Source organism: Bradyrhizobium huanghuaihaiense, assembly GCF_007830635.1.
Lineage (GTDB): Bacteria > Pseudomonadota > Alphaproteobacteria > Rhizobiales > Xanthobacteraceae > Bradyrhizobium > Bradyrhizobium huanghuaihaiense.
Window position 1 is genome coordinate 227,597 of sequence record NZ_VLLA01000002.1, and the last position, 229,989, is coordinate 457,585.

Genomic DNA, 229,989 nt, shown 5'->3' on the forward strand with positions numbered 1-229,989 from the left:
GGACGTCTGGGCGTTTGCGGAAAGTGGCAGGGCAATAAAGCAGGCGGCAGAGAGGACGGTGCAGGATACTTTGAAATCCATGACAATTCTCCTGGCGATCGATGAAACAACTCCTTCAGTCAATTACAGGGGATCATGTGCCCGCGATCCCGGTGATGCAAATCAATTCCGGCAGTGTCGGACGGTGTCGTAGCCCGGATGAGCAAAGCGATATCCGGGGCCGCTGGTCCCGCATATCGCTTTGCTCATGCGGGCTACGATCGTCTCGTTCCACAATCTCTGCCGTCATCCTGAGGTGCGCGCTCTTCGCGCGCCTCGAAGGATGGGCCGTGAGCGCCTGTAGCCCCATCCTTCGAGGCTTCACCTTGCGATGCGTTTGCATCGCGAGGCTCGCACCTCAGGATGACGGCGGAGTATGCGGCTAATGGCCGTGCTCGTGCCCGTGCTCCGGCAACGTCACCCCGAACACGTTCGCCAGATCCTTCACCTGCTCCGGCGACAGATACCGCGGGTTCATCCCGCGCAGCAGCAGGTACAGCTTCGCCGTCTCCTCCAGCTCTTCCGTGGCGAACACCGCGGCCTCCAGTGTGTCGCCGGCGACGACCGGGCCGTGATTGGCGAGCAGCACGGATGAATACTTCCCCGCCAGGCCCTTGATCGCATCCGCCACCGCCGGATCGCCCGGGCGATAATAGGGCACGAGCGCGGTGGCGCCGCACTTCATCAGGTAATAGGCCGTCATCGGTGGCAGCGCGGCGCGCGGGTCGATCTCGGGTAGCATCGAGAGCGCGACAGAATGGGTGGAGTGCAGATGCACGATCGCGCGTGCGCTGCCGCGCGTGTCGTAGAGCGCGGTGTGCAGCGGAACTTCCTTGGTGGGGGCATCGCCCGAAATCAGCCGGCCGGTTTCGTCCAGTTGCGACAGCTTTGCGGGATCGAGGAAGCCGAGCGAGGCGTTTGTCGGCGTCACCAGCCAGCCGCCGCCGTCCAGCCTGACGCTGATATTGCCGGAGGATCCCGGCGTCAGCCCGCGCTCGAACAGGGACCGTCCGAAGCGGCAGATATCCTCACGCAGCCGGGTCTCGTTGCTCATGGCCGTCATGCCCGCTTGTCTCACGCTTTGGCAGCGCGGCCAAGCCGTGTTATTCGGTTGCCAAGCTGCCGCAAAGGGCGGCTATTCGGGAAACGTTCGCAAGGATCAGTTGCATATGTCCGCCACCACGTCACAAAATCAGCGTATCGCCGTCGTCGGGCTCGGCTCGATGGGATTTGGCATGGCGACCTCGCTGCAGCGCGCCGGCCATGCCGTCACCGGCTGTGACGTCTCGGCCGATGCGGTGGCGCGCTTCGTGAAGGACGGCGGCGCCGGCGCCAAGACGCCGGCCGAGGCGGCCAGGAGCGCCGATATCGTCGTCAGCGTCGTCGTCAATGCCGCCCAGACCGAGGCGATTCTGTTCGGCAAGGACGGGGCCGCCGAGACCATGCCGAAGGACAGCGTGTTCGTGTCCTCCGCCACCATGGATCCGGAGGTGGCGCGGCGCCTCGCCAAGCAGTTGGAGGCGACTGGCCGGCATTATCTGGACGCGCCGATCTCCGGCGGGGCGCAGCGCGCCGCGCAGGGCGAGCTGACGATCCTGGCCTCCGGCAGTGCCGCTGCTTTTGCGAAAGCGCGACCAGCGCTCGATGCCATGGCGGCAAAGCTCTACGAGCTTGGCGATGCCGCTGGCCAAGGCGCCGCCTTCAAGATGATCAACCAATTGCTGGCAGGCGTGCACATCGCCGCCGCGTCGGAAGCGATAGCGTTCGCGGCCAAGCAGGGGCTCGACATCCGCAAGGTCTATGAGGTGATCACCGCCTCGGCCGGCAATTCCTGGATGTTCGAGAACCGCATGCCGCACGTGCTCGACGGCGACTACACGCCGCGCAGTGCCGTCGAGATCTTCGTCAAGGACCTCGGCATCATCCAGGACATGGCGCGCAGCGCCCGATTCCCGGTGCCGGTCTCGGCAGCCGCGCTCCAGATGTTCCTGATGACGGCGGCCGCCGGTATGGGCCGCGATGACGACGCGTCCGTTGCGCGCATGTATGCGCAGGTCACCGGCGTGAAGCTGCCGGGCGACAAGTAAGCAAGAGGATCTGCAATGCCCCGTTTCGCCGCCAACCTCTCGATGATGTTCACCGAGGTGCCGTTCCTCGACCGCTTCGACGCCGCCGCGCAAGCGGGATTCACTGCCGTCGAATTCCTCTTTCCCTACGAGCATCCGGCCGAGGCCGTCGGCGAACGGCTCAAGCGCAACGGCCTGACCCAGGCGCTGTTCAACCTCCCGCCGGGCGATTGGAATGCCGGCGAGAAGGGCTTTGCGGCGCTGCCGGCGCGCTTCAATGATCTCAAGGCGAGCCTCGAGACCGCACTGCCTTACGCCAAGGCAACCGGCGTCAAGCGCCTGCACCTGATGGCCGGCATCGCCAATCGCGGCGAGCGCGTCGCGATCGAGGCCTTCTACAAGTCGGTGGCGTGGGCCGCTGAATTCTTCGCGCCGCACGGCATCGACATCGTGCTCGAGCCGATCAATGCCCGCAACGTGCCGGGCTACTTCCTCAACGATTTCGGCTTCGCGCGCGACCTGATCCAGGAGCTGCGGCTGCCGAACCTGAGGCTCCAGTTCGACATCTATCACTGCCAGATCATCCACGGCGACGTCACCATGCGGCTGCGCGAGATGATGCCGATCATCGGACACATCCAGATCGCCAGCATTCCCTCGCGCAACGAGCCCGACGGCGAGGAGCTGAACTATCCATTTCTGTTCGAAGAGCTGGACCGGCTCGGCTATGCCGGCTTCGTCGGCTGCGAATACAATCCGCGCGGCAAGACCACCGACGGCCTTGCCTGGTTCAAGCCCTATGCGGGAGTGAAGCCGTGACCCTTGCAGCGAAAATTTCTCTGGGCTGCATCGCCGATGACTATACCGGTGCCTCCGACCTCGCCAACACGCTGACGCGCGCGGGCCTGCGCACGGTGCAGACCATCGGCGTACCTGCCGACGATCTGGCACTGCCCGAGGTCGATGCCGTCGTGGTGTCCTTGAAAAGCCGATCGATCGAGGCCGGCCTTGCCGTTTCGCGCTCGCGCGCAGCGGACAAATGGCTGCGCGGCCGCGGCGCGAGCCACGTGCTGTTCAAGATCTGCTCGACCTTCGATTCCACCGACGCCGGCAATATCGGCCCCGTCATGGATGCGCTGCGCGCCGACTGCGGCGAAGGCGCCGTGCTGGTGACGCCGGCCTTTCCGGAGACCGGCCGCACCGTCTATCAGGGCAATTTGTTCGTCGGCGCGGTGCCGCTGAACGAGAGCCCGCTGAAGGACCATCCGCTCAACCCGATGCATGATTCCAACCTGGTGCGCGTGCTGGCGCGCCAGAGCAGGACGCAGATCGGCCTCGTCGATCTCGCCACCGTCACGCGCGGCGCGGATGCCGTGCGGGCGCGGCTGGCCGAGCTCGCGAGCAAGGGCATCGGCGCTGCGATCATCGACGCTGTCTTCGACCGCGACCTCGAGACCATCGGTCTCGTCGCCGCCGAGCACCGGTTGTCGGTCGGCGCCTCCGGCATCGGCCTCGGGCTGGCGCGGGCGCTGGTCTCGACGGGCAAGGTCAAGTCGGCTGCGGCGAGCGGAGCGACCGGCGCCGCCGTCGGCGGACCGGCGGCATGTCTTGCCGGAAGCTGCTCGCAGGCGACGCTTCAGCAGATCGCGAATGCCGAGCGTGTCATGCCGGTGTTACATCTCGATCCGGACCGTATTCTTACGGGAGCAGGTGAAGCGCAGCGTGCGCTGGACTGGGCAAGGCCGCGACTGGCTGAAGGTCCGGTGCTGATCGCTTCGAGCTCGACACCCGATCAGGTCGCCGCGCTTCAGGCGCGTCACGGTCGTGATGCGGCCGGGCATGCCATCGAGCAAACGATGGCCGACATTGCTGAAAGCCTTGTACGATCAGGTGTCCGGCGTTTGGTCGTTGCCGGTGGCGAGACATCCGGTGCCGTGGTCGATCGGTTGAAGATTTCCGGATTTCTCGTAGGGGTAGAAATTGCCGCCGGCGTTCCTGTGCTGCGTGCAGTTGGTGATGGCGGCGCGATGTTGCTCGCTCTGAAGTCCGGAAATTTCGGCGGCGCGGAGTTTTTCTCGGACGCGCTTAGGCTCATGCGCTGAGCGCAGAGCATTCTTAGCTGCCTGTTCATTTGTTTCGGGCTTTCGTACTTGTACGGAGTCGTAGTTAACATCTGCGCAGGCGCTCTGGTGTTGGATGTCGGTGCTGCTCCCTTTGGTTGATTCGTAAAACTTCCGGCCGCGCCACCGCGCCAGCACAAAGAGACCCGATTATGCTCGCCACCATTTCCATCCGCGCCAAGATCATCAGTGTCCTGGCGTTCCTGCTGGTCGCGATGGCCGGCATGGGCCTGCTCGCTGTCATGAAAATGCGGTCGATGAACGCCAACACGGTCGACATCACCACGAGCTGGATGCCGAGCGTGCGGGTGCTGGGCGAGCTCCGGGCCTCGGTCATCACCTATCGCAGCGTGGTCCGCGAGCACATGCTGGCCGAGACCCTGGAAGAAAAGCTCGCGATGGAAAAGACTGCGGTCACCACCAGCGAGACCCTGGCCAAGGCCCGCCAGAGCTACGAGACCATGATCACCTCGCCGGAGGAGCGGGCGCTCTACACCGAATGGTCCAAGTTGTGGGACGATTACAAGAAGAGCGCCGACGAGGTCTTTGCGTTGTCGCGCAAAGAGGTTGGCAAGGTCCCGCACGAGTCGCATGAGCTGAACGTCAAGACCGCCAACAAGATCGGCATCCAGTCCGACGAAATCCTGCGCAAGGACATCGATCTCAACACCAAAGGTGGCGACCAGGCCGCCCGGGACGCGGACAGCAGCTATTCCTTCGCGTTCATGCTGCTCTCGATCATTCTCGGCGCCGCCGTCATCGCCGGCGTCGGCGTCGGCTTCTATCTCGTTCACGACGTCTCCAGCGGCATCAACTCCATCACACTGCCGATGCAGGCGCTGGGCAGGGGCGATCTCTCCGCCGAGGTCCCGCATCGCGGCGAGAAGACGGAGATCGGCGCCATGGCTGACGTGCTCCAGGTCTTCAAGGAAGCGCTGATCGCCAAGAAGGCTGCTGACGAGGCCGCTGCGGCCGACGCCGAAGCCAAGATCGAGCGCGGCCGCCGTGTCGACAACATCACCCGCGAATTCGAGACGATGATTGGCGAGATCGTCCAGACGGTGTCGTCGGCCTCGACCCAGCTCGAAGCTTCCGCCTCGACGCTGACCTCGACCGCCGACCGCTCCCAGCGGCTGGCGACCACGGTGGCCGGCGCGTCGGAGGAGGCCTCGACCAACGTGCAGTCCGTGGCCTCGGCCACCGAGGAGATGGCCTCGTCCGTGGGCGAGATCAGCCGTCAGGTGCAGGAATCGGCGCGGATGGCGGGCGATGCCGTCGGCCAGGCCCGCGCGACGACCGAGCGCGTCAGCGAGCTCTCCAAGGCGGCCTCCCGCATCGGCGATGTCGTCGAATTGATCAACACCATCGCCGGCCAGACCAACCTGCTGGCGCTGAACGCGACCATCGAGGCGGCGCGTGCGGGTGAAGCCGGCCGCGGCTTTGCCGTGGTCGCCTCCGAGGTGAAGGCGCTCGCCGAGCAGACCGCGAAGGCGACCGGCGAGATCGGCCAGCAGATCTCGGGCATCCAGGCGGCGACCAACGACTCCGTCGGCGCCATCAAGGAGATCTCCTCGACCATCGAGCGCCTGTCGGAAATCTCCTCGGCGATCGCAGCGGCCGTGGAAGAGCAGGGCGCGGCGACCCAGGAGATCGCCCGCAACGTGCAGCAGGCGGCGCAGGGCACCCAGCAGGTCTCCTCCAACATCACCGACGTGCAGCGCGGCGCGACCGAGACCGGCACGGCCTCCTCGCAAGTGCTGTCGGCGGCGCAGATGCTGTCGAACGACTCGAACCGGCTGAAGAACGAGGTCAGCAAGTTCCTGACCAACGTCCGCGCGGCGTAAGCTAAGTTGCAGCCAACTCCGTCATCCTGAGGTGTGATCCCTGGGGCGCACTTGCGCACCGGGGTGAGCCTCGAAGGATGAACGGCCCGCGATGCAGCCGGGCCGTCGCCCTTCGAGGGCCGCTGAAGAAGCGGCCACCTCAGGGTGACGGTGACGCAGTGGCGCGGCATCCTCCGTTTCCCCCTCGCATGGCTGCGATGCCAATTTCGCAGTGCGGTAGCAGGGAAGTGAATGCAGGATAGTGCCTGGTAATTAGCGTTTCCGGCGGTGCTCGGGTAAAGGGGAATGAGGATCCCCATGGGGGCGGACTCCGTATCCCTGCTTGACCTGGAATTGCCTGGCGCATGATTGCTCTGGTCCGTATTGCCCTGAGCCGGCCCTATACGTTTGTCGTGCTGGCGCTCCTGCTGCTGATCATCGGACCGCTCGCAGCGCTGCGGACACCGACCGATATCTTCCCGGACATCCGCATCCCCGTCATCGGCGTGGTCTGGCAGTACACCGGCCTGCCGCCGGACCAGATGTCCGGCCGCATCACCACACCGTTCCAGCGCGCGCTGACGACGACCGTCAACGACATCGAGCACATCACGGCCAATTCCTATAACGGCTTCGGCATCATCAAGATCTTCTTCCAGCCGAACGTCGACATCCGCACCGCCAACGCGCAGGTCACCGCGATCTCGCAGACGCTGCTCAAGCAGATGCCGCCGGGCGCAACGCCGCCCCTGATCCTGAACTACTCGGCCTCGACCGTGCCGATCATCCAGGTGGCGCTGTCGGGCGATGGCCTCACCGAGCAGAACCTCGCCGACATCGGCATCAACCAGCTTCGCACGCCGCTGGTCACCGTGCCTGGCGCGGCGATCCCATACCCCTTTGGCGGCAAGCAGCGCCAGGTCCAGATCGATCTCGATCCGACCGCGCTCCAGGCCCGCGGGCTATCAGGCCAGGACGTCGCCAATGCGCTCGCCGCCCAGAACCTGATCACGCCGGTCGGCACCCAGAAGATCGGCCAGTTCGAATACAACATCCAGCTCAACAACTCGCCGCTCCGGATCGACGAGCTCGGCAACCTCCCGATCAAAACCGTCAACGGCGCCATGGTCTATGTGCGCGACGTCGCGACCGTGCGCGACGGCAATCCGCCACAAACCAACATCGTCCATGTCGACGGCAACCGTTCGGTGCTGATGATGGTGCTGAAGGCGGGCGCGACCTCGACGCTCGATATCATCGCCGGCATCAAGCAGAAGGTGATCGAGGTCAAGGACCAGCTTCCGGACGCCTTGAAGATCGGCTTCATCGGCGACCAGTCGGTGTTCGTCCGCGGCGCGATCGAGGGTGTCGCCTTCGAGGGCGTGATCGCGGCGCTGCTGACCAGCGTCATGATCCTCCTGTTCCTCGGCAGCTGGCGCTCGACCATCATCATCGCGGTCTCGATCCCGCTCTCGGTGCTTGGCGCCATCATCATGCTGTCGGCGATCGGCGAGACGCTGAACATCATGACGCTCGGCGGCCTCGCGCTCGCGGTCGGCATCCTCGTCGACGACGCCACCGTCACCATCGAGAACATCAACTACCATCTGGAGCAGGGCAAACCGGTCGAGCAATCGATCCTCGACGGCGCCAACCAGATCGTGACGCCGGCCTTCGTCTCGCTGCTCTGTATCTGCATCGTGTTCGTGCCGATGTTCTTTCTCACCGGCGTCGCGCGCTTCCTGTTCGTGCCGATGGCGGAAGCCGTGATGTTTGCGATGATCTGGTCGTTCATCCTGTCGCGCACGCTGGTGCCGACCATGGCGAACTACCTTCTCAAGGCGCATGTCCATCATGAGGGGGAGCCGCCGAAGTCGCGCAATCCGTTGGTCTGGTTCCAGCGCGGTTTCGAGAAACGCTTCGAGCGCGTTCGCGGCGGCTACCACGATTTCCTCGGCCTGGCGCTGGCGCATCGCGGCGTGTTCGTGATCGGCTTTATCTGCGTGGTCGGCGCGTCCTTCGCGCTGGTGCCGTTCCTCGGGCGTAACTTCTTCCCCGCGGTCGATGCCGGGAACATCCTGATGCATGTCCGCACCCAAGTCGGCACGCGCGTCGAGGAGACCGCCAACCAGCTCGCCGACGTGCAGAAGGCGGTGCGCAAGCTGATCCCGGGCGAGATCGAGACCATGACCGACAACATCGGCATGCCGATCTCCGGCATCAACATGACCTACAACAACACCGGCGTGATCGGTCCGCAGGACGGCGACATCCAGATCAAGCTGAAGGAGGGACACAAGCCGACCGAGGAGCATGTGAAGGTGCTGCGTGAGCAATTGCCGCGGCTCTTCCCCGGCGTCAGCTTCGCCTTCCTGCCGGCCGACATCGTCAGCCAGATCCTGAATTTTGGCGCGCCCGCGCCGATCGACCTGCAAATCCGCGGCGCCAATCTCAGCGCCAACTTTGCTTACGCCAACAGCCTGCTGGCGAAGGTCCGGCGCATTCCGGGCGTCGCCGATGCGCGCATCCAGCAATCGCCGAGCAATCCGACCTTCAACATCGACGTCGACCGCACCCGCGCCCAATATGTCGGACTGACCGAGCGCGATGTCACCAACAGCCTCGTGGTCAACCTCGCCGGCTCATCGCAGGTCGCGCCGACCTACTATCTCAACCCTGATAACGGCGTGTCCTACTCGATCGTGATGCAGACGCCGCAATACCAGATCGACTCGCTCAGCGCGCTGCAGACGCTGCCGATCACCGCTGCCGGCAACGCGCAGTCGCCGATCCTCGGCGGCATCGCCGACATCAAGCGCTCGACCTCGAGCGCGGTGGTGTCGCAATACGACATCCAGTCGATGGTGCAGATCTTTGCGACGACCTCGGGCCGCGATCTCGGCGCGGTCGCCGCCGACATCCGGAAGGTGATCGCCGACACCGCGAAGGAGGTGCCGAAGGGTTCTTCCGTGGTGCTGCTCGGTCAGGTGCAGACCATGAACAGCGCCTTCACCGGCCTCTTGTTCGGCCTGCTCGGCGCGGTCGTGCTGATCTACTTCCTCATCGTCGTGAACTTCCAGTCCTGGTCCGATCCGTTCGTGATCATCACGGCGCTGCCGGCCGCGCTCGCCGGCATCGTCTGGATGCTGTTCATGACGGAGACCACGCTGTCGGTCCCGGCGCTCACCGGCGCGATCATGTGCATGGGCGTTGCCACCGCCAACAGCGTGCTCGTGATCTCCTTCGCGCGCGAGCGTTACGAGGAGCTCGGCGATCCCATTGCGGCGGCACTCGAAGCCGGCTTCGTCCGGTTCCGCCCCGTCCTGATGACTGCGCTCGCCATGATCATCGGCATGGCGCCGATGGCCCTGGGGCTGGGCGAGGGCGGCGAGCAGAACGCGCCGCTCGGCCGCGCCGTGATCGGCGGCCTGATCTTTGCAACCTTCGCCACGCTGATGTTCGTTCCCGTGGTGTTCAGTATGGTCCACAAGAAACAAGGCGCCAAAGCCGCCGCCTCATTGGAGACTCCGCATGTCGCCCACTGAATCCCGCTCGGCGGTGTCGCACCGGAAACTGGGCATTGTCGGCGTGGTGGTGCTGATTGCGGCAGGCCTTGTCGTTGGCACCGGCATTCGCGCTCGTGAGGAGCAGGGCAGCAAGCTGAAGGAATGGACCGATGATCAGGCGGTTCCCAGCGTCGCGGTGACCCTGCCGAATGCCAAGGCGCTCAACGCCATCCTCGATCTGCCGGGCCGATTGGAAGCCTACTACCGTGCCCCGATCTTCGCGCGCGTGTCGGGTTACCTGAAGAGCTGGAGCGCCGACATGGGGGCCCGCGTCAAGGCCGGGCAGGTGATCGCTGAAATCGAGGCGCCGGATCTCGACCAGCAGCTGTTGCAGGCCCGCGCCGACCTTGCCAGCCAGCAGGCCAGCGCCAGGCTATCGGAAGCGACGCTGAACCGACGCAAGACGTTGGTCGCCTCCAACTTCGTCTCCGCGCAGGAGATCGACGAGCGCACCGCCGATCTCTCCAACAAGAACGCCGCCGTCAACTCGGGCAAGGCTAATGTCGAGCGGCTGGAAGCGCTGGCCGGCTACAAGAAGATCACCGCGCCGTTCGATGGCGTGGTCACCGCGCGCGACACCGACGTCGGCGCGCTGATCAATGCCGGCGGCGGCTCTGGCCCGGCTATGTTCGTGATATCAGACATCACCAAGCTGCGCGTCTACGTCAACGTGCCCCAGAACTACGTGCCGGCGATCAAGATCGGCGCCAAGGCGACGATCACGCTGCCGGAGTACCCGAACCGGACTTTCCAGGCGACAGTGGAGGCCTCCTCGCAGGCCGTCGACGTTGCCTCGGGCACGACACGGATGCAGCTTGGCCTCGACAATTCGAGCGGCGAGCTGATGCCGGGCGGCTATGCCAGCGTGAAGCTGAACCTCCAGCGCGACTCCGCCCCGCTCAGCATTCCCGCCAGTGCCCTGATCTTCAACGGCAGCGGCCTGCGCGTTGCGACGGTTGGGGCGGACGACAAGGTGTTGTTCAAGACCGTGACCATCGCCCGCGATCTCGGCCGCGAGATCGAGCTCGCCTCGGGCATCGCCGCCGATGATCGTGTCATTACCGCCCCGCCGGACGGTCTTGCGGATGGCGATGCGGTGCGCGTCGTCGGCGCCAAGGGCAAGCCGGCGACGGCGTCGGAGAAGCAGCCGCCGAAGAGTTAGGGCGCTTTCGTAGGGTGGGTTAGCCTTGCGACTGCGCAAAGCGCAGTTCGCATGGCGTAACCCACCACTTCTGTCTCCGCGGATACGAACAGTGGTGGGTTACGCCTTCGGCTAACCCACCCTACAAAGCTACGCCACCCGCCACCCCGGCACACCATCGACAGCCATCGTGATCTCGCCGAGCGAGCCCACCGGCGTGTGGTCCGTGTTGAGCAAATGCCCCAGCGTCGCACTATCGCTCGCCGGAATCCGCGCCAGCGTACGCCGATCATCCGCAGTGCGCAGCATCACCACGCCGTGCTCGACATCGCCGCCGCGGCCGTAGAGCACCGTGAAGCTCTCGACCTTGCCCTTGCCCGAGGCTTCCGTCACGAACTCCGGCACCGCGCGCTTGTTGCGATCGGCCTCGCCTTGCACGCTCGTCTCCTGCGTCAGCGCCTCGCGCGTCGGCGCCTTCGCCACGACCAGCGCGTGATGCTTGGTGACGAAGCCGCCTTGCCCATAGAGCAGGCCGAGCCTTGCGCCATCGCGCACACGCCGGATCATCGCGCAGGCCGCGTGCGTCATGTAGGTGTTGAGCGGCGCGCCGAAGAAGGTGAGACCGCCGGTCACGGTCGGCTGCACGTCGGCACCCAGGCCCAGCGTCCGCCGCGCCATCTTGGGCACGCAGGGGAAGCAGCTGTAGAGCTCGATCGCGTCGAATTTTCTGCCATCGCCCCCGGCGAGGTCCATCACCGCTTTCAGCACGGCGTTCTGTGGATGGCTCTCGTAGAACTGGTCGCGCAGCAGATAGTCGCGAGGTTCCTCCGCCGAGGCGCCGCCGAGGGGATAGACCAGCTTATCCTCGGCGATGCCTGCCGCGCGCGCCTTGGCGAGGCTCGTCAGCAGCAGCGCGCCGCCCATGTTGACACTGGGATTGGCGACCATGAGCTTGTTGTAGGGCCAGGCGATCAGCCGGTTGTCCGCCGTCGGCGTCGTGATCTCCTCAGGCGCATAGCGCCGTTTCAGCCAGGCATTTGGATTTTGCACCGCGGCTTCCGAATAGCGCGACCACAGCGTGCCTGACTCCGCCATCGCGTCGCGCGGCGTCTGACCCCAATGGGCGGACGAGGCGGCCTCGTAGAATGGATAGACCGTGACGGGCCGGAACACGCCGAGCTTCACCGCCAGCGGCTTCTGAAACGCCGCGCCGCGCTTGGGCTCCTCGACGTCATGGGCAAACGGCGTCCATGGCAATTTGACCCCGGCACGCTCCGCCTTGGTCGCGGTCGACTGCGCCTCCGCGCCGCAGATCGCGGCGACGGTGCATTCGCCGCGCGCGATGCGCTTGGCCGCCTCGTGGATGTAGCGGATCGGGCTCTCGCCGCCGACCGGGCCGTAATAGCAATGCTGGGGCGAGACGCCGAGCCGCTCCGCCAAAAGCTTCTCCGGATCGCGATAGCGCCAGCTCAGGAAGTTGACGACGTCGAGCGACTGCACCTCGCCGAGCAGCTTCGCGCCGGCATCCCGCTCGGCGCGCCGCAACGCCTGCTCAAGCAGGTCCAGCGGTTCCAGGCCCTCGGTGATCTCCTTGGGGCGGTCAACGATCTCGCCGATGCCGACGATGACGGGGATGCGGTCTTCGGGGGTATTTGCCATTTCTTCTTGCTTCAATTCACGATGTCAGTTGTTTCGTCATTGCGAGCGCAGCGAAGCAATCCAGGATCTTTCCGCAGAGGCAGTCTGGATTGCTTCGCTACGCTCGCAATGACGAGAGGGCTATCACTCCGCCACCAGCGCGTTCATGTGTTCGACGGCTTCGGCAAAATCTTCCTTGAACTCCTGCACCACCGCGCCGGCCGATTTCACGCTGTCGATCAGCCCGACGCCCTGGCCGACGAAGTAGCTGACGAGATCGCGCGCCTTGGCGTTGCCGCTTGCGGCCGCGCGATCGATCGCGTTGAAGGCGTCGCGGCTGACGATGCTCTGCAGCGGCATCGGCAGCGCGCCGGGGCTTTCGGGCGCACGGTCCCAGGCATCGGTCCAGACCGAGCGGAGCTGCCGTGCCGGCTTGCCGGTGCGTCCCTTCGAGCGGACCGCGTCACGCGAGGACGCCGCGATCATCTTCTCGCGGAAGATTTCCGTGGTCTCCGCCTCGACGGTCGCAAGCCACACCGATCCGGTCCAGGCGCCGGCCGCGCCCATCGCCATGCAGGCCGCCATCTGCCGACCCGTCATGATGCCGCCGGCCGCCAGCACCGGCACGTCGCGGATGGGCTTGATCGCCTTGATCACCTCCGGCACCAGCACCATTGTCGAGACCTCGCCGCAATGGCCGCCGGCCTCGGTGCCCTGCACCACAAGGATGTCGACGCCGGCCGCGACCTGGCGCAGCGCATGCTCCTTGGCGCCGACGAGCGCTGCGACCGGCACGCCGTGCGTCTTGCCCATCTCGATCATCGCCTTCGGCGGCACGCCCAGCGCATTTGCGATCAGGCGGATCGGATGATTGAAGGACACCTCGAGCAATTGAAGTGCGGTCTTCCCGTCGAACGGCTGCGGCTGATTGTCTGCGACTTCCGTGGTGGTCAGCTCGATATCGTATTTCTTCAGAAGATCGCGCGTGTAGTCGCGGTGCTCTTGCGGCACGCGCGCTTCGAGGCTCTTCCAGGTGACGTCCTTCTCGCCCGCCGTGGAGATGTTCTCGGGGATCAGCACGTCGACGCCGTAGGGCTTGCCGTCGACGTGATCGTCGATCCATGTCAGCTCGCGCTCGAGCGTATCGGGCGTGTGTACGGTGGCCCCTAACACGCCAAAGCCGCCGGCGCGGCTGACGGCGGCGACGACATCGCGGCAATGGCTGAAAGCGAGCAGCGGGAACTCGATGCCCAGCATGTCGCAGATCGGCGATTTCATGGCTCTCTCCCCGGCATCTTCGCGTTGCTGTTGTTGCTTTCGCTGCGAAGACCGTTCGACGCTAGCTCATCATTGCCTGCGATGCCATGCCGGATTCGGTCGCGCATCTTGCGTGCAGGCGCCGTGTGCCGGTTGAGCCATTCCGCTGCACAAAATAAGCAAGCCTGGCCGTGCCGATTTGCCTCTTGCGCTTCGGCATGCCCCGGAGAATGCTGGTGCACAACAACAGAAAACAACGAGGGAGCGCCAACCGATGTCGCCAGCGCAGTCGAGTCCGGCCGAGGCCGCGGAGACCTACGATGTGGTCGTCGTCGGCGCAGGCTTTGCCGGCATGTACATGCTGCATCGCCTGCGCGGGCTCGGCTTCTCGGCACGGGTCTATGAGCAGGGCGGCGGCGTCGGCGGCACCTGGTACTGGAACCGCTATCCCGGCGCGCGCTGCGATGTCGAGAGCATGCAATATTCCTACTCCTTCTCCGAGGAGCTCCAGCAGGAATGGGACTGGAGCGAGCGATACGCGCCGCAAGCAGAGATCTTGAAATACGCCAACCATGTCGCCGACCGTTTCGATCTGCGCCGCGACATCCAGTTCGACACGCGCGTCGAACGCGCAGTGTTCGATGAGCGCGGCAAGCGCTGGTCGGTGACGATCTCCGACGGCCGGACGGTTCAAGCGCAGTTCGTCGTGCTCGCCACCGGCTGCCTCTCGAACGCGCGCAAGCCCGACATCAACGGCCTCGAAAATTTCAAGGGCCCCGTCTACCATACCGGCAACTGGCCGCATGAGCCCGTGGACTTCAGCGGCCAGCGCGTCGGCCTGATCGGCACGGGATCGTCGGGCATCCAGTCCGCACCCATCATCGCCGAGCAGGCGAAACATCTCACCGTATTTCAGCGCACCGCGAATTTCTCGATTCCCGCCCGCAACGCCGCGCTCTCCGCCGGGGACCGCGATGCGTTCCGCAAGAACTATCCGGAGGTCCGCCGCTTCGCCCGCGAGGTCGCGCGCAACGGCATTTTTGCAGAGCAGCCCGATCGGGGCGCGCTCGACGACAGCGACGATACCAGGCGCGGCAAATACGAGAAGCGTTGGGAGCACGGCGGTCTCACCTTCATGTATGCCTATAACAATCTGGGCCTCGACCGAACTGCGAATGACACCGCCGCGGATTTCGTGCGTGGCAAGATCACGGAGATCGTCAAAGACCCAGCGACGGCAAAGCTGCTGCAGCCGAACAGCCATCCGATCGGGACCAAGCGCATCTGTATCGACACGGATTATTTCGTGACCTTCAACCGGCCGAACGTCTCGCTGGTGGACATCAAGACAACGCCGATCGAGGAGGTCACCGCGCATACGGTTCGTGTCGCGGGGAAGGATCACGAGGTCGACGCGCTGGTGCTGGCCACCGGCTTCGATGCCATGACCGGATCGGTTGCGAAGATCGACATTCGCGGCCGGGAGGGTTGGACCTTGAACCAGAAATGGGCGGAAGGCCCAAAGACCTATCTCGGGCTGATGAGCGCCGGCTTTCCGAACCTCTTCATCATCACCGGCCCCGGCAGCCCGTCGGTGCTGTCGAACATGATCGTGTCGATCGAGCAGCATGTCGACTGGATCGCCGATTGCCTGACCAACATGCGCAAGCGCGGCCTTGCGACCATCGAAGCGGGAGGGGACGCGGAGGAGAAATGGGTCGCGCACGTCAACGAGGTCGCCCAGGGCACGCTCTATCCGCAGGCCAATTCCTGGTACATGGGCGCCAATATCCCGAGCAAGCCGCGCATCTTCATGCCCTATATCGGCGGCGTTGGTACTTACCGGCGGATCTGCGACGAGGTCGCGGCGAAGGGGTATGAGGGATTCGTGATGGAAGCCGATGCAGCCGCGCCAGGCCGTGACGGGGTAGGTCAAGGCTGCATGACGCCGGCTTGAGGCCCGCGCCGGACGCAGAGCCGGCAGGGCTTGTCATCGGCCCTCCCAGGGCTAATTAATGCAGGCGCATCTTTCCGCCGGAGCCCCGCATGACCGACGCCCCCGCCTACGTGCCGCCCAAAGTCTGGACCTGGAACAAGGAGAATGGCGGGCAATTCGCCAGCATCAACCGCCCGATCGCCGGCCCCACCCACGACAAGGAGCTGCCGGTCGGCAAGCATCCGCTCCAGCTCTATTCGCTGGCGACCCCGAACGGGGTGAAGGTCACGGTGATGCTGGAGGAGCTGCTGGCGCTCGGCCACAAGGGGGCCGAATACGACGCCTGGCTGATCAGGATCGGCAATGGCGACCAGTTCGGCAGCGGCTTTGTCGACATCAACCCGAACTCGAAAATTCCCGCGCTGATGGACCGCTCGGGTCCGGAGCCGATCCGGGTGTTCGAGTCCGGCTCGATCCTGTTCTACCTCGCCGAAAAGTTCGGCGCCTTCCTGCCCAAGGACATCAAGACCCGCACCGAAGCGATGTCCTGGCTGTTCTGGCAGATGGGCAGCGCGCCCTATCTCGGCGGCGGCTTCGGGCATTTCTACGCCTATGCGCCGTTCAAGATCGAATATGCCATCGATCGCTTCGCCATGGAGACCAAGCGCCAGCTCGACGTGCTCGACCGTCGCCTTGCCGACAACGAATATCTCGCAGGCAAGGAGTACACCATCGCCGATATCGCGGTGTGGCCCTGGTACGGCGCGCTCGCCAAGGGGCTGGTCTACGGCGCCGGCGAATTCCTCTCCGTGCAGGACTACAAGCACGTGCAGCGCTGGACCGACCAGATCGCAAAGCGCCCGGCCGTGAAGCGCGGCCGCATGGTCAACCGCGTCTCCGGCGATCCCGCCAGCCAACTCCACGAGCGCCACGACGCCGGCGATTTCGAGACGAAGACGCAGGACAAGCTCGCGCCCGCGACGTAGCCCTTCTTCGCCTCTCTCCGCGTGCGGAGAGCTCGTAGGGTGGGCAAAGCGAAAGCGTGCCCACCACTTCTTGCGAGGCCCGTGATGGTGGGCACGGCGCGCGAAGTGCGCGCCTTTGCCCACCCTACGGCATCTCGCGGCTCACGCCATGCTCAGCTCGTGGCGGCCGACCACCATCCAGTGCACCTCGTCCGGACCATCCGCGAACCGCAGGTGCCGCACGTCCTGGTACATCTCGGCGAGCGGGGTCCAGTGCGAGATGCCGGTGGCGCCGTGCATCTGGATGGCCTGGTCGATGATCTTGCAGGCGCGCTCGGGCACCATGGCCTTGACCATGGAGACCCAGACGCGGGCTTCCTTGTTTCCGAGCACGTCCATCGCCTTGGCGGCCTTCAGCACCATCAGCCGCATCGCCTCGATCTCGCAGCGCGCCTGCGCGATGATCTGCATGTTGCCGCCGAGATGGGCGATCTTCTTGCCGAAGGCTTCGCGGGTGAGGCCACGCTGCACCATCAGATCAAGCGCCTTCTCGGCCTTGCCGATGGTGCGCATGCAGTGATGGATGCGGCCGGGGCCGAGGCGCAGCTGCGAGATCTCGAAACCGCGGCCTTCGCCGAGCAGCATGTTCTCCTTCGGCACGCGCACATTGTTGAAGCGCATGTGCATGTGACCGCGCGGGGCGTGGTCCTGGCCGAACACATACATGGGGCCGAGCACCTCGACGCCGGGCGTGTCGCGCGGCACCAGGATCTGCGACTGCTGCTTGCTCGGCGCCGCGTCCGGATTGGTCTTCACCATCACGATGAGGATCTTGCAGCGGGGATCGCCGAGACCGGAGATGTAATATTTCTCGCCGTTGATGACCCATTCGTCGCCGACGAGCTTTGCCGTGGTCGAGATGTTCTTGGCGTCGGAGGAGGCGACGTTCGGCTCGGTCATGACATAGGCGGAGCGGATCTCGCCGTTGAGCAGCGGCTTCAGCCACTTCTCCTTCTGCTCCTTGGTGCCGACGCGCTCCAGCACCTCCATGTTGCCGGTGTCCGGCGCCGAGCAGTTCATGGTCTCAGAGGCCAGCGGGCTCTTGCCGAGCTCGACCGCGATATAGGCATAGTCGAGATTCTTCAGGCCCTGGCCGGTGTCGTCATCGGGCAGGAAGAAGTTCCAGAGGCCTTCCTGCTTGGCCTTGTTCTTGGCCTTCTCCAGCACCTCGAGCTGCTTCGGCGTGAAGCTCCAGCGATCCTCCTTGCCTTCGCCCGCCTTGGCGAATTCGATCGACATCGGCTCGACGGTGTCGCGGATGAATTTCCTGACGTGATCGTAGAGCGGCCGGACCTGGTCCGACATGCGCAGATCGTTGAGCTCGTCGCCCGGATTGAGCGTGTAGTTGGTGGTGCGGGGAATGTAGGTGTGTTTTGTCATTGGTCCTCCCGGGGGCGCTGAGTTCGCGTTGGCCGGAAGAATAGTCGTAGCGACGCCAAAGTGCGAGCGCGTATTTTTCACGCGGAGCCATGCCACGCGATGGAATATCGCGAGGGCGTTTGAAATGTTGTTTGAATGGGCGAGGTCTCTCACCGACGTCGTCCCGGACAAGCGCGCCTCAAGCGCGCGCAGATCCGGGACCCATACGCCGTAGCAATCGTTTTACGAAGGCTCGGAGTTGCCAGCTAGCGCCATAACCGCTCCCCGTGGTTATGGGTCCCCGCTTTCGCGGGGACGACACCGCGTGTGGAGTTGCCAGCTCAGTTCGGCATCCGGTGCATCGCGCAGATCTTGTTGCCGTCGAGGTCGCGCAGATAGGCGAGATAGAGCTTGTTGCCCGCGCCCTCGCGGATGCCGGGCGGATTTTCGATCGGCGTTCCGCCGGCGGCGACGCCGGCTGCGTGCCATTTGTCGACCTGCTCCGGCGAGTTGGCGGCAAAGCCGATGGTGCCGCCGTTCGCACAGGTCGCCGGCTCGCCGTTGATCGGCTTCGACACCGAGAACACGCCGGTCTTGGTGAAGTAGAAGATGCGATGGCCGTCGACCTTGGCCGGGCGCACCTCGAGCGTGCTCAGCAGGCTGTCGTAGAACGCCTTGGCCTTGTCCAGATCGTTGGTGCCGATCATGATGTGTGAGAACATTTGCCCATTCCCCTCAGAGTTTGTAGCCCGGATGGAGCGCAGCGAAATCCGGGTCTTGCTTGCTTTTGGAAATCCCGGATTGCGCTTCGCTCCATCCGGGCTACGAAATCAGAACGCGGTATAGCCGCCGTCGATCACGAACGTGTCCGCGGTGTGATAGGACGACGCCTTGCTCATCAGGTACACCGCGATGCCGCCGAAGTCGGATGCCTCGCCGAAGCGGCGCTGGGGAATCCGCGGCATCACGTTGGCGACGAATTTTTCGTTGGCCATGAGACCTGATGTCATGTCGCTCCTGATCCAGCCGGGCAGGATCGCATTCGCGGTGACGCCGTGCCGCGCCAGCTCGACGCCGAGTGCGCGCACCAGCGCGTTGATCGCGGCCTTGGTCGCGGCATAGTGCTCATTGCGCGCGGTGCCGAAGATCGAGGCGAGGCTCGAGGTCGCAACCAGCCGGCCGAAGGGATCGCCGGCATTGGCGCGCTCGGTCATGTGTTTCGCGGCGGCCTGGAACGCGTGGAAGACGCCGTCGAGATTGGTCGCAAACATCGTGCGCCATTCCTCCTCGGTGCGCTCGATGAAGGAGCGCCGGCCGCCGCCGCCGATGCCGGCATTGGCAAAGCAGCCGTCGACCCGGCCGAAGGTGTCGAGCGTGGCCTTCATCGCGGCATTCACGGAAGCTGGATCGGTGACGTCGCAAACGCGGGTATCCACCTTGCCTGATAGCCCCGCCATGCTCGCGGCAGCAGCCTTGTTCTTGTCAGCATTGCGGCCCCAGATCGAGACGTTGCAGCCCTGGCCGGCAAGCGCCTGTGCGATGCCGAGCCCGATGCCGCCATTGCCGCCGGTGATCACGGCGACGCGGCCGGAGAGGTCGAAAATGTTCATGGCGCGTTTCCTGGTCCTGGCGAGGTTTCTTGGCAAGGTTTCTTGGCAAGGTTTCTTGGTATGGCGCGCGTCAGCCGGTGCGCGCAAGATCGTGCGATATGACGGTGGGGTATGCTTTCGTCACCATGGACAAGACCGCGCCAAAAATCAAATATGCGCCCCGGCAAAAAAGTAATTCCGGTCTGCGAAACTGACGCAGGCCGCAACTGACGAGGAAACAATGCAGTTCAAACACGTCACGCTCGATTTCGATGGCTCGGTCGCGATCCTCAAGCTCGACCATCAGGAGGTGATGAACGCGGTCTCCATGGACATGCTCGGCGGGCTTGCCGAGGCGCTCGACACGATCGAGGAGAAGAAGGACGAGGTGCGCTGCATCGTGCTGACCGGCGCGGGCCGCGCCTTCTGCACCGGCGCCAATCTGCAAGGGCGCAACAACCAGTCGAAGAAGACCAAGGCCGGCCTGACGCTGGAGACCGGCTTTCATCCCTTCCTGCGCCGCATCCGCAATCTGCACTGTCCGATCATCACCGCGGTCAACGGCCCGGCCGCCGGCGCCGGCATGAGCTTCGCACTGCTCGGCGACATGATTTTGTGCGCGCGCTCGTCATATTTCCTGCAAGCCTTCCGCCGCATCGGCCTCGTGCCGGATTGCGGCTCGACCTGGCTGCTGCCGCGCCTGATCGGCAAGGCGCGCTCGATCGAATTGTCGCTGATGGGCGAGCGGCTGCCGGCCGAGAAGGCCCTGGAATGGGGCCTCGTCAACCGCGTCTACGACGATGGCGTGCTGATGGAGGAAGCGATGAAGCTCGCGCGCGAGCTTGCCAGTGGCCCGACGGTGGCGCTGGCGCTGATCCGCAAGCTCTATTGGGACAGCCCGGAGAATTCCTTCGAGGATCAGCTCAACCTCGAATTCCAGTGCCAGCTCCGCGCCGGCGACACCCAGGATTTTCGCGAGGGCGTCGGCGCGTTCCTGGAGAAGCGTCCCGCGCAGTTCAAGGGCAAATGATCGAGACGGAGCTTTCCCGCAGCGTTCAGCGCTGGTGCAAGGGCGCGACCGGCGTCACCGGCGCGGCAAAGCTCTCCGGCGGCGCCAGCCAGGAGACCTGGCGCTTCGACATCGTGCATCCCGATGGGCCGATCGGCGCGATCCTGCGCCGCTCGCCGAAGGGCTATGGCGCAGCCCCGACACGCGCGGCAGGCCTCGCCGCCGAGGCGCAGCTGATGCAGCTTGCCTTTGAAGTCGGTGTGCCGTCGCCGCGCGTAATGCACGTGCTGACGGCCGAGGACGATCTCGGCACCGGCTTCATCATGCAGCGGGTCGAGGGCGAGACCATCGCCCGCAAGATTCTTCGCGATGAGGAGTTTGCCGCGGCGCGGCCGCTGCTCGCACGGCAGATCGGCGGCATTCTCGCGGGCCTGCACAGGCTGCCGCAGGACAAATTGCCCGAGCTGCGCAGCCGCGGCGCGACCCAGGAGATATCTGAGTTCGAGCGCGACTATCGCAGCCTGAACTGGCCAAAACCCGTGTTCGAGCTGGCGCTGCGCTGGCTGCGCGACCACGATCCCGGCCCCTCAGTCGAGACCACGCTGGTGCACGGCGATTTCCGCAACGGCAATCTCATCATCGGCCCCGACGGTGTCCGCGCCGTGCTGGACTGGGAACTGGCCCATCTCGGCGACCCCATGGAGGATCTCGGCTGGGTCTGCGTCAACTCCTGGCGCTTTGGCGAGATCGACAAGCCCGTCGGCGGCTTTGGCTCGCGCGAGGAGCTGTTCGCCGGTTACGCGGCCGCCGGCCGCAAGGTCGACGCAGCGCGCGTAAAGTTCTGGGAAGTGATGGGGACGCTGCGCTGGGGCATCATGTGCGGCGGCATGATGCAGCGTTTTCGCGAGGGCCCGGACCATTCCATGGAGCGCGCCATGATCGGCCGCCGCGCCTCCGAGACCGAGATCGATCTGTTGCGGCTCTTGGCGCCGCGCGGGAGTTGATACATGCAGGACGAGCCGACCCCGGTCGAGCTGACCAAGTCAGTCGCCGATTTCCTCCGCAGCGACATCACGCCGCTGATCTCCGGCCATCAGGCCTTCAAGCTGCGCGTCGCCATCAACATCCTCGATCTCGTCACGCGACAGCTGACGCAGGAGGAGGGGAGCGCTGCGAAGGAGGTTGAACGCCTGCGCGCGCTGCTCGGGATCGACGGCTCGGTGACCGAGCTCAACCGCGTGCTGGCGGAGCGGATCGCCAAGGGCGAGGTCGATCTCGCAACTCCAGGCCTAGCCGAGCATCTGTGGGTGACCACGATGGACAAGCTCGCGGTGGATCAGCCGAACTATGCGTCGTACAAGCGGGAGCTGGGGCGCAATCCGTAGGATGGGTAGAGCGAAGCGAAACCCATCATCTCGCACCTTGCCCTGCCATTGATGGGTTTCGCTGCGCTCTACCCATCCTACGCACTCCATCCGCCGTCATTGCGAGGAGCCCTTGCGACGAAGCAATCCAGACTGCCTCCGGGGCGAGATTCTGGATTGCTTCGCTGCGCTCGCAATGACGATGGAAAAACCGCGTTACTTCCCCACCCATTTCGGCGGCCGCTTCTCCGAGAACGCTTTCGGGCCCTCGATATAGTCCTGCGAGGCCGCCATCGCCTGCACGGCCGGATAGTCGCGCTGCTCCGCGATCGCCTGTTCCAGCGACACGCCAAGCCCGCGCTGAATGGCCTGCTTCGACGCCCGGATCGACATCGGCGAGTTCTTGCTGATCATCTCGGCCCAGCGCAGCGCGGCGACGAGCGCTTCGCCCTGCGGCACCACCTCGTTGACGAAGCCGAGCTCAAGACCTTCCTTGGCGCTGACATGGCGCGCGGTGAGGATCATGCCCATGGCGCGCTTCAGCCCGATCTGCCGTGGCAGCCGGTGCAGGCCGCCGGCGAGCGCGGCGAGGCCCACGCGCGGCTCGGGCAGGGCGAAGGTCGCATTCTCCGCGGCGATGATCAGGTCGCAGGCGAGCGCGATCTCGAAGCCGCCGCCCATCGCAACGCCGTTCACCGCGGCGATGATCGGCTTGTCGCAGTCGAATCGCGCAGTGAGGCCGGCAAAGCCGCCCTTGTCCCAGCCGCGCTTTCCGCCGGCGGCCTGCCACTTCAGATCGTTGCCGGCGCAGAACGCCTTGTCGCCGCTGCCTGTGACGATCGCAATCCACTGCTCGGGATCGGTCGAGAAATCGTCGAATACCTTCTGCAGCTCGAAATGCGCATCCGTGTGCAGCGCGTTGTAGACCTCGGGCCGCGACAACGTGACGATCGTGATCGGTCCCTTGCGTTCCACCTTGGAAAATTTCAGCTCCATCGCGCGCTCCCGCATTTTCTCGTGAAGGAATATTGGCGTCATACTACCGCGCGCCGACGCCGGAGCACCATCGAATTGCGCAAAGCGCTTTGCGCGGCCGGCACGTCTCGGCTTGCTTGACTTGCATGGGCTCTTCTCACCTTAATCATGCGAAGCAAAAATCTGCGTAGCGCCTTAACGCAAAACGATAAAATCAATCCGGGAGAGAACCGTGGATTTCTCATTGCCTGCCGACCTCGTCGCCTATCTCGGAGAGCTCGACCGTTTCATCGAACGCGAGATCAAGCCGCTGGAGGAGGCCGACGACAACATCCGCTTCTTCGACCACCGCCGCGAATGGGCGCGCACCGATTTCGAGAATGGCGGCTTGCCGCGGCACGAATGGGAAGCGTTGCTGCGCAAGGCCAAGGATCTCGCGGACGCCGCCGGGCATCTGCGCTTTCCGGTGCCGAAGCAATATGGCGGCAAGGACGGCTCCAACCTCTGGATGGCCGTGATCCGCGAGCACTTTGCCGCGAAGGGGCTCGGCCTGCACAACGATCTCCAGAACGAGCATTCGATCGTCGGCAATTTCCCCGTCGTCACCATGCTCGACCGCTACGGCCGCGACGACCAGAAGGCGATGATCGACGGCTCGATCCGGGGCAAGTATCGCATCACGTTTGGCCTGACCGAGCCGCATCACGGCTCGGACGCCACCCACATGGAGACGCGCGCGGTGCCCGCGACCCGCGATAACGTCAAGGGCTGGATCATCAACGGCGAGAAGATGTGGACCACCGGCATGCACGTCGCAACGCACTGCGCGCTGTTCGCGCGCACGTCGGGCAACGACGGCGATGCCCGCGGCATCACCTGCTTCCTGGTGCCGGCAAAGAGCCACGGCGTCAAGGTCGAGGAGTACATGTGGACCTTCAACATGCCGACCGACCATCCACGCGTCAGCTTCACCGACGTGTTCGTGCCCGAGGATGCACAATTCGGCGAGGTCGGCCGCGGCCTGTCGCTGGCGCAATGCTTCGTGCACCAGAACCGCATCCGCCAAGCCGCGAGCTCGCTGGGCGCCGCCGTCTACTGCATCAACGAGAGCGTGAAATACGCGCGCGAGCGAAAGCCGTTCGGCAGGGCGCTCGCGGAGAACCAGGCGATCCAGTTCCCGCTGGTCGAGCTTGCCACGCAAGCCGAGATGCTGCGCCTTCTGATCCGCAAGACCGCCTGGGAGATGGACCAGCTCACCGAGGAGCAGATCGAGCGCACGCTGTCGGACCGCGTCTCCATGTGCAATTATTTTGCAAACCGCCTCTGCTGCGAATCTGCCGACCGCGCCATGCAGGTGCATGGCGGCATGGGCTACTCACGCCACAAGCCGTTCGAGCACATCTACCGCCACCACCGCCGCTACCGCATCACCGAGGGCAGCGAGGAGATCCAGATGCGGAAGGTGGCCGGATTCCTGTTTGGGTATATGGGGCCGGGGAAGCATTGAGGCGCACAGCTATCGTAGGGTGGGCAAAGCGAAGCGTGCCCACCACCTCTCGCTAATGTGGAGGAAACGTGGGCACGGCGCTTTGCGCCTTTGCCGCCCTACGGCACCGCCATTGTTGCGCGTTGTCTCTCCCCAGCGTCGTCCCCGCGAACGCGGGGACCCATAACCCCAGGGAGAGGTTTGGGGCGATTTGGTAACTCCGAGTCTCGTCAAACCTCTCCCCGGGGTTATGGGTTCCGGGCTCGCGCTGCGTGCGCCCCGGGACGACCTCGCGATCAATTCACCCGTCGATCCTTTCCCGCCCAATACGGCTCGCGCAACTGCCGCCGCAAGATCTTGCCGCTTGGATTCCGCGGCAGCGCCGGCAGGAACTCCACGCTCTTCGGCGTCTTGTAGCCGGCGATGCGCTCGCGGGTGAAGTTGATGATGTCGGCGGCGGTCGCCTGCTTGCCTGATTTCATCACCACCACGGCCTTCACCGCTTCGCCCCATTTGTCGTCGGGCACGCCGATCACGGCAGCTTCGGCGACATCTGGATGATCGCACAGTGCGCTCTCGACCTCGGCGGGATAGATGTTCTCGCCGCCGGAGATGATCATGTCCTTGATGCGGTCGTGGATGTAGAGATAGCCGTCCTCGTCCATGTAGCCGGCATCACCCGTGCGCAGCCAGCCGTCGCCGCGCAGCGTGGCGGCGGTCGCCTCCGGCAGGTTCCAGTAGCCCGCCATGTTGGAGCCCGAGCGCGTCGCGATCTCGCCGACCTCGCGCGGCGGCAACGGCTTGCCGTCCGCATCCAGAATCGCGATTTCGACGCCCGGCAGTGCCTTGCCGGCCGAGCGCATCCGCTCGAGCCCCTCGACATGGTCCTCCGGCGGCAGCGCGACGATGGTGCCCGTGGTCTCGGTCATGCCGTACATCTGCACGAAGCCGCATTTGAAGACCTCAATGCACTCCTTCAGCAGCGCCGCCGGAATCGGGGAGGCGCCGTACAGCATGTATTTCAGCCTGGAGAAATCGACGGTCCTCGCGCGCGGCTGCCGCACCACGAATTGCATCGCCGCCGGCACCATGAAGAGCTTGGTTATCCCCGACCGCTCGAAGAAGTCCAGCACCTTGGTCGGATCGAACTCGCGCGCGATCACGCCGCGGGCGCCGTGATAGAGCCCCATCACGCCCCAACCCGAGCCGCCGATGTGGAAGATCGGCATCGCCACCAGCGAGACGTCGTCAGTCGACCACCGGTTCCACTCCGGCTTGTCTTCGGCGCTGCCAGTCTGCACCAGATTGAGGAAGTTCGCATGCGACAGCATGGCGCCTTTCGGCTTGCCCGTGGTGCCCGAGGTGTAGAGCTGGATCGCGATGTCCTTCGTGTCGATCGGCACTTTTGGATCGTCGCCACTCTGCGCATCGCGCCACGCGGTAAAATCCTGCCATTCCGGCGCGCCGCCTTCGGTCGTGATGATGGTGCGCACGCCCGGGATCTGGTCCCTGATTTGCCGCACCTGCGTGATGAACTCCGGTCCGACGAACAGCACCGGCGCCTTGCAATCCGAAACGATGAAGGCGACCTCCGGCCCTGCGAGCCGCCAGTTCACCGGCGCCATCACCACGCCGGCCTTCATCGCGCCCATCAGCAGCTCGAAATAGAGATCGCTGTTCTTGCCGAGATAGGCGATGCGGTCGCCCTTCGTCACGCCCATGGCGATGAGTGCGTTCGCGACCTTGTTGGTCTTGATGTCGAATTCGGCAAAGCTGGTGGCGCGGCCCTCGAACTCATAGGCAATGGCGCTGCCGCGGCTTCTCGCGCGCTCGCGCACCATGTCGGTGAGGTCAGCCAATGGCTGTGTGGACATGTTTCTCCCGTACGTCTTGTTTTTATGCCTGGGAGTGTGGCGTCATCCGCGGACGAAGACAAGATGGGCCCAGCTGTCGTCCCGGACAAGCGCGCGTAGATCCGGGACCCATAGCCACGAGACGCAATTTGGCGAAGACCGGTCATGACCAATCTTCGCCAAACGACATTCGGTGGTAATGGGTCCTGGCTTTCGCCAGGACGACGATTGGGGAATCTTCGTTGTCCCGGGCAAACGCGGTCTCGTGTCCCGGACGCGCTGCAGCGCCCTTGCGCTGCTGCGCAGAGCCGGGACCCATGCTGCTTACGCGTTTGAAGAGAGATGGGCCCCGGCTCAGCAGCGCACCACGCCGAAGGCGGCGCGCTGCGCTGCGTCCGGGGCACGAGAGAGCATCACCCCCGCTTCGCCCGATCCTTCTCGTTCTGCGCCATGATGCTCTCGCGCGCGGTTTTCCAGTCGTCGTCGCTCCAGTCGCGGAGCTGGTAGAAATTGCCGCCCATCGCGAGCGCCTGGGCGCCGTCCATGGCGATGGTTTCGCCGTTGATCCAGTCGCAGCCGCCGGAGATCAGGAACACCGCGAGGTTCTGCAGTTCCTCCATGGTGCCGACGCGGCCCATCGGGTTCATCGCCCTGGTGCGCGCGCCGGCTTCATCGCCCGGCTTGATGCGCTTGCTCATGCCCTCGGTCGGGATTTCGCCCGGCGCGATGGTGTTGAGGCGGATGCCGTAGCGGCCCCATTCGGTCGCAAGCGACATGGTCATGGCGTGGATCGCCGACTTGCTCATCGCCGACGGCACCACATAGGGCGAGCCGTTGCGCACCCAGGTCACGGTGATCGAGACGACATTGCCGGGCTGCTTCAACGCAATCCAGCGCTTGCCGATCGCGTGCGTCACGTAGAACGTGCCGTGCATGACGATGTTGGCGACCGCATCGAAGCCGCGCGGCGACAGCTCCTCGCTGCGCGAGATAAAATTGCCGGCAGCATTGTTGATGAGATCGGTGAGGGGACCATCGCGAAAGATGTTCTCGATCATCTCGTCGACCGCGAGCGCGTTGCGGATGTCGACGCCGTGGCTGGTGACGCGGCCGCCATAGAGATCCATCAGCTCGGTCGCGGTCTCGTCGCACACGATCTTGCGCCGGCCGCAGATATGCACCTCGGCGCCGAGCTGGAGGAAGCGCGCCGCCATCGACTTGCCGAGCCCGGTGCCGCCGCCGGTCACGAGAATGCGCCGTCCGGCCAGAAGATTTTCCTTGAACATCGCCGTTTCTCCCGTACGGATTGTCAGTTAATTGGTCGATTGACTAAATCCGGCCGTCAGCTTTCTGTAAAGCGGCACCGAACAAGAACAGGGAGAATTCATCCATGGAAGAGCGCGTCTCGATCTCGATCTCGGAAGGCGTCGCCGACGTGCGCCTGGTGCGCGCGGACAAGATGAACGCGCTCGATCAGGCTATGTTCGAGGCCCTTGTGGCCGCAACGGACCGGCTTTCAAAGGACAAGAGCGTGCGCGTCGTCGTGTTGTCGGGTGAAGGCCGCGCCTTCTGCGCCGGTCTCGACATGGGGCGTTTTGCCGCCATGAAGGAGAAAGGCGGCAATGGAATTCCGGGTGGCGAAAATCGCGACCTCACCGTGCGCACGCATGGCCAGGCGAACTTTCCCCAAGCCGCGGTATGGGGATGGCGCCAGCTTCCGGTTCCCGTGATCGCGGCTGTGCACGGCGTCGCCTTTGGCGGCGGCTTCCAGCTCTCGCTCGGCGCCGACATGCGGTTCCTCAGCCCGGATGCGCGGATGTCGGTGATGGAGATCAAATGGGGCCTCGTCCCTGACATGGCCGGCACGCCGATCCTGGCTTCGCTGGTGCGCGACGATATCTTGCGCGACCTCACCTATACGGGCCGCATCTTCTGCGCGCAGGAGGCGATGACTTACGGCCTCGCCACGCGCATCTGCGACGACCCGCGCGCGGCCGCATTGGAAGTCGCGCGCGAGATCGCGGGAAAAAGCCCCGATGCGATCCGCGCCGCCAAGCGGTTGCTCAACAACCTCTCGGTCGATCCGGGGCCCGCGCTGCTCGCCGAATCCGTCGAGCAGCAAAAGCTGATCGGTAGTGCGAACCAGACCGAGGCGGTGCGCGCCAATCTTGAGAAGCGCGCGCCGAAGTTTGCGGATTAGTCTCTCCGTCGTTCCGGGATGGTCCGAAGGACCAGACCCGGAACCTCGAGATTCCGGGTTCGGCTCTCCGAGCCGCCCCGGAATGACAAACACAACAACAAAGAAAAACAAAAATGAGCGAAACGTCCCAATTCTTCGGCATCGTCTCCGGCGATCGCCGCCGTTCCCATGCGGAGGTCACCAATCGCGCCGACCGCATCGCAAGCGGCCTCGCCAGGATCGGCGTCCGCCAGGGCGATTGCGTCTGCATGCTGATGCGCAACGACATCGCCTTCCTCGAAGCCGCCTACGCGGCAATGCGGCTCGGGGCCTATGGCGTGCCGATCAACTGGCACTTCAAGCCGGAGGAAATCAACTACATCCTTGGCGACACGGGCACGTCCGTGCTGATCGGGCATGCCGATATGCTGCATGCGCTGCGCGATGCGATTCCAGCGGGCGTCACCGTGCTCAGCGTGCCGCCGCCGCCGGAGATCCTGTCCAACTACAAGATCGATCCGGATCACCTGACCACGCCGGATTTTGCGATCGATTTCGAATCCTGGCTCGCGCAGCAGCAGCCCTATGATGGTCCGATCGTGCCGCAGCCCATGAACATGATCTACACGTCAGGGACAACAGGCCATCCCAAGGGCGTGCGGCGCAACGCGCCGACACCGGATCAGCAGGCCGCCGGCGAACGCATGCGTGCGATGATCTACGGGCTCAAGCCCGGCGCCCGCGCGCTGCTGCCGGGCCCGCTCTATCATTCCGCGCCGAACTCTTTCGGTATCCGCGCCGGCAAGCTCGGCGGCGCGCTGGTGCTGATGCCGCGCTTCGAGGCGGAGGAATTTCTGGAGCTGATCGAGCGCTACAAGATCGACACCATCTTCATGGTGCCGACGATGTTCATCCGCCTGATGAAGCTGCCGGAGGAGGTGCGCAGGAAGTACGACGTCTCCTCGCTGCGCCACATCATCCATGCCGCCGCGCCGTGTCCGGCCGACGTCAAGCGCGCGATGATCGAGTGGTGGGGGCCGGTGATCTACGAATTCTACGGCTCGACCGAATCCAGCGCCGTCACCTTCGCGACCTCGGAGGATGCGCTGAAGAAGCCGGGCACCGTCGGCAAGATCTCGCCCGGCGCCGAGCTGCGCTTCATCGGCGAGGACGGCCGCGTGATCGGCGTGGGCGAGATCGGCGAGATCTATTCCCGCATGGCCGAGCTTGCCGATTTCACCTACCACAACAAGCCGGAGAAGCGCGCCGAGATCGATCGCGACGGCTTCATCACTTCGGGCGATGTCGGCTACATCGACGAGGACGGCTACGTCTTCATCTGCGACCGCAAGCGCGACATGGTGATCTCGGGTGGCGTCAACATCTATCCGGCCGAGATCGAATCCGTGCTGCACGCCGTGCCCGGCGTGCATGATTGCGCGGTGTTCGGCATCCCCGATGCCGAGTTCGGCGAGGCGCTGATGGCGGTGGTCGAGCCGCAAGCCGGCGTCACGCTCGATGCCGCCGATGTACGTGCGCGGCTGAAGACCTCGCTCGCCGACTACAAGGTGCCAAAGCACATCGAGATCCGCAGCGGGCTGCCGCGCGAAGATTCCGGCAAGATCTTCAAGCGCCGCCTCCGCGATCCCTATTGGGAGCAGGCGGGCCGGAAGATTTGACACTGCGTAGCCCGGATGAGCGAAGCGATATCCGGGACAGTGCGAGTTAAGGCCCCGGATGTCGCTTCGCTCATCGGGGCTACGAGAACCGGCAAGAGGAGGCAATGGAGTAGCAATCATCGATCGGCTCGGCTAGGTTGCGGTTATCGTTGTCTGCAGCTTGCGATCATTCATGCCGTCTTACCGTGCCAGTCCCGGCTTCTTCGAAGTCCCCCATGCCGCCGTCTACGCGCTGATGACGGTGACGGTCCTCGCATCGGGCTTCTGCTTCATCCAGGCAGGCGGCCCGGCGGCGCCGGCCGAGTTGCTGTATCGCTACGGCGGCATGTATGCGACCGCGATCGCGCGGCACGAATACTGGCGCCTCGTCGCCTATGGCTTCCTGCACGTCAATTTCGTCCACCTCACCATGAACATGTTGTGTCTGGTGCTGTGGGGCGGACATCTCGAGCGGCGGGTCGGACCGGCCTATTTCCTCATCATCTATCTCTGCGCCATGGTGTTCGGCGCCGTCATCGGCAATGGCATCCATTCCACGCCCTATTTGACGGTCGGTGCGTCCGGCGCCACGTCGGGTATCCTCGGCGCGCTGCTCTGCCTGTGGATCCTCGGCAAGCTCGATGTCAGGTTCGACTTCTTCGCGATCAACATCGGATTGAACATCGCGTTCGCGTTCGGCAATTCGCGGATCGACTGGGGCGTCCATCTCGGTGGGTTTGTGGCCGGGCTGATCGCCTGCGCCGTGCTGGACCTGATCGAGAAGGCGAATGCCTGGCTGCTTCGCTGCAAGTTTCCCGAAACGGTGAAGGTCAATCTCACCCTGCTTGGATGTGTCGTTGCGCTGTGGGCCTGGAGCGGCCCGGCTCAGGCGATCGCAGCCGGGGGCTCTGGATGGGGCCTGGCCATCGTGGTCGTGGTCGCATGTTGTGCCGCCGTGAAGACGATTGATCTCGTACTCTCCATGAAGAAGGGCCTTGCGATCGTCGTGGCGGTTTTGGCCGGAGCGAACGCCGCCGCCGTGATGCTTTCCGGTTGGGCGCTGGCATCGTCTTGCAGCCCGCGCTGGCCGACCGGTTCCGTTCCCTTCGATAATGTCCTCGTCACATTCTGTCCCAATCCTGTTCTCATTTCGGGGCTGGCCGCGATCGGCGCCGCCGCGCTGACGCTTTGGCTCTGCTCGAAGGAGATCTCGCGCGGGATCGAGGATGTCGGGTTTGTCGGCGCCTCGCTGCGTGCCGAACGAAGCCGGCGTCATGGACTATGACCGCGGAGGTCGTGCTATAAGAGGGCTCATCGACCGCGGATCGTCCCATGACCCCCGTTTCCATCCTGCTCAACATCCTCTGGATTCTCATCGGCGGCGCCTGGATGGCGTTCGGCTGGCTGGTGGCCGCGGTGATCATGGCCGTCACCATCATCGGCCTGCCCTGGGCGCGGGCGGCCTTCAACATCGCCGTCTATACGCTGCTGCCGTTCGGCTCCCGGGCGGTCAACCGTTACGACGTCACGGGTGTCGAGGATATCGGCACCGGCCCGCTCGGGGTGATCGGCAACATCATCTGGTTCGTGCTGGCCGGCTGGTGGCTGGCGCTCGGCCACCTCGTGACCGCGCTGGTGCTCGCGATCACCATCATCGGCATTCCCTTCGCCTGGGCCCATCTGAAGCTCGCCGGCATCGCGCTCTGGCCGATCGGCAAGGTGATCGTGCCGGCCTGATCACCCGGCCTGTTGTGGGACGCGTAGCACGGATGGAGCGAAGCGCAATCCGGGGCCGCTGTATCGCGTGTGCGCCGCCCCCAAGTTCACCTTGCACTGCGGTAGAAAAATATCGCACACTCCTCTGGACCGGGGAGCCGTAGAGCGCTCGAACCAGGGAGCGAGCCGATGTCCCTCCAGACCGCACCATCCGACGCCACTGAACATCGCCCCAACCGCCCTGAGGACGCCCAGGCGCTGGAAGCGGACGCCCGGCTGCGCGACGATATCCGCCTGCTCGGGCGCATCCTGGGCGACACGGTACGCGACCAGGAGGGGGCCGACGTGTTCGACCTGGTCGAGAGCATCCGCCAGACCTCGATCCGGTTCCACCGCGACGAGGACCGGCTCGCACGCCGCGAGCTCGAGCAGATCCTCGACAGCATGTCGACCTCCGAGACGGTGCGGATCGTCCGCGCCTTCAGTTATTTCTCCCACCTCGCCAATATCGCCGAGGACCACAACAACATCCGCCAGATGCGGGCGCGCAGTGCCTCCAAGGGCGCGGGAGCTGGCGTGCTGGCGGAGACGCTGGCCCATGCCAAGGCCGCCGGCATCAGTCCCGACCAGCTCCGCAACTTCTTCAAGACCGCGCTGGTCAGCCCGGTGCTGACCGCGCACCCGACCGAGGTCCGCCGCAAGAGCACGATGGACCGCGAGATGGAGGTCGCTAGCCTTCTGGATCGCCGCGAGCGCGTGGCCATGACGGCTGAGGAGGCCGCCGCCAGCGACGAGCAGCTCCGCCGCGAGGTGCTGACGCTGTGGCAGACCAACCTCCTGCGCCGGACCAAGCTCACCGTGCTCGACGAGGTCGCCAACGGCCTGTCGTTCTACGATTACACCTTCCTGCGCGAGGTGCCGCGGCTGGTCAACGTGCTCGAGGACCGGCTGGAGGATGGCGGCGAGCAGGCGGCCGGCGAGCTCGCCTCGTTCCTGCGCATGGGCAGCTGGATCGGCGGCGACCGTGACGGCAATCCCTTCGTCACCGCCGACGTCATGCGCGGCACGCTGCGGCTGCAGTCGAGCCGGGTGATGCAGTTCTATCTGAACGAGCTGCACGTGCTCGGCTCCGAGCTGTCAATCGCAGCCCATCTCGCCGACGTCTCCGAGGAGCTGCGCAATTTGGCGGAGCGCTCGCCGGACACCTCCCCGCACCGGAGCGGCGAGCCCTATCGTCTGGCGGTATCAGGCATCTACGCGCGCCTCACCGCAACGGCCGAAGCGCTCGAGGTCGAAATTACCCGCCGACCGGTCGGCAAGGGCAGGCCTTACGAGAGCGTGAAGGAGTTGAAGGCCGATCTCGACGTGCTGCACCGCTCGCTGATCTCCAACAACGCCCGCGTCATCGCCCGCGGCCGGCTGCGGCTGCTGCGCCGCGCGGTGGACTGCTTCGGCTTCCATCTGGCGCGGCTCGACATCCGCCAGAACTCGGCGGTGCACGAGCGCACCATTGCCGAGCTGATGGATGCCGCCAACCCCGGCATGTCCTATCTCGCGCTCGGCGAGGAGGCGCGCATCTCGCTGCTCACCAATGAACTCCGAAGCACGCGCTCGCTGGTCTCGCCATTCGTCAAATACAGCGACGAGACCATGGGCGAGCTCAACGTCTTCCATGCTGCCGCGGAAGCGCATGCGAAGTTCGGCTCGGACGCCATTCCCCAATGCATCATCTCGATGTGCAAGGGCATGTCCGACATGCTCGAGGTCGCGGTGCTCCTGAAGGAGGTGGGCCTCGTCCATCCCTCCGGGCGCAGCGCCATCAACATCGTGCCGCTGTTCGAGACCATCGAGGATCTGCAGGCGTCAAGCGGCATCATGGACCGCATGCTGTCGCTGCACGATTACCGCCGCCTCGTCGACAGCCGCGGCAGCGTGCAGGAGGTCATGCTCGGCTATTCCGACTCGAACAAGGACGGCGGCTTCGTCACCTCGGGCTGGGAGCTCTACAAGGCCGAGATCGGCCTCGTCGAGGTGTTCGAGCGCCACCACGTCCGCCTGCGCCTGTTCCACGGCCGTGGCGGCTCGGTCGGCCGCGGTGGCGGGCCGAGCTATGACGCCATCATCGCGCAGCCCGGCGGCGCAGTGAACGGCCAGATCCGCATCACCGAGCAGGGCGAGATCATCTCGTCGAAATATTCCAACGCCGAAGTCGGCCGCAATAATCTGGAGATCCTGGCCGCCGCGACGCTCGAAGCAAGCCTGCTGCATCCGCGCCAGAGCGCACCGCGCCGCGAATATCTGGTTGCGATGGACGAGCTTTCGAATCTCGCCTTCAAAGCCTATCGCGGCCTCGTCTACGAGACCGAAGGCTTCGTCGATTACTTCTGGGCTTCCACGGTCATCAACGAGATCGCGACGCTGAACATCGGCAGCCGCCCGGCCTCACGCAAGAAGACTCGCGCGATCGAGGACCTGCGCGCCATCCCCTGGGTGTTCTCCTGGGCGCAATGCCGCCTGATGCTGCCGGGCTGGTACGGCTTTGGCAGCGCGGTCGAGCAGTGGATCGCGGAGCATCCGCAACAGGGCATGCCGTTCCTGAAAGAGCTCTACAAGGAATGGCCGTTCTTCCGCATGCTGCTCTCGAACATGGACATGGTGCTCGCAAAAAGCTCGATCGCGATCGCCTCGCGCTATGCCGAGCTCGTTCCGGACGAGGCGCTGCGCGAAAAGATTTTCGGCCGCATCCGCCGCGAATGGCATTCCTGCATCGAGACGCTGCTCGACATCATGGGCCAGGACCGGCTGCTCCAGGGCAATCCGCTGCTGGAACGCTCGGTGCGCCACCGCTTCCCCTATCTCGACCCGCTCAACCACGTGCAGGTCGAGCTCTTGAAGGAGCACCGCGCGCAGAATCCCGACGAGCAGGTGCTGCGCGGGATTCAGCTAACGATCAACGGCATCTCGGCGGGGTTGAGGAATACGGGGTAGGGCAGCGAACAGGCGGGCGTGCCGCCTCTCTTCGTTACCCCACCCGCTATTCGCTCAAGGCTTCATCGCGCCCTGCACACTGGTGTAGACGGCATAGAGCGATGTCGAGCCGCAAATATAAAGCCTGTTTCGCTGCTGACCGCCGAAGGTCAGGTTTGCCACGGTCTCCGGAATATGGATCTTGCCGAGCAATTCGCCCGATGCCGTATAGCAGCGCACGCCGTCTTCGTTGGTGTCGCCCCAGCCCACCGAACACCAGACGCGCCCCTCGGTGTCACAGCGGACGCCGTCGGTGATGCCAGGTTTTGGCATATCGGCGAAGACCTTGCTGTTCGAGACCTTCCCGGCGGCCACGTCGAGGTCGAACACGCGGATATGGGATGGGTTGTCTGGCCCATCGGTGAAGCCGGTGTCGCAGATGTAGAGCTTCTTCTCGTCGGGTGAGATGGCAAGCCCGTTGGGCTCGACAAAATCATCGACGACGACCTTGACCTCTCCGGACTTGGGGTCGACCCGGTAGACGTTCTTCTTCTCTTGCTCGGGGTCGGCTTTGATACCCTCGTAGAAGCCGCCGATGCCGTAGGCGGGATCGGTGAACCAGATCGCACCATCGGCAGTGACGACTGCATCGTTGGGCGAATTCAGTCGCTTGCCGTTGAATTTGTCCGCAATGATGGTGATCGAGCCGTCGAGTTCGGTCCGCGTCACGCGCCGGCCGCTATGCTCGCATGTGATCAGGCGCCCTTCGCGATCGATGGTGTTGCCGTTCGAGTTCATCGAGGGCTGGCGGTAGACGCTGAGGTGACCGTCATCCTCGGAGAAGCGCATGATGCGGTTGTTCGGAATGTCGCTGAACAACAGGTATCGTCCGGCTGGGAAGTACACCGGTCCCTCAGCCCAGCGAAAGCCGGTCGCGACGCGCTCGACGGCCATGGTGCCGGCGAAGGCCGGAAAACCGGGGGGCCCGAATGACGGCGGTCCCTTTTTGGCGGATTCCAGGTGGGAGTCCGGGTAGCGGCTCCCCGGCAGTGGTCCCAGGGGCAATGGCGCCGTCGATCTCGTCGGCGCGCCCGTCTGGCCCAAGGGCGCGACGGAGGCCGCCAAGGTCGCGTTCACGGTAACGCCCGTCGCCGCAACTGCGGCCGCCGCGCCCTTCAACAGGGTGCGGCGCGCGAGAAAGGGCTCGCTGGGTTCGGCAGAAATGGTCAGTGGCTTCGTCATAGTCGCCTCCCATATTTTTGTTTGGGAGGAAACCATCCGCTGGCAATCGGGCGTAAAGCGGGCGATCCCCGGCCGGGCAACCGGAGATCGCAATGCAGCAAAGCCGGGACCGGCTAGATGGGATCCCAGGTGAAGATGTCGGCGGAGCGGTCGAGCTTGTAGAACGAGCCCTTCAATGCCGGCATGCCGTGTTCCGCGATCGATTGCGGCGTCCAGCCTTCGCTCCGCTGCACCGAGCGGATCGGCCGGTTCTGGCTGAACAGGAAGATCTCGTTCATGCGCACGCCGAAGATCTGGCCGGTGACGTCCTTGGCGGAATCGCCGAGCAGATAGCCGCACAGCGGCGCGATCTTCTCCGGCCCCATCTGCTTGATCTTCTCGACGCGCGCCTTCTCGGCGTCGGTCTCGGTGGGGATGGTGCCGATCATGCGGGTCCAGGCGAACGGCGAGACGCAGTTGGAGCGGACGTTGAAGCGGCCCATGTCGAGCGCGATCGACTTCGACAGCCCGACGATGCCGAGCTTGGCGGCGGCGTAGTTGGCCTGGCCAAAATTGCCGATCAGGCCCGAGGTCGAGGTGAAGTGCACGAAGGAGCCGCTTTCCTGCTCGCGGAAGATCCGCGCTGCGGCGTGACTGACGTAGAACGAGCCCATCAGATGCACCTTGATGACGGCCTCGAACGCCTCCACGCTCATCTTGTGGAAGATCATGTCGCGCAAGATGCCGGCATTGTTGACGACGCCGTCGAGGCGGCCGAAATGATCGGTCGCGGTCTTCACGATCTTGCTGGCAGGGATCGCTTCTGCAACCGACTCGAAATTGGCAACGGCGGTGCCGCCGCGCTTCTTGATCTCCTCGACCACTTCTTCGGCCGGGGCCGCGTTCGAGCCGGCGCCGTCGGAAGCCCCGCCGGGATCGTTGACCACGACCTTGGCGCCTTCGCCGGCGCACAAGAGTGCGATCTCGCGCCCGATGCCGCGGCCTGCGCCGGTGACGATGATGACCTTGTCTTGCAGTGATTTTGTCATGTGGATGCCTCCTGTTGTCTCTGTCATTCCGGGGCGTGCGAAGCACGAACCCGGAATCTCGAGGTTCCGGGTCTGGTCCTTCGGACCATCCCGGAACGACGAGAAATTACCTCTCGTTCGTAAACACGATCGTGCCACTCGCCGCGAACATGCCGCCGACGCCGTGGCACACTGAAATCTTCGCATTCGGCACCTGCGCCGGTGCGATCCCACGCATCTGGCGCACGCTCTCCTGAAGCGCGTACATGCCGTACATGCCGGAATGCATGTAGGAGAGCCCGCCGCCATTGGTGTTGAGCGGCAGTTTCCCGCCAGGCCGCGTGTTGCCGTCCGCGATGAACTGGCCGGTCTCCTCATGCGGCATGAAGCCGAGGTCGCCGAGCCCGAACAGCGGCAGATGCGCAAACGCGTCGTAGATCATGAGATGATCGACGTCCTTGTGCGCGATGCCGGCCTCCTTGAACGCCAGGGGCCCCGCGACCTTGAAGGCGCGCGAGGAATTGAACGTCTCCATCTGGCTGACCATGGGCGTCTCGACGCTCTCGCCGGTGCCCATGATGTAGACGGGCTTGCGCGGAAAATCCTTGGCCCTGTCCGCCGAGGTCAGGATCAGCGCGCCGCCGCCGTCGGTGACCAGGCAGCACTGCAGAAGCCGGAACGGATAGGCGATCATGCGCGAGTTGAGGACATCGGCGACGGTGATCGGGTCCTTCATCATCGCCCGCGGATTCTTCGCCGCCCATTCTCGCTGTACCACGGCGACCGAGGCGAGCTGCTCGTGCGTGATGCCGTAGGTCTTCATGAAGCGCAGCACGGGAATCGGGAACATGCTGGGCGGGCCGTAGACGCCATAGGGCGCCTCGAACTGGCCCTGCAGGCTGTCGGCGGGGATCGAGCGCGGCAGCTTGCCGATCATCGACTTGCCGCTCTCGGCATGGGTGATCAGCACTGTCTTGCACAGGCCGGCCTCGATCGCTGCCGCCGCGTGGCGGACATGCAGCATGAACGAGCAGCCGCCGACCGAGGTGCCGTCCACCCAGGTCGGCTTGATGCCGAGATAGTGGCAGACCTGCTGAGGTGTCTCGACCGCGGTGGCAAAGCCGTCGATGTCGGAGAGCTTCAGCCCGGCGTCGGCAATGGCGTTGAGCGCCGCATCCGCGTGCAGCTGGAGCTGGGAGGCGTTCGGGATGACGCCGAGCTCGGTGGTCTCGGCCGCACCGACGACGGCAACCTGGTTCCTGCGCATCGCTTATCCCTTCGCCGGACGGAACACGGGAAGGGTGATCTTGTCGTCGAGTGCCTCGAAAGCGACCTCGAGCTTCATGTCGAGCTCGAGCGCCTCCGGCGTCTGCGGGCAGTCGATGATGTTGCTCATCATCCGCGGGCCCTCGGCGAGCTCGACCACCGCGATCGCGTAAGGCGGCGTGAAGCCGGGCGCGGCCGGGCGGTGGTTGATCACATAGCTGTAGAGAAAGCCCTTGCCGCTCGCCTTGAACACCGAGACCTTGCGCGAGGCGCAGGATGGGCAGAACGGGCGCGGCGGAAAATAGACATGCGCGCAGGCGTCGCAGCGCTGCAGGCGCAGTTCGCCGGCCTTGGCGCCGTCCCAGAAATGCTGGGTCTCCGGCGTCGGTTTCGGTCGCGCGTGCTGCGGTTCGGCCATCTCGGAACGCCCTCCCAGGACTTCTTTTGACAAGGGGCAGGCTTCGCGCCCGCCGTTTCGATCTTGATGCGACAATCGACCATCGTGCGTCAACGGTCCAGCAATGCGCATGCATGCCATCATGCGCACAATGCTTGTGTCGGACTGAGCCAGCGCTATAGATTGCGCGCGCCAATATTCCGTGAGACAGACATGCCCGATTTTCCGACACTGGCGAAGCTCGCCGACGACCTCGAAAGCGGCCGCACCACCTCCCGCAAGCTGGTCGAAGCGTGCATCGCCAGGATCGCCGATCCCGCCGGCGAGGGGCAGCGCGCCTTCATCCATGTCGATAAGGACGCGGCGCTGACGACCGCCGACGCCATGGATGCCCTGCGCAAGGTCAAGGCGGCGCCGTCTCCCTATGCCGGCATCCCCATCTCGATCAAGGATCTCTTCGACATCAAGGGGCAGACGACGCGCGCCGGCTCCCGCGCGCTCGACGATTCAGATCCGGCGGAGCACGATGCGGCGGCGGTCGCGCGTCTGCGCAACGCCGGCTTCGTGCTGATCGGGCGCACCAACATGACCGAGTTCGCCTATTCCGGCATCGGCATCAATCCGCATTACGGCACGCCGAAGGGCGCCTGGAACCGGGCCGCTGGCCATGTGCCCGGCGGCTCCTCCTCGGGCGCCGCGGTCTCCGTGCTCGACGGCATGGCGCATGGTGCGCTCGGCACCGACACCGGCGGCTCCTGCCGCATCCCGGCGGCCTATAACGGCATCGTCGGCTACAAGCCGACGCAGCGCCGCGTGCCGCTGGACGGCGCGGTGCCGCTGTCCTTCTCGCTCGACAGCATCGGGCCGCTGGCGCGATCGGTCAGCTGCTGTGCCATACTCGATGCCGTGCTCGCGAGCGAGCCGGTCAAAGCGCTGAAGCCACGCCCCGTGAAGGGCATGCGGCTCGCGGTGCCGACCACGATCGCGCTCGATGATCTCGACGCGGAGGTCTCCGAGACCTTCGAGCGGGCGCTGAGGGTGCTCGCCGACCATGGCGCCATCATCGAGCGGATCGAGATGTCCGAATTCCACGATATCGGCCCGATGAACGCCAAGGGCGGCTTTGCCGCCTCCGAGAGCTATGCCTGGCACCGCTATCTCATCGCGGCCAAGGGCGACGTCTACGACCCCCGCGTGTTCGTCCGCATCATGCGCGGCGAGGCGCAGAGCGCGGCCGACTACATCGATCTGCTCAACGAGCGGCGCTCGCTGATCGCCCGCGTCAACGCGCGCATCGCGCCCTATGACGCCCTGGTGCTGCCGACCACGGCCAACACCCCGCCGAAGATCGCGGACCTTGCCGACGACAAGGCGTTCACCACCCAGAACCTGCGCGCGCTGCGCAACTGCACCCTCATCAACATGATCGACGGCTGCGCCATCTCGCTGCCCGCACATCGCGCGGGCGACGTCCCGGTCGGCCTGATGCTGGCGGGCGCGGGCGGCTCGGACCGTCGTATCTTTGAACTTGCTGCCGGCATGGAGGCCGTCATTCGTGTTTGATCTCACCTTTACAGTCGACGCCCAGGACACCACCACGCCGCTGACGCTGGCGATCGACCATATGGTCATCGCCGGCTGGACCGGCCGCGATCCCGTCGCGCGCGACAAGCACATCGCCGAGCTGCAGGAGATGGGCATCGCCCCACCGGCCTCGACCCCGATCTATTACCGCGCCTCGGCGCGGCGGCTGACCCAGGAAGACAGCATCGAATGCACGGGCGGCGATTCCTCGGGCGAGGTCGAGTTCGTGCTGATCGGCTGGCAAGGCCGCATCTTCGTCGGCTGCGGCTCCGACCACACCGACCGCAAGGTCGAGGCCTATAACGTCACGGTGTCCAAGCAGATGTGCGACAAGCCGATCGCCTCGACGCTGTGGGAGCTCGAGGAGGTCATCGGCCACTGGGACAGGATGATCCTGCGCTCCTACGCCACCATCAAGGGCGAGCGCGTGCTCTACCAGGAGGGCGCGCTAGATGCGATGCTGCCGGTTACTGACCTGATCGCGCGCGGCTTTGACGGTGGCAAGTTCCCGGACGGCTGCGCCATGTTCGGCGGCACGTTTGCGGCCAAGGGCGGCATCCGCCCGGCGGAGCGCTTCGACTTCGAGCTGGAAGACCCGGTGCTGAAGCGGACGATCAGGCACGGCTATGACGTGGTGACGTTGCCGGTGAGGGGGTAGGTCGGAAATCGGGTGGTTGTGGCGGCCGCCATCTGCGACACCCATGTCCGTCATTCCGGGGCGCGCCTCTTGGGCGCGAGCCCGGAATCCATACTCGCGATGGTGGTTATGGATTCCGGGCTCGCGACTTCGTCGCGCCCCGGAATGACGGATGTGGATAGGATGATTGCCATGGCCGTTGCCAAACGTATTGCCGCCCCCAGCTCTGGAGCGGACCTCGCCGCCCACGTCGACACTCTCGACTGGCCGCAGATCACCGCCGAGCTCGACACCCAGGGCTGCGCCGTCCTGAAGAGCCTGCTGACGCCCGACCAATGCCGCGCCATCGCCGCGCTCTACCCGGACGATGCGCACTTCCGCAGCCGGATCGTCATGGGCCGCCACGGCTTTGGCCGCGGCGAGTACAAGTACTTCTCCTATCCGCTGCCCGATCTGATTGCGCAGCTCCGCCCGGCGCTCTACGCGCATCTTCAAGCCGTCGCCAATCGCTGGAACGAGGCGATGGGGATCGACATAAGCTATCCCACCGCGCATGCGGCATTCCTGAAGCGCTGTCACGAGGCGGGACAGCCGCGGCCGACGCCGCTGCTGTTGCAATACGAGGCAGGCGACTACAACTGCCTGCACCAGGACCTCTATGGCGAGCACGTGTTCCCGCTCCAGGTCGCGATCCTGCTCTCCGAGCCCGGACGTGATTTCACCGGCGGCGAGTTCGTGCTGACCGAGCAGCGCCCGCGCATGCAGTCGCGCGCCGAGGTGGTGCCGCTGGCGCAGGGCGACGCGGTCGCCTTTGCCGTGCATCACCGCCCGGTGCAGGGGACACGCGGCACTTACCGCGTTAATCTTCGCCACGGCGTCAGCCGGATTCGCTCTGGTCAGCGCCACACGCTGGGTGTGATTTTCCACGATGCCAAATGAGTGTCGCGATTGACGGGTGATCTGTTCGACACGGTCGCCGAGGCGCAGCCGTCGCGCGAGGAGATCGCGGACGGCGCCGTGCTGCTGCGCGGTTTCGTCAAGCCGATCGAGAGCGAACTGATCGAAGCGGTGCGCGCGATCGTGGCGCAGTCGCCGTTCCGGCGCATGACCACACCCGGCGGCTATCAGATGTCTGTGGCCATGACCAATTGCGGCGAGCGCGGCTGGATCACCGACCACACCGGCTATCGCTATGATCCGATCGATCCGCGCACCGAGGCGCCGTGGCCGGCGATGCCGCCGGTGTTTTGCGATCTCGCCCGCCGCGCGGCGGAGCAGGGCGGTTTTGCCGGTTTTTCGCCCGATGCCTGCCTCGTCAACCGCTACGAGCCCGGCACGCGACTGTCGCTGCATCAGGACAAGGACGAGCTGGATTTTTCCGCCCCGATCGTCTCGGTCTCGCTCGGCCTGCCCGCGACCTTCCTGTTCGGCGGCCTTGCGCGCGCCGACAAGCCGCGCCGTTTTCGCCTTGTCCATGGTGATGTCGTGGTCTGGGGAGGGGCCAGCAGGCTCGCCTATCACGGCGTCGCGCCGCTCGCCGAGGGCGAGCACGCGCTGCTGGGACGGAAGCGGATCAATCTGACGTTTCGCAGGACGCGGTGACGCTTCGCGTCATTCCGGGATGCGCCGTAAGGCGCAGGCCCGGAATCCATACTCCCGATCGTGGTTATGGATTCCGGGCTCGCGCTTTCGCGCGCCCCGGAATGACAAAATCACGGCTTCGGCGGGTGAATGAACGCCCACGGACTGACTTCCGAATCCCTGGTCACCTCGACCGAGATCAGATACGGCCCCCCATGGCCGAGCGCCTTCTCCATCGCCGCCTTGAACTGCTCCGGCGCCGTCACACGCGCCGCCGCCACGCCAAAGGACTCCGCGAGCTTGACGAAATCCGGATTGACGAGGTCCGACGCCACCACGCGGCCGTCGAAGCGCTCGCGCTGGTCGCGGCGGACATTGCCGTAGGCGTTGTTGTTGAACACCAGCGTCACCACGCCGATGTTGAACTGCACGGCGGTGGCGAGCTCCTGCACACCGAACATGAAGCCGCCGTCGCCGGTGATCGCCACCACCGGCTTGTCCGGGTTCGCGACCTTGGCGCCAAGCGCGGTCGGGAAACCCGAGCCGAGCGTGCCCTGGTAGCCCGACGTGATGAAGGTGCGCGGCTGGTAGATCGGAAAGCCGTACCAGGAGGCGAAACCGACCTGCGACAATTCATCGGTCACGATCGCATTCGCCGGCAGCACCTCGCGCAGGATGTTCAGATAGGCCATCTGCGGCTGGACGCGCTGGATTTCGGCTTGCGCGCGCGCGGTGGCCTCGCGGATCGCGCCGCGGCGGCCGGCGGTCTTGCTGTAATCCACCTTGCTGACGGCGGCGGCGAGATCGGCGGTCGCGGCCTTGGCATCGGCGACGATCGCGGTGTCGGACGAGAACCGCCGCATCTCGACCGGATCGATGTCGATGCGGATGCTCTTCAGGCCGGCGGGCTGATACGGCCAGCGTGACATGGTCGGCAGCTCCAGCCGCGTGCCGATGCCGATCATGAGATCGGTGTTCGGCCACAGCTTGTAGGCGGCGGCCATGGTGAGCCCGAGCTCGTGCGCATTGGAGACGATGCCGCGGCCGCTGCGGAAGGCGACCACGGGCGCATCGATCATCTCGGCGAGCTCGAGGATCTCCTCGCATGCATCGATCGCGCCGCTGCCGACGAAGATCATCGGCGCCTTGCTTGCCTTGATCAGCGCGGCCGCCTGCTTGATCATATCAGGATCGGGCAGCGGCGCGGGCAGCGGCTCCAGCACCTTTGCCGCGGCCGTGTCCGCGCGCTGGGTGAAAATGTCCCAGGGCATCTCGACCGAGGCGGGGCCGCGCCGGCCGGAGGTCATCTCCTGGAAAGCGCGCGCCACCGTGGTCGGCGCATTGCCGGGCGTCTCGATGCGGTCGGCCCATTTCACATAGGTGCGCAAGGTCGCGAGCTGATCCGGCATCTCGTGCAGATGGCCGCGGCCCTTGCCGAGGAACTGCGTCGGCACCTGGCCGGTGACGCACAGCACCGGCTCGTTGCAGCCATAGGCGGTCAGCAGCGCCGCGCTGGCGTTGAGCACGCCGGGGCCGGGCACCACGCTGAACACGCCGGGCCGGCCGCTGGCGCGTGCATAGCCGAACGCCATGTAGCCGCAGGCCTGCTCGTGCCGCGCGCCGATCACCTTGAGCTGCGCCTGGTGGAAGGCGTCGAACAGGCCGTAGATTTGCGCGCCGGGCAGGCCGAACACGGTGTCGACGCCATGGGCGACAAGCCCGCTTACGATCGCTTCGCCGCCGGTGAGGGTGGTCATTGCATCATTCCACTTCGGTTGTTGGTCAGGCTTCGTCGACGACGCCGTTGCGTAAAGAGCCGATGCCCTCGGCCGCGACCTCGATGACATCGCCCGGCTTGAGATAGCGCGGCGGATCGAACCGCGCACCTGCGCCGGTCGGCGTGCCCGTGACGATGACGTCGCCGGGGATGAGCGTCGCGAAGGTCGAGATATAGCTGATGAGGTAGCGGAACGGAAACATCAGCCGGCTGGTGCGGTCGTCCTGCCTGAGCTCACCGTTGACATCCGTGGTGAGCCGGATGTCGGCGATCTGCGCTTCCCGCGTGTAGGGCACGAGCCACGGACCCAGACTGCCGCTGGAATCGAAATTCTTGCCCTGGGTCACGTTGAATTTTGCGTGGCGCAGCCAGTCGCGGACCGAGCCTTCGTTGCACAGCGTCAACGCGGCGATGTGGCCGAGCGCTTCGTTTTCGGCGATGTGCCGGCCTTGCTTGCCGATCACCAGCACGATCTCGCCCTCATAGTCGAGCTGGGCGGATGCGCGCGGGCGCACCAGCGGCGTGTCATGGCCGACGAAGGAGCGTGGGCTCCGCATGAACATGCTCGGATATTTCGGCGCGTCCTGGCCGTCCTTGTACTCGGCGTTGCGGTCGGGATAGTTGACGCCGATGCAGATGATCTTTTCCGGCGCGGGCACCGGCGGCAGCCAAGTGATCTCGCTGAGTGCGTGATCCGGCGCGCGGCCGGCAGCTTCCTCGGCGAAGCTCACCAATTTGCCGGCGGCGATCACCTCGCGCAGCGTCGGATAGTCCTTTGCGTAGCGCGCGGAGAGATCGACGATGCCGCCCTCGAGGACGGCGCCGTAGCTGATGTCACCCTTGACGGAATAGGTGGCGAGGCGAGGGAGTTTCATTCGCTGCTCTTCATTTCTCGTCGTCCCGGCCTAGTGCGCAATTGCGCACGGGGGCCGGGACCCATACCGCGTGATCTCTCGATAGCGCGCGATGACAATCCCGAACGACCAGTCTTCGCCAAACCACTCCCTGTGGTTATGGGTCCCGGCCTTCGCCGGGACGACGGCTTGGCTGGCCACCCGCATCAATCCGCCACCAGCACGTCGGCGACAAACTTCGGCTCGCGCACGGCTTGCCCGCTGAACGGCGAACCCTGCTCGAACCACGAGCGCGGCGCCGGCGCGCCCCACAGCGTCTGGCGGCGCGGATCGCGGAGCGACCAGCGCAGCGGCTCGTGGTCGTGATCGCCCGTAAAATAGTCGCTGGTGTAGAGCTCCAGCCGATGCCCGTCAGGGTCGCGGACATAGAGGAAGAACGCATTCGAGATGCCGTGGCGTCCCGGCCCGCGCTCGATGTTCTTGACGAAGCCCTGCGAGGCCATGACGTCGCAAAGATGGATGATGTTCATCGCCGTCGGCGTCCAGTAGGCGAAATGGTGCAGCCGCGGGCCCTTGCCGTTGGTGATCGCGAAATCGTGGACGTTGCCCTTGCGATGCATCCAGGCCGCGGCGATGCGGCCGTTCGGCCCGTCCTCCTCGGCATATTCGGTAAGGCGGAAGCCGAGCCGTGCGTAGAAATCGACGGTGTCCTGCACCTCGGCGGCGAAGACGTTGAAATGGTCGAGCCGCTGCGGATGGCAGCCCCGGTAGAGGTCGTAGCGGCGGAGCAGATGCGGCCGCCGGTCCATCGACGCATAGAGCTCGATCTGGAAGCCGAAGGGATCGGTGAACTGAAGTGTGCGGGCCTGGAAGGCCTGGTCGACGAAGGCATAAGCGAGGCCGTTCTCGGAGAGGAACGTGGCGGCCTTGTCGAGATCTTTGTCATTGCCGACCTTGAAGCCGAGCCGGGCGCAGGCGGGCACTGCGGCTTTCCGCAGCACCAGCGAGTGATGCTGGTGCTCCTCCGCCGCGCGCAGGTACACGACCTTGTCGTCGGCATCCTCGACATGCATGCCGACGGTGGTCTCGTAGAACTCGCGGCTCAGCTTCAGATCGGTGACGTCGAGCACGACGTGGCTGGAACGGATGATGTTGAACGGCGGCTCGAAGACGTGTTGCGGTACGGGCATTGGCGTTTCCCCTCTGGCTCGTCATCCCGGGGTGGCCCGAAGGGCCAGGCCCGGGATCCATAACCCCGGCTGGTGGATATGGATTCCGGGCTCGCGCTCCGCGCGCCCCGGAATGACAATCAAATTCCCAGCTTCTGAATCTTGTGCGTGCCCCGCGCCAGCGAGACGTGCTTGGTTTCCATGTAGAAGTCGAACGAGTAGTCGCCGCCGTCGCGGCCGATGCCGGAGGCCTTCATGCCGCCGAACGGCGTCGGCAGATGGCGGACGTTTTCCGAGTTCAGCCAGATCATCCCGGCCTCCAGCGCATCGGCAACGCGCAAGGCGCGGCCGACGTCGTTGGTCCAGACATAGCCGGTAAGGCCATAGCGGATGTCGTTGGCGATCTCGACCGCGTCCTTTTCGTCCTTGAACGGCAGCACGGTCAGGAACGGGCCGAACACCTCCTCCTGCGCCACGCGCATCTTGCCGTGCGCGCCTGTCACCAGCGTCGGCTCGACATAGTGTCCGCCGCCCGGGCCGTCATGGGCCTTGCCGCCGACGGCAATCACAGCGCCATCCTGGCGCGCGACGTCGAAATAGGAGCAGACTTTTGCCAGGTGCCGTTCGTGGATCAGCGGCCCGATCTCGGTGGCGGGATCGAGGGGATGGCCGACCTTCAGCGCCTTCACGCGCGCGGCCAGCTTCTCCACGAATTTGTCCGCGATGCTCTGCTGGATCAGCAGGCGGCTGGATGAGGTGCAGCGCTCGCCGTTGAGCGAGTAGATCATGAACACGACGGCATCGAGCGCGCGGTCGAGATCGGCATCGTCGAACACGATCACGGGGTTCTTGCCGCCGAGCTCGAAATGCACGCGCTTCAAGGTCGGTGCGCCCTGAACCATGATCGCCGAGCCCGTCGCGCTCTCGCCGACGAAGCCGATCGCCTTGATGGCGGGATGCTCTGTCAAAGCCTTGCCGGCCTCTTCGCCAAAACCGTGCACGGTGTTGAGCACGCCGTCAGGAATGCCGGCTTCCTTGGCCAGCTTCGCCAGAATGGACGCCGTCACCGGCGACCATTCGGCCGGCTTGTGCACGACGGTGCAGCCGGCGGCCAGCGCCGGGGCGATCTTCCAGGTCGAGAGCATGAACGGCGTGTTCCACGGCGTGATCACGCCGACCGGGCCGATCGGCACGCGCGTCGAGATATTCCAGTGCTCGTCGCTCGGCGTGTTGAGGCCGTCGCGCGCCTCGGCGCATTTGTCGGCGAAGAAGCGGAAATTCTCGGCTGCGCGGATCGCGGCCTTGGCCATGAAGCGATAGGCCTGTCCGGTGTCGATGCATTCGAGCACGGCGATGTCGTCGGCATTGTCCTCGATGGCATCCGCGACGCGATGCAGCAGCTTGCGCCGCATCGCCGGCCCCATGTCGCGCCAGGATTTGAAGGCGAGGGAGGCAGCGGTGGCCGCCGCGTCGATGTCCTCGGCATTGCCGCGCGCAACGGTTGCGAGCACTGCGCCATCGACCGGCGACTTGGTCTCAAAGGTCTCGCCGGAGATCGAGGCGACGGTCTTGCCGTCGATCATGTGGCCGATGCCGTCCGCGCGCAGCTTTTTCAGCAGCGGCGCGACGCGGTCGCGGTTGGCCTGGAACACATCGGCTTTCGGGGCGGGCTTATCCATGGGCGGCTTCCACTTTCAGGGCGTCGTGGATGTTGTTGCGCTTCCAGCTGGTATCCTTGTCGTTGATCTGCATGTCGAACGACAACGCGAACTTGCTGACGGCGAAGACGGGATCGAGATGTTTTGAGAGTGCCTGGAAGACGTGCTCGCCGGCTTTCTGGCGGGTGGGAAGGTCGCGGCCCTCGCCGATGCGCAGCACCATGTCGAGAAAGCCGTAATCCTGCCGCGCGTCCGCGATCGCATAATGCTCGCACCTGACAGCGCGGACACGGATGCCGCCGAGCGGGAAGATGCCGGTCTCCACCGCCGCCTTGCGCACGACCTCGCACACAGTGTCGATGTCGAGACGGCCATCGAGATTGGCCGAATATTCGATCGTGAAATGCGGCATCGCGGTTTCACTCCCTGTCTTCTTTGTTCGTCTAAGCGAAGTGGCAGCTCACCGAGCCGTAGGCGCCATAGTCGGCCTGGATTGTGTCGCCCTTGCGGGTCTCGATCGGACGGATGAAGGAGCCGGCAAGCACGACCTGACCGGGCTCCAGCGCGAGGCCAAGCGGCGCGATCTTGTTCGCAAGCCAGGCCACAGCGGTTGCAGGATGATTGAGCACGCCGGCGGCAAGGCCGGTCTCCTCGAGCTGGCCGTTCTTGAAACAGAGCGCACCGATCCAGCGCAGGTCGGCATCGAGCGGACGGATCGGCCGCCCCCCGAGCACGATGCCGGCATTCGCCGCGTTGTCGGCGATGGTGTCGAAAATCTTTCGCGTCGCTTTCGTCCTGGAATCGACGCGTTCGATCCGCGTATCCAAGATCTCCAGCGCCGGCACCACGAAGTCGGTGGCATTGAGCACGTCGAACAACGTGCAGTCGGGGCCGGCGAGCCGCTTGCTCATGACGAAGGCGAGCTCGGCCTCGACGCGCGTCGCGATGAAGCGCTCGGTTGGAACGAGGCCACCATCGGCGAAGAACATGTCGTCGAGCAGCACGCCGGAATCCGGCTCGTCGATATTGAGCGCGCTCTGCATCGCCTTGGAGGTCAGGCCGATCTTGTGGCCCTTGACGATGCGCCCCTCCGCGATCTTGACGTCGACCCAGGCCTTCTGAATCGCGTAGGCATCGGCGATGGTGATCTTGGGGAAATCCTGCGAGAGCTGGCGGATCTGCGTGCGGGTCTTCTCCGCCTGGTGCAGACGCCTCGCGCAGGCCTGGATATCGTCGTTGGAAAGCGCCATTCGTGTTCTTACAAATCGTGGTGCCGGGAGATACTTAACATGTTAAGTGAATGCGTCAAACAGAATCTGGGTTTGCTGCACTGCAAACGTTTTGCGGTCTGAAAGGGCGTCATGACCAAGAGACCGGCCGATCCCACGAATGGAAGCGCGCCAGCCGCGCGGCAAGTGCCGATGCGCGACTTCTCGCGCTCGCTGCCGATGTCGCTGCTCAGGGCGCGCGAGGCCGTGATGCGGCAGTTCCGTCCCTCGCTGCGCGAGCACGGTCTCACCGAGCAGCAATGGCGCATCCTGCGCGCGCTGGCGTCCATCGAGGCCGCCGAGGTCACGGAACTCGCGCGCACCGCGTTCCTGCTCGGCCCGAGCCTGTCGCGCATCCTGCGCGATCTCGAGGCGCGCAACCTGATCGAGCGCAAGACGGCGAAGGCGGACCAGCGCCGCAGCATGGTCTCGATCTCGAAGGAGGGCGTCAAGCTGATGGCCGCCGTGGCACCGACCTCGGAGGCGATCTACGCGGAGATCACCAGCCGCTTCGGCGCCCGCAAGCTCGCCGAATTGCAGGAGATGCTGGGCGAGCTCGAACAGAGTCTCGCTGGCCTCGGCGCCGGCAACGAGGCAAGTGCCGAGGAGTGACAGCAGATATGCGCTCCCGCGCGGCAACTGTCGTGGACATGGCCGCTTTTTTTCGCTCAAAGTGCCGCCCAAGCCGATCGCTCGAAAGTCGGCGCCGGGACGGATGAGGCCCCCTTGCCGGATGACATCTTGCGTCATCGCGAGCGTAGCGCGGCGATCGGGTTCGCGGTAATAACGGCGCCGCCTGTCGCGGCGCTCGTCATGGTGACGACGGTCCAAACAACAAAGAAGGAAGGCAACGTGGCGAACAAAGTCAAAGAGATCTGGAAGTCGGGCAAGGCCGTGGTCAATGCGTGGCTGGCTATTCCCTCCGGCTTCTCGGCCGAGATGGTCGCGCAATGCGGCTTCGACAGCGTCACGGTCGACATGCAGCACGGCGTGCAGGACTATCTCTCGATGGTGCAGTGTTTCCAGGCCATGGACAAGCACCCGGTGACCCCGATGGTCCGCGTGCCCTGGAACGAGCCCGGCATCATCGGCAAGGTGCTCGATGGCGGCGCCTATGGCGTGATCTGCCCGATGGTCAACACGCCGCAGGAAGCCCGGAACCTCGTCTCCTATGCGAAATATCCGCCGAAGGGCGTGCGCTCCAACGGCCCGATCCGCGCCGGCATGTACGGCACCGCCGGCTCCTACCAGAAGACGGCCAACGACGAGATCGTGCTGCTGCCGATGATGGAGACCCGGACCGCGGTCGAGAACATGGAAGCGATCCTCGACGTCGAAGGCATCGACGGCGTCTATATCGGGCCGTCCGATCTCGGCTTCTCCTACGGCCTCGAGCCCAAGCTCGACCGCAGTGAGCCCGAGATCCTTGCGATCTACGAGAAGATCATCAAGGAATGCGGCAAGCGCGGCCTCAATCCCGGCATCCATTGCAGCGGCGCGGAAGGCGCGGCACGCGCCATCAACATGGGCTTCAAGCTGGTGACGCTCTCGAACGAGGTCGGCCTGATGACGACCTATGCCAAGATGCAGGTCAACGCGACCCGCAAGGATTCGGCCGGCAAGGCCTAAGCTCTCGTGTCCCGGACGCGATGCGGTGCGTAGCACCGCTTCGCAGAGCCGGGACCCAGAAGCTTACGAAGACATGATAGATGGACCCCGGCTCAGCAGCGCACCGCTTCGCGCTGCGCAGCGTCCGGGGCACGATAGTTTCGATACAGGAGACCTCCCATGACCATCAGCCCCGTCATCCGCCTCCATCCCGATGATGGCGTGGTGATCGCGCGCGCGAGCCTTCCGCCGGGAACGGTGGTGGCCGACGGCGTGACCACGGTCGATCGCATTCCCTCCGGCCACAAGATCGCGATCAAGCCCATCGCCGTCGGTGAGCCGGTGATCCGCTACGGCCAGATCATCGGCTTTGCGACCATCCCGATCGCGCCGGGCCAGCACGTGCACGTGCAGAATTGCGGCATGGGCGACTTTGCCAAGGACTACGCCTATTGCGCCGACGTCAAGCCGACGCCGAACTTCGACCTGCCGGCGACCTTCGAAGGCATCCGCCGCCCGGACGGCCGCGTCGCCACGCGCAACTATATCGGCATCCTCACCTCGGTGAACTGCAGCGCGCATGTCGCAAGCCTCGTCGCCGACGTCTTCAAGAAGAATCCCTTCACCGGCGACAATCCGCTGGCCGACTTCCCCAACGTCGACGGCGTGGTCGCGCTGACCCACAAGACCGGCTGCGGCATGACGCAGAACGAGCCGCTGGCGCTGCTCCGCCGCACGCTCGGCGGCTATGCGCGGCACGTCAATTTCTCCCATGTCATCGTGCTCGGCCTCGGCTGCGAGGTGAACCAGATCGGCGGCCTGATGGAAGAGCAGAAGCTCGCGGGACGCCTGCGCGCGATGGACATCCAGGAGGTCGGCGGCACCCGCAAGACGGTCGAAGCGGGCATCGCCTTCGTGCGCGAGGCGCTCGCTGACGCCAACAAGGTCAAACGCGAGACGGTGCCGGCGAGCGAGCTCACCGTGGCGCTGCAATGTGGCGGCTCCGACGGCTATTCCGGCGTGTCGGCCAATCCGGCGCTGGGCGCCGCCAGCGATCTCGTGGTCCGCCACGGCGGCACCGTGATCCTGTCGGAAACGCCCGAGACCTACGGTGCCGAGCATCTTCTCACGCGCCGCGCCGTCAGCCGCGAGGTCGGCGAGAAGCTGGTCGACCTCATGCGCTGGTGGGACGAGTACACGACGCGCGAAGGCGCCGAGATGAACGCCAATCCGAGCCCCGGCAACAAGGCCGGCGGCCTCACCACCATCCTTGAAAAGTCGCTCGGCGCGATGGCGAAGGCCGGCACCACCAACCTCGTCGAGGTGCTGCGCTACGCCGAGCCGGTGACCAAGCGGGGCTTCGTGTTCATGGACACGCCGGGCTACGACCCCGTCGCAGCGACAGGGCAGGTCGCCGGCGGTGCCAACCTCGTCTGCTTCACCACGGGGCGCGGCAGCGTGTTCGGCTGCAAGCCGGCGCCCTCGATCAAGCTCGCCACCAACACGCCGATGTACAAGCGTATGGAAGAGGACATGGACGTCAATTGCGGCACCATCCTCGAAGGCGAGGAGAGCGTCGAGCAGTGCGGCAAGCGCATCTTCGACCTCATCCTCAAGACGGCGTCCGGCCAGCCGACCAAGAGCGAGAGCTTCGATTTCGGCGGCGCCGAGTTCGCGCCCTGGGTGCTGGGCGCGACGATGTAACGGTGCCGATGCACCTCGATGCAGGACGCCGACACCTACGTAGTCATACGTAGGTGTCATATGACCGCGGGAGTCCCCGCGGTCACTCGGGATTAACATTTCGCACCGTAATCGTGAGGCGATGCGGGCTACCCTTCGAGGGCGCTGCCCTTCGACAGGATTCGTCAACGATGACGCGTGCGATACGGCCGACTGGCGTGGAAAATCTCCTCGGTGAGGAGGAGCTGATCGTGTCCAAGACCGATCTCAAGGGCCGCATCACCTACGCCAACGACGTCTTCATCCGCATGGCGAAATACTCTTACGCCGAGCTGATGGGCGCGCCCCACAGCCTGATCCGCCATCCCGACATGCCGCGCGCCGTGTTCAAGCTGCTCTGGGATACGCTGCAGTCCAGGCAGGAGATATTCGCCTACGTCGTCAATCTGGCGAAGGACGGCAGCCATTACTGGGTGTTCGCCCACGTCACGCCGACCTTCGACGAACGCGGCAACATCGTCGGCTATCACTCCAACCGTCGCAAGCCCGATCCGGCGCAGATCGAGCGGATCAAGCCGATCTACAAGACGCTGTGCGCGGAAGAAGCGCGGCACGCCAATGCCAGGGACGGCATGCATGCGAGCTTCGAGGCGATGGTCGGACTGCTCAAGCAACAGGGTGTCGGTTACGATGAATTTGTGCTCTCTCTCTAAGGCGCAGGGAGCGACCGCGCTCGCGTGTGGTCTTGCCGTCGTTGCATTCGGACTCTCGCTTCTCGGTGTGATCGGCATTGCCGGTGCTGCTTTGCTTGGTACGACGGTGGTGCTGCTCGGCTACGCCGTCTGGTGCCAGCATCGCACGGCGGTGGCCGTCGATGAGGTCGCCGATGTCTGCCGCAAGGCGGCGCATGGCGATCTCGAGGCGCGCATCCTCAGTGAGCGGCAGGCCGGGCGGATCGGCTCGATCCAGAAGTCGGTCAACGACATGCTCGACATCACCGATGCCTTCCAGCGCGAAGCTTCGGCATCGATGGAGTATGCCAGCCGCGGCAAGTATTTCCGCAAGATCCTGGCGCGCGGGCTGCCCGGCTCGTTCCGCCGTTCGGCCGTCGTCATCAATTCCGGCACCGACAGCCTCGGCCGCCGTGTCGTCGAGATCGCCGATCTCGCAAAACAGTTCGGCACGCATCTCGACGGCGTCGCCGGCACGCTGATGGGCGCAGCGACCGATCTCGAATCCGACGCCCACCAGATGGCAGCGGCAGCCGACAAGACCAGCCGGCAGACCTCCGGCGTGCTCAGCGCCTCCGACCAGGCCTCGCGTAACGTCGCCACCGTCGCCAGCGCGGCGGAGCAGCTCGCATCGTCGATCGCCGAGATCGGCCGCCAGGTGACCGGCTCGACCGCGAGCACGGGGCGGGCGGTGAACGAAGCCAATCGCGCCGGCAGCGAGATCCGCGCGCTCGCGGACGCGGCGATGCGGATCGGCGACGTCGTCAAGCTGATCAGCGAGATCGCCTCGCAGACCAATCTCCTCGCGCTCAACGCCACCATCGAGGCGGCGCGGGCAGGCGAGGCCGGTCGCGGCTTTGCGGTGGTGGCCTCCGAGGTCAAGAGCCTCGCCAACCAGACCGCGAAGGCGACTGAGGAGATCAGCGCCAAGGTCGGCGAGATGCAGCAATCGACCACCAATTCGGTCGCGGCCGTCGAGGCCATCGCGCAGACCATCGCCGAGATCAACGGCATCACCGCCTCGATCGCGACCTCGATCGAGCAGCAGGGCTTTGCCACCCGCGAGATCGCCCGCAACGTCCAGGAAGCCTCGGCCGGCACCTCCCAGGTCTCCTCCAACGTCACAGGCATCAGCGATGCCGCCGCCGACACCGGCCGCGTCGCCAGCCGCGTCAACAGCGCCTCCGAGCGCGTCCACGGCGAAGTCGAGACGCTGAGGCGCGAGGTCACGCAGTTCCTGCAGCGGCTGACCTCGGCGGCGTAGGGCTTTCTCACGAGTCGTAGGGTGGGCAAAGGCGCACTTGCGCCGTGCCCACGTCTTCGCATCAATTGGGCAAAGGCGTGGGCACGCTTCGCTTTGCCCACCCTACGGATACTGCCCGCGTAGCCCGGATGGAGCGTAGCGCAATCCGGGGCGGTCCATCCGCGGACGAAGGATCCCGGATTACGCTTCGCTCCATCCGGGCTACGGGACGACTGCGGATACTTCCTAGGCACCCTCTGCCCGTTGTTAGTGCTTGATCGCATTGACGTCAGGTGTTCTGCTCAAAAAAGCTGCTGGAGCACCGCACACCGTGTCGATCTACGTCGCATTACACCACGTCACGCACTACAAATACGACCGCCCGATCGATCTTGGCCCGCAGACCATCCGCCTGCGGCCGGCGCCGCACACGCGCACGCCGGTCCTGAGCTATTCGCTCAAGGTCACGCCATCAAATCACTTCGTGAACTGGCAGCAGGACCCGCAAGGCAACTGGCTCGCCCGCTACGTCTTCCCGGAGAAGACCACCGAGCTGAAATTCGAGGTCGACTTCACGGCGCAGATGACCACGGTCAACCCGTTCGACTTCTTCGTCGAGCCCTATGCCGACAGCTTTCCGTTCGACTATCCGAAGGACCTGAAGACGGAGCTCGCGCCGTATCTCGAGACCATCAAGCCCGACCGCCTGTTCGCGAAATTTCTCGACACGATCCCGCACGAGGCGCCCAACACCGTCAACTTCCTGGTCGATCTCAATCGCGAGCTGCAGAAGAAGGTCAGCTACATCATCCGCATGGAGCCCGGCGTGCAGACTCCGGAGGAGACGCTCGCCTCCGGCGCTGGATCATGCCGCGATTCCGCCTGGCTGCTGATCCAGACGCTGCGCCATCTCGGCCTCGCCGCGCGCTTCGTCTCGGGCTATCTGATCCAGATCCGTCCTGACATCGATCCGATCGAGGGACCGCCCGAGGTGGAGAACGATTTCACCGACCTGCACGCCTGGGCCGAGGTCTATCTGCCGGGCGCAGGCTGGATCGGGTTCGACGCCACCTCCGGCATGCTCGCGGGCGAGGGCCACATCCCGGTCGCCGCCACGCCGCATTATCGCTCGGCCGCGCCGATTTCGGGCGGTGCCGGCTTTGCCGAGGTCGAATTCGCCTTCGACATGAGCGTCAGGCGCATCCGCGAGGCGCCGCGCATCACAAAGCCGTTCTCCGATGAATCCTGGGCGCGGCTCAACGATCTCGGCGAGCAGGTCGACGGCGATCTCGCCGCGCAGGACGTGCGGCTCACCATGGGCGGCGAGCCGACCTTCGTCTCGGTCGACGATCTCGAAGCGGCGGAGTGGAATACGGAGGCGGTCGGTCCCACCAAGCGGGCGCTCGCGGACGATCTGATCCGCCGCCTGCGCACGCGCTTCGGGCCCGGTGGGCTACTGCATTACGGCCAGGGCAAATGGTATCCCGGCGAGAGCCTGCCGCGCTGGGCCTTCGGGCTCTACTGGCGCAAGGACGGCGTGCCGATCTGGAAGAACGCCGATCTCATCGCCAAGATCGAAAATCCGCGGCCCGCGCAGGTGAAGGACGCCGAGACCTTCATGGAAGGTACGGCGGCGCGGCTCGGCCTCGATCCCGGCTACATCATGCCGGCCTACGAGGACACAGCGCTTTGGCTACAGAAGGAAGCCGAGCTCCCCGTCAACGTCGATCCGACCGACTCCAAATTGTCCGACCCGGAGGCGCGTGCGCGCATAGCGCGGGTGTTCGAGCAGGGCCTCAACACGCCGCGCGGCTTCGTGCTGCCGGTGCAGCGCTGGAACGCGCCGCCGCGCTGGCGCAGCGAGCGCTGGCAACTCCGGCGCAATCACCTGTTCCTGACACCGGGCGATTCACCGCTCGGCCTGCGCCTGCCGATCGGTTCGCTCGGCTACGTTCCGCCCAACCAATATCCCTACATCATCGAGCGCGACCCGATGGAGCCGCGCGGCAAGCTGCCGGTGTTCACCCTCGCGGCGCGCCCGGAAGCGCCGCCCAGGGTTGCGCCCGAGCACCTCAACACATCCGTCCCGGTCCGCACCGCGATGTCGGTCGAGGTCCGCGATGGCGTGCTCTGCGCCTTCATGCCGCCGGTCGAGCGCATCGAGGATTATCTCGAACTGATCGCGGCGCTTGAAGCCACCGCCGAGGAGATGCAGCTCCAGGTCCATGTCGAGGGCTATCCGCCGCCGTTCGACCCGCGCATCGAGGTCATCAAGGTGACGCCCGACCCCGGAGTCATCGAGATCAACATTCAGCCGGCCAAGAGCTGGCGCGATGCGGTCGAGATCACCTCCGGCCTCTATGAGGATGCCGGCAAGGTGCGTCTCGGTGCCAACCGCTTCCTGGTCGACGGCCGCCACACCGGCACCGGCGGCGGCAATCATGTCGTGGTCGGCGGCTCGAGCCCGCAGGACTCGCCGTTCCTGCGCCGTCCGGATCTGCTCAAGAGTCTCGTGCTGTACTGGCAGCGCCATCCCTCGCTGTCCTATTTCTTCTCGGGCCTCTTCATCGGCCCGACCAGCCAGGCGCCGCGCATCGACGAGGCGCGTCACGACAGCATCTACGAGCTCGAGATCGCGCTCTCGCACGTGCCGCCGCCCGGCTACCAGACGCCGCTATGGCTGGTGGACCGGCTGTTCCGGCACCTGCTCGTCGACATCACCGGCAACACCCACCGCGCCGAGATATGCATCGACAAGCTCTATTCGCCGGAAGGGCCGACCGGCCGCCTCGGCCTCGTCGAATTCCGCGCGCTCGAAATGCCGCCGGATCCGCGCATGTCGCTGGCGCAGCAGCTCCTGATCCGCGCGCTGATCGCAAAGTTCTGGCGCGAGCCGCAAGCCGGCAAGTTCGTGCGCTGGGGCACGGCGCTGCATGACCGCTTCATGCTGCCGCATTTCATCTGGGAGGATTTTCAGGACGTGCTCTCCGAGCTCAAGCAGTTCGGCTATCCGTTCGAGCCGGAATGGTATCTGGCCCAGCTCGAATTCCGCTTTCCCGCCTTCGGCCGTGTCCATCATGGCGGCGTGACGCTGGAGCTGCGGCAGGCGCTGGAGCCGTGGCACGTGCTCGGCGAGGAGGGCTCGGCCGGCGGCACCGTGCGCTATGTCGATAGCTCGGTCGAGCGGCTCCAGGTCAAGGCGGAGGGCTTTGTCGAGGGCCGCCACATCGTCACCTGCAACGGCCGCCGCCTGCCAATGACCTCGACTGGCCGCTCGGCGGAGGCCGTGGCCGGCGTCCGCTTCAAGGCCTGGCAGCCGGCCTCCGGCCTGCACCCGACCATTCCGGTCCACGCACCGCTGACTTTTGACCTCATAGATACCTGGAACGGCCGCTCGCTCGGCGGCTGCGTCTACCACGTCGCCCATCCCGGTGGGCGCAACTACGACACCAAGCCGGTCAACACCTATGAGGCCGAGGCGCGGCGGCTGGCGCGCTTCCAGGACCACGGCCATACCCCGGGTCCGATGCAGCCGCCGCCCGAGGAACGCACAAATGAATTTCCGCTGACCCTCGACTTGCGGACCCCGCTCCTGCAATGAGTATGAGGGTGGGGGAGGGAAAGGCCCATGGGCGAGGGCGCAGCCGAAGACAACGACCAGGCGGGCAGGGCACAGGCCCGGCAGCGGATCGCGCAATGGGTTCGCGACTATAGCCGTCTGCCGGGTATTCCCGACGAGTTCCTTGGGCCTGACGGTGGGCCGCGCGCGGTCTGGAGCCGCTTCTTCGACGCCTTCGCCGCGCTCGCGCCCGACGAGATCGAGCGGCGCTTCGGCATGGCCGACCGTCACCTCCGCGAGGCCGGCGTCACCTACCGCGCCCCCGGCGACAGCGCCGACCGGCCCTGGTCGCTGAGCCATCTGCCGCTGCTGATCGACGAGGCCGACTGGCAGCAGCTCTGCGCCGGCATCACCCAGCGCGCCGAGCTGCTCGAGCTCGTGCTGCGCGACATCTATGGCGAGGGGCGCCTCGTTGCGGAAGGCGCGCTGCCCGCGGCCGCGATCGCCGGCAGCCCCGAATATCTCCGCCCCGTCTGCGGCGTGCCGCCGCCCGGCGGGCGCTACCTCTCGATCTATGCTGCCGATGTCGGCCGCGGTCCCGACGGGCGCTGGTGGGTGCTCGGCGACCGCACCCAGGCGCCGTCAGGCGCGGGCTACGCGCTGGAGAACCGCCTGGTGCTCTCGCGCGCCTTCTCAGATCTCTACAAGTCGATGAACGTGCCGCGCGTTGCCCCGTTCTTCGAGGCATTCCGCGACAGTCTGCGGGCGCGCGCCGATCGCGACGAGCCGCGGATCGGCGTGCTGACGCCCGGCAGCTTCAGCGAGACCTATTTCGAGCATGCGACGCTGGCGCGCTATCTCGGCTTCCTCCTGGTCGAGGGCGACGATCTCGCCGTCAGCGACAATCGCATCCACATCCGCACCGTCGCCGGTCTGAAGCGGCTCGACGTGCTCTTGCGCCGCGTCGATTCCAACTCGCTCGATCCGCTCGAGCTCGACGCCTCCTCGCGGCTCGGCGTACCCGGTCTGATCGACGTGCTGCGCAAGGACGGCGTCGTCGTCGCCAATATGCCGGGCTCGGGCGTCTTGGAGGCGCGGGCGATGCTCGGCTTCCTGCCGGCGCTGAGCCGCCGCCTGCTCGGCGAAGAGCTGAAGATGCCGCACATCGCGACCTGGTGGTGCGGCCAGCGCAGCGCGCGCGACGAGGTGTTGTCGCGGCTCGACGAGGTCGCGATCGAGGGCGCCTATCGCCGCGGCGTTCCCGGCTTCTATTCGAGCGGCCCGGTGCTGGCGAGCGAGCTCGATGCCGCCGGGCGCCAGCGCCTGATCGACGCCATCGCCGCGCGCGGCATGGACTATGTCGGCCAGGAGGTGGTGCGGCTCTCGACCATGCCGGTGTGGGAGCAGGGCCAGATCACGCCGCGTCCCTTCGTGCTGCGCGTGTTCGCAGCCGCCACGGCCGACGGCTGGGCCATCATGCCCGGCGGCTTCTGCCGGATCGCCGAGCAGGCCGACGCGCCCGCGGTGTCGATGGGCGACGGTGCCCGCGCCGCCGACGTCTGGGTGGTCTCCGACAAGCAGGTCTCGACCGCGACGCTCTTGCCCGCGACCGACAAGGTCCGCATCCGCCGCATCGCCGGCGTGCTGCCGAGCCGCGCCGCCGACAATCTGTTCTGGCTCGGCCGCTATCTCGAACGCGCCGAGGCGACGCTGCGCCTGGTGCGCGCGCTGGGATCGCCCAGCGGGCCCAACAAGGGCACCGCGGCCTCGCTGCAATCGTCCGAACGCATCCAGCGCATACTGGTGGCCTGGGGCGCGATCTCGCAGACCTCGCGCGCGGCATCCGGGCGCATCATCGCCGAAGCGTTGCAGAGCGAGGCGCGCTTCGGCTCGGCGCTGTCGCTGGTGCGCGCGGCGCAGCGCACCGCGACGTCCTTGCGCGAGCGGCTGTCGCCGGATGCCTGGCAGGTCATCACCGAGATGGCCGAGCGGCTCGCTTACGAGGTCGACGACGACGACAGCGTGCTCAGCGCCGCCGAGTTGACCCTGCAGGAGCTGGCGAGCTTTGCGGGCCTTGCGCAGGAGAACATGAACCGCGCCGCCGGCTGGCGTTTCCTCGACATCGGCCGCCGCACCGAGCGTGCCATCAACACCACGCGCTTTGCACGTCAATTTGCATATGACGAGGCCGGCGACGAGGATCTCGACATCCTGCTGACGCTGGTGGATTCGCAGATCACCTACCGCTCGCGCTATTTGCTGGCGCCGATCCTGGCGCCGGTGCGTGACCTCGCGGTGCTCGACAGCTACAATCCGCGCTCGGTGGCGTTCCAGGTCGCGACGCTGAACGAGCACATCGCGGCGCTGCCGAGCCTGAAGGAGCACGGCCTGATCGAGCAGCCGCAGCGGCTTGCCGTGGCGGTGCAGGCGATGCTGGCGACGGCCGAAGCCGAGAAGCTCGAGGTCAAGACGCTGTTCGCGCTGGAGCAGGATCTGCTCAGCCTCGCCGAGGCGATCGGGCTGCACTATTTCCCGCACGGACCCAATGCCAGCCGGCCGGAAAAGCTGACGGGGCTGGCGTGATCTACGACATCCGTCACGTCACGACCTACGAATACGAAAGTCCGGTCAGCTTCGCCCGCTGCACGCTGCGGCTGGAGCCCAGAAGCGGCAACGGCCAGGAGCTGATCTCGCACCGGGTCGAGATCCGTCCGCGCCCGTCCGAGCGCAACGTCCGTCGCGACTTTTTCGGCACGCTGACCGAGAGCGTCGTCATCGAGGCCGCGCATCGAAACTTGCGCATCGACTCTCGCTCGCGCGTCTCCGTCTTGCGCCAGCCGCCGGCGCGCGATGCGGACAGTCCGTCCTGGGAGAGCATTCGCGACATCGCGTTCGAAGCGACCAGCCTCGGGCCGTCCTCGCCGGTCGGCTATGTCTTTGCGAGCCCCCTGGTGCCGGTGCTGCGCCCGGTCAGCGCCTATGCGGCGGAGAGCTTTCCGCCCGGCGAGGGCGTCCTCAAAGGCGCGGTCGATCTCATGCATCGCATTCGCAACCAGTTTCGCTACGACCCCAAGGCCACCGTGATCTCGACGCCGCTGAACGAGGTCTTCGACAAGCGTCACGGGGTCTGCCAGGATTTTGCCCATGTGATGATCGCAGGGCTGCGCGGACTCGGTCTGCCGGCGGCCTATGTCAGCGGTTACTTGCGGACCATTCCGCCGCCGGGCCAGCCGCGCCTGCAGGGCGCCGACGCCACCCATGCCTGGGTGTCGCTGTGGTGCGGGACGGAGCTGGGCTGGGTCGATTTCGACCCGACCAACGATCTTCTGGTCGCGAACGACCATATCGTGCTCGCGGTCGCACGCGACTTCTCCGACGTCTCGCCGGTCGACGGCATCATCGTCGGCTCGCCCAAGCAGAAGCTCGGCGTCGCCGTCGACGTGCTGCTGGTGGAGTGACGGCGCGCTCCGCCGTCCTGGCCGCGAAGACGATGCAGGCGCATGCGCCAGGCTGCGGTGCATTGCGCCAGCCTTGCGCTGACGTCCGATAAAGCGAATTTGATTTCCGCGCCTGGGCGGAGCCCAAGACCGGTCGGGTCCGGCTGTGTCGAGCCGTGACCGCAACCACGATCTCGCAGGGCACAAGAGTAACTTAATTTACGGATTTTGCGCCCGGGATTTGGTCCCTCGGCCCAAGTTGGGCTATGCTGGCCCTCGCGTCGAGGACAACAATGGGACGTCGGGAGCTGGCGTGGGACACCACCGACAAGCGGGGCTGCATCCATGATGACGTTGCCAAGACTGGCGGCTGAATCCCTGGAGAAGTTGCTGGGCACGTTCATGCGTCGGCGGTACGACGAGGACTCTGCAAGGATTGTAGAGGGGGCGACGCGTACGGCACTTGAGTGCATTGGCAACAGTGACGCGCTCTACCACAATATCGAGCATACCATGCTGGTGACGCTCGCGGGCCAGGCGATCCTCCAGGGCCGCCATCTGCATGCGCACCTCTCGGCGGAGGATTACACCCACATCCTGGTCGCCTGCCTCGCCCATGACATCGGCTATGTCCGAGGCCTGTTCGAGGAGGATGACGAGGACGGCTTCGTGATCGATGCGGCCGGGACCAAGGTCTCGTTGCCGCGCGGTGCATCGGATGCCAGTCTCATGATGTATCACGTTGATCGGTCGAAGCTTTACGTAGAGCAGCGGCTTCAGCCCGTCGAAGGCCTCGACAGTGAGCGCATTGCCCGCGCCATCGAGGGAACGCGTTTTCCGGCCCGCGAGGGTCAGGACTACGACGAGGACGCCTCGATCCTGCGCGCCGCCGATTTCATCGGCCAGCTCGGCGATCCCAATTATCTGCGCAAGGCCAATGCGCTCTACTACGAGTTTGAGGAAGTGGGCATGAACCGGCAGCTCGGCTACGACTCGCCCGCCGACATCGTGAACCGCTATCCACAATTCTACTGGAACAGCGTCGCCCCGCACATCCAGACCGAGATCGGCTATCTCAACAAGACCGAGATCGGCCGGCAGTGGATCGCCAATCTCTACAGCAACGTGTTTCGCGCCGAACGCGACATCTCGCTGTCCGGGCCGCAGAAGTAGGGCTCTTGTAGCCCGGATGAGCGAAGCGATATCCGGGGTCGGCGGCGCGAAGTCCCGGATGTCGCTTCGCTCATCCGGGCTACAAATGTCCGACTCCGTGAGCAAACTATGCAACAAAAAACCATCACCACGGATGTCCTCGACATCGCCTATCTCGACTACGGCGCGCCCGACGGCTGGCCCTGCATCATGGGCCACGGCTTTCCCTATGACGTGAACGCCTATGCCGCGGCCGCGCCGATCATCGCGCAGGCGGGCGCGCGCGTGCTGGTGCCCTGGCTGCGCGGCTACGGGCCGACGCGTTTCCGCTCCAACGCAACACCGCGCTCCGGCGAGCAGGCCGCGCTGGGCGCCGATCTGCTCGCCTTCATGGACGCGCTTCGCATCGAACGCGCAATCGTCGGTGGCTACGACTGGGGCGGACGCGCGGCCTGCGTGGTCTCTGCGTTGTATCCCGAGCGCGTCGTCGGGCTCGTCTCCGGCAATTCCTACAACATCCAGAACATCGCCCGATCCATGGAGCCGGCCTCACCGGCGGAGGAGGCCGCGCTCTGGTATCAATATCTCTTCCACAACGAGCGCGGCCGCCGCGCGCTGGAACGCAACCGGCGCGGCTTCGCCCGCCAGCTCTGGTCGATGTGGTCGCCGACATGGGCCTTCGACGATCCGACGTTCGAGAACAGCGCTGTGTCCTTCGACAACCCCGACTTCGTCGACGTCGTGATCCACTCCTATCGCCACCGCTATGCGCTGGTCGAAGGCGATCCCGCCTATGCCGCGATCGAAGAAAAGCTCGCCGCGCAACCTCCGATCCGCGTCCCGACCATCGCGATCGACGGCGACAGCGACGGCGTCAATCCCGGCACCGCGCACCATGCGCGCAAGTTCGAGGGCTTCTTCGAGCGCCGCGTGTTCGCCGACGCCGGCCATAATTTGCCGCAGGAGCGGCCGGCCGAATGGGCGCAGGCCGTGCTGGACGTGCGCGCAGCCGGGTCCTGATTTTCGCGATCGCGGGAACTTTTCGCTCATCCCGCCGTCCAATTCCTGAGTTGCGCGTGAGGCTGTCAGGAGGTGACCATGAGCGAGGACAAGAAGCCAAGCGGGCCGGATCTGACCACGGGCGTATCGCTCGCCGACTTCAAGGACGGCAAGCTGCTCGGCCATGTCGGGGACGAAGACGTCCTGCTGGTGCAGGCCGGCGGCGAGATCTTTGCGATCGAGCCCGCCTGCAGCCACTATCACGGTCCGCTCGCCGAAGGCCTGGTCGTGGACGACACCATCCGCTGCCCCTGGCATCACGCCTGCTTCTCCTTGCGCACAGGCGAGGCTAGTCGTCCGCCGGCATTGAATGCGCTGGCGGTGTGGGAGGTGACACGGGACCAGGACAGGATTCTGGTTCAGCGCAAGCGTGAGGCGCCGAAGCCGTCGGCAGCGCATCGTACTGCGCCGACATCCGAAAAGTTCGTCATCGTCGGCGGCGGCGCCGCAGGCTTCGCCGCGGCCGAGACGCTCCGGCGCGAAGGCTTTGCCGGCGCCATCACCATGCTGAGCAACGACGGCGCGATGCCGGTTGACCGGCCCAATCTCTCCAAGGATTACCTTGCCGGCAACGCGCCGGAGGACTGGCTGCCGCTGCGGGGCGAGGACTACTATCAGAGCGCCGGCATCGATCTCAGGCTCAGCACGAACGTTGCGGCGATCGATCCAAGAGCACGCAGCGTGACCCTCGGCAATGGCGACAAGCTGCCATTCGACCGCTTGCTGCTCGCGACCGGCGCCGAGCCCATCAAGCTGCAGATCCCGGGCGCGGAGCAGCCGCACGTCCATACCTTGCGCTCCGTCGCCGACAGCCGCGCCATCCTCAAGGCCGCCGGCAGCGCGAAGCGTGCTTTGGTGATCGGCGCCAGCTTCATCGGCCTGGAAGTTGCGGCGTCCTTGCGAGCGCGCAAGCTGGAGGTGCATGTCGTCGCGCCCGAGGAGCGACCGATGCAGAAGGTGCTCGGGTCCGAGATGGGCGACTTCATTCGCACGCTGCATGAAGAGAATGGCGTCAACTTCCACCTCGAGGACACGGTGGAGAGGCTCGAGGGTAGCCGCGCCACGCTGAAGAGCGGCGCCGTCATCGAGGCAGACCTGGTCGTGGTCGGCATCGGCGTCAGGCCGCGCCTTGCGCTGGCCGAGCAGGCGGGGCTTGCCGCCGATCGCGGCGTCAGCGTGACTGAATTTCTCGAAACCAGCGTCGCTGGCATCTTCGCCGCCGGCGACATCGCGCGCTGGCCCGATCCGCATTCGCGGCACACCATCCGCGTCGAGCATTGGGTGGTGGCGGAGCGCCAGGGCCAGACCGCGGCGCGCAACATGCTCGGCAGGCGCGAACGCTTCGACGCCGTGCCGTTCTTCTGGTCCCAGCACTACGACGTCCCGATCAACTATGTCGGTCACGCCGAGAGCTTCGACGACATCGTCATCGACGGCAGCATTTCCGGCAGGGACTGCCTGCTGAAGTACCGCAAGGGCGGCCACGTGCTTGCCGTCGCTTCAATTTATCGCGATCTGGACAATCTCAGGGCCGAGCTCGAGATGGAGCGCTCGCGCGGCTGATGCACCGCATTCGATCTTGATTTGCGTCAATGTTGCTGCCGGTACGGGTGCTCTGCTGGCTGTCGCCCCGGCACGGTGCGTGCTATTCTGGCGCGTGCCCCCGGGCTAGGCAAGCAGGAGTGGCCGTCATGACCAGTGCTTCGGACACGTCTCATCACCCAAGTCTCGGCTCCGGCATCACGGCGCTGCATGCCAAATGGGGCTGGATCGTCGCGCTCGGCGTCGTCTATCTCATCGCCGGCTTTGTCGCGCTCGGCAGCATGGTGATGGCGACGGTGGCGAGCGTCATCGTGGTCGGCGCCATGATGATCGTCGCGGGCGTCACCGAGATCATCGGCGCGTTCCAGATGAAGAGCTGGGGCAAGTTCCTGATCTGGGCCTTGCTCGGCGTGCTCTACGTGATCGCGGGCTTCCTGACCTTCGAGAATCCGCTGTTCGCGGCCGTCCTGCTGACGCTGTTTCTCGGCGTCTCGCTGATCGCCTCGGGCGCCGTCAGGCTGTTTCTCGCCTTCAGCATGAAGCGCGAGAGTCCGTGGATCTGGGTGGCGCTGTCGGCCGTCATCACGCTGCTGCTTGGCCTGCTGATCGTGGCGCGCTGGCCGGTGAACAGCGTCTATATCCTCGGCCTGTTCCTCGGCATCGATCTGATCATGGCCGGTGCCGGCTGGATCGGCCTCGGCTTCAGTCTGAAGCGGCGCGGCTGAAACCTCCGGCGAAATGCGCGGTGCTGAAGCGCGATCAGATTCGGATGGATCGTCGTCGCGCTTCAGGTTGATGCTTGCGCATGACCTTTCCGGATCATGCTTTAGCGGATCAATCCAGAGGCATCTCGTCGAGCGGCCAGATCGGGCGGCGAACCCTGCGATAGGTGAGGGTCGTGTAGTCATTCGTGGCAAGGCCGCCGCTGTCGGCCAGGATCACCTCCTTGGCCATCGGCCCGAAAGCGGCGCGGAAGTGGTGGGCGGACTTGACCGCGACGACCCGAAACTGCGCCGGCTCCGCGCCGAGAATTCGGAACATTTCCTGATCATAGGTTTGCAGCGTGTTGGTCGACAGGGCGATCGAGATGCCGTTCACCTCGAGCAGGGCGGAGGGGCCGAGCGTCATGGGCTGCCCGGCATTCATCGGTCCCTCGCAGACGAAGGCACCGCCCGACAGCGCGGCGACGCGTCCGGCCAGCGTGAGTGGCGGCCCGTAGCTCGCGGGATCGCGCTTGGCGCCGACAACGACGTCGAGGCTGGCCCCGAGACCTGCGGCATGACAGCGGGCGGCGGCTTCGGGATCGCCGAGGACGCCGAGGAGCACGCCTTTGACGTTCGCCTTCAGCAGCGCCTCCAACAGCCGGACGCCGTCGCCATAGGCGCCTGAACCGGGGTTGTCGCTGTAGTCGGAAATGACAAGGGGACGGGTATCGGCGACATCGGCTGCGGTCTCCACGGCAAGCCTGGTCGCGGTCGGCAAATCATAAACGGCGACAGTGACCTCGGCGCGGCGACGATAGATCTCGTCATAGAGCGTGGCCGCAGCCTGCCGCGCCGCCGTCTCGGCGGCGTTATGCGAGGCATCGTAGGTCACCTGCACGCTGGGGCCGACCTCGGCAATGTCCGAGCGGCTGAAACCCGCGCAGACATCGACCGACAACAGGCCGGGCGTTTGTGCCTCCATGCCTGCTGCGCGCGCCAGGAGATCGCTCATCACGCCGCCCTGGGTTCGTCCGTGATTGCATCCGTCGAGCAGCGGTCCTTGCAGGTGGACGACCTTCGGGCGGATCTTGCCGTCCATCGCCGATTGCAGCAGATCGGCCGCGCGGAGTGCCGTCTCGTATTGGTCGATATGCGGATAGGTCCGGTAGGGCAGCATGATGTTGGCCAGCCGGCCCATGCGTTCGGTGACGTTGGCATGAAGGTCGAGCGTCACCGCGATCGGGATCGTCTCGCCGAGCCGCTTGCGTAATCCTTCCAGCAGCGCACCCTCGGCATCCTCGTCGGTCTCGGTCACCATCGCGCCGTGCAATGCGAGGATGACGCCGTCGAGCGGGCCCGCCTCGCAGGCCTCGTAGACCAGGCGTTGCAGTTCGGCCCAGCAGTCGGCCGTCACCTTGCCGGACGGCGTGGCCGAAGCTGCAATCGGCTGCACCAAGGTCCAGCCGTAGCGTTTGGCCGCAGCCAGATGCCCGGCGATCTCCATCTTGGTGGCGCCGAGCGCGGGGGCGATCTCGGCTCCCAGGAGAAACAGCCGCTTGCGATAATCATCGAGCGTGGTCGGAACGATCGAGAACGTGTTGGTCTCGTGGGCGATCTGCGCGGAGAGCACACGTCGCGTCTGGCTCATGGGGGCTCCTTGTTGTTCATGGAAGCCGCGCCCGATCTCGCGTCCTCACAGGGCATTTCGCTAGCATCGAATCGGGCTGCGTCACCAGCAGCTTGACGCAAGACCGTCATGCAGAACTCCGCTGATCTGGCGCGCTGACAGAAAGCAGCGCGCTGCGCGGCCGGTCCGCTACGTGGCGATAATCATCGGGGAGACACCATGAGAGCCGCTTTGGCCCTGGCCGCAGCTTTGGCTGCCGCCTGCCTGTCCACGCCTGCTTCCGCACAAAAATCCTACGGTCCCGGCGTCAGCGACACCGAGATCAAGATCGGCAACACCATGCCCTATAGCGGGCCGGCCTCGCCGCTCAGCATCACCGGAAAGGTGATCGCGGCCTATTTCGACGAGGTCAACGAGAAGGGCGGCGTCAATGGCCGCAAGCTCAATCTGATCTCGCTGGATGATGCCTTCTCGCCGCCCAAGACCATGGAGGCCGCGCGGCGCCTCGTCGAGGGCGACGGTGTCGCCTTCATCTTCGCCACCATGGGCACTGCGCCGAGCTCGGCGATCGCAAAATATCTCAACAGCAACAAGGTACCCCAGCTCTTCCTGATCAGCTCGGCCTCGAAGTGGAACGATCCCGCCAACATGCCCTGGTCGATGGCGCTGCCCTGGGCGCCGAACTACACCAGCGAGGCCGCGATCGACGTCGCCTATGCCCGCGCCAAGAACCCGAATGCGCGCTTTGCGGTGCTCTATCAGAACGACGACGCCGGCAAGGAATATCTGCGCGGCGTCAGGGAGGCGCTCGGCGCCGACGCCGACAAGGCGATCGCAATGGCCTCCAGTTTCGAGGTTGCCGATCCCACCGTCGATTCCCAGGTCCTGACGCTCGCCAACACCAAGGCCGACGTCTTCATGATCTACTCCGTGACGCCGCGCGCCTGCGCGCAGGCAATCCGCAAGGCGCACGAGGTCGGCTGGCAGCCGACGCGCTTCCTCGCCTCGGGCTGCGCCAACAAGGCGACCGTAATGGCGCCGGCCGGCCTCGATGCCGGCAAGGGCGTGCTGTCGCTCGGCGCCCTCAAGCCGTTCGTCGAGACGCCCAAGGACGACCCGGCGATGACGGCCTATATCGACTTCATGAAGAAGCGCCTGCCCAACGCCGACATCAACAACGTCGCCGGGCTCTACGGCTACACCGTCGCCGAGGCCCTGGTGGTGCTGCTGAAGCAGTGCAAGGACAATCTGACGCGCGAGAACATCATGGCGCAGGCGGCCAACCTGAAGAACGTGCCGCTGTCGCTTCTGATGCCCGGCATCACCCTCAACACCACGCCGCAGGATTTCCGCCCGATCAAGGACGGCTACATGCTGCAGTTCGACGGCAATGACTGGGTCGTGGCGAGCGAGCTGTTGCGCGGGACGTGAGGCGGCGCTCTCTCCGCGAACTCGGAATCGTAGGGTGGGCAAAGGCGCACTTGCGCCGTGCCCACCACCTATCAATGATTATCGAGAGAAAGCGTGGGCACGCTTCCGCCTTCGCTCTTCGAGCTACGGCGGACAAGTCGCTTTGCCCACCCTACGGGACTGACGCGCGCGTCGGCGCGCGGGAGGATTAAGATGGACTTTCAACACTCTCCCCGTTCGCTGGAGCTGCAGGAGCGCGTGCGCCAGTTCATGCGAGCGCATGTCGAGCCGGTCGAGGAGCTCTATTACGAGCAGGTGAAGCCGGAGGCCGCGCGCTACAGGACGCCGCAAATTCTCCAGGACCTGAAGCGGCTCGCGCGGGAGCAGGGGCTCTGGAACCTGTTTCTCTCCGGCGAGCACGGCCCGGGTCTCTCCAATCTCGAATACGCGCCGGTGAAGGAGATCATGGGCCGCATCCTCTGGGCGCCCGAGGTCTTCAACTGCTCGGCGCCCGATGTCGGCAACATGGAGGTGCTCGCCAACTACGGCACGAAGGCGCAGCAGGAACGCTGGCTGACGCCGCTGCTGGAGGGGCGCATCCGCTCCGGCTTCTCGATGACGGAGCCGCAGGTCGCCTCCAGCGATGCCACCAACATCCAGTGCGAGATCAAACGCGACGGCGGCGATTACGTCATCAACGGCCGCAAATGGTTCACGTCAGGCGCGATGAACGAGGATTGCGAGATCCTGATCGTGATGGGCAAGACAGCGCCCGACCATCCTGACCGCCATCGCCAGCAATCCATGATCCTGGTGCCGAAGGCGACGCCGGGCGTGCGCATCGTCCGCGACATGCTCACTTACGGCTACGACGACGCCCCGGTCGGTCATCCCGAGATCGTCTACGACAACGTCCGTGTGCCCGCGGAGAACATCCTGCTCGGCGAAGGCCGCGGCTTCGAGATCGCGCAAGGCCGGCTCGGCCCCGGCCGCATCCACCATTGCATGCGCCTGATCGGCTGCGCCCAGCGCGCGCTGGAATTGATGTGCCGGCGATCGGTCTCCCGCGTCGCGTTCGGCAAGCCGCTCGCAGACCAGGGCTCGGTGCGCGAGGACATCGCGAATTCCTTCTGCGAGATCGCGCAGGCGCGGCTGCTCACGCTGCAAGCCGCCGACAAGATGGACGGCGAAGGCAACAAGGCCGCGCGCGATCTGATCGCGGCGGCCAAGATCGTGGTCCCCAGCATGGCCGCCCGCGTCATCGACCGCGCCATCCAGATCCACGGCGCCGCCGGCGTCTCGCAGGACACGTTCCTCGCGCGTGCTTACGTCTACGCCCGCTTCATCCGCATCGGCGACGGGCCGGACCAGGTGCATCTGGCGGCGTTGGGCAAGCAGCTGATCAGGCGCGGCGGAGTGTGACCCCCTCAGCGGAAATTAACGTTGTGCGGTCAAGATGCCCGACATGCACTCCGAACGGCTTCGTCAGCTGCCCTATCTGGTCCACACCAACAGAGAACTCGGCCTGATGCTGAGGGGTGCGAAGCCTCTCGCATATTTCATGGATATCGTTGGTCGTGAGCCGGACGTCTGTATTCGGTATTGGCGCATGTTCGACAGGCACGTTGCCGTAGGTCGCCTGATGAGACGCGAGGTGATTGAACCATGTCCGGACCTGCCGCAGCTCGAATATCGGATGCTGTTCTACACCTTGCCGGGCCACGAGTGGCGGGTTGATGCCATGCTCGCGCTCCTGAAGGAATCCGGCGCCTGGTCCGACGATCGCGAACGGCGCTTTGGCGAATTGCTCGGCTACGAGGGCTGGCAGATCGACTACTGGCTGACCTATCGTCGCTCGCATGCTTAAGCGGTAGCTGACTGCCGCTCATTCACGGCCTCGGCGCGCAGCCGGTCGCCGGGGGCCTGGCTAATTTTTCATCGCGATGGCCGTTCCGAGTGTTTCGGAGAGTTACCACTTTTGAGAGGGCTTGCCGCGCCGGGTCCATTCGGCGAAACTGTTCGTATTTCAAGTAGTTGTTTTACAGGGGGCCTTTCATGCCCGAGACATTGGAAAGCCTGTTGTGGTGTGCCGCGCTGGCGACGTGGCTGATGCTTCTCTTCAGGATCATGGCTGAGTACTTGAAGCCGCTCTCGAAACGCTTCGGCCATCTGCTCGAACTTGCTTTCAGGCCGAGAGCGAAGTGATGCGGTAACGGCCTTCCTTCAAGGCCGCATCGTGTAGCCCCCGCGCATTCGCAGCTCCGCGAGTGGCGAAGACGTTTGCGCCGCGATTGCCGGCAGGTTCGGTAGGTTGTCGGCTGCACACCGCGGAAGAGGCTGAAACGATTGACGCTGCTAGCCTGTCAGCCTCCGGTCGAGTGAGAACCGGCCCGCCCCGGTGACAAACATCAACAGAGCGCCGCCCATGATCGTGATGTTCTTCAGGAAATGATTGTACTGCCCGATCTGCTGCGCTCCGGCGGGATATTCCCAGTAACGATGTCCGATTGCAGTCGCCGAGAGTACGAACAAGAACATCACGACTGCGCAGTAGCGCGTGCCAATGCCGAGGATCAGACAAGCCGACATTACAATTTCCAGCGCGACGGTGAAGGTCGTGAACAGCACGGGTGCGGGAACGCTCAGCGACCGAAAATAGCCGACTGAGCCGCTGAAGTTGGTCAATGCGCCGTACGCGCTGCCGACGAAGACCCAGGCAAGCAGGATGCGGCCGACCAGGATCAGCAGGTTGGCATTGCCGGTGGCGATCTTGTCGATCGCAGATGTGGACCAGGGAGAGCGCAATAACATGGTGGCTGCCTTATCGCTGAGGACGGCACCTGAATATCGATGATCCTATCACGATCGGCGAACTGCATGAAGGGCGCCTTGCGTGGTGCATGATGCGCTGCAAGCGCCCCCCTTTTGCTCATGCTTGTGTGTGCGCGAGCCGCCGACAACTTCGCAAGGCCGCGTCCGCGTCGTGACCCCTCCGGCGAGGCGACCATCCGCATTCCTCGGAGCGAAGCGACGGGAACTCCCGCGTTTTGGCCATGAAGCAATATTGTTTCAGAATATTGTAGGACAATAGTAACGACTACTGATTGAGAGTAGCGCATCCTGCACCTTACGGGTCTTCGCAAGTAGAACGAGAGCAGGCCGCTTCCGCGCGACGAGAGGGCTTCGCCGGCGTCGGAGGAGGCAGTCCCTGGACTATGCCTGGAAGCAGCTACGGCATGAATCAGCGTTGGATCATCGTGGCCGCGATCCTCCTGACGGCCCTGCTTGTTCAAATACCCGCCGTTCTCAACCCGGACTTGAGCTGCCTGCTTTCTGAAGGAGAGCAAATTCTCGATGGCCGGAAGTTGGGAGGCGACCTCTTCGAACTGAATCCGCCGCTATCGATCTACCTGTACATGCCGGCGGTGCAGCTTGCGCGATTGACCGGCATCGCGCCCGAGATCATCGTGATCGTCCTCGTGATGATCGAGATCATCGGCTCGCTTGTCGTGATCGATCGCGCCGCTGCGGCGGCAAAGCTGGGTGCTGAGGAGCGAAGTATTTGGACGTGCCTGCTCGCGTTCTTGTTCGTAGTCCTTCCGAGCGCCGTATTCGGGCAACGTGAACACATAGCCGTCATTGCACTGACTCCCCTTGTCGCCATCACCGCCATTCGCTGGCGTCGGCTTTCCCCCGGATCGGTCGCGATCCTGGCAGGACTGGGTGCCGGGCTCGCCATCAGCATCAAGCCCCAGCTTGCTCTCGTGGCAGGGCTTCCGATCATCCTTGGCGCCATCCACCAACGTTCTCTCAGGCCGTTGTTCACCCCTGAAGCGTGCGCAGCCGCTGCTGTTGTCATCGGTTACGGGGCGGTGCTCGTTGTCATTTTTCCCGACTATCTGTTGACCCATGCCCCGATGGTCGCTGCCGCCTATCTGCCAATGAGGCGGGATTTAGCGGGCCTGCTTCCTTTCCCGATCGTCGTGATAACTGCCTCTATTTTGTTTCTGCGCCAGGTGGCTCCGCAAGGCCTCAGAATGGGAGGCGATGCAATCCCGTGGCTGGCAGCAGCCGTTGGCGGTGCCGCGAGTTTCGTTCTTCAGGGCAAGGGCTGGACCTACACGCTGTACGCGCTTTGCGTTTTCGCGATTGCCGCACCGTTGCTGCATGTTCGCACCAGGACGTTGCCGGCCTCGGTCAGGATCGGCGGCTTCGCTGGCGTTGTGCTCATCGGATTCTGCTTGTCCTTGTCGGTCCGTGAGTTTCCGTCGCTGGAGCGGCACGTTCAGGCGCTTGCAAAACATCCGAGGCTGCTCACGATCACCGATCACATCGCGCTGGGGCATCCGCTCGTTCGCCAGATCGACGGGACGTGGGTGGGTAGTTCGTGTGCCCAGTTGCTGACGGCCGGCGCAATTTTGGCCCAGAACGGCTCACAGCCGACCCAGGGAGAGCGGGCAAAACTCGACGGCATCATCCATTTCGAGCGGCGGCAGTTGCTGGCAGACCTGCGAAACGGTCGCCCGGACATGATTCTCGTGGATACCTATCTGCAGAGTTCGGTCCCGTTCGATTGGCTGGCTTGGGCCAATGCAGATCCCGAGCTCGAAATCGAGTTGCGTCGCTATCGTGAGGTCGAGGGCGTCGGCCGCGTTCGAATATTCGTCGACCAATCGAGAGCGGAGCGACAATCCACCCTTGCTCGACGCCTCGAGGGCGAGGAAGGTGCGCAGTAACGCCTCATCGCCATGATGACATCATGCCGGTGTTTTGCCCGACGAGTCAAATCGAATTCGTAAAATCAGCAGCTGCCGGGCCGGCGGCCAAGCCATTGATAAGGCTGCTGCCGGCTACTGTGCATGGGGTTGTTTTCGCACTTTTTGTCTGCGCGGCGAATAGCCGATCTTTCGCGCGCCCTATCCCGCCCTGGCGATACGATCGTCCGCCGCCCCCGCGCGCAGGTTCTGGAAGAACGTCTCCACCTCCCGCGACAGCGTCGCCGCCGTCTCGGTCAGGCTGCTCGCCGCCGTCAGCACGGATGCGGCCGCCGTATCGGTCTCGCCGATGGCGTCGCGCAGCGAGGTGATGTTGGCGACGAGAGTCTCGTTGCCTTGCGCGGCGCTTTGCGCGTTGGAGGAGATCTCGCGCGTGGCCTGGTCCTGCTGGCCGACGGCGCCGGCAATGGCTGACGTGACCTCGTTGATCTCGCGCACCGCGCCGCCGATTTCGCGCACGGCGTCGACCGCATTGCGCGTGGACGCCTGGATCTGGCTGACGTTCTCGCCGATCTCCGCGGTCGCCTTCGCCGTTTGCCCCGCGAGCGCTTTCACTTCATGCGCGACCACGGCAAAGCCGCGGCCGGCTTCGCCGGCACGCGCCGCCTCGATGGTGGCGTTGAGCGCGAGCAGGTTGGTCTGCTCGGCGATCGCCTGGATCAGGCTGAGCACGCCGTCGATGCGCTGGGTGGCGGCCGCAAGGCTCTCGATCTCCGCGATCGATTTCTCGGTGCGCTGGCCGGTCTGCTCGACCGCGCCGGCGCTCTGGCGCACCTGGCGGCCGATCTCCTCGACCGAGGCCGACAGCTCCTCGGCCGCGCCCGCGACCGCAGTGACGTTGTGCGAGGCCTGCTCGGTGGCGCTCGCCGCCGTGCCGGCGCGGCTGCTCGCGTCCGCCGTCACGCGGGTGATGGTCTGTGCGGTCTCGCGCATGACGGAGGCGTTGTCGCTGAGGCCGCGCATGATCGCGCCGATCGCCTCGCGGAAGGCTTCGACGGATTGCTCGATGTGACGGCTGCGCGCCTCGCGCGCGGCGGAATCCTGCGAGACCTGCGAGGCGAGGTTGCGGTTGCGCCCCATCGCGTCCTGGAACACCTGGATCGCGCGGGCGAGCGCGCCGATCTCGTCGGCGCGGCCGGAGTGCGGCACCTCGACGTTCTCGGCGCCGTCGGCGACCTGCTTGATGGTCGCGGTGATCGCGGCGAGCGGCCGGGCGATCGAGCGGGCGATGATGACGATGCCGATCACGACGAGGGCCAGCGCCACGCCGCCGAGGCAGGTCAGGACGAAGGACAGGGTGCGGTTGGTCTCGGTTTGCTGGGCGATCTGCCTGGCGCGCTCGGCATAGACCTTGGAGAGCGCCTCGAGATCCTTGTTCAGCGCCGAGCGCACCGCGCGGTTGGCGTCGTTGTCGCCCCATTCGCGGCCCGCGGCCGCGTTGATCTCGACGCCGCGGCGCACCAGCTCCTTGCGAAACTCGACAAACTGCTCGATGCGCTTCTTGAAGGTCGCGAACTGCTCGGCATCGTCGGCTTTGACGATGGTCTCCCAGCGCTTCACGACATCGAGGATCTGGGCGTTGAACTTGAGCAGGCCCTCGCCGTATTTCTTCACCACGGCAGGCTCGGTCGACATGTAGACGCCGCGCGATTCCATCACCACCGCATAGACCAGCGAGTTGACGCGCTCGACGTTCAGCGCGGCCGCATTCGCGGTCTCGATCGCGCTGGTCAGCTCGGCGCTGCGGCGGCTGTTGTAGTCGGACAGCATCGCGATCGCCGCCGTCAGCAGCGCGAACAGCGCGAAGATCGCGTAGAGCTTGGTGGCAAGCGTAAAGCGGCCCGCCAGGGTGGCGGCATTCCCAGATCGGTCGGATGTCATGGTGTTCAAGGGCCCGGAATGGCCGGAAGCGGCCGGTGAGCGCGGTCGTGCGGAATTGATGCAAAACTATGCGAAACGAAGATGGACGCGGCGTTAACGCGCCGCTTGGCGCCCTTCGTCCTTAGTCGAAAGAAAGGTAAGTTATTTCAGCGTCTTGATCAGGAGGTATAGTTTCAGGATAGTGCTGGAGTCGGCCGTTGGCCGACGAGCCCCGGAGAGGTCCTTGGTCTACCGCCACACCATCGACGCCACGACCTACACTTTCCCTGACCTGCGCGACCTGCTCGCCAAGGCGACCCCGCCGCGCTCCGGCGACAGGCTGGCCGGAATTGCCGCTGCCAGCTCGGAGCAGATGATCGCGGCGCGGATGGCGCTCGCGGATGTGCCGCTCGGGCAGTTCCTGCAGGAAGCCGTCATTCCCTACGAGACCGACGAGGTCACCCGTCTCGTCATCGACAGCCATGACGCCAGGGCCTTTGCGCCGGTGGCATCGCTGACCGTCGGGGCCTTCCGCGACTGGTTGCTGTCCGATGCCGCAACGCCCGACATCCTGCGCAAGCTGGCCCCCGGAATCACCCCGGAGATGGCGGCCGCAGTGTCAAAACTGATGCGCAACCAGGACCTGATTCTGGCGGCACGGAAATGCGAGGTCACCACCGCCTTCCGCAACACCATCGGCCTGAGGGGGCGGATGAGCACGCGGCTGCAGCCCAACCATCCCTTCGACGATGCCAGGGGCATCACCGCCTCGATCCTCGACGGCATCCTGCTCGGGGCGGGCGATGCCTGCATCGGCATCAATCCGGCCAGCGACGATCCCGCCGTCATCGCCCAGTTGCTGCGGCTGCTCGACGAGATCATCGCGCGGCTGAAAATCCCGACGCAAGCCTGTGTGCTCACCCATGTCACGACAACGCTGTCGCTGATCGGGCAGGGCGTGCCGGTCGACCTCGTCTTCCAGTCGGTCGCCGGCACCGAGGCCGCCAACCGCAGCTTTGGCATCGACCTCGGGCTGCTGAAGGAGGGACAGGAGGCCGGGCTGTCACAGGGGCGCGGCACGGTCGGGCAGAACGTGATGTATTTCGAGACGGGCCAAGGCTCGGCGCTGTCGGCGGGCGCTCATCACGGCGTCGACCAGCAGACCTGCGAGGCCCGCGCCTACGCGGTCGCGCGCGCCTTTGCGCCGCTCCTCGTCAACAGCGTGGTCGGCTTCATCGGCCCGGAATATCTCTATGACGGCAAGGAAATCATCCGGGCGGGCCTGGAGGATCATTTTTGCGGCAAGCTGCTCGGCCTGCCGCTTGGCATCGACATCTGCTATACCAACCATGCCGAGGCGGACCAGGACGACATGGACAATCTGCTGACGCTGCTTGCGGCTGCCGGCGTCACCTTCATCATGGGCGTGCCCGGCGCCGACGACGTCATGCTGAACTACCAGTCCACCTCTTTTCACGACGCGCTCTATGTCCGCGACGTCTTCGCCTTGCGCCGCGCGCCGGAATTCGACGACTGGCTGGTGCAGTCGGGGGTTGCGGGCGCCGATTTCCGCCTTGTCGGCGATGCAGGCCTGCTACCCGATTTCGCCTCGCGGCTGATCGCGTGACGCAACGCCCTGGGCCGTGAGGAAACCATTGGTCCCCCTCGGAATTATGCTCACGCCACAATATTGAGAAATTCCGGCGACCGCATTACGCTATGTGTCTGGCTGGCAATTTCCGCAACCAGGTCGAGCGTGGCGGGGGAGCTTAGATGCGAGCTGAAAACAACGGTACGTCCCGGCGGATTCTCTGCGTGTTTCCGCGCTACACCTCTTCGTTCGGTACCTTCGAGCACTCCTACCCCCTGACCGATGGCGTCCGCGCCTTCATGCCGCCGCAGGGCCTGCTGCTGATCTCCGCCTATCTTCCGAAGGACTGGCAGGTCAAATTCGTCGACGAGAACCTCCGCCGCACGACCAAGGAAGAGTTCGAATGGGCGGAAGCCGTCTTCGTCAGCGGCATGCACATCCAGCGCCAGCAGATGAACGACATCTGCCGCCGCGCCCATGAGTTCGATCTGCCGGTCGCGCTCGGCGGTCCCTCCGTCAGCGCCTGTCCGGACTACTATCCGTCGTTCGACTATCTCCATGTCGGCGAGCTCGGCGATGCCACCAACCAGCTGATCGAGATTCTGTCGCGCGACGCCTCGCGTCCTGATGAACAGGTGGTCCTCACCACCAAGGACCGCGTGCCGATGACGGAGTTTCCGATTCCCGCCTACGAGCTTGCCGACGTGAAGAAATACTTCCTCGGCAGCATCCAGTATTCCAGCGGCTGTCCCTATCAGTGCGAGTTCTGCGACATCCCCGGCCTCTACGGGCGCAATCCGCGCATCAAGACGCCGGAGCAGATCATCGCCGAGCTCGATCGGCTGCGCGAATGCGGCATGACCGACACGGTCTACTTCGTCGACGATAATTTCATCGGCAACCGCAAGGCGGCGATGGATCTGCTGCCGCATCTGATCGAATGGCAGAAGCGGACAGGCTACGTGGTGCGGCTCGCCTGCGAGGCGACGCTCAACATCGCCAAGCGGCCCGAGATCCTCGAGAAGATGCGCGAGGCCTATTTCATCACCATCTTCTGCGGCATCGAGACGCCAGATCCCGACGCGCTGAAGGCGATGCACAAGGACCACAACATGATGGTCCCGATCCTGGAGGGTGTGCACACCATCAACTCCTACGGCATGGAGGTCGTCTCGGGCATCATCATGGGGCTCGACACCGACAAGCCGAACACTTCGGAGGCGCTGCTCGCCTTCGTCGAGGAGTCCCGGATTCCGCTGCTCACTATCAACCTGCTCCAGGCGCTGCCGAAGACGCCGTTGTGGGACCGGCTGGAGAAGGAAGGGCGCCTGATCGAGGACGACGGGCGCGATTCCAACGTCGACTTCCTGTTGCCCTATGACGAGGTCGTCGCATCCTGGAAGCACGCCATGGCGGTCGCTTACGAGCCCGAGAAGGTCTACGCGCGCTTCCAGTATCAATGCGACCACGTCTATCCTCACCGCCTCAAGGTGCCGGTGGCGGACGAGATGAAGACCTGGCCCAACATCAGGCGCGGCCTCGTCATGCTGCGCAACATCTTCTGGAAGGTCGGCGTGCTCGGCGACTACAAGCGCGTGTTCTGGAAGTTCGCGTTCGGACGCATCAAGCGCGCCGACATCGAAGGCCTGATCGGCTGCACCCTCATCGCGCACCATCTCATCACCTTTGCGCGCGCGGCCTCCAGCGGCAAGCAGAACGCCTCGAACTACTCGATCCGGCTGCGCGAGGCCGCCGTTCCCGCCGAATGAGTGACAAGCCCGTTCCGGCCCGTCCGACCCTCGACCTCAGGTCGTTCACGCCCGCGCGCGTTGCGCTGGGCCGCAGCGGTGCGAGCGTGCCGACAAAGCCGCTGCTCGATTTTACGCTGGACCATGCCCGCGCCCGCGATGCCGTGCATGCGGCCTTTGACGCGCCGCGCCTGGTCGCCGATCTCGGCGCGCTCGGTCTCACCGTCAGCGAGGCGAGGAGCCAGGCCGTCGACCGCGGGGACTATCTGCGGCGGCCGGATCTCGGACGACAGCTCGATCCAGGGTCCGCCGAAGCCCTCGCCCGAGACGCTGCCGGGCCATGCCAGCTCGCGCTCGTGATCGGCGACGGCCTCTCGGCGGCGGCGGTCCACGCCCATGCGATGGCGCTGGTGGTCCGTCTGCTGCCGCTGCTCGCGGAGGGTGATGCTGTCGCGCCCGGCCATGTCGTCGTCGCCTCGGGCGCCCGGGTCGCGCTCGGCGACGAGATCGGCGCGATTCTCAGCGCCCGCATGGTCGTGATGCTGATCGGCGAACGGCCCGGCCTGTCCGCGCCCGACAGTCTCGGCGCCTATCTGACCTTCGCGCCGAAGCCGGGCCGCACCGATGCGGAGCGCAATTGCGTGTCGAACATCCACAATGCTGGGTTGAGTCATGACGAGGCTGCCTTCAAGATCGCCTGGCTCATCCGCGAGGGCCTGGCCCGGGAGGTCACCGGCGTGGCGCTGAAGGACGAGAGCGCGGACCGGGCGCCGCGTCGAATTGGCACAACGCGGCCGGAATGACGGGCATTCCGGCAAAATCGCCGCATCTTGATCGATTCGGCCACCTTCCGCCTGCTTGCGAAAAGGCCTTTTGACCTGCTAAACCGCTGCCGGCGATTTTCCGCGCATTTTCAGGGGGCAAGCCTCCCATTGGTATGGCGTTTTCAAGCCGTTCGCGGGGCGCAATAAGCTCACAAGACCGAGCCGATTTAGGAACTGGATAAGGCATGCTCGAAAAGCACCGCGAGAATGAGGTTCATGTCGACAAGGTCGAGCAGGGACCTGCGTCCTCCATCGCCTTCGGGCTGGAGCGCATCGGGCTGATCGCCGTCCGGGCCCCGATCCTCTCCTGCATCGTCCTGCTTGCCCTGATCGTCGGCGCCGTCTTCGGCATCTACCGGATCAAGATCGACGATTCGCTGTCGCAGCTGTTCCGTTCCGACACACGCGAATTCAAGCAGTATGAAGAGGTGACCAAGAAGTTCCCGGCCGAGGAATTCGACGTCCTCGTCGTGGTCGAGGGCAAGACGCTGCTGGCGCGGAACAACCTCGAGAAGCTGCGCGACTTCGTCACCGACATGCAGCTGGTCGAAGGCACGCGGGGCCTCGTCTCGCTGTTCTCGGCGCGCCAGGCCCCCGCGCCGGGCAAGCTGCCGGCGGCGCTGTTCCCGCCCGAACTGCCCGAGGGCGCGGCCTATGACAAGTTCATCGAGACCGTCAAGAACAACGAGATCATTCGCGGCAAGCTGCTGTCGGAGGACGGCACGCTGGCGCTGATCGTGCTCTCGCTCGATCCCGAAGTGGTCGCCTCCAGCAAGCTGACCAAGACCGTCGCCGACATCCGTGCGCTGATGAAGGAAGACCTCAGCGACACCGGGCTCAACGTGCAGCTCTCCGGCGTGCCGGTGATGCAGCTCGAGATCCGCAACGCGGTCGAGCGCGACGGGCTCACCTACAACATCCTCGGCATTCTCGCCGGCTGTGTCATCGCCATCATCTTCTTCCGCAAGATCTCCTTCATGATCGCGGCGGCGTTCCCGCCGATGATCGCGATCCTGCTGGCGCTCGGCGCGCTCGGCTGGGCCAATTTCAACCTCAACATGTTCCTGAACGTGATGACGCCGCTCATCATGGTCATCAGCTTCTCGGACTCGATGCAGCTGACCTTCGCCGCACGCGACCGGCTGATCGCCGGCCAGGACAAGTTCACTGCGTTCAAGAACGCAGTGCTGGTGGTGGGGCCGGCCTGCGTGCTGACGCACGGCACCGCCGGCATTTCCTTCATCGCGCTGCAGTTCTCCGACTCCGACCTGATCCGCAAGTTCGGCGAGGCGGGCCTTGCCGCGACCATCATCGCGCTGGTCGCGGTGTTGTCGCTGGTGCCTGTTTTCGGCGTGCTGTTCGTGCGCAACGAGAAGGTCTTCGCGGTTAAGTTCCAGGGCGCCGATGCCGGCGTCCAGGCGCTCCGCAACTTCTGCTACTGGATCGCGGTGCGCATGGTCGGTCGGCCCGGCCTGTTCAGCCTGATCGCGGTGCTGTTCGTCGGCGGCCTCGGCGTCATCTACGCCAATCTGGAGCCGCGCTACCGGCTCGCCGACCAGGTGCCGGACAAGCGCCAGGCGGTCGCCGCCAGCGACCGGCTCGATGCCAAGCTGACCGGCGCCAACCCGGTCAACGTGCTGATCGCGTTCCCCAAGGGTGAAACGCTCTATTCGCCGGAGACGCTGCAGACCATCGCGGACGTGCATGCGACCGTGGAGAAGGCGGCCGGCGTCGGCAACGTCTGGTCGCTCGAGACCCTGCGCCGCTGGCTCGCGGAAAAGGCCGGCAGCGCCGACGTGGCGACGCTGAAGGAATATGTCAGCGTCATCCCCGAGCATCTGGTGCGGCGTTTCATCGACGCCGAGCAGGATGCCGTCGTGGTCGCGGGCCGCGTGCCGGACAAGGATTCCAGCCAGCTCCTGCCGATCGTCGACAAGCTCGATACAGAGCTCGACGCCGTCCGCAAGAAGCATCCCGGTTACGAGATCGCGGTGACCGGTCTTGCGGCGATTGCCGCGCGCAACTCGGCCAGCATGATCGAGAAGCTGAACCGCGGCCTCACGGTCGAATTCGCGCTGGTCGCGATCTTCATCGGCCTTGCCTTCCGCTCCTGGGTCGTGATGTTCGCCTGCATCCTGCCGGGCATCTTCCCGGTGGTGATGTCGGGAACGGTGCTGTGGGCGATGGGCGAGGGGCTGCAATTCGCCAGCGTCGTCGCGCTCACCGTCTCGTTCGGCCTGGGCCTCAGCGCCACCATCCACTTCCTCAACCGCCTCCGGCTCGAGAGCAAGCCGGGCGTCGGCTCGGCGCTCGCGGTGGAGCGGGCGACCGTGCTGGTGGGACCTGCGCTGATCCTGACCACGGTGGTGCTGGCCTGCGGCCTCGTCGTCACCGTGTTCTCCGACCTGCCGTCGCTGCGGCTGTTCGGCTGGCTGAGCGCCTTCTCGATGGTCATGGCGCTCGTCGCCGACCTCTTCATCCTCAGGCCGACGGCGATGTGGCTGATCAACCTGCACGGCAAGCTGCAGGGCCCGGACAAGCCGGCGATCTGAGGGAGGGGCGGCAGACGCCGCCTCGCAGTCACGCCTCGATCCGGACGATCCCGTACGGGTTGAACTTGAAATCGTCCTCGGCGTAGTCCTGCTCCCGCGAAAGCGTGAGCTTGCGGTCGCGCAGCATCGCCTCAACGCCGTGCTCCGCCATGGCATTGGCGATCTCCTCCATCAGCATCACCGCGGACCATTCGTTGCCGCGCGATTTCGCGACATAGACCTCCGGCAGGCCGACGAGGTGATAGCCGACGGTCTCGTAGTAGCGATCGCCGCCGAGCGGCCGCTTGGCCAACGCAAGACGACACGCCTTGGCGACGGCGAGGGTCATGTTGAGGCCCTGGCTGGTCTTCGCGCCCTTGCGCGCCTGATCGGCGAGACTGCGCCACCGCGCGATGCCGTGGGCGACGCCGGCGCTTTCGCCTTTCGCAGCGATGGCGCCCGCGTCGAACATCTCGTCCACGATCTGCAAGGCGGCCGCTGAATAGGCTGTCGCCTTCTGCTGATCCATCGGTGGGCTCAGCACGTAGAGCACCGCCTTGTGATTGACGACGGCACGCTTCGTCTGCCGCGGACCACGCTTTCGGGAAGACGCGGTCCCAGCACACGCCGAACGACCGCTCCATGTGCGGATCGGGCTTGGCTTGCGAATAGGTGCGGTCGATCTCGAAGCCGAAATCGGTAATCGTCTTGGCCACCGCCTTCGGTGGTTGCAGCAGGCTTTCATTCTTGCCGAGGAAACAGAGCACGTGACGCGACTTCACGGACGAAGGCTGCATGTTCGTTTCCCGCTGAGTTGGCGGTTGATCGTCGGCGAAGGCGCGACCGGCCACCACGAAGAGCCCGGCGGCTTTCAGCAGATGTCTGCGAATTGGATCCATCTCAGCAGGTCCATCCGGGCAAGTTCATGTCAGCAAAAAGCCCCCGGCTCGCGGAGAACCGGGGGCGTGTTCCTCATCGGTGGGGAAGGGCAATCAGCCCTTCGTCATCGTGATGTTGACGCCGCGAATCTCGCCCTTGGAAGAGATCTGCACCGTCTGCTTGGTGCCGTTGGTGCGCAGCGACAGATTGGCGGCGAAGCCGTTGGCCTCGACGAACACGTCGATCTGGCCGCCGCCGGCGGTGCCCTGGAGATTGCCGAAGATGTTGCGGCTCGCCTCGCTCCAATTGCCGGAGATGCGGTCGCCCTGGCTCGTCACGTCGCTGGTGAGGTCGAACTTGTAGCTGTCGGAGGCGCAGTGCAGGGCCTGCTTGAGGTTGAGGCCGCTGCCGGCGACCTTGTAGTCGGCCTTGCAGCGGATGCGTTCGGTGGACCCATCCGACAGCGAGACCGTGCCGGTGCCGGTCCACGCGCCGTCGAAGCCGGCAAACGGTCCGGACGACTGTGCATGGCTCGCCGAAACCGAGAAGAGCAGCGCAGCGCCAACGCCGGCCGCAGTGATTGCCAGTCCAGATCGCCCAAAGAATTTCATCACAAATATCCCGTTTTGGAACGACGTCCGTTCAGGGTTAAGGACGTCTCGCCACATCGAAGGTTTAGTGTTCCGAGCCTGTGTCAGGTTCAACGCGCCAGGACCAGAGATGGCGGTCCATCGGGCGCCGGCGAGGGGCCCGGACCTTGCGATTTGCTGTGTTTCGGCGTGTTTCTGGCCGAAACGGCGGGGCGGAGAGATGCAGCGCTGCAACAGCCGTGCAGTAAAATGCGAACCTTCTGAATTATGACGTAGTATCAAACCCTTACATCTGCCAATGAAGGTGCGGGGAAGACCTGATTTGGTGGGGACGGCGCCAATTTGGCCGCATTTGCCAGTGCTTGTGCCTTCTCTGAGGCCGCTACCCTGCGGCGACTTGCCATCAGAACAATCCGTTCCGGTCCTCCGCCCAGTGCTGTCCGGGATGGGTGCGATTCTGCCGTCAGAATGAAGGAATACAATGCGTAAGCTTCTCGTCGCTCTCACCCTGCTGTCGGCATCCCTTTCGACGGCGGCGTTCGCCCAGCAAGGGCGCGGCACGGACGCCGAGCAGAAGGCCTGCACGCGCGATGTGCAGAAGTTCTGCCGTCCGGTCATCGACCAGGGCGATTTCACCATCCTGGCCTGCCTGAAGGAGAACCGGGCCAAGATCTCACAGGCCTGCGACCAGGTCCTGAAGAACCACAACCAGTAAGCTCGGCCACTGGCCCACCCAAGGCGGCCCCCGGGCCGCCTTTTTCGGGCCGGATCCGGGAAGGGCAGCCATCGAGAGCAGGATTGGTTTTGCGGCCGTATTCCCCTATATGGGGGCCGCGGCGGCATCGCCGGCATGAGCCCGCGCGTGCGAAAAAGCCCTTCCTGTCCAAACGATTGTAAACCAGCCCTCGATGACCTCTGCGAGCGAATTGCGATCCGGCAAAGGTGACCGCGACGAGAATTTTCCCGTCGCGTCCTGGATCATTCATCCGCGTCATCGCGCCCTGATCCTGGCCTATTACAATTTCGTCCGCACCGCCGACGACATCGCCGACCACGCCACGCTGCCGCCCGACCAGAAGCTCGCTTATCTCGACCTGCTCGAGGCGGAACTGCTCGGCAAGGGCGACACCCAGCTTGAGGCCGTCACGCTGCGCCGTGCGCTGGCCGAGCGCGGCATGGCGCCGCGCCACGCGCTCGACGTGCTGATCGCGTTCCGCATGGACGTGACCAAGCTGCGCTACGAGACCTGGGACGAGGTCATCCACTATTGCCGCTATTCGGCGATGCCGGTCGGCCGCTTCATGCTCGACGTCCACGGTGAGAGCACCTCGACCTGGGCCGCCTCCGATGCGCTCTGCGCAGGCCTCCAGATCAACAATCACCTGCAGGATTGCGGCAAGGATTTCCGCGAGCTCAACCGCGTCTATCTCCCGCGCGACGCGCTGGCCGCGAGCGGCGCCTCGGTCGAGCAGCTTGGGCTTGCGCAATCGCCGCCGGCGATGCTGGCCTGCCTGCAGTCGCTCGCCGCGCGTAACGAGGCGCTGCTCGACGAGGGCAGGTCGTTGAGCGCGGAGATCCGCGATTTCCGCCTCGGGGTCGACGTCGCAGTGATCCAGGCCTATGCCGACCGCATCGTGCGCCTCCTGAAGGTGCGCGATCCCTTGCGCGAGCGCGTGCATCTGAACAAGTTCGAGCTTCTCACCTTCAGCCTCGCCGGCATGATCGGCGAAGTCGGCCGCCGCGCGATCGGACGCAAGGCCATAACCAGACCGGGGACTGCACATGACGCTTGAGGCGGCCACGCCCGGCGCCAGTTATGGCTCGACCGCATCCGGCAGCTCGTTCTATGCCGCGATGCGCATCCTGCCGCACGACCAGCGCGAAGCGATGTTCCAGATCTACAGCTTCTGCCGCCAGGTCGACGACATCGCCGATTCCGACGGTCCGCGCGACGAGCGGCTCGCTGCGCTCCAGCAATGGCGTAACGACATCGACGCGCTCTACCAGGGCAATCCGCCGCCGCGGCTGAAGGACTACGTCGCCTCGGTGAAGACCTTCGCCCTCAAGCGCGAGGATTTCCTGGCCATCGTCGACGGCATGGAGATGGACGTGCCGCAGGACATCCGCGCGCCCGACATGGCGACGCTGGATCTCTATTGCGATCGCGTCGCCAGCGCCGTGGGGCGGCTGTCGGTGCGCGTGTTCGGCATGCCGGAAGAAGACGGCATACTGCTCGCCTACCATCTCGGCCGCGCGCTTCAGCTCACCAACATCCTGCGCGACATCGACGAGGACGCAGGCCTCGGCCGGCTCTATCTGCCGCGCGAGGCGCTGCTGCATGCCGGCATCACCTCCAATGATCCGAACCGTGTGATCGCCGAGCGCGCGCTGCCGAAGGTCTGTGTGCCGCTGACGCAGCGCGCGAAGATGCATTTCGAGAAGTCGGACGAGATCATGAACCGCAACAAGCGCCGCGCCGTGCGCGCGCCGCGGATCATGTCGAAATACTATCATTCCATTCTGGACCTCCTGATCGCGCGCGGTTTCAACGCGCCGCGCGAGCCGGTGCGTGTGTCGAAGATCACACGCATCCTGATCCTGCTCCGTTACGCTTTCATCTGATGCAAAACACAGCTCACATCATCGGTGCTGGAATTTCCGGCCTCTCCGCCGCCGTGCGGCTCGCCAATGCCGGCTTCAAGGTCGCCGTGCACGAGGCGACGCACCAGGCCGGCGGCCGCTGCCGCTCCTATTTCGACGGCGCCACCAATCTCACCATCGACAACGGCAATCATCTGCTGCTGTCGGGCAACAGCCACGCACGCGCCTATGCGCGCGCAATCGGCACCGAGGCGGGACTCGTCGGGCCGGATCGCGCACAATTTCCGTTCGTCGACATCAAGACCGGGCAGCGCTGGCAGATCGATCTCGGCGATGGACGATGGCCGACCTGGGTGCTCGACGAAGGCCGCCGCGTGCCCGACACCGGCCTCACCGATTATCTCAAGCTGGCGCCGCTGGTCTGGGCGTCGGAGGAGACGCTGGTCGGCAAGTCCATTCCGACCGAAGGCATCCTCTACCAGCGCCTGGTGCAGCCGCTGCTGCTCGCGGCGCTCAACGTCGATCCGCCCGAGGGATCGGCCGGGCTTGCCGGTGCGATCGTGCGCGAGACGCTGCTTGCGGGCGGGAAGGCCTGCCGTCCCCTGATCGCGCGCGACGGTCTCAGCGCCGTGCTGATCGAGCCGGCGGTGAAGTTCTTGGCTGAGCGTGGCCACACCGTTCAGCTCGGCCATGAGCTGCGTTCGTTCGTCAGCACCGACGGCAAGGTGACCGCGCTGAACTTCGGCGGCGAGGATGTGATCCAGCTCGGTGCAGGTGACGTCATTGTGATGGCAGTGCCGCCGCGCGCGGCAGCTAGCCTGCTGCCGGGCCTGAAGACGCCGACCGAATTCCGCGCCATCGTGAATGCGCATTTCCGTTTTGAGCCGCCGCCGGGCTCGGCGCCGATCCTCGGCGTGATCGGCGGCGTCGTGGAATGGCTGTTCGCGTTCCCGAACCGGCTCTCGGTGACCATCAGCAACGGCGACCGTCTCGTCGACATGCCGCGCGAGGAACTCGCGCAGGCGATCTGGAACGACGTCTGCAAGGCGGGCGGTGTCTCCGGTGAGCTGCCCCCTTGGCAGATCGTGCGCGAACGCCGCGCCACATTTGCGGCGACGCCTGCTCAGAATGCCCTGCGTCCCGGGCCGGTCACGGCGCTGAAAAACCTGTTCCTCGCCGGCGACTGGACTGCTACGGGATTGCCGGCAACCATCGAGGGATCGGTCCGGTCCGGTGACCGCGCCGCCGATCTGGTTCTGGCCGCCAAAGGATCCTGAAAAGCGGCCCTGACGGGCAATGTCCCGGTCAACTTTCAATCGACTATCGGAGCAATCGAGCGACATGGATTCCGTGAACGCGACCAGCCGCGAAGCTTTGGAATCGAGCATTGCATCGGCGACGCAAGGCGTCCTCGGCTTCCAGCAAGCCGACGGCCATTGGGTGTTCGAGCTCGAGGCCGATTGCACGATTCCGGCCGAGTACATCCTGCTGCGCCACTATCTCGCCGAGCCGGTCGACACCGTGCTCGAGGCCAAGATCGGCAATTATCTGCGTCGCGTGCAGGGCGCCCATGGCGGCTGGCCCCTCGTGCATGACGGCGAGTTCGACATGAGCGCCAGCGTGAAGGCGTACTTCGCGCTGAAGATGATCGGCGACTCCGTCGATGCCCCGCACATGGTGCGCGCGCGCGAGGCGATCCACGCCCGCGGCGGCGCGATCAACAGCAACGTCTTCACCCGCTTCCTGCTCGCGACGTTCGGCGTCGTGAGCTGGCGCGCGGTGCCGGTGCTGCCGATCGAGATCGTGCTGCTGCCGTTCTGGTCGCCGTTCCATCTCAACAAGATCTCCTACTGGGCGCGCACCACCATGGTGCCGCTGATGGTGATCGCCGCGCTGAAGCCGCGCGCGAGGAATCCGAAGGGCGTCGGCATCGACGAGTTGTTCCTGCAGGATCCGCGCTCGATCGGCATGACCGCGAAGGCGCCGCACCAGAGCATGGCCTGGTTCCTGCTGTTTCGTTCGCTCGATGCGATCCTGCGCGTGATCGAGCCGCTGTTTCCGAAGAGCCTGCGCAAGCGCGCGATCGACGCCGCGCTCGCCTTCACCGAGGAGCGGCTCAACGGCGAGGACGGCATGGGCGCGATCTATCCGCCGATGGCCAACATCGTCATGATGTACGACGCGCTCGGCAAGGACGAGAACTTCCCGCCGCGCGCGATCACGCGCCGCGGCATCGACAAGCTGCTCGTGATCGGCGACGACGAAGCCTATTGCCAGCCCTGCGTCTCGCCGGTGTGGGACACGACGCTGACCGCGCACGCGCTGCTGGAAGCCGGCGGCGACAAGGCGGTGCCTGCGGCGAAGCAGGGCCTCGACTGGCTGATCCCGAGGCAGGAGCTCGAGGTGAAGGGCGACTGGGCGGCGAAGCGGCCCGACGTTCGCCCCGGCGGCTGGGCCTTCCAGTACAACAATGCGCATTACCCCGATCTCGACGACACCGCCGTGGTGGTGATGTCGATGGACCGCATGCGCCGCGAGCACGGTGCGACCGGCTATGATGCCGCGATCGCCCGCGGCCGGGAGTGGATCGAGGGCATGCAGAGCGACGACGGCGGCTGGGCCGCCTTCGACGTCAACAACCTCGAATATTACCTCAACAACATCCCGTTCTCGGACCATGGCGCGCTGCTCGATCCGCCGACCGAGGACGTCACCGCGCGCTGCATCTCGATGCTGGCCCAGCTCGGCGAGACCGAGAAGACCAGCAAGCACGTCGCCGACGGCGTCGCCTACCTCAGGAAGACCCAGCACCCCGAGGGGTCCTGGTACGGCCGCTGGGGCATGAACTTCATCTATGGAACCTGGTCGGTGGTCTGCGCCCTCAACATGGCCGGCGTCCGCCACGACGACCCCATGATCCGGAAAGCCGCTGACTGGCTGGCCTCGATCCAGAACGACGACGGTGGCTGGGGCGAGGACGCCGTCAGCTACCGCCTGGACTACAAGGGCTGGGAAGCCGCCCCCTCGACCGCCTCGCAAACGGCATGGGCCTTGCTTGCCCTGATGGCGGCAGGCGAGGTTGATCACCCGGCCGTCGCCCGCGGGGTGGAGTACCTGATTGCAACACAGAACGAAAAAGGACTGTGGGACGAGCAGCGGTATACCGCCACAGGCTTCCCCCGCGTGTTCTATCTACGGTATCATGGTTACCCAAAGTTCTTTCCGCTGTGGGCGTTGGCGCGGTATCGGAACTTGCGGAACACCAACAGCAGGGTGGTAGGGGTCGGAATGTGACTTTGGGGACGGGGGACTATATTACCGCGGGTAATGCCATCGACCCGCGGCCGATACTGATCGTGACCGGATTGGTGCAGGAGGCCCGTATTGCGGCCGGTCCTGGCATGGCGGTCATCTGTTCGTCCAGCAGCCCGGCCCAGTTGCGGGCGCTGCTGACGGTGGTGGACCCTGAAACGATTCGCGGCGTGATCTCGTTCGGCGTGGCCGGCGGGCTCGACCCGACGCTGCGCTCCGGCGACGTCGTGCTGGCGACCGAGGTGCTGTCCGGCGACACCCGCTGGGCCGCCGGCCTGTCGCTCGGCGACGACCTGATCGAGCGCCTGACCTCGGGCCGCCGCCGCGTGGTGCGCGGCAGCCTCGCCGGCGCCGAGGAGGTGGTCACGAAGCGGTCCTGCAAGGCGGCGCTGCACTCCGAAACCGGAGCCTCCGCCGTCGATATGGAAAGCCACATCGCGGCGGCCTACGCCGCCGAGGCCGGGCTGCCCTTCGCCGCGGTCCGCGTCATCAGCGACCCCGCCCACCGCGCGCTGCCCGCGCTCGCCCGCGCCGCGATCAAGCCGAACGGCCAGATCGACCTCGCCGCGGTGCTGCGTGGCATCGTCCGCAACCCGGCAACGCTGCATGCGCTGGTCTCGACCGGCATCGACTTCAACCGCGCGCTGCGCTCACTGCGCGGCTGCCGCGACTATCTGATCGGCACTGAACTCGTCGACAGCGAGGCTTTGGTCTCCAAGGCGGCCTGATCTCTTGATGCGATAAAACAAAAGGCCCGGTCATCATTGGCGACCGGGCCTTTTGCGTTTTGGTGCATGCTCACTCGGTCGCCTCCATGCGGTTTCGGTCCACGACCCACAAGGTCCGTCGCACCATGCCCTCGACGATTGCCGCCGATTCGCTCGGACGCAGATAGATCGCCGTGGACTTGAGCAGCCATGGCAACACCGCTTGCTCGAGCCGCTCCTCATAGGCGCGGCGCATCATGTCAAATGCCTGCAGGCCGGGTCCCGCCAGGATCACATGGTGTGGGCGCAGCACCGATATCGTTGCCGCGACCGCCTCGGCAAGCGCGCGACCTGCCTGCTGGAAGACGTGCTCGAGACGGGGATCGCCGCTCCGCGCTCGCTCGCGCAGGAGGGCCATCTGCGCCTCGGAGGGCTGTTGCGCCGCCGCCGGCGGCAAGTCGAGAAAGGTGCGAGCGTCGCGGTAGAGCGCATAGTCGGCGAGATGGGCCTCGATGCAGCCGCGCTGGCCGCAGCGGCATTGCGGCCCGTTCGATCCCAATTTGATATGGCCAATCTCGCTGCCGGCGCCGGCGCCCCAGCGCGCTTCGCCGTCGACAACGACGCCCATGCCGACGCCGTGGCCGACCATGATCGTGGCCGAGAGGCCCTGCGCCAGTGACGGCTCCGCGGCGGTGAGGGCGAGCGCAACCGCGACAGCGTCATTCGCCATCACGACTTCGGCGTCGAAAGCCTGGCGCACCGGCTTCACCAGATCGACATCGGTGACGGACAGCGCCGGACTCCAAAGATGCCGGCCGGTGTCCGCGTTCACGATGCCTTGGAGGGCAATCCCTATTCCCAACAGGCGATGGCGCGGTGTGGCCGTCGCCTCGAGCATCGTATCGATCTGCGCAATCACGAGATCGCACAACGCGCCCGTATCGAGAGCCCGCGTCGCGATTTCGAGCCGCGATTGCGCCAGGCCGGAGCCGCTGAAATCCGCGATCAGTGTTTCAATCAGATTCATGCGGAGCGAGACCGCGATGATGCGGCCGAACTCCGGGTTCAGGGTCAGCAGCACGGCCGGCCGGCCACGGCGGCGGCCGTTCAGCCCGTCCGCATCGTCTTCGTCCGCGTCGTCGGACCATGAGGTTGCCGCCGTTTCGGTCTCGCACAGCAGCTCTTCCGCGATCAGTCTCGACGTCAAGCCAGACACGGCGGGGAAGCTCAATCCCGTGCTCCGGGCGAGCTCCACACGCGGTAACGGCCCCTGGCGTCGCAAGACCTCTACGAGGCGGCCGCGATTCGAGCCGCGGGACATGCCTGAAATACGTTTCGGGGGCTCAATTTGGTCAGCCATGTTGTCTCTTTAATTCAGTAGGTGAAATTAATAGGCGCGCATCCCATAAGGTGTTGTTGAAAAGGCACAGCTATGGTGCGTCGTTGCGTCGCTATATTTACTATTATCATACCTCATGTACTATTTCCGCTTGAAGAAGGAGCCAGTACATCCTGATTTTGATGTTTTTGCTCTGCGACATTTCTTCGCTTCGTGAATAAAACAAGGCGCAAAAGCGTCGTGAAGCCCCTCATCCGGGGCACCAAAGGGAGGTGCACATGAACGGATCGATGAAGAAATTGCTAGTGCCGTTGCTCGCGACCGCCGCGCTCGCGATGGCGACGGGGATGGCGCAGGCCCAGCAGAAAAAGACCATCGCGCTGGTCACCAATGTTGCGGCCGACTTCTGGACCATCGCCGGCCGCGGGCTCGAGAAGGCTCAGAAGGAGCACCCGGACTACAATATCGAATTGATCGTCACCAACGAAGGCACGGCGGCGGGCCAGCGGCGCGAGCTGGACGACCTGCTGGTGCGTGGTGTCGCCGGCATCTCCATCTCGGTCGACGATGCGCCGCACGCGACCGAACAGCTCAACAAGGTTGCAGCCAAGACCGTGTTGATCACGACGGACAGCGATGCGCCGCAGAGCAATCGTCTCGCCTATATCGGTACCGACAACGTCGCGGCCGGGCGGCAAGCAGGCGAGGAGATCAAGAAGGCGCTGCCGAACGGCGGCAAGATCGCGCTGTTCGTCGGCACGATGGACGCGGACAATGCTCGCGAGCGGGTGCAGGGGATCAAGGACGCGATCGCCGGCACCAAGGTCGAACTGGTCGACGTGTTCACGGACCAGGTGGACTTCGCCAAGGCCAAGGCGAATATGGAGAACGTGCTCGTCAAATATCCCGACATTGCGCTGTTGTCCGGTCTTTGGAGCTACGAGACACCGCTGATCTATGACGCGGTCAAGGCGGCGGGCAAGGCCGGCAAGGTGAAGATCGTCGGCTTCGACGAGGACCAGCGCACGCTGCGGGGAATATCCGACGGCACAATCGAATCCACTGTCGTGCAGCAGCCGTACGAGTTCGGCTATCTCTCCGCCACTAACATCATCAAGACGCTGAACGGCGACAAGTCCTGGATTCCGCCGGGCGGCAAGCTGATCGTGCCAACCCAGGTGATCAGCAAGTCCAACGTCGCGGACTTCACCGCAAATCTGAAGGGACTGCTGAAGAAGTGACTTTCAGCGCCTTTCGACGCCCGGCTGGCACAGTCGGGCGTCGTGCGGGAGGAAACGAATGGCGGAAATCCTGTTCGAACTCGCCGGGATCAGCAAGTCCTATCCCGGGGTCATGGCCCTCGACGATGTCAGCCTGCGTGTGTACCGCCGCGAGGTCTTGGGCCTGATCGGCGAGAACGGCGCCGGCAAATCGACGCTGATGCGCGTGCTGGGTGGCGTGATCGCGCCGAGCGAGGGCGTGATCCGCATCGGCGGCACCGAGCGCGTCCGTATGACGGTGAACGAGGCGACGCAGGCCGGCATCGCCTTCGTGCATCAGGAATTGAACCTTTTCGAAAATCTCGACGTCGCCGCCAACGTCTTCATTGGACGCGAGAGGCTCGTCGGCGGCCCGCTGAAGCTGGTGGACGACGCGGAGATGCGCGCCCGCGTGACGCCGCTGCTGGAGCAGCTGGGCGCCGATTTCTCCCCGGACACGCTGGTCGACAATTTGTCGATCGCCGAGCGTCAGCTGGTGGAGATCGCCAAGGCGCTCTCGATCGACGCCCGCGTGATCATCATGGACGAGCCGACCTCCAGCCTGACGATTTCGGAGACTGAACGGCTGCTGGAGGTGATTGCCGATCTGAAGGCGCACGGCATCTCGGTGATCTACATCTCTCACCGGCTCAGCGAGATCATGACCTGCGCCGACCGCGTCGTGGTGCTCCGCGACGGGCGCACGGTGGGAGAGCTGGCGCGGGACAGGCTGAGCCACGCCGCAATGATCCGGCTGATGATCGGTCGCGACCTGAAAGCGCTGCATACACCGCCGAAGCGGCCGCCGCAGCCGGGCGGCTGCGACATCGTCGGCCTCGTGACGTCGGCCTTTCCCGACCGGCAGATCGATCTTTCCGTGCGGCATGGCGAGATACTCGGGCTGGCAGGGCTCGTGGGTGCCGGCCGCACCTCCCTGGCCCGCGCGGCTTTCGGCATTGATCCGCCGCTGGGCGGCGAGATCAGGATCGACAACGCGCCCGTCGAGGTCGCATCGCCGCGGGACGCGATCAGGCAAGGCATCTATCTGATGCCGGAAGACCGCAAGAAATCCGGACTCGTGCTGGAGCTGCCGATCCGGGAGAACGTGACGCTGGCCAGCCTGCTGAATTACGCACGGATGTGGCTGGTCAGCGGCCCGGCTGAGCGCAAGGTCTCGACAGAGCAGGTGAGGCGCCTCTCCATCAAGGTGCCCAGCATCGACATGGAGGCCGTGACGCTCTCCGGCGGCAACCAGCAAAAGGTCGTGCTGGGCAAGTGGCTTTCGATGCAGCCGCGCGTGATGTTCTTCGACGAGCCGACCCGTGGCGTCGATGTCGGTGCCAAGAGCGAGATCTACGCGCTGATGCGAGAGCTCGCCGACCAGGGCGTCGCGATCGTGATGATTTCTTCGGACATGGAGGAGGTCATTGGCGTCTCCGACCGCATCGCCGTGATGCATGAAGGGAGCGTCAGCGGCGTGCTGGAGCGCCCGCAGTTCAGCGAATACAACGTGCTGCAGCTTGCAATCGGCCAGGCGCCGGAAACCGTGGAAGCGGCTGCGCCATGAACAAGAAAGAACTCGGCCTGGGCTTGCTGCTCCTGGTGATTGCCGCCGTCACGGGCGCGATCAATCCGGCCTTCCTGTCGCTGGTGAACTTGCTGAACATGGCCAACCTGATCGGCCTGTTCGGTGTGTTTGCGCTCGGCGAGGGGCTCGTGATCATCACCGGCGGCATCGACCTCTCGCTTGGCTCGATGTTCGCGCTGCTCGGCGTCATATTCATCGATCTTCTGACGACGTATCAGGTTCCCTGGCCCTTGGCGCTGCTGGCCGTGTTGCTGGGCGGGCTGGTGCTGGGAGCAATTCAGGGTTTCCTCGTCACCCGGCTGAAGATGCAGCCCTTCATCGTGACGCTGTGCGGGTTGCTGATCTATCGCGGCGCCGCCCGCTACTATACGTCCGACTCGACACGCGGCTTCGGCTACGGCGACGAGGCCGCGACGTTGAGCAGCATTGCCTCCGGCAATGTGGCGGGCATCCCGAACACCTTTATCCTTCTGATCATCCTTGCGCTCGTCCTCGGCGTGGTGCTGCACCGCTCGGTCTACGGGCGCTGGCTTTATGCCGTCGGCAAGAACGAGGAAGCGGCGCGCTTCTCGGGCATCAACACCAATCTCGTGATCGCAACCGCCTACATCATCAGCGGTTTGCTCGCCGGAGTTTCAACTGTCTTGTTCGTGTTCTACACGAACTCGGTGTCTCCGAGCTCCTTCGGCAATTTCTATGAGCTCTACGCAATCGCGGCTGCCGTCCTCGGCGGGTGCAGCCTGCGCGGCGGCGAAGGCTCGATCCTCGGCATCGTGCTGGGGACTGCGCTGCTGCAGGTGCTGCAGAACCTCGTGAACATCCTGGGCATCCCCAATTCCCTGAACTTCGCGGTGATGGGGACGGTGATTCTGATCGGCGTGTTGGCGGATCATCAGTTGCAGGCCCGGCGTCGGCGCAAGATGGCGCTGGCCGGCCTCGCCCGCACGGCGCCGCGATCGACACTTGAAGGACAGCAGAGCGCAGCACCGCACGGCGTGGGCGCGCTGCCGGTGAGAACGGGCGACCAGGCATGACGGATCCAGGCTCCAGTTGACACAGGGCAGCTGCGTGGGCGCGCGGCTGTGACGGTGTGTGCTGGGGAAGGAGCACGTTCCAGGCTCGAGGGCTTGGCGGGAACGTGAGGCAAGAACGACAAAGCCTGAGACGGCGGGAGGACGAGTAATGTTGCGCAGGTTAGTGAGCACTGCACGTGTGTGCGGTGTCGGGATCGCTTTGTCATCGCTGATGGCTGGTGGAGTGCATGCGGCGGATATGGTGACGAAAGCTGCGCCTGTTCCTTATGCTGAAACCGATGATTTCTGGACGAGGCCATACCTGTTCGGCGATCTCGGCAGGACAAAGCTGAAGGAGCAGGGCATCGAGCTGGGCCTGACGCTGGGTAACGAATCCGTCGGCAACGTCACGGGCGGAAGCAAGAACACTGCGGCGAACGCTGGTCAGTTGTGGTTCGGCGCGAAGCTCGACATGGGGAAGCTCGCCGGCATCCAGGGCGGCACCGTCGGCCTTACGCTGGTCGATCGCTTCGGCCGCAACCTGAATGATCAGGCGGGCATTCCCGCCTTGCAACTGACCAACGAGGTGTTCGGCCGCGGCAACATTCTGCGCCTGACCCAGCTCTACTACTCGCAGAAACTTCTCGATGACCGCCTTGAGCTCAAGGGCGGCCGTCTTCCCGTCGGCTCCGACTTCTTCTTCGGTCTGTGCGAGTTCATCAACCTGACCTTCTGCGGCGGCCAGCCCGGCAACATCCAGGGCGGCTACATCTACAACTGGCCGGTGAGCCAGTGGGCCGGTGTCGTCCACTACAAGCTGGCGCCGGAATTCACGATTTCGGTCGGCGTCTACGACGCCAATCCGAATTACCTGACGACGTCAGACCCGACCGTCTACTTCCTGCCGGGCGTCCCTCACTCGACCCCCGCCAGCGGCGTGATGGTCCCGGTGGAGTTGGTGTGGGCGCCGACGGGGCCCTTGAACGGGACCTGGAGGTTTGGCGGCTGGTACGACAGCGCATCGACCATTGATGGTGGCCTTCCCGGTATCATCTCCACCATCCCCGGCGTTGGAGGCGTCCCGGATCAAAATCTCGGAAGTCAAAGGGGCCGCTACGGCGTCTACGAGTCGATCCTGCAACGGCTGACCGTCGACGGCCCCGGTGCGGTGGGTTGGTATACCTTCCTCAATACGACCGTTGCCGATCACCGGACGTCTTACCAGGACTACCAGATCGCCCTCGGCTTCCGGCATACCGGAACGTTCTCCTGGCGTCCCCAGGACGAAGTCGGCTTCGCGGTGGGCACGACCCACGTGAATTCGGCGGCCTTCGGCCCCAACGCCGGCGGCAACGAAGTTCCGCTCGAAGTCTGGTACGGATGGCAGGCGACCGGCTGGATGAACCTCAAGTTCGACGCGCAATATGTGATCAATCCCGGCGGGCGCGGCTACAACGCCGCGGGCGTGAAGACCGACAATGCCGTGGTTCTCGGCATGCGCACCGAGGTCCACTTCTGATGTGAACGCGAAGCCGCCTGATGCGAAAGCCAGGGCATGCCCGTCGACGGGCATGTCAGGAAGCATCGGAGCGTAAGCAACATGCGGCGGCCCCGCCCTTGGCGAAGCCGCCCTGCAAGTGAGATTTCAGTCATCCCGCACGTTGTCGCTGCCGGTGCAACCCATGCGACGAACGCGAAGCTGAACAAAGCAAAAGGCCCGGTCGCCATTAGCGACCGGGTCTTTGTGTTTCGATGTTCGTAGCCGGCGCTTACGCGGCCGTCGAAGCCTTCCGTGCAGCCTTCTCCTGCGCAGCGGCGGCCTCGTCCTTGCGGATCTCGGAGAGCTTCTTCTGGACCTGCTCGGAGAAGATGTACTGCGCCGGGCGCTGCTTGGACATATCGATCTCCGGCACCATCGGGCCAGTGGTCTTGATGCCGCGCAGCGACACCCACATCGCCTTCAGCGGGTTGTTGAGGGCAGCGGTTGCCGCGGTCGGCTCGTAGCCGCAGTGGGCCATACAGTCGGCGCACTTCTCGTACTTGCCGGTGCCGTAGGTCTCCCAGTCGGTGGTGTCCATCAGCTCCTTGAAGGTTTTTGCGTAGCCTTCACCGAGCAGGTAGCAGGGCTTCTGCCAACCGAAGATGTTGCGCGCGGGCATGCCCCAGGGGGTGCACTCGTATTCCTGGTTGCCGGCGAGGAAGTCCAGGAACAGGCCGGAATGCATGAAATTCCACTTCTTGCCCTTGCCCATCGCGAAGACGTCGCGGAACAGCTTCTTGGTCTTGGTGCGGTTGAGGAAGTGCTCCTGGTCCGGCGCGCGCTCATAGGCGTAGCCCGGCGACATCGAGACGCCGACGCCGAGCTCGACGGTGAGGTCCAGGAACTTCGCGATCTCCTCGGCCGGATGGCCGTCGAAGATGGTGGCGTTGACGTTGACGGTGAAGCCGCGCGCCTTGGCCGCCTTGATCGCGGAGACGGCGCGGTCGAACACGCCCTTCTGCGACACGGCCTTGTCGTGGTGGTCCTTCAGGCCGTCGAGATGCACCGAGAAGAACAGGTACGGCGAGGGCTCGAACAAATCGAGCTTCTTCTCCAGCAACAGCGCGTTGGTGCAGAGCGAGACGAACTTCTTGCGCGCGACGAGGCCGCGCACGATCTCGCCGATCTCCTTGTGGATCAGCGGCTCGCCGCCGGGAATGGCGACCATCGGCGCGCCGCATTCGTCGGCGGCGTCCCAGCACTCCTGCGCCGTCATGCGGCGGTTCAGGATCGCATCGGGATAATCGATCTTGCCGCAGCCGACGCAGGCGAGGTTGCAGCGGAACAGCGGCTCCAGCATCAGCACGAGCGGGTAGCGCTTGCGGCCAAGCAGTTTCTGCTTGAGCAAATAGCCGCCGATACGCATTTCCTTGAAGAAGGGGATTGCCATTACACGTTTCTTTCTGGGCTTGAAATTCGGGTGGGTCAGCTCGCGGCCAGTTGGGCCGGAAGCCGGAATTCGATGTTTTCCTCGCGACCGGGGAGCACCTGGACCTTGACCGGTCCGATCCGCCGCATCGCTTCGATCACGTCATCCACGAGTACCTCAGGCGCCGAAGCGCCGGCCGTGACGCCGACGGTCCTGGCATCTTTCAACCACTCCGGATTGAGCTCGCTGCCGTCGGCAATCAAATAACTCGCGACGCCGGCTTCAGTGCCGATTTCGCGGAGCCTGTTCGAGTTCGAGCTGTTGGCAGCGCCCACCACCAAGATCACGTCGACCAGCTTGCTCAAGTCCCTTACCGCAGATTGGCGGTTCTGTGTCGCATAGCAGATATCCCGGATATCCGGGCCTTGAATATCTGTAAAGCGGGCCTGGAGGGCCGCGATGATGTCCCTTGTGTCGTCGACCGACAGGGTGGTCTGGGTGATGTAGGCCACTGGGCTATCCGCCGGCAGCGTCAGGGCGTTAACCTCTTCAACGCTTTGAACAAGTAGCACCGGCCCGGGGACCTGGCCCATCGTGCCCTCGACTTCGGGGTGGCCGGCATGGCCGATCAGGATCAGGGTGCGGCCCTTGGTGATGTAGCGCTTCCCCTGATTGTGAACTTTCGTGACCAGCGGGCAGGTGGCATTGAGCACCGGAAGGTCGCGCGCGGCGGCCTCTTCCTCGACGCTTCGGGCGACGCCATGGGCGCTGAAGACCGTGACCGATTTCGGTGGAACCTCGGACAGTTCCTCGACGAAAATGGCGCCTTTGTTCTTCAGGCTCTCCACCACGTATTTGTTGTGCACGATCTCGTGGCGCACGTAGACGGGCGGGCCGTATTTCTCCAGGGCCCGTTCCACGATCTCGATTGCACGCACCACACCCGCACAGAAGCCGCGCGGCTGCGCCAGATAAACTTCCATAGGACGCCCATCACGCAAGTTGCACCAATCCGCTTCCTTGTCCCCAGCGGCACCCAAACCTGACCAATGGGTTGCAATAAACGCACCACTGGCCTCGCGCACGCGGTAACCGCCCACCCCAACTGGGCCCGGCGCATGGAGGCACAGCACTTTGTGTCAAAAAATCGGCAGAAAGGAAAGCTCAGATGAAACTATAGTTCCCCGCCAGCTGAGTTTTGCGGTAGCATAGTATAGGAAGTGCCGTGAGCAGAATGGCGACATTTGTGCTCACCCCTTCGTCACTTTCCCGCCTCAACTGCACGGCTATACCGACCGCCCCGCATGATTTTGCCACGGTCTTCCGCCGTTTACCTCGAACCTTCTTGCGGCGAGAACCACTCAAAACAGCAATAGGTTTCGCCCGGGAACTCCGATAAACAGCGGGCGTTTCCGGCAAGCTGTTAACCGCAGAAAGAAAAGAAGTGCTGCAAAGCGTAGTCGTTGCCATCGTCAGGGCCTGCACCCGGCTTGCCTCCCTCGTCGTCGTTCTCGGGCTCCTGCTGTCGGTGGCCGCGGGCTATTACGCTGCGCGCCATTTCGCCATCAACACCGACATCAATTCGCTGATTGCCAAAAATCTCGACTGGCGGCAGCGCGACCAGCAGTTCGACCGCGCCTTCGACCGCGATGCGACGATTCTGGCGGTCGTCGAGGCGAGGACGCCGGAGATGGCGACCGCCGCGGCGGATGCGCTCTACGCGAAGCTGAAAGACGACAAGACCAATTTCGTGTCGATGCAGCAGCTCGGCACCGGCGAGTTCTTCGAGCGGAATGGCCTGTTGTTCCTGCCGACCGAAGAGGTTGCCAAGGCGACCAGTCAATTCGAATCCGCAGCGCCCCTGATCGAGATCATGGCGGGCGATCCCTCGATCCGCGGCCTGACCGGCGCGCTCGAGACCGGGCTTGCCGGCGTCAAGCGGGGGCAGGTGAAGCTCGACGGCACCGCGCGGCCCTTCAACCAGATCGCGCAGACCGTCGAGACCGTGCTCAACAAGGGCAATGCGAGCTTCTCCTGGCGCGAGTTGGTCAGCGACGAGCCGCTGTCGGATTCGGACAAGCGGGCCTTCATCGAGTTCAAGCCGATCCTCGACTACAACGCGCTGGAGCCCGGCAAGGACGCCACCGACGCGATCCGCAAGGCGGCCGCCGACCTCGATTTCCCGACCAAATTCCAGGCACGGGTGCGCCTGACCGGTCCGGTCCCGATCGCGAACGAGGAATACGCGACCGTCCAGGAAGGCGCTGTCGTCAACGGCGTCGGCACCGTCCTCGTCGTGCTGCTGATCCTGTGGCTGGCGCTGCATTCGGCGAAGATCATCTTCGCCGTGTTCGTCAATCTCTTCGTCGGCCTCGCGATCACGACCGCAGCCGGCCTGATGATGGTCGGATCGTTCAATCTGCTGTCGATCGCGTTCGCGGTGCTGTTCGTCGGCCTCGGCGTCGATTTCGGCATCCAGTACAGCGTCCGCTATCGCTCGGAGCGCTACAAGCACAACGACCTCTCCGGTGCGCTGGTGCTGGCTGCGAAACGCTCGGCGGTGCCGCTGTCGCTCGCGGCGATGGCGACCGCAGCGGGCTTCCTTTGCTTCATGCCGACGGACTACCAGGGCATCGCGGAGCTGGGCCAGATCGCCGGCGTCGGCATGCTGGTGGCCTTCCTCTCCTCGATCACCGTTCTGCCGGCGCTGCTGAAGCTTCTGAACCCGCCCGGCGAGATGGAGCCGGTCGGTTACGCCTTTCTGGCACCGCTCGACCACTTTCTGGAGAAGCACCGCGTGCTGGTCGTCGGGGGCACGCTGCTGCTCGCGCTCGCCGGCCTGCCGCTGCTCTACTTCATGAAGTTCGACTTCAACCCGATGAATCTGCGCAATCCGCACGCCGAGTCGATCGCGACCTTCCTCGACCTGCGCAAGGATCCCAACACCGGCGCCAATGCCATCAACGTGATGACCACGTCGGAGGAGCAGGCAAGACAGGTCCAGGCGAAGCTGGAGAAGGTGCCCGAGGTGCTCCGGGTGATGTCGCTCGACAGCTTCGTGCCGCAGGACCAGCAGCCGAAGCTGAAGCTGATCGCGCAGGGCGCCAAGGTGCTGAACCCCGCGCTCAATCCTGATCAGATCGATGCGGCGCCGACGGACCAGGAGAACGTGGAATCGCTGAAATCGTCGGTCGACAATCTGCGCCGGACCGCCGGTGACGCGAAGGGCCCGGGCGCGGTCGCCTCGCGCCGGCTCGCCGATGCGCTCGAGAAGCTCGCCAATGGCGACGAGGCCACGCGCAACAAGGCGCAGGACGTCTTCGTCACGCCGATGAAGATCGTGTTCGACCAGCTCAGGAACGCGTTGCAGGCAGGCCCCGTCACCCTGAGCTCACTGCCGCCCGACCTCGTCAGCGCCTGGAAGAGCAAGGACGGCATCATCCGCGTCGAGGCGCTGCCCAAGGGCGATCCCAACGACAACGACACGCTGCGCAAGTTTGCGGCGGCGGTGCTCAAGGCCGAGCCGACCGCGATCGGCGGGCCGGTCTCGATCCTGAAGTCCGGCGACACCGTGGTGAAGGCGTTCATCCACGCCGGCATCTACGCGCTGCTCGTGATCGGCCTCTTGCTGTGGATCACGCTGCGCCGGTTCGTGGACGTGCTGATGACGCTGGTGCCGCTTCTGGTTGCCGGCGCCGTGACGCTCGAAATCTGCGTGTTGATCGGTCTGCCGCTCAACTTCGCCAACATCGTCGCGTTCCCGCTGCTGCTCGGCGTCGGCGTCGCGTTCAAGATCTATTATGTCGTGGCCTGGCGCTCCGGCAGAACAAACCTGCTTCAGACCAGCCTGACGCGCGCGATCTTCTTCAGCGCGCTGACGACGGCGACCGCGTTCGGCAGCCTGTGGCTGTCGAGCCATCCCGGCACGTCGAGCATGGGCAAGCTGCTGGCGCTCTCGCTGGTGACGACGCTCGCCGCGGTGTTGCTGTTCCAGCCGGCCCTAATGGGCAAGCCCCGCAATGTCAGGGAGTAGGCAGATGTCGCCGACGGGATCGGCGGCGGCCTTCTGACCGGGCTTGGTCGCGGCGGTCTTCGCGGCCGGCGCAGACGCTGTGGCGCCCGTGGTGGCTTGGGGGGGCGGGGCTGCTTGTTGCGCTGCCTGTTGTGCTCCCTGTTGTGTTCCTTGGGCTTTCGGCGCCGCGCCGGCGGACTTCGGCGCGCCCTTGGCCATGGCATTGGCGGGGCTCAAGGGGATCGGCGGCCCGACTCGGGTCCAGGTCTCGCCACCACAGAGGAAGCCCATCACGCAGCCCTTGATTTCGAGCTGGTCGGTGCCGACAGGTGTGATGGTCGCACTGTAGGTCTGGCCGTCTTGCGCGTTATAGACCTGTCCTTCCCACTGATCGGCGCCGGGCTTCTTCTTCATGTCGATCAGGGTCGGCATGCCCAACGTGGGCCTGTTCTTTTTCGAGACATCCGGGTTGTTCTCGTCGCGGCCGCCGGGCTTCTTTTCCCAGGAAACCGCGCCCCACATGCTGCCATTGCACTGGGCGACGCGGATGTTGGCGACGCCGTCGGCGACCCGCCAGTCGCCGGTGGGATCGGCGGCGAGGGCCGGAGTCAGGTAGGCGTAACCGCCAGCCAGTATAATTCCGGTGTAAAGGGCCAAACGCATGAGTGTTCCTTGGCAGTGCAACATGATCTAAAAGCTGTGCTTGCGAAGATGGTCCGAAAAAGGGCAAAAGGCCGCACAGACCGTTTACAGTAACGGTCCGTTTTCCAGTTGACGAGACGGCCCTCAACCGAAGTATGTAGCGGATGCACAGTCCAAATCCAGACATGTCTCAGCTGTTCGCGGACCGGCAGGCCCAGCGCAGCGCCCTGCATAATCGGTATCTGAACGAGCAGTTCGTCCGGGTCCTGAAGACCATCGGCTACGATGTCGGCTTTCAGAAGGGGCAGGGGCAGTACCTCTACGACCGCGAGGGCGCGCGCTACCTAGACCTGTTGTCCGGCTTTGGCGTGTTTGCGATCGGGCGCAATCATCCGGTCATGCGCGAGGCGCTCAAGAGCGTGCTCGATGCCGACCTGCCCAACCTCGTCCAGTTCGACGTCTCGACGCTCGCCGGCGTGCTGGCCGAGCGCCTGTTGAAATACGTCCCCTATCTCGACAAGGTGTTCTTTGCCAATTCCGGCGCGGAATGCGTTGAGGCCGCGATCAAGTTCGCGCGGGGGGCGACGGGGCGTCCCGGCATCGTCTATTGCGCCCACGGCTATCACGGCCTGACCTATGGCGCGCTGTCGCTGACGGGTGATTCGAACTTCCGCACCGGTTTCGAGCCGCTGCTGCCGGGCTGCACCCCGGTCCCGTTCAACGACCTGGCCGCGCTCGAAAAGGCGCTGGCCTCGCGCGAGGTCGCGGCGTTCATCGTCGAGCCGATCCAGGGCAAGGGCGTCAACCTGCCCACCGACGAGTTCCTGCCCGGCGCCGCCGCGCTCTGCAAGAAGTACGGCACGCTGTTCGTTGCCGACGAGATCCAGACCGGCATGGGCCGCACCGGCCGCTTCCTCGCGGTCGAGCACTGGAACGTCGAGCCCGACATGGTGCTGCTGTCGAAATCGCTCTCGGGCGGCCACGTGCCGGTCGGCGCGGTGCTGACGCGCAAGAGCATCTTCGACAAGATCTTCAACCAGATGGACCGTGCGGTCGTGCACGGCTCCACCTTCTCCAAGAACGACCTCGCCATGGCCGCGGGCATCGCCACGCTCGACGTGATGGAATCGGAGAAGCTCATCGATGCGGCCGCCAAGCGCGGCGCCGAGCTGCGCCTGGCGCTGACGCGCATGGTGCCCGGCTACGAGCTGTTGAAGGAAGTCCGCGGCAAGGGCCTGATGATCGGCATCGAGTTCGGCCCGCCGAAATCACTGCGCCTGCGCGCTTCGTGGAACGTGCTGGAGACCGCCAACAAGGGCCTGTTCTGCCAGCTCATCACCGTGCCGCTGTTCAAGGATCACAAGATCCTCACGCAGGTCGCCGGCCACGGCAGCCACACCATCAAGCTGCTGCCGCCGCTCACCATCACTGAGGAAGATTGCAGCTGGATCGAGAAGGCGTTCGACGACGTCATCGCCGGCAGCCACAAGGTCCCCGGTGCGATCTGGTCGCTCGGCAAGACGCTGGTGGACAACGCGGTGCGGCGGTCGGCCTGAGGCTCCGCCGCGGCCTGGTGTCGCGACCTGCGACCTGCTGAAGCAGTCCGCCTCCTGAAACTCCAAATCGGCCCTTACCTTCCCGGCATTGACCTGACCGGGAGAGGAGTGAGCCATGCCTGTGACTGGCGGCTGTCATTGCGGTGCGATCCGCTATGAAGTGAACGGCGACATGATGGTGCACGCACTCTGCCATTGCGTGGATTGCCGTCGTCACGCCGGAGCACCGATGGTCGGCTGGGCGATGTATTCGCTCGACGCAGTCAAGGTGGTCCGCGGCCAGCCCAAGATCTATCATTCCTCCGAGCACGGACGCCGGCACTTCTGCGCCGATTGCGGCACGGGGCTGTTCTACATCAACGAGAACCTGATGCCTGGCGTCATCGACATCCAGAGCGGCACCTATGACGACCCCGATGCCGTTCCTGCGACGATGCACATCCAGGTCGCCGAACGGATCGGCTGGATGGAGCGCGCTCACGAACTGCCCGTGTTCGAGCGGTTTCCTCCGCTCGAATGACGGCGTGCGTCGGCGCAGCTACCCCTCCACATTCGCCTTCATTGCCGCCTCGAACTTGTCGACGAATTCGGCGAGCTCGTCGGCGCCGAGATCGCTGACGGCCCAGAAATTCAGGCCGCGGCCGCCCCAGCGGCGGCAGTTGAAGCCCTGCATGGTCTGGGTCTTCGGCGGGCGGTGCTCGGTGCTCGCGGTTTGCGACACGAACAAATTGATCACGTGTTGCCGGCGCCGGTAGACCACCGCGCCGATCGCGCGGGCGTCGATGTAGTCGAGGCGGCCGCCGACCAGCGTAAAACCTTGCGCGGTGAGGTCGATCACGGGCGGGGCGACGTCGAGCTTGCCGTTGAACCACGGCTTGACCGTGTGCTGATCGGTCGAGACCACGTCGGTGAGGTGGCCTGCCTGGAGCGAGCGCAGATGCGCGGAGACGACCTCCGACAGGATGCGCTGCTGGTCGTCCTGGCGCAGCACCACGGCGACCACGCCGGAGGCGGCAAGCGCAGAGACGGCCGAGCCCATCGCAAAGCCGCGCAGCACGGAGCGGCGGCTCGGTTGCTGGCGCTGCGGCTGCGGCAGCGAGGCCTCGATGCGGGCGCGCAAGTCCGCCGGCGCGGTGTAGCGCAGATTGGTATCTGCGAGCGCGCGGTGCATCTCGCGCTGCGCGGCAAACTCGGCTGCGCAGGCCGGGCAGCTCGCGATATGCGCTTCGACCTCGCGCGCATGGCCGGCGTCGAGCTCGTTGTCGAGCAGCGCGTGAAGCAGGATCCTTGCTTCGTCGCAGGTCATTTCGCTTGCTCCTCTTCCGCCGTCCAGGCTGCGCGCAGCATGGCGCGGGCGCGGGCGAGGCGGGACATCACGGTGCCGACGGGGACGCCGACCGCCTCGGCGATTTCACGATAGGACAGGTTGTTGATCTCACGCAGCACGAAGGTTTCCTTGAATGGCTCGGCGAGCGCGTCGATCAGCTTGCGGATCGCGCCGGCATCGCGGCTGCGCAGCACTTCAGTCTCGGGGCTCGCCTCGGTCTCCTGCCAGAGCGGCGTCTGCTCGTCGGCGCCGGGCGTGTCCTCGATCGCGCTGGGCCGGTGCGCGCGCCTTGCGTATTCTGCGTTGCAGACGTTGCGCAGGATCGCGAACAGCCAGGGCTTCATCGCCGGCCCGCGGTAGCTGTCAAAATGCTTCAGCGCGCGCAGATAGCACTCCTGCACCGCATCCTCGGCGTCGGAAGCATCGCGCAGCAGATAGCGCGCGAGCGTGTAGACGTCGTCGAGATAGGGCAGCGCCGCCTCGCGGAAGCGCCGTGCCTTCTGCACATCGTCGGTGGCGGGCATCGCTCCTCGCTTTGCCTCTGGTTCTTCTTTTGCCGGGACCGCGGGCGCATGCGCCCGGCCGGCGTGGGACCACCGGCCGGGCAGGACGTTGATGCCTTGGTTGGAGACGTTACTCAACCTTGATCATCCCCGTCATGTGCGGGTGCAGCGAACAAAAATATTTGTAGTCGCCCGCATTGGTGAAGGTGAAGGAGAACTTGTCGTCGGTGTCCAGGGTCTTGGACCTGAACTTGCCGGCGGACACGATGGTGTGCGGGATGTCGTCCCGGTTGGTCCAGGTCACGGTGGTGCCGACCTTGATCTTGAGCTCGGCCGGCTGGAACACGAAATTATCGATATGGATTTCCATGTCGTCGGCACGGGCTTTTGTTGCAGGCAACAGGATGGCCGCGGCCAGAGCGAGACCGAGGTCGACACCGAAGTCGCGGCGATTGAGTGTCTTCATTGTCAGCGTCCGTTCAGCCTTAGCCCTGCAGCGGCGTGTCGATGATCGCGAGCCGCTGCTCGTTCTGCTTGAAGTTGATGCTGGCTACCCCAAGCATGGAGCGGAGCCTTGCGTCCTCGACCTTCATCGGGCCAGGCGAGGGAGCGGCTCCCGGCGCCGGCTGCGGGAAGGCGGTCGAGCGCGCGGTGTGGAAGGTGACGTTGCCCTCGACCTTCTGCATCACCTGGTGGATGTGCCCGTTCAGCACGGTGACCGAACCAAATCCCTTGACGTATTCCAGCGCGCGGCCGCCATCCTCGGTGCCCCAGCCCCATTCGGGATAGACGGTCCAGAGCGGGATGTGGGCGAACAGCACGATCGGTGTCGATTTCGACTTGCCGCGCAGGTCGTCCTCGAGCCAGGCGAGCTGCTCGGTGCCGAGATTGCCGAGGCCGCCTGCCTTGAGGTCGACGACGTTGACGAGGCCGACGAAGTGCACGCCGCCGGCGTCGAACGAGTACCAGCCGTGGCCCTTAGTGCCGCGGCCGTAGCGCTCGCGATAGAGCTTCACCTCCTCGTCGATGAAGTCGTGCTCGCCGGGGACGTAGTGCACGTCGAGCTTGGTCTGCGAGATGATGCGCTCGGCATTGTCGAATTCGGCGGCCTTCGACAGATGCGTGATGTCGCCGGTGTGGATCATGAAGGACGGCTTTGCCGGCATCGCGTTGATCTTGTTCACGGCCTCCTCCAGCGTGCCGAGCGCGTTGGGATTGGCCGGCTTGTCGAAGCCGACATGGCTGTCGCTGATCTGGAGGAAGCTCATGCCGGGCGCCGCCGCGGTCGCGGCCTCAGCGGAATCGATGATGCCGAGCGAGCGCGGCACGCCGCCCGTGACGGTCCAGAGCACCCCGGTGCCGGCCCAGGTCATGCATTCCAGCACCTTGCGTCGGCTGACGCCGTCATCCCCGTGATCTTGTCCGCTCATCGCGCCTCTCCACGTCGCCCGGAATTGGGCTTCGGGGAGGTGATTGCGGAAGCGGGGGAGTTATTCCCGGATGCGATGACGATTTCGTGAGGGGGATTTCGTGTCCCGGACGCGGTGCAGCGCCTTTTGGCGGTGCGCCGCAGAGCCGGGACCCACGCGGCTCGGGCGGTCTGGGCCCCGGCTCTGCGCAGCAGCGTTGCACGCTGCAGCGCGTCCGGGGCACGAGATCTATTTCGCGAACTCATTCACGGCCTTCACCACGGCCGCGGGCACTTCCTGCGCCACACAATGCCCGGCACCTTCAAAGACCAGCGTGCTGACCCGCGGTATCAGCGACACGGCGCGTTGCACCATCTCCTTGTAGATTGGCCCCGATTTTGTGGCAGTCGTGATGCGCACCGGGCAGTCGATCTCGGCCAGCCCTCCAAACGGATTGCCGCGGGCATCGCCAACGTAAACCTGCGTCATCGCCTCGTAGATCGGACGCAGCATCGCGAACTCAATCTCGGGCGTGCAGCAAAGCCGTACACGGCCATCATCGAGGGGCACGAAGCCGTGTTGCACATAGGCGCGCAGCGAGGCCTCTGTCCAATCCGCAAATGCCGGTGCCGCGCGGTAGCGGTTGAAGACGGCATCGGGGCTGTCGAATTCTGCCTGACGGCGCAGCGCGCCTTGCACGCGGGACAGGGAGTCTTCGTCCAATCCGCCGGAGCGGGCCGCGCGCGGGTCCATGATGGTCGGCTCCATCACGAACAGGCGTGTGAAACGGCCCGGCAATAGCGTTGCCGACAGCAGGAGATCGGTCGCGCCGGCGCTGTGGCCGATGCCGTAGATGTCGCGCAGCCCGAGCGCATCGATGACCCGACAGACGTCATCGGCAAAGTCCAGGAAGTGATAGGCTCCAGGCTTGTGGCTAGCGCCGTGGCCGCGGCGATCGAGTGCATAGACGGTATAGGTCGACGCAAGCTCGCGCGCGACCTCTTCCCAGACATCGGCGGCGAAACCGGTGCCGTGCACGAGCAGAGCGGGCGGTTTCGCGCTCTCGCCCCATTGCAACACGGCGATCTCTGCGCCGGCGGGGCCGATTGAAAAGCGCTGGCTGATCATGGGACGGATGCTACTTCGCATCCTCGAGGATCATGGTCGCGCCTTTCTCCGCAATCATCGCCGTCGGCGTGTTGGTGTTGCCCGAGGTGATGGTTGGCATGATCGAGGCATCGACGATGCGCAAATTGCCAAGGCCGTAGAAGCGCAGGCGTTCATCGACCACGGCCATCGGGTCGTTCGCCGTACCCATCTTGGCTGTGCCGACGGGGTGGAAGATGGTGGTGCCGATATCGCCGGCGGCCTTCGCGAGCGAGGCGTCGTCGTCGCCGACGGAGGGGCCGGGCAGATATTCGCTCGGGCGATATTTTGCCAGCGCCTTCTGCTGCATCAGGCGCCGCGTGGTGCGGATGGCGTCAGCGGCGACCTGGCGGTCGTCCTCGGTCGACAGGTAGTTTGGCGCGATGATCGGCTTCTCATCAGGCGTTGTCGCGCGCAGCCGCACGGTGCCGCGGGAGGTCGGCTGCAGATTGCAGGCGCTGACCGTGATGGCGGGGAAGCGGTGCAGGGGATCGCCGAACTTGTCGAGCGACAGCGGCTGCACGTGGAACTGAATGTTGGCACGGGCGCGCGTCGCATCGGAGCGCGTGAAGATGCCGAGCTGCGACGGCGCCATGGTCAGAGGACCGCGGCGGCGGAAAGCATAGTCGAGCCCCATCAGGCCGCGGCGGAACAGATTGTAATAGGTCTCATTCAGCGTGCGTACGCCCTCCACCTTGTAGATCGCGCGCTGCTGCAGATGGTCCTGCAGATTGCGGCCGACGCCGGGCTTGTCCATGACGATGTCGATGCCGAGCGGCGAGAGCCAGTCGCCGGGGCCGATGCCGGAGCGATGCAGCACCTGCACCGAGCCGATGGAGCCTGCCGAGAGCACCACCTCGCGTTTCGCACGCGCCTCGATGATCTCGCCGTTCTGGATGAAGCGCACGCCGACGGCGCGGCCCTGCTCTATGATGAGGCGGTCGACCAGGACGTGCTTCTCGAGCCGCAAATTGGGGCGGTTCAGCGCCGGCTTGAGGAAGCCGCGCGCCGAGGACCAGCGCCGTCCGCGCTTCTGGTTGACGTGGAAATAGCTGGTGCCTTCGTTGTCGCCGGTGTTGAAGTCCGGGATGCGCTTGATGCCCATTTCTTCCGCGGCGTCCCCGACGGCATCGAGAACGGCCCAGGACAGCCGCGGTGCCTCGATGCGCCAGCCGCCGCCGGCGCCGTGATGTTCGCTGGCGCCGAGGAAGTGGTCTTCGAGGCGCTTGAACAGTGGGAGAACGTCGTCATAGCCCCAGCCGGTCATGCCGAGCTGACGCCAGTGATCGTAGTCGGCGGCCTGGCCGCGCATCGAGATCATGGCGTTGATCGCCGAGCAGCCGCCGATCACCTTGCCGCGTGGATAGGCCAGCGCGCGGCCGTTTAGGCCCGGTTCGGCCTCGGTCTTGAACATCCAGTCGGAGCGCGGATTGCCGATCGCGAAGAGGTAGCCGACGGGGATGTGGAACCAGATCCAGTTGTCGTCGCCGCCGGCTTCGAGGATGAGCACCCGGTTGCGGGAATCTGCCGAGAGCCGGTTGGCGATGACGCAGCCGGCCGTGCCGGCGCCGACGACAATGTAGTCAAATTCACCTTCGAGCCGTCTCGGCATTCTGCTTCCACCCGTCGCTTAACGTTCCGTCCTAATAGGCAGACCCGCCCGACCGGGACAAGCCCGGCCATGTCTGTTCGTCAGGGCCAGACCCCGATCGCAGGGAGTTGGGTGGACTGACGCTTGCATGGTAGACAGTCCTGTATTCCCAACAAAGCTCGAGACCCTCCATGCCCATCGTGAACCGTGTCGCCGACCTCCAACCCGATATTCAGGCCTGGCGCCGGGACATCCACCAGCACCCCGAGCTGCTGTATGACGTCCACCGCACCGCAGCATTCGTGGCGGACCGGCTGCGCGAGTTCGGCTGCGACGAGGTCGTGACCGGCCTTGGCCAGACCGGCGTGGTCGGCGTGATCAAGGGCAGCAAGCCGGCCGGCGAGGGGCTCAAGGTGATCGGCCTGCGCGCCGACATGGACGCGCTGCCGGTCGAGGAGCAGACCAACCTGCCTTACGCCTCCAAGACCCCGGGCAAGATGCACGCCTGCGGCCATGACGGCCACACCGCGATGCTGCTTGGTGCCGCCCGCTATCTCGCCGAGACCCGCAACTTCGCCGGCGATGCGATCGTGATCTTCCAGCCCGCCGAGGAGGGCGGCGCCGGCGGCGCGGCCATGGTCAAGGACGGCCTGATGGAACGCTTCGGCATCGAGCAGGTCTACGGCATGCACAACGGTCCGGGCATCCCGATCGGCTCGTTCGCGATCCGGCAGGGGCCGATCATGGCGGCGACCGACGAGGTCGACATCATGATCGAGGGTCTCGGCGGCCATGCCGCGCGCCCGCACAAATGCATCGATTCCGTGCTGGTCGGCGCGCAGGTGATCACGGCGCTGCAGTCGATCGTGGCGCGTAGCGTCGATCCGCTGGAATCGGCGGTGATCTCGATCTGCGAATTCCACGCCGGCAACGCCCGCAACGTCATTCCGCAGACCGCGACGCTGCGGGGCACCATCCGGACGCTGTCGCCGGAGGTGCGCAAGCTGGTCGAGAAGCGCGTGCACGAGGTGGTGGCGGGCGTGGCGCAGATCACCGGCGCCAAGATCGACCTGCACTACAAGCGCAATTATCCCGTCGTGAACAACCACGCCGCCGAGACCGAGGTGGCGCGGGGTATTGCCAAGCAGGTCGCAGGCGATGCCAACGTGCACGAGATGCCGCCGCTGATGGGCGGCGAGGATTTCGCCTACATGCTGGAAGCGCGCCCCGGCGCCTTCATCTTCTGTGGCAACGGCGACAGCGCCGGCCTGCATCACCCCGCCTACAATTTCAACGACGAGGCGATCGTGTTCGGCACGTCCTACTGGGTGAAGCTGGTCGAGGAACAGCTGGCGGCGTCTTAAGGTCTCTTGTTCACCTCGCCCCGCTTGCGGGGAGAGGTCGATCGCGTAAGCGATCGGGTGAGGGGGACTCTCCGCGAGTCCGTCTCTCACTGTGATCGCGGAAGCAGCCCCTCACCCCAACCCTCTCCCCGTAAGAACGGGGAGAGGGAGAGGAACTCAGAAGATCCGCGAGAAGATCACGTAGAGCGTGGCGGACAGCATGATCGCGCAGGGCAGCGTCAGCACCCAGGCCATCAGCAGGTTGCGGATCGTCGACCATTGCAGGCCGGAACCGTTCGCGGCCATGGTCCCCGCGACGCCCGACGACAGCACATGCGTGGTCGAGACCGGCAGGCCGAACACGTCGGCGGCGCCGATGGTGGCCGCGGCCACGAGCTCGGCCGAGGCGCCCTGCGCGTAGGTGAGATGGGACTTGCCGATCTTCTCACCGACGGTGATGACGATGCGCTTCCAGCCGATCATGGTGCCGAGGCCGAGCGCGATGGCGACCGCGATCTTCACCCAGTTCGGGATGAACTTCGTGGCAGAGTCGAGCGAGCTCTTGTAGGCGTTGAGGGTCGCGATCTCCTCCTTGTTGAGATCGTTCTCCTTGTCCTTCATCAGGAAGCGGATCGCTTCCGACGTCATGTACATGTCGTTGCGGGTGTTGCCGACGGCTTCCGCCGGGACCTTGTTCAGCGAACCGTACTTGGCAACCTGGTCGCCGACGTCCTTCACCAGCACGGCGAGCGAGGGATAGGTGCCCTCGTTGATGTGGCGCAGCGTGATGTACTGCGTCACCGCCGGACGGGGATCGCCGATGATGCTGTGGCCGGCGCCTTTCGCCGAGATCACCTTCGAGGCGGCTTCCGAGGTCTTCTGGAACTGGGCGACCTGGGATTCCGGCAGCGCGCGGTTGAGTGCGTAGGCGGTCGGCACGGTGCCGATCAGGATCAGCATGATCAGGCCCATGCCCTTCTGGCCGTCGTTCGAGCCGTGCGCGAAGCTGACGCCGGTGCAGGTGGCGATCAGCAGCCCGCGGATCCAGAGCGGCGGGGCCTTGTTGCCCTCGGGCGCAGAGTACAGGGCCGGGTTGCGCACGATGAACTTGAGCAGCAGCAGCAGCACGGCGGCGCAGATGAAGCCGAACAGCGGCGACAGCAGCAGCGCGTAGCCGATCTCGGTGGCTTTGGTCCAATCCACGCCCGAGGTTCCGTCGCGGCCGCGCATGACTGCGTTGGCGATGCCGACGCCGATGATCGAGCCGATCAGCGTGTGCGAGGAGGAGGCGGGCAGGCCGAAGAACCAGGTGCCGAGATTCCACAGGATCGCCGCGATCAGCAGCGCGAACACCATGGCGAAGCCGGCGCTGGAGCCGACCTGGAGGATCAGCTCGACCGGCAGCAGCGAGACGATGCCGAAGGCGACGGCGCCGGAGGACAGGAGCACGCCGAGGAAGTTGAAGAAGCCGGACCACATCACGGCGACTTCGGCCGGCAGTGAGTGGGTGTAGATCACGGTCGCCACCGCGTTGGCGGTGTCGTGGAAGCCGTTGACGAATTCGAAGCCGAGCGCGATCAGCAGCGCGACGAACAACAGGATGTAGGGCAGGAAGGTCGTCACGCGCGTGCCGGTCGCGTTGACGTCGATATAGATGCTGTAGGCGACGAACAGCAGGCCCGCGGCGAGGATGCCGAAGAACAGGATCATCGTCAGCGGGTTGAAGCCCTTGTCGAGATTTGGCCGCGAGGCCGGCTGGATCGGCGCGGGATCGGCTACCGCGCGGTCGAATGCTACATCGGTCATGTCAGGACGTCCCTTAACTTTCAGGTAAGGGTATTGTCCGCGATGGATTTGAAGGCTGGATGACAAGCGGTGGTTGAAAAGCGTTTTCCCGCCAGTATTTAGGCGGCGCGCGCAGATTTCCTCTGCAGGCTGGCGGCGATCTTCAGGTCTTCGACAAAGCGCTGATATTCCAGCACCTTGGCCTCCGGATCGGGCAGCCGCAGCAGATAGGACGGGTGCACCGTCACCAGCGCCTTGCGGCCGTCGGGAAGGTCGATCAGCCGGCCGCGGTTCTTGCCGATAGGCGTGATCTTGCCGAACACGCTCTGCGCGGCGGTCGCGCCCATCGCGACGATGAGGTCGGGCTGGAGTGCCGAAACTTCCCGCTCATACCATTGCCGGCACGCCCGGATCTCCGGCGTATTCGGCTTCTGGTGCAGGCGGATCTTGCCGCGCGGCACGAATTTGAAGTGCTTCACGGCGTTGGTGACATAGACCTTCTTGCGGTCGACGCCGGCCTCCTCCAGCGCGCGGTCGAGCATCTGGCCGGCCGGGCCGACGAAGGGGTGGCCGGCGAGGTCTTCCTTGTCGCCGGGCTGCTCGCCGACCAGCATGATATTGGCGTTCTTCGGACCCTCGCCGAACACGGTCTGCGTCGCGTCCTTGTAGAGATGGCAGGCGCGGCAATGAGCGGCTTCCTCGCGGAGCGCTTCGAGATCGTCGGCAGCAGTTTTGCGTGTCATCGGAGCCTCCGGCCGCTTCTGAGGCTTGTGCGGATCGGTTGCGGCATGGGCGATCATGGCGCCGGTCATGCGCTCGGCATCCTCGATCAAGGGCTTAATGATCGAAGCCTCGGGCAGGTTCCTCCAGTATTTCTTCGGCATCTCGGTCTGCATCGCCTTCACCTTGAGCCGGGCCGGATTGAAGATGCTGGCATAATAGCGCCGCCAGGTTTCCTCCAGCCGGTCTTCGCCGGGCGCTTCGCTCTTGCTGACACCTGATGTGAACGAGAGCGCATGGCCGTCCCAATGCGCGCACAGATCGGGGGTGAGGATCGACCAGGGCATGTCGGCAAAGCGCTTGGCGAAGAACGGGGCTGCGAGCTCGACGATGTGATGCTCCGGCTCGAACCAGGCGACGTAATGCGCTGCGCGTTCCCTTCCGATTTCGCGGAAGCGCACGAAGGCGTGCATCTTGTGCTCGTCGCGATGGACGGCTCTTGCCATCGCCGTCACCTGCGCGACGTCAGGATCGGTCGCGACCTCGATGAGATCGTGGTTGTCCTTCAGTCGGAACAGCAGGCGATAGAGGACCGCAAAACGCTCGCCATCGCGGTGCAGGATGGCGGCCTTGGCGAGCTCGACGAATTTTGCTGACACGTTGAAGGTGCCGTCGTTCACCTCGAGGATCGGAGACGGCGCGGGCAGTGCAAACAACTCCGCTTCGCCGCCTTTCACGGTCCAGGTGACATCGCTGGGCTGCACGTGGTGAAGCACGAGGCTACGCGCGGCTTGGCGCCAGCCGTCGAAATCGGTTTCGGTATCGAGGGTAATGTACTGCATCAGAAGCCAAATCCCAGTTGCGTTGCCTTCGGCTTGAATCGTTCGATCAGCCCGGCAGCGTCGAGCCGATGTGGTGAGGGACGGTGATCGCTGAGGACGATGAACGGCAGCGCCTTGTTGCGGGGCACGTGCAGCCGCGCGAGATCGGCGAGGCGGATCGTGGTGGTGCGCCGCGTTGCGATGATGCGTTCGACCGCCTTGGTGCCGAAGCCCGGCACGCGCAGCAGCTCCTCGCGGCTGGCGCGGTTGACGTCCAGCGGGAAGCGGTCGCGATGGCGCAGCGCCCAGGCGAGCTTTGGATCGATGTCCAGCGGCAGCATGGCGCTGTCGTCGACGATCTCGCCGACATCAAAACCGTAGAACCGCATCAGCCAGTCGGCCTGGTAGAGCCGGTGCTCGCGCAGCAGCGGTGGCTGTACCAGAGGCAAAGCGCGGCTCGCATCGGGGATCGGGCTGAAGGCGGAGTAGTAGACGCGCCTCAACTTGTATGAGCCGTAGAGATTGGCGCTGGTGTGGAGAATGGTGTGATCGGAGGCGCTATCGGCGCCGACGATCATCTGCGTGCTCTGGCCGGCCGGCGCGAAGCGCTGCGGTTTTGCCTTTGTCTTCGCGCTGCGATCTTCCTCGGCCTCGTCGAGCTTCAGCCGCAGCCGGCCCATGGTGCGGCGGATCGCGTGGACGTCCTTCTCGGGCGCGAATTGCTTAAGGCTCGTCTCCTGCGGCATCTCGATGTTGATGGAGAGACGATCGGCATATTTGCCGGCTTCCGCGATCAGGCCGTCGTCGGCCTCGGGAATGGTCTTGAGGTGGATATAGCCGCGGAAGTGATGCTCCTCGCGCAGCTTTCGCGCGACGCTGACCACCTGCTCCATGGTGTAATCGGGGCTGCGGATGATGCCGGAAGAGAGGAACAGGCCCTCGATGTAATTGCGCCGGTAGAAGTCGAGCGTCAGCTTGACCACCTCCTCGATGGTGAAGCGGGCGCGCGGCACGTTGGAGGAGGCGCGGTTGACGCAATAGAGGCAATCGTAATTGCAGGCGTTGGTCAGCAGCACCTTGAGCAAGGAGATGCAGCGTCCGTCCGGCGCGTAGGAATGGCAGATGCCCATGCCGGGCGCGGTCGAGCCCATGCCCTTGCCGTCACTGGAATCCCGCGTCTCGGTGCCGCTGGAGGCGCAAGACGCGTCGTATTTGGCGGCATCCGCCAGAATCTCCAGCTTGCGTTGTACGTCCATCCTGGAATCCCTTTGATTCAGCTCATGAATCCCTGGCCCGCCAATTCGATTGACTCTTCGGCCGCCGTTAGCTTTATATTAGAACATATCATGAACAAATGAGCCAGCCGTTGGTTCTTCTTTTGAAGACCACGGCATCAAATTCCTGAGGAGCGGCGAGCATGAGCGGCGCACGGACAAGCGCGCTTGCGACCTTGCGCGGCCAGATCGAGCGCATCGAGACGGCGGAGGTCGTGCATCAGCACGACCGCGTCGCGCTCGGCCACGGCGAAATCGATCGCGTGCTGAAGGGCGGGCTCGCGCGCGCGGCGGTCCACGAGGTGTTTTGCGAAGGGCGCCAGGGCGCGGCCGCGACCGGCTTCGTCATGGGGCTTGCGGGGCGTGTCTCAGCGCGCCGGCCGCTGCTGTGGGTGCGGCAGGATTTTTCGGAAGTCGAGGCCGGCGCGCTGTCGATGAGCGGGCTCGTCGAGCTCGGCCTCGATCCGCGCCGCGTGGTGATGGTGCGCGCCGCCGATGTCGAGAGTGCGCTGCGCACCTCGGCCGATGCGCTCGCCTGCGATGCGCTCGGCGCCGTCGTGCTCGAGCTCTGGGGCGATATCAGGCAGTTCGATCTCGTGGCGAGCCGCAAGCTGACGCTGGCTGCGCAAGGCTCCGGCGTCACCGGTCTGATGCTGCGCATGGCCGCCCAGCCGCTGCCTTCGACCGCGGAGACGCGATGGATGCTGCGCGCGGCGCATTCGCCGCCGGGCTCAGCTTCAATGCCTGCGGCGCCTTGGAGCGCCTGGGGCGCGCCGCGCTTCGATGCCGAGCTCTTGCGCAATCGTCATGGCCCGTGCGGCCGGTGGATCATGGAATGGAATTGTGATGAGTGCCAGTTCAGTGAACCCTCGACGTATTCTCAGCCTGTGGCTGCCGCGCCTGCCCATCGACCGGATCCAGCGGTTCTTCAACAGCGCCGGGCTGGGTAAGGCCAATCATGAGCCGAGCATTGTCGTCATCAAGAACAACAATGCGCTGGTGATCCATGCGGTCGACGAAACCGCCGAGCGTCTCGGCCTGTACATCGGCCAGCCGCTCGCCAATGCGCGGGCGATGTGCCCGGACCTGAAAGTGTTCGACGCCGATGTCGTGGCCGATGCCAAGACGCTCAGTGACATCGCCGACTGGTGCGACCGCTTCACGCCGCTGGTGGCGCTCGATCCGCCGCATGGGCTGTTTCTCGACATCACCGGTTGCGCGCATCTGTTCGGCGGCGAAGCGGCACTGTTGCAGACACTGGTTCGTGCTCTCGCACGTCAGGGCTTTGCCGTCAGCGCGGCGATCGCCGGCACTTCGATTTGCGCGCGCACGCTGACACGGCAGGCATCCGGCACCATCGTGGCCGATGGCGGGGAGGGGGCGGCGATCGACCGGTTTCCGGTGTCCGCGCTCGGTGCGGGCGAGGCCATCACCACCGGCCTGCGCCGTGCCGGCCTGAAGACCATCGGCGATGTCGCCTCGCGCAGCCCCTCCGAGATCACGGCACGGTTCGGTGCGCGGTTTTCGACTTTGCTCGCGCATGCGCTGGGGCAGGGCGATGCGCCGATCAATCCGCGCAAGCCGCTGCCCGATTACATCGTCGAGAAGCGCTTTGCCGAGCCGATCGCGACCGATACCATGATCGCGATGACGCTATCGCGGCTTGCGGACACGCTGATCGCGTCCATGGAGAAGCAGGGCAAGGGCGCGCGGCGGCTGGAAGCCGCCTTCTTCCGCACCGACGGTGCGGTGCGCGCGATCATGGTCGAGACCGGGCGTCCGGTGACGCGAAGCGCGGTGATCGACCGCCTGTTCCGCGAGCGTCTCGATGCGCTCGCCGATCCCTTGGATCCCGGGTTCGGCTTCGACATGGTGCGCCTGTCGGCGAGCCGCACCGAGATCGTGGTGCAGGAACAGCGCGACCTCGACGCCCATGTCCACGACAATGACGAGCTCGCCGCTTTGATCGATCGCATCGCCGCGCGCATCGGGGGAAAACGCGTCGTCGTGCACCTGCCTGAGGATACCCATATCCCCGAAAGCGCGGTACTAGCCGCGCCTGCGCAGCATCATCTCGCCGCCGCCATGCAGGCCGAATGGCCTGTTCGCACCGAGAGCGAGCCGCCGCTGCGTCCCTTGCGGCTGTTCGACAAGCCGGAGCCGATCAAGGTGCCGTTCGCGACCGTGCCCGACGGCCCGCCGCACCAATTCACCTGGCGGCGTGCGCTGCATGCGGTGGTGCGAGTGGAAGGGCCCGAGCGCATCGCCATGGAATGGTGGCGGCAGGACGGCAAGCAGCTGACGCGGGATTATTTCCGCATCGAGGATGCCGAGGGCCTGCGCTTCTGGATCTTTCGCGACGGTCTTTACGAGGGAGAGGTGTTCGACGGTGACGGCAAGCCCGCGTCTCCCGGCTGGTATGTGCACGGTCTCTTCGCATGATTACGTCCGCCTATGCCGAGATCGGCATCACCACGAATTTCTCCTTCCTGCGCGGCGGCTCGGATCCGCGCGCCTATGTGCATCAGGCGAGCGCTTTGGGAATTCCGGTGATCGGCATTGCCGATCACAACACGCTCGCCGGCGTGGTGCGGGCCTACAAGGAGCTCGACAATGACAAGGTGCTGCACAAGCCAAAACTGCTGATCGGCGTGCGCATCGTTTTCATCGACGGCACACCCGACATTCTGGTCTATCCGCGCGATCGCGCGGCCTATGGCCGGCTCTGCCAGCTCCTCACCCGGGGCAAGCGCGGCGACGACATCACGCGGATCGAGAAGGGCGAGTGCCATCTCACTTTCTCTGACCTCCTGGAGTTTTCGCAAGGCCAGCTCCTGGTGTTGACGCTACCGCATCGCTTCGAGCCGACGCAGGCGCTGGATGTCCTCGCCAAGCTCAAAGCCAGCCGCGCCGAGGGTGTGTGGCTGGCGGCGAGCCTGCTCTATCGCGGCGACGACCGGCGGCGCCTGGCGCGGCTCGACGATCTCGCCGCCAAGGCAAAGGTGCCGCTGCTCGCGACCAACGAGGTGCTCTATCACGACCCCGACCGCCGTCCGCTGCAGGACGTGCTGACCTGCATCCGGGAGAAGACCACGATCGAGGCGGTCGGGCGGAAGCTCGAGGCCAATGCCGAGCGCTTCCTGAAGGAACCCCGCGAGATGGCGCGGCTGTTCCGCGATTTCCCCGACGCCATCGCGGAGACCATGCGGTTTGCGGACAGGATCGACTTCTCGCTAGATCAGCTCAAATATCAATATCCGGACGAGCCGGTGCCGCCGGGCAAGACCGCGCAGGGGCATCTGGAGGACCTGACCTGGGCGGGCGTCGACAAATACTTCGGCGGCGAGATCGACGACAAGCTGCGTGCCACGCTGAAGAAAGAGCTCGCGCTGATCGCCGAGCTGAAATACGCGCACTATTTCCTCACCGTGCACGACATCGTCCACTATGCGCGCAGCCAGAACATCCTGTGCCAGGGCCGCGGCTCGGCGGCGAATTCGGCCGTCTGCTACGTGCTCGGCATCACCTCGGTCGACCCGACCAAGGTCGACCTGCTGTTCGAGCGCTTCATCTCCAAGGAGCGGCTGGAGCCGCCCGACATCGACGTCGATTTCGAGCATTCGCGGCGCGAGGAGGTGATGCAATATGTCTATCGCCGCTATGGCCGCCACCGCGCCGCGATCATCGCCACCGTCATCCACTACCGCCCGCGCAGTGCCATCCGTGATGTCGGCAAGGCGCTGGGTCTGACCGAGGACGTCACCGCTGCGCTCGCCGATACCGTCTGGGGTAGCTGGGGCAAGGGCCTCAACGACATGCAGGTCAGGCAGGCCGGGCTCGATCCGCAAAACCCGATGATCAACCTCGCGGTCGAGCTTGCGACTGAGCTGATCGAATTCCCACGCCATCTCTCCCAGCATGTCGGCGGTTATGTGCTGACCCAGGACCGGCTCGACACCTATGTGCCGATCGGCAACGCCGCGATGGACGACCGCACCTTCATCGAATGGGACAAGGACGACGTCGACACGCTCAGCATGATGAAGGTCGACGTGCTCGCGCTGGGCATGCTGACCTGCATCAGGAAATGTTTTGACCTGATCGATCTGCACAAGGGCAAGCGTTGGGTTCTGGCGAGTGTCCCGCAGGATGACCCCAGGGTTTACGACATGCTGTGCGCCGGGGAGTCGCTGGGCGTGTTCCAGGTCGAGAGCCGCGCGCAGATGAACATGCTGCCCCGGTTGAAGCCGCGGACCTTCTACGATCTCGTCATCGAAGTTGCGATCGTGCGGCCGGGTCCGATCCAGGGCGACATGGTGCATCCTTATTTGCGGCGGCGAAATGGGCTCGAGAAGGTGAGCTATCCGTCTCCGTCGCCGGACCAAGGCGACAAGGACGAGCTTTACAATGTGCTGCACAAAACCTTGGGCGTTCCGCTGTTCCAGGAGCAGGCGATGCGGATCGCGATCGAGGCCGCACATTTTACGTCCGAGGAAGCCAACGGCCTGCGCCGCTCGATGGCGACCTTCCGCAATGTCGGCACCATCGGTCAATACGAGGAGAAGCTGATCGGCAACATGGTGGCGCGCGGCTACGATCCCAACTTTGCCAGAAGCTGCTTTGACCAGATCAAGGGTTTTGGCTCCTACGGTTTTCCGGAGAGCCATGCCGCAAGCTTCGCGCAACTGGTCTACATTTCGTCGTGGCTGAAGCATTACCATCCCGACGCCTTCTGCTGCGGCCTCCTGAACTCGCAGCCGATGGGGTTTTACGCCCCAGCGCAGATCGTCGGCGATGCCCGCAAGAACGGTGTCGAGATCCGCGACATCGACGTGTCCTTCAGCTTTGCGCAGAACACGCTGGAAAATACGGATGGAAAGTATTGCGCCGTGCGCCTCGGCTTCCGCCAGATTGACGGCTTCCATTGGCTGGATGAGGATGAAGAGCGGCTGAAACGCTCCCAACTGTCATTCCGGGGCGCGCCGAAAGGCGCGAGCCCGGAATCCATCGAGCCGCATACGCCTGGAGGAATGGATTCCGGGCTCGTCGCTGGCGCGACGCCCCGGAATGACAAGAGAGAAGACTGGGCCGACCGCATTATCGCGGCCCGCAACCGCCGTCCCTTCACCTCGCTGGAGGATTTCGCCCGCGACACTGGCCTGCCCAAGCGCGCGCTGATCCTGCTGGCCGATGCCGATGCGTTCCGCTCGCTCGGGCTCGACCGCCGCGAGGCGCTGTGGCAGGTGCGGCGGCTGCCCGACGACGTGCCGCTGCCGCTGTTCGAGGCGGCGACCGCGCGCGAGCAGCCGGACGAACACGCACAACCGCTGCCCGTGATGCCGCGCTCCGAGCAGGTGGTCGCGGACTACCAGACCATCCGGCTGTCGCTGAAGGGCCATCCGATGGAATTCTTGCGCGAGATGTTTACGCGCGAGCGCGTCGTCGCCTGCAAGGAGATCAGCCATGAGAACGAGCGGCGCCGCGTCCGCTGCGCCGGCGTGGTCCTGGTGCGGCAACGGCCGGGCAGCGCCAGCGGCGTCGTGTTCATGACACTGGAGGACGAAACCGGCATCGCCAATGTCGTGGTCTGGCCCAAGATCATGGAGCAGTACCGCAAAGAGGTGATGGGCGCGCGCCTCATCGAGGTTCAGGGCTACATCCAGAGCAGTCCCGAAAAGGTGACGCACCTCATCGCCCAGCGCATGATCGACCGCTCGCACGATCTGGTGGGGCTCGCCAACGATGCGCTCAGCGGCAAGCATCCGATGTCGGCAGGTGCCACCGTGGTCGAGCCGCTCAACGAAGACCCCCGCGCCCTCGCGGACATGCCAGCCCAAAAAATCCGCCACCCCCGCAACGTCCGTATCCTGCCACCGTCGCGGGATTTTCATTGAGTGAATCCCGCCGACAGATCTCACACCGTCACCCTGAGGTGGCCGCTTCTCCAGCGGCCCTCGAAGGGCGACGGCCCGGCTGCATCGGGGCCGTGCATCCTTCGAGGCTCCCGATGGGGCGCGTCGCGCCCCATCACTCGCGCCTCAGGATGACGGGTTGAGACCGCGCCTCACCCTCAGTCGTCATACCCCGCGAAGGCGGGGTATCCAGTACGCCGCGGCTTTTCGGTTCAAGCCGCGCTGCTTCTGGGATACTGGATCATCCGCCTTCGCGGATGATGACAGTGTGCCCTGTTAGAAATTCACCCGGTTCGAAATCGCGCCGTCCACGACGAGGTTCGACCCCGTCGTGAACCCCGACACCGGGCTCGCCAGAAACACCGCCGCGCTGGCGATCTCCTGCGGCGTCGCCATGCGGCCTGTCGGATTGCGCTTCATCGCGTCCTGGTAACGCTCGGGCATGTTCTTCTCGACCATCTCCCAGACGCCGCCCTTGAAATAGACGGTGCCGGGCGACACGACATTCACGCGGATCTTCTTCTTCGCATGTTGCCGCGCCAGTCCCTTGGCCATGTGGATCAGCGCGGCCTTGATCGGGCCGTAGGAGCTCGCCGTGTCCGCCTGCGCCGCGGAGATCGACGAGATGATCACGAAGGCCGCATCGCCGCTGCTCGCGCCACTTGTCTCGAGAAACGGCCGCGCGGCGTCGAAGGCGTGCACGGCACCGAGCACGTCGAGCCGGAAATTCTGCTCCCAGGACGCGGGATCGCCGCCCTGCGCCATCGCGCCGGCATTGGAGAACAGCATGTCGATGCCGCCGAGATCCTTCGCGGCAGTCTCGATCCAGCTTTTCAGCGCCGCGCCGTCGGTCACATCGACCGGGCTGCCAGAGGCACGGATTCCGCTCGCCTTCAACTCCGCGACGGTTGCCGCGACCTGATCCGCGTTGCGCGCGCACACCGCGACATTGCTGCCTTCACCGGCCAGCGTCGCCGCAATCGCGCGCCCAATGCCGCGCGTGCCGCCGAGCACGATGGCGTTCTTGCCTTTGAGACCGAGATCCATTGTTGGTTTTCCTTGTTGTTGGTGCAATGAGTGTAACTGTTTCAGAAGACCCGCAGAAGCCTCCACATCGTCATTGCGGGCGCAGCGAAGCAATCCAGAAATGCATCTGCGGAAACAGTCTGGATTGCTTCGTCGCAAGGGCTCCTCGCAATGACGTGGAGAGAGGCGGGGCCCCCCTCACTCCGGCGACGCCCCAACTGGCGGGCCGCCGGGCGGCCGGTGCAGGAAGGTCAGCGAGGCGTAGGCGCCGGCCCATGAGCCGATTGCAGCGAAAGCGACATAGAACGGGTTCTCGGTGTAGCTGATCACGGCGTAGGAGGAGAGCATGTACCAGACGGCGCTCCAGTTCGCCGCTGACATGCGCTTGCGCGCGATCACGGCCGAGGTGAACATGACATACACCGCGTCTGTGGCCGCCGTTGCGATGAACACGGCACCTGCGGTGAGAGGGTCGATGGCGGCCATTGCATTTCCTTATGTGCTAATAGGATGCTGAAGGCTAAAGGGAGAGAAGGGTCATGCAAAGCCCCGCCGATATTCTTAGGGATATCTGGACCTCTGCCGGTGGTGACGCGGCCGCGCTCGACCGCGTGCACCTGACCGGGGTCGAGCCGCAAATCCCGTCCTCATTTCGTGTCGCCGTTGCCGGACAAGCCACGATCGCTGCCGCCGGCCTCGCAGCGGCCGAAATCTGGCGCTTGCGCAGCGGCGAGGCGCAAAATGTCACCGTCGACATGCGCCACGCCGTCGCCGAATGCCGTTCCGAGCGCTATCTGCGCCTCGACGACAAGCCACCGCCGCCGGCCTGGGATGCCATCGCCGGCGTCTACAGGACCGGCGATGGCCGCTTCGTCCGCTGTCACACCAATTTCCCGCATCACCGCGAGGCCGTCTGCAAGGTGCTCGGCTGCGAAGCGGAGCGCGAGAAAGTGCAAGCTGCGCTGATGCTGTGGAAGGGCGAGGATTTCGAGACTGCGGCTTACGCCGCGGGCGGCGTTGTCGCGCTGATGCGCTCTCACGACGAATGGTCGGCGCTGCCGCAGGCGCGTGTGCTCGCGGAGTTGCCGCTGCTCTCGATCGAGAAGATCGGCGAGGCCCCGCCAAGGCCGTGGCCGAAAGGCGATCGTCCACTCTCGGGCCTGCGCGTGCTCGATCTCTCTCGCGTCATCGCGGGCCCCGTCGCAGGACGCACGCTCGCCGCGCACGGTGCGGACGTGCTGCTGGTATCCGGGCCCGAGCTGCCGGCCATTCCCTGGCTCACCATCGATACCGGCCGCGGCAAGCTCACCACCTTCATCGAGCTCAAGAGCGCGGCGGGCAGGGCGCAATTGCGCGCGCTGCTCACTGACGCCGACATCTTCTCGCAGGGCTATCGCCCGCGCGCGCTCGCCGCCCTCGGCTTTGCGCCTGAAGAGGTCGCTACGATCAGTCCCGGCATCGTCTACGTCACGCTGTCAGCCTATGGCCATGCCGGCCCCTGGGCCGAGCGGCGCGGTTTCGACTCGCTGGTGCAGACCACGACCGGTTTCAACCATGCCGAGGGACAGGCCGCCGGCATCCACGGTCCCAAGGAATTGCCGGCGCAGATGCTCGATCACGCCACCGGCTATCTGATGGCGTTCGGCGCGATGATGGCCAAGGCACGCCAGGCGCGCGAAGGCGGCAGCTGGCACGTCCGCGTATCGTTGGCGCAGACCGGCCGGTGGTTGAGGAATCTCGGCCGGCTCGGCGGCGGACTGAACACCCCGGATCTTACGGGTGAGGCTGTACATACGGCGTTCATCGAGCCCATGCCATCTGGCTTCGGCACATTGAAGGCGGTGCAGCATTCGGCACTGCTGTCCAAGACGCCGGCGCAATGGAGCCGTCCGGCGATGCCGCTCGGCAGTCATTCGGCACAGTGGCCGGCCCGAAACTGACGTGGGGCTGACGCGTCGCAAAATTTTAACGCAAACGGAAAGGCGCGAAGCGTTTTTTAGGTTGTTTGAACTCTCAATTCGGCACTATTAGCGCGACCGATGAGGCTATCGTTTGCCGACATCGTCGCAGACAAGACCGGGCCCTATGGTAGTTGAAAATACCAAGCGATTGCAGGTGCTTACAAAACAGCGGGTGGTCACATCCGTAGTTTTACTAGCTCTTGCCGGCGGTGGGGCCTACGGCTTTCTCCGCGCGGGCGCCAAGGAGAAGAGCCACTCCGAGATTTCCAGCCAGTCGCGCAGGAATGCGCAGAATTTCACGCCGACGCCGTCCGAGTGGGCGACGCTGACGATCGAGCCGGTCAAGGCCAAGACCTTCCGGGCCGAATATGTCACCGAGGGCAAGGTCGCGGTCGATGAGGATCGCTCGACGCCGGTGTTCTCGCCTTATGCGGGCAGGGTCACCAAGCTGCTCGCCAAGCCCGGCGAGACCCTGACACAAGGTCAACCGCTGTTCACAATCGAGGCCGCCGACACCGTGCAGGCCCAGAACGATTTCATCGCCGCGATGACTGCGCAGAACAAGGCGAAGTCTGCGATCGATCTCGCCGACATCCAGTTCAAGCGCGCCAAGGACCTCTATGAGGGCCACGCCATCCCGCTGAAGGACTATCAGCAGGCGGAAGCGACCCAGGTCCAGGCGCAGAACGACATGCGCTCCTCGGTGACGGCGCTGGAGGCCGCGCGCAACAAGCTGCGCATCCTCGGCTTCACCGACGACACCATCAAGGCGTTCCAGGACAAGGGCACCATCAATCGGGAGATCACGATCTACTCGCCGATCTCCGGCACCGTCGTGCAGCGCAAGATCGGCCCGGGCCAGTACGTCAATTCCGGCGCCAGCGATCCGGTGTTCGTGATCGGCGATCTCTCGACGGTCTGGCTCACCGCCTTCGTGCGCGAGAGCGATGCGGCCGCGGTGTGCATCGGCCAGGACATCACCGTCAACGTGATGGCGCTGCCGGGCCGCCCGCTCACCGCGAAGATCAACTACGTGGCCGCGGCGATCGATCCGACCACCCGCCGCCTCTTGGTCCGCGCCACCATCGACAACAAGGACGGCCTGCTCAAGCCGGAGATGTTCGCCAACGTCACGATCTATTCGGCCGGCGACCGTGCCGCGCCGGCGGTGCCCAAGCAGGCTCTGATCTACGAAGCCGACAAGGTCCGTCTCTGGGTCGCGCGCGAGGACAAGTCGGTCGAGCTGCGCGAGATCAAGATCGGCCTCATCAACGGCAATCTCGTCGAGGTCACCAGCAACCTGAAGCCCGGCGAGCAGATCGTCGTCAAGGGCAGCCTGTTCATCGACCGCGCGGCGTCCGGCAGCTGATCGACGACCCAAGAAACAAGACAAGCTGAAGACCTGAATGGATCGCCTCGTCGCCCTTGCCGTCAACCGGCGCTACCTGATGGTCGGCATGTTCGTGGCTGTGCTGATCGGCGGCCTGATCGCGTTCAACCAGCTCAATATCGAGGCCTATCCCGACCCGACCCCGCCGATGGTCGACATCGTGACGCAGAGCCCGGGTCTGTCGGCCGAGGAAATCGAGCGTTACATCACGATCCCGATCGAGACCCAGGTCGCGGGCCTGAAGAACATCAGCACCATCCGCACCATCTCGCTCTATGGTCTCTCCGACGTCAAAATTCAGTTCTCCTTCGCCTATACCTATGACGAGGCGTTGCAGCAGGTCCTGAACCGCCTGGCGCAGCTCGCGCCGCTGCCGGGCAATGTGCAGCCGCAGATCTCGCCGCTCAGCCCGATCGGCGAAATCTTCCGCTACCGCCTGGTCGGCCCGCCGAACTACAGCGTGCTCGATCTCAAGACCATCCAGGACTGGATTCTGCAGCGCCGCTTCCGCGCCGTGCCCGGCGTGATCGACGTCACCGGATGGGGCGGCAAGAGCAAGACCTACGAGCTCCAGGTCGATTTCAACAAGCTCGTCGCCAACGGCCTGACGCTGCCGCAGCTGCTCCAGGCGGTCGGCAATTCCAACGTCAATGTCGGCGGCAACACCGTCAATATCGGCCAGCAGTCGGCCGTGGTGCGCGGCGTCGGCCTGATCCGCTCGATCGACGATCTCGCCAACACCATGGTCTCGCAGACCAACGGCAACCCGGTGCTGGTCAAGGACGTCGCTACCGTCACCGTGGGGCAACGGCCCCGTCTCGGCATCGCCGGCCTCGATGATTCCGACGACATCGTGCAGGGCATCGTCCTGATGCGCCGCGGCGAGCAGAGCTCGCCGACCATCAAGCGCGTTCACCAGCTGGTTCAGACCATCAACAACTCCAGCATCCTGCCGCCCGGTGTGCGCATCGAGCGCATCTACGATCGCGGCGACCTGATCGAGCTCACCACTCACACCGTGCTGCACAACATGGTGGTCGGCATCCTGCTGATCGTGCTGTTGCAATGGATCTTCCTCGGTGACCTCCGCAGCGCGCTGATCGTCGGCGCCACCATTCCGTTCGCGCTGTTCTTCGCCGTGATCATCCTGGTGCTGCGCGGGGAATCGGCGAACCTGCTGTCGGTCGGCGCGATCGACTTCGGCCTGATCGTCGATGCCACCGTCATCATGGTGGAGGCGATCTTCCGCCGCCTGACGCAGACGACGCCGGTGTCGGAACACGAGCATATGTCGAACGAGACGCTGTTCGGCATGAAGAGCCACGCGATCCTCAGCGCGGCCGCCGACGTCTCGCGCTCGATCTTCTTTGCCGCCGCGATCATCATCGCGGCCTTCCTGCCGCTGTTCACGCTGTCCGGCGTCGAGGGCAACATCTTCGGGCCGATGGCGCGCACCTATGCCTACGCGCTGGCCGGCGGCCTGCTTGCCACCTTCACCGTCACGCCTGCGCTGTCCGCCATCATCCTGCCCGCGCATGTCGAGGAGACCGAGACCAAGGTCATGCTGATCCTGCACCGGATCTACATGCCGGTGCTGAACTGGGCCGTGGCCAACCGCAGCATCGTGCTTGGCGGCGCGATCGGCCTCGTGGTGATGACGGTGGCGCTGGGCCGCCTGCTCGGCCTCGAATTCCTGCCGAAGCTGGAAGAGGGCAATCTCTGGATCCGCGCCACGCTGCCGCCGACCATCTCGCTCCAGGAAGGCAACAGCTACGTCAACGAGATGCGCAAGGTGATCCGGGCCCGGCCCGAGGTGGAATCCGTGGTGTCGCAGCACGGCCGCCCCGACGACGGCACCGACGCCGCCGGCTTCTTCAACGCCGAGTTCTTCGCGCCGCTCAAGCCCGTCAGCCAATGGCCGGGCACGCGCGACAAGGAAGAGCTGACCGCGGAACTGCTCAAGCAGCTCGACGACCGCTTCCCCGGCGTCGAGTTCAACTTCTCGCAATATCTGCAGGACAACGTCTCCGAAGCCGTCTCCGGCGTGAAGGGCGAGAACTCGATCAAGCTGTTCGGCAGCGATCTGCAGGCGCTCACCGACACCGCCAACAAGATCAAGCAGGTGCTGTCGACCGTGCAGGGTGTCACCGACCTTGCGGTGTTCACCTCGCTCGGCCAGCCGACCGTCCAGATCGACATCGATCGCGCCAAGGCCGCGCGCTACGGGCTCGCGCCCGGCGACATCAACGCCACCATCAAGGTCGCGATCGGCGGTGACACCGCCGGCGATCTCTACGAGCCGGGGAGCGACCGCCACTTCCCGATCATCGTTCGCCTTGCGCCGGAATTCCGCAGGAGTGCCGAGGCGATCCAGAATTTGCGCATCGGCGCGCCCGGGCCGAACGGTACCGTCACGCAGATTCCGCTCAGCGAGGTCGCCACCATCAGCCTTGTCTCGGGCGCGGCTTATATCTATCGCGAGCAGCAGGAACGCTATCTGCCGATCAAGTTCTCGGTGCGCGAGCGCGACCTCGGCAGCGCGATCCGCGAGGCGCAGCAGAAGATCGCCGACCAGGTGCAGTTGCCCCCGGGCTCGCACATGGAATGGGTCGGCGAGTTCGGCAATCTCCAGGACGCGATCCGGCGGCTGTCGATCGTGGTGCCGATCTCGCTGGGGCTGATCGGCGTCCTGCTCTGGTTCAATTTCGGCTCGATGACCGATACGCTGCTCGCGATGAGCGTGATCCCCATGGCGATCTTCGGTGGCGTGCTGGGGCTGCTGATTACCGGCACTGCGTTCAGCGTGTCTGCGGCGATCGGCTTCATCGCGCTGTTCGGCATCGCGGTCATGGACGGCATCATCATCCTGTCGCAGTTCAACCAGCTGATCGAAGAGGGCATGGACCGCATGAGCGCGGTGATCCGCACCGGCGAGCTGCAGCTCCGGCCCGTGCTGATGACCTGCGTCGTCGCGGGCGTCGGCCTGCTGCCGGCGGCGCTGTCCGAAGGCATCGGCTCCCAGGTGCAGAAGCCGCTCGCGGTCGTCGTCGTCACCGGCATGATGCTGGCGCCGGTCGTGATCCTGGTGACGCTGCCGGTGCTGATCTCCTTCTTCTCCCGCCGCGCGCGCTGACGTTAGAAACCGTAGAGCCGCGCCGGATTGTCGACCAAAATCTTCTTGCGCACATCCGCATCCGGCGCCCACACCGGAAGCTGATTGAGCAGGCGGGCGTCGTCGATCTGGTAGAGCGGGGCGATGTCGGTGGCTTTGCGTCCCTCAACACGGCTCGAATCCGGATGCGGCCAATCGGTGCCCCAGACGATGCGGTCCGGGTTGGCCGCGATCAGCGCCCGCGCGAACGGCACGATGTCCTGATAATCCGGCGCGAGCTTCGACGAGCGATAGGCGCCGGAGATCTTCGCATAGGCCTTGCCGGACTTCACCAGCGCAGCGAGATCGGAGAAACCCGGCTGCTCCAGGCCGAGCGAAGCTTCCAGCCCGCCGAAATGGTCGAACACGACAGGTACCGGCGCGCTCTCGACGAGGTCCTTGATCGCCGAGATCATGGGAAGCGTGGTGTAGAGCTGCACGTGCCAGCCGCGCGCCTTCATGCGCTCGACGGCGGTGGTGAAGCGTGACCTGCCGACATTGGGGTCGTTGACGCCGCCGGTTGCGAGATTGAGGCGCATGCCGCGGAAACCGTCCGCCTGCATCGCATCGAGCTGCGCCTCGGTCGTCTTGTCGTCGATCACGGCGACGCCGCGCGCATTGGCGCCGCGCGCCTTCATGCCGAACAAGGTCGCCGAATTGTCGGTGCCGTAGACACTGGGGGTGACGATCACCACGCGTTCCATATGCAGCGCCTTGTGCAGTGCAGCCATTTCTTCAGGGCTTGCCGGCTCGGGCGTGTAGACGCGCCCGGCGAAGAACGGGAACTTCTCGACATCGCCATGAATGTGAGTGTGGCAGTCGCAGGCATGCGCGGGGACGTCGAAATTCACCGGCGTCGCAGGCTGCGCCGCGCGGGCGTGGGCTCTGTTGGTCATGGCTACTCCGGCGGCAAGGGAGGCAAGCAGGACGCTGCGTCGGTTGAGCACGGTTCTCTCCCTGGTTGTTTTATTTGGCAGTGTGCCGGGACGGTATCACATCAGCCGGACAGAAGCTGCGCTTCGTTGCATAGCTGCTCGACAAGGTCCGCAAGCAGACGTGAGCCGTCGACGCGCACGACCGGGCAGGGCAGGCCCGCGAGCCATGCTTCATCTTTTGCGAGACTGCGGCCCTCGCGATCGCCGGCTTCGTAATGGGAGGCCCATTCGACAAAAGATTCAGTCTCATCATGGCGCCAGCCGCCCGGCGCGACGGCATCAGCGCCGAAATGGGCAGCCTCGCGGGCGCGCAGGCGCCGCATGCGAAGCTCGCGCGGCGTGGTCACGTACACGACCAGATCGAAGAGCGGGACGAACTCGTCGCCCCAGCCGGTGACGGTTCCGCTCAGCACCCAGTCGAGACGCGGCAGAAACATCTCGCGCATCAGGCGCAGGCGATCGGCGGCGGAGCGCGTCGTCTGGTAGGGCGGCACGGTCGGCAGCCAGAAATAGTCGTCGCTGTCGTGATGTGGCAGCGCAAGCTCGCCCGCCAGCGCCCGGCCGAGCGTCGTCACGCCGGAGCCCGAAGCTCCCATCAGATGGATGCGGCGGCTTTTCATATTCCCATCTCGAGGGCTCGAACCGGTTTGGTGGGCGGTGACGGCGACCACGACGTTTTGGAGCGCCGGACCGTGGCGCGTTCCCTCAAGCGGCGCGACGGCGCTTTGGCGTTCGTCCGCTTGTCGCGGGTTGGGCTGATAGTGTCAGGCCCAACGCTCCGACAATGCGCATGACCGTGCCGAACTCGGGATTTCCGGTCTCTCCAAGGGCCTTGTACAGGCTCTCGCGGTTCAAGCCGGCTTTCTTCGCGATCGCACTCATGCCGCGCGCACGCGCGACGAGGCCAAGCGCGTCACGCACGAAATCGGCGTCGCCGGTTTCGAGGGCCGCTGCGATATAGGCGGCCTGACGCTCTTCGGTGTTGAGATAGTCGGCGGCGTCGAAACGCGTCGTCTTGGATGCCGTTTTGGCCGTCGTTTTTGCTGCCTTTGGCATCACGATGTCTCCGCCAGTTGCTGGGCTAGCTCGATGTCTTGTCGTTGTGTGCGCTTGTCGCCGCCACACAGCAGGATCACGATCTGCGCGCCGCGCCGTACATAGTAAATCCGGTAGCCCGGGCCGTAATCGATGCGCATTTCCCGGATGTTGCGGCCGACGCTCTTGCTGTCACCGGGATTGCCCATCTCCATGCGGCGAATCCGGACGGTGATCCTGGCTACCGCGCTGGCGTCCCTGAGGCGGCTCAGCCACTCCGAGAAATGCTCAGTCTGCCTCACCTCGACCATGAAGCGAGATTGTAGCTCATGGGCTACAGAATGTCAAAGAGGCCGCGCGGCGCATCGAGATGGCGAGCGGTGCAGAGAGCTTTGGAGGCGCTGTGGGACGCCTACTGCCCCGACGGCGTGCGCAGGCCGTGCCAGGCGTCGCGGACCTGCTGGTAGTGAACCTCGGGCAGATAGTCCGGGGTGTTCAGGTTCAAGGTCTTGACGTCGAGGTGCCCGACGGCGCTGAGCAGCGTGTAGGAGGCAATCACGCGGTCGCGCAGTGCGCCGATCAGGCGGGCCTTCGCCTGGATCAAATCGGCCTGCGAGTTCAGCACGTCCACGGTCGTGCGCTGTCCGCCGGCGGCTTCGCGCTGCACGCCTTGGAGCGCGACGGTTGCCGCCTTCACCTCGGACTCCGAGGCCGAGACCGCGATCTTGGCGCCTTCATTGGCGACCCAGGCGCTGACCGCCGCCGTGCGCGCCTGGTTGCGCACCTGGTCGAGCACGAGCCGGCTCTGTGCCGTGACCTCCTTGGCCTGCCGGGTCTGCGCGGCGGCCTGGCCGCCGTCATAGATCGGCACGGTGACATTGGCGACGATCGAGGCCTGGTCCTCGGCGAAGGTTCCGAGCGTCGGGTCGTTGTTGCGGCTCTTGCTGGCGCTGCCCTGGACGCTGGCGCTCGGCAGCAGCGCGCCCTCGGCGACGCGGATGTTTGTGGAGGCGACGTCGACGTCGAAACCTGCGGCCATCACTGCCGGGTGCTGGCGGATCGCCATCGAGAGCGCATCCTCGCGGCTCTTCGGCAGATAGCGGTCGACGACCTCAGCGGGCTTGAGCTGGGACGGCGCGTTGCCGATCACCTGGGCATAGGTCGCCTGGCTGACCGCAAGCGCGACCTCGGCGGCATTGAGGTCGGCGAGACCGCGGTTGAGGCGGGCCTCGGCTTGCGCGCTGTCGGTCGGCGTGACGTCGCCGGCATTGAGGCGGCGCTGCGTGACCGCGAGGGTCTCGCGCAGGAAAGCCACGTTGGAGCGCTGCGCCTCGACCAGCGACTGGTTTGCCAGCACGTTGGTATAGGCGGTGACGGCGTCGAGCAGCACGCCCTGGCCGACATTGCGCAGCGCCTCGCGGCCCGACTGCACCTGGAGCTCGGCGGCCCGCACATTGTTGGCGGTGCGGAAGCCGTTGAACAGGGTCTGCGTCACCGTGACGCCGATGACCCACGGCTTCAGATCGGCGGTCTGGATCGTGTTGTTGGGCAAGAGGTTGCGCACCGATTGCAGGCCGGCGCTGAGGCTCGCCACGAGCTGCGGCCGGTAGCCGGCGAGCGCCTGCGGCACGTTCTCGTCGGTCGCGCGCTGGCGCGCGCGCTCGGCATTGAGCTGCGGGTTGGTCTGGTAGGCTTTTGCCAATGCCTCCGGCAGGGCCTCGGCAGTTGCGGCCGAGGGCAGGGCGCACGAGAGCGCCAGCGTGGTCCATGTCGCAAGCACAGGACCCACGCCCGATCGACGCCGCGTCATCACGCGACCAGCTCTGGCGGCACGCCCAATCATGTAATCCCGCTAAACCCCGGCTGTCCGCCCCCGCCGACGGTGGCCTCTTAACTGTTTAACCAGCCGGGGTCGCGCAGGCAAACTGCCGCGGGGAAAACTCCCATCTATTCCGTGCTTGTTGCAGGTGCGTCACAGCATTTTTGCGAAAAGACGCCAGAGCCTTACACCAGCCTGACCGCTCGCTCGCGTCACCGGTTCTTGTTCACCGGCTTGCGCTTCTCGATGAACGCCGCCATTCCCTCGGAGCGGTCTTCGAGTGCGAAGGTCGAGTGGAACAGGTTGCGCTCGACGCTCATGCCCTCGGCAAGCGTCGTCTCGAAGGCGCGGTTGACCGCCTCCTTGGCCATCGCGGCTGCCGGGCGCGACATCGAGGCGATCTTCTCGGCGGCGGCCATGACCTCGTCCATCAGCTTGTCCGCGGCGACGATGCGGCTGACGAGGCCCGAGCGCTCGGCTTCGGCTGCATCCATCATCCGCCCGGTGAGGCAGAGGTCCATCGCCTTGGACTTGCCGATGGCGCGGGTCAGGCGCTGGGTGCCGCCGATGCCGGGAATGGTGCCGAGGGTGATTTCGGGCTGGCCGAACTTGGCGGTGTCGGCGGCGATGATGAAGTCGCACATCATGGCGAGCTCGCAGCCGCCGCCGAGCGCGTAACCCGCGACCGCGGCGATGGTCGGCTTGCGGCAGCGCGCGACGCGGTCGCCGCCGATCGCGGCGAAGTCTTCGGAGAACATGTCGATGAAACCCTTCGGCTGCATCTCCTTGATGTCGGCGCCGGCGGCAAAGGCCTTCTCGCTGCCGGTCACGACGATGCAGCCGATGGCATCATCGGCCTCGAGATCGTCGACCGCCGCGGCGATCTCGCGGAAGACGCCGAAGGAGAGCGCATTGAGCATCTTCGGCCGGTTCAGCTTGATGATGCCGACCGCGCCTTTGCCTTCGACGATGATGTGTTCGAACGTGCTCATGCTCCACCCACGCTTTTTGATTGGGCGGGCAATGTGCCTGCTGGCGCGGTGGGCTTCAAGAGCCCAAGGAAGCCTTCGGAACAAGGCGGCCCGGAACACGCTGCAAGTCGCGCGTTCCAGGCCAGGAAACTTAGGCCAGAAACTTAGGCCGGGAAACTTAGGCCATGAACATGCGCGCTGCGGACGCCAAGGTCAGCAGCGTGCCGACGCCGATGAAGATCTTGCCGATCAGGGAGCTCTGGTCCCAGGCCGAGCTCTGATGGCTGCTGGCCATCACCGGCGCGGGACGCGGCTGCGCCTCGGTTGCGGCAAGCACCGCCTTCTGGGCGGGCGGATTGTCCTGTTGCGCGGCGCGGTCGAGATCGTTCGGCTGGTCGGGGGCGACGATCTGGCTCTCGGCAGTCGGGGCCGCGGTATTATCGGCTGCGGCCTGGACGTTGTCGTTGGCGCGGCCGGTCATGGCGGAGGCCGCAGCCGCGGGCGGCGTATCGGCGGCGGCAAACTGCGCATTGGCGTTGGCGACCTCCTGCGGCATCTGGCTCCAGGCGGGCAGGCCGCTATCGGCCTTGTCGGCAGTCTTGTCGCCGGTCTTGGCCTCGCCGGCCTTGGCCGCGGTGTCCTTGCTGTCGGCCTTGTCGCCGGAGGACTTTTGCGCCGTCTTGCTGCTGGTGCGGCGAGAAGACTGGTGCCGGTGCTTGCTCGGTTTGACTGCATCGGCCTGTTTGCCCGCGCTGTCCGATTGGCTGCTCGCGGTCGAGGCTGGCGCCGCCTGTGCAGCGCCTCCGAACAGCAGGAAAAGCCCGGCAAGAAGAATCAGGGCAGCGCGCCCGCTGGTATTCATCATGTGACGATCTCCCCAATTCACCCCTCCCCGGGACCGAACAGAGACGCCGCGAGGTGACGACAGCGGGGCAGAAAAGGGGAATCTTCGGGCCACACGGGGCGAAAGCGGGGCAGGCCGTCCGTTGCGGCCGGCCGCCGGGTGCGGACGGGACCGATCGGTGTTATGAGCCGTCGCGAGTTTTCGCGGCCGCATCGGAGCACCGGTTCTCAGTGTCGATCACGAGTTCGTGATCGTACGGGTCCGGCGTAACAAATTGAAAGAGCGGCCGAATTGCATGGTGAGGGGCGCGCGTGCGCGGACGTGAGGACGAATGGACCGGCCTGATGCGGTCGGCCATGGCAGGCGATGATGCGGCGTATCATCGCCTGTTGAAGGCGGTCACGCCGGTGCTGCGCGCTGCCGCGAGGCGCGGCCTGGCGCGGGCCGGGCAGCCTCCCGACCAGGCCGAGGATATCGTGCAGGAGATTTTGTTGGCGGTGCACCTGAAGCGGCACACCTGGGACAGCGAAGCGCCCTTCGCGCCCTGGCTGTTCGCGATCGCCCGCAACAAGCTGATCGATGCGCTCAGGCGCCGCGGCAGGCGCGTCTTCGTCAACATCGACGATTTCGCCGAGACGCTGCCGGGCGAGGCGCCGCAGGAGACGGCTTCCGCGGGCGAGGTTGCGGCGCAGCTGGGCGCGCTGCCGCAGCGCCAGCGCGACGTGCTGCAGTCGATCGCGGTCGAGGCCGCCTCGATCAAGGACACGGCGGCGAAGTTCTCGATGAGCGAAGGTGCCGTGCGGGTCGCGCTGCACCGCGGCCTTGCCGCACTGACTGCCAAACTGCGGGACCACTAGTCATGGATACCGATCAACTCATTCGCTCGCTCGCGGCCGACAACGCCCATCGCGCGCCGCGCGTCGGCGCCGTGCTGACGATGGCGCTGCTGGTGGCCGCGCCGCTGTCGATCCTGATCTTCGCGACCTTCCTCGGTGTGCGCGCCGACGTGATGAGCGCGATGGGCAATCCGTTCTTCGACATGAAGTTCGCGGTGACGCTGTCGCTCGCGATTCCCGCGATCATCGTCAGCCTGCATCTGTCGCGGCCAGAAGCCCTGCTGCGCGGCTGGGGCTGGCTGTTGCTGCTCCCCGTCGGCCTGCTTGCAGTTGCGATCGGCAGCGAGGCGATGATGGCGCCTGCCATGCCGATGACGATGCGGCTGATGGGCAAGAACTCCAGGACTTGCCTGATGGCGATCCCCGCGATGTCGCTGCCGCTGCTTGCGGGGGCGCTGATCGGCCTTCGCCACGGCGCGCCGTCGCGCCCTGCGCTTGCCGGTGCACTCGCCGGCCTGGTCTCGGCCGGACTTGCCGCGACGCTCTATGCCTCGCACTGCACCGACGATTCACCGCTGTTCGTCGCGACCTGGTACACGATCGCGACTGCGGTGGTGACCGTGATCGGCGCGGCGATCGGCTCCAGGGTTTTGCGGTATTAGAGCGTTTTCGAGCGAAGTGGATACCGGTTCGCATAAAGAAAACGCGTCAAAACAAGAACCGACCCGGCGGCCTCAAGCCGCCGGCGTTGCGCCCTGCATGCGGTGGAAGCGCAGCACCTGCTGCGCGGTGGAGCTGCGCAGGGCCTCGTAGGTGTCGCGCAGCGCCAGCATGTCCGCCGTCGCGCCGCCTGCCAGTTTCTCGCGCATGGCGATGATCGCGCGCACGCTCGACCATTGCATGCCCGCGACCTTGGCGAGGATCATCACGCCCTCGGTGCGGCTTTCGATCATCATGGTCTCGGCGGTCTCGACCGCGACGCCCGCGAGCGCGGCGAGCCCGGCATTGGTCTCGTCGAACTTGCCCTGTTCGGCGAATGTGGTGACCTGGAATTCGTTGAGGCGGCCGTCCTCGTGCAGCGACTTCACCAGCGCGCGCGCCATTTCCGTTTGCCTGGTCATGGCGGCGGCGCGGACCCGCTGAGCCGCCTCCTGCACCACGCTCGATACCTCGTCCGCGAGCTCGGGATGCGCAGCCTCCAGCTTCCTGCGCACGCTCAAGGACGCCTTCGCAACCAGCTTCAGGTAGTGATGGCGCGGCAGGCTGGGCCGCAGGCCGATGCAGGTGGCGAGGCCGTCGTCGCGCTCGGCGCGCGTGACGAGGTCGGTGAGACTTTCCTCGGAGAGCCGCGCGCCCGGATTGCTGACGGTCGATTGCACGACGTCCTCGTCGCCGCGCGTCACCAGCACGTCGGTCAGCGCTTCCGACAGAACCCGCCGCAGCGAGATCGCCTTCAGATGGGCCTGGCCGCGCGTGCGCGCGATCTGGATCAGCGTCGCCTCGTCCAGCCGTTCCGATTTCGTCAGCACGGGTCCTGCGACCTCGATGACCTCGTCGAGCGCGAGCGTGCGGATGATCTTGGGCGGTGCGGCCGCGATCGGTGCGAGGCGGTCGGCAAGCAGCGCCCTGGCCGACGTCTCGATCTGCTCGATCAGGCATTCGAACACGTCGTCGAACACGCGAATGTGGTCGTCGGAATAGTCCGCCGCGTTGCCCACGAAGAGATCGGTGACGCGGCGCAATGTCTCGACTCGCCGCGCGACGGTGCCGTGCGAGAGCGCGGCCTGCAATTCTTCAAGCAAATTCTCGGATGATTTCTCGGATTTGGATCTCATTGCCCTGTCCTGGAGCGTTCGGTCCGGTGGAGCCTCTGGCGCCCCGGGAGAAAATGGATTGGTCAGTTCGTTACGATGCGGTTGCGCCCTTGCGCCTTGGCGGAATAAAGCGCGCTGTCGGCGCGCGCGAGAAACGTGTCGGCAGTATCATTGTCGCGAAGCGTCACGACGCCCGCTGAAATCGTCACGTGCATGCCCGGAGAAAATGCGCTCCAGTCGAGCTCGGCGACGACGCGGCGCAGGCGCTCGAGCATGCGCGAGGCGGCGCCGCCTTCGGTATCCGGCAGCAGCAGCAGGAATTCCTCGCCGCCGTAGCGGCCGAAGCTGTCGGCCGGACGGATGTTGGCGAAAATCGTGATCGCGAAGGTGCGCAGCACCTCGTCGCCGACGGGATGGCCGTGGGCGTCGTTGATGCGCTTGAACCAGTCGAGGTCGATCAGCGCGATCGCGCAAGGCCTCGATGTCCGCCGCGACGTTTCGATCTCGGCGTCGAGCAGACGCATGATGCAGCCGCGGTTGTAGGAGCCGGTCAGCTCGTCGAGCTCGGCCAGTTCCTCGATGCGCTGATAGGCGGCCTTCAGCTCGATGCTGCGCTGATACAGGATCTTGCGCAGCGTGGCGCCGAACAGGCCGAGGAAGGCGCACTGGCCGATCACCAGCACGAAGCACAGCATCGAGGCGGTCCGCTGGAGCTTCGTCGCAACGGGCATGCCGATCGGCAGGTCGGAGGCGAGGAACACGGCGGCAAGGCCGACGGTCGCAAGCGCCCAGGTCAGCATCGCCTGGGCCGAGGTCATGCGCAGCGTGCCGAAGGCGAAGATCAGGAACAGCACGCTGATGAAGGCGACGCCGATGGTCGGGGCCGACAGCAGGAATACGAATTGCAGCGCCATATGCGCCGAGATCTGGAAAACGGTGAGATAATGGTCGGTGAATTTGTCGCCGATGCCGGCCTCCGACAGCACGGTGAAGGTGCCGATGATCAGCAGGCCGCCGACCCAGAACAGCGAGGCAATGTCGATCGAGATCACGCCGTCATAGGCGTAGAGCAGCAGGACGGAGGCGCCGAGCGAGTAGCTTGCCACCTGGCCGATATACATCTGGCGGCGCTGCCAGGCCCGGCGCGCCCGGACCGCCGGCGCCGCCGCCGCGGGCATGAGGACGAGATCCGCGACCTCAGCGGCATTCCTCTCGGGAAGCGACGTCGCGGCCGTGTTCATGGTCCCGCCAATGGTGGATGTCAGCCCAAAAATCTACGTGGCAAGCCTTTAGGTTTGGTATCCTTGGAAATCGAATCCGAAGCGTGCAGCGCGGAACAGGATGACCTTGGCCGGACGGGGGAATTTGCCGGCGGTTAGGCATCGTTTGCGATGCGGTCGAGCCAAAGCGGGGGTTCGTGAGACATACGTCGTGCAGGACTGCTATGGAACCGGACTTGATCGGCCCGCCCGTGCCGGGCAGGCAATCCGCAGGAAAGTGTTTCAGTATTATGTTACCGATCTGGATTGAGGCGGGCGCCCGCCGCGGGTGGGGCAAGAAAAGCACATGTATGTGGGACAGATCACACGGGTCCCCGTACGATCGCGGTAGCTTGAACAATTTTGCACCGCCCGTCGAACCCTCCGCCGCATCGACCCGACCAACCTTGCGAGACGAGCTTTGAGCGTGACACAGGCGGCTTCGGACGAGGTCCTGATCGCCAGGATCGCTCAGGGCGACCGGCTCGCCATGCAGGTGCTGTACGGGCGGCACCATGTCAGGGTCTACAGGTTCGGGCTGAGGCTCGTGCGGGACGAGCAGGCGGCGGAAGACCTCATCAGCGAGGTGTTTCTCGACGTCTGGCGTCAAGCCGGCAAGTTTGAAGGCCGATCCGCCGTTTCCACCTGGCTGCTGGCAATCACCCGATTCAAGGCCCTCTCGGCGCTTCGGCGCAGGAAGGATTTTGAACTGGACGAAGACGCCGCGAACGCGATCGAGGACCAGTCCGACGATCCGGAAACGGTGGTGCAGAAGAAGGATACCAGTGCAGCGTTACGGGAGTGCCTGACGGGCCTCTCGCCGGAACATCGGGAAATCGTCGATCTCGTCTACTACCACGAGAAGTCCGTGGAAGAAGTCGCCGAAATCGTCGGGATCCCGGAGAACACTGTGAAGACGCGCTTGTTCTATGCGCGCAAGAAACTGGCCGAACTGCTAAAGGCAGCCGGCGTTGAGCGAGGCTGGCCATGATGGCTTTGAGCAAGAAGATGCTGGAGCAAGAGCCCAGTGAAATTGAACTGCTGCTGCCCTGGCACGCCGCCGGCACGCTGAACGCGCGCGATGCCCGCCGCGTCGAGGACGCGCTGGCGCGCGATCCGGAGCTCGCCAAGCAGTATGCCGCGATCCGCGGCGAGTACGAAGAGACCATCCATCTGAACGAGAGCTTAGGGGCTCCGTCGGCGCGCGCGATGCAGAAGCTGTTTACCGCGATCGATGCCGAGCCGGCGCGTGCGGTCGGTTCGCTGCCGCTGTCGGCGCGCATTGCGACCTTCTTCGCGAGCCTGTCGCCGCGGACGCTGGCCTGGTCGGCGAGCCTGGGCGCCATCGCGCTGCTGCTGCAGGCCGGCATCATCGGCGCGGTGCTGATGAAGACCCAGACCGCGACCTTCCAGACCGCCTCGCTGTCGACCGGCGCGCCGATCACGCGCGAACTCGGTGCATCCGCAGCACCGGCTCGCGCCCTGGTGCGCTTCACGCCCGAGGCGCGTGTCGCCGACATCACCGCCTTGCTCGACAGCTACCAGGCGTCGATCATCGGCGATGCCAAGGGCGGCATGTTCCGCCTCCAGTTCGACAAGGCGATGAGCCAGGACGAGCTCGCCGCGCTGCTCGCCAGGATGCAGCGCGAGAAGTTCGTCAACCTCGCCGTTGCGGCGCCGTAGGGCGCCTCTGAACCGATGACGCGCAAGTCCGAGAGTAAGTTGCGAGCCGCGGCCTACGCCTCGTCGGTCGGGGCCGTGCTGCTGCTCGCCGCCTGCCTCGGCGTCGAGGTCGCGCAGGCGCAGGCAATCATGCGCACGCCCACCATCAGCGTTCCCTCGCGCACGCCCACGATCTCTCCCAGCATCGCCGCGCGGGCGGTGAGCATCAGCCGCGGCCCGGGCCTGATCACGACGACCGGCCGGATCCCGTCGACGCGGATCGGGACGCCGGTGCTGCCCTATGCGCGCTATTCGCCCAATCTCTACCCCAGCTGCACGGCGCCCTATCGCGATGCCGACGGCGAATGCCTGGCGCAGCCGAATGCGGGCGGCGAGGGCAACGGAAAATCGGGCAAGAAGGTTGCCAGCAAGGGACGCGGCAACAACACGCCGGTTGCGGTGAACCAGCGCATCTTCGCAGGCGAATTCGTCGCCGAGATCGACGGCGCCCTGTCGGTGACGGAGGCCGACGAGCTCGCGCGCCGCCATGGCCTCGCGCGCGTCGCATCCGAGAATTTTCCGCTGATCGGGGCGACGTTCGGCCTGTTCCGCATCACCGATGGCCGGCCCACCGAGACGGTGCGGCGCGAATTCGCCGCAGACGGCAGTGTGCGCTCGGTTCAGCCGAACTTCCGCTACGCGCTCCAGGACCAGAAACCCGCCGTGCCGGTCGAGGGCGACCCGGCGCAATACGCGCTGGCAAAGCTTCGCCTGCCGCAGGCGCACACGCTGGCGCATGGCGCCAATGTGACGGTTGCGGTGATCGACTCCGGGATCGATGCCAAGCACCCCGAGCTCGCCAATTCCATCTCCGATAATTTCGACGCGCTCGGCAGCGCCGAGGGCCCGCATGTGCACGGCACCGGCATTGCCGGCGCCATCGTGGCGCATGCCAAGCTGATGGGCAGTGCGCCCGAGGCGCGCATCATCGCCATTCGCGCCTTCGGCGGCACCACGGGCGGCGCCGAGAGCTCGTCCTACATCATCCTGCGTTCGCTGAATTACGCCGCCGAGCACGGCGCGCAGATCGTCAATATGAGCTTTGCAGGCCCGAAGGACGCCGTGATCGAGCGCGCCATTGCGGCGACCGCCGCGCGCGGCCTCGTGCTGATCGCGGCGGCCGGCAATGCCGGCGCGAAATCGCCGCCGCTCTACCCCGCTGCCAATCCCAACGTGATCGCGGTCAGCGCGACCGACCAGCAGGACAGACTGTTCTCGGCCTCCAACCGCGGCAATTACATCGCGCTGGCCGCACCCGGCGTCGACATCTTCCTGCCGGCGCCCGAGGGCAAATACCAGATGACGTCGGGAACCTCGTTCTCGGCCGCCTATGTCTCCGGCGTCGCGGCGCTGCTGCTCGAGCGCAATTACACACTCAAGCCGGAAGCGCTGCGCATGACGCTCGCGAAGACCGCGCGCGATCTCGGATCACCCGGGCGTGATGATCTCTTTGGCGACGGCGAGGCCGATGCGTTTGCCGCGGTGACGGCCGTTCCCGCCAACAGTGCGACGCCGGTTGCGGCTGCGTCCGGTACAACAAAACGTGAAGATGCCGACAAGCGTCGCGACGAGCCGGGCATCCGCGCGATCGAGCAACCCTCGCTGTCGAGCGCAGGCGATAAAGCCGCGATATCTCAGGCGGATAGGCCGGCGACGCGATAGTCGCTGCGACAACCTTGCGCGCACGCCGAAGGTTAAAAAATCAAACCCCGCATTTGAACGTTCAGCCGGCCAGCACGACCAAATTATGTGGGAGCGGTCATCCCTCCCCATCAGTCATATCAGGCGCGAGCGCCCATCCACCCCAAGCGCCCATATGGCTCGACCCGTCCGGTTGTCCCCCCGGACGGGTCTTTTCTTTTCGGGCATCCGATTCCTTGAAGCGATATTCGGGATCAGCTTCCGGTTGAGCGGTCGCGGTGGCGCCGAGCGCCAGCGTCGATCAAGTGTCGCGCACGTCCGTCATGCTTGTGCGAAGCTTGACTCGAAATCACAGCAATTCTCCGCGCGACTACGGTCTTTCATGACGGACGGCGCGTCGTTGCTGGACAAGTCAAAACTTTTCCACAAAATATTCATGTCGCGTCTAAATTGATTCGTGTGCGTTGCGTCCCCCGCGTCCGTGTTTTCTCCCAACGGGCTGGTTCATGACACATCGCCAAGAGTCTGGTTACGCGCCTTTCCGCGCGGAGGCTTGCAGCCGCGAAGTTGCGGCGCGCTGGTGCACTCTCGCCGAACAGCGGCTGGAACATCTCTCCGAGATGTTCGAGACCGGACGCTGGCGCCGCTATCACTCCGAACTCGCCTTTCTCGAAAACATCCAGGAAGCCAAACGCGCCGTCCAGACCTGGCGCGCCATCGCCACGGGCGGGGACGTCGCCGCGGCAGCCGCGAGCGTCACCTCCGCATTCGGCTGGTCGCCGGCGACGATGCCTCGCGTGTTTCCGCGCGAGCAGCAGGTGCAGACCGTGCAGCCCAAGGCCTTGCAGCCCAAGACCTTGCAGCCAAAGGCCGTCCACATTACCGCCGAGACCGCCTTGCCGGTCAGGCTCGATCCCAAGCCGGATGTTCTCGCCGAAGTCCCCGAAGCCCCGCTCGTGCCGCTGGCTGCGCCCGAGGCGATAGCCTCGTTCACCGCGCCGTTCGAGATGCCGCCGCTCAGGGCTCCCGCTGCGAGGGCGGCGTCAACCGCGTCCGCTGTGAGGCCGCCGGTCGCCGCGCCCGCTGCACTGGCCCCGCGCACCGCACCTGCCGTGAGGCCACCGGTCGCCGCGCCTGCCGCGATGGCGCCATTCACAGCGCCCGCTGTGAAGCCGCCGGTCGCGACGCCTGCCGCAATGGCAACGCTCCTGCCACAGTTCGCTCCGCCGGCCGCGGAAATCGTCGCAGCCCCCGAGCGCGTCGTCGAATTTACCCTCAGCCTCGACGGCATCGAAGCGAAGTACCCGCTGCTGCGAAACGCGTTCTAAGGGACGTTCGAAGATCAGCCGCGTCCTGGTCCGTCATCCTGAGGCGCGAGCTCCGCGGTGCGGAGCACCGCGGAGCGAGCCTCGGAGGATGAACGGCCCAACTGTCTGCCAAGCCAACGCTTACGCCTTCGGCCTCGGCGCTCCCGCGCGCCGCCGCGCAAGCTGCCTCACCGACTTCCAATCCGATCGAATGAGCGCTTCCTTCTTGGCACGGCTCCATCCTTTGAGCTGTCGCTCAGCCGCAATGCCATCAATGATGCGATCGAAATATTCCGACCACACCAGAGCCACCGGGCGCCTCGAATAGGTATATCCTGGATAGGCGCCGGCATTGTGCTCATCGACCCGCTTGGACGTGTCCTCGCCAGTTGCGCTCCCGATGTAGAAAGAACCATCCGCGCAGCGCAGCATGTAGACATAGATGCCCACAACATCATCCTTCGAGGCTCCCGGCACAGTGCTCCGCACTGCGCCGCTCGCACCTCAGGATGACGGCAGTGTCTTGGTTGTCAAGTTTTGATGAAACAACCTCAGGCAGATCCCCGTCATCCTGAGGTGCGAGTTTCGCGGTGCAGAGCACCGCGGAGCGAGCCTCGAAGGATGAACGGCCCGGCTGCCAACCGCGCACCTACCGCCGCACCGCATTCCCGCCAACCATGACCTGCGCAAAGCGCTGCGCGCCGTCCGCCGACAGGTCCGCCGTCACCGCGCGGGCGTGGTCGAGGCCGACCACGGCGCCGCGCGGGGTTTCCGAGATCATGTTGTTGTTGACGAGCGCGGTGCCGGCGCCGGGCACCACGGAGACGCCGACGCCGGCCAGCGCCTTGCGGATCACATTGCCCGTGATCGCGACGTCGCGCAGATATTTGCCCCAGCCGGCGACGATGCCGTAGGACGGCGCGTTCTCGATCACATTGCCGGTCACCGAGGTGTCCGCCTCGATGTAGATGCCGACGCCGGCATCGTCGTCCGGCGCGGTGCCGATGGGGCGCTTCGGAATCAGATTGCGAATGATGTTGCCCTGGACCACCGCGATGCGGCCGCCCTCGTTGAAATTGCAGACGGAGACGCCGACCGCGGCGCCATCGACTGTGTTGTTGGCGATCACGGCGGCTTCGAACGCGAACTCGGAATACAGCGCGACCTCGCGCACGTCGCTGACGCTGTTGCCTGTTATGTGGATGTTCGAAGCCGAGTTGCCGCGCACTGCGGAATAGTCGCAGTTCCTGATGCGGTTGCCGCGCACGATCACGTTGCCGGCGCGGAAGGCGTTGATGGCGTTGCCGTACTGGCCGGAGCCGCCGGGGCCTGCCTTGATGTTCTCGATGCGATTGTCCGCCACCAGCGTGCCGTCGTCGCCGATCGCCGTGCGCAGGATCTCGATGCCGTTGTCATTGGTGCCGAGAATCGTGTTGCGGGACACGCTGAGCCCTCTGGCATCGAACGAGACCACAGCCGTGACCGCAATATTCGTGAAGATGTTGCCCGAGATGTCGCCCGTGACCTGCTCCAGCCAGATGCCGCTGCCGCCGGAGTCCGTGATCTCGCAATCGGTGATGCGCACATCGCGCCCGCCGAGCACATGGATCAGCCCGCGCCGCGTCGGCAGCGCAATGCCGCCGCCGTCGAAGGTGATGCCGGTGAGACCGATCGCATCGGAGCCATCGCTCTGGATCGCCGAGGCGCCGCCGGTGAAGACGAGTTTGGTCGCGCTGCGCACGCCGATCAGTTGCGCGCCATTCGGCAGCCGCAGCAATCCGCTGCGGTAGACGCCGGGCGGCAAGGCGAGCGGCATTTGCACCCGGGCGGCCTCGTCGATCGCGCGCTGCAGCGCGCGCGTCTGGTCCTCGCTGCTGCCGGGCCGCACGCCATATTGCGTGGCATCGCGGCCGAGCAGCGACGTCAGCGGCGCCGCGCGTGCGGCGTCGGCCGGCATGGCCAGCGCGCCGGCGATGCCAGCGGTCGAAGCCCCGATGAGGTGACGGCGATTGAGGTCCATGACGCGTCCTCCGGCGGACGCGGGGGTCCGCAGCGGATTAGGTAGCGCAGGGCGGCAGGGGTCGTGAGGATTGTTCGCGGTAGGGTTAAATGTTTACCGCAAGGACGGTGCAGTAGGGTGGGCAAAGCGCAAGCGTGCCCACGTTATCGCAGATCGGAACAAGATGGTGGGCACGGCGCAAGTGCGCCTTTGCCCACCCTACGAGGCCGGTGTGTTCCGCGTCTTCCTTGCCAACGCCACCATCTCCATCAGCATCGCTTCCCCCGCATCCACCAGCTCGTCCAGCGTGATGCGCGGCGCCCCCTTGCGCCGCACCGCGCCGCTGCGCGCGAGCAGGGGAATGTGGATGAACGCCGCCAACTTTGGCCCGCCCGCCCTGACGTTCTCGATCGCGCGCCAGCTCAGATAGTTGCAGAGATAGGCGCCGGCATCGCGCGAGGCGCGCGCGTCGATGCCGGAGAGGCGCGCGGCGCGCAGCAGCCGTGCCGTGTGCGGGCCGAACATCATCGCGTCGGCATGGCCGGCGATGCCGCGCTTGCTGGAGCGGGTGTTGGCCGCATCGGGCCAGAGCATGGTGACCGCGTTGCGTGCGCGGGTCTCGATGCGCAGATATGGCGTGCGCGCGGCGAGGCCGAACATAAGCAGTGCGTCAGGCTTTTGCGCAGCGAGCACGTCAGGCAATTGCCGGTCGACGGCAGCATAGGTGACCGGGAAGATGTGGCTCGTGATCGCGACATTATCGAGCGCCGGACGGCGCAGTTGGGCCAGCCGTGCCACCAGCGGCTGGGTCGGATTATAGGGCGCGCCGGGGAACGGACCAAAACCGGTGAGGAGAATGCGGAGCTTGTCGCTCATTGCAGCAACTCCAGGATCTGCTCGGCGGCGAGCGCCGGCGTGAGATGGCCATCGGCGACTTCTGTCTCGATCTTGCGGACCTTGGTCCGCACCGAGGCCTCGGTACGCAGCCGTGCTAGCATGCGCTGCTCCAGCATCGACCACATCCACTTCACCTGCTGCTCGCGCCGCCGCGCGGCGAAATCGCCGGACGCATTCATCGCCTTGCGGTGATCCAGAACCTTCTGCCACAACTCGGCGATGCCGGTGCCGGCCAACGCCGAATAGGTGACAACGGGTGGATGCCAATGCTCGGATCGCGGCGCCAAAATATGCAGCGCGCCGCGATAGTCGGCAGCGGTGATGTTGGCGCGCTTGAGGTTGTCGCCGTCGGCCTTGTTGATCGCGATCATGTCGGCGAGCTCGACCAGGCCCTTCTTGATGCCCTGCAGCTCGTCGCCGCCGCCCGGCAGCATAAGAGCGAGGAAGAAATCGGTCATGTCGCAGACAGCAGTCTCGGACTGGCCGATACCGACCGTCTCGACCAGCACGACGCCGAAGCCGGCCGCCTCGCACAAGAGCATCGCCTCGCGCGTCTTGGCGGCGACGCCGCCGAGCGTGCCCGAGGACGGCGAGGGGCGGATGAAGGCGTCGGCGGAGGCCGACAACCGCGCCATCCTGGTCTTGTCGCCGAGGATCGAGCCACCGCTGCGCGCCGAGGACGGATCGACCGCGAGCACCGCGACCTTGTGGCCCTGCTCGATCAGATAGGTCCCGAGCGCATCGATGGTGGTGGATTTGCCGACGCCAGGCGAGCCGGTGATGCCGACACGAAACGCCTTGCCGGTGTCGGGAAGCAGCTTCTGCACCAGCTCCCGCGCCAGCGCCTGATGGTCGGCGCGACGGCTCTCCACCAGCGTGATGGCCCGCGCGAGCGCCGCGCGGCTGCCGGCGCGCAGGTCGCGGGCGAGGGTTTTGATGTCCAGCGAGGCCTTCTTCTCAGTCATGCCCTGCTTTACAACGCCGAGGGAGGGCAGGCGAGGGCCGCCCGCCCGATATCACCGGGTCGTTGCCATGGCCGTCTGCGCCGGCTTCACCTTCCGCCACACCCACACCATCACCGGCCAGAGCAGGGCGCCGATCGCCATCGCGGCGAGGATGGCGGCGACGGGCCGCTCGAAGAACGGCAGGATGCTGCCGTCGGACTTGATCAGCGAAGTGACGAAGGCCTGCTCGACCATGGTGCCCATGACGATGCCGAGCACCATCGCGGCGACGGGATAGCCGTTGGCTTCCATGACGTAGCCGATCACGCCGAAGGCGGCGACGGTGACAACGCCGAACATGTTGTTGCCGATCGCGAACGAGCCGACCGCGCAGCACAGCATGATGATCGGCATCACGGTCGAGCGTGGCGCCAGCAGGATGTAGGCTGCGACGCGGATCATGGCGATGCCGAGCGGGATCATCAGGATGTTGGCGATGATGAACATCAGATAGATCGCGTACATGCTCGACGCCTTCTCGGTGAACAGCGTCGGGCCGGGATTGAGGCCCTTCATGTAGAGCACGCCGATCGCGATCGCGGCGATGGTGTCGCCGGGGATGCCGAACAGCAGCGAGGGCACCCACCCCGAGGCGATGCTGGCATTGTTGCTGGCGCCGGCCTCGACCAGGCCCTCGACATGGCCGGTGCCGAACTTTTCCTTCTCCTTGGAGAAGCGCTTCGACATCGCGTAGGAGACCCACGCCGCCATGTCGGCGCCGGCGCCGGGCAGCACGCCGATGATGATGCCGACGATGTTCCCGCGCGTCATCTGCCAATGGTATTTCCGGGTCAGCTTCCACTGGCCGGCCATGATGCTTCCGAATTTTCGGCGCGGCAGCGGCGGCGGCTCGGGGGTCAGCATCGCACGCATCACCTGCGCCACCGCGAACACGCCGACGAGGGCCGGGATCGGCTCGATGCCGCCGAACAGGTCGGTGATGCCGAAGGTGAAGCGCGGGATGCCGCCGGGATTCTCGATGCCGATGCACGAGACGAGCAGACCAAGGAACATGCCGGCGATCGCCTTCACCGGCGAGGAGCGTGCCACCAGCGTGGCGCACATCAGTCCGAGCAGCGCGAGCCAGAAATATTCGAAGGTCGAGAACGACAGCGCGATCTCGGCGAGCGGCGGCGCCAGGATCATCAGCGACAGCACGCCGGCGATACCGCCGACGGCGGAGAACCAGACGCCGGCACCGAGCGCGAGCTCGGCCTGGCCCTTGCGCGTCATGGCATAGGCTTCGTCCGCGTAAGCCGCGGAGGCGGGCGTGCCGGGAATGCGCAAGAGCGCGCCGGGAATGTCGCCGGAGAAGATCGCCATCGAGGACGCCGCCACGATGGTCGCGATCGCCGCGATCGGCGACAGGTAGAAGGTGACGGGGACGAGCAGGGCGGTCGCCATGGTCGCCGACAGGCCTGGCAGCGAGCCGATGACGAGGCCGTACACGGAGGCCGCGAACATCGCGATGATGACCTCCCAGGTGGAGATCAGCGCGAAGGCATCAATCAGGGTCTTGAGCATGGGATTACCAGGGCGTCGGCAACAGGCCGGCGGGCAGCGGCACGCGCAACAGTTTGCCGAAGATGAGGTGGATGGCGAAGGGCGACAGCGCGGCGAGCGGCAGCGCCAGCTTCCACTTGGCGCCGAGCGCCGTCGAGGTGACGTAGACCATGATCGCCGCGGTGATGATGAAGCCGAGCCGGTCGGCGGCAAAGACGTAGAACAGCAGCAGCGCCGGCGGCAGCAAGGCGCGCAGGCCGTAGAACCTGCCCTGCGGCGGCGGGGCAGCTGCCTGGCCGTCCTCCATCGGGATCAGCTCTTCCTCCTCCTCGAAGGAGTGGCCAATGCCGAACACGATCGCGAGCCCGCATAGCGCAAGGCCCGTACCGATCACGAGCGGAAACACGTTGGGGCCGACCGGCTGCCCCGGCACCGGCGGCAGGATGTAGCCGCCATAGGCGGCAGCCGCGCCGAGCACGACGAGAAACGATCCCGTGACGGAGTCGGGAAGACGCATGAGAGGGGTCCTGTGGGCTTTCTTCTCCCTCTCCCCGTTCTTACGGGGAGAGGGTCGGGGTGAGGGGACTTTCCGCGCAGACGGTGAGAGTTGGATTCGCGGAGATCCCCCTCATCCGAACGTCACGCCTTGCTCAGCCCCGCGGCCTTCATCGCCTCGCCCATCTGGGCATCGCCCTTGTCCATGAAGCCGGCGAAATGGGCCGCGTCGCCCCAGACGGTGCCGAAGCCGCGATTGCTCATGAAGTCCTTGAACTCGGCGGAGTCGTAGACCTTCTTCAGCGCCGCGGTGAGCTTGGTGGCGATCTCCGGCGGCAGGTTCTTCGGTGCGCCGATGCCGCGCCAGGCGCCGGTCGCGTAGTCGATGCCCATCGCCTCCTTCAGCGTCGGCACGTCCTTGAAGATCGGGTTGCGCGCCGGCGCCATGATGGCAAGGCTCCTCGCCTTGCCGGCCTCGATGATCGCGCGCGCCTCCGGCACCGAGCAGGTGGTGAGGTCGAGGCCGCCGGCAGCGAGATCCTGCATCGCAGGGGCCGCGCCGTTCGAGGGCACCCAGGCGACCTGGTTGGCCGGCAGGCCCATGGCCTGCATCCAGCCGACGAGCGCCAGGTGCCAGATGCCGCCCTGACCGGTGCCCGAGGCCTTGAACTTGCCGGGAGGCGCCGCCTTGATCGCTTCGGCGAGCTCCTTCACCGTCTTGTAGGGCGAGGAGGAGGAGACCTGGATGCCCGGCGGATCCTCGTTCATCAGCGCCAGCGGGGTGTAGCTCTTCGGCGTCAGCTCGGTGAGGCCCTGCCAATGCATCATCGAAATCTCGACCGTGAGCATGCCGATGGTGTAGCCGTCGGGCTGCGCGGTCGCGATCGCGCTATGGCCGACCACGCCGGAGCCGCCGGTGCGGTTGACCACGTTGAAGGGCTGGCCGAGATCCTTTTCCAGCAGTGCTGCGACAATGCGCGCCGTCGCATCGGTACCGCCACCGGCGCCCCAGGGCACGATCACGGTGACCGGCCGGGCCGGATAGGCCTGCGCGAGTGCGGGCTTGAACCCGAATGCAGCGGATGCCGCAACGGCGGCGGTCGAAGCCGCAAACGTGCGGCGCGAAATCTTGGACATGAATGCCTCCCAGCGGCGCCCGTAACACCGGGCGCTCTTGTCAATGGCGGCATTCTAGTCGGCTTTGCAGCGAGGCTGCAAGGTAGCGCTACCAGTGAGACCAATGCGCTGTGCGAAACCCGGATACCCACCGGCTGAGCAGTCGGAAATCGGGTGGGTTTACCCACGCGGATCGCGATCAATGGGCGCATCGCCGAAGCCAAGGGCAACCCCGATGACCCAAGCCTATTACAGCGCCGTGCTGGACCATCCACTGGACACCGTCTGGTCGCTGATCCGCGATTTCAACAACTATCCCGCTTATATCGACGGGGTGAGCGAGAGCGTGATCGAAGACGACAAGCGCGGCGACGAAGTCGGCGCCATCAGACGCTTCTGTTATCTTGGAAACTGGATTCGCCAGCGCCTGGTCGAACACTCGGACCGGCAGCACATCCTGACCTATGCCGGTCTCGAAGCGCTGCCATATCCGCAAGATGACGGAAGCCAGAGCGCAGCGCCGACGCGCTACCAGGGCACGATGCACCTGCGCCCGGTCATCGACGGCGACCGCACCCTCATCGAATGGTCGGTCGCCCTCGATACCGAACCTACGGACGCCGATCGCTGGCAGGCCCTGTTTGCCTCCTGGATCCCTGATTGGACGGATTCACTCGCGCGGACACTGGCTCGGGTGCGTCCGCAACACGATTAGCGCCCGCTCACTGCGCCTCCGCGTCACCTTTGGGTCGCGCGCCGCCGAAGACGCGCGCGCCTTCCGCGGTGAGGTAAGGCTTCAGCGTCTCCCAGGGCACGAACGCGACATATTCGCCCTCGGCATAGGGGCCGACCGCATAGGGCGGATAGTGGAAGGTGAGCCCGGAGCTCATGTCCGCCTCGGTCGGCGGGGCGAGCGTCACCGCACCGATCTTGAGCAGGGTCGGCTCGATGCCCTTGAACCATTCGTCGGTCGCGGTCTCGCTGGTGTCGCGCTTCTTCTTCTCAGCCTTGAGCGAGGCAATCACGGCCTTGACCATCGCCTTCATGGTGGGACCGCCATCGGCGGTCTCGGTGAAGAACGGGCGGATCGAGATGCGCTTGTTCGCCGTCCTGTCCCACAGGATCGTGTTCACGTCCGAATTGGGGTGGGCGCCGTGGGTGTCCATGTAGTCGTTGCGCAGGATGCTGACATAGCGGTCGGCCACGACGGAACGGATGCTGTATTTGCGCTCAAAGTCCCAGCCGCCGTTCTTGAAGAACTGTGGATCCTCCTTGCGCGATGCCGCAGCTTCCGCTGCGTTCTTGTCGAGCCACTTCTCGCCCTCGGTCAGGCAGTCCGCAGCCAGCGCCGCATCCGCCTTGATCCCGTCATCGAGGAAGATGCGCGCCTCGATGCTCTTGTTCTTCAGGACGGCATCGGGCTTGGGGGCGGCGGCGAGGGCGGAAAACGCGCATGTTGCGCTCAGCGCCAGGGCGACGCTCAAACCGGTCATGAACTTCAAGGATGGTGCTCCTGCGTGAGCGTCAGAATATTTCGAAAATGTCGCCCGCAATGTGCTCCACAAAGCGAGGTGAAATGGAGTGCCGGACGGTCGCCTGCGTCTGCAAGCCAGTCGCATCTTCGATGATCTGCTCGACATCGATCAAATTGAGCAGCGAGAAGGATGTCTCCGGTTCGACCTCGACAAGGACGTCGATGTCATTGTCCGGGCGGTAATCCTCATTGGCGCGTAAACCCAATACGGCAAGCTTTGACACGCCCTTGCCTTTGATGGCATCGGCGTTCTTGCGTATCGCAGCGACGATCTCGTCACGTGTCATGATACAATCTGGCCGGTTACGCGGCCAGTCTAGCATTTACTCCGCCGCCTCGCTATGCCCGAGCCGCGCATTCAGCTTGCGGATCAGCTCCTCGGCCGCATCCGCGATCACGGTGCCGGGTGGGAAGATGGCCTCGGCGCCGGCCGCGTAGAGCGCGTCGTAATCCTGCGGCGGCACCACGCCGCCGACGATGATCATGATGTCGTCGCGGCCCTGCTTCTTCAGCGCGGCTTTCAGCTCGGGCACGGCCGTGAGGTGGGCGGCGGCCAGCGAAGAGACGCCGAGGATGTGCACGTCGTTCTCGACCGCCTGGCGCGCGGCTTCATCGGCTGTCGCGAACAGCGGCCCGATGTCGACGTCGAAGCCGATATCGGCAAACGCCGACGCAATCACCTTCTGGCCGCGGTCATGGCCGTCCTGGCCGATCTTGGCGACGAGGATGCGGGGGCGGCGGCCCTCCGCCTCCTCGAACGCGTCGATCAGCGCCTGAACCTTCTCGACCTGGTTGCCCATGCTGGACGCCTCTCGCTTGTAGACGCCGGTGATGGATTTTATTTCGGCGCGGTGGCGGCCGAACACTTTTTCCATTGCGTCAGAGATTTCACCGACGGTCGCCTTTGCCCGGGCCGCGTCGATGGCGAGCGCGAGCAGATTGCCGTTGCCTTCGCCGGCCGACCGCGTCAGCGCGGCGAGCGCGGCTTCGACGTCCTTCTGGTTGCGCTCGGACTTCAGCCGCGTCAGCTTGTCGATCTGCAAGCGCCGGACATTGGTGTTGTCGACCTTCAGGATCTCGATCCTGTCCTCGTCGGTCGGCTTGTACTTGTTGACGCCGATCACCGCCTGCTTGCCGGCATCGATCCGGGCCTGGGTCTTGGCCGAGGCCTCCTCGATGCGCAGTTTCGGCACGCCGGCTTCGATGGCTTTCGCCATGCCGCCGAGCTCCTCGACCTCCTGGATGTGGCTCCAGGCCTTTGCGGCGAGATCGCGCGTGAGGCGTTCGACATAATAGGAGCCGCCCCAGGGATCGATGATCCGCGTGGTGCCGCTCTCTTGCTGCAGGAACAGCTGGGTGTTGCGGGCGATCCGCGCCGAGAAATCCGTCGGTAAGGCCAGCGCCTCGTCGAGCGCGTTGGTGTGCAGCGACTGGGTGTGGCCTTGCGTCGCCGCCATCGCCTCCACCGTCGTGCGCATCACGTTGTTGAAGACGTCCTGCGCGGTCAGCGACCAGCCCGAGGTCTGGCTGTGCGTGCGCAGCGACAGCGAGCGCGGGTCCTTCGGATTGAACGGCTTGAGCAGCTTCGCCCAGAGCAGGCGTGCGGCACGCAGCTTGGCGACTTCCATGAAGAAGTTCATGCCGATCGCCCAGAAGAACGACAGCCGCGGCGCGAAGCGGTCGACATCGAGGCCTGCGGCAAGGCCGGCACGCAGATATTCGACGCCGTCGGCGAGCGTATAGGCGAGCTCGAGATCCTGCGTCGCGCCGGCCTCCTGCATGTGGTAGCCGGAAATCGAGATCGAATTGTATTTTGGCATCCTCGTGGAGGTGTAGGCGAAGATGTCCGAGATGATCCGCATCGAGGGCGCAGGTGGATAGATGTAGGTGTTGCGCACCATGAACTCTTTCAGAATGTCGTTCTGAATCGTCCCTGAGAGCTTCTCCGGCGGCACGCCCTGTTCCTCGGCGGCGGCGACGTAGAGCGCGAGGATCGGCAGCACCGCGCCGTTCATGGTCATGGACACGCTCATCTGGTCGAGCGGAATCCCCGCAAACAGCGTGCGCATGTCATAGATGGAATCGATGGCAACCCCGGCCATGCCGACGTCGCCGCCGACGCGCGGATGGTCGCTGTCATAGCCACGATGGGTGGCGAGATCGAAGGCGACGGAGAGGCCCTTCTGGCCTGCCGCGAGGTTGCGGCGGTAGAACGCGTTGGAATCCTCAGCCGTGGAGAATCCGGCATATTGCCTGACGGTCCAGGGCTGGTTGACATACATGGTCGGGTAGGGGCCGCGCAGATAGGGCGCGATGCCCGGATAGGTCTCGAGGAAGTCGAGCCCGGCGAGATCCGCCTCGCCATAGGCGGGCTTCACCAGGATGCCCTCGGGCGTCAGCCAAGGCTCGGCGCTGCCGGCCGGCGCGGCGGTGGCGCTACGCTCGAAGGCAACATTTGCGAAATTGGGAATGCGGCTCATGGCTTCAACCATATCATAGGCGCTCAATCATGATCCGGATGCTGATGGCTGACGATGGTTGCCATCTTCTCCGGTCCGTAATTCTGCTGCGTGGTCTGGCTCGGCAGATTGGCGATGCCGACCACCCAGCCGAGGCGGGATTCGGTGCCATATTGCCGTGTCGGCACCACGTGGTCCGGCCGGTCGAAGGCGCCGGTCATGATCTCGATGCGAGGACCGTCGATGCGGCGGAAGCTCAGGGGCGTGCCGCAGGCGGCGCAGAAATCGCGCATCGCGATCGACGAGGATTGGAACGCCGATGGCGTGCCCTTGGTCCAGGCAAAGTCCGTCTTCTCGATGTCGGCGAAGGAGGCAAACGGCGCGCCGCTGGCCTTCTGGCACATCCGGCAGTGGCAGATCGAAATCTTGTTCGGCGACGCCGTCAGCGCAAAGCGCACCGCGCCGCATTGGCAGCCACCGGTAAGAACGGGTTTGCTGGTCTCGGTCATGCCATTTCCATCCGTCGATAGGCGTCCTGCAACGTGGCAACCGCATCACCCCCGGCGAAGACAAAACCCGTGACGCCGGCGGCCCGTAAGCCCGCCTCGGCCTCAGTCGGGCGGCCTGCCAGATAGATATGTCGCCCGCCGGCCGATTGCAGGGCCTTCGCCGCAGCTTCGGCGTGTTCCGCATAGACCTTGTCGCTGGAACAAAGGCAGGCAAGCGCAGCGCCGGAGGCCTTGAAGGCGGCGGCCAGCTTGGCCGGATCGGCAAAACCCTCGCTCTCGACGGCCTGGATGCCGCCGGCCTCGAAGAAGCTTTTCGCAAAGGTCGCGCGCGCCGTGAAATCGGCGGGCGTGCCGAGATTGGCCAAGAACACCTTTGGCCGCGCCCCGTGCGCCTTCAGTGCCGCATCGGATTTGTCGCGCAGCGCCTCGAACGGCTCCGCCAACCGGATCGGCGGTAGCGCCTCGAACTTGTATTTCTGTTCCCCGTAAGGCGCGAGCGCGACAGGCGTTGCCTTCAGCACAGCGGTTTCGCTCTCCTGCAAGTTCGGAAACTCGCTGGCGCCGGTCAGAACGTCGCGCCGCTTTGCGATGTTGGCATCGCGCGCCTTTCGCGCGGCCGCGACCTTGCTCTGGAACAGGCCCTGCTGGAGCGCTGCGAAGGCGCCACCGGCGCTCTCGCTCTCCTGGAACAGCGCCCAGGCCGCTTCGCACAGTTGCGCGGTCAGCGTCTCGATGCCGCCGGCGCCAGCCGCGGGATCGCTGACCTTGGCGAGATTGCTCTCCTCCAGCAGCAGGAGTTGCGTGTTGCGTGCCACGCGCCGCGCGAACGGATCGGGCAGTCCGAGTGCCAGCGTATGCGGCTGCACGGTGATGGCATTGGCACCGGCGAGTCCCGCCGCGAACGTCGCCATGGTCGCGCGCAGCATGTTCACGTAAGGGTCGCGCTGCGTCAGCATGCGCCAGGCCGTATCGGCTGCAATGAACAGCGGCTTTGGCGTCAGCCCGCAAGCGGTCTCGATGCGCGCCCACAACAGCCGCAGCGCGCGGAATTTAGACATGGTCAGGAACTGGTCTGCATCCGCGGCAAGCCGCGCATAGATCATGCCCTGCGCCTGCTCCAGCGGGACACCGGCACCCTCGATCGCGCGCAGATAGGCGACGCCGCAGGCGAGCACGAAGGCGAGCTCCTGCACTTCCGATCCGCCGGCATCGTGGATCACGCGTCCGTCGGCGGAGGCAAACGGCCCCTTGAAGCCGAGCGCGGCCAGACCCTTGATGGCGCCGGTGACGGCGGGGACGATCTCCTCCCACGTATAAGGGCTGTGGCCCCACACCGCGCCCGCCGCGAGCGGATCGAGCCCGAACCGGATGTTGCAGGCCGCGGGATCGAGGCCGTTGCTCTTCACATATTCCGCGACATGGATCGCGGCCATCCGCGATTGCGGACCGATCTCGAGGTCGATCCCGATTCCGGCGTCGAGATGAATGTCCTTCAGGACCTTTGCGACCGCATCAGCCGTAGGTTCCAGGCCAAAACCGCGAGCGCCGTTGGCGCCGGCGAACACCAGCGCGAGCCCCGTCGCGCCGTTCTCCAGATCCTGCAAGGCCTGCGCATTCGCGAGTGCCGCATCGGGATGGTCGATCCGCTGCACGATCTGCCACGGTGCCGCCGCCGGCCGGCCCACCACGGGCGCCACGCCCCTGGCGCGCGGATAGAGCGGATCGATCTTCAGGCCATCATAAGTCTTGCCGACCAGCTTCTCGAACGGCGCGCCCTTCAGCACGCCGTCGACCAGCTTGCGCCAGTCTTCGACGGTGGCCTTGGGAAAATCCGCCGCCAGCGGCAGGTCGTCAGTCACGGAGGTCATGCGGCGAGGGGCTCCCGAAAATCTTGTTATTCGCAGGCGAAATTGCCACGGCGGACCGTCCCTGCAAACGGTTGTTTTTGGTTAACCGGTATCCGGAAGCCGCTCAATGCCTTGCGTCGAGACGCTGGCAAGCCCGTCACGCACACGAATGCCCGAGATCACGCGGTCCGGCGCGATTTCGGCCAGCGGCACCAGCACGAAGGCACGCTCGAACAGGCGCGGATGCGGCAGCGTCAGGTCGGGCTTCTGCAAGGACACATCGTCGTAGGCGATCATGTCGAGATCGAGCGTGCGCGGGCCCCAGCGCCGCTCCTTGTCCCGCGTGCGGCCGAATTTCTGCTCGACCTTTTGCAGCACGAACAGCAGCGCATGCGGATCGAGGCTGGTCTCGATCTCGACGCAGGCATTGATGAAGGGGGCCTGGTCCTCGTCGCCCCAGGGCGGCGTCGCATAGTCCGAGGAGCGCGCGATCAGTGCGGCCTGCGCCATGCCGCAGATGTGCGAGATCGCCTTTTTGAATGTCGCGCGGACATCGCCGACATTGCCGCCAAGTGCGATCAGCACGCTTGCCATTATGGATGCCGCGAGCGCGTCAGCATGATGCCGACGTCGTCGAAGATCGCCGCGATCGGCGCGTGCGGCTTGTGCACGGTGATCTTCACCGCACGGATGCGCGGGAAGTGCGACAGGATGGCATCCGCAACCGCGCCGGCCGCGCCTTCCAGCAGCTTGTAATTGGTGTTCTTGAACGCCGCCGTCGTGGTCGACACGACTTCGGCGTAGGACACCGTGTCGGCGAGCCGGTCGGTGCGCGCGGGCTCCGACAGGTCGGTGTAGAGCTCGAGGTCGATCACGAAACGCTGGCCGACTTCGGTTTCGTGATCCATCACGCCATGGCGCGCATGGATCGACAGGCCGGTCACGAAGATCGTATCGGTCATTGCTTGCTCTCGATTGCGTGTGCCACCCGCAGGGCCTGCAAGGTCTCGGCGACGTCATGGGTCCGGATGATCCTGGCGCCGCGCTGCGCGGCAATCAGGTGCGCGGCGATCGAGCCGGCGAGGCGCTCCGATGGCTCCGACGGCGACACCGAGGCGATGAAGCGCTTTCGCGAGGCACCGACGAGGATCGGCAGGCCGAATATGTCGAGTTCGCGCAGCCGGGCGAGCGCGATCATACTCTGCTCGGCGGTCTTGCCGAAGCCGATGCCGGGATCAAGCACGATGCTCTCGCGCGCGATGCCGGCCTTCGCGGCGATATCCAGCGAGCGCAGGAAGAATGCTTTCATCTCCGCGACGATGTCGATGGCGGGATCGACGCTGTCGCGGTTGTGCATGACGATGACGGGGACGCCTTTTGCGGCGATCAGCGGCGCCATGTCGGCGTCGCGTTGCAGGCCCCAGACGTCGTTGGCGATCACCGCGCCCTGGTCGAGCGCGAATTTCACCACCTCCGCCTTCATGCTGTCGATCGACACGGGCACGCCGAGCGCGACGACGCCTGCCAGCACTGGTTTCAGCCGGGCAAGCTCGTCCTCGGCGGTGACGGCCTTGGCGCCGGTGTAGGGCCGGGTGGATTCGGCGCCGATGTCGATGATGTCGACGCCAGCCTCGATCATCGCCCGCGCTCGCTTCAACGCCTGCTCAGGTGCGATGAACTGGCCGCCGTCGGAGAACGAATCCGGCGTGACGTTGAGCACGCCCATCACCGCCGGGATCGGCCGGCCCACGAGCGTCCGCAGCGCATCAAGCCCGGCCGAGCCGGCCGGCGGGACGGATGGGGAGGGCGAGGCATTCATGCGCGTGGCATTGCGCTGTCGGGAGGGGGGAGTCAAGATGTTGTGGCATTCTCGCGCATCACTCCCGCTGTCGTCCCGGCGAAGGCCGGGACCCATACCGCGGAATCTATCGATTGCGGAAGGGTCGGAGTACCGAACGACTAGTCTTCGCCAAACCACTCCCTGTGGTTATGGGTCCCGGCCTTCGCCGGGACGACACCGAGAAGGTCGCGCGAGAATCCGTCTGCGGAGAGCGCGACCTTAATAAGTGATCTTCGGCGGCAGCTTCTTGGCCTTGGCGATGATGTCGCCGACCGACTTCTCCGACGGCAGGATGCGGACCAGCTTCTTCTTCTCGTTGGCCTCGCGCATGCTCTGGGCGAGCCTCGCCGGATTTCGATAGGAGAGCTCGCGCACGGTGGTGACGCCGGCGGCGCGGACCAGGCCGACCTTGGCCCGGCCCATGCCGGGGATGCGCATGTAGTCGGAGACGTTGGCCCATTCCAGCAGCAGCTGCTCGCTGATGCCGGTCTTGGCGGACAGCGCCTTGCGGCCCTTCACGGTCGAGGCGGCCTCGAGCAACGCGGCGGTGGTGCGGATGCCCTGCGCCTTCAGCTTGTTGGCGGCAAAGGAGGGCAGGCCCTCAATCTCGGAGATCGGATATGTCATGATACTCGATATGAAAAGCGTCGCTCAGGCGAACTGGCTGAGGCCCGGCGTCCCCGCGATGATCTTGCCCATCTGATCCGCTCCGATTTTGTCTCGGCCGTAGCGGAAAAGTTCACGGGCAATGGTCTGAATCTCGGACATGCCGAGGCCCAGCCCCATCAGGCGCGTGCCCACAGCCATCAAGCCGCCGCCCATCAGCCGCGACAGTCCGCCGCCGCTTCTGGACGCCTCGATCGCCGCTTCCGCTCCGGGAATCTGATTGATCAGGGCTTCGACGTTCTCGGAAGGGCCTTCGTTGCGGAGAAAGCCCAGGATAATGCCGACGGTCTTTTCGGCCACAGCACTATCTATGCTGGCGTTCGCCGCCAGCCGTCCGATCAGCTCGTCCATATGGCCTGCCCCTCAGCCGGTTCACATGCCGGAGTATTGTTTTCGAAAATGATCTTGAGCCGGTGCGATGTGAAATACAAGCGATGAACGCGACCAACGTCCGATTCACTCCCGAACGCGCGAAAAGTGTTGCAGCGATGCAAGAGCGGAGATGGAATCAGCAAGAAATTACCGCGGTGCGAACGCCTCGTTCCAACTTTCGGCTGATGTCGCCCGCTTGTTTCCGACAATGTCGCATGCTCAGGCCGCGTTGAACGGTTTTAATCGGCGCGCGACATGCGTTAAACTACGGAACTGGCGCATTTGGGTTTCAATACGCGAAACACGGCAGAGGGATCAGAGAGAATAATGACGGCACAGGACAGCAAGCTCGGCGACACTGACGACAAGATCTTCGTCGGCAAGGGAGACGAGCAGGCATGGCTGACGCTGGCGCTCGCCAATCGCCATGGCCTTGTCACCGGAGCAACCGGAACCGGCAAGACGGTGTCGCTGCAGGTCATGGCGGAAGGATTTGCGCGCGCCGGTGTCCCGGTCTTCGCCGCCGACATCAAGGGTGATCTCTCCGGCATCTCCGAGATCGGTGAGGCCAAGGACTTCATCGTCAAGCGCGCCTCCGAGATGGGGCTGAAATTCCAGCCCGACCAGTTCTCGACGGTGTTCTGGGATGTTTTCGGCGAGCAGGGCCACCCGGTGCGCGCGACCGTCACCGAGATGGGGCCGCTCCTGCTCGCGCGCATGCTCGACCTCAACGATGTGCAGGAAGGCGTGCTCAACGTCGCCTTCCGCGTCGCCGACGACAATGGGCTGACCCTCATCGACATGAAGGATCTGCGCGCGCTGCTCGATGCCATCGTGCCCGATAGCGGGAAGAAGGGAGCGGATGCTGAGGACAGCCCGCTTGCCGACATCAAGAAGGAGGCGCAGGGCTTCGGCAACGTCACGAAGGCCACCGTCGGCACCATCCAGCGCCAGCTCCTGGTGCTGGAGAACCAGGGCGGCACCAAGTTCTTCGGCGAGCCGGCGCTGGCGCTGAAGGATTTCATGAAGACCGATCGCGACGGCCGCGGCGTGGTCAACATCCTGGTCGCCGACAAGCTGCTGCAGAGCCCGCGGCTTTACGCGACATTCCTGCTGTGGATGCTGTCGGAGCTGTTCGAGGAGCTGCCCGAGGCCGGCGACCTGCCGAAGCCCAAGCTGGTGTTCTTCTTCGACGAGGCGCATCTGTTGTTCAACGACGCGCCCAAGGCGCTGATGGACAAGATCGAGCAGGTGGTGCGTTTGATCCGCTCCAAGGGCGTCGGCGTCTATTTCGTGACGCAGAACCCGGTCGACGTGCCGGACCGCGTGCTCGGCCAGCTGGGTAACCGCGTGCAGCATGCGCTGCGCGCCTTCACCCCGCGCGACCAGAAGGCGGTCGCGGCGGCGGCCCAGACCTTCCGCCCCAACCCGAAGCTCGACACCGCCAAGGTCATCACGGAGCTCGGCAAGGGCGAGGCGCTGGTGTCCTTCCTCGAAGGCAACGGCACGCCGACCATGGTCGAGCGGGTGATGATCCGGCCGCCGTCGGCCCGGATCGGGTCGATCACGCCGGAGGAGCGCAAGGCGATCATGGATGCAAGCCCGGTGAAGGGCAAATATGACACCGCCGTCGATGCTGAATCCGCCTACGAGATGCTTCAGAAGCGCATCGCCGGCACCGCGGCTACGGCCGACGGTCCGGCCGGCGAAAGCGGCGGCGGCATCCTCGGCCAGATCGGCTCGATCGTCGGCACCATCTTCGGCACCAATGTCAAGCGCGGCCGCCTCTCGACCGGCCAGGTCATTGCGCGGGATGTGACGCGATCGGTGACGAACCAGGTGATTGGCGGGCTGGCCGCCAATGTCGGCAAGTCGGTCGCCGGCCAGCTCGGCGGCTCGATCGGCCGCACCCTGGTCCGCGGTGCGCTCGGCGGGCTGCTGCGGAGATAGGCAGAGCGCCCTCTTGTGGCAATCCGTGTTCGGTCGGCTTGACTTCGGCCTGCATGGTTCGCCCGGCGATGCGAAGCATCGTCCGGGCCCGCTGCGCGGGCTCCTCACCATGAGGGTCTGAGATCTTGCCGCGAAACGAGACCTCATTCTGAGGAGCCCGCCAAAGGCGGCGTCTCGAAGGATGGCCGCGGGGACACGACCCATCACCACCAGCACAATTTCAAGTGAGGGGCTCTCCAAGCCCGCGCCGGTCTGCTACGTGCTATTTGTTGCCGACTGGACATAATGTGACCTCGACCGACCCATTCCCCAAGCCTGATGCGCCGAGACGCCTGTCGCTGCGTGCGCCGCTGGACCTGCTTTTCCTGCTCTGCTGTGTCATTCTGACCGCCGACGTTCTCGTTCCGGAGATCTTCGGCCACGGCAAGACCAAGGACTACGGGCTGTGGTACTGGGCCGGGCAGCAGGTTCTGAACGGCGGGCCGCTCTATCCCGCCGACATCCACTCGTATTTTGAATTCATCTATCCGCCGCTTCCCGCCATCCTGCTCGCGATCCCGAGCTGGTTCGGCAAGATCCCGCTCTACATCGTGCTGTCGATCCTGAATGTGCTGGCGTGGTGGTACACCGGCACATTGTCCAATGCGATGACCGGTTCGGGCCGCACGGCTGGCCCTTGGCTCGAGGCACTGCCGGCTTTCGTTACGGTGACCTTCGTGTTCGACATGTTCGACCTCGGCCAGCCGAACCTTCTGCTGCTGGCGATGATGCTCTACGGTTTCTGGAGCCTGCAGCATCAGCGAGCGTGGCGCGCAGGCTTCATGTTCGCGCTCGCCACCGCCATCAAGGTGTTTCCGATCGCGGTGCTGCCCTATCTGATGTGGCGGAGGAAGTGGGCCGCCGTCGCCGCGACGGTCGCCTTTACCGGCATCCTTCTCTATGTCGTGCCGGCCCCGATCCGCGGTTTCGAGCGCAACGCGGCCGAGCTCAAGACCTGGTATCAAGGCATGGTCGGGTCGAGCTCGGAAAGGGGCTTTGGCCAGCGCGACGAGCAGAACTGGTCGTGGGTCAATCAGTCCCTCATCGCCGTGACGCATCGCCTCGTCCGCCCGATCAACTATAATCAGGAGGATCCGAACAAGCCGCCGCGCACGATGAATGTCATCGACGTTGATTACAAAACGGCGAACTTGATCGTGCTGGCTGTCTCAGTCCTGCTCGGGCTCGGCTTCATTGCGGTCATGCCGCCGCGACGACGGCGAACGGCGCGCTCGGATGCCGAGGAGCTCGGCATCCTGTTCTGCCTGATGACGGTGGCCTCGCCCCTGGCGCGGCAATACTATTTCATGTGGCTGTTCTTCCCGATGACGGTGCTGATGCATCGTGCCGCCTTCGACGAGCGGGCGAATGTGCGGCTGGGAACCTGGCTCGCGCTGGGCGCGGCCGGCACCCTCATGCTGCTGGCGCTGCCGTGGTTTCCCAATGTCATCCAGGCCTGGGGCAACAACCTCGCCGCCACGGCCATTCTTGCCGGGAGCCTCGCATGGCACTTGCGGCATCCGCCGGTTGCCGCTGGCTCCGGGCCTGCGACGGGGCTAAAACCCAACAATCTTGAGAAGCCGTCTTAAGACTCAATAGTCAGGAATCCGACCATGGCCAATGCGCAGCTTCAATCCGTGCTCGACCACATCGACAAGGATTTTGACAACAGCCTGGAGCGTCTGTTCTCGCTGTTGCGGATCAAGTCGATCTCCGCGGATCCGGCCTTTGCGGCCGATTGCAAGGCGGCGGCCGAGCATCTCGCCAAGGATATCGCCAGCCTCGGCGTCGCCACCGAAGTGCGCCCCACTGCCGGCCATCCCGCTATCGTCGGCAAGACCAAGGCGGGCGGACGGCCGCATGTGATCTTCTACGGCCATTACGACGTGCAGCCGGTCGATCCGGAAAATCTCTGGCACCGTCCGCCGTTCGAGCCCGTGGTCACCGACCACGCCGACGGCCGCAAGATCATCGTCGCCCGCGGCGCCGAGGACGACAAGGGCCAGGTCATGACCTTCGTCGAAGCCTGCCGCGCCTGGAAGAAGGTGACGGGCTCGCTGCCGATCGACGTCACCTTCCTGATCGAAGGCGAGGAGGAGGTCGGCTCGAAGAATTTCGTGCCCTTCATCGAGGCCAACAAGGACGAGTTCAAGGCCGACTACGTGCTGGTCTGCGACACCGGCATGTGGGACCGCAACACGCCCGCGATCACGACCTCGCTGCGCGGCCTGCTCTACGAAGAGCTGAAGATCACCGCCGCCAACCGCGATCTGCATTCCGGCGTGTTCGGCGGCAGCGCGATGAATCCGATCCGGGTGCTCACCAAGATTCTCGGCGGCCTGTTCGACGACGACAACCGCATCACCATTCCCGGCTTCTATGACGGGGTGAAGGATCTGCCGCCCGACATCCTGGAGCAGTGGAAGAAGCTCAACCTGACGCCGGAGATGTTCTTGAAGCCGATCGGCCTGTCGATCCCGGCCGGCGAGAAGGGCCGGTTGCTGATCGAGCAGGCCTCCTCGCGTCCGACCTGCGACGTCAACGGCATCTGGGGCGGCTACATCGGCGAGGGCTCCAAGACGGTGATCCCCTCGCATGCATCCGCCAAGGTCTCGTTCCGCCTGGTCGAAGGGCAGGATCCCGCAAAGATCCGCAAGGCCTTCCGCGACTATGTGACGGCGCGCCTTCCCGGCGACTGCAAGGTCGAGTTCGGCGACCACTCCGCCGCGCCCGCGGTCGCGCTCGACTGGAACATGAAGCCGCTCGCCGCCGCCAGCAAGGCGCTGGCGGAGGAATGGGGCAAGGAGACCGTGCTGATGGGCTCCGGCGCCTCGATCCCGATCGTCGCCGACTTCAAGCGTACGCTTGGCCTCGACTCGCTGCTGGTCGGCTTCGGCCTCGACGACGACAACATCCATTCGCCGAACGAGAAGTACGACCTCCGCAGCTTCCAGAAGGGCATCCGCTCCTGGGCCCGGATTCTCGCAGCGCTCGCGGAGGTGAAGTAAGCACGGTGCCGTAGGCACCAGTGCCGTAGGGTGGGCAAAGCGCAGCGTGCCCACCACTTCCCAAATGAGCTGCAAGATCGTGGGCACGGCGCTGCGCGCCTTTGCCCACCCTACGAGACCTCTCCTCGTCATTGCGAGCGCAGCGAAGCAATCCAGAAATCCCTCCGCGGAGACAGTCTGGATTGCTTCGCTGCGCTCGCAATGACGGGGCAGGCGACCGGCCAAAAATAAAAACGCCGCCCGGAATTGGGCGGCGTTTCATTCCAAAAGGCGTAGAGGTTCGTTGAGCGCTACCCTACACCAAATCCGGAAAATCTCAAGACCGGTAGCCGGGATTGACGCGGTCGAGCTTGCGCAGCAGCGGCGGCCACACGAGGTTGTTGGCGCGCAGCTCGGCGCGGTCGCGGTTCGCGAGCAGCTCGGTGTTCTTCTCGATTGCGATCTCCTCGACCGGATATACCGGCGTGCCCAGCGCGCGCGTCCGCACCTGCATCGAGCAGGCGCGCTCGAGGTGATACATACGCTCGAAGGCGGAGGCGACCGAGCGGCCGACCGTCAGCGTGCCGTGGTTGCGCAGGAGCATGTGGTTGTGGTCGCCGAGGTCCTTCTGCAGCCGCGGCCGCTCCTCGTGATCAAGCGCGATGCCTTCATAGTCGTGATAGGCGAGGTCGTGGGTGACGAGCTGCGCGGTCTGGTTCAGCGGCAGCAGGCCTTCCGCGCTGCTCGACACCGCGGTGCCGTCGAGGGTGTGGAGATGCAGCACGCAGATCGCGTCCTCGCGTACCTCGTGGATCGCCGAATGGATGGTGAAGCCGGCCGGATTGATGCTGTACTCGCTCTCGGAGAGCTGGTTGCCGTGCAAATCGACCTTGACGAGGCTCGAGGCCGTGATCTCCTCGAACATCAGCCCGTAGGGGTTGATGAGGAAGTGATGGTCGGGGCCGGGCACGCGCGCGGAGATGTGGGTGTCGACCAGATCGTCCCAGCCGTACAGCGCGACGAGGCGATAGCAGGCGGCGAGATTGACCCGTTGCTGCCACTCGGCCTCCGTCATGTTGGAGGGCATTTCCCTCAGGCGGGCTTCTGCTGGTGACATGGCAATTCTCTCCGAACCTCGTTGTTGCGGAGCGAGAGCCTAGACTTGGGTGAGGCTGGCAGCAAGGCGCCCAAAGCGCGGCAGTTCAGCGTAGCCCGCATGCTTGTCCGCCGTAGCTCGAAGAGCGAAGGCGGAAGCGATATGCGGGGTCGCCCAAGAAGGTCCCGGATGTCGCTTTGCTCATCCGGGCTACGGGACTGTCCCGAATTTCGGAACTGCAGGAGAAGAATCTTACGGCGCGGGGATCGAGAGCAGGCTGGAAATGCTGCGGCCGCGGATGTCGTAGACGCGGGCGAACACCACGTCGTCGCGCTTGATCTCGACCATGACGGGCGCGGTGAGGCCCTTGCAGTAGAACTCGCCGAGCGTCATGGCGAAATCGGCCGCATTGGAATCCCAGCCGATGGTGAAGTCGGGCCCGAGCGCGACCTGCGCCGGACGCTGCGGACCGCACACGGCGACCTTCCATTTGCGATTGACGGGCGGAACTTCCTGGCGCTCGACCAGCTGCTCGCGCAGCTCGTCCGAGGCCTGCTTCAGCGCGAGGCCCCAATAGTCCAGCATGAAGCGGTCGTCGGCGGCGCGCACGGTGCCGGCGATGTGGTTGAAGTGGGTGTACTGGTAGGGGTGCAGCCGGATCATCTCGGCGAGCGAGAGAGCGAGGCCGAAGCAGAAGGTCGCGAGCACGACCGGCTGCCAGGTGCGGTGGTTGGCGCGCAGGCGCTCCATGCTCCAGGCGAAGGCGACGCCGCCCAGCACCGCCATCGGCGGGATCACGAAGACGAAATGGCGGATGCCGTTGTAGAGCGCGGGACGCTTCACCATCGCGATCGCGAGCGGCAGGGTCGCAGCCAGCGTCAGCATCAGGAGAATGGTCTTGCGGCGGGCCGGAACGTCGCCGCGCGGCAGCAGCGCGAAGGTGCTGACCACGGCGCCGCCCATCAGCACCAGCATCACCTCTGGCAGCTGCAGCGCGAACAGCGTCGGCAGGTAGGACCAGGGCATGTCGGGCACGGACACGATCGCGCCGTCGAACATCTCCTTCCACGGCTTCTCGAAGAAGTGCGAGAAGTAGGTCAGCGCCTCGAACGGATTGCCGGGCTCCATGATCGACCACGGCCAGATCAGCCCCATCACGAGATAGCCGACCACGAGACCGGGCAGCAGCACATAGACGACATGGGCGATGCGGCGGACCGATTCGCGCAGGCCCTCGGTGCGCAGTTCCTCCAGGAACAGCGGGATGAAACCGAGGATGGCGTAGACCAGTGCGAGCCCGCCGAGAACGCGGCAGCCGAGCGAAAGACCGGCTCCTAAGCCGACGATGAGGATCGTGCGCGGCGAAGGCTGCGGATATTCCTCGGCGAGCCGGACCAGGCCCAGCATCAGGATGATCATGGCCACCGCGAAGGGCGCATCCTTCGGGTTCATGAACATGTGGCCGTAGAAGATCGGGCACAGCGCGAGCAGCAGGAGCGAAGCAAGACCCGCGAGGGGGCCGCCGACGCGGCGGCCGAGCCGCCAGGTCACCGCAAGTCCGACCACCCCGACGATCGCTCCGACCAGGCGGCGCGTCTCGAACAGCTCGAGCGGGAGCACCTTGTGCAGGAGAGCCGCGACCATGTCGAAGCCGCCGCCATACATGTAGAGATTGGCGAAGGAGAGCGCCGCAGTGTCCTTGAAGCCGGAACCGAACATGCGCAGCAACAGGTCGGCATATTCAGCGTGGGTGTAATCGTCCCAGCCGAGCCCGTAGTCGCGGAAGGTCAAGCCTGCAATCACGGCGACCGCGGCCAGCACCAGCATGGCGAGATCCTCGCAAGTCCGTTCGACCGAGCGCCGCAGAGGCGTGTCGATCGCCGAAGTCGTGATGGATGTCATGGCTATTGGTGACCCGGAATCCCCTCTTGGCCCAGCTGGTGCGCGCGGGCCACTTCCCCGGTCTCCCTATAGCGCAGTTCCATTACCAAGTAATTGGGCATTATGGCTAAATTCCTGATGCGACGCAGCAAATCCTTGCAACCGGGAGCTTCCCAACAGTAGCGAGCCGTAGCTGAAGGGAATGTGAATAAGTCCCTGATTTCCTTCTCTTTAGGAACGCCGACCACAATTCACGGTTGGCGTGGAACGCCGTATGACGGTATCGTGGCGTGACGGGTGTCGCGTGTGGATGCGCGGCCGGGGATGAGTTCGATGAGCTTGGCAATGTTGATCGTGGGGATTGTCGCCGTGGTGGCGGGCCTCCTTGCGATCCTGTTTGGCTTCACCGTGAGGGAATTCAGCCTCGGCAGCACTCTCATAATCTCCGGCACGATCGGCGTCTGCTCCGGGATGTTACTGGCCGGCCTGCACCTGGTGCTGCTGGAGCTGAAGGGCATCGCCCGGCGGCTCGCCGGCGCACCGTCCGAGGTTCGGGTCAGGCCCGTGCTGCCGGGCCTCGCGGTGCCGGGCGCGGCTGCGTCCGAGCCGATGCCTGCTCCGGCCATGCGGGCCGAGCCGACGCCTCCGCCATCGCCGGCAACGGCGCCGCCATGGCTGGGCGAAGCGCCGGCGCGGGAGCGTCCGCGCGCCGAGCAGCCGCCGGAGCCGGTCGCACCGACGCCTCCTGCGGCGCCGGAACCGCCGCGCCGTCGCAACCTGATGTTCGCCTCGACCTCACGCAAGGAGCGCGAGCGCGCGGAGGCCAAGGCCGTCGAGGGGGCGCCGCCGACTGCAGAGCCCGCAGCACCTGCCGCGCCGGACACCCCGCCTGCGAGCTTCGACGACGCCTGGCCGAAGCCGGATCGCATGCGCCCGCCGGAACCGCCGGCTGCCGCACGCCGTCCGCCCCCGCCACCGCGCTCGCCCTCGACCTTCACCGAGGCTCCCCCGCCGCCGCCTGCACCCGAACCGGAGCCGGCGGCCGAACAGTCGCCTGTGACGGTGCTCAAATCCGGTATCGTCGACGGCATGGCCTATTCGCTCTATTCCGACGGCTCGATCGAGGCGCAAATGCCGGAAGGCATGATGCGCTTTGCCTCGATCGACGAGTTGCGCGCGCATCTCGATCAGCGGTCCTGAGACCTGAGGTACGCAAGTCCGGGCTACGCAAGTAAAGCGCGACCGTTCTTGTCACGTCGCCAGTCGTCAGCTCATATTCGCCAGTTGTCGTATTTTCGCCGAACGTATTGTTGACACGGAATACTTTGGCGTCGTCAATCCCGCGCGGCGCAACAGGGAAGGGGCAAGCCCATGTCGGATGCCGGGACTAAGAATTTCATCGAGCTGACGGCGAGCATCGTGTCGGCCTATCTCGGTAACAATCCGACGCCGGCCGCCGAGATTCCGAACCTGATCAGCCAGGTGCACGGCGCCCTGGTGCGGGTCTCGACGGGCCGCACCGAGGCGGCGCCGCTCGAGCCGGCAAAGCCGGCTGTGTCGCTGAAGAAGTCGATCGCGCCCGACTATCTCGTCTGCCTGGAAGACGGCAAGCGCTTCAAGTCGCTGAAGCGCCATCTGCGCACGCAGTACAACATGACGCCGGAGCAGTATCGCGAGAAATGGGGCCTGCCGGCCGACTATCCCATGGTCGCGCCGAACTACGCGGTGGCGCGCTCGCAGCTGGCCAAGCAGATGGGCCTGGGACAGCAGCAGCGGAAGAAGGGGAAGTAGTCCGTCCGCTCGGTCAGCTCTCGTAGGGTGGGCAAAGGCGCGCAGCGCCGTGCCCACCATCTTTCTTCAATCGCGCTGGAAACGTGGGCACGCTTCCGCTTTGCCCACCCTACGGCAGCGGCGTCACGTCGCTTCCGCGAGCGCCTCTTTCGCATCCGTTTTGATGCGCTCGACCATCGAGCGCAGGCCGTTGGAGCGCTGCGGCGTCAGATGATCGCGGAAGCCGAACTCGTTGAACACGGCGATCGCGTCGGTCGCGAGGATTTCCTGCGGCGTGCGGCCGGAATAGAGCGCGAGCACGATCGCGACCAGCCCGCGCACGATATGGGCGTCGCTGTCGCCGCGATATTTCAGGATCGGCGCGCCATTGCTGCGGTCGACCAGCTTCTGCAGCCAGACCTGGCTGACGCAGCCCCGCACCTTGTTCTCGGCGGAGTGCTCCGCCTCCGGCAGCGGTTCCAGGGTGCGGCCGAGCTCGATGACATACCGGTAGCGGTCGTCCCACTCGTCCAGAATCTCGAAATTGTCCCTGATTTCGTCGATCGTCGTCATATTGGCCCACGGTTCCGGTTAAGGCCAATATAGGGACGCGAAGCCGTGAAATCGATAGGGTTTGGGCCCTAATTCGCTGCCTGAGGGCCGCGCCATTCCAGCGCGAGGTCGTCCTGGGTCAGGGTGTCGCGCGGTGCCTCGCTCGCGGCGGCGTCGCCTTCGCCGGCCATCGCGATCGAGCCGGTATGGTCGGGCGCCTTCTTATGGTCGTTCTTGGGGCCGTCGTTCTTGTCGTTGGTGATCTGCTCCTTCTTGTCGTTGATGATCTGATAGATCTTCTTCGCGCCGTCCTGTGCGCGCTGGCCGATGATGGTCGCGGCCTGGCCGCCGACCTCGCAGGCCGCCGGCTGGCGCTTGCAGAACTGGGTCATGTCGGAGACGGCCGCGGTCGCAGCCGAGACCGCATCGGCGGCACCGATCTGCGGCAGCTTCTCCGATTCGGGTGTCTTGTCCCTGGGCAGGAGCACCAGCACCAGCCCGAGCCAGAATGTGATGCGGAGCAGAAAGCGCATCTTGTCGAACCTGTACTTTAGATCCCGCCGCGGCGATCTCCGCGGGCTTGCGACCTAGCAACTCTCGATAAATCGCAAGTGATTGCCTTGAGCTTAATTCGCGGAAAATTGACGCAAAAATCTTCGCACGGCCCCGGTCTCGTAAATTTTCCATTGATGCTGCGGCCCGTGACCTTCCGGAGCCCGCGTATCCACCAATTCGAAACCATGCGGCGGACGGTGAAACCCTGTGTTCACCATCCTCACCGAAGACGTCGTCAAATCGTCTAAAAAGCTCCGCGATGACACGGTGTCCGGCCGCGTGCCGCGTCGCCTTAGCACTCGTTTAAGGTCGCTCTGACAGGTTGGCTCAACGACAAGGAGGCGTTCCGGCGCGTCTTCTCAAGACGATTGAGCCGAAGCGCGAGACCCGTGACAGTTTTGAGTATCATCCGCGATTGTCTCGATGCGCTGCTGCATCCCTCCGCGCGTTACGATGCGCTGACGCGAGCGCGCCATCGTGCCTTCATGGCGCCGCGGCTGCTGGGCAGCCTGGCAGCGTTTGCCGCATTCCCTGTTTATCTTGCCATGCGTGGCGCGCCGAGCGCAGTCGAGGTCGCGGCCTTTGCCTGGCTGATCGCGCCGATCATGCTGTCCTGGTTCCTGTCGCGGACCGGCCGCTACGAGGGCGCGCACGTGCTGTCGTCGCTGGCGCTCTCCGGCCTGATCATGGCGGTCGCGGTCACCACGGGCGGAATCGATTCGTTCGCGGCGGTCTGGCTGGTCGTGGTTCCCCTCGAAGCTGCGCTGTCGGCCTCGCGGCGCGTCGCCGCTTTTGCCTCGCTGCTGGCGCTGTCCTGCGCCGGAGTGCTGATCCTCGTCAGCCAGCTCGGCTGGTTGCCGGTGGAGGAGCCGAGCGCTGCGCATCGCGGCGTGCTGATGGCCTTCGGCGTTGCCTCGGCTACTCTTTATGCAGCGGGCCTAGCGTTCGGCGCGGAATCGCTGGCGCGCACCAGCGTCGCGCTGTTGTCGCGCGAGGAGGAACGTTATCGCCTGCTCGCGCGCAACATGAGCGACGTGATCTCCCGGCATCAGCGCAACGGCGCGGTGCAGTTCATCTCGCCGGCCGCCGAGGCCATGCTCGGCCTGTCAGTGACGCAGCTGCACGGTCACGGCCTGTTCGACCGCGTCCATGTCGCCGATCGTCCGGCCTATCTCACCGCGTTGTCGGATGCCGCGCGCGGCGACGTGCGCAGCGTCGAGTTCCGGGTGCGGCGCGAGCCTGCCGGCTCGGAGCGCGGCCAGGTTGATTTCATCTGGGTCGAGATGCGCTGCCGGCCGCTCGACCAGGATCGGGGCCGGGATCCCGCGCGCGAGGCCGAGGTCGTCGCGGTGATGCGCGACGTCACCGATCGTAAGCATTCCGAGCAGGCGCTCGATCAGGCCCGCAGCGCTGCGGAAGCCGCCGATGCCGCCAAGACGCGCTTCCTCGCCACCATGAGCCATGAGCTGCGCACGCCGCTCAATGCGATCATCGGCTTCTCGGAGATGATCGCGCAGGAGCAGACCCTGATGCTGGGTGCGGCCCAGCGCAAGGAATATGCCCAGCTCATCAACGATTCCGGCCAGCATCTGCTCTCGGTCGTCAACGGCATCCTCGACATGTCGAAGATGGAATCGGGCAATTTCGAGATCGCATCGGAGCCGTTCGCGCCGCGCGCCTCGCTGCTGCATTGCTGCAATCTGCTGGCGCTGAAGGCGCGGGAGAACGGCGTCGACCTCGTCACCGACGCGCCGCAGGACCTGCCGGTCATGACCGGCGATCCCAGGGCCTTCAAGCAGATCGTGCTCAACCTCGTCGCCAACGCCGTCAAGTTCACCGAACGCGGCGGTCAGGTCTCCGTATCAGCAGCGGTGACCGGATCGCAGCTCACGCTGCGCATCAGCGACACCGGCGTCGGCATCGCGCCCGACGATCTCAAGCGCATCGGTGCGCCGTTCTTCCAGGCCGGCAAGACCTATCAGCGCCGTCACGAAGGTACGGGACTTGGATTGTCCATCGTCAAGAGTCTCGTGGCATTGCATCTCGGCGAATTGACGGTACAAAGCCGGTTAGGTGAGGGCACCGCCGTCACCGTCAAGCTGCCGCTCGTCTATACACCGCCGCAAGCCAAACCGGTCGAGAGCAAGGTCACGACCTTGACGCCGGTGCCGCGCCAAGAACTTCACAAAGAAGAAGAACTCAACGATCAACGTCACGACCAACCTGCTCCGGTGAAGAAAAGTGCCTAAGAAGTCTGCCAAGGACGAAGCTGCTCCGCGCCGCCGTGGTGCCAAGGGTGGGGCCAAGGCTGCGGTCATCGATGTCGAGACCGAGCGCAACCTCGTGATGCGCGTGCTGCTGCACAGTCCGAAGGACACATTGGCCGGCCTCGTTGCCGTTGCCGCGATCGGTGCGATCGTCGCCAATGCGCTGTTCCTGCAGACCGGCCGGCATCCTGCGCCGATGTTCGGCACCGTGATCAATCTTCCCGCGCCGTCCTCGGTGCCGCTGTCGAATCCCATGCCGCGTCCACGCCCGGTCGGCGCCGACACCTCGCCGCTCGAACCTAAGGCCACCGAGTTTCGCGTCGAGCCCAAGCCGGCCGAGCGCGCCGCCGAGAAGCCGGTGGAGAAACCGGTCGAGGCGACCGCATCGACGCCGCGCGCGGGCAACGATCCCATGACCAATCTGGTCAAGGCGACGACCTCGACGCCGCCGTCCGCGATCCGTCCGCCGGCCCCGATTCCGATGCAGAGCCCGGCCGCGCGGCGCATCGCCGGCGTGCAGCGCGCGCTGTCCGAATACGGCTATGGCAATCTGAAGATCACCGGCACGATGGGCGGCGAAACCCAGTCCGCGATCCAGAAGTTCGAGCGCGAGCACAAGATGCCCGTCACCGGCCAGGTCTCCGACCGCCTGCTGCGCGAGCTCGCCGCCGCGATCGGCCATCCCGTCGAATAATCGTCAGGCTTGCTTGCAAGGCTGGTGCTGATGGCGGCCCTGGCCTATCGTCCTTTCCATGCGTTTGAAATCCAACATATGGGTCGCGGCCTACTTGCGCCGCTGCCAGACCGAGGGCGTGTTCGGCGCGGTGCGCCGCCGCGGCGCCGAGGAGGCGGGCGCGGTGTTCGTGAAAGTGTCGCTGCTCGACGGCAATGCGATGCTCTACGTGCCGGCGCCGCAGACGGTTTACGACGACGGTCGTCCCGTCGATCGCTTCTTCGTGCCGGTGGCGCCGCAGCCTCTGCCGGAGCACACGATCGAGGAGCGCCTGACCAAGGAGCTTCGCTTCGATCCGGATGCGTGGATCGTCGAGACCGAAGACCGCGCGGGCCGGCATTTTCTGGAACTGGCGAAGACGTAACTACTGCCTCACCGTCATTGCGAGCGCAGCGAAGCAATCCAGACTGTCTCCGCGGAGGGACTCTGGATTGCTTCGCTGCGCTCGCAATGACGAGTCCGGGGCGGGCTGCATGCCTAACTCGCAGCGTCACTGCCCACAGGGTCAAGCGCGAGAAATTCAGCGATCGGACGACCCGCCGGTGCCGGTGCGCACCGTTGGGCTGGAGCCCGGCTGCACGCCCGGCCGCGTCTGGCTGGCGCCGGCGCGAGCGCGCTGGCGTTCGCCGTCATGCAGCGATGACTGGTATTTTGCCCGCGTCACCGCGAGCGTCGAGCCGCGCCAGGCCGCCAGCATGACCAGGGCGGAGCGGTCGTCGAGGCGGTCGTAGAGCCGCGACAGCCGGTACACCTCGTTCACGGAATTGCCGATCTCCGGCTTGAAGAACAAGAGGATGCGCTGGAAGTTCGGGCTCGGCATGTCGAGCGCGCGCGCGGCGACCGCGAGCGCTTCGCCGCCGGCATCGTCGACGATCTGTGCTGCGACGCGCGAGGGCAGGATCAGGCTGTCGCCGAGCTCGAGGGTGAAACTCTCGACGTCGCCCGCGATCGCCGCCATCTCCAGGATCTGGAACGCGCGCTTGGCGCGCACGGTGGGAATCCGCGGCGCGGCCTTCAGCGGCGTCTGCGCCAGATTGTGCAGGATCAGCGCGCGCTCGGAGGCGGAGGCGCGGAAGAACATGTCGTGGATCTCGGCGGCGTCCTTCGGCTGCATCGCCATGTTCGCCGCCATGCGCTGCTCGGCCTCGGTCGGCGCGCGCACCGGGGAGCAGGCCGGCGCGGGCGCGGGGATTTCGCGTGCCAGCGGAATCCTGCGGCCTTCCTGGGCCGCGACCAGCCCGAGCTTCTGCAGCACCGGGACCGGCGTCTGCGGATAGACCGCGAGCTTGGCCTTGATGGCCGCGCGCGTCGCGTCGTCGACCTGGTCGATCAGCCGCGTCGCAAGCTCGATGAACTGGCGCTGCTCGTCATCGCTGTGAACGCGCGTCTGGACATAGAGGTCGGTCAGCACGCGCAGCAGCGTCGGCCGAACATCGACGCCTTCGCGACGGGAGAGGCTCATCAGCCCGTCGAATCCGGGAAACAGCGACTTGGTCATGGGAGGCGTACGCAACTCGGAGAAGATACTTGGGGCGAGCCTAGCGCAGGTTCCTTTAAAGGCTCGTTAAGGAAAACGAGGCGTGAAGCCGGCCCTTAAATTTGAGGCCTTCTCGTGCCGCAACGGGACGGCGCGGCCGGTCCGTGCAGTTACGGTCTAAAGGGCATGTTTACACCCCGTTAACCATGAGCTGATCTTAATGATCGCCATGTTGCAGGGGCGTATTTGATCGCGCGGCAATTGAGAGAGCTGACATGGGGACCATCATCGAATTTCCGGCCGGTCGCCGGGTAGGCTCATCGGGGGACGTCACACCGCACGCGGACATGGGAACGATTCTGATTCTCCCGGTGATCCGCATCGAGCGCGAGAGCGACGAAACCAGCGGCGATCGCGGACCAGAGCAGGGCACAGCGCCGGGGCGCCGTCGTCGCCGTCGCTAGGTCCGGCTTTTTGCAATGCCGGACCTCATCCGCCATATCCGGCCTTTCGTATCGGCCGTCCTGCTCGCGCTGCTCGGCGCGACGTTGGGCGCCTGCAGCGGCGGCGATTTCGGCCGCACCCGCGCCGACATGCGCAGCGACGACATGCATCGCTGGCTGGGCGCCGAGGCCACCGGCAGCGTCGGCCTGCAGGCTTCGCAATTCCAGCTCACCGACGAGGAACGCCAGCTTCGCGACCTCGCCTATCCCATGATCGAGCCGCCGCTGTCGCGCCCGGCCTGGAAGAGCGTGTTCGGCGACTACAAGCCGCTGCCATCGCCCTGGCACCAGAAGATCGTGTTGGACCGCACCATGTACGGCCGCACGCTGATCGACGAGCCGCACCGCTCGCATTCCTCGCGCTATGCGCAGCTGATCGAGGATGTCCGCAACGACATCACCCGTTTCGAGCCGTTCTTCGCCAGCGCGATCCGCGTCATCGATCTCGACAGGAAGCGCGATGCCACCATGGCGCGCGTCTCCGCGCTCTCGCCCAGGGAGAGGGACGATGCGGTCGCGCGCATGCAGGAGAACTCGCTGATCGTGCAGTGGGTGCAGCAGTGCCTGGAGCAGCGCGTCTCCTCCTACCGCTGGGCGCTGGAGCGCCTGGTGATCCAGGCGCCCGACGGCATGGCCGCCGATGCCGACCGCCTGATCGGCGAGCTCGCCGCCCAGACTGCCCATCCGCCGGTCATGAGCCAGCCGCCTTACGGCCGCGCGGTCGTCTCGAAGGGCTGACTCTTTTGCGCGCGCCGGGCCGTCGTCCGGTCGGCTCTGGCTTTCGCCGCTGCTTCTGAAGCTTCCCGACAAAATCCTTCAGCGCATCCGCCAGCGGCGCCGATGCGCGATAGGCCAGCCCGACCTCGCGCGTGACCTTGACCTCGATCTCGCGCACCGCGACATCGGGACTGCCGCGTGCCACGCCTTCCGGGACGATGGCGATGCCGACGCCGGCAGCCACGAGCGCCATCGCCCAGTCCTCCGATTGCGCGATCGCCGCGGTCTGGCGCCGCTGCGCATTGCGGCCGAAGAATGCGCTCTGCTCGCAATGGCAGCGGTCGATCAGCGGGACCTCGGCGAGGTCGGCGGCGCGGAGCTTCTCCTTCAGCGTCAGCGGGTGTGACGGCGGCAGCGCCGCGACATAGCGCTCGCTCCACAGCGCGACGAAATGCTCGTCATCGCGCAGCATGGTCTTTGCGATGATCCGCGCGTCGGCGCGCTCGTCGCTGCCGACGAGGCGGAGCGCGATGTCGCTGCGCGCCGTCAACGGCTTGAGCAGCGCGATCGTCCTGGGCACGTCGAGCGTGCGCATCAGGCCCAGCGTCACCGTAGTTTTTGTCGCCGGCTTCCTGAACAGGCTGCGCGCGGCATCGGCCTCGTCGATGATGCGGCGGGCCAGGGTGTGAAACTGCTCGGCCGAGGCGGTGGGCGCGACGCCCTTCTTGTGCCGGATGAACAGCGTGGTGCCGAGCTCGGCCTCCAGATGGGTGATCGCGGTCGAGATCGACGGCTGCGACACGAAGCAGGCGCGCGCCGCGGCGGTCAGGTTGCGCTCGCGGTAGACGGCGGCGAAGTAGCGAAGCTCGCGGATGTCCATAGGATAGGCCTAGAGATAGTATCAATATTCGATATTTTACCTATGGCACCAGCGATGGCAAGAACGCTCCCGTCACAACAGGCGAGGGTCATCCATGAAAATCCACCATCTCAACACCGGCACGATGTGCCCGGTCGGCCGCCGCCTGGTGAACGGCACCGGCAGCCTGTTCCAGCGCGCCCGCCTGGTCTGTCATTGCCTGCTTGTCGAGACCAATGACGGGCTCGCGCTGGTCGACACCGGCATCGGCCTCGGCGATATCGCAGCGCCCGGCCGGCTGGGGCGGCGATGGCTGCGGCAGACCGCGCCAAGGCTCGATCCGGCCGAGACGGCGGTGCAGCAGGTCAAGGCGCTCGGCTATTCACCCAAGGACGTACGCCACGTGCTGCTGACGCATCTCGACCGCGATCACGCCGGCGGCGTGCCCGATTTTCCGCATGCCGCGATCCACGTCCATCGCGCCGAACACGACATGGCGGTGCTGCGCAAGCCGGCGCCGCCGGAAGGACGCTACGTCACCGGGCAGTGGAGCCATGGACCGCGCTGGGCCTTCTATGGCGAGGAGGGCGAGGACTGGTTTGGCTTCAAGGGCGTGCGCGCGCTCGGCGACAAGGAAGCGGACGTGCTGATGATCCCGCTCGCCGGCCACACGCTCGGCCATTGCGGCATCGCGGTGCGCTCAGGCGAGAAATGGCTGCTGCATGCCGGCGACAGCTACTTCCACCACGGCCAGCTCGACGCCTCGCCGCGCGTGCCCCTGATGCTCGGCTACTTCCAGCGCCGCGGCGACATGGACCGCAGCATGCGGATCGCCAACCAGGAGCGGCTACGCGCGCTGAAGCTGAACCACGGCGACCGCGTGAGGATCGTCAACAGCCACGATCCCGCCGACTACGAGCACTGCCGCTGCGGGACGCACCAGGTGTTGAAACCAGAGTCAACCGTTCGTCGAGGCGACCGGACCGGATCAAGCTGAACCGCCCGCCGCAAGCTCACGCGTGATCCACTCGGCAAAAACGCGGATCGGCCGACGCTGCCGGCTTGCGCGTGGAAAAACGAGATGATGGCCGACATAACGGATGTCGACCGAGCGTCCGGCAAGGGGCGCAACCAACCGCTTCGTCGCGATCTCGCGTTCGGCAAGCCGCGTTGATTCCAGCGTCACGCCGAGGCCGCTCGAAGCCATCGCGATCGCCAGGAAGCTGCGATCGAAGCGCATGCCGTGAATGGCCGGCGCTTCGAGCCCGTTTGCGGTGAACCATTGGTGCCACTGCACCTGCTTCACGTCCGAGCGGATCAACACCTGATCGAGCAGGTCCTTCGGTTTGCGGATTTTTTTCGCGAGTTCGGGGGTGCAGAGCGGCGTCACGGTTTCTTCACCCAGCGAAACGACCTCGACGCCGTCTGCCCTCGGCTGGCCGTATACGATGTCGATGTCGAAGTCGTCGTTGCTGAACCGCGCATATTCGGTGTTGGCGGCAAGCCGTACCTCGAGCTTCGGCTCTGCGGCCATGAAGCGGGCGAGGCGCGGGGCAAGCCATTGGGCGGCAAAGCTCGGCGCGCAGTGCACCCTCAACAATTGCGGGCCGCGGCCCGCGACCTCTTCGATACCCCGGCGCAGATTGTCGAACGCGGCACCCGCATGACGCATCAGGTTCTCGCCCGCCGGTGTCAGCCGGACCGCCCGGGCGCTGCGCTCGAACAACGTGGTGCTCATCGCGCTTTCGAGCTTGCGAATGGCGTGGCTCACCGCGCTCGGGGTGAGATGAAGCTCGTTCGCCGCGTCCCGGAACGAGCCGGTACGTGCGGCCGCCTCGAAGGCGCGGATGGACGATATCGGAATACTGGACAGCAACATCGGACAAGTGAACCAAATTCACCCATGCAAGACAACAGCGCGTTTGTGGGAAAGCGGGCGGCGGCATTATTAACCGCGCCAAGAACAGCGGCGCCTTCGGGCCCGGCAACAGCCATTCAGGGAGGAGCGAATGCTGCTACGCGGCAAGACTGCAATCGTTACAGGAGCCGCCTCTCCGCGGGGTATTGGACTTGCAACCGCCCGCCGCTTTGCGGCCGAAGGGGCCCGGGTCGCGATTCTCGACATCGACGGCCCTGCGGCGGAAGCCGCCGCGCGCAGCCTTGAATCCGCAGGCGAGCCGCATCTCGGCCTCGCCTGCAATGTGGCCGACAAGCATGCCTGCATCAAGGCCGTCGAGGCGGTCATCGCAAAATTCGGCCAGATCGACATCCTCATCAACAACGCGGGCGTGACCCAGCCCGTGAAGCTCCTCGACATCAAGCCCGAGGATTGGGACCGCATCCAGGACGTCAACCTCAAGGGCATCCTGTTCCTGTCTCAGGCCGTGATCCCGCACATGCAGAAGCGCAAGAGCGGATCGATCGCGTGCATGTCGTCGGTCTCCGCCCAGCGCGGCGGCGGTATTTTCGGGGGACCGCACTATTCGGCGGCCAAGGCCGGCGTGCTCGGGCTTGCCAAGGCGATGGCGCGCGAGTTCGGCCCCGACGGCATCCGCGTCAACTGCGTGACGCCGGGCCTGATCGGCACCGACATCACCGCCGGCAAGCTCACCGACGAAATGCGGACGAAGATTTTGGAGGGAATTCCGCTCGGCCGGCTCGGCGAGGCTGCTGACGTCGCCGGCATCTACACTTTCCTCGCCTCCGACCTCTCGGCCTACGTGACCGGCGCGGTGATCGACGTGAACGGCGGCATGCTGATCCACTGAGCGGAGGAGGGGAGAAACCATCATGGCAACACCGACACTCGCAAACGCGCCGACGCTTGCCCAGCGCGCCCGCAGCATCCGCCGCAATGCCTTGCTGATGGGCGAAGTCCAGGGCCAGGGCTACATCGCGCAGGCGCTCGACATCGCCGATGTGCTGGCGGTGGCTTACTTTCACGCGATGCGTTTTCGCGCCGAAGATCCAGCCTGGGAAGGCCGCGATCGCTTCCTGCTGTCGAACGGACACTATGCCATTGCACTCTATGCGGCCCTGATCGAGGCCGGGATCGTTCCCGAGGCTGAACTACAGACCTACGGCTTCGACGAGAGTCGCCTGCCGATGTCGGGCATGGCGTCCTATACGCCGGGCATGGAGATGTCCGGCGGCTCGCTGGGCCTTGGCCTCGGTATCGCCGTCGGTATGGCGCTCGGGCTGAAGCGAAAGAAATCGGCGGCGCGCATCTTCACGCTGTTCTCGGACGGCGAGCTGGACGAGGGCTCCAAATGGGAAGCCATCATGTCGGCCGCCCATCACAAGCTCGACAATCTGATCGCAATCGTCGACGTCAACAATCAGCAGGCTGACGGTCCCTCGAAGCAGATGCTCGGCTTCGAGCCGCTCGTCGACAAGCTCGAGGCCTTCGGCTGGTTCGTGCAGCGCGTCGACGGCAACGATCTCGATGCGGTGGTAGGGGCTTTCGATGCAGCGATGTCGCATGCCGAGCCGAAACCCCGCATGATCGTTGCCGACACCTTGATGGGCAAGGGCGTTCCGTTCCTGGAGCAGCGTGAGAAGAATCATTTCATTCGCGTCGAGCCGCATGAATGGCAGCTCGCACTGTCTGCACTGAACGCGGGAGACCAGTCATGAAGTCCGCCGGATCGACACCGCCCGGAAAGCCGCGGCTGACCACGTCGGCCATGATCGCCTCGATCGCGGCGGAAGGTCAGCGCACCAAGCCAGCCCCCTTCGGCCATGCGCTCGTCGAGCTCGCGCGCAGCCGCGAGGACGTGGTCGGCATGACTGCCGATCTCGGCAAGTACACCGACCTGCACATCTTCGCGCATGCCTTTCCCGATCGCTACTACCAGATGGGCATGGCCGAACAGCTCCTGTTCGGCGCAGCCTCGGGTCTGGCGGCTGAAGGCTTCATGCCGTTCGCGACGACCTATGCGGTGTTTGCCTCGCGCCGGGCCTACGATTTCATTCACCAGACCATTGCGGAGGAAGACCGCAACGTGAAGATCGCCTGCGCGCTGCCGGGCCTGACCTCGGGCTACGGACCGAGCCACCAGGCCGCCGAGGACCTCGCGCTGTTTCGCGCAATGCCCAATATGACGGTGATCGACCCCTGCGATGCGCATGAGATCGAGCAGATTGTGCCGGCCATCGCCGCGCATCGCGGGCCGGTCTATATGCGGCTGTTGCGCGGCCAGGTGCCGCTGGTGCTCGACGAGTACAACTACCGTTTCGAGCTCGGCAAGGCCGCGCTTCTGCGCGACGGCGCCGACGTCCTGATCATCTCCTCGGGCATCATGACAATGCGTGCGCTGGAGGCGGCCCAGGCCCTGTCGGACGACCGCGTCAGCGTAGGCGTCCTGCACGCTCCGACGATCAAGCCGCTCGATACCGAGGCGATCCTGCGCGAAGCCGCTAAGCCCGGCCGCCTGGTCGTCGTCGCCGAGAACCACACCGTGATCGGCGGCCTCGGCGAAGCCGTCGCGGCGCTGCTGATGCGCTCGGGCGTCCATCCGGCCTTCCGGCAGATCGCGCTTCCGGACGAATTTCTTGCCGCCGGCGCGCTGCCGACGCTGCACGACCGCTACGGCATCTCGACCGCAGAAGTGAAGCGGCAGATCAAGGAGTGGCTGCGCTAGCCGCGCACGCAGCCAACCCTTCACGTCCGTTCAAGCCGACCTGCTTCGCGGCAACGCCGCGGAGAACGAGAGCTGCTGTCCAATGCTGGCGCATCGAGAGCCGGCCAGCAGCAACACCCGGTGGCGAAAGCCGCCGCTGCTGATCAATCCATGCTCAACGGGAGGAATCGATGCCAACGCGGAAACCAATCACCCTCAGCCGCCGCAAGCTGCTCATGGCCGGTGCGGCCGTGCCGCTATGTGCCATTCTCACCCGCCCGGCCTCGGCCGCGGAGTTCACCTACAAGCTCGCGACCGGCCAGGACCCGACGCATCCCGTCAACGTCCGTGCCAAGGAAGCTGTCGACCGCATTCGCGAGGCGACGAACGGCCGGCTGGAGATCAATCTGTTTCCGGCCAACCAGCTCGGCTCCGATACCGACCTGCTGACGCAGGTCCGCAACGGCGGCGTCGAGTTCTTCAACCTGTCGTCGCTGATCCTCGCGACGCTGGTCCCGGCGGCGGGCATCGTCAACCTTGGCTTTCTCTTCACCAGCTATGACGCGGTCTGGAAGGCGATGGATGGCGAACTCGGCGCCTATATCCGCGCACAGATCGCCAGGACACCGATCATGGCGGTGTCGAGCCCCTGGGACAACGGCTTCCGCCATGTCACCTCGTCTGGCCGTGAGATCAGGGCGCCTGAGGATCTGAAGAACTTCAAGCTGCGCGTGCCGGCCGCACCCAATCTGACGTCGCTGTTTCAGGCGCTCGGGGCGGGACCGGCACCGATCAATTTCAACGAGGTTTACTCCGCCCTGCAAACCAAGGTCGTTGACGGGCAGGAGAACCCGCTGCCGATCATCGCCACGGCCCGGCTCTATGAGGTGCAGAAGACCTGCTCCCTGACCGGGCATGTGTGGGACAATTACTGGATCCTCGGCAACAAGCGCGCCTTCGAGAAGCTGCCCAAGGACGTGCAGGAGATCGTGACGCGCGAGCTCGATCGTTCGGCCAAGGACGAGCGCGCCGACGTCGCCAAGCTCAGCGAATCGCTGCGCGCCGATCTGACCGCCAAGGGCATGCAGTTCATCGACGTCGACCGCGGCGCGTTCCGCCAGGCGCTGGCGAAGACCAGCTTCTATGCCGACTGGAAGACCAAGTTCGGCGATGAGGCCTGGGCGCAGCTCGAGAAAGCGGCGGGCAAGCTGTCATGACCGCGATCAACCATATGCCTGAGGTCGATCAGGGCGCCGCAGTCGCGGCGTCTCAATCCGGTGTGCGTCTGTGGGCCGCCAGGGCCAACAGGGCGCTTGGTCATGTGGTTGCGATCCCGGCGGCACTGCTGGTGCTGGCCGAGATCGTCGTGTTGTCGGCCGGCATCGTCGGCAGGTACGTTTTTCACGCTCCGATCATCTGGGCTGACGAGCTGGCCGGCATTCTGTTCCTGTGGCTCGCCATGCTGGGATCGGTGATCGCGTTCCAGCGCGGGGAGCACATGCGGATGACGGCCATCATCGGCATGCTTCGCCCCAATGCGCGCGCATTCCTGGACGTCGTCGCCGCCGCAGCATCGTTGGCGTTCCTCCTGCTGGTGATCCACCCGGCTTACGAGTTCGCGGCCGACGAGGTGTTCGTCACGACGCCCGCGCTCGAGATCGTCAACAGCTGGCGGGCAGCGGCGTTACCCGTCGGCATCGGCTTGATGCTGGTCGCGGCGGTGCTGCGACTGGTTCGGATCGCGGGCCTGAGGGATCTGCTCACCGCGGTTGCGCTCGTTGCCGGGATCATCGCGACGCTGGTGCTGGTGGCGCCGGTGCTGAAACCGCTCGGTAATTTCAACCTGTTGATTTTCTTCGTCGTCATCGTCGGCGCCATGGTGTTGGCGGCGGTGCCGATCGCCTTTGCCTTTGGTCTTGCTACCGTTGGCTATCTGGCCCTGACGACGAGCGCGCCCGATGTCGTCATCATCGGACGTATGGACGAAGGCATGAGCCATCTGATCCTGCTGGCCGTGCCTCTGTTCGTGTTCCTCGGCCTGCTGATCGAAATGACTGGCATGGCTCGAGCCATGGTGGGCTTTCTCGCCAGCCTGCTCGGACACGTACGCGGCGGCCTGCACTATGTGCTGGTCGGCGCGATGTACCTGGTGTCGGGAATCTCGGGCTCCAAGGCGGCCGATATGGCCGCAGTGGCGCCCGTGCTGTTTCCGGAGATGACCAAGCGCGGCGCCAAGCCCGGCGATCTCGTCGCGCTGCTAGCGGCGACCGGCGCTCAGACCGAGACCATACCGCCCTCGCTCGTGCTGATCACGATCGGCTCGGTGACGGGCGTATCGATCGCGGCGCTGTTTACCGGCGGTCTGCTGCCCGGCATCGTGCTGGCGATCGGGCTCTGCTCCGTGGTCTGGTGGCGATATCGCGGCGAAGACCTCTCGCATGTGAAGCGCGCGACGGGGCGCGAGATCGGCCGCGCCTTCGTCATCGCGATTCCGGCGATGGCTCTGCCCTTCGTCATCCGCGCCGCGGTGGTCGAAGGGGTTGCGACGGCGACCGAGGTGTCGACCATCGGCATCGTCTACTCGGTCCTCACGGGGCTCCTGATCTACCGGCAATTCTCCTGGCGCCGGCTGTATCCGATGTTGGTGGAGACCGCGTCACTATCCGGCGCGATCCTGCTCATCATCGGTGCTGCGACCGGGATGGCGTGGGCTCTCACGCAATCGGGTTTCTCGGCCTCACTCGCGAAGTTCATGACCGCGCTGCCGGGCGGAACACCGGTCTTCCTCGGCGTAACCATCGTGGCCTTCGTCATTCTAGGCAGCGTGCTCGAAGGCATCCCGGCCATCGTTCTGTTCGGGCCGTTGCTGTTTCCGATCGCACGCCAGGTCGGCGTGCACGAAGTACACTACGCAATGGTCGTCGTGCTCGCGATGGGCATAGGCCTGTTCGCCCCGCCGTTCGGCGTCGGCTACTACGCGGCCTGCGCCATCAGCCGCATCAATCCCGACGAGGGTATCAAGCCGATCGTCGGCTATATCGCGGCCTTGCTGATCGGCACGCTCGTGGTTGCCGCGATACCCTGGATTTCGACCGGCTTCCTCTGAGGTCGCGTCACCGCTGGCCGTCGTGCACCGAGATCTCCGACGCCTTGAGGCCGCCGATGCGCGCGTGGGGACGGCCGCCGGTCGCCATCACGAGGCCGAAGGCGATCTCGTCACGGCGTGGCGAATCCCACAGCGTCATCTCCGCGGTGCCGAAATGACTGCGGACATAGGCCGCGTGGATGTGGCCGAGCGGCACCATCAGGCGCGTGCCGGGTCCGCCGATGGTCTTCGCCGCCGGAACGATCGCTTTGGGCTGTCCCAGCACCTCGCGCATGCCGTGGCCGCCGGCCTCGTGCCAGACGGCGCCATGCTCGAGCTCGCCGTCCTCGCCGACGATGATGCCCTTGCCATAGGCCTCGATGCGCCCGGCGCCGCCGAGCTGCGCGATCAGCCCGGTTGCGAGCTCGCGCCCGAGCTCACGCAAGGAGGCCTGGAACGGCATCAGGTCAGGTTCATAGCGACCTGCGAAGGGATTGCGGACGACTGCGGTGGCCGTCCCGACCAGCAGCGGCTTCTCCAGCCGCGGGCCGCGCTCGTGCCAGACGGTCTCGACGCTGAGCGCGGTCTTGCGAATGTCGTGGGACATGCGCGGTCTTACGCCTCGTCCACGACGGGATTCCTGAGAACGCCGATGTTCTCGATCTCGACCTCGACCACGTCGCCGGGCTTGAGGAAGATCGGCGGCTTGCGGGTGAAGCCGACGCCGGCCGGCGTGCCGGTGGCGATGACGTCGCCGGGCACGAGGTCGAAGATGGTCGAGCAATATTCGATCAGCCGCGGGATCGAGAAGATCAGCATCGAGGTGTCGGAGGACTGCACGGTCGCGCCGTTGACGCGGGTCTCCAGCTTCAGCTTGGTGGGATCGCCGATCTCGTCGGGCGTGACCAGCCACGGTCCGAACGGACCGGTGCCGACGAAGTTCTTGCCGGAGGCGATCTGCTGCGCGTGGCGCTGCCAGTCGCGCACGCTGACGTCGTTGTAGATCGAGTAGCCGGCGACGTGATTCCAGGCATCGGCCTGGCTGATGTGACGACCGCCCTTGCCGATGACGACGGCGAGCTCGCCCTCCCAGTCGAAATTGTCGGAGACCTTCGGCCGGATCACCGGTGCGTTGTGCGCGACCTGCGAGCGCCAGACCCGCAGGAAGATCGGCGGAAACTCCGTGATCTCGCGCTTCATGCCGAACGCCACCGCTTCGTTGTGGTGGTCGAGATAGTTGCGCACGGCGCAGACGATCTTCTCGGGCCGCGGGATCACCGGCAGATATTTGACGTCGCTCAGCGCCAGCGTGGGCTCGTGCCCGGCAACGATGGCCGCGCGGCGCGCATAGTCGTCGCTGCCGAGGAAGTCGGCGAGGGTCGGGTACTGGGGCAGGGCGCGGCCGAGATCCACCACGCCGTTTTCGACAACGGCGCCCCAGCTTTCGCGGTTTCCATCCAAGAACGACAGCAGCTTCATGGTTTCGCCCCAAGGGTTTCGATTTTCGATGAGGTGTATTATTTTCGAAAATCAGCCCGGGCGCAAGGCCGCCGTGTGCGAAAATGCGGTTGCACTATTCGGTGTCGAGCAGATGGCCCGCGTAGGTCGCGACGTTATCGGAGGTCGAGCGGATATGCGCCTCGATCAGCTGCACGGCCAGATCGGCATTACGCGAGATCGCGGCCTGCATGATGGCCTGGTGCTCGCCGGCCTTGTCGCGCGGACGCGGGCGGAAATTGGCGGAGAGGTGCCGGTAGCGCTCGGCGCGGTCGAACAGCTCGGCGCGAATGGCGAGCAGCGTCGCCGAGCCGCAGGCGGAGACCAGCGCCTGATGGAACTGGCGATGGGCGATCTTCCATTCGGGATCGCGCAAGGGATGCTCGGGATCGCGCTGCTCGATCCGCTTCAGGCGGTGCAGCGTCGAGATCACGGCGATTTCCCAGTCATCGTCGCCGCGCTCGATCGAGCGGCGGATCAATTCCACCTCGATCAGCACCCTTGCATCGGTGACCTCCACCAGATCCTGGCGGCTGACCGGCGCCACGCGAAATCCGCGCTGCTCCTGGGCGTCGACCAGCCCTTCCGCGGCGAGCGCCGTCAGCGCCTCGCGCAGGGTCGTAAAGCTCGCGCCGAAGCGTTCGCGCAGCACGTCGAAGCGCAGCGGCTCGCCCGGCGCAAGGCCGCAGGCAATGATCTCCTCGCGCAGCCGATGGGTGATGTCGGCGGCAATGGTCTTGCCGAATTCCTTGCGGGGGCGGATGGCGCTGTCGGGCATGGGCCTGCCAATGAATCGATGGCTCAAGATGCCGCGGCAACGACCATCTTGCAATAATTTTCGTAAACGGTATGATTTTCGAAAATATGGTTCTGGGGAGCGTGAAGACATGAGGGCAGTGCTGGTGCGTCAGCCGGGTGGGCCGGATGCACTTGAGGTGGTCGAGCTTCCGGTGCCCGTGCCGGGCGCAGGCCAGGTGCAGATCCGGGCCGAGGCGTTCGGGGTCGGACAGCCCGACGCGCTGATCCGGCGCGGCGTCTACAAATGGATGCCGCCGCTGCCGGCCAATCCCGGCAGCGATGTCGCCGGCCGCATTTCCGCGCTGGGGCCTGATGTCGAGGGCTTTGCCGTCGGCCAGAAGGTGCTGCTGAGCGCGCGCGATCTGTCCCAGCGCGGCGGCTGCTACGCCGACTATGTGGTCGCACCCGCAGATGCCGTTCACGCGCTGCCCGATCATGTCGATCTGCAAGCCGCCGTGTGCCTGTCGAACTACCAGGTGGCCTACGCGCTGCTGCACGAGTGCCGCCATCCGCGCGCACCTAGCAGCGCGCTGGTGCTCGGCGCGGCCGGCGGCGTCGGCACCGCGCTGGTGCAACTGGCAAAGCTCGCGGGGATGAACGTGATCGGCACGGTCTCGACCGAGGAGAAAGCCGCGTTCGCGAAGGCGAACGGCGCCGATCACATCATCTTCTACCGCAGCGAGGATGTCGTGGCACGGACGCGCGAGCTGACCAGGGGCGAGGGCGTCGGCCTCGTGCTCGATCACGTCTGCGGGCCGGAATTCACCGCCTATCTCGGCGCGCTCGGCAAATGGGGCACGCTGCTGTCCTACAACGCCTTCGCCGGATTGCCGGAAGAGAATTTGATGGCGGCGATGCGCAACCATCTCGACATCTGTCCCGCCGTGCGCTGCTTCTCCTTCCACATCTATGACCATGATCGCGACGGCCGCCGCGCCCTGATGCGCAGCGTGATCGAGGCGCTCAGCCGCAATGCGATCAAGCCGGCGATCTCGGCAGTGCTGAAGCTCGACGAGGTCAGGAAGGCGCATACGCTGCTGGAGCAGGGCTCCGCGCTCGGCAAGATCATCATGACGCCATGAGAGGGTGGACCGCACGATGACACAAGCACCCATTGCACGCTTCACCCGGCTGCGGCACGCGACCTTCACCTCGCCTGATCCGGAGCGGCTGCTCGACTATTATCGCGGCGTGATCGGTCTCGGCCTCGTCGCCCGCGACGGTGGCCGCCTGTTCCTCGCTAGTGATTCCGAGCAGCTCTCGCTCGTGATCGAGCGAGGGGACGCCGCGCTGAAGAGCATCGCCTTCGAGATATCTCCTGATGTCCAGCTGGAGGCGCTGGGCGCCGCGCTGAAGCAGGCGGACTTACGGCCCGAGCTCCACAGCGATTCCCTGCCTGGCGTCTCCAAACTGCTGTCCTTCAGCGATCCCGAAGGCACGCGCTTCGAGCTGATCCAGGGCTGGACGCCGACGCCCGCGCAGGAGCGGATCGGCGCCCTCGCGGTCGCCAAGCTCGGCCATGTCGCGCTGCGCACGCCCGATCCGCAAGCCGCTTCGGAGTTTTATGCTGATGTGATGGGCCTGCGGGTCTCCGACTGGATCGAAGACCGCTTCGTCTTCATGCGCAGCGGCTTCGAGCACCACACGCTCAACTTCGCTCGCGCGCCCGAACGCAGTCTTCATCACTTCGCCTTCGAGCTGCGGGGGCCCGAGCACATGCACCGGGCCTGCGATCATCTCGCGCGGCACAAGCTGCCCGTGCTGTGGGGACCGGTGCGCCACGGCCCCGGCCACAACACGGCGATCTACCACCGCAATCCCGACGGCCATCTGGTCGAGCTGTTTTGCGATCTCGACCGCATGACCGACGAGGCGCTCGGCTATTTCGAGCCGCGGCCGTGGCATCGCGATCGTCCGCAGCGGCCAAAAATCTGGGTCGGCCTGCCGCGCGACGTCTGGGGCATGGCGCCTTCGCCTGAATGCACGGAGTTCGCGCGCTAGCGGATTTGAGTTCGAACGGAAGATCGCCGCGCGCGCTGCGGCCAAAGACATAACAATCAAGGGGAGAAGCATCCATGCGAGGGATGAAGCGGCTTGCTGCGGCCATTTTTCTGCTGGGCGGTTGTCTTGCAACCACTCTTGCGGCGGCGGACACCTATCCGTCGCGCCCGATCCGCCTGCTGCACGGATTTGCCGCAGGCGGTGCCGCGGACACGCTGTCGCGCATCATCGCCGACGGGCTCGCGAAGAAGCTCGGGCAGCCGATCATCGTCGAGGCCAAGCCCGGCGCCGGCGGCAACATCGCGGCGGATGCGATCGCAAAGGCTGCGCCCGACGGCTACACGCTCGGGCTCGTCACCGGGGCGCATGCGATTTCCGCGGCGACCTACAAGAGCCTCGCCTACCAGCCAGCCGAGAGTTTCGAGATGATCTCGACGCTGGTCTATTACGCGCTCGTCATCGCTGTGCGCAACGATCACCCCGCAAAATCGCTCGGCGATCTCATCACGATCGCGAAGGAGAAGCCGGGCGCGCTCAGCTTCGGATCGGTCGGCTTCGGCAGCACGCATCACCTCGCCGGAGAGCTGCTGAACGCGGCGGCCGGCGTCGAGATCGTGCACGTGCCGTATCGCGGCGATGCGCAGTCCGTCACGGCGCTGCTCGGCGGCGAGGTTCCGGTCATCGTCGGCACCCCCGTCCTGCTCGCCCCGCAAATCCAGAGCGGCGCGATCCGCGGCCTCGCGGTGACGTCGCCGGCGCGCACCGCGTTGTTGCCCGATGTCCCCACGGTTCAGGAGGCCGGCATCAAGGGCTACGACGTGCGCACCTGGGCAGGGCTTCTGGCTCCGAAGGGCACGCCGCCCGCGATCATGGCCGCCCTCAATGCCGCGACGCTCGAGGTGCTTAGGGATCCCGATATCAAGCAGCGCCTGGAGACGGCCGTCGGCGGCGAGGTCCGCGGCAGCTCGCCGGCGGAGATGAAGGCGCTGATCGAAACCGAGATCGTCAAATGGACCGGCGTGGTGGAGCGGGCGAAGCTCCCGAAGATCTGAGGTGAGGGCGCTCGCCCGCTGCTTTGCTATGCGCCCGAATGCACGCCTGCAGTCCGGAGCATGCGTTGCCTCACCGTCCGCGCGATCGCGGCCGGTGCCTCCTCGGGGATCGCAAAGCACGAGCTCGCATTGATCTCGCACAGCACGTAGGTGTCGGCGCCGGCCGCATCTTTCGGCCCGTACAGGAAGTCCGCGTCCCAGATGACCGGCAATGACGGCTCATCGATGCCGAGCGTCGCCATCATCTGCGGCGTCCATTCGTCCTCCATTGCTCGCCGCAGCGCCTGGAATTGCGGCGCGTCAGGGCCGTGCATGATCCGCGGGCCCGGCTGCGCTTCAGGCGAGTCCGGTCCCTCCGGCGGCGGTGGGATCAAGGCCTTGATCTTCTGATGGCCGAAGCCCGCGACCCTGGCGGCGCTCATGTAGCAGCGGATCATGCCGTCGGGCAGGCGTGGCTGAAACGCCTGGTCGATGATGCAGCCGCCCCAGCCGAAATACGGCTCGCATCGTGCGAGGAGCGCGTCGAGCGGCATGTCCTCAGGGATACTGCCGCGCTGCGCATGGAGCACGCGCACCATGCCGTCCGTGTCGGGCAGTGCCTCCACCTTCCAGACGCCCTGGCCGCCATTGCCGCGGTTCTGCTTCAGCACGCGCGGGCCGTCGGTCCGAAGACGCGCCGGAAACTGGCTGCGGAAGCTTGCCGCGCTGTCGTAGCGATGCGTGTCGGCACCCCAGCCGAGATGACGCGTCCGGTACAGCACCTCCTTGACGCCCATCGTCAGGATGACGTCCGGATGCGCGCTCACCCATGGCCCTTGCGCCGCGACATCGCGGAGCAGGGCGTCGAGCCCGGCGCGCGTCTTGCCCTGGTGGATCGGATCGACCCAGACCAGCACGCCGTCGGCTGCGAGCAATTGATCGCGGACGGCGCCCGCGACGCTTTCGTCGTAGATCACCGGCGCGGCTTCGATGCCGACGGCGGCGAGCGCTTCGAAGACGCGGACGAAGCGACTGTTCTGCACTGTAGCCTCGCGGCGCACGGCAGCGTCGCCGCGTGAGAGGATGGCTACGGTCTGGCGGGGGGAGGAGTGACGTTCGGTGTCCATGCGCAAGCTCCACGAATTTGCGTGCTGCGCAGAGCTTGGACCGGGGTCTCAAGGGGAGTCTGCATTGTCCCCGTGGAGCCAGCTTACGTGAGATGGACTTCAGATTTCAAGAGTGGTTGGCAGTTCCAAACGGGCGCAAAATTCTTTGTGAGGACGCTCGGGGGGAGGGGTGAGTTGACAGCTCGGCCACCCGGTCCTCTACTCGGCCCGTCGGGGATGTGCGATCTCCCCGTGAGGCGACATGCCCAAGAATCGCGTCCTGATTTCACCAAGGACGCAGCATGTCATTCGACACCCGATATCATCCTACAGATCATTTTCGGCTTATTGGCCCGGCGCGGCGCGCCGGCCTCGTCGATGCGTAACCTTGCGAAACGGACTTCACCTGGGGCGGGGACACAGGAGAATGACCATGCGCACACGGACAATCCTTCAGGCTTTCCTCATTCCGGCGCTGATGGCCATCGGCGCCTGCTTCATCGCGACCGCCCGCGCGCAGGACGTCGACTGGCAGAAGGTCGATGAAACGCTTGGCCGCAAGCCGGCCGTCACCGGCGACGTGCATCGCTACGGCTTTCCGCGCACCGACCTCACGGTGACGCTCGATGGCGTGACCATCAAGCCGGCGTTGGCGCTCGGCGGCTGGGTCGCGTTCAAGCCGGCCCATGGCGGTGTCATGGCGATGGGCGATCTGGTGCTGCTCGAGTCCGAGATCAACCCGGTCATGCTGAAGATGATCGCGAGCGGGCTGGAGATCACGGCCGTGCACAATCATCTGCTCGGCGCGAGCCCCGCGACGTTCTACATGCATGTGGCCGGACACGGCGATCCCGTGAGGATCGCAACCGCCCTCAAGGAGGCGCTCGCCGAAAGCAAGACGCCGCTCTCGGTGCCGGCTCCCACGGCCCCGCCGCCGGCCGTCGATCTCGACACCGCGCAGCTCGACCAGATCATCGGGGTCAAGGGACAGGCCAATGGCGGCGTCTACCAGTTCAACGTGCCGCGCCGCGATCCGGTCACGGAGCAGGGAATGCAGCTGAGCCCGGTCGGACCGATGGGCGTTGCGAGCGCCATCAACTTCCAGCCGACCGGCGCGGGCAAGGCGGCCATCACCGGCGACTTCGTGTTGACCGGCGACGAGGTGAACCCGGTCATCAAGGCGTTGCGGTCGCACGGCATCGCCGTGACGGCGCTGCACAGCCACATGTTGGACGAACAGCCGCGCCTGTTCTTCATGCATTTCTGGGCCAACGACGACGCCGTCAAGCTCGCCAATGGCTTGCGGGCCGCGCTCGACAAGACGGCGAGCACGAAGAGCTGATCGAGAACGAAGCCGGACTGGACCGGGCGTTACCGATCAGGATGCGTCGCTTGCGCTGTCCTCGTCATCCCCGAGGATCGTCTCCGAGAGCAGCGCCGCGGCCTTCTGAAGCGGCGCTATGAACCGATCCAACTCGGTGAAGCTCACGCGTGCCACGGGAACGGAAACGCCCAGGCACGCGATCAGCTCGCGATCCGGAGACAGGATCGGAACGGCGCAGCCGACCACGCCTCGCACATATTCTTCATTGGTTTTGGCCCAGCCGCGCTTGCGCGTCTCGTCGAGCACCTTCATCAGGCTCTCGACATCGATGATGGTCGTCTCGGTGTATTTGGTGAGTGCGAGTGCGCGGCACAGCTTCTCGCGTGCCCGCTCCGGCAGGCGGCTCATGTAGATCTTGCCGGTCGACGTGCAGTGGAGCGGTGCTGCTTCTCCGGGATTGAACTGGAGTCCCTGCGGTTGCGATACGCGGACGCTGTCGACGTAGGCAACGACATTGTCCCGCACCACGCCGATCTCGCATTGCTCGCCGATTTCAGCCGCAACGGCCCGGAGCACCGCATGCCGGCGCGCGGTCCGGAAAGCTGCGCCGATCACCTTGGCCGACAGCGTGACCAGTTGATTGCCGACCACGTAGCGCTTCGTTCCCACGGCTTTCTGAAGCAGCCCGCGCTGCTCAAGATTTCCGATGAGCCGGTGCGCGGTCGGCAGCGGCAAGGACAGCGCGCCGGCGATCTCCGCGACCGAGGCTGCTCTGGTCTGGCTGGCAACATAGCCAATGACCGCGAAGGCGCGGTCCAGTGGCCCGTCGGTACTTGGCTCCTGCATTTGCCGTTCTCCATTCATATAAATTATCATTTTTCGGAATAAAAACTACTGAATAATGAAAATTATTGTAGTCCTTCCCGCGCCTTTGCCCATATCGTTGGCGTTGCGATGTGGTGAACAGGATTTGTGCAGTGCGAGCCGTCGCGGACGTGCTCAGGAGATCGGGATGTCAGGCCATTACGACGTGGATGCTGTGCGGAAGGAGTTTCCGGCTGCCGAGCGGATCACTTATCTCGACTCCGGCTTCCAGACGCCGCTAGCGCGTCCCGTCAAAGCAGCGATCGACCGTTTCCTCAGCGAAGGCCTCGAGACTGCCGGCCCCAAGAGCGTCTGGCTCGATCGCGTCGAGCAGACCCGCGAGAAGCTGGCGCGGTTTCTCGGCGCATCGGCCGACGAGATCGCCTTCACCAAGAACACCTCGGAGAGCATGAACATCGCCGCGAACGCGCTGCCGCTGCGCGCCGGCGACAAGGTGCTGATGATCCACGGCGACCACCCAAACAACGCCTACGCATTCCTCAATCTGCAGCGCAAGGGCGTCACGGTCGCGTTCGTGCCGATGACGGAGGTCGTCGACGCCGACGGCCTTCGTCCCTACATCGATGCGAGCACGCGGGCGATCTCGATGTCGCAGGTGACCTTCCATGCCGGTCACCGTTTCGACGTCGAAAGCATCGGCGCGCTCTGCGCGGAGAAGGGGCTCTACTTCGTCGTCGACGTGATGCAGGCGATCGGCGTCGTGCCGATCGACGCCAGGGCGATGCGCGCGACCTTCATCGGTTCGGGTAGCCACAAGGGACTGCTCGTGCCGCAAGGGCTGGGCCTGCTCTATTGGGACAAGTCGAGGACCGAGCTCGAGCCCGGTTATCTTGCGGCCGCGAGCCTTGCGGACGTCCCGGCCGATCTCATCGCCCGGCCCGACAGACTCGCGCCTGCCCCGAGCGCGCGCCGATTCGAACTCGGCAATTTCAATCTTCCTGCGATCCATGCGCTCGGTGCCTCGCTCGACATGATCGAAGCGCTGGGCGTTGAGAACATCCAGAACCACTGCTTCGATCTCGGCGATCATCTCATCGCCCGGCTCGACGCGCTCAACGTTCGCCTCGTCGGCCCGCGCGCGCGGCAGCATCGCGCGCCGCACATCTACGTCATCGCGCTGCCCGCCGCCGAATGGCTCGGCCATTTCGAGGAGAACGGGGTGCGCGTGTCGCCGGAGCGCGACGGCATTCGCGTCTCGTTCGGGATGTTCAACACGATTGCCGACGTCGACCGCCTGATCGAGATCATCCAGCGGCGCGGCGTGAAGCCATCATCGAGGGCCGCATAGGCCGCTCATCAGGGGAGATGTACATGACGAAGTCTGCGCGTGTCTTGAGCATTCTGTCCGGCCTCGCGGTGCTCGGCGCCATCAGTGGACCCTCGGCTGCGGCCGACAGTCCCACACTCGCCAGGATCAAATCGAACGGCGCCATCACCATCGGCCACCGCGAGGCCTCGATACCGTTCTCCTATCTCGGTCCCGACCAGAAGCCGATCGGCTTCTCGCTCGATCTCTGCGCGGCCATCGTCGAGCGCATCAAGGCGGAGACCGGCCTGCCCAGTCTCAAGGTCAATTACGTTCCGGTGAACTCGTCCAACCGCATCCCGCTGATCCAGAGCGGCACCGTCGACATCGAGTGCGGCGGCACGGCGAACGACAGGAAGCGGCAGGAGCAGGTCTCGTTTTCCGTCGCCACCTTCGTCAGCCAGCCGCGCTGGCTGGTCAAGGCGGACAGCGGCCTGAAGACGGCGGGCGATCTCAAGGGCAAGACCGTCGTCGTCACCCAGGGCTCCAATGCCGTCGGCTTCGCGCAAGGCGTGAATGCGAAGGAGCAGCTCGGCTTCAACATCGTGCAGGCCAAGGACCACGCCGAATCCTTCCTGATGCTGAACACCGGCCGCGCGGCAGCTTTCATGGAAGACGACATCCTGCTCGCGGGCCTCAAGGCCGCGGCTCCCAAGCCGGATGCGCTGATATTTCTCCCCGAGGGCTACGCCAAGATCTATTATGGCCTGATGTTCACGAAGGGCGATGCCGGCTTCAAGGCGCTCGTCGACGACGTTCTGTCGAAGCAGATGGCGTCCGGCCAGTTCGAGAAGACCTACGCAAAATGGTTCACGAGGCCGATTCCGCCCAAGAATGAGAACCTGGCGTTCCCGCTGACGGTCGAGCTTACGGAACGGATCGCGCATCCCAGCGACGCGGTCGATTAATCGCGGAGAGTGTCCCGCAAACCGAGCCCCGAGGTTCGCCATGTTTGCAGTGCTTCTTGAACAGACGGCGGATGGCCAGCGCTATATCGACTGGCTCGTGTCGGGCCTCGGCTGGACCCTGGCGCTGGCGTTCTTCGGCTGGTGGATTGCTTTTGCGGTCGGGGTCATCGTCGGTATCGGCCGCACCGTGCAGAACCGCGCCGTCGCGGCGCTTGCGCGCCTCTATGTGGAGATCTTCCGCAACATCCCCGTGCTGGTGCAGATGTTTCTCTGGTACTTCGTCCTGCCGGAGATCCTTCCCGTCGCGCTCGGAAACGCCATCAAGCAGATTCCGCCGCCCTGGGGATCATTCTTTCCGGCGCTGGTGTGCCTCGGTCTCTACACCGCCGCCCGGATCGCCGAACAGGTGCGTGCCGGGATCGAGGCCCTGCCGAAAGGGCAGGTCGAGGCGGCAAGCGCGCTCGGGCTCAGCGGCTATCTGACCTATCGCCACGTCATCGTTCCGCAGGCCCTGCGCCTGATCATCCCGAGCCTGACCAGCGAGGTCATGGGCATCTACAAGAACACCTCGGTCGCGCTCACCATCGGACTGATGGAGCTGACGGCGCAGGCCCGCCAGATCAGCGAAGCGACGTTCCAGACCTTCACCGCCTTTGGCGCCGCGACGCTTGTCTACCTCGCGCTGGCGCTCATCGCCTATCAGGGGATGGCGCTGATCGACAGGGCCGTCCGCATTCCGGGCACGGGGCGCGGGGAGGACGCAGTCAAGCCGGCCACGCCGCGCGCCACCGAGCAGATCGGCGACTTGCCCGATGCAATGGAGGTTGTGAAATGAACAGCCTCGATTTCTCCATTGTCCTTCAGGCGTGGCCTTACCTCTGGTCGGGCCTGCTGTTTTCGCTGGCACTCACCGCTGTTGCCTTCGTGGTCGGCCTGGTCCTCGGCACCTGCTTGGCGCTGGTGCAGCACTTCGAAGTGCCCGTGCTCGGCAAGCTCGTGCGTGGCTATGTCGCCCTGATGCGCTCGATCCCGCTGATCCTGGTTCTGTTCTGGTTCTTCTTCCTGGTGCCGATCGTGCTTGGCCATCTCAGCGGAAACGGGCGGCCGGTCCCGATCGGCGCCACCTGGACGGCGTTCATCACCTTCGGCCTGTTCGAGGCCGCCTACTATTCGGAAATCATCCGCGTCGGATTGCGGGCGGTGAACAAGGGACAGTTCGAGGCGTGCCAGGCGCTCGCACTGTCCACCTTCGACACCTATCGCTCCGTGATCCTGCCGCAGGTGCTCCGCGTCGCGAGCCCGATCATCCTGAGCCAGACCATCATCCTGTTCCAGGACACCTCGCTGGTCTATGTCCTGTCGCTCACCGATCTGCTCGGCGCCGCCTCGAAGCTCGCGCAGCTCAACGGCCGTCTCGTCGAGATGTATCTGGTCATCGCGGTGGTCTACCTCGCAATCAGCTCGGCGGCGTCGCAATGCGTGGCGTCGCTCCGCAAGCGGTATGCGATCGCGGGCCGCTAGCGCATCATCCTGTTCTTGGGAGAGAAAAATGCTTCAACACACAGCCGGGAACGAGGCCGGACGGTCGACGCCCATCGTCACCGTGGAAAATCTGGTGAAGCGGTTCGGCCATTTCACGGCGCTGAATGACGTCAATCTCAGCGTCGCGGCCGGCGAGAAGATCGTGCTGTGCGGTCCGTCGGGCTCCGGCAAGTCGACGCTGATCCGCTGCATCAACCACATCGAGAAGCACGATGGCGGCCGGATCGTCGTCGATGGCGTCGAGCTGACGGGTCGGATGGACGACATCAACGGCGTCCGTCGCGAGGTCGGCATGGTGTTCCAGAGCTTCAACCTGTTTCCGCACCTCTCGGTCGTCGAGAATTGCATGCTCGCGCCGATGAAGGTGCGGGCCTTGTCGCGCGCCGAGGCACATGAGCGTGCGATCGGTCTGTTGCGCAAGGTGCGCATCCACGACCAGGCAAACAAATATCCGGGGCAGCTCTCCGGCGGCCAGCAGCAGCGCGTCGCCATCGCGCGTGCGCTGTGCATGCAGCCGAAGATCATGCTGTTCGACGAGCCGACCTCCGCGCTCGACCCGGAGATGGTCAAGGAAGTGCTCGATACCATGGCGGAGCTCGCGCGGGACGGCATGACCATGGTCTGCGTCACGCACGAGATGGGCTTTGCCCGCGAGATCGCTGATAGGGTGGTGTTCATGGATCGCGGCGCGATCGTCGAGGAGGCCGATCCCGAGACCTTCTTCCGCGCGCCGAGGACTGAACGCGCGAGGGATTTCCTCGGCCAGATCATCCACTAGCGATCCGTCTCGGTTTGCGGCGCGTCGCGGGGCTCCGCGGCATTGATTGGCACATCTCGCAATCCCGTTGGCGCCTTGTGCCGCTGCCAACGCTGTTCCTGAAATCTAGAGACGTCTGCGAGACCAGTGAGCGGCCTGATCGCTCCTCCCAACCGCAGACCAAGGAACAGACCATGCAATCATTCCATTTTTCCCGTCGATCCGCCATTTTCCTGTTGATGGCGACCCTGAACATCGGACTGATGCCGATGGCGCACGGCGAGGCACCGGTCCCCGACGCGATCGTCGGAACATGGGAGGCGGACGACGGCACCGTGAAGCTCGACATGTTCAAGGCCGGCGCAGAATTCCAGGCGCGCATGCTTTATGGCAACGAGATCGTCGAGGCGGACAATGTGACCTTCAAGAAGGACGCCAAGAATCCTGACCCCGCGCTGCGTTCGCGGTCGCTCAAGAACATCGTCTTCATCACGGGCTTGCACTGGGAAAATGGCGAGTGGAGCGGCGGTTCGATCTATGACGCCTCGTCGGGGCGCACCTACAACTGCAAGGCCTCCGTCAAGGACGGCAAGATGCATCTGCGCGGCTATCTCGGCCTGCCGGCGATGGGACAAACCCGCGCATTCCACCGCGTTCGCGGGTAGGGGCCTTCCGCCACCCCCAACTGTTCTGCCGCAAGCGCGGTCGCCCGGACCGCGCTTTTTTCCTGCGAGCACAGCAGTTTGGCCGGTCGCCAGGATTGGCGCGTTGTGCAAGTCTAGTGGCGCGCTTGGTCAGTCAATTCGTGCCGGGGAGGCGGCAGGATAAGGATCGGAACCAAGAGAGGTTGACATGTTCGACAGATCGAAAAGAACCGCGCTCGTCACCGGAGCCTCCTCCGGCATGGGCAAGGAAATCGCAAGGCGTCTGATCAAGGACGGCTTTCAGGTCTTCGTCGCCGCGCGCCACGTCGACAAGATGGATGATCTCGTCAGGCTCGGGGCAAGGTCCCTGCGCATGGACATATCGAGCGAGGCCGACATCCAGGCGGCGGTCGATGCCATCCTGCGCGAAGTGGACGGCGTCGATGTGCTCGTCAACAACGCCGGCTTCGGCCTCTACGGTCCCGTCGAGGACGTCGGCATCGACGAAGCGCGTTACCAGTTCGAGGTAAACCTGTTCGGCGCCGCCCGCCTGACGCAACTCCTGCTGCCGAAAATGCGCGAGAAGCGGGCAGGCACCATCGTCAACATCACCTCGATGGGCGGCAAGATCTACACGCTCCTCGGCGCCTGGTACCACGCGACCAAGCATGCGCTGGAAGGCTGGTCCGACTGCCTTCGGCTCGAGCTCGCTCCCTTCGGCATCAAGGTCGTCGTCGTCGAGCCCGGCCTGATCGAGACCGGATTTGGCGATGTGGTCGCCAATGGTCTGCTCAAGCGATCGGGTGAAGGTCCCTACGCCAAACTCACGCAGGCCGTCGCGAAATCGACCCGTGAGGCCTATGGACAGGGACGCGGCACCAATCCGAGCGTCATCGCCGACATCGTGTCCCGGGCTGTGAGGGAGCCGAAGCCGCGCACGCGCTACGTTGCGGGCAAATATGCCCTGCCGATGATCAAGATTCGCGAGTGGTTCGGCGACCGCATGTTCGACCGCGTTATCATGAGCCAGATGCGCTAGGGATCGGTCATGAGCGGAACAGCGGCAGACAGGTGCAAGGTCCCCCGAGCCTTTTGGCAGGCCGTCGAACATATCGGCGTGCCGCCGGCCGTGCTGTTGCGGCAGGCGAAATTGCCGGCAACCTTGCACCTGAACGATCAAGGGCAGGTCACCACAGTGCAATATTTTGCGCTCTGGAGAGCGCTTGAGGAGCTGAAGCCGGTGCCCGGGCTCGGCTTGATGCTGGTCCAGAGCGTCGAGACGGCGGTGCATCCGCCGCCGAGCCTTGCTGCGTTCTATGCGCGGGATTATCGGGACGGACTGCACCGCATCGCGCGCTTCAAGCGGCTGTGCTCACCCGAGCAGCTGCACGTCGATGAAGGCAAGGACGAGTGCGTGGTCACGACGGAGTGGCAGTACGCAACCGATCCGGAGCCGGCGATTACGACCGACGTGACCTTCGCCACGCTGGTCGAGCTGGGGCGTCGCGGGACGGGACAGCACCTGACGCCGAAGCGGGTGGAGCTGGTTCGTCCTCGCCCCAAGAGCGATGTCCACCACACTTATTTCGAATGCCAAATCCGCTATGGCGCGGCACGAAACCTGCTGGTCCTGAAATCCGCTGACCTCGATCGTCCGTTTCCCGGCCACAACAAGGAGCTGCTCGAAATCCTGACGCCGGCACTGGCGTCGGCCCTGGGCGAGCTGGAAGCGCGCAGCTCCGTCAGGGAGCAGGTGAAGGTCGTTCTCAAGCGCAGCCTTGCGAGCGGGCGACCGGAATTGTCCGACGTCGCGCGCGATCTCGGCCTGAGCGAGCGGACCCTGCAGCGCCGCATCACCGAGGAAGGCGCGAGCTTCCGCGAGCTGCTCGTCGAGGCGCGTCAGGAGCTCGGGCGGCAGCTTCTGTCGGATCCAACGGCTGACATCGACGAGGTCGCATGCCTCCTGGGCTACCAGGACGCGAGCTCCTTCTACCGCGCTTTCCGATATTGGGAAGGCGTGACGCCGAGCCGCTGGCGCGAGCTGCACGGCAACAAGATTCACTGACGGCTGCTGCGTCCTTTTTGGCGCCTGCGGCAACTTCGTTGGCGCGCCTCGTCACTGCCGATCCTGGCCGGCGAGGATAGGCTTGCCGCGTAAGTCCAATTCAATCCATCGAGGATATCGCATGTCTGGCAAAGTCTGGTTCATCACCGGAGCATCCCGCGGCTTTGGCCGCGTCTGGGCAGAGGCTGCCCTCAAGCGCGGCGACAAGGTGGCTGCCACCGCCCGCATTCTGGCTGACGTGGCTGATCTTTCGGAAGTCTACGGCGACGCCGTGCTGCCGATCGCCCTGGACGTGACCAATGCCCGCGCGGTGCAGAATGCCGTGACCCGGGCTCACGCGCATTTCGGACGGCTGGACGTCGTGCTCAACAACGCGGGCTACGCGCTGGTCGGGGCGATCGAGGAAGCACACGAGGCCGATGTCCGCGCCGAGTTCGACACCAATTTCTTCGGCGCTCTCCGCGTCATCCAGGCCGCGCTTCCCCTGCTGCGACGACAGGGCAGTGGTCACATCATCGGTGTGTCCAGCGTTGCGGGCATCGTCGCCGGGCCCATCACCGGGTTCTACAACGCCTCGAAATTCGCCATCGAAGCTCTTCATGAAAGCCTGGCGCAGGAGGTCAAGGGTTTTGGGCTGAAAGTCACGCTGCTCGAGCCCGGCGCCTATGCGACGGGCTTTGCCAGCATGGCCTCGCTCAGGATCTCGCCCGTCATCAACGCCTACAGCAATACGCGGGCGGAGGTGTTTGCCGCCGGTGCCAAGCTCGAGTTTGGCGAGCCGGAGGCGACGGCCGATGCGATCCTGAAGATCGTCGACGCCGAGAATCCTCCGCTCCGATTCTTTGTCGGCACTGAGGGATTGCCGCGCGCCCGGGCCGCCTATGCCGATCGCCTCGCGACATGGGAAGCGTGGGAGGCTGACTCCAACGCCGCTCAGGGCGAGGCCCGGCAACACAACATCGCATCGTAGCTGCACCAGCTTTCTTCGGGACAGACCCGTCTGCTCCTCGCGAGCGGGAAACAGAGGATTGCAATGAACGCTACCGCAGTTGCTGATTTCTTCCAGTTCTTCCGCTCGTACCTGTCCAATCCCTGGCAGGTCTCCGCCATCGCGCCGTCGGGCCAGTCACTGGCGCGCCTGATGACGCAGGAGATCGTGCCGGGGACCGGGCCGGTGATCGAGCTGGGACCGGGCACCGGCATCTTCACCAGGGCGCTGCTCCGGCGAGGAATCGCGGAGCGCGACCTGCTGCTGATCGAATATGGTTCGGATTTCGTCCGCCTGTTGCAGGAGCGCTTCCCGCGCGCGCGCGTGCTCTGGATGGATGCGCGCCAGCTCGCCCAGTACGAGCGGTTCACGGCGCCGGCCTCGGCCGTCGTCAGCGGCCTTCCACTTCTGTCGATGTCGCCGCGCAAGGTGATCGCGATCCTGACGGGCGCCTTCCGCCACATGCAGGAGAGCGGCACGCTCTACCAGTTCACCTACGGACCGCGCTGCCCGGTGCCCCGGCCCATCCTCGATCGTCTCGGGCTGAAGGCGAGCCTGGTCGGGCGAACCGCGCTCAACATTCCGCCGGCATCGGTTTATCGCATCCGGCGGCGTCCGCAACTCAGGGGCGGGGGCCAAGACTAAGCGCGAGGGATTTCCGCGGCCAGATCATTCACTAGGAACGATGTTTGGCCTGGAGCGGAATGAATGGGGGCGAGGCGAGCCTACCTGGCCTCGACCACCTCGCCATCCTCCTTCACGAAGCGGCCGACTGGATTGTCCAGGAGATCGATGACGGCCTCCGAGGGCCGGCACAGCCGCGTGCCCTTCGCCGTCACCACGATCGGACGGTTGATGAGAATGGGATGCGCCATCATGAAATCGAGCAATTCGTCGTCCGTCCATTTGGAGTCGGCGAGGCCAAGCTCCTTGTAAGGCGTGCCCTTCTCGCGCAGCAGCGCGCGAACGGGAATTCCCATCGCCGAGACCAGCTCCTTGAGCCTGTCGCGCGATGGCGGCGTCTTCAGATATTCGATGACGACGGGCTCGACGCCGCTCTGCCGGATCATCGCAAGCGTGTTGCGCGAAGTGCCGCAGTCGGGGTTATGATAGATCGTGACACTCATGATCGGGTCTCCGCAACAGGAATAGGGCCGCGCGCCTTGGTTTGCCCCAGCAGCCAGTTCATCAATAGCATGCCGGCGATCGCGCCACAGAGCTCCGCGAGGATGAACCCGGGAAGATCAGCCGGGCGAATGCCGGCAAAGGTATTCGTCAGCGATCGCGCAATTGCCACCGCCGGATTGGCAAACGACGTCGATGCGGTGAACCAGTACGCGGCCGTGATGTAGAGGCCGACCAGCCAGGGAACCGCCGCGCGCTGGAAGCGGATGCCGCCGAGGATGGTCGCGACCAGCCCGAAAGCGGCGACGGCTTCGGCAAACCATTGTGCCCCGCCGGTCCTGACCTTCGTCGACGGATCGAGCAGGGGCAGGCCGAACATCAGATGCGCCGCGATCGTCCCGGCGATGCCGCCGGCGATCTGCGCAATCGCGTAGAGCGCGGCTTCATTCACCGGCAGCTCGCGCCTGCCGGTGAAGACCAGCGTCACCGCCGGATTGAAATGCGCGCCGGAGATCGGACCAAGAACCGTGATCAGGACGACGAGAATGGCCCCGGTCGGCAAGGTATTGCACAGAAGCGAAAGCGCGACGTCCTTCGTCAGCGTTTCCGCCATGATGCCGGAGCCGACGACGGTGGCGACGAGGATGCCGGTGCCGAGTGCCTCGGCCGCCAACCGCCGCGGAAGGTCGAATGTCTCCATCAGCGCGCTCGCTCCTTTCGTTTCGGCGAGCAGCAGGCTTGAAGACTGTCGACCACCGGCTCGCAGACCTCAGGCCGTCCGCCGCAGCAATCGCGCAGCAGGAAAACCGCAACGTCGCGGAATTCGGTGAGGTTGGCGCGGTAGATGATCGAGCGGCTGTGCCGCTCGGAGGAGACGAGGCGGGCCCGGCTCAAGATCGACAGATGCGCGGAGAGCGTGTTTTGAGGCACTTCCAAAAGGCGCGCGAGGTCGCCGGCTGCAAGGCCGTCGGGCTCGTGCCGGACCAGGGTCCGGAACGCCTCCAGACGGGTCGACTGGGACAGGGCGGCGAGCGCCAGGACAGCTTCTTCTGTTTCCATATATCCAGACTTATGGAAATGTAAAGGTCTCCGTCAACCCGAATGCGCAGCACTTCACAGACATTATTTCGAATATTCTAGAAATATGGTTGACGGCACGAACGATCGGGCGCATGGTGTCGGCCATGAAAATCGATGACGCAGCAGCGCGCCTGGAAGCTCTGGGCAACCGGACCCGGCTTCAGATCTATCGCGCCCTGGTCCGGGCCGGACATTCGGGCATGCCTGTCGGCCGCTTGCAGGAAAAGCTGAAGATCCCGGCTTCGACGCTGTCGCATCACATCAAGACCCTGGTTTCGGTCGGGCTCGTCAGTCAGATCAGGGAATCCACGACGCTCGTCTGTCACGCGAACTTCGAGGCCATGCGGGGGCTGGTCGATTTCCTGGCGGCGGAGTGCTGCGCAGACGAAGTCGGATGCAAGACTACGCAGACGGCGGCGTGATCTTTTTTTGGCCGATATTATTCGATGATTCTAGAAAGATGGGAGAAGCCGAATGAACGCCAAGACGGTTGCTATCATCGGGGCAGGGCCTGTTGGCCTCGCTGCAGCAGCCCATGTGCTCGAACGCGGCATGTCGCCCGTCGTGCTCGAGGCGGGCCCTGAGGCGGGACACGCGATCCGGCAATGGCAGCATGTCCAGCTGTTCTCGCCGTGGGAGTACAATGTCGACAAGGCCGCCGCGCGCATGCTGGCGCCGACGGGATGGAATTCGCCGGACCCTCAGTCCTATCCGACCGGCGGCGAGCTGCTTGACCGGTACCTGATGCCGCTCGCCACGCGAACGCCGCTGCGTGAGGCGATCCGGACATCGAGCCGCGTCTCGGCCATCAGCCGCGTCGGCTTCGACAAGGCGAAGACCAGGGGCAGGGAGCAAGCCCCTTTCGAAATCCGCTACCAGAACGGCAAGGGCCCCGAGGTCCTGCGGGCGGATGCCGTGATCGATACATCAGGCACTTGGTTCTCGCCGAATCCGGCCGGCCGCAACGGTTTGCCGGCGATCGGCGAGCCTGAATGCGCCGGCCGCGTTGCCTACGGCATGCCGGATGTGCGAGGTGCCGCTCGCTCCAGATATGCCGGGAAGATCGTTGCTGTGCTCGGCGCCGGCCATTCCGCCGTTGGCACGCTGATCGATCTCGTGCATCTCGCCGATCAAGTGCCGGGCACGCAACCCGTCTGGCTCTTGCGCGGCGCCGATCCCGCCAAGGCCTTCGGCGGCGGCCGCAACGATAAGCTCGCCGCACGCGGTGAGCTTGGCGCTGCCTTCGCCGCGCTTGTCGCCTCCGGGAAGATCAGAGTTGAGGCCGAATTTGGCGTCACGCATCTCTCGGGATCTGAAGGCCGCCTCAAAATTGCAGCCGGTTCCTGTTCCGGTGCGCGCAGCGTGATCGCAGACGAATTGATCGTATCGACCGGCTTCCGTCCAGACTTCTCCTTCCTGTCCGAGCTGCGCCTGCGGCTCGATCCGGCCATCGAGGCGCCGGTCGCGCTGGCGCCGCTGATCGATCCCAACGAGCACAGCTGCGGCACGGTGCGCCCGCACGGCGCGCGCGAGCTCGCGCACGATGAACCGGGCTTCTATCTCGCCGGCATGAAATCCTACGGTCGTGCGCCAACCTTCCTGATGATGACCGGATACGAGCAGGTCCGCTCGATCGCGGCCGATCTCGCTGGCGACAAGGTGGCGGCGGCGAGAGTCGAGCTTGTGCTGCCCGAGACCGGCGTCTGCACGCGTGGCGGCGTCGAGACCGGGGCCGCAGCGGGATGCTGCGGCGGACCTCCGAAGGAGGAGCTATCAGCCTGCTGTGCCGCTGATGAAACGGCCAAGAAGGCTGGCACCGCGGGGTGTGGCTGCTCATGACGCAAGTCCCTGCGGGCCAGGCTCGAGGCCCGCTCGCCATCGTGCTCGCGCTCGGCACCGCCCAGACGATTGCGTGGGCGTCGAGCTATTATCTTCCCGCCATCCTGGCTGCACCGATCGCCCGCGATCTCGGTCTTGCGCCGACCTATGTGTTCGGTGCGCTCTCGGGCGCGCTCGTCATCTCCGGGCTGCTCGGCCCGCGGGTCGGGCATGCCATCGACACGTTCGGAGGGCGCGGTCTGCTCGCGATCTCGAACGTCGTGTTTGTGGCAGGGTTGCTCCTGCTGTCGGTGGCCCATGGCGCGGCGGTGTTGATCGCGGCCTGGGCGTTGCTCGGGATCGGCATGGGCATGGGCCTCTATGAAGCGGCCTTCGCAACGCTTGCGCGGATCTATGGCACCAATGCGCGGCGAACCATCACCGGCATCACCCTGATCGCCGGTTTCGCCAGCACGCTCGGCTGGCCGCTCACGACGTGGCTTGCTTCCGAGTATGGCTGGCGCGTCGCCTGCCAGGTCTGGGCGGCGATCCATATCGCGCTCGCGTTGCCGCTCAATCTCTCGCTGCCGCGCGCCGTTCCATTGGACCAGCAGCCTCGACCGGGTGCGGCTGCGAACCGGCAATCCGGACGCCAGAGCGAGACCTTCGCGATGGTGCTGCTGGCTTACATGTTCGCGGCGGCAAGCTTCGTCAGTTCGGGAATCTCGGCCATTCTGCCGACCATGCTGGTTGCGTTCGGTGCTAGTCCGGCGCAGGCCTTGCTCGCGGGCGCATTGGTTGGGCCTGCACAGGTCGGCGCGAGGCTTCTGGAGGCGGGATGGCTCGCCAGGTTTCATCCGCTGCTCTCGGCGAGGCTGGCCATGCTCATGAATCCGATCGGCGTCGTCGCGCTGGTCGCGGGCGGCCCCTTGCTCGCGACGACTTTCACGGTGCTGTATGGCGCGGGCAACGGCATCATCACCATCGCCCGCGGGACGCTTCCTCTTGCGCTGTTCGGGCCGGCCGGTTTCGGCAAGCGCGTCGGCATGATCTCGCTGCCTTCGAGGGTAACGGGTGCCGCCGCACCGCTCGCGCTGGGGCTGATGGTAGAGCACATCGGCAGCAGCGCGCTGTGGATCAGCGCGCTCGTTTCGCTTTCGGCCTTCTTTGCGCTCTTGCTGTTACGTAGCGAGCAGGCAACATCGACGCCCCTCCAGGTGGGAGAACAAAATTCCTAAGCTGAGCGCTCGGTCCCTGATTGCGGTGATGTGCATCGGCCAGGTCGGCAATCTGCTGCCGCATGTCACGCTGTCCGCAAACCTGGCGCAGCATCTGATGCCGGCGTGGGGTCTCTCCGCCGCCGAAGGCGGGTTGATGGCGAGCGGTTATGCCTTCGGCTACATGCTCGCCGTGCCCGTGCTGACGACCTTGACCGACCGCATCGATGCGCGCCTCGTCCTGCTCTGGGGCTCGATCGTCAGTGGCCTAGCCACCGTAGCATTCGGCATCTTCGCGCAAGGGTTTTGGTCGGGGACCGCGATCTGGTCGCTCGCAGGACTTGGATTTGCCGGCGCCTACATGCCCGGCCTGAAGGCGCTGACGGACCGGCTTCCCGCCGGCGACACGTCGCGGGCGGTCACCCTGTACACGTCGAGCTTCTCGGTCGGCGTCGGGCTCTCGTTCCTCGTCGCGCAACTGATCGCCGACAGCTGGGGATGGCGGGCCGCTTTCCTTGTCACCGCCTGCGGCCCGATCGCAATGGTTGTCGCGTGCCTCCTGATCGACCGGCGGCAGCCTGTACCGAAGGTCGGGCGGCTGCTGAACTTCGCGCCCGTCTTCGCCAACCGCGAGGCGCTCGGATACATCCTGGGCTATGGCGCCCACTGCTTCGAGCTCTACGGCATCCGCACCTGGCTGGTCGGGTTCTGGACGTTCGTCGTCGCGCATCAGGGCGCACCGTCGTGGCTGAGTCCCGTCGTGCTGAGCTTCTGCTTCGCGGTGATCTCGATGCCCGCCAGTATCCTCGGTAACGAGGCCGCGCTGAAATTCGGACGCCACCGCGCGATCACGCTTGTGATGATCGCGTCGGCCTGCGTGGCGCTGGTGATCGGGCTCAATGCAACGGCGCCGGCATGGCTGCTCGCACTGTTGCTGCTCCTCTATGGACTGACCGTGCCGGCCGATTCCGGCGCGTTGACTGCCGGCATGTCGGCTGCGGCGGCATCCGAGCATCGCGGGGCGACGCTCGCCCTGCACTCGACGGTCGGCTTCGGCCTGTCCGCACTTGGAGCATGGAGCACCGGCGCCGCTCTCGACATCGCCGGCGGTCCGCAGAGCGCGGCCGGCTGGCTGCTGGCGTTCATCGTTCTTGCCGCCGGAATCGCGCTGGGACCGTTGGCGCTGCTGTGGGCGCGGATGGCGCAGCGTGCGGCGCGGGTGAGGTAGCGAGACGGCTTCGGGTCTTGAACGCGGCGCGTCGATCAGGCGGGGTCAGACATTCTTTGGCGCGTCGCTCACGTCGTCGGCGGAGGATCGTCTCCGATAGCGGTGTCGCAGCCTTCTGCAGAGGAGCTATGAACCGATCCAGCTCGGTGAAGCTCACGCGTGCCTAGGGAACGGAGACGCCCAGGCACGCGATCAGCTTTCGACGCGTCGTGCCGCCCGTGAGTTGGCACGAAAGCGACCGGTATTGCATTTGTCGCTTTCCTGAACTACGACGTGTCCAGGGGAACCACAGTCTCCCCTTGAGGCCTCGGTCCAAGAACTGTGCAACGCTCGACGTGTCGAGGATTTGCACATGTGGACGAAAGCAGACCTCCGATTTTTCCCGCGGACATCATGTTTGGAAGGCAATCAAAGGGCCGGTGAGGCTCTTTGAGCGACCTGTGCCGTCCCGATATTGCAGGATCTCCGCCCATGTCTCATCCGCAACGCCGAAGGGCCATCCTCGCTGCCATACTGTTCTTGATGGGAGTAAGTGCCATGTCAAACGATGCGATCAGCTTCGAGAGTACGCAGACCGGGGCGGCGCCCCAGGGCTGGACTTCCACCCTCACAGGAACTGGCGCCCCAAAATGGACGGTCGAGAACGATGCGACGGCGCCGTCGAAATCAAAGGTGCTCAGGCAATCCGGCCGCGCGACTTACCCGCTGCTGCTGAAGAACGACACCAACATCAAAGACGGCTTTGTCGAGATCAAGTTCAAGGCCGTCGCGGGATCGCAGGATCGCGCCGCCGGCATCGTCTGGCGGGCGAAAGATGCGAACAACTACTACGTCGCTCGGGCCAATGCCCTCGAGGACAATGTCGTTCTCTACAAGACTGTCAACGGGGCTCGCAGGCCGCTCGACATCGTCGGCCGCAAGGGAGGATACGGGATTGACGCAAAGGTTCCGTCGGACACCTGGCATAGCCTGCGCGTCGACTTCAACGGCTCGCGCTTCCGCGTGTCCTTCAACGGCAAACAACTGTTCGAGGTCGAGGATTCCACCTTCGCTGATGCCGGCAAGGTCGGGCTCTGGACCAAGGCCGACAGCGTGACGCTCTTCGATGACATCACCTACGGCGAAGCGGAGAGGTGATCTGGCGCGGTACCATCGCGCACAATGTCGGCCTTGATGGGATCATCCAGCCCGCACACCGCGATTGAAGAGGAAAGGCGGATGCCGACGATGCGAAACCTGCGAAGGGCGGCTGAGGTGAGGTTGCGCCTCGCCGCGGCTGTGCTTGTGATTTTGACGACGTCGGCCGCGGCCGAGGAGCGAAAGACGATTGTCTTCGTCTGCCTGCACGGCGTCGTGAACAGCCAGATGGCCGCGGCCTATTTCAACAAGGCCGCGCAGGAGCGGGGATTGCCGTTTGCGGCCGTCTCGCGCGGCATCGATCTCTATCGGTCGGTGCCGGTCCGGATCATGGATGGCTTGGCGCTCGATGGTCTGGAGCCCGCCAACACGCCGCAACAACTGAGCGCGGACGATGTGGCCGCAGCGAGCCAGGTGGTCGCATTCGACGACGTTCCGGCTGAGCAGCGCGGTTCCACCGAAGTGACCTACTGGTCCGGCATACCCCTTGGCGTCGACGACTATGAGGCGACCCGCGACGAGATCGTTCGACGTATCGACGTACTTATTCCGATGCTGCCGAATGAGAGGGTGAGATGAGCAGGCTTGGCGAATTGTCATCGGCTTGGCGGTGCTTGAAATCGTCATGGGTGCCGCCGCGTCGCTGCCTTTGAAGTGCCGGTGAAGGATTTGAGCAGGCGCAGGTCGCTCGACGCCTCCGCGAGCAGCCAGTCACGGAATGTCGCAATCTTCGGAAGTGATGCGGTCGCCTTGGGGCAGACGATCCAATAGCTCTTCGACAACGGCAGGGAGTCCGGGAAGGGCAGTGCCAGCCGGCCGTTGATCAGGTCCCAGGCCCCTAATGTCGTGCGAGCCAGGGCGATGCCCTGGCCGTTGATTGCGGCATCGATGACCATGCTGGCGCGATTGAGCACCGGACCATGCGTGACGTCGGCATCGTCAATCCCGACGCCGCGCAGCCAATTTGCCCAGTCGGACCTGCTGTCGAGGTGGATCAGGGGAAATTTCAGGATAGCCGCGACCCCGCCGATGCGGCGGCGGCCCGACAGCAGCTTGGGACTGCATACGGCAAAGAGCCGTTCCGTGCAGAGCCTCGTGGCATCGAGGCCCGGCCAGTTTCCATCGCCATGGCGCACTGCAAGGTCGACCTCCTCGCGTGCAAAATCGACGTGATGCATCGTTGCCGAGACGCGGAGATCGATTCCCGAATGCGATTCCGCAAAATTGCCCAGTCGGTGCACCAGCCATTTGGCGGCAAAATCCGGAGACGTGCTGACCGTGAGCACGCCTGCGTTCTGTCGCTGCAGCAGGCGCTCGGTGCCCGCGGAAATTCGATCCAGCGCATCGCGGATCACCGCGAGATAATCGCGGCCCGCTTCCGTGATGATCAGGCGCTGGCGCTCGCGGCTGAACAGCTTGATTGCGAGCTCCGTCTCGAGCGCCTTGACCTGGTGGCTCACCGCACCTTGCGTGACGCACAGCTCCTCGGCGGCCCGCGTGAAGCTCTCGTGGCGGGCTGCGGCTTCGAAGGCCTTCAGTGCGTTCAATGGCGGTAAACGCGGGCGCATCGCGAAAGTCCGGGTAGGTCATGAGAAAATCTAGGGCACGCCCGAGAAAGGATGCTTTGCGGCCTTCGCCCTCGCGGCCTTATGCAGGCGGCAACGACGCGAAATCATGCGATCCGGAGCCGACAAATGTCAATGTCTTTTGCCGATCGAGGCTTTTTGGCGCGAGTTCAGGGCAGCACGACTGTCGTGGGTCATAAGCAAAATTCATGGCTGACAACGATCGACAGATGGCTTGCCCGCATCGAGCGGATAAATCAGCGCGACGATCTTCGCGCGATTGCCGACAATCCCCATCTCCTTGCCGATCTCGGGCTCACCCGGGAAGAGGCCTTGGAGCAAGCGAACAAGCCGTTCTGGCGCTGATCGAGCCCGATCGACAGCAAGCGAACCGGGAGAAGAAAAGATGTCCGAGACCATCGTCTACGGCTTTCCCCGCAGCACGTTCGTCAACATCGTGCGGCTCGTCCTCACCCACAAGGATGTGGTCTACCGCTTCGAGGACCTCGAGCCCGTGATGGGCAGGAGCGAGCATCTCGCGCTTCATCCGTTCAATCGCGTTCCGATCTTCCGGCACGGCGACTTCACCGTCTACGAGACGCGCGCCATCGTCGGCTACATCGACGAGGTGTTCGCGGGAGTACGGCTGACGCCGCAGAACCCGCACGCACGAGCGCGCATGAATCAATGGATCGGTGTCGTCGATTCCTACGTCTATCCCTACATGATCTACCATGTGACCCACGAGCGGCTGGTGTTTCCCGAGCTCGGGATTGCATCCGATGACAAGGTAGTGGCGCACGCACTGCCCAAGGTCGAGAACGCACTCGTGACCATCGAGCGCGAGCTCGCCGATGGTCGGGACTACCTCCTCGGTCCAGAACTCTCGATCGCGGATTTCTATCTCTTGCCGAGCACCTTTGCGTTCAGCCTGACGGAGGAAGGCAAGGCCATGTACCCGAAATTTCCGGCCTTCTGTCGATGGCGGGAGCGCATGGAGAGCCTGCCGACGACGCAGAAGCTGCGCGCGATCCTGCCGCCGCGCCAGCCTATTGCACATGCCCGCGAGTGGGCGAAGTCGCACCGCCCGAAATATTGACCAAGGCCTGGGCCGGCTTGCGGGGCGAGGACGATCTTGGTGACAGTGGACGATTTTCGAACGTGCTTCGAGCAGCATCCGACCGGAACGCGTCAGGGTTAGTCCAATGATTTCAATGCCCCCGCTACTGTGCATGGGGTTGTTTTCGCAACTTTTGTTTGGCGCCGTCGAAACGCCCGCTCAGCGCCGGCCGCGCGGCGCTTCCGCCTTGGCCGGCTGCTCGGTCTGCGGGCCGCAGGTGGCCGCGCCAAGCGTCGCCTGCGCCTGCGGCATCAGGCCGGGCTCGGCGGCGAGCGCCTTCATCACGATCAGCCCGGTGGTGCTGGGGGAGTCGATGATCAGGCGGTCGGCCGCGGTGACCTCTTCGTCCTCCGGCAGCTCGTTGTGCTGCGCTTCCGTCATCAGGTCGAGCTCGATCACCTTGCGGCCGGCCGAGCGGTCGTTGATGGCGTAATAGGCGATCTCGTTGCGGGTGTAGAACGACACCGAGGTGTAGGCCTGGCTCACCGGCACTGTCAGCTTGATCGGGCCGCCCGAGAGGTCGTAGCGGCAGATCGCGAGCGCAAAGGCCGGGTCCATGAACGGCATCGGCGAGGTCTGCGGATCGGCGAGGGGCAGCTGCGTCACGCCGTTGAGCTTGGTCATCGGCGTCAGCCGCGAATAGGCGTCCTGCGTCGCGATCCGCGGCAGCGCCAGCACGCTGACGAGATGGACCACGAGGCCCAGCACCACGCCGGCAACGATGGTGAAGGCGAGCCGGATCATGAGCAGCCCACCGTCGAGATGGTGGGCATCGGCGCGTCGCGCTGGGTGCGCGTGGCGACGCCGACGGGGGTGTCGTAGAGGCGCAGCATCAGGGCGTAGCGCTCGATGCCGCCGGTCGGCAGCCAGTTGCCGGCGCGCGAGCGCGAGGCGATGCGGATCTCGAACGTGCCGTCGGACGAGCGCACGATCTCCTGGCTGGTGAAGCCGTAGCGGGCAAGCGAGTTGGCGACGAGATGGCCCTTGCGGTCGTACAGCGTCAGCGTCCAGAACCGCGCCGGCGGCGTCACGCCTGACACGACGACGTCGCAGCGGCCGTCGAGCGCCTTCTTCTTGTCGTCCGCGGTCGCGGTGAAGGCGACGCCGTCGCCGGTGCCGATCGGCAGCTCGCCGTTGCGCACGATGGTGGCGCGCGAATAGGGATCGACGTCGGCCGTGCCGGTGCGCGGCCGCGCGGTCCAGGCGCCGATGGTGAGCGCGCCGATCTCGGTGCCGCGCGTCGTCGTCATCCAGGTGGCGCCGACGCCGACCACGGTCGCGAGCAGGAGGGCCGTCAATGTGATCAGGATCAGCCGCACGGGTTTCGATCAGTTCTTGCGCGGGGCGGATGCGTTCGCATTCTCTTCCGCATAGTTCTGCGGGAAGGCGAGTGCACTCGATGCCGAGGATGGCTTGGCCGGCTTGCTGTCGTCGGCCGTCGATTTGTTTGCGGTCCTGGCGGCGTCATCGAGCAGCTTCTCGACCCGCACCAGAATATCGGCGCCGCGCTTGGTCAGTACGGGCGGCGGACCGGGCTTGGTCTCCAGTACCTTCGGCGCCGCGCTGGCCTGCGCGTTCGCGTCCTTCGGCTGCGGCGGCAGCTTCTGGCCCATGCCGATGCCGGGGATCTCCCGGACCTCGACGCCCTGATGCGCGGCGACCATGATGTCGTGCCAGGTCTGCGCCGGCAGCGAGCCGCCGGTCATGCGGTTGGTCGGCGAGTAGTCGTCGTTGCCGTACCAGACCGCGCAGGTGAAATTGCCGGTGTAGCCGACGAACCAGGCGTCGCGATACGCATTGGTCGTACCGGTCTTGCCCGCGGTCGGAATGCCGTCGAGCGCGGCGCGCCGCGCGGTGCCCTCGCTGACGACGTGGCTCATCATGCCCGCCATGTCGGCGGCGATATTCGGCGGAATGGCCTGCTTCGGCTTCGGCCCGTCGCGGTCCCAGCGCCAGACCAGGTCGCCCGCGCCGGTGCGCACCTCCAGCACCGAATGCGGCGTCACCGACTTGCCGCGGTTCGGGAACGTCGCATAGGCAACCGCGTGCTCGAGCACGGTGACTTCGTCGGAGCCGATCGGCAGCGACGGCGTATCGGGCAGCGGCGCCTTGAGGCCGAAGCGGCGCGCGACCTCGACGATCTTGGCGCGGCCGATCTTGGCCGGGTTCGGCGCCTTCGGCTGTTCCTTCTGGCCGATCGCGATCGACAGTTTCACCGGCACGACGTTGATCGAGCGCGTGATCGCCTGCGTCAGCGTCACCGAGCCGGAATAGGAATGACCATAGTTCTGCGGACACCAATTGCCGATGCAGACCGGGCCGTCGACCACGATCGAGTTCGGCGTGAAGCCGTTCAGCAGCGCCGTGGTGTAGACGTAAGGCTTGAACGAGGAGCCGGGCTGGCGATAGGCGTCGGTGGCGCGGTTGAACTGGCTGGCGCCGTAGTCGCGGCCGCCGACCATGGCGCGGATGCCGCCGTCGAGATCGGCGACGACGGTTGCCGCCTGCGTTGCGTGATAATCGCGGCCGAACTGGCGCAGCTGGTTCTCGATGGCGTCTTCGGCCGCCTTCTGCACGTTGGCGTCGATAGCGAGGCGTACCACGAAGACGCGCTCGACGTAGGATTTCGGGAAGGTATCGACCAGCTTGCGCATCTCGTCGAAGGCGTAGTCGAGATAGTAGTTCGGCGAAGCCTCGTCGCGGCGGTCGACGGCGAAGGCCGGGTTGCGGCGGGCGCCGAACACCTGGCCCTCGGTCATGAAGCCGGCATCGACGAGATTGTCGAGCACGACGTTGGCTCGGGCGCGGGCGGCGGGCAGGTTGATGTGCGGGGCATACTTCGTCGGCGCCTTGAACAGGCCGGCGAGCATCGCCGCTTCCGAAAGCGTCACGTCGCGCGCCGACTTGTTGAAGTAGAAGTGCGCCGCGCCGTCGACGCCGAAAGTGCCGCCGCCCATATAGGCGCGGTCGAGATACAGCTTGAGGATCTCGTTCTTGGTCAGGCGCCATTCCAGCCAGATCGCGAGGAAGGCCTCGTTGACCTTGCGCTCGATGGTGCGCTCGTTGCTCAGGAACAGGTTCTTGGCGAGCTGCTGGGTGATCGAGGAGCCGCCCTGGCGGACGCCGCCGGCTTGCGCGTTGGTGACGAGCGCGCGCGCGGTGCCGGCGATGTCGATGCCGAAATGCTCGTAGAAGCGGCGGTCTTCGGTCGCCAGCGTCGCCTTGATCAGGACGTCGGGGAAATCTTCCAGCGGGATCGAGTCGTTGTGCTTGATGCCGCGGCTGCCGATCGGGTTGCCGTAGCGGTCGAGGAAGCTCACCGCCAGATCGGACTTCTTCAGCCAGTCCTCGTCCGCGGTCTCGCGGAAGGCGGGGATGGCGAGCGTGAGCATCACGACGAGGCCGCCGAGCCCGAGGGTCGCGGCCTCCGACAGCGGCTCGATGAACACCCAGCGCTTCCACCGCCCGACATAGAAGCGGTCCATGAAGGTCGAGTAGCGCTCGTAGAGCTCGCGGATGCCCTTGGCCGAGGAGAACAGGGAGGAGTCGATGCGCGCATCGAGGTCCAGGAAGAAATTCCGGACCTTCTGCTTCCAATGCGGTGGTATGATCTGGCGCACCTAGAACCCTTGAGGCTTGGTTCGAAAGCGTTCAAGCACCCGGCCGGGGGCGGCATCGAGACGTCTTGAGGGAATGTTGCGGCAAACCCAAGGCGCCCGGTTCGCGTCCTCTGGGGACTTGCTGTTCCTTCTAGCCGAGCAGGGCCCATAAACCAATGGTCAGGCTCGCGATTTTGAACAACAGGCCTAATTGACCCCGGTTCATTACGGGCCTCGAAGGGCGTCTGCTTGCACCCTCACGTCCGCCCGCCCTAGATGGCGTTAGCCGTAGCTCTTTCGAATCTTGTTGAGGCGCATGACCGCAGCTCCCAAACGACCTTCCGGCCAGGAGGGATTCTTCTGGAAAACCAAGACGTTGGAACAGATGTCTGGGGAGGAATGGGAAAGCCTGTGCGACGGCTGCGGCCGCTGCTGCCTGAACAAGCTGGAGGACGAGGACACCGGCCAGATCTATTTCACCCATATCGGCTGCAAGCTGCTCGATGGGACGACCTGCGCCTGCAAGGACTACCCGAATCGTTCCGACAAGGTTCCGGACTGCGTCCGCCTGACCCCGGCCAATGTCCGCACCCTGAACTGGCTGCCGCCAAGCTGCGGCTACAAGCTCGTCGCCGAGGGACGCGACCTCTATTGGTGGCATCCGCTGGTGTCAGGCGATCCCAACACCGTTCATGAAGCCGGCGTCTCCGTGCGCGGCCGGGTCGAGGGCAGCGAGGAGGAGATCCCGGACGAGGAGCTCGAGGATCACATCGTGCAATGGCCGGCCATGCTGCCGAAGCGGGCCCGCCTGAAGCGACGTCCGAAGGATTGAGCCGCCGCGCGCCGCCGATCACGTGTTCGGGATGACCCTGCGATGGGATGCACCCATGCGCCGCGGTGCCTGCCTGAGAAGAACCTTCCTCTCTACATTGGCTGCATAGAACGAATCCTTCGCGGCGTTTGCGCCGCCTCATGCGTCCGATCGAGATGAACAAGTTCGACCGGCAGAGCAGTTCTGCCGACATCCAGGCATTGCCCGACGACATCGCCGAGGAGCTCTCCCGACTTCCGAGCGAGGTCATCAGCGTCGATGACGCACCCTCGCTCGCGCCACCGGCGCCACTGGGGCAGGACGAGGTCCGCACCATCGTCATCAGCCTGATGCTGACGATGTTCCTGGCCGCCCTCGACCAGACCATCGTCGCGACCGCGCTGCCGACCATCGGGCGCCAGTTCCAGGACGTCTCGAACCTGTCCTGGGTGATCACGGCCTACCTGCTTGCTTCGACCGCGGTCGCGCCGGTGTTCGGCACGCTCAGCGACATCTACGGCCGCAAGGCCATGATCATCACCTCGCTGAGCCTGTTCGTGACCGGCTCGATCCTGTGCGCGATCGCGCCCAACATGCCGATGCTGATCCTCGCGCGCGGCCTCCAGGGGCTCGGCGGCGGCGGCATCATGCCCGTCGTGCAGACGGTGATCTCCGACGTCGTGAGCCCGCGCGAGCGTGGGCAGTACCAGGCCTATTTCTCCAGCGTCTGGATGGTCGGCGGCATTTTGGGTCCGGTCATCGGCGGCGTGTTTGCCGAGCACCTGCACTGGTCGATGATCTTCTGGATCAACCTTCCGCTCACGGCCGCCGCACTCGCGCTGCTGCTGCCGAAGATGAAGAAGATCCCGGTGTTCCATCGCAAGCGCAAGGTCGACTGGCTCGGCGGCGTGCTGCTGATGGCCTCCGCCGTGGTCTTCATGCTGGTGCTGACCTGGGGCGGCACGCGCTATCCCTGGCTGTCGCCAACCGTGCTTGCGATGGTGGGCGGCGCGGTCGCACTCGCCGTCACTTTCGTCTGGCATGCGCGCCGTGCGGACGAGCCGTTCCTGCCGCTGCCGCTGCTCGGTGGATCGGTCGTGCCGTTCGGCCTGATGGCAGGTGGCTGTGCGCTCGGCGCGATCACGGGCCTCACCGTGCAGCTGCCGCTCTATTACGAGTCGGTCTACCATCTCAGCGCCAGCGAGGCGGGGCTTGCGCTGATTCCGCTCGCGGCGGTCTCGACCTGCGGTGCGGCGATCGCCGGCCGCACCATGGCGCGCGCCAAGCACTACAAGCGCGTCGCCATCGTCGGCACGTCCTGGGCTGCGCTGTGCGGCCTCGGCCTCACGCTCACCACCTTGCCGCTCTGGGGCCTGCTGACGCTGATGGCCGCGTTCGCGCTCGGCCTCGGCACGACCTTTCCGGTCTGCGTGGTCTCGGTGCAGAATTCGGTCCCGCGTCCGCAAGTCGGCACCATCACCGGCGCGCTGAACTTCTTCCGCTCGCTGATGTCCTCGTTCACGGTCGCGGCCTTCGCGGCGATCCTGCTGATCGCGCTCGGCGCCGACATTCCGCTCGCCGGCGAACATCATGTCGCGGGCAGCATCCCAGCGATCCCCACCGAGGACATGCGGCACGCATTCCGCTACGTCTTCGGCGCCGCCACCGCGCTGATGACCGGCGCCGCGCTCTGCCTGATCATGATGGAGGAGCGACCGCTGGCCGGCCCCTCCGTCACGCAGCAGGTGGAGATGGCGGAGTAGGGGTTATCCCCCGCGGTCGGGATCGTCGTCGGCATCGCCTGCGCTAGTCTTCCGCGCCTTCGCCGCGAGCTGTTCCTTGAGCCGCGCAAGTGCATCGGCAGACCAATCACTGATATCGGTGACCGCGACCCAGGCATCGACGTAATGCTCGGGCGCGTAGACATGGCCGAAACCCATCGGCGTTCCGTTCGCGACCGCCATGTCGAGGGCGAGCTGCAGCATCGTCACGATCGGATACCATCGCAGCTCGGGCGACACGTCGGGTCCGCGCGGTGCGCTCATCCAGGCCGGGGCCTGAAAGGCATCGCGGTAGGCGAAGAAGGTGATCGCGTCGCTGGCATATTGCAGGTAGACGACGCGTATCGGGCCCCAGGGCGTATCTGGCGGAACCGTCGGCCCGTTCTGGTTCATGAAGCGCACGATGCGGCTGTCGCGGAATTCCGGGAGCCACGCCGGCGAGCCCTGGTTGCGGTTCGCGATGACCGAGCGCCAGATGCGGCTCTCGAACGGCGGCCCGCTCCATAGCGCGCCGGCAATGGGATCGCCGATCGTCTCGAACAGCTCCGCGGATTTTTCCGAGTTCATGGCGCCGAGGCTGAGTCCGTGGAGGTACAGCTTCGGTCGCTTGTCCTTCGGCAAGCTCGTCCAGTAGCCATAGATTTCCGCGAACAGCGCACGCGCCGCCTCGGCGCCGTATTCGGGCTGAAACAGCAGAGATAGCGGGCTGTTGAGATAGGAATATTGCATCGCCACGCTCGCGACATCGCCGTGGTGGAGATATTCGACCGTATCCATCGCGGACGGATCGATCCAGCCGGTCCCGGTCGGCGTGATCACGATCAGGATCTTGCGTTCAAAGCCGTGCTGGCGCTTGAGCTCGTCGAGCGCAAGCCTTGCACGCGCCTGCGCCGTGCCTCCGCCGGCGAGGCCCACATAGACGCGCACGGGATCATGTGCGGCGCGGCCCGTGATGGCGCTGATGTCCGCCGCGGTCGGACCCGAGGCAATGAACCGGCGGCCCGTACGCCCGAGCTGCGTCCACTTCACCAGCGATGCCGCACTTCCCGTGCGATCCGGCGCGGTCGGCTGCGGCCGTTCGGGCTCGTGCAGGGCGTCGAGCTCACGGAAGGACGAATCGAGTGCGCGAAATGCCGTGCTGATCAGGACGTTGCTGGCGATCGACCAGAACAGTAGACCGGCAGCCGCGATGCCGATGACGTTCGCAATCTTGCGTGGAATGATGCGCTTGGCGTGCCAGGCGAGGAAGTGCGACACGAGCGCGAACAGCCTCCCCAGCAGCAGCAATGCGGCGAACGTGACGATGGCGATGGCGCAGACCTTGAAGGGATGCGCGGTTTCGACCGGCGCCATCTTCATCACGGTGCGGATGGAGTTCTGCCATTCGGCGGCGCGCCACAGATAGATGAGGACGACGATCAGGCAGCCGGCCGCGACCAGCGCATTGGCCTGCGAGCGCAGGCGCGTCGATGGCTCGGGCAGCTCGAGATAATGCCACAGCCAGCGCCAAAGGTTGCCGGCGAGGTAGCCGATCGCAAAGCAGGCGCCGGCAAGGGCGCCTTGCGTGAGATAGCTTCGCGGCACCAGCGTCGGCGTCAGAGCGGCCGCGAAGAACAGCGCGCCCAGCATGAGGCCGACGCCGGACAGCGAGAGCAATTGTCGCCGAATGAGCCGGGTCAGATACATGAAAGCACCTTTTGAACGAAGCTACCGTCCGTCCTTGTCCGGGAAGCCGCTCTTCCGCGGCAGCAGAATCGTGAACTCTGTGAACTTGCCCGGTTCGGTCGCGACGTCGATCGTGCCGCCGTGCTGCTTGACCACGATATCATGGCTCATCGACAGCCCGAGGCCGGTGCCTTCGCCGGCCGGCTTGGTGGTGAAGAAGGGATTGAACATCTTCTCCTTCACCTCGTCCGGAATGCCGGTGCCGTTGTCGCGGATTCGGATCTCGATGCTGTCGCCGCGATCGCGCGTCGTGGCGGTCACCATCGGCGCGTAGCCGGCGCCGCCGTGCTCCGCCTTGCGCCTGGTCACCGCGTAAAATCCGTTCGAGATCAGGTTCAGCAGCACCCGCGTGATCTCCTGCGGAAACACTTCGGCTTGGCCGGCCGCGGGATCGAGCTCGTGCTTCAGCGTCACGTCGAACTGCGGTGTTTCGGCGCGGGCGCCGTGATAGGCGAGATTGAGGCTCTCCTCGACCAGCGCGTTGATGTCGCTCAAGCGGTGCTCGCCGCCGCCCTCGCGCGAATGCAGCAGCATGTTCTTGACGATGGAATCGGCGCGCCGTCCGTGTTGCACGACCTTGTCCAGATTGTCCTTCAGAAGTCCAGTCAGCTCGTCGACTTCGCTGCGGACGTCGCCCGCGAGCGGGACAGGCGCCAGCACCTCGTTCAACTCGCTCGTCAGCTCGGCGGAGAGCGAGGCAAAATTGTTGACGAAGTTGAGCGGGTTCTTGATCTCATGCGCGATGCCGGCGGTGAGCTGGCCGAGCGAGGCCAGCTTCTCGGTCTGGATCAGCCGGTCCTGCGCAGCCCTGAGATCATCGAGCGATCTGGCGAGCTCACGCGTGCGGTCCTGCACCTCGTTGAACAGGCGCGTGTTCTCGATGGCGATCACGGCCTGGTCGGCGAAGGTCTTGAGCAAATTGATCGCCTTGTCCGGGAAGTGACCGGCCACCGGCCGCGTCACGCCGATGGTGCCGATCGCAGTGCCGTCGCGCAGCATCGGGATCACGAGAATGCTGCGATAGCCTCGCGTTCGCGCCAGCTCCCGCATGGCGTCGGTGAGGTCGGGCTCGTTCTGCATGTCGCCGCGGAAGGCGTACTGCCCGCTCGCCGCCACCCGGCTGTGAATGCCGGACGCCGCAAGCGGTGCCGGAAACGAGCTGAGCAGTTCCGCGTTGCCGGCCTCGTTGTCGGTGGTGAAGGCGGCCAGATGCAGCATGCCGTCGATGACGCGGGTGACAGTGGAGGAATGCCCGCCGATCAGCGCCTTGGCACTGTCGGAGATCGCCTGGAACACCGGGGTGACATCGGCCGGCGAAGCCGCGATCACCTTGAGGATGTCGGCGGTCGCGGTCTGGCGCTCCAGCGCTTCCCTTGTGGCGTTGAACAGGCTGACATTCTTGATCGCAATCACCGCCTGGTCGGCGAAGGTCTGCAACAGCCGCACATGATGTTCGGCGAACGCGCCCGTCGCGCGCCGCGTGGCGATGATGATTCCGATGGCTTCGCCCTCGCTCATCAGGGGCGCGAACAGCATGCTGCGATAGCCGCGGGCGCGCGCGATGTCGCGCGCGGCCGGCTCGAGTTCGGTGTCGGGCAATTGCGCCGCGGCCCCGTTGGCCACGAGCCGGTAGGGCGGGAACTGCGCGAACGGCACTGGGAACGAGGCCTGGAGCACGCGATCACCGGCCGGATCGGTCGGCGTGAACGCCGCAAGATGCGCGGCACCGTCGACATAGCGCAGGACGGCCGTGGAAAAGCCGCCGATCAGCCGGTTGGCATTGGCGGCGATCGCGTCGAACACGGGCTGCACGTCCGACGGCGAGGCAGCCATCACTTTTAGGATGTCGGCCGTAGCGGTCTGGCGCTCGAGCGCCTCGCGCGTCTGGTTGAACAGCCGCGCATTCTCGATCGCGATCACGGCCTGGTCGGCAAAGGTCTGGAGCAGCTGCACGAGATCGGTTGCGAATGCGCCCGGCTCGGCGCGCGTGACGCTGATCATGCCGACCGGCGTGCCCCGGTTCATCAGGGGCATGAACAGCACGCTGCGGAAGCCGCGCAGCCGCGCAAGATTCCTGTTCAGCTCCGGGACATCGTCAGCCTCGCTGTCGGGAAACTGGATCGTCTCGCCATTGCGAACCAGGGCGAAGGTTGGAAAGTCCGCGATCTTGCGCGGGAACGATCCCTTGAGCCCCTCGTCGGCTTCAGGACTGGTCGGCGTGTACGCCACGAGATGCAATTCGTCGCCGATGAACTGCAGCACGGTGGCGGAGAAGCCGCCGAGCAGGCGCTTCGAGCTGGACGCGATCGCCGCGAAGACCGGCCGGGCATCCGATGGTGAGGCCGCGATGGTGCGCAGGATCTCCGCGCTGGCATTCTCACGGTCGCGCGCAATCGCGAGTGCGCTGCGTAGCCGCGCGTTCTCGGCCCCAAGCTCATCGGCGACTTCATTGGAAGGTTTGGTCATTCGCAATCCGGCTTGATGCCACGACATGCGCGGCATCAGGTCGAATTATCACATCTCCTGCGGCCGGAGCCAGTGCTCGCGGCTGCGAGCCTTGCCACCGAAACCCGGTTCGCCTCACGTGCCCGGCCGCGATACCTCGGTCTCCTTGCTGGTGATGAACTCCAAGAGCACCGGCACGCCTTCCCTGGTCTTCTGAATGCCGCGCTTGATCGCGGGCACGATGTCGTCCGGCCTCGTTACCCGCTCGCCATAGCCGCCGAAGGCGCGCGCCATCGCGGCATAGTCGCCGGAAATGTCGGTCGAGCGATATTTCTCGGTCGAGACCGGCATCACCTTCAGCTCGATCGCCATCGAGAAATTGTTGAGCAGGACCGACATGATCGGGATGCGCTCGCGCACGGCGGTTTCGAAATCCATGCCGGTGAAGCCGATCGCCGCATCGCCCCAGACGTTGATGCAGAGCTTGTCGGGCTTTGCCAGCTTTGCGCCCATCGCGAGCCCGAGGCCGTAGCCGAGCTGCGTCGTCTTGCCCCAGCCGAGATAGGTGAGGGGCTCGACCGCCTTCCAGAACGGCGAGAGCTGGTCGCGTGGGCTGCCGGCATCGTGGGTGATGATGGTGTTCTTGACGTCGACGGTGTGCTGCAAGTCCCACAGCACGCGATAGGGGCTCAAGGGTGCATCGTTGCTGGTGAGTTTTGGCATCCATTTCGCCAGCCACTCCTTGTGCGAGGCCGCGATCTCGGCCGCGACCGCCGAGGCGTCGCGATCCCTGGTGACGGTCTTGCCGATCTCCTCCAGCAAGGCATCGAGCACGAGGCCGGCATCGCCGACGAGGCCGATGCTGGCTTCGACATCCTTGTTGAGATGGTTCGGATCGAGCGTCGAATGGATGATGGTCTTGCCCTTGGGCATCGCGATGCCGAAATTTGTTTCGGTGAAGGAGCAGCCGATACCGAAGATGACGTCGGCCTCGGCGAGGAATTTCGGGACTGCGCGCGGCACCGCGAGCCCGCCGGAGCCGAGCGAGAGCGGATGCGTTTCCGGAAACGCCGATTTGCCCCCGAGGCTGGTGGTGACGGGGATAGCGAGCCGCTCCGCGAGCCGCTTCAGCTGCGGCCAGGCCTGCGCGTAATGCACGCCCTGGCCCGCATAGATGACCGGCCGCTTCGCGTTGACGAGAAGGCTGGCGGCTTCCTTCACGTGGACGGGATCGGCGCCGTAGCGGGTGCGCAGCACCGGCGTGTAGTTCAGCGGCTCCGGCACCTCCTCGTTCCACATGTCCGAGGGGATCTCGACGATCACGGGCCCTCCGCGGCCGTTCTTCAGCTTGGTGAAGGCGCGGCGGAAGATGTTGGCGACCTCCGCGGCCAGGATGATCGGCTCGGAGGATTTCGCGAACGGCTTCATCGCCTCGCTGGAATTGAAGTTCGGCTCGATATGCGCGAGCCGGCGCTGATAGCCCATCGGCAGCACCAGCACGGGCACGGATTCGCCGAAGCACTGGGCGACGCCGCCCATCGCGTTCTCCGCGCCGGGTCCATGCTGCATGCAGAACGCGCCGACGCTGCGTCCCGAGGTCACCCGCGAAATTGCATCCGCCATGTGGATGCCGACGCGCTCCTGCCGCACCATGACGGGACGGATCTCGGCCTTGGCCGCATGCTCGATCAGGTGATTGACCGGATAGCCGCAGAGGATCTCGATCCCCTCGCGCCTCATGATTTCCGCAATCGCAGTGCCGAGCTTCATGGCGTCTCTCTCCTCAGGTAGAGGCCGGTTGATCCGGCTGGTTGGGAAGAGAGGATCAGGAAATCGGAGAGGCGTAAAGCGCGCGCGGTGGGCGCGGCGGTAGGCCAGCTATGCACCGCGGGCGTGCATCGGCTCCGGCTGGCGATAACGGCCGCAGCCATTCGCCGTTGGCTGCCTGCGTTGCAGCAGGCGCTCGGCCGCAACGAGATCCGGCGTTTCGAAGCCCTCGGTGAACGCGTCATAAATCGGGGCGAGCAGTCGGATGGCCTTCGCCCTGCGGCCGGTCGCGATCCAGTGTGCTGCGAGATCGGTGGCGATCCGCAGCTGGAATGTCATCGCGCCTATGGCGCGCGCTTCGGTAAGTGCCTGCTGGAGTCGCTGCTCGGCGCGCAGCGGCTCGCCGGCGTGGAGAAGGACCGCTGCCTCGACCCGCTGCAGTTCCGACCGGCACCAGCGCTCACCCTGACGTTCCTGATGGTCGATCGCACGCGTGATGGCTTCGCGCGCATCTGCGATCCGCCCCTGCCGCAGATAGGCGCGGGCGAGGACCGCGAGATAGCTGCCGATCCGCATCAGGAAGCGACATTCGATCAGTTCGTCGATTGCGGCTCGAATATCCTGAACCGCACGGGGATCGCCACGTAGCTCGCGAAGGCACGCGGAGAAATAGCGCTCGACCGGAACCCAGCGCGAGATGCGCTCACGTTCGAGGTTGCGACGCAGCCGCATCGTGTAACTCTCGAGCGCATCCAGATTGCCGGTTTCGAGCGCGACGGGAAGTGCGGCGAGCCCGAGTGCGTTCGACTGCGACACCCAATGGCCGCCGCGGTCCGCGGCGTCGACCGCGTCGCGGGCGAGCCTTGCCGCGTGGTCGGCCTGCCCTTGCATCCACGCCACGAAGGGCAGGTTGAAGCGGACCGTGATGAACCGGTAGACCTCATTCGCATCCTTGCGCGAACGGCCCTCAGCCAGCGAATAGGTCGCCGCGAGGCGATCCAGAACCGGGCGGCTCTTGCTCAACTCGCCGGCAAAGGCGTGGGCCCAGGCCAGTGCCCGATCGGCTTCAGACGTCGCCGTCAGGTCGCGGCCGCGGTCGCGGTCGGCGAGCGCGGTGGCCTCCTCGAGATAGGTTATGGCGCGCGGGACCTGACCGATCTGCAACAGGTAAAAGGCAAAACCCACCAGCGCTCGCTGCTGATACTCGATACTGCCGGCGCGCCTTGCGAAGGCGATCGCATCGAGCCAGGCAACCTCGTTCTCGTTCGACATCTTGCGGGCGTAGAACAGGCTCCATCCAAGGGCGCAGGCGAGCTTTGCCTTCGACAGATCGTCGCACGCGACGGTCTTGGCTAAGGCGAGCGCGTCCTCCAGCCGCGCCTGCGCTTCCGACAGGATGGAGGTTTCCGACCACAAGGTGATCGCCGCAACCGCGAGCCTGATGCCGAGGACAGCATCGCCGTCCTCGCCGAAGGCCCACGACAGCGCAGCTCTCAGATCGGCGATGCGGCCGAGGTAGCGCTGGGTCCAATCGGCCGGCTCGCGCCAGTTCCACTCCTCCTCGGACTGCTCGAACAGCGCAAGCACGCGCTGCGCATGGTGGCGCAGCGCCTGGCCGCAGGCGGGATCGGCCTGGCGCCGCTCGGCCGCATAGCGGCGTGTGCTGTCGAGCAGCCGGTAGCGAAGATGCGCTCCCCGGGCCTGCGCGCTCAACAGCGATTTGGCGACGAGGCTGCCGAGGCCGGTAACGACGTCGATCGGCGTGAGCCCTGCCGCTTCTGCGACGAAAACCGCATCCTCGGCGTCAAAGGCGTCGCTGAACACCGACAGCAGGCCGAACAGTCTGGCCTCCTTCTGCGACAGCAGCCGGAAGCTCCAGTCGATCGTCGCCATCAGGGTCTCGTGGCGCGGCGGCGCGCTCTCGGCGCTGGGCGCGCGAAAGCCCAGGTTCTGGTCGAGCAGCGTCACCAATTCGCGCGGATTGAACCTGCCGATCTGGGCTGCTGCCAGCTCGATGGCCAGCGGAAGGCCGTCAAGCGAATGGCAGATCGAGGCGACCGCCTCGCAATCGTCATCGACGAACTGGTAGTCCGACCATTCGGCGGCGCGGCGGACGAACAGCTGCACCGCTGGAAATGTCACGGCCTGATTGACCGACAGGTCGAGGCCAGACTTCGGCGAGGCCAGCGAGCCAAGCCGTACGACGTGCTCGGTGACGGTGCCGAGAGCTTCGCGGCTCGTCGCCAGCAATCTGGACGGCGATGTGTCCGTCAGGAACTTGCCGGCGAAGATCGTGGCGGCGGGCAGCACATGCTCGCAATTGTCGAGGATTAGCAGCATCTGCCGCGGCCTCAGATAGTCGAGGGCGGCAGCCAGACCGTTGTCCGTATTGCCTCTGATGCCCAGTGCCGTCACCAGCGCTGTGCCGAACAGCGTCGGATCGGAGATCGTCGCGAGATCGACGAAGCAGACGCCGTCGCGGCACCGCGGCGCAAACGCCTGGGCGACAGCCACGGCAACTGTCGTCTTGCCGATGCCTCCCGCGCCGGCCAGGGTCACGTGCCTGTTGTCGGCCAGCAGATCGGCGATTTCGACGATTTCCGCTTCGCGACCAACGATGCCGCGTGGCAATGGCGGATTGGACAGGGGGAGCGGATCGGCGAGCGCAAGATCGTCCTCGACCTCGCCGATGCTGATTTGGACGTCCGCGATGAACTTGTACCCGCGGCGCGCCACGGTCGCGATGTAGATGGGCTCGATCTGGGTATCCCCCAGCGAGCGCCGCAGGCTCCACATGTTGACCTTGAGATTGCTGTCGTGGAGGAAGGTGCCCGGCCAGGCCGCCGCCATCAGCTCATTCTTGCTGACCAGATCGCCGCAGCGCTGCACCAGCACCTGCAGGAGCTCGAATGCGCGTCCGCCCAGTTTGACGGGACACCCGTCGAGAAGAAGCAACTGGCGGCGGGGAACCAGTCGAAATGGGCCGAAGCAGTATGTGAGTTCCTGCCGGTGTGTGCCCCGTTGCCGTGTCTCCGTGGCAGCTCGCATTGACCATTGCCAATCGATCGAACAGATCGCTTGCAATTATCATGCGCTGCAAACTTGTTGAAGCAAGCGCTTCTGAATTCGCACGATTGCGGCGGGCATTGACCCGCGGGATGACTGCGACAAAACCGCTCGCGGGCAGGCCGGCTATTTCTTGGGCACGCCAAGAACCGCCATGCGCATGACCTCGACGCCGCCATCGGCAAGTTCCGGAAGCTTGGCGAACCACGCCTGCACATAAGGCATGGCATTGTGCGCGTCGAAATCGGCCTGGCTGGCGAACACCTCGTAGAAGATGAAATGACCGGGTTTGGCGCGGTCTTCCTGGAGAAAATAGACCAGGTTCTTGGGATCGCCCCGAACCAGGTCGATCAGCGGAAGCGTGGCCGTGCGCAATGCGTCTTCCTTTCCAGGCTTGGCGCGCACCTGGGCCACCACCGAATAGGCGCCTTCCGGAATCTCCTGATAGCGTACGCGCGGGGCTTCCTGGGCGACGACTGGTGCTGTCGTCATGGCCACCGACACAGCGACGAGCAGGGCGCCAAGCGAATTGCGGACGAGCGTTTGCATGATGAAGTCCTTCACATCGAGATCGAGGGTGCTTTGTCGGGCGACCAGCGGAAGCCGGTCGCCCGATGTTTCACGGGTCAGCGCACGATTGTCTGCTGCCGCTTTGCCAGGGCCTCGCTAAAACGCTGCTTGACGGGGCCGAGCGCTTTGACGAATTCGAGCTGCTCGCCCTCCGGCCCCTTGCAATAGATCAGCTCCCACCCGTTCGAGGGTTCCGCGGTCACCCGGTTCGTGTTGGCGCTACGGGGCGCGGCCTTGCGGTCGGCTTCGGTCATGACGCGGATGGTGCGGTTCGCTCGTACCTGGTTCATGCCGCGACGCGCGGATTCGGCTTCGAGGTCGGCGATGAACTTGTTGAAGTCGACATCGTCGCGAACATAGAAGCAGATGTGCATCATGCGCGGGAAAGCCGGACTCATGTGCTCCAACGGTTCGGCAAAGCTCTTCGCGGCGCCCATGGGCTGGTCGGCCTCGCGATATTGCAGCAATTCGAGCACCATGTTGTCGAACTGGATGAAGCGCACATCGAGCCTTTGCGCTCCGCTTCTGAGGTCGGGAACGCCGATGGTCCGCGGATTGACCCCGCGCGCGTTCGCCTCGATCTCCTGGTCGGCCAGCAGCGTGTTCTGCACCCCGTCGCCCTGGAAGTCGCCGTGACGGAACACCTCGGTGCCGCCGAGCACCTCCGTGTAGAACTGATAGGCCCGCTCCATGTTCTGCACCGTCAGCCCGAAATGCTGGACGCCCTGAAGCCGCGCACCGAGCGGCGCCTCGTCGCGCGCCGCTGACGACATGCCGTCTTGCGTCGCGGCCCGCGCGTCGGTCGCGCCGGCGACGAGGCCGGTGACGACGGCTGCGCCGGCGGTCTGGAGCAGGGTGCGGCGGCCCATGTCGGTGGCGTTGTCTGCTTCATCTGTCATGTCGCTCTCCTTGGTCGTTCGTTGGATTTTGTGTGCGTTATCCTGCCGGCCGGAGCAGCGCTCGGCCGGGATGAACCTGCTTGTGCCCTCGGCGCCTCAAGCGGCCGCCGGAAGCGGAGCTGCGGGGTTGACGAGCCCTTCCGAACGTAGCTCGCGCCAGAAATCGGCGGGGATGGCCTCCTCGAGCGCAGCGCGATCCTCGGCGATGCGGCCCGGGCGGCTCGCGCCGGGAATGACGGCCGCGACCACCGGGCTCGCGAGCGCGAACTGCAAGCCTGCCGCCTTCATGCTGATGCCGTAGCGGTCGGCGATGGCCTTGATCCGCGCCACCTTGTTGAGGATTTCCGGGGGCGCCGGCGCATATTCGAAATTCGGGCCGCCGACGAGCGCGCCCGAACTGTAGGGGCCGCCGACGACGATCGCGAGTTCATGTTCCGCAACCATCGGCATCACCCGCTGCAGCGCCCTTGCATGGTCGAGCAGCGTGTAACGGCCCGCGAGCAGGAAGCCGTCGGGGCGCGGCTCTTCGAGCGCGAGCAGCAGCTCGATCGGCTCGACCCGGTTGACGCCGAGGCCCCATGCCTTGATCACGCCTTCGTCGCGCAGCTGGT

The 229,989-nt window shown here is 65.2% G+C and carries 201 protein-coding genes (2 of these 201 only partly in view); 109 read left to right on the plus strand and 92 right to left on the minus strand.

Annotation, left to right across the window (positions count from 1 at the left end):
• Both IQ16_RS05090 and otnC read right to left on the minus strand, forming a co-directional pair.
• Positions 1–81, minus strand: the start of a protein-coding gene (locus IQ16_RS05090) for a hypothetical protein (protein ID WP_018648085.1). It extends 321 nt beyond the left edge of the window; 81 of the gene's 402 nt are visible here — the first part of the coding sequence; its start codon is at positions 79–81; the stop codon falls past the left edge of the window.
• Positions 82–421: 340 nt separating this feature from the next.
• A complete protein-coding gene (gene otnC / locus IQ16_RS05095) occupies positions 422–1,102 on the minus strand; it encodes a 3-oxo-tetronate 4-phosphate decarboxylase (protein ID WP_035668294.1) in 681 nt (226 codons plus the stop codon).
• A 100-nt stretch (positions 1,103–1,202) separates the two neighbouring features.
• On the opposite strand from otnC, the gene ltnD reads away from it, so the two are divergent.
• The 6 genes from ltnD to IQ16_RS05125 all read left to right on the plus strand — a co-directional run bounded on the left by ltnD (position 1,203) and on the right by IQ16_RS05125 (position 10,776).
• A complete protein-coding gene (gene ltnD, locus IQ16_RS05100) occupies positions 1,203–2,126 on the plus strand; it encodes an L-threonate dehydrogenase (protein ID WP_430648210.1) in 924 nt (307 codons plus the stop codon).
• Between the two features lie 15 nt (positions 2,127–2,141).
• Positions 2,142–2,924 carry a 2-oxo-tetronate isomerase gene (gene otnI, locus IQ16_RS05105; protein WP_018648082.1) on the plus strand — a complete coding sequence of 261 codons (783 nt, stop codon included), beginning with the start codon at positions 2,142–2,144 and terminating at the stop codon, positions 2,922–2,924.
• Positions 2,921–4,207: a 3-oxo-tetronate kinase gene (otnK, locus tag IQ16_RS05110; protein WP_018648081.1), complete on the plus strand. Its 1,287-nt coding sequence runs from the start codon at positions 2,921–2,923 to the stop codon at positions 4,205–4,207. Before otnI ends, otnK begins: the two co-directional genes overlap by 4 nt.
• 170 nt (positions 4,208–4,377) lie before the next feature.
• Positions 4,378–6,069 (plus strand): methyl-accepting chemotaxis protein, encoded by a 1,692-nt coding sequence (locus IQ16_RS05115; RefSeq protein WP_018648080.1) that lies wholly within the window; start codon positions 4,378–4,380, stop codon positions 6,067–6,069.
• A gap of 344 nt (positions 6,070–6,413) precedes the next feature.
• Positions 6,414–9,593 (plus strand): efflux RND transporter permease subunit, encoded by a 3,180-nt coding sequence (locus IQ16_RS05120; RefSeq protein WP_018648079.1) that lies wholly within the window; start codon positions 6,414–6,416, stop codon positions 9,591–9,593.
• On the plus strand, positions 9,580–10,776 hold the full coding sequence (locus tag IQ16_RS05125; RefSeq protein ID WP_018648078.1) for an efflux RND transporter periplasmic adaptor subunit: 1,197 nt from the start codon (positions 9,580–9,582) through the stop codon (positions 10,774–10,776). The genes IQ16_RS05120 and IQ16_RS05125 overlap by 14 nt, the downstream gene beginning before the upstream one ends.
• Before the next feature lie 129 nt (positions 10,777–10,905).
• On the opposite strand, the gene IQ16_RS05130 is transcribed toward IQ16_RS05125, so the two are convergent.
• On the minus strand, positions 10,906–12,414 hold the full coding sequence (locus tag IQ16_RS05130; protein ID WP_018648077.1) for an acetyl-CoA acetyltransferase: 1,509 nt from the start codon (positions 12,412–12,414) through the stop codon (positions 10,906–10,908).
• Positions 12,415–12,537: 123 nt separating this feature from the next.
• Positions 12,538–13,671, minus strand: coding sequence for a nitronate monooxygenase (locus IQ16_RS05135; protein ID WP_018648076.1), 1,134 nt, complete (start codon positions 13,669–13,671; stop codon positions 12,538–12,540).
• A gap of 253 nt (positions 13,672–13,924) precedes the next feature.
• On the opposite strand from IQ16_RS05135, the gene IQ16_RS05140 reads away from it, so the two are divergent.
• Both IQ16_RS05140 and yghU read left to right on the plus strand, forming a co-directional pair.
• Positions 13,925–15,607 (plus strand): flavin-containing monooxygenase, encoded by a 1,683-nt coding sequence (locus IQ16_RS05140; protein ID WP_018648074.1) that lies wholly within the window; start codon positions 13,925–13,927, stop codon positions 15,605–15,607.
• An 89-nt stretch (positions 15,608–15,696) separates the two neighbouring features.
• Positions 15,697–16,572, plus strand: a complete 876-nt coding sequence (yghU, locus tag IQ16_RS05145; protein WP_018648073.1) for a glutathione-dependent disulfide-bond oxidoreductase — start codon at positions 15,697–15,699, stop codon at positions 16,570–16,572.
• 141 nt (positions 16,573–16,713) lie between these two features.
• Here yghU and IQ16_RS05150 read toward each other — a convergent pair whose 3' ends face one another.
• From IQ16_RS05150 to IQ16_RS05160, 3 genes are all read right to left on the minus strand, one after another.
• Positions 16,714–17,991: an acyl-CoA dehydrogenase family protein gene (locus IQ16_RS05150; protein WP_018648072.1), complete on the minus strand. Its 1,278-nt coding sequence runs from the start codon at positions 17,989–17,991 to the stop codon at positions 16,714–16,716.
• Between the two features lie 320 nt (positions 17,992–18,311).
• Complete coding sequence (locus tag IQ16_RS05155) at positions 18,312–18,692, minus strand: VOC family protein (RefSeq protein WP_018648071.1); 381 nt, start codon at positions 18,690–18,692, stop codon at positions 18,312–18,314.
• A 108-nt stretch (positions 18,693–18,800) separates the two neighbouring features.
• On the minus strand, positions 18,801–19,580 hold the full coding sequence (locus IQ16_RS05160) for an SDR family NAD(P)-dependent oxidoreductase (RefSeq protein ID WP_018648070.1): 780 nt from the start codon (positions 19,578–19,580) through the stop codon (positions 18,801–18,803).
• 220 nt (positions 19,581–19,800) lie between these two features.
• On the opposite strand from IQ16_RS05160, the gene IQ16_RS05165 reads away from it, so the two are divergent.
• Genes IQ16_RS05165 through IQ16_RS05175 form a run of 3 tightly spaced genes read left to right on the plus strand, consistent with a single transcriptional unit; the run spans position 19,801 to position 21,953 of the window.
• Complete coding sequence (locus IQ16_RS05165) at positions 19,801–20,589, plus strand: enoyl-CoA hydratase/isomerase (protein WP_018648069.1); 789 nt, start codon at positions 19,801–19,803, stop codon at positions 20,587–20,589.
• Positions 20,586–21,572: a phosphotransferase family protein gene (locus IQ16_RS05170; RefSeq protein ID WP_018648068.1), complete on the plus strand. Its 987-nt coding sequence runs from the start codon at positions 20,586–20,588 to the stop codon at positions 21,570–21,572. Before IQ16_RS05165 ends, IQ16_RS05170 begins: the two co-directional genes overlap by 4 nt.
• Before the next feature lie 3 nt (positions 21,573–21,575).
• Positions 21,576–21,953, plus strand: a complete 378-nt coding sequence (locus IQ16_RS05175) for a DUF6285 domain-containing protein (protein WP_018648067.1) — start codon at positions 21,576–21,578, stop codon at positions 21,951–21,953.
• A 195-nt stretch (positions 21,954–22,148) separates the two neighbouring features.
• On the opposite strand, the gene IQ16_RS05180 is transcribed toward IQ16_RS05175, so the two are convergent.
• Positions 22,149–22,928, minus strand: coding sequence for an enoyl-CoA hydratase-related protein (locus tag IQ16_RS05180; RefSeq protein WP_020608144.1), 780 nt, complete (start codon positions 22,926–22,928; stop codon positions 22,149–22,151).
• Positions 22,929–23,139: 211 nt separating this feature from the next.
• Here IQ16_RS05180 and IQ16_RS05185 point away from each other — a divergent pair, with 211 nt between their 5' ends.
• A complete protein-coding gene (locus IQ16_RS05185; RefSeq protein WP_018648065.1) occupies positions 23,140–24,414 on the plus strand; it encodes an acyl-CoA dehydrogenase family protein in 1,275 nt (424 codons plus the stop codon).
• A 275-nt stretch (positions 24,415–24,689) separates the two neighbouring features.
• On the opposite strand, the gene IQ16_RS05190 is transcribed toward IQ16_RS05185, so the two are convergent.
• A complete protein-coding gene (locus IQ16_RS05190) occupies positions 24,690–26,267 on the minus strand; it encodes a fatty acid--CoA ligase (protein WP_018648064.1) in 1,578 nt (525 codons plus the stop codon).
• A gap of 392 nt (positions 26,268–26,659) precedes the next feature.
• Entirely contained in the window at positions 26,660–27,532 is an 873-nt protein-coding gene (locus tag IQ16_RS05195) for an SDR family oxidoreductase (protein WP_018648063.1), read from the minus strand.
• A gap of 104 nt (positions 27,533–27,636) precedes the next feature.
• Here IQ16_RS05195 and IQ16_RS05200 point away from each other — a divergent pair, with 104 nt between their 5' ends.
• The 5 genes from IQ16_RS05200 (at position 27,637) to ppc (ending at position 34,787) form a co-directional block, all read left to right on the plus strand.
• Positions 27,637–28,446 carry a crotonase/enoyl-CoA hydratase family protein gene (locus IQ16_RS05200; RefSeq protein ID WP_018648062.1) on the plus strand — a complete coding sequence of 270 codons (810 nt, stop codon included), beginning with the start codon at positions 27,637–27,639 and terminating at the stop codon, positions 28,444–28,446.
• A gap of 113 nt (positions 28,447–28,559) precedes the next feature.
• Complete coding sequence (locus IQ16_RS05205; RefSeq protein ID WP_018648061.1) at positions 28,560–30,104, plus strand: acyl-CoA synthetase; 1,545 nt, start codon at positions 28,560–28,562, stop codon at positions 30,102–30,104.
• Between the two features lie 172 nt (positions 30,105–30,276).
• Positions 30,277–31,368 (plus strand): rhomboid family intramembrane serine protease, encoded by a 1,092-nt coding sequence (locus tag IQ16_RS05210; RefSeq protein ID WP_018648060.1) that lies wholly within the window; start codon positions 30,277–30,279, stop codon positions 31,366–31,368.
• Positions 31,369–31,415: 47 nt separating this feature from the next.
• Positions 31,416–31,820 carry a YccF domain-containing protein gene (locus IQ16_RS05215; RefSeq protein WP_018648059.1) on the plus strand — a complete coding sequence of 135 codons (405 nt, stop codon included), beginning with the start codon at positions 31,416–31,418 and terminating at the stop codon, positions 31,818–31,820.
• 168 nt (positions 31,821–31,988) lie between these two features.
• Positions 31,989–34,787 (plus strand): phosphoenolpyruvate carboxylase, encoded by a 2,799-nt coding sequence (gene ppc / locus IQ16_RS05220; RefSeq protein ID WP_145831293.1) that lies wholly within the window; start codon positions 31,989–31,991, stop codon positions 34,785–34,787.
• A 54-nt stretch (positions 34,788–34,841) separates the two neighbouring features.
• Here the strand turns inward: ppc and IQ16_RS05225 are convergent, their stop codons facing one another.
• The 4 genes from IQ16_RS05225 to IQ16_RS05240 form a co-directional block, all read right to left on the minus strand.
• Entirely contained in the window at positions 34,842–36,008 is a 1,167-nt protein-coding gene (locus IQ16_RS05225) for an SMP-30/gluconolactonase/LRE family protein (protein WP_018648057.1), read from the minus strand.
• Positions 36,009–36,121: 113 nt separating this feature from the next.
• Complete coding sequence (locus IQ16_RS05230) at positions 36,122–37,036, minus strand: SDR family NAD(P)-dependent oxidoreductase (RefSeq protein ID WP_018648056.1); 915 nt, start codon at positions 37,034–37,036, stop codon at positions 36,122–36,124.
• A 106-nt stretch (positions 37,037–37,142) separates the two neighbouring features.
• Entirely contained in the window at positions 37,143–38,282 is a 1,140-nt protein-coding gene (locus tag IQ16_RS05235) for a thiolase C-terminal domain-containing protein (protein ID WP_018648055.1), read from the minus strand.
• 3 nt (positions 38,283–38,285) lie between these two features.
• Positions 38,286–38,699 carry a Zn-ribbon domain-containing OB-fold protein gene (locus tag IQ16_RS05240; protein WP_026312829.1) on the minus strand — a complete coding sequence of 138 codons (414 nt, stop codon included), beginning with the start codon at positions 38,697–38,699 and terminating at the stop codon, positions 38,286–38,288.
• Between the two features lie 192 nt (positions 38,700–38,891).
• Here IQ16_RS05240 and IQ16_RS05245 point away from each other — a divergent pair, with 192 nt between their 5' ends.
• The 4 genes from IQ16_RS05245 (at position 38,892) to alkB (ending at position 42,501) form a co-directional block, all read left to right on the plus strand.
• Entirely contained in the window at positions 38,892–40,241 is a 1,350-nt protein-coding gene (locus IQ16_RS05245; RefSeq protein ID WP_018648054.1) for an amidase, read from the plus strand.
• Entirely contained in the window at positions 40,234–40,920 is a 687-nt protein-coding gene (locus IQ16_RS05250) for a DUF2848 domain-containing protein (RefSeq protein WP_018648053.1), read from the plus strand. The genes IQ16_RS05245 and IQ16_RS05250 overlap by 8 nt, the downstream gene beginning before the upstream one ends.
• A 171-nt stretch (positions 40,921–41,091) precedes the next feature.
• The gene (locus IQ16_RS05255; RefSeq protein WP_018648052.1) at positions 41,092–41,838 is read left to right on the plus strand and encodes a 2OG-Fe(II) oxygenase; all 747 of its coding nucleotides are present in this window, start codon (positions 41,092–41,094) and stop codon (positions 41,836–41,838) included.
• Between the two features lie 9 nt (positions 41,839–41,847).
• Entirely contained in the window at positions 41,848–42,501 is a 654-nt protein-coding gene (gene alkB / locus IQ16_RS05260; protein ID WP_018648051.1) for a DNA oxidative demethylase AlkB, read from the plus strand.
• Between the two features lie 110 nt (positions 42,502–42,611).
• Here alkB and IQ16_RS05265 read toward each other — a convergent pair whose 3' ends face one another.
• The 6 genes from IQ16_RS05265 to hpaH all read right to left on the minus strand — a co-directional run bounded on the left by IQ16_RS05265 (position 42,612) and on the right by hpaH (position 49,188).
• A complete protein-coding gene (locus IQ16_RS05265; RefSeq protein ID WP_018648050.1) occupies positions 42,612–44,237 on the minus strand; it encodes a thiamine pyrophosphate-dependent enzyme in 1,626 nt (541 codons plus the stop codon).
• A 25-nt stretch (positions 44,238–44,262) separates the two neighbouring features.
• Positions 44,263–45,132 (minus strand): fumarylacetoacetate hydrolase family protein, encoded by an 870-nt coding sequence (locus IQ16_RS05270; protein WP_018648049.1) that lies wholly within the window; start codon positions 45,130–45,132, stop codon positions 44,263–44,265.
• Positions 45,133–45,317: 185 nt separating this feature from the next.
• Positions 45,318–46,301, minus strand: coding sequence for a 3,4-dihydroxyphenylacetate 2,3-dioxygenase (hpaD, locus tag IQ16_RS05275; RefSeq protein ID WP_018648047.1), 984 nt, complete (start codon positions 46,299–46,301; stop codon positions 45,318–45,320).
• Between the two features lie 119 nt (positions 46,302–46,420).
• Entirely contained in the window at positions 46,421–47,959 is a 1,539-nt protein-coding gene (hpaE, locus tag IQ16_RS05280) for a 5-carboxymethyl-2-hydroxymuconate semialdehyde dehydrogenase (RefSeq protein WP_018648046.1), read from the minus strand.
• Positions 47,952–48,350 (minus strand): 5-carboxymethyl-2-hydroxymuconate Delta-isomerase, encoded by a 399-nt coding sequence (locus IQ16_RS05285; RefSeq protein ID WP_018648045.1) that lies wholly within the window; start codon positions 48,348–48,350, stop codon positions 47,952–47,954. Before IQ16_RS05285 ends, hpaE begins: the two co-directional genes overlap by 8 nt.
• A gap of 31 nt (positions 48,351–48,381) precedes the next feature.
• Positions 48,382–49,188, minus strand: coding sequence for a 2-oxo-hept-4-ene-1,7-dioate hydratase (hpaH, locus tag IQ16_RS05290; protein ID WP_018648044.1), 807 nt, complete (start codon positions 49,186–49,188; stop codon positions 48,382–48,384).
• Positions 49,189–49,299: 111 nt separating this feature from the next.
• Between hpaH and hpaR the strand changes: the two genes are divergently transcribed.
• The 12 genes from hpaR (at position 49,300) to IQ16_RS05355 (ending at position 65,945) form a co-directional block, all read left to right on the plus strand.
• The gene (gene hpaR, locus IQ16_RS05295; protein ID WP_145831294.1) at positions 49,300–49,818 is read left to right on the plus strand and encodes a homoprotocatechuate degradation operon regulator HpaR; all 519 of its coding nucleotides are present in this window, start codon (positions 49,300–49,302) and stop codon (positions 49,816–49,818) included.
• A 240-nt stretch (positions 49,819–50,058) separates the two neighbouring features.
• Complete coding sequence (locus IQ16_RS05300; protein WP_026312828.1) at positions 50,059–50,835, plus strand: HpcH/HpaI aldolase family protein; 777 nt, start codon at positions 50,059–50,061, stop codon at positions 50,833–50,835.
• Positions 50,836–50,994: 159 nt separating this feature from the next.
• On the plus strand, positions 50,995–52,518 hold the full coding sequence (locus IQ16_RS05305) for a UxaA family hydrolase (RefSeq protein ID WP_018648041.1): 1,524 nt from the start codon (positions 50,995–50,997) through the stop codon (positions 52,516–52,518).
• A gap of 170 nt (positions 52,519–52,688) precedes the next feature.
• On the plus strand, positions 52,689–53,210 hold the full coding sequence (locus tag IQ16_RS05310) for a PAS domain-containing protein (protein ID WP_018648040.1): 522 nt from the start codon (positions 52,689–52,691) through the stop codon (positions 53,208–53,210).
• Positions 53,188–54,492: a methyl-accepting chemotaxis protein gene (locus IQ16_RS05315; RefSeq protein WP_026312827.1), complete on the plus strand. Its 1,305-nt coding sequence runs from the start codon at positions 53,188–53,190 to the stop codon at positions 54,490–54,492. The genes IQ16_RS05310 and IQ16_RS05315 overlap by 23 nt, the downstream gene beginning before the upstream one ends.
• 310 nt (positions 54,493–54,802) lie before the next feature.
• The gene (locus IQ16_RS05320; protein ID WP_018648038.1) at positions 54,803–58,072 is read left to right on the plus strand and encodes a transglutaminase family protein; all 3,270 of its coding nucleotides are present in this window, start codon (positions 54,803–54,805) and stop codon (positions 58,070–58,072) included.
• Positions 58,073–58,099: 27 nt separating this feature from the next.
• Positions 58,100–60,613 carry a circularly permuted type 2 ATP-grasp protein gene (locus IQ16_RS05325; RefSeq protein ID WP_018648037.1) on the plus strand — a complete coding sequence of 838 codons (2,514 nt, stop codon included), beginning with the start codon at positions 58,100–58,102 and terminating at the stop codon, positions 60,611–60,613.
• Entirely contained in the window at positions 60,610–61,488 is an 879-nt protein-coding gene (locus IQ16_RS05330) for a transglutaminase family protein (RefSeq protein WP_018648036.1), read from the plus strand. Before IQ16_RS05325 ends, IQ16_RS05330 begins: the two co-directional genes overlap by 4 nt.
• Positions 61,489–61,812: 324 nt before the next feature.
• Positions 61,813–62,640, plus strand: a complete 828-nt coding sequence (locus tag IQ16_RS05340) for a hypothetical protein (protein ID WP_026312826.1) — start codon at positions 61,813–61,815, stop codon at positions 62,638–62,640.
• 108 nt (positions 62,641–62,748) lie between these two features.
• Positions 62,749–63,639, plus strand: a complete 891-nt coding sequence (locus IQ16_RS05345) for an alpha/beta fold hydrolase (protein WP_018648034.1) — start codon at positions 62,749–62,751, stop codon at positions 63,637–63,639.
• A gap of 78 nt (positions 63,640–63,717) precedes the next feature.
• Positions 63,718–65,241 carry an FAD-dependent oxidoreductase gene (locus IQ16_RS05350; protein WP_018648033.1) on the plus strand — a complete coding sequence of 508 codons (1,524 nt, stop codon included), beginning with the start codon at positions 63,718–63,720 and terminating at the stop codon, positions 65,239–65,241.
• Positions 65,242–65,369: 128 nt separating this feature from the next.
• The gene (locus IQ16_RS05355) at positions 65,370–65,945 is read left to right on the plus strand and encodes an HdeD family acid-resistance protein (protein ID WP_026312825.1); all 576 of its coding nucleotides are present in this window, start codon (positions 65,370–65,372) and stop codon (positions 65,943–65,945) included.
• A gap of 109 nt (positions 65,946–66,054) precedes the next feature.
• Here IQ16_RS05355 and IQ16_RS05360 read toward each other — a convergent pair whose 3' ends face one another.
• On the minus strand, positions 66,055–67,572 hold the full coding sequence (locus tag IQ16_RS05360; RefSeq protein ID WP_018648031.1) for a M81 family metallopeptidase: 1,518 nt from the start codon (positions 67,570–67,572) through the stop codon (positions 66,055–66,057).
• 198 nt (positions 67,573–67,770) lie between these two features.
• Between IQ16_RS05360 and IQ16_RS05365 the strand changes: the two genes are divergently transcribed.
• From IQ16_RS05365 to IQ16_RS45490, 4 genes are all read left to right on the plus strand, one after another.
• Positions 67,771–68,982: an ABC transporter substrate-binding protein gene (locus IQ16_RS05365; RefSeq protein WP_026312824.1), complete on the plus strand. Its 1,212-nt coding sequence runs from the start codon at positions 67,771–67,773 to the stop codon at positions 68,980–68,982.
• A gap of 192 nt (positions 68,983–69,174) precedes the next feature.
• Positions 69,175–70,383, plus strand: coding sequence for an acyl-CoA dehydrogenase family protein (locus IQ16_RS05370; protein ID WP_018648029.1), 1,209 nt, complete (start codon positions 69,175–69,177; stop codon positions 70,381–70,383).
• A gap of 34 nt (positions 70,384–70,417) precedes the next feature.
• Positions 70,418–70,828: a hypothetical protein gene (locus IQ16_RS05375; RefSeq protein ID WP_018648028.1), complete on the plus strand. Its 411-nt coding sequence runs from the start codon at positions 70,418–70,420 to the stop codon at positions 70,826–70,828.
• A gap of 188 nt (positions 70,829–71,016) precedes the next feature.
• A complete protein-coding gene (locus IQ16_RS45490) occupies positions 71,017–71,166 on the plus strand; it encodes a hypothetical protein (protein WP_018648027.1) in 150 nt (49 codons plus the stop codon).
• Positions 71,167–71,316: 150 nt separating this feature from the next.
• Here the strand turns inward: IQ16_RS45490 and IQ16_RS05380 are convergent, their stop codons facing one another.
• Entirely contained in the window at positions 71,317–71,772 is a 456-nt protein-coding gene (locus IQ16_RS05380; protein ID WP_018648026.1) for a DoxX family protein, read from the minus strand.
• A 425-nt stretch (positions 71,773–72,197) separates the two neighbouring features.
• Between IQ16_RS05380 and IQ16_RS05385 the strand changes: the two genes are divergently transcribed.
• On the plus strand, positions 72,198–73,697 hold the full coding sequence (locus tag IQ16_RS05385; RefSeq protein ID WP_020608141.1) for a hypothetical protein: 1,500 nt from the start codon (positions 72,198–72,200) through the stop codon (positions 73,695–73,697).
• Between the two features lie 180 nt (positions 73,698–73,877).
• Here IQ16_RS05385 and IQ16_RS05390 read toward each other — a convergent pair whose 3' ends face one another.
• Positions 73,878–75,617, minus strand: coding sequence for a methyl-accepting chemotaxis protein (locus IQ16_RS05390; protein WP_018648024.1), 1,740 nt, complete (start codon positions 75,615–75,617; stop codon positions 73,878–73,880).
• A gap of 223 nt (positions 75,618–75,840) precedes the next feature.
• Between IQ16_RS05390 and IQ16_RS05395 the strand changes: the two genes are divergently transcribed.
• The 4 genes from IQ16_RS05395 to IQ16_RS05410 all read left to right on the plus strand — a co-directional run bounded on the left by IQ16_RS05395 (position 75,841) and on the right by IQ16_RS05410 (position 82,311).
• Positions 75,841–77,223 (plus strand): ethanolamine ammonia-lyase subunit EutB, encoded by a 1,383-nt coding sequence (locus IQ16_RS05395; RefSeq protein ID WP_018648023.1) that lies wholly within the window; start codon positions 75,841–75,843, stop codon positions 77,221–77,223.
• A gap of 146 nt (positions 77,224–77,369) precedes the next feature.
• The gene (locus IQ16_RS05400; RefSeq protein ID WP_026312822.1) at positions 77,370–78,956 is read left to right on the plus strand and encodes a B12-binding domain-containing radical SAM protein; all 1,587 of its coding nucleotides are present in this window, start codon (positions 77,370–77,372) and stop codon (positions 78,954–78,956) included.
• Positions 78,953–79,738, plus strand: coding sequence for an ethanolamine ammonia-lyase subunit EutC (eutC, locus tag IQ16_RS05405; protein ID WP_018648022.1), 786 nt, complete (start codon positions 78,953–78,955; stop codon positions 79,736–79,738). Before IQ16_RS05400 ends, eutC begins: the two co-directional genes overlap by 4 nt.
• A gap of 206 nt (positions 79,739–79,944) precedes the next feature.
• Entirely contained in the window at positions 79,945–82,311 is a 2,367-nt protein-coding gene (locus IQ16_RS05410; protein WP_018648021.1) for an efflux RND transporter permease subunit, read from the plus strand.
• Positions 82,312–82,339: 28 nt separating this feature from the next.
• Here the strand turns inward: IQ16_RS05410 and IQ16_RS46445 are convergent, their stop codons facing one another.
• Together IQ16_RS46445 and IQ16_RS05420 are read right to left on the minus strand one after the other, a co-directional pair.
• The gene (locus IQ16_RS46445; RefSeq protein WP_244635535.1) at positions 82,340–82,819 is read right to left on the minus strand and encodes a hypothetical protein; all 480 of its coding nucleotides are present in this window, start codon (positions 82,817–82,819) and stop codon (positions 82,340–82,342) included.
• A gap of 463 nt (positions 82,820–83,282) precedes the next feature.
• Positions 83,283–83,780: a hypothetical protein gene (locus IQ16_RS05420; protein ID WP_018648252.1), complete on the minus strand. Its 498-nt coding sequence runs from the start codon at positions 83,778–83,780 to the stop codon at positions 83,283–83,285.
• A 460-nt stretch (positions 83,781–84,240) separates the two neighbouring features.
• On the opposite strand from IQ16_RS05420, the gene IQ16_RS05430 reads away from it, so the two are divergent.
• From IQ16_RS05430 to IQ16_RS05455, 6 genes are all read left to right on the plus strand, one after another.
• Positions 84,241–84,474: a hypothetical protein gene (locus IQ16_RS05430; protein ID WP_008553259.1), complete on the plus strand. Its 234-nt coding sequence runs from the start codon at positions 84,241–84,243 to the stop codon at positions 84,472–84,474.
• 193 nt (positions 84,475–84,667) lie between these two features.
• The gene (hpnC, locus tag IQ16_RS05435; protein WP_018648019.1) at positions 84,668–85,552 is read left to right on the plus strand and encodes a squalene synthase HpnC; all 885 of its coding nucleotides are present in this window, start codon (positions 84,668–84,670) and stop codon (positions 85,550–85,552) included.
• The gene (gene hpnD / locus IQ16_RS05440) at positions 85,542–86,381 is read left to right on the plus strand and encodes a presqualene diphosphate synthase HpnD (RefSeq protein WP_018648018.1); all 840 of its coding nucleotides are present in this window, start codon (positions 85,542–85,544) and stop codon (positions 86,379–86,381) included. The genes hpnC and hpnD overlap by 11 nt, the downstream gene beginning before the upstream one ends.
• A complete protein-coding gene (hpnE, locus tag IQ16_RS05445; RefSeq protein ID WP_018648017.1) occupies positions 86,381–87,637 on the plus strand; it encodes a hydroxysqualene dehydroxylase HpnE in 1,257 nt (418 codons plus the stop codon). The genes hpnD and hpnE overlap by 1 nt, the downstream gene beginning before the upstream one ends.
• A 64-nt stretch (positions 87,638–87,701) precedes the next feature.
• Positions 87,702–89,654, plus strand: a complete 1,953-nt coding sequence (shc, locus tag IQ16_RS05450) for a squalene--hopene cyclase (protein ID WP_018648016.1) — start codon at positions 87,702–87,704, stop codon at positions 89,652–89,654.
• The gene (locus IQ16_RS05455; RefSeq protein ID WP_026312821.1) at positions 89,651–90,400 is read left to right on the plus strand and encodes a phosphorylase; all 750 of its coding nucleotides are present in this window, start codon (positions 89,651–89,653) and stop codon (positions 90,398–90,400) included. Before shc ends, IQ16_RS05455 begins: the two co-directional genes overlap by 4 nt.
• A gap of 70 nt (positions 90,401–90,470) precedes the next feature.
• Here IQ16_RS05455 and IQ16_RS05460 read toward each other — a convergent pair whose 3' ends face one another.
• The gene (locus tag IQ16_RS05460) at positions 90,471–91,739 is read right to left on the minus strand and encodes an ROK family protein (protein ID WP_018648014.1); all 1,269 of its coding nucleotides are present in this window, start codon (positions 91,737–91,739) and stop codon (positions 90,471–90,473) included.
• A gap of 257 nt (positions 91,740–91,996) precedes the next feature.
• On the opposite strand from IQ16_RS05460, the gene IQ16_RS05465 reads away from it, so the two are divergent.
• The 4 genes from IQ16_RS05465 to IQ16_RS05480 all read left to right on the plus strand — a co-directional run bounded on the left by IQ16_RS05465 (position 91,997) and on the right by IQ16_RS05480 (position 97,097).
• Positions 91,997–92,959, plus strand: a complete 963-nt coding sequence (locus IQ16_RS05465) for a sugar-binding protein (protein ID WP_080648176.1) — start codon at positions 91,997–91,999, stop codon at positions 92,957–92,959.
• Positions 92,960–93,017: 58 nt separating this feature from the next.
• Positions 93,018–94,544: a sugar ABC transporter ATP-binding protein gene (locus tag IQ16_RS05470; RefSeq protein WP_018648012.1), complete on the plus strand. Its 1,527-nt coding sequence runs from the start codon at positions 93,018–93,020 to the stop codon at positions 94,542–94,544.
• On the plus strand, positions 94,541–95,599 hold the full coding sequence (locus tag IQ16_RS05475) for an ABC transporter permease (protein WP_018648011.1): 1,059 nt from the start codon (positions 94,541–94,543) through the stop codon (positions 95,597–95,599). Before IQ16_RS05470 ends, IQ16_RS05475 begins: the two co-directional genes overlap by 4 nt.
• A 148-nt stretch (positions 95,600–95,747) precedes the next feature.
• Entirely contained in the window at positions 95,748–97,097 is a 1,350-nt protein-coding gene (locus tag IQ16_RS05480; protein ID WP_018648010.1) for a carbohydrate porin, read from the plus strand.
• 250 nt (positions 97,098–97,347) lie between these two features.
• Here the strand turns inward: IQ16_RS05480 and hpnH are convergent, their stop codons facing one another.
• Both hpnH and ispH read right to left on the minus strand, forming a co-directional pair.
• Positions 97,348–98,508: an adenosyl-hopene transferase HpnH gene (gene hpnH / locus IQ16_RS05485; protein WP_018648009.1), complete on the minus strand. Its 1,161-nt coding sequence runs from the start codon at positions 98,506–98,508 to the stop codon at positions 97,348–97,350.
• 35 nt (positions 98,509–98,543) lie between these two features.
• A complete protein-coding gene (gene ispH / locus IQ16_RS05490; RefSeq protein ID WP_018648008.1) occupies positions 98,544–99,470 on the minus strand; it encodes a 4-hydroxy-3-methylbut-2-enyl diphosphate reductase in 927 nt (308 codons plus the stop codon).
• Positions 99,471–99,931: 461 nt separating this feature from the next.
• Between ispH and hpnN the strand changes: the two genes are divergently transcribed.
• Positions 99,932–102,520 carry a hopanoid transporter HpnN gene (gene hpnN / locus IQ16_RS05495; protein ID WP_145831297.1) on the plus strand — a complete coding sequence of 863 codons (2,589 nt, stop codon included), beginning with the start codon at positions 99,932–99,934 and terminating at the stop codon, positions 102,518–102,520.
• Here the strand turns inward: hpnN and IQ16_RS05500 are convergent.
• Positions 102,488–103,162: a DUF2147 domain-containing protein gene (locus IQ16_RS05500; RefSeq protein WP_018648006.1), complete on the minus strand. Its 675-nt coding sequence runs from the start codon at positions 103,160–103,162 to the stop codon at positions 102,488–102,490. The genes hpnN and IQ16_RS05500 overlap by 33 nt on opposite strands.
• 143 nt (positions 103,163–103,305) lie before the next feature.
• On the opposite strand from IQ16_RS05500, the gene hpnO reads away from it, so the two are divergent.
• Both hpnO and IQ16_RS05510 read left to right on the plus strand, forming a co-directional pair.
• Complete coding sequence (gene hpnO, locus IQ16_RS05505) at positions 103,306–104,697, plus strand: aminobacteriohopanetriol synthase HpnO (RefSeq protein WP_018648005.1); 1,392 nt, start codon at positions 103,306–103,308, stop codon at positions 104,695–104,697.
• A gap of 115 nt (positions 104,698–104,812) precedes the next feature.
• Positions 104,813–105,217, plus strand: coding sequence for a GFA family protein (locus IQ16_RS05510; protein ID WP_026312819.1), 405 nt, complete (start codon positions 104,813–104,815; stop codon positions 105,215–105,217).
• A gap of 18 nt (positions 105,218–105,235) precedes the next feature.
• Here the strand turns inward: IQ16_RS05510 and IQ16_RS05515 are convergent, their stop codons facing one another.
• From IQ16_RS05515 to IQ16_RS05540, 6 genes are all read right to left on the minus strand, one after another.
• Positions 105,236–106,003, minus strand: coding sequence for an anti-sigma factor family protein (locus IQ16_RS05515; RefSeq protein WP_018648003.1), 768 nt, complete (start codon positions 106,001–106,003; stop codon positions 105,236–105,238).
• Positions 106,000–106,548: a sigma-70 family RNA polymerase sigma factor gene (locus tag IQ16_RS05520; RefSeq protein WP_026312818.1), complete on the minus strand. Its 549-nt coding sequence runs from the start codon at positions 106,546–106,548 to the stop codon at positions 106,000–106,002. The genes IQ16_RS05515 and IQ16_RS05520 overlap by 4 nt, the downstream gene beginning before the upstream one ends.
• Before the next feature lie 109 nt (positions 106,549–106,657).
• Complete coding sequence (locus IQ16_RS05525; protein ID WP_018648001.1) at positions 106,658–106,993, minus strand: cupredoxin domain-containing protein; 336 nt, start codon at positions 106,991–106,993, stop codon at positions 106,658–106,660.
• 19 nt (positions 106,994–107,012) lie between these two features.
• Positions 107,013–107,957 (minus strand): metallophosphoesterase family protein, encoded by a 945-nt coding sequence (locus tag IQ16_RS05530; protein ID WP_018648000.1) that lies wholly within the window; start codon positions 107,955–107,957, stop codon positions 107,013–107,015.
• A 228-nt stretch (positions 107,958–108,185) separates the two neighbouring features.
• Positions 108,186–109,064 carry an alpha/beta fold hydrolase gene (locus IQ16_RS05535; protein ID WP_018647999.1) on the minus strand — a complete coding sequence of 293 codons (879 nt, stop codon included), beginning with the start codon at positions 109,062–109,064 and terminating at the stop codon, positions 108,186–108,188.
• Positions 109,065–109,074: 10 nt separating this feature from the next.
• The gene (locus IQ16_RS05540; RefSeq protein WP_018647998.1) at positions 109,075–110,694 is read right to left on the minus strand and encodes a GMC family oxidoreductase; all 1,620 of its coding nucleotides are present in this window, start codon (positions 110,692–110,694) and stop codon (positions 109,075–109,077) included.
• Between the two features lie 170 nt (positions 110,695–110,864).
• Here IQ16_RS05540 and IQ16_RS05545 point away from each other — a divergent pair, with 170 nt between their 5' ends.
• Positions 110,865–112,037 (plus strand): M20 aminoacylase family protein, encoded by a 1,173-nt coding sequence (locus tag IQ16_RS05545; protein WP_018647997.1) that lies wholly within the window; start codon positions 110,865–110,867, stop codon positions 112,035–112,037.
• 156 nt (positions 112,038–112,193) lie between these two features.
• Here the strand turns inward: IQ16_RS05545 and IQ16_RS05550 are convergent, their stop codons facing one another.
• The 3 genes from IQ16_RS05550 to IQ16_RS05560 all read right to left on the minus strand — a co-directional run bounded on the left by IQ16_RS05550 (position 112,194) and on the right by IQ16_RS05560 (position 116,598).
• Positions 112,194–113,822 (minus strand): inorganic phosphate transporter, encoded by a 1,629-nt coding sequence (locus tag IQ16_RS05550; protein WP_018647996.1) that lies wholly within the window; start codon positions 113,820–113,822, stop codon positions 112,194–112,196.
• Positions 113,823–113,920: 98 nt separating this feature from the next.
• On the minus strand, positions 113,921–115,363 hold the full coding sequence (locus IQ16_RS05555; protein WP_018647995.1) for a UdgX family uracil-DNA binding protein: 1,443 nt from the start codon (positions 115,361–115,363) through the stop codon (positions 113,921–113,923).
• Positions 115,363–116,598, minus strand: a complete 1,236-nt coding sequence (locus IQ16_RS05560; protein WP_018647994.1) for a putative DNA modification/repair radical SAM protein — start codon at positions 116,596–116,598, stop codon at positions 115,363–115,365. The genes IQ16_RS05555 and IQ16_RS05560 overlap by 1 nt, the downstream gene beginning before the upstream one ends.
• Positions 116,599–116,759: 161 nt before the next feature.
• Here IQ16_RS05560 and IQ16_RS05565 point away from each other — a divergent pair, with 161 nt between their 5' ends.
• Genes IQ16_RS05565 through IQ16_RS05575 form a run of 3 tightly spaced genes read left to right on the plus strand, consistent with a single transcriptional unit; the run spans position 116,760 to position 122,510 of the window.
• On the plus strand, positions 116,760–117,566 hold the full coding sequence (locus tag IQ16_RS05565; RefSeq protein WP_018647993.1) for an ImuA family protein: 807 nt from the start codon (positions 116,760–116,762) through the stop codon (positions 117,564–117,566).
• Entirely contained in the window at positions 117,463–119,058 is a 1,596-nt protein-coding gene (locus IQ16_RS05570) for a Y-family DNA polymerase (RefSeq protein WP_018647992.1), read from the plus strand. Before IQ16_RS05565 ends, IQ16_RS05570 begins: the two co-directional genes overlap by 104 nt.
• Positions 119,055–122,510, plus strand: coding sequence for an error-prone DNA polymerase (locus IQ16_RS05575; RefSeq protein WP_018647991.1), 3,456 nt, complete (start codon positions 119,055–119,057; stop codon positions 122,508–122,510). Before IQ16_RS05570 ends, IQ16_RS05575 begins: the two co-directional genes overlap by 4 nt.
• Positions 122,511–122,804: 294 nt before the next feature.
• Here the strand turns inward: IQ16_RS05575 and IQ16_RS05580 are convergent, their stop codons facing one another.
• Both IQ16_RS05580 and IQ16_RS05585 read right to left on the minus strand, forming a co-directional pair.
• Positions 122,805–123,575 carry an SDR family NAD(P)-dependent oxidoreductase gene (locus IQ16_RS05580; RefSeq protein ID WP_018647990.1) on the minus strand — a complete coding sequence of 257 codons (771 nt, stop codon included), beginning with the start codon at positions 123,573–123,575 and terminating at the stop codon, positions 122,805–122,807.
• A 177-nt stretch (positions 123,576–123,752) separates the two neighbouring features.
• Positions 123,753–124,040: a hypothetical protein gene (locus tag IQ16_RS05585; RefSeq protein WP_018647989.1), complete on the minus strand. Its 288-nt coding sequence runs from the start codon at positions 124,038–124,040 to the stop codon at positions 123,753–123,755.
• A 53-nt stretch (positions 124,041–124,093) separates the two neighbouring features.
• Between IQ16_RS05585 and IQ16_RS05590 the strand changes: the two genes are divergently transcribed.
• From IQ16_RS05590 to IQ16_RS05600, 3 genes are all read left to right on the plus strand, one after another.
• Complete coding sequence (locus IQ16_RS05590) at positions 124,094–125,494, plus strand: CoA transferase (RefSeq protein ID WP_018647988.1); 1,401 nt, start codon at positions 124,094–124,096, stop codon at positions 125,492–125,494.
• A 145-nt stretch (positions 125,495–125,639) separates the two neighbouring features.
• Positions 125,640–126,884: an efflux RND transporter periplasmic adaptor subunit gene (locus tag IQ16_RS05595; protein ID WP_018647987.1), complete on the plus strand. Its 1,245-nt coding sequence runs from the start codon at positions 125,640–125,642 to the stop codon at positions 126,882–126,884.
• A 37-nt stretch (positions 126,885–126,921) separates the two neighbouring features.
• A complete protein-coding gene (locus tag IQ16_RS05600; RefSeq protein WP_018647986.1) occupies positions 126,922–130,038 on the plus strand; it encodes an efflux RND transporter permease subunit in 3,117 nt (1,038 codons plus the stop codon).
• Between the two features lie 2 nt (positions 130,039–130,040).
• On the opposite strand, the gene IQ16_RS05605 is transcribed toward IQ16_RS05600, so the two are convergent.
• The 7 genes from IQ16_RS05605 to IQ16_RS05635 all read right to left on the minus strand — a co-directional run bounded on the left by IQ16_RS05605 (position 130,041) and on the right by IQ16_RS05635 (position 135,681).
• A complete protein-coding gene (locus IQ16_RS05605) occupies positions 130,041–131,003 on the minus strand; it encodes an amidohydrolase family protein (protein WP_018647985.1) in 963 nt (320 codons plus the stop codon).
• A 50-nt stretch (positions 131,004–131,053) separates the two neighbouring features.
• The gene (locus IQ16_RS05610; RefSeq protein ID WP_018647984.1) at positions 131,054–131,611 is read right to left on the minus strand and encodes a P-loop NTPase family protein; all 558 of its coding nucleotides are present in this window, start codon (positions 131,609–131,611) and stop codon (positions 131,054–131,056) included.
• Between the two features lie 85 nt (positions 131,612–131,696).
• A complete protein-coding gene (locus tag IQ16_RS05615) occupies positions 131,697–132,047 on the minus strand; it encodes an addiction module antidote protein (RefSeq protein WP_018647983.1) in 351 nt (116 codons plus the stop codon).
• A complete protein-coding gene (locus IQ16_RS05620) occupies positions 132,047–132,337 on the minus strand; it encodes a type II toxin-antitoxin system RelE/ParE family toxin (protein WP_145831299.1) in 291 nt (96 codons plus the stop codon). Before IQ16_RS05620 ends, IQ16_RS05615 begins: the two co-directional genes overlap by 1 nt.
• Before the next feature lie 101 nt (positions 132,338–132,438).
• On the minus strand, positions 132,439–133,869 hold the full coding sequence (locus tag IQ16_RS05625) for a TolC family outer membrane protein (RefSeq protein WP_018647981.1): 1,431 nt from the start codon (positions 133,867–133,869) through the stop codon (positions 132,439–132,441).
• Positions 133,870–134,057: 188 nt separating this feature from the next.
• Complete coding sequence (locus IQ16_RS05630) at positions 134,058–134,837, minus strand: enoyl-CoA hydratase (RefSeq protein WP_018647980.1); 780 nt, start codon at positions 134,835–134,837, stop codon at positions 134,058–134,060.
• A 157-nt stretch (positions 134,838–134,994) separates the two neighbouring features.
• On the minus strand, positions 134,995–135,681 hold the full coding sequence (locus IQ16_RS05635; RefSeq protein WP_018647979.1) for a hypothetical protein: 687 nt from the start codon (positions 135,679–135,681) through the stop codon (positions 134,995–134,997).
• 290 nt (positions 135,682–135,971) lie between these two features.
• On the opposite strand from IQ16_RS05635, the gene IQ16_RS05640 reads away from it, so the two are divergent.
• Positions 135,972–136,517 carry a sigma-70 family RNA polymerase sigma factor gene (locus IQ16_RS05640; RefSeq protein WP_018647978.1) on the plus strand — a complete coding sequence of 182 codons (546 nt, stop codon included), beginning with the start codon at positions 135,972–135,974 and terminating at the stop codon, positions 136,515–136,517.
• A gap of 2 nt (positions 136,518–136,519) precedes the next feature.
• The gene (locus IQ16_RS05645; protein WP_018647977.1) at positions 136,520–137,158 is read left to right on the plus strand and encodes an NrsF family protein; all 639 of its coding nucleotides are present in this window, start codon (positions 136,520–136,522) and stop codon (positions 137,156–137,158) included.
• 72 nt (positions 137,159–137,230) lie between these two features.
• On the opposite strand, the gene IQ16_RS05650 is transcribed toward IQ16_RS05645, so the two are convergent.
• Positions 137,231–138,331 carry a DUF2336 domain-containing protein gene (locus tag IQ16_RS05650; protein WP_018647976.1) on the minus strand — a complete coding sequence of 367 codons (1,101 nt, stop codon included), beginning with the start codon at positions 138,329–138,331 and terminating at the stop codon, positions 137,231–137,233.
• A 62-nt stretch (positions 138,332–138,393) separates the two neighbouring features.
• The gene (locus IQ16_RS05655; RefSeq protein WP_018647975.1) at positions 138,394–139,551 is read right to left on the minus strand and encodes a GGDEF domain-containing protein; all 1,158 of its coding nucleotides are present in this window, start codon (positions 139,549–139,551) and stop codon (positions 138,394–138,396) included.
• A 439-nt stretch (positions 139,552–139,990) separates the two neighbouring features.
• On the opposite strand from IQ16_RS05655, the gene IQ16_RS05660 reads away from it, so the two are divergent.
• From IQ16_RS05660 to IQ16_RS05675, 4 genes are all read left to right on the plus strand, one after another.
• Positions 139,991–140,560, plus strand: a complete 570-nt coding sequence (locus IQ16_RS05660; protein WP_018647974.1) for a sigma-70 family RNA polymerase sigma factor — start codon at positions 139,991–139,993, stop codon at positions 140,558–140,560.
• Entirely contained in the window at positions 140,557–141,252 is a 696-nt protein-coding gene (locus IQ16_RS05665; protein ID WP_018647973.1) for a hypothetical protein, read from the plus strand. The genes IQ16_RS05660 and IQ16_RS05665 overlap by 4 nt, the downstream gene beginning before the upstream one ends.
• Before the next feature lie 15 nt (positions 141,253–141,267).
• The gene (locus IQ16_RS05670) at positions 141,268–142,953 is read left to right on the plus strand and encodes a S8 family serine peptidase (protein ID WP_018647972.1); all 1,686 of its coding nucleotides are present in this window, start codon (positions 141,268–141,270) and stop codon (positions 142,951–142,953) included.
• Positions 142,954–143,438: 485 nt separating this feature from the next.
• Positions 143,439–144,260 (plus strand): TIGR03809 family protein, encoded by an 822-nt coding sequence (locus tag IQ16_RS05675; RefSeq protein ID WP_018647971.1) that lies wholly within the window; start codon positions 143,439–143,441, stop codon positions 144,258–144,260.
• Between the two features lie 120 nt (positions 144,261–144,380).
• Here IQ16_RS05675 and IQ16_RS05680 read toward each other — a convergent pair whose 3' ends face one another.
• From IQ16_RS05680 to IQ16_RS05710, 7 genes are all read right to left on the minus strand, one after another.
• A complete protein-coding gene (locus IQ16_RS05680; RefSeq protein ID WP_018647970.1) occupies positions 144,381–144,689 on the minus strand; it encodes a GIY-YIG nuclease family protein in 309 nt (102 codons plus the stop codon).
• A gap of 199 nt (positions 144,690–144,888) precedes the next feature.
• On the minus strand, positions 144,889–146,259 hold the full coding sequence (locus IQ16_RS05685) for a TIGR03808 family TAT-translocated repetitive protein (protein WP_018647969.1): 1,371 nt from the start codon (positions 146,257–146,259) through the stop codon (positions 144,889–144,891).
• Between the two features lie 198 nt (positions 146,260–146,457).
• A complete protein-coding gene (locus IQ16_RS05690) occupies positions 146,458–147,114 on the minus strand; it encodes a pyroglutamyl-peptidase I (protein WP_018647968.1) in 657 nt (218 codons plus the stop codon).
• On the minus strand, positions 147,111–148,100 hold the full coding sequence (meaB, locus tag IQ16_RS05695; RefSeq protein WP_018647967.1) for a methylmalonyl Co-A mutase-associated GTPase MeaB: 990 nt from the start codon (positions 148,098–148,100) through the stop codon (positions 147,111–147,113). The genes IQ16_RS05690 and meaB overlap by 4 nt, the downstream gene beginning before the upstream one ends.
• 51 nt (positions 148,101–148,151) lie before the next feature.
• Positions 148,152–149,663, minus strand: coding sequence for a tripartite tricarboxylate transporter permease (locus IQ16_RS05700; protein WP_018647966.1), 1,512 nt, complete (start codon positions 149,661–149,663; stop codon positions 148,152–148,154).
• 4 nt (positions 149,664–149,667) lie between these two features.
• Entirely contained in the window at positions 149,668–150,159 is a 492-nt protein-coding gene (locus IQ16_RS05705; RefSeq protein ID WP_018647965.1) for a tripartite tricarboxylate transporter TctB family protein, read from the minus strand.
• Between the two features lie 122 nt (positions 150,160–150,281).
• Positions 150,282–151,274: a tripartite tricarboxylate transporter substrate binding protein gene (locus IQ16_RS05710; protein WP_018647964.1), complete on the minus strand. Its 993-nt coding sequence runs from the start codon at positions 151,272–151,274 to the stop codon at positions 150,282–150,284.
• 214 nt (positions 151,275–151,488) lie between these two features.
• Here IQ16_RS05710 and IQ16_RS05715 point away from each other — a divergent pair, with 214 nt between their 5' ends.
• Entirely contained in the window at positions 151,489–151,968 is a 480-nt protein-coding gene (locus IQ16_RS05715) for an SRPBCC family protein (protein WP_018647963.1), read from the plus strand.
• A gap of 7 nt (positions 151,969–151,975) precedes the next feature.
• On the opposite strand, the gene IQ16_RS05720 is transcribed toward IQ16_RS05715, so the two are convergent.
• The 10 genes from IQ16_RS05720 to IQ16_RS05770 form a co-directional block, all read right to left on the minus strand.
• Positions 151,976–152,746: an RsiV family protein gene (locus IQ16_RS05720; RefSeq protein ID WP_145831341.1), complete on the minus strand. Its 771-nt coding sequence runs from the start codon at positions 152,744–152,746 to the stop codon at positions 151,976–151,978.
• A 31-nt stretch (positions 152,747–152,777) separates the two neighbouring features.
• Complete coding sequence (locus tag IQ16_RS05725) at positions 152,778–153,074, minus strand: nucleotidyltransferase family protein (protein ID WP_018647961.1); 297 nt, start codon at positions 153,072–153,074, stop codon at positions 152,778–152,780.
• 36 nt (positions 153,075–153,110) lie between these two features.
• Complete coding sequence (gene scpA / locus IQ16_RS05730) at positions 153,111–155,267, minus strand: methylmalonyl-CoA mutase (RefSeq protein WP_026312813.1); 2,157 nt, start codon at positions 155,265–155,267, stop codon at positions 153,111–153,113.
• Positions 155,268–155,290: 23 nt separating this feature from the next.
• A complete protein-coding gene (locus tag IQ16_RS05735; protein ID WP_018647959.1) occupies positions 155,291–155,755 on the minus strand; it encodes a GFA family protein in 465 nt (154 codons plus the stop codon).
• Positions 155,752–157,623: a methylmalonyl-CoA mutase subunit beta gene (locus IQ16_RS05740; RefSeq protein ID WP_018647958.1), complete on the minus strand. Its 1,872-nt coding sequence runs from the start codon at positions 157,621–157,623 to the stop codon at positions 155,752–155,754. Before IQ16_RS05740 ends, IQ16_RS05735 begins: the two co-directional genes overlap by 4 nt.
• An 81-nt stretch (positions 157,624–157,704) precedes the next feature.
• On the minus strand, positions 157,705–158,196 hold the full coding sequence (folK, locus tag IQ16_RS05745) for a 2-amino-4-hydroxy-6-hydroxymethyldihydropteridine diphosphokinase (RefSeq protein WP_018647957.1): 492 nt from the start codon (positions 158,194–158,196) through the stop codon (positions 157,705–157,707).
• Positions 158,196–158,564: a dihydroneopterin aldolase gene (gene folB / locus IQ16_RS05750; protein WP_018647956.1), complete on the minus strand. Its 369-nt coding sequence runs from the start codon at positions 158,562–158,564 to the stop codon at positions 158,196–158,198. The genes folK and folB overlap by 1 nt, the downstream gene beginning before the upstream one ends.
• Positions 158,561–159,421, minus strand: coding sequence for a dihydropteroate synthase (folP, locus tag IQ16_RS05755; RefSeq protein ID WP_018647955.1), 861 nt, complete (start codon positions 159,419–159,421; stop codon positions 158,561–158,563). Before folP ends, folB begins: the two co-directional genes overlap by 4 nt.
• Positions 159,422–159,661: 240 nt before the next feature.
• Positions 159,662–160,069, minus strand: a complete 408-nt coding sequence (locus tag IQ16_RS05765) for a DUF4332 domain-containing protein (RefSeq protein WP_018647954.1) — start codon at positions 160,067–160,069, stop codon at positions 159,662–159,664.
• Positions 160,070–160,093: 24 nt separating this feature from the next.
• Complete coding sequence (locus tag IQ16_RS05770) at positions 160,094–160,459, minus strand: hypothetical protein (RefSeq protein ID WP_018647953.1); 366 nt, start codon at positions 160,457–160,459, stop codon at positions 160,094–160,096.
• 348 nt (positions 160,460–160,807) lie between these two features.
• On the opposite strand from IQ16_RS05770, the gene IQ16_RS05775 reads away from it, so the two are divergent.
• The 3 genes from IQ16_RS05775 to IQ16_RS05785 all read left to right on the plus strand — a co-directional run bounded on the left by IQ16_RS05775 (position 160,808) and on the right by IQ16_RS05785 (position 165,477).
• A complete protein-coding gene (locus IQ16_RS05775; RefSeq protein ID WP_018647952.1) occupies positions 160,808–162,430 on the plus strand; it encodes a helicase HerA-like domain-containing protein in 1,623 nt (540 codons plus the stop codon).
• 287 nt (positions 162,431–162,717) lie between these two features.
• Positions 162,718–164,058 (plus strand): glycosyltransferase family 87 protein, encoded by a 1,341-nt coding sequence (locus IQ16_RS05780; protein WP_018647951.1) that lies wholly within the window; start codon positions 162,718–162,720, stop codon positions 164,056–164,058.
• 24 nt (positions 164,059–164,082) lie between these two features.
• Positions 164,083–165,477 carry a M20/M25/M40 family metallo-hydrolase gene (locus IQ16_RS05785; RefSeq protein ID WP_018647950.1) on the plus strand — a complete coding sequence of 465 codons (1,395 nt, stop codon included), beginning with the start codon at positions 164,083–164,085 and terminating at the stop codon, positions 165,475–165,477.
• 316 nt (positions 165,478–165,793) lie between these two features.
• Here the strand turns inward: IQ16_RS05785 and IQ16_RS05790 are convergent, their stop codons facing one another.
• Both IQ16_RS05790 and IQ16_RS05795 read right to left on the minus strand, forming a co-directional pair.
• Complete coding sequence (locus IQ16_RS05790) at positions 165,794–166,573, minus strand: class II aldolase/adducin family protein (RefSeq protein WP_018647949.1); 780 nt, start codon at positions 166,571–166,573, stop codon at positions 165,794–165,796.
• 231 nt (positions 166,574–166,804) lie between these two features.
• Positions 166,805–168,454: a glycosyltransferase family 39 protein gene (locus tag IQ16_RS05795; protein WP_145831301.1), complete on the minus strand. Its 1,650-nt coding sequence runs from the start codon at positions 168,452–168,454 to the stop codon at positions 166,805–166,807.
• Positions 168,455–168,766: 312 nt separating this feature from the next.
• Between IQ16_RS05795 and IQ16_RS05800 the strand changes: the two genes are divergently transcribed.
• Complete coding sequence (locus IQ16_RS05800; protein ID WP_018647947.1) at positions 168,767–169,633, plus strand: hypothetical protein; 867 nt, start codon at positions 168,767–168,769, stop codon at positions 169,631–169,633.
• A gap of 171 nt (positions 169,634–169,804) precedes the next feature.
• On the plus strand, positions 169,805–170,224 hold the full coding sequence (locus tag IQ16_RS05805) for a Ros/MucR family transcriptional regulator (RefSeq protein WP_018647946.1): 420 nt from the start codon (positions 169,805–169,807) through the stop codon (positions 170,222–170,224).
• Positions 170,225–170,347: 123 nt separating this feature from the next.
• Here IQ16_RS05805 and IQ16_RS05810 read toward each other — a convergent pair whose 3' ends face one another.
• On the minus strand, positions 170,348–170,776 hold the full coding sequence (locus IQ16_RS05810; protein WP_018647860.1) for a SufE family protein: 429 nt from the start codon (positions 170,774–170,776) through the stop codon (positions 170,348–170,350).
• Positions 170,777–170,844: 68 nt separating this feature from the next.
• Positions 170,845–171,288 carry a DUF5330 domain-containing protein gene (locus IQ16_RS05815; RefSeq protein WP_018647859.1) on the minus strand — a complete coding sequence of 148 codons (444 nt, stop codon included), beginning with the start codon at positions 171,286–171,288 and terminating at the stop codon, positions 170,845–170,847.
• Positions 171,289–171,699: 411 nt separating this feature from the next.
• On the opposite strand from IQ16_RS05815, the gene IQ16_RS05820 reads away from it, so the two are divergent.
• Genes IQ16_RS05820 through IQ16_RS05830 form a run of 3 tightly spaced genes read left to right on the plus strand, consistent with a single transcriptional unit; the run spans position 171,700 to position 174,674 of the window.
• Positions 171,700–173,559, plus strand: a complete 1,860-nt coding sequence (locus IQ16_RS05820) for a sensor histidine kinase (RefSeq protein WP_026312790.1) — start codon at positions 171,700–171,702, stop codon at positions 173,557–173,559.
• Positions 173,552–174,271, plus strand: coding sequence for a peptidoglycan-binding domain-containing protein (locus IQ16_RS05825; protein ID WP_018647857.1), 720 nt, complete (start codon positions 173,552–173,554; stop codon positions 174,269–174,271). The genes IQ16_RS05820 and IQ16_RS05825 overlap by 8 nt, the downstream gene beginning before the upstream one ends.
• 58 nt (positions 174,272–174,329) lie before the next feature.
• Entirely contained in the window at positions 174,330–174,674 is a 345-nt protein-coding gene (locus IQ16_RS05830; RefSeq protein ID WP_018647856.1) for a DUF1491 family protein, read from the plus strand.
• Between the two features lie 156 nt (positions 174,675–174,830).
• Here the strand turns inward: IQ16_RS05830 and IQ16_RS05835 are convergent, their stop codons facing one another.
• Positions 174,831–175,808 carry a DUF2336 domain-containing protein gene (locus tag IQ16_RS05835; protein ID WP_018647855.1) on the minus strand — a complete coding sequence of 326 codons (978 nt, stop codon included), beginning with the start codon at positions 175,806–175,808 and terminating at the stop codon, positions 174,831–174,833.
• 254 nt (positions 175,809–176,062) lie between these two features.
• Between IQ16_RS05835 and IQ16_RS05840 the strand changes: the two genes are divergently transcribed.
• Together IQ16_RS05840 and IQ16_RS05845 are read left to right on the plus strand one after the other, a co-directional pair.
• Positions 176,063–176,251 carry a hypothetical protein gene (locus tag IQ16_RS05840; RefSeq protein ID WP_018647854.1) on the plus strand — a complete coding sequence of 63 codons (189 nt, stop codon included), beginning with the start codon at positions 176,063–176,065 and terminating at the stop codon, positions 176,249–176,251.
• 15 nt (positions 176,252–176,266) lie between these two features.
• Positions 176,267–177,028 (plus strand): hypothetical protein, encoded by a 762-nt coding sequence (locus IQ16_RS05845; RefSeq protein ID WP_018647853.1) that lies wholly within the window; start codon positions 176,267–176,269, stop codon positions 177,026–177,028.
• Here the strand turns inward: IQ16_RS05845 and IQ16_RS05850 are convergent.
• Positions 176,982–177,887 carry a LysR family transcriptional regulator gene (locus IQ16_RS05850; protein WP_018647852.1) on the minus strand — a complete coding sequence of 302 codons (906 nt, stop codon included), beginning with the start codon at positions 177,885–177,887 and terminating at the stop codon, positions 176,982–176,984. The genes IQ16_RS05845 and IQ16_RS05850 overlap by 47 nt on opposite strands.
• A 94-nt stretch (positions 177,888–177,981) precedes the next feature.
• Between IQ16_RS05850 and IQ16_RS05855 the strand changes: the two genes are divergently transcribed.
• The gene (locus IQ16_RS05855) at positions 177,982–178,863 is read left to right on the plus strand and encodes an MBL fold metallo-hydrolase (RefSeq protein WP_018647851.1); all 882 of its coding nucleotides are present in this window, start codon (positions 177,982–177,984) and stop codon (positions 178,861–178,863) included.
• Here IQ16_RS05855 and IQ16_RS05860 read toward each other — a convergent pair.
• Complete coding sequence (locus tag IQ16_RS05860; RefSeq protein WP_026312789.1) at positions 178,855–179,742, minus strand: LysR substrate-binding domain-containing protein; 888 nt, start codon at positions 179,740–179,742, stop codon at positions 178,855–178,857. The two genes, IQ16_RS05855 and IQ16_RS05860, sit on opposite strands and share 9 nt — an antisense overlap.
• A 133-nt stretch (positions 179,743–179,875) precedes the next feature.
• Between IQ16_RS05860 and IQ16_RS05865 the strand changes: the two genes are divergently transcribed.
• The 5 genes from IQ16_RS05865 (at position 179,876) to IQ16_RS05885 (ending at position 185,594) form a co-directional block, all read left to right on the plus strand.
• Positions 179,876–180,634, plus strand: a complete 759-nt coding sequence (locus IQ16_RS05865) for an SDR family NAD(P)-dependent oxidoreductase (protein ID WP_018647849.1) — start codon at positions 179,876–179,878, stop codon at positions 180,632–180,634.
• A gap of 22 nt (positions 180,635–180,656) precedes the next feature.
• A complete protein-coding gene (locus IQ16_RS05870; protein ID WP_018647848.1) occupies positions 180,657–181,502 on the plus strand; it encodes a transketolase in 846 nt (281 codons plus the stop codon).
• Entirely contained in the window at positions 181,499–182,509 is a 1,011-nt protein-coding gene (locus IQ16_RS05875; RefSeq protein ID WP_018647847.1) for a transketolase family protein, read from the plus strand. The genes IQ16_RS05870 and IQ16_RS05875 overlap by 4 nt, the downstream gene beginning before the upstream one ends.
• Positions 182,510–182,679: 170 nt before the next feature.
• Positions 182,680–183,705: a TRAP transporter substrate-binding protein gene (locus IQ16_RS05880; protein WP_018647846.1), complete on the plus strand. Its 1,026-nt coding sequence runs from the start codon at positions 182,680–182,682 to the stop codon at positions 183,703–183,705.
• Positions 183,702–185,594 carry a TRAP transporter large permease gene (locus IQ16_RS05885; protein ID WP_018647845.1) on the plus strand — a complete coding sequence of 631 codons (1,893 nt, stop codon included), beginning with the start codon at positions 183,702–183,704 and terminating at the stop codon, positions 185,592–185,594. The genes IQ16_RS05880 and IQ16_RS05885 overlap by 4 nt, the downstream gene beginning before the upstream one ends.
• Positions 185,595–185,601: 7 nt before the next feature.
• Here the strand turns inward: IQ16_RS05885 and IQ16_RS05890 are convergent, their stop codons facing one another.
• From IQ16_RS05890 to IQ16_RS05900, 3 genes are all read right to left on the minus strand, one after another.
• A complete protein-coding gene (locus IQ16_RS05890) occupies positions 185,602–186,180 on the minus strand; it encodes an amino acid synthesis family protein (RefSeq protein ID WP_018647844.1) in 579 nt (192 codons plus the stop codon).
• An 8-nt stretch (positions 186,181–186,188) separates the two neighbouring features.
• Complete coding sequence (locus IQ16_RS05895; RefSeq protein WP_018647843.1) at positions 186,189–187,052, minus strand: fumarylacetoacetate hydrolase family protein; 864 nt, start codon at positions 187,050–187,052, stop codon at positions 186,189–186,191.
• Positions 187,053–187,146: 94 nt separating this feature from the next.
• Positions 187,147–187,848 carry an FCD domain-containing protein gene (locus IQ16_RS05900; protein WP_018647842.1) on the minus strand — a complete coding sequence of 234 codons (702 nt, stop codon included), beginning with the start codon at positions 187,846–187,848 and terminating at the stop codon, positions 187,147–187,149.
• Positions 187,849–187,957: 109 nt separating this feature from the next.
• On the opposite strand from IQ16_RS05900, the gene IQ16_RS05905 reads away from it, so the two are divergent.
• The 3 genes from IQ16_RS05905 (at position 187,958) to IQ16_RS05915 (ending at position 190,921) form a co-directional block, all read left to right on the plus strand.
• Positions 187,958–188,950, plus strand: a complete 993-nt coding sequence (locus IQ16_RS05905) for a zinc-dependent alcohol dehydrogenase family protein (protein WP_018647841.1) — start codon at positions 187,958–187,960, stop codon at positions 188,948–188,950.
• Between the two features lie 16 nt (positions 188,951–188,966).
• Positions 188,967–189,869, plus strand: coding sequence for a VOC family protein (locus tag IQ16_RS05910; protein ID WP_020608134.1), 903 nt, complete (start codon positions 188,967–188,969; stop codon positions 189,867–189,869).
• A 74-nt stretch (positions 189,870–189,943) separates the two neighbouring features.
• On the plus strand, positions 189,944–190,921 hold the full coding sequence (locus IQ16_RS05915) for a tripartite tricarboxylate transporter substrate binding protein (protein ID WP_018647839.1): 978 nt from the start codon (positions 189,944–189,946) through the stop codon (positions 190,919–190,921).
• A gap of 26 nt (positions 190,922–190,947) precedes the next feature.
• Here the strand turns inward: IQ16_RS05915 and IQ16_RS05920 are convergent, their stop codons facing one another.
• Positions 190,948–192,027, minus strand: a complete 1,080-nt coding sequence (locus IQ16_RS05920) for a Cj0069 family protein (RefSeq protein ID WP_018647838.1) — start codon at positions 192,025–192,027, stop codon at positions 190,948–190,950.
• Between the two features lie 406 nt (positions 192,028–192,433).
• Between IQ16_RS05920 and IQ16_RS05925 the strand changes: the two genes are divergently transcribed.
• On the plus strand, positions 192,434–193,348 hold the full coding sequence (locus tag IQ16_RS05925) for a DUF1259 domain-containing protein (protein ID WP_020608133.1): 915 nt from the start codon (positions 192,434–192,436) through the stop codon (positions 193,346–193,348).
• Positions 193,349–193,384: 36 nt separating this feature from the next.
• Here the strand turns inward: IQ16_RS05925 and IQ16_RS05930 are convergent, their stop codons facing one another.
• Entirely contained in the window at positions 193,385–194,176 is a 792-nt protein-coding gene (locus IQ16_RS05930; RefSeq protein ID WP_018647836.1) for an IclR family transcriptional regulator, read from the minus strand.
• Between the two features lie 166 nt (positions 194,177–194,342).
• On the opposite strand from IQ16_RS05930, the gene IQ16_RS05935 reads away from it, so the two are divergent.
• The 10 genes from IQ16_RS05935 (at position 194,343) to IQ16_RS05980 (ending at position 203,070) form a co-directional block, all read left to right on the plus strand.
• On the plus strand, positions 194,343–195,503 hold the full coding sequence (locus tag IQ16_RS05935) for an aminotransferase class V-fold PLP-dependent enzyme (RefSeq protein ID WP_026312788.1): 1,161 nt from the start codon (positions 194,343–194,345) through the stop codon (positions 195,501–195,503).
• A gap of 17 nt (positions 195,504–195,520) precedes the next feature.
• Positions 195,521–196,429 (plus strand): amino acid ABC transporter substrate-binding protein, encoded by a 909-nt coding sequence (locus tag IQ16_RS05940; protein WP_018647834.1) that lies wholly within the window; start codon positions 195,521–195,523, stop codon positions 196,427–196,429.
• Positions 196,430–196,469: 40 nt separating this feature from the next.
• Complete coding sequence (locus IQ16_RS05945; protein WP_018647833.1) at positions 196,470–197,264, plus strand: amino acid ABC transporter permease; 795 nt, start codon at positions 196,470–196,472, stop codon at positions 197,262–197,264.
• Positions 197,261–197,950 carry an amino acid ABC transporter permease gene (locus IQ16_RS05950; RefSeq protein WP_018647832.1) on the plus strand — a complete coding sequence of 230 codons (690 nt, stop codon included), beginning with the start codon at positions 197,261–197,263 and terminating at the stop codon, positions 197,948–197,950. Before IQ16_RS05945 ends, IQ16_RS05950 begins: the two co-directional genes overlap by 4 nt.
• Positions 197,951–197,978: 28 nt before the next feature.
• A complete protein-coding gene (locus IQ16_RS05955) occupies positions 197,979–198,749 on the plus strand; it encodes an amino acid ABC transporter ATP-binding protein (protein WP_018647831.1) in 771 nt (256 codons plus the stop codon).
• A 14-nt stretch (positions 198,750–198,763) separates the two neighbouring features.
• The gene (locus IQ16_RS05960; RefSeq protein ID WP_244635538.1) at positions 198,764–199,393 is read left to right on the plus strand and encodes a DUF2147 domain-containing protein; all 630 of its coding nucleotides are present in this window, start codon (positions 198,764–198,766) and stop codon (positions 199,391–199,393) included.
• A gap of 187 nt (positions 199,394–199,580) precedes the next feature.
• Positions 199,581–200,411 carry an oxidoreductase gene (locus IQ16_RS05965; protein WP_018647829.1) on the plus strand — a complete coding sequence of 277 codons (831 nt, stop codon included), beginning with the start codon at positions 199,581–199,583 and terminating at the stop codon, positions 200,409–200,411.
• 9 nt (positions 200,412–200,420) lie between these two features.
• Positions 200,421–201,437, plus strand: coding sequence for an AraC family transcriptional regulator (locus tag IQ16_RS05970; protein WP_026312785.1), 1,017 nt, complete (start codon positions 200,421–200,423; stop codon positions 201,435–201,437).
• Between the two features lie 121 nt (positions 201,438–201,558).
• Entirely contained in the window at positions 201,559–202,407 is an 849-nt protein-coding gene (locus tag IQ16_RS05975) for an SDR family NAD(P)-dependent oxidoreductase (protein ID WP_018647827.1), read from the plus strand.
• Positions 202,408–202,470: 63 nt separating this feature from the next.
• A complete protein-coding gene (locus tag IQ16_RS05980) occupies positions 202,471–203,070 on the plus strand; it encodes a class I SAM-dependent methyltransferase (RefSeq protein WP_018647826.1) in 600 nt (199 codons plus the stop codon).
• Between the two features lie 80 nt (positions 203,071–203,150).
• Here IQ16_RS05980 and arsC read toward each other — a convergent pair whose 3' ends face one another.
• The 3 genes from arsC to IQ16_RS05995 are packed head-to-tail and all read right to left on the minus strand — an operon-like array spanning position 203,151 to position 204,609.
• Positions 203,151–203,552 (minus strand): arsenate reductase (glutaredoxin), encoded by a 402-nt coding sequence (gene arsC, locus IQ16_RS05985; RefSeq protein WP_018647825.1) that lies wholly within the window; start codon positions 203,550–203,552, stop codon positions 203,151–203,153.
• A complete protein-coding gene (locus IQ16_RS05990; protein WP_018647824.1) occupies positions 203,549–204,250 on the minus strand; it encodes an aquaporin in 702 nt (233 codons plus the stop codon). Before IQ16_RS05990 ends, arsC begins: the two co-directional genes overlap by 4 nt.
• Complete coding sequence (locus IQ16_RS05995) at positions 204,250–204,609, minus strand: ArsR/SmtB family transcription factor (RefSeq protein ID WP_018647823.1); 360 nt, start codon at positions 204,607–204,609, stop codon at positions 204,250–204,252. The genes IQ16_RS05990 and IQ16_RS05995 overlap by 1 nt, the downstream gene beginning before the upstream one ends.
• Before the next feature lie 125 nt (positions 204,610–204,734).
• Here IQ16_RS05995 and IQ16_RS06000 point away from each other — a divergent pair, with 125 nt between their 5' ends.
• The 6 genes from IQ16_RS06000 (at position 204,735) to IQ16_RS06030 (ending at position 210,609) form a co-directional block, all read left to right on the plus strand.
• Positions 204,735–205,052 (plus strand): ArsR/SmtB family transcription factor, encoded by a 318-nt coding sequence (locus IQ16_RS06000; RefSeq protein WP_026312783.1) that lies wholly within the window; start codon positions 204,735–204,737, stop codon positions 205,050–205,052.
• Positions 205,053–205,104: 52 nt separating this feature from the next.
• Entirely contained in the window at positions 205,105–206,469 is a 1,365-nt protein-coding gene (locus IQ16_RS06005; RefSeq protein WP_018647821.1) for an NAD(P)-binding domain-containing protein, read from the plus strand.
• Complete coding sequence (locus tag IQ16_RS06010) at positions 206,466–207,686, plus strand: MFS transporter (RefSeq protein ID WP_035668174.1); 1,221 nt, start codon at positions 206,466–206,468, stop codon at positions 207,684–207,686. The genes IQ16_RS06005 and IQ16_RS06010 overlap by 4 nt, the downstream gene beginning before the upstream one ends.
• A gap of 28 nt (positions 207,687–207,714) precedes the next feature.
• The gene (locus tag IQ16_RS06015) at positions 207,715–208,893 is read left to right on the plus strand and encodes an MFS transporter (protein WP_035668138.1); all 1,179 of its coding nucleotides are present in this window, start codon (positions 207,715–207,717) and stop codon (positions 208,891–208,893) included.
• A 537-nt stretch (positions 208,894–209,430) separates the two neighbouring features.
• Positions 209,431–210,030, plus strand: coding sequence for a 3-keto-alpha-glucoside-1,2-lyase-like domain-containing protein (locus tag IQ16_RS06025; protein WP_018647818.1), 600 nt, complete (start codon positions 209,431–209,433; stop codon positions 210,028–210,030).
• 81 nt (positions 210,031–210,111) lie between these two features.
• A complete protein-coding gene (locus IQ16_RS06030; protein ID WP_018647817.1) occupies positions 210,112–210,609 on the plus strand; it encodes an arsenate reductase/protein-tyrosine-phosphatase family protein in 498 nt (165 codons plus the stop codon).
• A gap of 44 nt (positions 210,610–210,653) precedes the next feature.
• Here IQ16_RS06030 and IQ16_RS06035 read toward each other — a convergent pair whose 3' ends face one another.
• Positions 210,654–211,598: a transcriptional regulator GcvA gene (locus IQ16_RS06035; protein ID WP_018647816.1), complete on the minus strand. Its 945-nt coding sequence runs from the start codon at positions 211,596–211,598 to the stop codon at positions 210,654–210,656.
• Between the two features lie 126 nt (positions 211,599–211,724).
• On the opposite strand from IQ16_RS06035, the gene IQ16_RS06040 reads away from it, so the two are divergent.
• Positions 211,725–211,961, plus strand: a complete 237-nt coding sequence (locus IQ16_RS06040; RefSeq protein WP_080648172.1) for a DUF1127 domain-containing protein — start codon at positions 211,725–211,727, stop codon at positions 211,959–211,961.
• A gap of 40 nt (positions 211,962–212,001) precedes the next feature.
• Positions 212,002–212,694 carry a glutathione S-transferase family protein gene (locus IQ16_RS06045; protein WP_018647814.1) on the plus strand — a complete coding sequence of 231 codons (693 nt, stop codon included), beginning with the start codon at positions 212,002–212,004 and terminating at the stop codon, positions 212,692–212,694.
• Positions 212,695–212,874: 180 nt separating this feature from the next.
• Here IQ16_RS06045 and IQ16_RS06050 read toward each other — a convergent pair whose 3' ends face one another.
• Genes IQ16_RS06050 through IQ16_RS06060 form a run of 3 tightly spaced genes read right to left on the minus strand, consistent with a single transcriptional unit; the run spans position 212,875 to position 216,335 of the window.
• Positions 212,875–213,459: a DUF1254 domain-containing protein gene (locus tag IQ16_RS06050; RefSeq protein WP_018647813.1), complete on the minus strand. Its 585-nt coding sequence runs from the start codon at positions 213,457–213,459 to the stop codon at positions 212,875–212,877.
• Positions 213,456–214,034: a DUF1214 domain-containing protein gene (locus tag IQ16_RS06055; protein ID WP_018647812.1), complete on the minus strand. Its 579-nt coding sequence runs from the start codon at positions 214,032–214,034 to the stop codon at positions 213,456–213,458. Before IQ16_RS06055 ends, IQ16_RS06050 begins: the two co-directional genes overlap by 4 nt.
• A gap of 9 nt (positions 214,035–214,043) precedes the next feature.
• Positions 214,044–216,335 (minus strand): transglycosylase domain-containing protein, encoded by a 2,292-nt coding sequence (locus IQ16_RS06060; protein ID WP_018647811.1) that lies wholly within the window; start codon positions 216,333–216,335, stop codon positions 214,044–214,046.
• Between the two features lie 295 nt (positions 216,336–216,630).
• On the opposite strand from IQ16_RS06060, the gene IQ16_RS06065 reads away from it, so the two are divergent.
• A complete protein-coding gene (locus IQ16_RS06065) occupies positions 216,631–217,146 on the plus strand; it encodes a YcgN family cysteine cluster protein (protein ID WP_018647810.1) in 516 nt (171 codons plus the stop codon).
• 155 nt (positions 217,147–217,301) lie between these two features.
• On the plus strand, positions 217,302–218,888 hold the full coding sequence (locus IQ16_RS06070; protein ID WP_026312780.1) for an MDR family MFS transporter: 1,587 nt from the start codon (positions 217,302–217,304) through the stop codon (positions 218,886–218,888).
• Between the two features lie 3 nt (positions 218,889–218,891).
• On the opposite strand, the gene IQ16_RS06075 is transcribed toward IQ16_RS06070, so the two are convergent.
• From IQ16_RS06075 to IQ16_RS06105, 7 genes are all read right to left on the minus strand, one after another.
• Positions 218,892–220,592, minus strand: a complete 1,701-nt coding sequence (locus tag IQ16_RS06075; RefSeq protein ID WP_018647808.1) for an alpha/beta hydrolase — start codon at positions 220,590–220,592, stop codon at positions 218,892–218,894.
• A 21-nt stretch (positions 220,593–220,613) separates the two neighbouring features.
• On the minus strand, positions 220,614–223,097 hold the full coding sequence (locus IQ16_RS06080; RefSeq protein ID WP_018647807.1) for a GAF domain-containing sensor histidine kinase: 2,484 nt from the start codon (positions 223,095–223,097) through the stop codon (positions 220,614–220,616).
• A gap of 114 nt (positions 223,098–223,211) precedes the next feature.
• Positions 223,212–224,879, minus strand: a complete 1,668-nt coding sequence (locus IQ16_RS06085) for a thiamine pyrophosphate-requiring protein (protein ID WP_283812173.1) — start codon at positions 224,877–224,879, stop codon at positions 223,212–223,214.
• 75 nt (positions 224,880–224,954) lie between these two features.
• Entirely contained in the window at positions 224,955–227,891 is a 2,937-nt protein-coding gene (locus IQ16_RS06090) for an ATP-binding protein (protein WP_145831305.1), read from the minus strand.
• Positions 227,892–228,035: 144 nt separating this feature from the next.
• Positions 228,036–228,473, minus strand: coding sequence for a putative quinol monooxygenase (locus IQ16_RS06095; RefSeq protein WP_018647804.1), 438 nt, complete (start codon positions 228,471–228,473; stop codon positions 228,036–228,038).
• A gap of 62 nt (positions 228,474–228,535) precedes the next feature.
• A complete protein-coding gene (locus tag IQ16_RS06100; RefSeq protein ID WP_018647803.1) occupies positions 228,536–229,378 on the minus strand; it encodes a VOC family protein in 843 nt (280 codons plus the stop codon).
• A gap of 96 nt (positions 229,379–229,474) precedes the next feature.
• Positions 229,475–229,989, minus strand: partial view of an aldo/keto reductase gene (locus IQ16_RS06105; protein ID WP_018647802.1) — the 3' portion only. Its footprint extends 499 nt past the window's final position; only the last 515 of its 1,014 coding nucleotides appear in the window; its start codon lies off the right edge, out of view — the gene reads right to left on this strand; the stop codon is at positions 229,475–229,477.

Bases quoted from the DNA above. Each gene is read 5' to 3' on its own strand.
- IQ16_RS05325 (WP_018648037.1), top strand. From the start codon at position 58,100: ATGGGCGAGGGCGCAGCCGAAGACAACGACCAGGCGGGCAGGGCACAG.
- IQ16_RS05615 (WP_018647983.1), bottom strand. From the start codon at position 132,047: ATGCCAAAGGCAGCAAAAACGACGGCCAAAACGGCATCCAAGACGACG.
- IQ16_RS05655 (WP_018647975.1), bottom strand. From the start codon at position 139,551: ATGAACACGGCCGCGACGTCGCTTCCCGAGAGGAATGCCGCTGAGGTC.
- IQ16_RS05345 (WP_018648034.1), top strand. From the start codon at position 62,749: ATGCAACAAAAAACCATCACCACGGATGTCCTCGACATCGCCTATCTC.
- IQ16_RS05170 (WP_018648068.1), top strand. From the start codon at position 20,586: ATGATCGAGACGGAGCTTTCCCGCAGCGTTCAGCGCTGGTGCAAGGGC.
- IQ16_RS05385 (WP_020608141.1), top strand. From the start codon at position 72,198: ATGAATCAGCGTTGGATCATCGTGGCCGCGATCCTCCTGACGGCCCTG.
- IQ16_RS05355 (WP_026312825.1), top strand. From the start codon at position 65,370: ATGACCAGTGCTTCGGACACGTCTCATCACCCAAGTCTCGGCTCCGGC.
- otnC (WP_035668294.1), bottom strand. From the start codon at position 1,102: ATGACGGCCATGAGCAACGAGACCCGGCTGCGTGAGGATATCTGCCGC.
- IQ16_RS05125 (WP_018648078.1), top strand. From the start codon at position 9,580: ATGTCGCCCACTGAATCCCGCTCGGCGGTGTCGCACCGGAAACTGGGC.
- IQ16_RS05965 (WP_018647829.1), top strand. From the start codon at position 199,581: ATGTTCGACAGATCGAAAAGAACCGCGCTCGTCACCGGAGCCTCCTCC.
- IQ16_RS05795 (WP_145831301.1), bottom strand. From the start codon at position 168,454: ATGACATCCATCACGACTTCGGCGATCGACACGCCTCTGCGGCGCTCG.
- IQ16_RS05830 (WP_018647856.1), top strand. From the start codon at position 174,330: ATGCGTTTGAAATCCAACATATGGGTCGCGGCCTACTTGCGCCGCTGC.
- IQ16_RS05430 (WP_008553259.1), top strand. From the start codon at position 84,241: ATGCGTAAGCTTCTCGTCGCTCTCACCCTGCTGTCGGCATCCCTTTCG.
- IQ16_RS45490 (WP_018648027.1), top strand. From the start codon at position 71,017: ATGCCCGAGACATTGGAAAGCCTGTTGTGGTGTGCCGCGCTGGCGACG.
- IQ16_RS05690 (WP_018647968.1), bottom strand. From the start codon at position 147,114: ATGAGCGACAAGCTCCGCATTCTCCTCACCGGTTTTGGTCCGTTCCCC.
- hpaH (WP_018648044.1), bottom strand. From the start codon at position 49,188: ATGGCGCTTTCCAACGACGATATCCAGGCCTGCGCGAGGCGTCTGCAC.
- IQ16_RS05970 (WP_026312785.1), top strand. From the start codon at position 200,421: ATGAGCGGAACAGCGGCAGACAGGTGCAAGGTCCCCCGAGCCTTTTGG.
- IQ16_RS05835 (WP_018647855.1), bottom strand. From the start codon at position 175,808: ATGACCAAGTCGCTGTTTCCCGGATTCGACGGGCTGATGAGCCTCTCC.
- IQ16_RS05930 (WP_018647836.1), bottom strand. From the start codon at position 194,176: ATGCAGGAGCCAAGTACCGACGGGCCACTGGACCGCGCCTTCGCGGTC.
- IQ16_RS05715 (WP_018647963.1), top strand. From the start codon at position 151,489: ATGACCCAAGCCTATTACAGCGCCGTGCTGGACCATCCACTGGACACC.
- IQ16_RS05815 (WP_018647859.1), bottom strand. From the start codon at position 171,288: ATGCGCTTTCTGCTCCGCATCACATTCTGGCTCGGGCTGGTGCTGGTG.
- IQ16_RS05710 (WP_018647964.1), bottom strand. From the start codon at position 151,274: ATGTCCAAGATTTCGCGCCGCACGTTTGCGGCTTCGACCGCCGCCGTT.
- arsC (WP_018647825.1), bottom strand. From the start codon at position 203,552: ATGAGTGTCACGATCTATCATAACCCCGACTGCGGCACTTCGCGCAAC.
- IQ16_RS06075 (WP_018647808.1), bottom strand. From the start codon at position 220,592: ATGTATCTGACCCGGCTCATTCGGCGACAATTGCTCTCGCTGTCCGGC.
- IQ16_RS05135 (WP_018648076.1), bottom strand. From the start codon at position 13,671: ATGAAATCGCCGATCTGCGACATGCTGGGCATCGAGTTCCCGCTGCTC.
- IQ16_RS06025 (WP_018647818.1), top strand. From the start codon at position 209,431: ATGTCAAACGATGCGATCAGCTTCGAGAGTACGCAGACCGGGGCGGCG.
- IQ16_RS05165 (WP_018648069.1), top strand. From the start codon at position 19,801: ATGCAGTTCAAACACGTCACGCTCGATTTCGATGGCTCGGTCGCGATC.
- IQ16_RS05850 (WP_018647852.1), bottom strand. From the start codon at position 177,887: ATGGACATCCGCGAGCTTCGCTACTTCGCCGCCGTCTACCGCGAGCGC.
- IQ16_RS05215 (WP_018648059.1), top strand. From the start codon at position 31,416: ATGACCCCCGTTTCCATCCTGCTCAACATCCTCTGGATTCTCATCGGC.
- IQ16_RS05885 (WP_018647845.1), top strand. From the start codon at position 183,702: ATGACCGCGATCAACCATATGCCTGAGGTCGATCAGGGCGCCGCAGTC.
- IQ16_RS05180 (WP_020608144.1), bottom strand. From the start codon at position 22,928: ATGGAGCTGAAATTTTCCAAGGTGGAACGCAAGGGACCGATCACGATC.
- IQ16_RS05840 (WP_018647854.1), top strand. From the start codon at position 176,063: ATGGGGACCATCATCGAATTTCCGGCCGGTCGCCGGGTAGGCTCATCG.
- folK (WP_018647957.1), bottom strand. From the start codon at position 158,196: ATGGCAAGCGTGCTGATCGCACTTGGCGGCAATGTCGGCGATGTCCGC.
- IQ16_RS05175 (WP_018648067.1), top strand. From the start codon at position 21,576: ATGCAGGACGAGCCGACCCCGGTCGAGCTGACCAAGTCAGTCGCCGAT.
- IQ16_RS05225 (WP_018648057.1), bottom strand. From the start codon at position 36,008: ATGACGAAGCCACTGACCATTTCTGCCGAACCCAGCGAGCCCTTTCTC.
- IQ16_RS05120 (WP_018648079.1), top strand. From the start codon at position 6,414: ATGATTGCTCTGGTCCGTATTGCCCTGAGCCGGCCCTATACGTTTGTC.
- IQ16_RS05480 (WP_018648010.1), top strand. From the start codon at position 95,748: ATGTTGCGCAGGTTAGTGAGCACTGCACGTGTGTGCGGTGTCGGGATC.
- IQ16_RS05950 (WP_018647832.1), top strand. From the start codon at position 197,261: ATGAACAGCCTCGATTTCTCCATTGTCCTTCAGGCGTGGCCTTACCTC.
- IQ16_RS05410 (WP_018648021.1), top strand. From the start codon at position 79,945: ATGCTCGAAAAGCACCGCGAGAATGAGGTTCATGTCGACAAGGTCGAG.
- IQ16_RS05540 (WP_018647998.1), bottom strand. From the start codon at position 110,694: ATGCCGAGACGGCTCGAAGGTGAATTTGACTACATTGTCGTCGGCGCC.
- IQ16_RS05360 (WP_018648031.1), bottom strand. From the start codon at position 67,572: ATGAGCCAGACGCGACGTGTGCTCTCCGCGCAGATCGCCCACGAGACC.
- IQ16_RS05870 (WP_018647848.1), top strand. From the start codon at position 180,657: ATGGCAACACCGACACTCGCAAACGCGCCGACGCTTGCCCAGCGCGCC.
- IQ16_RS05500 (WP_018648006.1), bottom strand. From the start codon at position 103,162: ATGCGTTTGGCCCTTTACACCGGAATTATACTGGCTGGCGGTTACGCC.
- IQ16_RS05810 (WP_018647860.1), bottom strand. From the start codon at position 170,776: ATGACGACGATCGACGAAATCAGGGACAATTTCGAGATTCTGGACGAG.
- IQ16_RS05150 (WP_018648072.1), bottom strand. From the start codon at position 17,991: ATGACAAAACACACCTACATTCCCCGCACCACCAACTACACGCTCAAT.
- IQ16_RS05155 (WP_018648071.1), bottom strand. From the start codon at position 18,692: ATGTTCTCACACATCATGATCGGCACCAACGATCTGGACAAGGCCAAG.
- IQ16_RS05845 (WP_018647853.1), top strand. From the start codon at position 176,267: ATGCCGGACCTCATCCGCCATATCCGGCCTTTCGTATCGGCCGTCCTG.
- IQ16_RS05115 (WP_018648080.1), top strand. From the start codon at position 4,378: ATGCTCGCCACCATTTCCATCCGCGCCAAGATCATCAGTGTCCTGGCG.
- IQ16_RS05670 (WP_018647972.1), top strand. From the start codon at position 141,268: ATGACGCGCAAGTCCGAGAGTAAGTTGCGAGCCGCGGCCTACGCCTCG.
- IQ16_RS05235 (WP_018648055.1), bottom strand. From the start codon at position 38,282: ATGCGCAGGAACCAGGTTGCCGTCGTCGGTGCGGCCGAGACCACCGAG.
- IQ16_RS05625 (WP_018647981.1), bottom strand. From the start codon at position 133,869: ATGATTGGGCGTGCCGCCAGAGCTGGTCGCGTGATGACGCGGCGTCGA.
- IQ16_RS06045 (WP_018647814.1), top strand. From the start codon at position 212,002: ATGTCCGAGACCATCGTCTACGGCTTTCCCCGCAGCACGTTCGTCAAC.
- hpnE (WP_018648017.1), top strand. From the start codon at position 86,381: ATGCAAAACACAGCTCACATCATCGGTGCTGGAATTTCCGGCCTCTCC.
- IQ16_RS05915 (WP_018647839.1), top strand. From the start codon at position 189,944: ATGCGAGGGATGAAGCGGCTTGCTGCGGCCATTTTTCTGCTGGGCGGT.
- IQ16_RS05740 (WP_018647958.1), bottom strand. From the start codon at position 157,623: ATGACCTCCGTGACTGACGACCTGCCGCTGGCGGCGGATTTTCCCAAG.
- IQ16_RS05525 (WP_018648001.1), bottom strand. From the start codon at position 106,993: ATGAAGACACTCAATCGCCGCGACTTCGGTGTCGACCTCGGTCTCGCT.
- IQ16_RS05310 (WP_018648040.1), top strand. From the start codon at position 52,689: ATGACGCGTGCGATACGGCCGACTGGCGTGGAAAATCTCCTCGGTGAG.
- IQ16_RS05460 (WP_018648014.1), bottom strand. From the start codon at position 91,739: ATGGCTGACCAAATTGAGCCCCCGAAACGTATTTCAGGCATGTCCCGC.
- IQ16_RS05520 (WP_026312818.1), bottom strand. From the start codon at position 106,548: ATGCCCGCCACCGACGATGTGCAGAAGGCACGGCGCTTCCGCGAGGCG.
- IQ16_RS05205 (WP_018648061.1), top strand. From the start codon at position 28,560: ATGAGCGAAACGTCCCAATTCTTCGGCATCGTCTCCGGCGATCGCCGC.
- IQ16_RS05980 (WP_018647826.1), top strand. From the start codon at position 202,471: ATGAACGCTACCGCAGTTGCTGATTTCTTCCAGTTCTTCCGCTCGTAC.
- IQ16_RS06030 (WP_018647817.1), top strand. From the start codon at position 210,112: ATGCCGACGATGCGAAACCTGCGAAGGGCGGCTGAGGTGAGGTTGCGC.
- IQ16_RS05725 (WP_018647961.1), bottom strand. From the start codon at position 153,074: ATGACACGTGACGAGATCGTCGCTGCGATACGCAAGAACGCCGATGCC.
- ppc (WP_145831293.1), top strand. From the start codon at position 31,989: ATGTCCCTCCAGACCGCACCATCCGACGCCACTGAACATCGCCCCAAC.
- hpnD (WP_018648018.1), top strand. From the start codon at position 85,542: ATGACGCTTGAGGCGGCCACGCCCGGCGCCAGTTATGGCTCGACCGCA.
- IQ16_RS05955 (WP_018647831.1), top strand. From the start codon at position 197,979: ATGCTTCAACACACAGCCGGGAACGAGGCCGGACGGTCGACGCCCATC.
- hpnO (WP_018648005.1), top strand. From the start codon at position 103,306: ATGCACAGTCCAAATCCAGACATGTCTCAGCTGTTCGCGGACCGGCAG.
- IQ16_RS05265 (WP_018648050.1), bottom strand. From the start codon at position 44,237: ATGACCACCCTCACCGGCGGCGAAGCGATCGTAAGCGGGCTTGTCGCC.
- IQ16_RS05775 (WP_018647952.1), top strand. From the start codon at position 160,808: ATGACGGCACAGGACAGCAAGCTCGGCGACACTGACGACAAGATCTTC.
- IQ16_RS05195 (WP_018648063.1), bottom strand. From the start codon at position 27,532: ATGTTCAAGGAAAATCTTCTGGCCGGACGGCGCATTCTCGTGACCGGC.
- IQ16_RS05610 (WP_018647984.1), bottom strand. From the start codon at position 131,611: ATGAAAAGCCGCCGCATCCATCTGATGGGAGCTTCGGGCTCCGGCGTG.
- IQ16_RS05720 (WP_145831341.1), bottom strand. From the start codon at position 152,746: ATGACCGGTTTGAGCGTCGCCCTGGCGCTGAGCGCAACATGCGCGTTT.
- IQ16_RS05875 (WP_018647847.1), top strand. From the start codon at position 181,499: ATGAAGTCCGCCGGATCGACACCGCCCGGAAAGCCGCGGCTGACCACG.
- IQ16_RS05190 (WP_018648064.1), bottom strand. From the start codon at position 26,267: ATGTCCACACAGCCATTGGCTGACCTCACCGACATGGTGCGCGAGCGC.
- hpnH (WP_018648009.1), bottom strand. From the start codon at position 98,508: ATGGCAATCCCCTTCTTCAAGGAAATGCGTATCGGCGGCTATTTGCTC.
- IQ16_RS05900 (WP_018647842.1), bottom strand. From the start codon at position 187,848: ATGCCCGACAGCGCCATCCGCCCCCGCAAGGAATTCGGCAAGACCATT.
- IQ16_RS05535 (WP_018647999.1), bottom strand. From the start codon at position 109,064: ATGATCAGCCAGCGCTTTTCAATCGGCCCCGCCGGCGCAGAGATCGCC.
- IQ16_RS05920 (WP_018647838.1), bottom strand. From the start codon at position 192,027: ATGGACACCGAACGTCACTCCTCCCCCCGCCAGACCGTAGCCATCCTC.
- eutC (WP_018648022.1), top strand. From the start codon at position 78,953: ATGAGTGACAAGCCCGTTCCGGCCCGTCCGACCCTCGACCTCAGGTCG.
- scpA (WP_026312813.1), bottom strand. From the start codon at position 155,267: ATGAGCCGCATTCCCAATTTCGCAAATGTTGCCTTCGAGCGTAGCGCC.
- IQ16_RS05350 (WP_018648033.1), top strand. From the start codon at position 63,718: ATGAGCGAGGACAAGAAGCCAAGCGGGCCGGATCTGACCACGGGCGTA.
- IQ16_RS05565 (WP_018647993.1), top strand. From the start codon at position 116,760: ATGAGCGGCGCACGGACAAGCGCGCTTGCGACCTTGCGCGGCCAGATC.
- IQ16_RS05865 (WP_018647849.1), top strand. From the start codon at position 179,876: ATGCTGCTACGCGGCAAGACTGCAATCGTTACAGGAGCCGCCTCTCCG.
- hpaE (WP_018648046.1), bottom strand. From the start codon at position 47,959: ATGGATAAGCCCGCCCCGAAAGCCGATGTGTTCCAGGCCAACCGCGAC.
- IQ16_RS05595 (WP_018647987.1), top strand. From the start codon at position 125,640: ATGGTAGTTGAAAATACCAAGCGATTGCAGGTGCTTACAAAACAGCGG.
- IQ16_RS06050 (WP_018647813.1), bottom strand. From the start codon at position 213,459: ATGATCCGGCTCGCCTTCACCATCGTTGCCGGCGTGGTGCTGGGCCTC.
- IQ16_RS06090 (WP_145831305.1), bottom strand. From the start codon at position 227,891: ATGCGAGCTGCCACGGAGACACGGCAACGGGGCACACACCGGCAGGAA.
- IQ16_RS05465 (WP_080648176.1), top strand. From the start codon at position 91,997: ATGAACGGATCGATGAAGAAATTGCTAGTGCCGTTGCTCGCGACCGCC.
- IQ16_RS05770 (WP_018647953.1), bottom strand. From the start codon at position 160,459: ATGGACGAGCTGATCGGACGGCTGGCGGCGAACGCCAGCATAGATAGT.
- IQ16_RS05255 (WP_018648052.1), top strand. From the start codon at position 41,092: ATGGCCGTTGCCAAACGTATTGCCGCCCCCAGCTCTGGAGCGGACCTC.
- IQ16_RS05880 (WP_018647846.1), top strand. From the start codon at position 182,680: ATGCCAACGCGGAAACCAATCACCCTCAGCCGCCGCAAGCTGCTCATG.
- IQ16_RS05315 (WP_026312827.1), top strand. From the start codon at position 53,188: ATGAATTTGTGCTCTCTCTCTAAGGCGCAGGGAGCGACCGCGCTCGCG.
- IQ16_RS05515 (WP_018648003.1), bottom strand. From the start codon at position 106,003: ATGACCTGCGACGAAGCAAGGATCCTGCTTCACGCGCTGCTCGACAAC.
- IQ16_RS06040 (WP_080648172.1), top strand. From the start codon at position 211,725: ATGTCAATGTCTTTTGCCGATCGAGGCTTTTTGGCGCGAGTTCAGGGC.
- IQ16_RS05945 (WP_018647833.1), top strand. From the start codon at position 196,470: ATGTTTGCAGTGCTTCTTGAACAGACGGCGGATGGCCAGCGCTATATC.
- IQ16_RS05685 (WP_018647969.1), bottom strand. From the start codon at position 146,259: ATGGACCTCAATCGCCGTCACCTCATCGGGGCTTCGACCGCTGGCATC.
- IQ16_RS05240 (WP_026312829.1), bottom strand. From the start codon at position 38,699: ATGGCCGAACCGCAGCACGCGCGACCGAAACCGACGCCGGAGACCCAG.
- folB (WP_018647956.1), bottom strand. From the start codon at position 158,564: ATGACCGATACGATCTTCGTGACCGGCCTGTCGATCCATGCGCGCCAT.
- IQ16_RS05230 (WP_018648056.1), bottom strand. From the start codon at position 37,036: ATGACAAAATCACTGCAAGACAAGGTCATCATCGTCACCGGCGCAGGC.
- IQ16_RS05365 (WP_026312824.1), top strand. From the start codon at position 67,771: ATGAGAGCCGCTTTGGCCCTGGCCGCAGCTTTGGCTGCCGCCTGCCTG.
- IQ16_RS06035 (WP_018647816.1), bottom strand. From the start codon at position 211,598: ATGCGCCCGCGTTTACCGCCATTGAACGCACTGAAGGCCTTCGAAGCC.
- IQ16_RS05935 (WP_026312788.1), top strand. From the start codon at position 194,343: ATGTCAGGCCATTACGACGTGGATGCTGTGCGGAAGGAGTTTCCGGCT.
- hpaR (WP_145831294.1), top strand. From the start codon at position 49,300: ATGACCAAGAGACCGGCCGATCCCACGAATGGAAGCGCGCCAGCCGCG.
- IQ16_RS05580 (WP_018647990.1), bottom strand. From the start codon at position 123,575: ATGGATCTCGGTCTCAAAGGCAAGAACGCCATCGTGCTCGGCGGCACG.
- IQ16_RS05790 (WP_018647949.1), bottom strand. From the start codon at position 166,573: ATGTCACCAGCAGAAGCCCGCCTGAGGGAAATGCCCTCCAACATGACG.
- IQ16_RS05675 (WP_018647971.1), top strand. From the start codon at position 143,439: ATGACACATCGCCAAGAGTCTGGTTACGCGCCTTTCCGCGCGGAGGCT.
- IQ16_RS05200 (WP_018648062.1), top strand. From the start codon at position 27,637: ATGGAAGAGCGCGTCTCGATCTCGATCTCGGAAGGCGTCGCCGACGTG.
- IQ16_RS05510 (WP_026312819.1), top strand. From the start codon at position 104,813: ATGCCTGTGACTGGCGGCTGTCATTGCGGTGCGATCCGCTATGAAGTG.
- IQ16_RS06080 (WP_018647807.1), bottom strand. From the start codon at position 223,097: ATGACCAAACCTTCCAATGAAGTCGCCGATGAGCTTGGGGCCGAGAAC.
- IQ16_RS05550 (WP_018647996.1), bottom strand. From the start codon at position 113,822: ATGACCGATGTAGCATTCGACCGCGCGGTAGCCGATCCCGCGCCGATC.
- IQ16_RS06070 (WP_026312780.1), top strand. From the start codon at position 217,302: ATGAACAAGTTCGACCGGCAGAGCAGTTCTGCCGACATCCAGGCATTG.
- folP (WP_018647955.1), bottom strand. From the start codon at position 159,421: ATGAATGCCTCGCCCTCCCCATCCGTCCCGCCGGCCGGCTCGGCCGGG.
- IQ16_RS05340 (WP_026312826.1), top strand. From the start codon at position 61,813: ATGATGACGTTGCCAAGACTGGCGGCTGAATCCCTGGAGAAGTTGCTG.
- IQ16_RS05895 (WP_018647843.1), bottom strand. From the start codon at position 187,052: ATGAAGCTGCTGTCGTTCTTGGATGGAAACCGCGAAAGCTGGGGCGCC.
- IQ16_RS46445 (WP_244635535.1), bottom strand. From the start codon at position 82,819: ATGGATCAGCAGAAGGCGACAGCCTATTCAGCGGCCGCCTTGCAGATC.
- IQ16_RS05270 (WP_018648049.1), bottom strand. From the start codon at position 45,132: ATGAAACTCCCTCGCCTCGCCACCTATTCCGTCAAGGGTGACATCAGC.
- IQ16_RS05285 (WP_018648045.1), bottom strand. From the start codon at position 48,350: ATGCCGCATTTCACGATCGAATATTCGGCCAATCTCGATGGCCGTCTC.
- meaB (WP_018647967.1), bottom strand. From the start codon at position 148,100: ATGACTGAGAAGAAGGCCTCGCTGGACATCAAAACCCTCGCCCGCGAC.
- IQ16_RS05570 (WP_018647992.1), top strand. From the start codon at position 117,463: ATGAGTGCCAGTTCAGTGAACCCTCGACGTATTCTCAGCCTGTGGCTG.
- IQ16_RS06065 (WP_018647810.1), top strand. From the start codon at position 216,631: ATGACCGCAGCTCCCAAACGACCTTCCGGCCAGGAGGGATTCTTCTGG.
- IQ16_RS05475 (WP_018648011.1), top strand. From the start codon at position 94,541: ATGAACAAGAAAGAACTCGGCCTGGGCTTGCTGCTCCTGGTGATTGCC.
- hpnC (WP_018648019.1), top strand. From the start codon at position 84,668: ATGACCTCTGCGAGCGAATTGCGATCCGGCAAAGGTGACCGCGACGAG.
- IQ16_RS05635 (WP_018647979.1), bottom strand. From the start codon at position 135,681: ATGATGAATACCAGCGGGCGCGCTGCCCTGATTCTTCTTGCCGGGCTT.
- IQ16_RS06100 (WP_018647803.1), bottom strand. From the start codon at position 229,378: ATGACAGATGAAGCAGACAACGCCACCGACATGGGCCGCCGCACCCTG.
- IQ16_RS06005 (WP_018647821.1), top strand. From the start codon at position 205,105: ATGAACGCCAAGACGGTTGCTATCATCGGGGCAGGGCCTGTTGGCCTC.
- IQ16_RS05210 (WP_018648060.1), top strand. From the start codon at position 30,277: ATGCCGTCTTACCGTGCCAGTCCCGGCTTCTTCGAAGTCCCCCATGCC.
- IQ16_RS06015 (WP_035668138.1), top strand. From the start codon at position 207,715: ATGTGCATCGGCCAGGTCGGCAATCTGCTGCCGCATGTCACGCTGTCC.
- yghU (WP_018648073.1), top strand. From the start codon at position 15,697: ATGACCGACGCCCCCGCCTACGTGCCGCCCAAAGTCTGGACCTGGAAC.
- hpaD (WP_018648047.1), bottom strand. From the start codon at position 46,301: ATGCCCGTACCGCAACACGTCTTCGAGCCGCCGTTCAACATCATCCGT.
- IQ16_RS05735 (WP_018647959.1), bottom strand. From the start codon at position 155,755: ATGACCGAGACCAGCAAACCCGTTCTTACCGGTGGCTGCCAATGCGGC.
- IQ16_RS05530 (WP_018648000.1), bottom strand. From the start codon at position 107,957: ATGAGCGGACAAGATCACGGGGATGACGGCGTCAGCCGACGCAAGGTG.
- IQ16_RS05140 (WP_018648074.1), top strand. From the start codon at position 13,925: ATGTCGCCAGCGCAGTCGAGTCCGGCCGAGGCCGCGGAGACCTACGAT.
- IQ16_RS05990 (WP_018647824.1), bottom strand. From the start codon at position 204,250: ATGGAGACATTCGACCTTCCGCGGCGGTTGGCGGCCGAGGCACTCGGC.
- IQ16_RS05130 (WP_018648077.1), bottom strand. From the start codon at position 12,414: ATGGCAAATACCCCCGAAGACCGCATCCCCGTCATCGTCGGCATCGGC.
- IQ16_RS05995 (WP_018647823.1), bottom strand. From the start codon at position 204,609: ATGGAAACAGAAGAAGCTGTCCTGGCGCTCGCCGCCCTGTCCCAGTCG.
- IQ16_RS05645 (WP_018647977.1), top strand. From the start codon at position 136,520: ATGGATACCGATCAACTCATTCGCTCGCTCGCGGCCGACAACGCCCAT.
- IQ16_RS05700 (WP_018647966.1), bottom strand. From the start codon at position 149,663: ATGCTCAAGACCCTGATTGATGCCTTCGCGCTGATCTCCACCTGGGAG.
- IQ16_RS05905 (WP_018647841.1), top strand. From the start codon at position 187,958: ATGAGGGCAGTGCTGGTGCGTCAGCCGGGTGGGCCGGATGCACTTGAG.
- IQ16_RS05620 (WP_145831299.1), bottom strand. From the start codon at position 132,337: ATGGTCGAGGTGAGGCAGACTGAGCATTTCTCGGAGTGGCTGAGCCGC.
- IQ16_RS05630 (WP_018647980.1), bottom strand. From the start codon at position 134,837: ATGAGCACGTTCGAACACATCATCGTCGAAGGCAAAGGCGCGGTCGGC.
- IQ16_RS05380 (WP_018648026.1), bottom strand. From the start codon at position 71,772: ATGTTATTGCGCTCTCCCTGGTCCACATCTGCGATCGACAAGATCGCC.
- IQ16_RS05600 (WP_018647986.1), top strand. From the start codon at position 126,922: ATGGATCGCCTCGTCGCCCTTGCCGTCAACCGGCGCTACCTGATGGTC.
- IQ16_RS05650 (WP_018647976.1), bottom strand. From the start codon at position 138,331: ATGAGATCCAAATCCGAGAAATCATCCGAGAATTTGCTTGAAGAATTG.
- IQ16_RS05560 (WP_018647994.1), bottom strand. From the start codon at position 116,598: ATGGACGTACAACGCAAGCTGGAGATTCTGGCGGATGCCGCCAAATAC.
- IQ16_RS05705 (WP_018647965.1), bottom strand. From the start codon at position 150,159: ATGCGTCTTCCCGACTCCGTCACGGGATCGTTTCTCGTCGTGCTCGGC.
- IQ16_RS05545 (WP_018647997.1), top strand. From the start codon at position 110,865: ATGCCCATCGTGAACCGTGTCGCCGACCTCCAACCCGATATTCAGGCC.
- IQ16_RS05390 (WP_018648024.1), bottom strand. From the start codon at position 75,617: ATGACATCCGACCGATCTGGGAATGCCGCCACCCTGGCGGGCCGCTTT.
- IQ16_RS05575 (WP_018647991.1), top strand. From the start codon at position 119,055: ATGATTACGTCCGCCTATGCCGAGATCGGCATCACCACGAATTTCTCC.
- IQ16_RS05800 (WP_018647947.1), top strand. From the start codon at position 168,767: ATGAGCTTGGCAATGTTGATCGTGGGGATTGTCGCCGTGGTGGCGGGC.
- IQ16_RS05245 (WP_018648054.1), top strand. From the start codon at position 38,892: ATGCCCGATTTTCCGACACTGGCGAAGCTCGCCGACGACCTCGAAAGC.
- IQ16_RS05925 (WP_020608133.1), top strand. From the start codon at position 192,434: ATGACCATGCGCACACGGACAATCCTTCAGGCTTTCCTCATTCCGGCG.
- IQ16_RS05765 (WP_018647954.1), bottom strand. From the start codon at position 160,069: ATGACATATCCGATCTCCGAGATTGAGGGCCTGCCCTCCTTTGCCGCC.
- otnI (WP_018648082.1), top strand. From the start codon at position 2,142: ATGCCCCGTTTCGCCGCCAACCTCTCGATGATGTTCACCGAGGTGCCG.
- IQ16_RS05420 (WP_018648252.1), bottom strand. From the start codon at position 83,780: ATGAAATTCTTTGGGCGATCTGGACTGGCAATCACTGCGGCCGGCGTT.
- IQ16_RS05910 (WP_020608134.1), top strand. From the start codon at position 188,967: ATGACACAAGCACCCATTGCACGCTTCACCCGGCTGCGGCACGCGACC.
- IQ16_RS05305 (WP_018648041.1), top strand. From the start codon at position 50,995: ATGACCATCAGCCCCGTCATCCGCCTCCATCCCGATGATGGCGTGGTG.
- IQ16_RS05555 (WP_018647995.1), bottom strand. From the start codon at position 115,363: ATGCAGTACATTACCCTCGATACCGAAACCGATTTCGACGGCTGGCGC.
- IQ16_RS06010 (WP_035668174.1), top strand. From the start codon at position 206,466: ATGACGCAAGTCCCTGCGGGCCAGGCTCGAGGCCCGCTCGCCATCGTG.
- IQ16_RS05975 (WP_018647827.1), top strand. From the start codon at position 201,559: ATGTCTGGCAAAGTCTGGTTCATCACCGGAGCATCCCGCGGCTTTGGC.
- IQ16_RS05805 (WP_018647946.1), top strand. From the start codon at position 169,805: ATGTCGGATGCCGGGACTAAGAATTTCATCGAGCTGACGGCGAGCATC.
- IQ16_RS05890 (WP_018647844.1), bottom strand. From the start codon at position 186,180: ATGTCCCACGACATTCGCAAGACCGCGCTCAGCGTCGAGACCGTCTGG.
- IQ16_RS05940 (WP_018647834.1), top strand. From the start codon at position 195,521: ATGTACATGACGAAGTCTGCGCGTGTCTTGAGCATTCTGTCCGGCCTC.
- IQ16_RS05375 (WP_018648028.1), top strand. From the start codon at position 70,418: ATGCCCGACATGCACTCCGAACGGCTTCGTCAGCTGCCCTATCTGGTC.
- IQ16_RS05855 (WP_018647851.1), top strand. From the start codon at position 177,982: ATGAAAATCCACCATCTCAACACCGGCACGATGTGCCCGGTCGGCCGC.
- IQ16_RS05665 (WP_018647973.1), top strand. From the start codon at position 140,557: ATGATGGCTTTGAGCAAGAAGATGCTGGAGCAAGAGCCCAGTGAAATT.
- IQ16_RS05785 (WP_018647950.1), top strand. From the start codon at position 164,083: ATGGCCAATGCGCAGCTTCAATCCGTGCTCGACCACATCGACAAGGAT.
- shc (WP_018648016.1), top strand. From the start codon at position 87,702: ATGGATTCCGTGAACGCGACCAGCCGCGAAGCTTTGGAATCGAGCATT.
- IQ16_RS05160 (WP_018648070.1), bottom strand. From the start codon at position 19,580: ATGAACATTTTCGACCTCTCCGGCCGCGTCGCCGTGATCACCGGCGGC.
- IQ16_RS05585 (WP_018647989.1), bottom strand. From the start codon at position 124,040: ATGGCCGCCATCGACCCTCTCACCGCAGGTGCCGTGTTCATCGCAACG.
- IQ16_RS06000 (WP_026312783.1), top strand. From the start codon at position 204,735: ATGAAAATCGATGACGCAGCAGCGCGCCTGGAAGCTCTGGGCAACCGG.
- IQ16_RS05400 (WP_026312822.1), top strand. From the start codon at position 77,370: ATGCGAGCTGAAAACAACGGTACGTCCCGGCGGATTCTCTGCGTGTTT.
- ispH (WP_018648008.1), bottom strand. From the start codon at position 99,470: ATGGAAGTTTATCTGGCGCAGCCGCGCGGCTTCTGTGCGGGTGTGGTG.
- IQ16_RS05370 (WP_018648029.1), top strand. From the start codon at position 69,175: ATGGACTTTCAACACTCTCCCCGTTCGCTGGAGCTGCAGGAGCGCGTG.
- IQ16_RS05470 (WP_018648012.1), top strand. From the start codon at position 93,018: ATGGCGGAAATCCTGTTCGAACTCGCCGGGATCAGCAAGTCCTATCCC.
- IQ16_RS05590 (WP_018647988.1), top strand. From the start codon at position 124,094: ATGCAAAGCCCCGCCGATATTCTTAGGGATATCTGGACCTCTGCCGGT.